This window comes from Paraburkholderia sp. 35.1 (genome assembly GCF_050436525.1).
Taxonomy (GTDB): domain Bacteria; phylum Pseudomonadota; class Gammaproteobacteria; order Burkholderiales; family Burkholderiaceae; genus Paraburkholderia; species Paraburkholderia tuberum.
On sequence record NZ_JBNDMJ010000003.1, the window covers coordinates 2,177,466 to 2,405,049 of the forward strand.

208 protein-coding genes, 1 tRNA gene and 9 pseudogenes (1 of these 218 running past the window's edge) are annotated in these 227,584 nt (G+C 64.6%); 121 read left to right on the top strand and 97 right to left on the bottom strand.

The genetic code is table 11. The features are described from left to right. Positions 1-44 precede the first annotated feature (44 nt). Together OKW27_RS30155 and OKW27_RS30160 are read right to left on the bottom strand one after the other, a co-directional pair. Positions 45-962: an MBL fold metallo-hydrolase gene (locus tag OKW27_RS30155; RefSeq protein ID WP_429335650.1), complete on the bottom strand. Its 918-nt coding sequence runs from the start codon at positions 960-962 to the stop codon at positions 45-47. Next, positions 959-1,129, bottom strand: a pseudogene (locus OKW27_RS30160) (MaoC family dehydratase); the annotation flags it as partial. The pseudogene OKW27_RS30160 and the gene OKW27_RS30155, both read right to left, overlap by 4 nt. A 104-nt stretch (positions 1,130-1,233) precedes the next feature. Here OKW27_RS30160 and OKW27_RS30165 point away from each other — a divergent pair. Continuing rightward, on the top strand, positions 1,234-2,802 hold the full coding sequence (locus tag OKW27_RS30165; RefSeq protein ID WP_425199440.1) for a transposase: 1,569 nt from the start codon (positions 1,234-1,236) through the stop codon (positions 2,800-2,802). 21 nt (positions 2,803-2,823) lie between these two features. On the opposite strand, the pseudogene OKW27_RS30170 reads toward OKW27_RS30165, so the two are convergent. The 5 genes and pseudogenes from OKW27_RS30170 to OKW27_RS30190 form a co-directional block, all read right to left on the bottom strand. Then, positions 2,824-3,132, bottom strand: a pseudogene (locus OKW27_RS30170) (MaoC family dehydratase); the annotation flags it as partial. Next, positions 3,129-3,374 carry a DUF1289 domain-containing protein gene (locus OKW27_RS30175; RefSeq protein WP_090802758.1) on the bottom strand — a complete coding sequence of 82 codons (246 nt, stop codon included), beginning with the start codon at positions 3,372-3,374 and terminating at the stop codon, positions 3,129-3,131. The gene OKW27_RS30175 and the pseudogene OKW27_RS30170, both read right to left, overlap by 4 nt. Positions 3,375-3,379: 5 nt before the next feature. Then, positions 3,380-3,901 carry a YbaK/EbsC family protein gene (locus tag OKW27_RS30180; RefSeq protein WP_090802760.1) on the bottom strand — a complete coding sequence of 174 codons (522 nt, stop codon included), beginning with the start codon at positions 3,899-3,901 and terminating at the stop codon, positions 3,380-3,382. Positions 3,902-3,935: 34 nt separating this feature from the next. Beyond that, entirely contained in the window at positions 3,936-4,862 is a 927-nt protein-coding gene (locus OKW27_RS30185; RefSeq protein ID WP_429335651.1) for a hydroxymethylglutaryl-CoA lyase, read from the bottom strand. A 116-nt stretch (positions 4,863-4,978) separates the two neighbouring features. Beyond that, positions 4,979-5,920 (bottom strand): 2-hydroxyacid dehydrogenase, encoded by a 942-nt coding sequence (locus tag OKW27_RS30190; RefSeq protein ID WP_429335652.1) that lies wholly within the window; start codon positions 5,918-5,920, stop codon positions 4,979-4,981. A gap of 32 nt (positions 5,921-5,952) precedes the next feature. Here OKW27_RS30190 and OKW27_RS30195 point away from each other — a divergent pair, with 32 nt between their 5' ends. Next, positions 5,953-6,273: a hypothetical protein gene (locus tag OKW27_RS30195; protein WP_429335653.1), complete on the top strand. Its 321-nt coding sequence runs from the start codon at positions 5,953-5,955 to the stop codon at positions 6,271-6,273. Between the two features lie 175 nt (positions 6,274-6,448). Here the strand turns inward: OKW27_RS30195 and bioB are convergent, their stop codons facing one another. From bioB to OKW27_RS30250, 11 genes are all read right to left on the bottom strand, one after another. Next, on the bottom strand, positions 6,449-7,549 hold the full coding sequence (gene bioB / locus OKW27_RS30200; RefSeq protein WP_429335654.1) for a biotin synthase BioB: 1,101 nt from the start codon (positions 7,547-7,549) through the stop codon (positions 6,449-6,451). 52 nt (positions 7,550-7,601) lie between these two features. Then, positions 7,602-8,342, bottom strand: coding sequence for a dethiobiotin synthase (gene bioD, locus OKW27_RS30205; protein WP_429335655.1), 741 nt, complete (start codon positions 8,340-8,342; stop codon positions 7,602-7,604). Then, positions 8,339-9,523 carry an 8-amino-7-oxononanoate synthase gene (gene bioF / locus OKW27_RS30210; protein WP_429335656.1) on the bottom strand — a complete coding sequence of 395 codons (1,185 nt, stop codon included), beginning with the start codon at positions 9,521-9,523 and terminating at the stop codon, positions 8,339-8,341. Before bioF ends, bioD begins: the two co-directional genes overlap by 4 nt. Beyond that, the gene (gene bioA / locus OKW27_RS30215; RefSeq protein ID WP_429335657.1) at positions 9,523-10,884 is read right to left on the bottom strand and encodes an adenosylmethionine--8-amino-7-oxononanoate transaminase; all 1,362 of its coding nucleotides are present in this window, start codon (positions 10,882-10,884) and stop codon (positions 9,523-9,525) included. Before bioA ends, bioF begins: the two co-directional genes overlap by 1 nt. Before the next feature lie 352 nt (positions 10,885-11,236). After that, entirely contained in the window at positions 11,237-12,544 is a 1,308-nt protein-coding gene (locus tag OKW27_RS30220; RefSeq protein WP_429335658.1) for a dienelactone hydrolase family protein, read from the bottom strand. Positions 12,545-13,162: 618 nt separating this feature from the next. Further along, on the bottom strand, positions 13,163-13,618 hold the full coding sequence (locus OKW27_RS30225; protein ID WP_429335659.1) for a YchJ family protein: 456 nt from the start codon (positions 13,616-13,618) through the stop codon (positions 13,163-13,165). 7 nt (positions 13,619-13,625) lie between these two features. Then, positions 13,626-14,756 carry an acyl-CoA dehydrogenase family protein gene (locus tag OKW27_RS30230; protein WP_429335660.1) on the bottom strand — a complete coding sequence of 377 codons (1,131 nt, stop codon included), beginning with the start codon at positions 14,754-14,756 and terminating at the stop codon, positions 13,626-13,628. 33 nt (positions 14,757-14,789) lie between these two features. After that, positions 14,790-15,467 carry an SDR family oxidoreductase gene (locus tag OKW27_RS30235; RefSeq protein WP_429335661.1) on the bottom strand — a complete coding sequence of 226 codons (678 nt, stop codon included), beginning with the start codon at positions 15,465-15,467 and terminating at the stop codon, positions 14,790-14,792. A 28-nt stretch (positions 15,468-15,495) separates the two neighbouring features. Continuing rightward, positions 15,496-16,704 carry an acetyl-CoA C-acetyltransferase gene (locus OKW27_RS30240; RefSeq protein ID WP_090802779.1) on the bottom strand — a complete coding sequence of 403 codons (1,209 nt, stop codon included), beginning with the start codon at positions 16,702-16,704 and terminating at the stop codon, positions 15,496-15,498. 72 nt (positions 16,705-16,776) lie between these two features. Continuing rightward, positions 16,777-18,594 carry a bifunctional isocitrate dehydrogenase kinase/phosphatase gene (gene aceK / locus OKW27_RS30245; protein ID WP_429335662.1) on the bottom strand — a complete coding sequence of 606 codons (1,818 nt, stop codon included), beginning with the start codon at positions 18,592-18,594 and terminating at the stop codon, positions 16,777-16,779. A 39-nt stretch (positions 18,595-18,633) separates the two neighbouring features. Beyond that, positions 18,634-19,038, bottom strand: coding sequence for a MerR family transcriptional regulator (locus tag OKW27_RS30250; protein WP_429335663.1), 405 nt, complete (start codon positions 19,036-19,038; stop codon positions 18,634-18,636). 158 nt (positions 19,039-19,196) lie between these two features. Between OKW27_RS30250 and OKW27_RS30255 the strand changes: the two genes are divergently transcribed. Beyond that, complete coding sequence (locus OKW27_RS30255; RefSeq protein ID WP_429335664.1) at positions 19,197-20,270, top strand: MBL fold metallo-hydrolase; 1,074 nt, start codon at positions 19,197-19,199, stop codon at positions 20,268-20,270. Between the two features lie 101 nt (positions 20,271-20,371). On the opposite strand, the gene OKW27_RS30260 is transcribed toward OKW27_RS30255, so the two are convergent. The 8 genes from OKW27_RS30260 to argS form a co-directional block, all read right to left on the bottom strand. Then, on the bottom strand, positions 20,372-20,815 hold the full coding sequence (locus OKW27_RS30260) for a lysozyme inhibitor LprI family protein (protein WP_429335665.1): 444 nt from the start codon (positions 20,813-20,815) through the stop codon (positions 20,372-20,374). Further along, positions 20,803-21,618 (bottom strand): LysM peptidoglycan-binding domain-containing protein, encoded by an 816-nt coding sequence (locus OKW27_RS30265; protein WP_429335666.1) that lies wholly within the window; start codon positions 21,616-21,618, stop codon positions 20,803-20,805. The genes OKW27_RS30260 and OKW27_RS30265 overlap by 13 nt, the downstream gene beginning before the upstream one ends. A gap of 155 nt (positions 21,619-21,773) precedes the next feature. Continuing rightward, positions 21,774-23,360, bottom strand: coding sequence for an ABC transporter substrate-binding protein (locus OKW27_RS30270; protein ID WP_429335667.1), 1,587 nt, complete (start codon positions 23,358-23,360; stop codon positions 21,774-21,776). A gap of 282 nt (positions 23,361-23,642) precedes the next feature. Further along, positions 23,643-24,461 carry a helical backbone metal receptor gene (locus OKW27_RS30275; RefSeq protein ID WP_429335668.1) on the bottom strand — a complete coding sequence of 273 codons (819 nt, stop codon included), beginning with the start codon at positions 24,459-24,461 and terminating at the stop codon, positions 23,643-23,645. A gap of 3 nt (positions 24,462-24,464) precedes the next feature. Further along, positions 24,465-25,238: an SDR family oxidoreductase gene (locus OKW27_RS30280; RefSeq protein WP_184062634.1), complete on the bottom strand. Its 774-nt coding sequence runs from the start codon at positions 25,236-25,238 to the stop codon at positions 24,465-24,467. Between the two features lie 15 nt (positions 25,239-25,253). Further along, positions 25,254-25,892 (bottom strand): thiol:disulfide interchange protein DsbA/DsbL, encoded by a 639-nt coding sequence (locus OKW27_RS30285; RefSeq protein WP_090802791.1) that lies wholly within the window; start codon positions 25,890-25,892, stop codon positions 25,254-25,256. Between the two features lie 176 nt (positions 25,893-26,068). Further along, a complete protein-coding gene (locus OKW27_RS30290; RefSeq protein WP_429335669.1) occupies positions 26,069-26,893 on the bottom strand; it encodes an SPOR domain-containing protein in 825 nt (274 codons plus the stop codon). Between the two features lie 79 nt (positions 26,894-26,972). Next, positions 26,973-28,763, bottom strand: a complete 1,791-nt coding sequence (argS, locus tag OKW27_RS30295) for an arginine--tRNA ligase (RefSeq protein WP_090802794.1) — start codon at positions 28,761-28,763, stop codon at positions 26,973-26,975. A gap of 446 nt (positions 28,764-29,209) precedes the next feature. On the opposite strand from argS, the gene OKW27_RS30300 reads away from it, so the two are divergent. Then, positions 29,210-29,536: a DUF1840 domain-containing protein gene (locus tag OKW27_RS30300; RefSeq protein ID WP_018419249.1), complete on the top strand. Its 327-nt coding sequence runs from the start codon at positions 29,210-29,212 to the stop codon at positions 29,534-29,536. Positions 29,537-29,667: 131 nt separating this feature from the next. Here OKW27_RS30300 and OKW27_RS30305 read toward each other — a convergent pair whose 3' ends face one another. The 7 genes and pseudogenes from OKW27_RS30305 to OKW27_RS30335 all read right to left on the bottom strand — a co-directional run bounded on the left by OKW27_RS30305 (position 29,668) and on the right by OKW27_RS30335 (position 37,814). Continuing rightward, positions 29,668-29,865, bottom strand: a complete 198-nt coding sequence (locus OKW27_RS30305) for an acid-shock protein (RefSeq protein ID WP_429335670.1) — start codon at positions 29,863-29,865, stop codon at positions 29,668-29,670. A gap of 189 nt (positions 29,866-30,054) precedes the next feature. After that, a pseudogene (metH, locus tag OKW27_RS30310) lies at positions 30,055-32,784 on the bottom strand (methionine synthase); the annotation flags it as partial. 68 nt (positions 32,785-32,852) lie between these two features. Then, positions 32,853-33,923: a homocysteine S-methyltransferase family protein gene (locus tag OKW27_RS30315; protein WP_090802800.1), complete on the bottom strand. Its 1,071-nt coding sequence runs from the start codon at positions 33,921-33,923 to the stop codon at positions 32,853-32,855. A 293-nt stretch (positions 33,924-34,216) separates the two neighbouring features. After that, positions 34,217-34,474 (bottom strand): BTH_I0359 family protein, encoded by a 258-nt coding sequence (locus tag OKW27_RS30320; RefSeq protein ID WP_062125693.1) that lies wholly within the window; start codon positions 34,472-34,474, stop codon positions 34,217-34,219. 118 nt (positions 34,475-34,592) lie between these two features. Continuing rightward, positions 34,593-35,381, bottom strand: a complete 789-nt coding sequence (locus OKW27_RS30325; protein WP_090802803.1) for an alpha/beta fold hydrolase — start codon at positions 35,379-35,381, stop codon at positions 34,593-34,595. Positions 35,382-35,531: 150 nt separating this feature from the next. After that, complete coding sequence (locus tag OKW27_RS30330) at positions 35,532-36,845, bottom strand: DUF3108 domain-containing protein (protein WP_429335671.1); 1,314 nt, start codon at positions 36,843-36,845, stop codon at positions 35,532-35,534. A 42-nt stretch (positions 36,846-36,887) separates the two neighbouring features. Beyond that, positions 36,888-37,814, bottom strand: coding sequence for an IclR family transcriptional regulator (locus OKW27_RS30335; RefSeq protein WP_429335672.1), 927 nt, complete (start codon positions 37,812-37,814; stop codon positions 36,888-36,890). Between the two features lie 148 nt (positions 37,815-37,962). Between OKW27_RS30335 and OKW27_RS30340 the strand changes: the two are divergent. The 6 genes and pseudogenes from OKW27_RS30340 (at position 37,963) to rfaE2 (ending at position 43,603) form a co-directional block, all read left to right on the top strand. Next, positions 37,963-38,948, top strand: a pseudogene (locus OKW27_RS30340) (fumarylacetoacetate hydrolase family protein). Positions 38,949-39,171: 223 nt separating this feature from the next. Then, a pseudogene (locus tag OKW27_RS30345) lies at positions 39,172-39,756 on the top strand (ABC transporter substrate-binding protein); the annotation flags it as partial. Between the two features lie 54 nt (positions 39,757-39,810). Beyond that, positions 39,811-40,668 carry an enoyl-CoA hydratase/isomerase family protein gene (locus tag OKW27_RS30350; RefSeq protein WP_429335673.1) on the top strand — a complete coding sequence of 286 codons (858 nt, stop codon included), beginning with the start codon at positions 39,811-39,813 and terminating at the stop codon, positions 40,666-40,668. An 82-nt stretch (positions 40,669-40,750) separates the two neighbouring features. Next, positions 40,751-41,542 (top strand): PhaM family polyhydroxyalkanoate granule multifunctional regulatory protein, encoded by a 792-nt coding sequence (locus OKW27_RS30355; RefSeq protein ID WP_429335674.1) that lies wholly within the window; start codon positions 40,751-40,753, stop codon positions 41,540-41,542. 538 nt (positions 41,543-42,080) lie between these two features. Next, positions 42,081-42,959, top strand: a complete 879-nt coding sequence (locus tag OKW27_RS30360) for a ferritin-like domain-containing protein (RefSeq protein ID WP_184026492.1) — start codon at positions 42,081-42,083, stop codon at positions 42,957-42,959. A 161-nt stretch (positions 42,960-43,120) separates the two neighbouring features. Beyond that, entirely contained in the window at positions 43,121-43,603 is a 483-nt protein-coding gene (gene rfaE2, locus OKW27_RS30365) for a D-glycero-beta-D-manno-heptose 1-phosphate adenylyltransferase (protein ID WP_090802816.1), read from the top strand. A 67-nt stretch (positions 43,604-43,670) separates the two neighbouring features. On the opposite strand, the gene OKW27_RS30370 is transcribed toward rfaE2, so the two are convergent. The 3 genes from OKW27_RS30370 to OKW27_RS30380 form a co-directional block, all read right to left on the bottom strand. Beyond that, positions 43,671-43,910, bottom strand: a complete 240-nt coding sequence (locus OKW27_RS30370) for a hypothetical protein (protein WP_090802818.1) — start codon at positions 43,908-43,910, stop codon at positions 43,671-43,673. Between the two features lie 159 nt (positions 43,911-44,069). Next, on the bottom strand, positions 44,070-44,909 hold the full coding sequence (locus OKW27_RS30375; protein ID WP_429335675.1) for a type III pantothenate kinase: 840 nt from the start codon (positions 44,907-44,909) through the stop codon (positions 44,070-44,072). Continuing rightward, a complete protein-coding gene (locus OKW27_RS30380) occupies positions 44,906-45,850 on the bottom strand; it encodes a biotin--[acetyl-CoA-carboxylase] ligase (protein ID WP_429335676.1) in 945 nt (314 codons plus the stop codon). Before OKW27_RS30380 ends, OKW27_RS30375 begins: the two co-directional genes overlap by 4 nt. A 146-nt stretch (positions 45,851-45,996) precedes the next feature. On the opposite strand from OKW27_RS30380, the gene OKW27_RS30385 reads away from it, so the two are divergent. The 10 genes and pseudogenes from OKW27_RS30385 (at position 45,997) to OKW27_RS30430 (ending at position 54,731) form a co-directional block, all read left to right on the top strand. After that, complete coding sequence (locus OKW27_RS30385) at positions 45,997-47,130, top strand: MlaE family ABC transporter permease (RefSeq protein ID WP_090802823.1); 1,134 nt, start codon at positions 45,997-45,999, stop codon at positions 47,128-47,130. Continuing rightward, on the top strand, positions 47,127-48,005 hold the full coding sequence (locus OKW27_RS30390) for an ABC transporter ATP-binding protein (RefSeq protein WP_090802824.1): 879 nt from the start codon (positions 47,127-47,129) through the stop codon (positions 48,003-48,005). Before OKW27_RS30385 ends, OKW27_RS30390 begins: the two co-directional genes overlap by 4 nt. A gap of 46 nt (positions 48,006-48,051) precedes the next feature. After that, the gene (locus tag OKW27_RS30395) at positions 48,052-49,020 is read left to right on the top strand and encodes an MlaD family protein (RefSeq protein ID WP_429335677.1); all 969 of its coding nucleotides are present in this window, start codon (positions 48,052-48,054) and stop codon (positions 49,018-49,020) included. 30 nt (positions 49,021-49,050) lie between these two features. Further along, positions 49,051-49,677 (top strand): ABC-type transport auxiliary lipoprotein family protein, encoded by a 627-nt coding sequence (locus OKW27_RS30400; protein WP_429335678.1) that lies wholly within the window; start codon positions 49,051-49,053, stop codon positions 49,675-49,677. Positions 49,678-49,708: 31 nt separating this feature from the next. Beyond that, positions 49,709-50,867 (top strand): annotated as a pseudogene (locus OKW27_RS30405) (VanZ family protein). 104 nt (positions 50,868-50,971) lie between these two features. Further along, positions 50,972-51,295 carry a (2Fe-2S) ferredoxin domain-containing protein gene (locus tag OKW27_RS30410; RefSeq protein WP_090802831.1) on the top strand — a complete coding sequence of 108 codons (324 nt, stop codon included), beginning with the start codon at positions 50,972-50,974 and terminating at the stop codon, positions 51,293-51,295. Between the two features lie 26 nt (positions 51,296-51,321). Next, positions 51,322-51,966 carry an alpha/beta hydrolase gene (locus OKW27_RS30415; protein WP_090802833.1) on the top strand — a complete coding sequence of 215 codons (645 nt, stop codon included), beginning with the start codon at positions 51,322-51,324 and terminating at the stop codon, positions 51,964-51,966. A gap of 321 nt (positions 51,967-52,287) precedes the next feature. Beyond that, the gene (locus OKW27_RS30420; RefSeq protein WP_429335679.1) at positions 52,288-53,517 is read left to right on the top strand and encodes a D-alanyl-D-alanine carboxypeptidase family protein; all 1,230 of its coding nucleotides are present in this window, start codon (positions 52,288-52,290) and stop codon (positions 53,515-53,517) included. Between the two features lie 13 nt (positions 53,518-53,530). Next, a complete protein-coding gene (locus OKW27_RS30425; protein WP_429335680.1) occupies positions 53,531-54,490 on the top strand; it encodes a D-amino acid aminotransferase in 960 nt (319 codons plus the stop codon). Next, positions 54,462-54,731 (top strand): DUF493 family protein, encoded by a 270-nt coding sequence (locus tag OKW27_RS30430; RefSeq protein WP_018419275.1) that lies wholly within the window; start codon positions 54,462-54,464, stop codon positions 54,729-54,731. The genes OKW27_RS30425 and OKW27_RS30430 overlap by 29 nt, the downstream gene beginning before the upstream one ends. 19 nt (positions 54,732-54,750) lie before the next feature. Here the strand turns inward: OKW27_RS30430 and OKW27_RS30435 are convergent, their stop codons facing one another. Beyond that, positions 54,751-55,734, bottom strand: a complete 984-nt coding sequence (locus tag OKW27_RS30435) for a transcriptional regulator GcvA (protein ID WP_429335681.1) — start codon at positions 55,732-55,734, stop codon at positions 54,751-54,753. 98 nt (positions 55,735-55,832) lie between these two features. Between OKW27_RS30435 and OKW27_RS30440 the strand changes: the two genes are divergently transcribed. From OKW27_RS30440 to OKW27_RS30470, 7 genes and pseudogenes are all read left to right on the top strand, one after another. After that, positions 55,833-56,159 carry a DUF2917 domain-containing protein gene (locus tag OKW27_RS30440; RefSeq protein ID WP_429335682.1) on the top strand — a complete coding sequence of 109 codons (327 nt, stop codon included), beginning with the start codon at positions 55,833-55,835 and terminating at the stop codon, positions 56,157-56,159. Between the two features lie 119 nt (positions 56,160-56,278). After that, on the top strand, positions 56,279-57,004 hold the full coding sequence (gene lipB, locus OKW27_RS30445; protein WP_090802840.1) for a lipoyl(octanoyl) transferase LipB: 726 nt from the start codon (positions 56,279-56,281) through the stop codon (positions 57,002-57,004). A gap of 13 nt (positions 57,005-57,017) precedes the next feature. Next, positions 57,018-58,026: pseudogene (lipA, locus tag OKW27_RS30450) on the top strand (lipoyl synthase). Positions 58,027-58,137: 111 nt separating this feature from the next. Then, positions 58,138-58,890, top strand: coding sequence for a glycerophosphodiester phosphodiesterase (ugpQ, locus tag OKW27_RS30455; RefSeq protein ID WP_429335683.1), 753 nt, complete (start codon positions 58,138-58,140; stop codon positions 58,888-58,890). A 376-nt stretch (positions 58,891-59,266) separates the two neighbouring features. After that, on the top strand, positions 59,267-60,547 hold the full coding sequence (locus OKW27_RS30460) for a dicarboxylate/amino acid:cation symporter (protein WP_429335684.1): 1,281 nt from the start codon (positions 59,267-59,269) through the stop codon (positions 60,545-60,547). Between the two features lie 45 nt (positions 60,548-60,592). Next, positions 60,593-62,659, top strand: coding sequence for a sensor histidine kinase (locus tag OKW27_RS30465; RefSeq protein ID WP_429335685.1), 2,067 nt, complete (start codon positions 60,593-60,595; stop codon positions 62,657-62,659). Between the two features lie 31 nt (positions 62,660-62,690). Beyond that, positions 62,691-64,040: a sigma-54-dependent transcriptional regulator gene (locus OKW27_RS30470; RefSeq protein ID WP_018419283.1), complete on the top strand. Its 1,350-nt coding sequence runs from the start codon at positions 62,691-62,693 to the stop codon at positions 64,038-64,040. A gap of 59 nt (positions 64,041-64,099) precedes the next feature. Here OKW27_RS30470 and OKW27_RS30475 read toward each other — a convergent pair whose 3' ends face one another. Next, complete coding sequence (locus OKW27_RS30475) at positions 64,100-64,636, bottom strand: TlpA disulfide reductase family protein (protein ID WP_184026536.1); 537 nt, start codon at positions 64,634-64,636, stop codon at positions 64,100-64,102. Between the two features lie 164 nt (positions 64,637-64,800). Between OKW27_RS30475 and OKW27_RS30480 the strand changes: the two genes are divergently transcribed. Continuing rightward, positions 64,801-65,523, top strand: a complete 723-nt coding sequence (locus tag OKW27_RS30480; protein ID WP_425199353.1) for a hypothetical protein — start codon at positions 64,801-64,803, stop codon at positions 65,521-65,523. A 332-nt stretch (positions 65,524-65,855) separates the two neighbouring features. Here the strand turns inward: OKW27_RS30480 and OKW27_RS30485 are convergent, their stop codons facing one another. Both OKW27_RS30485 and OKW27_RS30490 read right to left on the bottom strand, forming a co-directional pair. Next, the gene (locus OKW27_RS30485) at positions 65,856-67,466 is read right to left on the bottom strand and encodes a YifB family Mg chelatase-like AAA ATPase (protein ID WP_429335686.1); all 1,611 of its coding nucleotides are present in this window, start codon (positions 67,464-67,466) and stop codon (positions 65,856-65,858) included. A gap of 118 nt (positions 67,467-67,584) precedes the next feature. After that, positions 67,585-67,839, bottom strand: coding sequence for an accessory factor UbiK family protein (locus OKW27_RS30490; protein ID WP_026228952.1), 255 nt, complete (start codon positions 67,837-67,839; stop codon positions 67,585-67,587). 388 nt (positions 67,840-68,227) lie between these two features. Between OKW27_RS30490 and OKW27_RS30495 the strand changes: the two genes are divergently transcribed. The 7 genes from OKW27_RS30495 to ptsP (OKW27_RS30525) all read left to right on the top strand — a co-directional run bounded on the left by OKW27_RS30495 (position 68,228) and on the right by ptsP (OKW27_RS30525) (position 75,961). After that, positions 68,228-68,566: a P-II family nitrogen regulator gene (locus tag OKW27_RS30495; protein WP_013088261.1), complete on the top strand. Its 339-nt coding sequence runs from the start codon at positions 68,228-68,230 to the stop codon at positions 68,564-68,566. A gap of 46 nt (positions 68,567-68,612) precedes the next feature. After that, positions 68,613-70,079: an ammonium transporter gene (locus tag OKW27_RS30500; protein WP_090802852.1), complete on the top strand. Its 1,467-nt coding sequence runs from the start codon at positions 68,613-68,615 to the stop codon at positions 70,077-70,079. 252 nt (positions 70,080-70,331) lie between these two features. Next, positions 70,332-71,621, top strand: coding sequence for a glutamate--cysteine ligase (gshA, locus tag OKW27_RS30505; RefSeq protein ID WP_090802854.1), 1,290 nt, complete (start codon positions 70,332-70,334; stop codon positions 71,619-71,621). 103 nt (positions 71,622-71,724) lie between these two features. Further along, positions 71,725-72,681, top strand: coding sequence for a glutathione synthase (gene gshB, locus OKW27_RS30510; RefSeq protein WP_429335687.1), 957 nt, complete (start codon positions 71,725-71,727; stop codon positions 72,679-72,681). Positions 72,682-72,924: 243 nt separating this feature from the next. Next, positions 72,925-73,452, top strand: coding sequence for a PTS sugar transporter subunit IIA (locus OKW27_RS30515; protein WP_090802858.1), 528 nt, complete (start codon positions 72,925-72,927; stop codon positions 73,450-73,452). A 124-nt stretch (positions 73,453-73,576) separates the two neighbouring features. After that, positions 73,577-73,846 carry an HPr family phosphocarrier protein gene (locus OKW27_RS30520; protein ID WP_018419292.1) on the top strand — a complete coding sequence of 90 codons (270 nt, stop codon included), beginning with the start codon at positions 73,577-73,579 and terminating at the stop codon, positions 73,844-73,846. A gap of 372 nt (positions 73,847-74,218) precedes the next feature. Continuing rightward, on the top strand, positions 74,219-75,961 hold the full coding sequence (gene ptsP / locus OKW27_RS30525) for a phosphoenolpyruvate--protein phosphotransferase (RefSeq protein WP_090805570.1): 1,743 nt from the start codon (positions 74,219-74,221) through the stop codon (positions 75,959-75,961). 100 nt (positions 75,962-76,061) lie between these two features. Here the strand turns inward: ptsP (OKW27_RS30525) and OKW27_RS30530 are convergent, their stop codons facing one another. The 3 genes from OKW27_RS30530 to gpmA form a co-directional block, all read right to left on the bottom strand. Further along, on the bottom strand, positions 76,062-76,820 hold the full coding sequence (locus OKW27_RS30530; RefSeq protein WP_090802861.1) for a HesA/MoeB/ThiF family protein: 759 nt from the start codon (positions 76,818-76,820) through the stop codon (positions 76,062-76,064). A 234-nt stretch (positions 76,821-77,054) separates the two neighbouring features. After that, on the bottom strand, positions 77,055-78,632 hold the full coding sequence (locus tag OKW27_RS30535; RefSeq protein ID WP_090802863.1) for a S41 family peptidase: 1,578 nt from the start codon (positions 78,630-78,632) through the stop codon (positions 77,055-77,057). Positions 78,633-78,986: 354 nt separating this feature from the next. Further along, positions 78,987-79,733, bottom strand: a complete 747-nt coding sequence (gene gpmA, locus OKW27_RS30540) for a 2,3-diphosphoglycerate-dependent phosphoglycerate mutase (protein ID WP_429335688.1) — start codon at positions 79,731-79,733, stop codon at positions 78,987-78,989. A 137-nt stretch (positions 79,734-79,870) separates the two neighbouring features. On the opposite strand from gpmA, the gene OKW27_RS30545 reads away from it, so the two are divergent. The 5 genes from OKW27_RS30545 (at position 79,871) to OKW27_RS30565 (ending at position 82,870) form a co-directional block, all read left to right on the top strand. Then, on the top strand, positions 79,871-80,296 hold the full coding sequence (locus OKW27_RS30545; RefSeq protein WP_090802869.1) for a rhodanese-like domain-containing protein: 426 nt from the start codon (positions 79,871-79,873) through the stop codon (positions 80,294-80,296). Then, positions 80,293-80,553, top strand: a complete 261-nt coding sequence (grxC, locus tag OKW27_RS30550; RefSeq protein ID WP_090802871.1) for a glutaredoxin 3 — start codon at positions 80,293-80,295, stop codon at positions 80,551-80,553. The genes OKW27_RS30545 and grxC overlap by 4 nt, the downstream gene beginning before the upstream one ends. Positions 80,554-80,700: 147 nt before the next feature. After that, entirely contained in the window at positions 80,701-81,177 is a 477-nt protein-coding gene (secB, locus tag OKW27_RS30555; protein ID WP_018419299.1) for a protein-export chaperone SecB, read from the top strand. A 22-nt stretch (positions 81,178-81,199) separates the two neighbouring features. Then, positions 81,200-82,198, top strand: a complete 999-nt coding sequence (locus OKW27_RS30560; protein WP_090802873.1) for an NAD(P)H-dependent glycerol-3-phosphate dehydrogenase — start codon at positions 81,200-81,202, stop codon at positions 82,196-82,198. A 111-nt stretch (positions 82,199-82,309) separates the two neighbouring features. After that, the gene (locus OKW27_RS30565; protein ID WP_429335689.1) at positions 82,310-82,870 is read left to right on the top strand and encodes an O-acetyl-ADP-ribose deacetylase; all 561 of its coding nucleotides are present in this window, start codon (positions 82,310-82,312) and stop codon (positions 82,868-82,870) included. Here the strand turns inward: OKW27_RS30565 and trmL are convergent. Next, positions 82,843-83,313, bottom strand: a complete 471-nt coding sequence (gene trmL / locus OKW27_RS30570) for a tRNA (uridine(34)/cytosine(34)/5-carboxymethylaminomethyluridine(34)-2'-O)-methyltransferase TrmL (protein WP_184026590.1) — start codon at positions 83,311-83,313, stop codon at positions 82,843-82,845. The two genes, OKW27_RS30565 and trmL, sit on opposite strands and share 28 nt — an antisense overlap. An 18-nt stretch (positions 83,314-83,331) precedes the next feature. Further along, the gene (locus tag OKW27_RS30575; protein ID WP_429335690.1) at positions 83,332-84,078 is read right to left on the bottom strand and encodes a phosphoribosyltransferase family protein; all 747 of its coding nucleotides are present in this window, start codon (positions 84,076-84,078) and stop codon (positions 83,332-83,334) included. Positions 84,079-84,199: 121 nt separating this feature from the next. Here OKW27_RS30575 and OKW27_RS30580 point away from each other — a divergent pair, with 121 nt between their 5' ends. From OKW27_RS30580 to OKW27_RS30615, 8 genes are all read left to right on the top strand, one after another. Further along, on the top strand, positions 84,200-85,165 hold the full coding sequence (locus OKW27_RS30580; protein WP_429335691.1) for a methyltransferase domain-containing protein: 966 nt from the start codon (positions 84,200-84,202) through the stop codon (positions 85,163-85,165). 396 nt (positions 85,166-85,561) lie between these two features. Further along, positions 85,562-86,038: a DUF2244 domain-containing protein gene (locus tag OKW27_RS30585; RefSeq protein ID WP_184026596.1), complete on the top strand. Its 477-nt coding sequence runs from the start codon at positions 85,562-85,564 to the stop codon at positions 86,036-86,038. A gap of 64 nt (positions 86,039-86,102) precedes the next feature. Continuing rightward, the gene (gene coxB, locus OKW27_RS30590; RefSeq protein WP_090802883.1) at positions 86,103-87,755 is read left to right on the top strand and encodes a cytochrome c oxidase subunit II; all 1,653 of its coding nucleotides are present in this window, start codon (positions 86,103-86,105) and stop codon (positions 87,753-87,755) included. 44 nt (positions 87,756-87,799) lie between these two features. Next, complete coding sequence (gene ctaD / locus OKW27_RS30595) at positions 87,800-89,413, top strand: cytochrome c oxidase subunit I (protein WP_090802884.1); 1,614 nt, start codon at positions 87,800-87,802, stop codon at positions 89,411-89,413. 109 nt (positions 89,414-89,522) lie between these two features. Beyond that, positions 89,523-89,657: a cytochrome oxidase small assembly protein gene (locus OKW27_RS30600; RefSeq protein WP_090802886.1), complete on the top strand. Its 135-nt coding sequence runs from the start codon at positions 89,523-89,525 to the stop codon at positions 89,655-89,657. Positions 89,658-89,699: 42 nt separating this feature from the next. After that, on the top strand, positions 89,700-90,338 hold the full coding sequence (locus OKW27_RS30605) for a cytochrome c oxidase assembly protein (protein WP_429335692.1): 639 nt from the start codon (positions 89,700-89,702) through the stop codon (positions 90,336-90,338). 50 nt (positions 90,339-90,388) lie between these two features. Beyond that, entirely contained in the window at positions 90,389-90,598 is a 210-nt protein-coding gene (locus tag OKW27_RS30610; RefSeq protein ID WP_090802890.1) for a DUF2970 domain-containing protein, read from the top strand. A 127-nt stretch (positions 90,599-90,725) separates the two neighbouring features. Beyond that, on the top strand, positions 90,726-91,583 hold the full coding sequence (locus OKW27_RS30615) for a cytochrome c oxidase subunit 3 (RefSeq protein WP_429335693.1): 858 nt from the start codon (positions 90,726-90,728) through the stop codon (positions 91,581-91,583). A 160-nt stretch (positions 91,584-91,743) separates the two neighbouring features. On the opposite strand, the gene OKW27_RS30620 is transcribed toward OKW27_RS30615, so the two are convergent. Continuing rightward, positions 91,744-91,953, bottom strand: a complete 210-nt coding sequence (locus OKW27_RS30620) for a twin transmembrane helix small protein (RefSeq protein WP_074300894.1) — start codon at positions 91,951-91,953, stop codon at positions 91,744-91,746. 111 nt (positions 91,954-92,064) lie between these two features. Here OKW27_RS30620 and OKW27_RS30625 point away from each other — a divergent pair, with 111 nt between their 5' ends. The 5 genes from OKW27_RS30625 to OKW27_RS30645 are packed head-to-tail and all read left to right on the top strand — an operon-like array spanning position 92,065 to position 96,184. Next, positions 92,065-92,781 carry an SURF1 family protein gene (locus tag OKW27_RS30625; RefSeq protein ID WP_429335694.1) on the top strand — a complete coding sequence of 239 codons (717 nt, stop codon included), beginning with the start codon at positions 92,065-92,067 and terminating at the stop codon, positions 92,779-92,781. A 51-nt stretch (positions 92,782-92,832) separates the two neighbouring features. Continuing rightward, complete coding sequence (locus tag OKW27_RS30630; RefSeq protein WP_184066991.1) at positions 92,833-93,507, top strand: SCO family protein; 675 nt, start codon at positions 92,833-92,835, stop codon at positions 93,505-93,507. 22 nt (positions 93,508-93,529) lie between these two features. Continuing rightward, positions 93,530-94,639, top strand: a complete 1,110-nt coding sequence (locus OKW27_RS30635; RefSeq protein WP_429335695.1) for a COX15/CtaA family protein — start codon at positions 93,530-93,532, stop codon at positions 94,637-94,639. A 5-nt stretch (positions 94,640-94,644) separates the two neighbouring features. After that, on the top strand, positions 94,645-95,550 hold the full coding sequence (cyoE, locus tag OKW27_RS30640) for a heme o synthase (RefSeq protein WP_090802898.1): 906 nt from the start codon (positions 94,645-94,647) through the stop codon (positions 95,548-95,550). A gap of 4 nt (positions 95,551-95,554) precedes the next feature. After that, entirely contained in the window at positions 95,555-96,184 is a 630-nt protein-coding gene (locus tag OKW27_RS30645; RefSeq protein WP_429335696.1) for an SCO family protein, read from the top strand. 75 nt (positions 96,185-96,259) lie between these two features. On the opposite strand, the gene OKW27_RS30650 is transcribed toward OKW27_RS30645, so the two are convergent. Beyond that, positions 96,260-96,550, bottom strand: a complete 291-nt coding sequence (locus OKW27_RS30650; protein ID WP_090802901.1) for a YciI family protein — start codon at positions 96,548-96,550, stop codon at positions 96,260-96,262. Positions 96,551-96,820: 270 nt separating this feature from the next. Here OKW27_RS30650 and OKW27_RS30655 point away from each other — a divergent pair, with 270 nt between their 5' ends. Then, complete coding sequence (locus OKW27_RS30655; RefSeq protein ID WP_090802903.1) at positions 96,821-97,633, top strand: MetQ/NlpA family ABC transporter substrate-binding protein; 813 nt, start codon at positions 96,821-96,823, stop codon at positions 97,631-97,633. A 77-nt stretch (positions 97,634-97,710) separates the two neighbouring features. Here OKW27_RS30655 and OKW27_RS30660 read toward each other — a convergent pair whose 3' ends face one another. Next, entirely contained in the window at positions 97,711-98,637 is a 927-nt protein-coding gene (locus OKW27_RS30660) for a bifunctional helix-turn-helix transcriptional regulator/GNAT family N-acetyltransferase (protein ID WP_429335697.1), read from the bottom strand. A gap of 366 nt (positions 98,638-99,003) precedes the next feature. On the opposite strand from OKW27_RS30660, the gene OKW27_RS30665 reads away from it, so the two are divergent. The 5 genes from OKW27_RS30665 (at position 99,004) to nagE (ending at position 106,606) form a co-directional block, all read left to right on the top strand. Beyond that, complete coding sequence (locus OKW27_RS30665) at positions 99,004-99,738, top strand: GntR family transcriptional regulator (RefSeq protein WP_090802906.1); 735 nt, start codon at positions 99,004-99,006, stop codon at positions 99,736-99,738. 74 nt (positions 99,739-99,812) lie between these two features. After that, positions 99,813-100,916, top strand: coding sequence for an N-acetylglucosamine-6-phosphate deacetylase (gene nagA / locus OKW27_RS30670; protein ID WP_429335698.1), 1,104 nt, complete (start codon positions 99,813-99,815; stop codon positions 100,914-100,916). Next, a complete protein-coding gene (locus tag OKW27_RS30675) occupies positions 100,900-101,916 on the top strand; it encodes an SIS domain-containing protein (RefSeq protein ID WP_090802910.1) in 1,017 nt (338 codons plus the stop codon). Before nagA ends, OKW27_RS30675 begins: the two co-directional genes overlap by 17 nt. Positions 101,917-101,927: 11 nt before the next feature. Then, positions 101,928-104,522: a phosphoenolpyruvate--protein phosphotransferase gene (gene ptsP / locus OKW27_RS30680; protein WP_429335699.1), complete on the top strand. Its 2,595-nt coding sequence runs from the start codon at positions 101,928-101,930 to the stop codon at positions 104,520-104,522. Between the two features lie 269 nt (positions 104,523-104,791). Continuing rightward, on the top strand, positions 104,792-106,606 hold the full coding sequence (nagE, locus tag OKW27_RS30685; protein ID WP_429335700.1) for an N-acetylglucosamine-specific PTS transporter subunit IIBC: 1,815 nt from the start codon (positions 104,792-104,794) through the stop codon (positions 106,604-106,606). A 107-nt stretch (positions 106,607-106,713) separates the two neighbouring features. Here the strand turns inward: nagE and cydX are convergent, their stop codons facing one another. The 5 genes from cydX to rpoH all read right to left on the bottom strand — a co-directional run bounded on the left by cydX (position 106,714) and on the right by rpoH (position 111,233). Beyond that, positions 106,714-106,830 (bottom strand): cytochrome bd-I oxidase subunit CydX, encoded by a 117-nt coding sequence (gene cydX / locus OKW27_RS30690; protein ID WP_184062516.1) that lies wholly within the window; start codon positions 106,828-106,830, stop codon positions 106,714-106,716. Between the two features lie 36 nt (positions 106,831-106,866). After that, positions 106,867-108,003 (bottom strand): cytochrome d ubiquinol oxidase subunit II, encoded by a 1,137-nt coding sequence (cydB, locus tag OKW27_RS30695; RefSeq protein WP_429335701.1) that lies wholly within the window; start codon positions 108,001-108,003, stop codon positions 106,867-106,869. 34 nt (positions 108,004-108,037) lie between these two features. Next, complete coding sequence (locus OKW27_RS30700; RefSeq protein WP_090802916.1) at positions 108,038-109,630, bottom strand: cytochrome ubiquinol oxidase subunit I; 1,593 nt, start codon at positions 109,628-109,630, stop codon at positions 108,038-108,040. Continuing rightward, positions 109,620-109,880 (bottom strand): cytochrome oxidase putative small subunit CydP, encoded by a 261-nt coding sequence (gene cydP, locus OKW27_RS30705; RefSeq protein WP_018419327.1) that lies wholly within the window; start codon positions 109,878-109,880, stop codon positions 109,620-109,622. Before cydP ends, OKW27_RS30700 begins: the two co-directional genes overlap by 11 nt. Before the next feature lie 417 nt (positions 109,881-110,297). Then, complete coding sequence (rpoH, locus tag OKW27_RS30710) at positions 110,298-111,233, bottom strand: RNA polymerase sigma factor RpoH (RefSeq protein WP_429335702.1); 936 nt, start codon at positions 111,231-111,233, stop codon at positions 110,298-110,300. A 354-nt stretch (positions 111,234-111,587) separates the two neighbouring features. Here rpoH and OKW27_RS30715 point away from each other — a divergent pair, with 354 nt between their 5' ends. Further along, complete coding sequence (locus OKW27_RS30715) at positions 111,588-112,160, top strand: acyloxyacyl hydrolase (RefSeq protein ID WP_090802919.1); 573 nt, start codon at positions 111,588-111,590, stop codon at positions 112,158-112,160. 41 nt (positions 112,161-112,201) lie between these two features. Continuing rightward, the gene (locus OKW27_RS30720) at positions 112,202-112,585 is read left to right on the top strand and encodes a nuclear transport factor 2 family protein (protein WP_008921685.1); all 384 of its coding nucleotides are present in this window, start codon (positions 112,202-112,204) and stop codon (positions 112,583-112,585) included. Positions 112,586-112,782: 197 nt separating this feature from the next. On the opposite strand, the pseudogene OKW27_RS30725 reads toward OKW27_RS30720, so the two are convergent. Further along, a pseudogene (locus OKW27_RS30725) lies at positions 112,783-113,769 on the bottom strand (2-isopropylmalate synthase); the annotation flags it as partial. A 381-nt stretch (positions 113,770-114,150) separates the two neighbouring features. Further along, complete coding sequence (gene ybiB, locus OKW27_RS30730) at positions 114,151-115,122, bottom strand: DNA-binding protein YbiB (RefSeq protein WP_176078932.1); 972 nt, start codon at positions 115,120-115,122, stop codon at positions 114,151-114,153. A gap of 222 nt (positions 115,123-115,344) precedes the next feature. Here ybiB and OKW27_RS30735 point away from each other — a divergent pair, with 222 nt between their 5' ends. Both OKW27_RS30735 and maiA read left to right on the top strand, forming a co-directional pair. Continuing rightward, positions 115,345-116,043 carry a fumarylacetoacetate hydrolase family protein gene (locus OKW27_RS30735; protein WP_090802924.1) on the top strand — a complete coding sequence of 233 codons (699 nt, stop codon included), beginning with the start codon at positions 115,345-115,347 and terminating at the stop codon, positions 116,041-116,043. Between the two features lie 34 nt (positions 116,044-116,077). After that, positions 116,078-116,722, top strand: coding sequence for a maleylacetoacetate isomerase (maiA, locus tag OKW27_RS30740; protein ID WP_429335703.1), 645 nt, complete (start codon positions 116,078-116,080; stop codon positions 116,720-116,722). 112 nt (positions 116,723-116,834) lie between these two features. Here the strand turns inward: maiA and ftsY are convergent, their stop codons facing one another. Then, complete coding sequence (gene ftsY, locus OKW27_RS30745) at positions 116,835-118,004, bottom strand: signal recognition particle-docking protein FtsY (RefSeq protein ID WP_429335704.1); 1,170 nt, start codon at positions 118,002-118,004, stop codon at positions 116,835-116,837. Between the two features lie 250 nt (positions 118,005-118,254). On the opposite strand from ftsY, the gene rsmD reads away from it, so the two are divergent. Together rsmD and coaD are read left to right on the top strand one after the other, a co-directional pair. Next, positions 118,255-118,869: a 16S rRNA (guanine(966)-N(2))-methyltransferase RsmD gene (gene rsmD / locus OKW27_RS30750; RefSeq protein ID WP_090802928.1), complete on the top strand. Its 615-nt coding sequence runs from the start codon at positions 118,255-118,257 to the stop codon at positions 118,867-118,869. Between the two features lie 100 nt (positions 118,870-118,969). Next, positions 118,970-119,479: a pantetheine-phosphate adenylyltransferase gene (gene coaD / locus OKW27_RS30755; protein ID WP_062125937.1), complete on the top strand. Its 510-nt coding sequence runs from the start codon at positions 118,970-118,972 to the stop codon at positions 119,477-119,479. Between the two features lie 491 nt (positions 119,480-119,970). Here coaD and OKW27_RS30760 read toward each other — a convergent pair whose 3' ends face one another. Then, the gene (locus tag OKW27_RS30760; RefSeq protein WP_090802929.1) at positions 119,971-120,318 is read right to left on the bottom strand and encodes a MarR family transcriptional regulator; all 348 of its coding nucleotides are present in this window, start codon (positions 120,316-120,318) and stop codon (positions 119,971-119,973) included. Between the two features lie 1,147 nt (positions 120,319-121,465). Between OKW27_RS30760 and OKW27_RS30765 the strand changes: the two genes are divergently transcribed. The 3 genes from OKW27_RS30765 (at position 121,466) to OKW27_RS30775 (ending at position 122,455) form a co-directional block, all read left to right on the top strand. Continuing rightward, positions 121,466-121,750, top strand: coding sequence for a hypothetical protein (locus OKW27_RS30765; RefSeq protein ID WP_429335705.1), 285 nt, complete (start codon positions 121,466-121,468; stop codon positions 121,748-121,750). Positions 121,751-121,930: 180 nt separating this feature from the next. Beyond that, positions 121,931-122,095, top strand: coding sequence for a hypothetical protein (locus tag OKW27_RS30770; protein WP_429335706.1), 165 nt, complete (start codon positions 121,931-121,933; stop codon positions 122,093-122,095). Between the two features lie 102 nt (positions 122,096-122,197). Next, a complete protein-coding gene (locus OKW27_RS30775) occupies positions 122,198-122,455 on the top strand; it encodes a YfhL family 4Fe-4S dicluster ferredoxin (RefSeq protein ID WP_184062491.1) in 258 nt (85 codons plus the stop codon). 78 nt (positions 122,456-122,533) lie between these two features. Here the strand turns inward: OKW27_RS30775 and hisC are convergent, their stop codons facing one another. From hisC to OKW27_RS30815, 8 genes are all read right to left on the bottom strand, one after another. Then, on the bottom strand, positions 122,534-123,613 hold the full coding sequence (hisC, locus tag OKW27_RS30780; RefSeq protein ID WP_429335707.1) for a histidinol-phosphate transaminase: 1,080 nt from the start codon (positions 123,611-123,613) through the stop codon (positions 122,534-122,536). A gap of 50 nt (positions 123,614-123,663) precedes the next feature. Next, positions 123,664-124,269: an aminoacyl-tRNA hydrolase gene (gene pth, locus OKW27_RS30785; protein WP_090802935.1), complete on the bottom strand. Its 606-nt coding sequence runs from the start codon at positions 124,267-124,269 to the stop codon at positions 123,664-123,666. Positions 124,270-124,418: 149 nt separating this feature from the next. Continuing rightward, entirely contained in the window at positions 124,419-125,036 is a 618-nt protein-coding gene (locus tag OKW27_RS30790; protein ID WP_090802936.1) for a 50S ribosomal protein L25/general stress protein Ctc, read from the bottom strand. A 163-nt stretch (positions 125,037-125,199) separates the two neighbouring features. Next, positions 125,200-126,156: a ribose-phosphate pyrophosphokinase gene (locus tag OKW27_RS30795; RefSeq protein WP_008921698.1), complete on the bottom strand. Its 957-nt coding sequence runs from the start codon at positions 126,154-126,156 to the stop codon at positions 125,200-125,202. 62 nt (positions 126,157-126,218) lie between these two features. After that, positions 126,219-126,295: transfer RNA gene (locus OKW27_RS30800), tRNA-Gln, on the bottom strand. Between the two features lie 52 nt (positions 126,296-126,347). Further along, a complete protein-coding gene (gene ispE, locus OKW27_RS30805) occupies positions 126,348-127,229 on the bottom strand; it encodes a 4-(cytidine 5'-diphospho)-2-C-methyl-D-erythritol kinase (RefSeq protein ID WP_429335708.1) in 882 nt (293 codons plus the stop codon). Between the two features lie 88 nt (positions 127,230-127,317). Next, positions 127,318-127,950 carry a lipoprotein insertase outer membrane protein LolB gene (gene lolB / locus OKW27_RS30810; protein WP_184062483.1) on the bottom strand — a complete coding sequence of 211 codons (633 nt, stop codon included), beginning with the start codon at positions 127,948-127,950 and terminating at the stop codon, positions 127,318-127,320. Further along, positions 127,950-129,791 (bottom strand): tetratricopeptide repeat protein, encoded by a 1,842-nt coding sequence (locus tag OKW27_RS30815; protein WP_090802939.1) that lies wholly within the window; start codon positions 129,789-129,791, stop codon positions 127,950-127,952. Before OKW27_RS30815 ends, lolB begins: the two co-directional genes overlap by 1 nt. A gap of 87 nt (positions 129,792-129,878) precedes the next feature. Between OKW27_RS30815 and mutM the strand changes: the two genes are divergently transcribed. Continuing rightward, entirely contained in the window at positions 129,879-130,709 is an 831-nt protein-coding gene (mutM, locus tag OKW27_RS30820) for a bifunctional DNA-formamidopyrimidine glycosylase/DNA-(apurinic or apyrimidinic site) lyase (protein WP_184026933.1), read from the top strand. Positions 130,710-130,716: 7 nt separating this feature from the next. Next, positions 130,717-131,850: an A/G-specific adenine glycosylase gene (gene mutY / locus OKW27_RS30825; protein ID WP_429335709.1), complete on the top strand. Its 1,134-nt coding sequence runs from the start codon at positions 130,717-130,719 to the stop codon at positions 131,848-131,850. Between the two features lie 68 nt (positions 131,851-131,918). Here the strand turns inward: mutY and OKW27_RS30830 are convergent, their stop codons facing one another. The 11 genes from OKW27_RS30830 to kdsD all read right to left on the bottom strand — a co-directional run bounded on the left by OKW27_RS30830 (position 131,919) and on the right by kdsD (position 141,363). Further along, positions 131,919-132,554: an LON peptidase substrate-binding domain-containing protein gene (locus tag OKW27_RS30830; RefSeq protein ID WP_184067043.1), complete on the bottom strand. Its 636-nt coding sequence runs from the start codon at positions 132,552-132,554 to the stop codon at positions 131,919-131,921. Between the two features lie 39 nt (positions 132,555-132,593). Continuing rightward, entirely contained in the window at positions 132,594-133,487 is an 894-nt protein-coding gene (gene rapZ, locus OKW27_RS30835) for an RNase adapter RapZ (RefSeq protein ID WP_041734268.1), read from the bottom strand. Between the two features lie 98 nt (positions 133,488-133,585). Further along, the gene (gene hprK / locus OKW27_RS30840) at positions 133,586-134,554 is read right to left on the bottom strand and encodes an HPr(Ser) kinase/phosphatase (RefSeq protein WP_008921706.1); all 969 of its coding nucleotides are present in this window, start codon (positions 134,552-134,554) and stop codon (positions 133,586-133,588) included. An 80-nt stretch (positions 134,555-134,634) separates the two neighbouring features. Further along, the gene (locus OKW27_RS30845) at positions 134,635-135,150 is read right to left on the bottom strand and encodes a PTS sugar transporter subunit IIA (RefSeq protein ID WP_184026940.1); all 516 of its coding nucleotides are present in this window, start codon (positions 135,148-135,150) and stop codon (positions 134,635-134,637) included. Between the two features lie 342 nt (positions 135,151-135,492). Continuing rightward, complete coding sequence (gene hpf, locus OKW27_RS30850; protein ID WP_027199628.1) at positions 135,493-135,849, bottom strand: ribosome hibernation-promoting factor, HPF/YfiA family; 357 nt, start codon at positions 135,847-135,849, stop codon at positions 135,493-135,495. A gap of 170 nt (positions 135,850-136,019) precedes the next feature. Then, complete coding sequence (locus OKW27_RS30855) at positions 136,020-137,537, bottom strand: RNA polymerase factor sigma-54 (RefSeq protein WP_429336607.1); 1,518 nt, start codon at positions 137,535-137,537, stop codon at positions 136,020-136,022. A gap of 193 nt (positions 137,538-137,730) precedes the next feature. After that, on the bottom strand, positions 137,731-138,507 hold the full coding sequence (lptB, locus tag OKW27_RS30860) for an LPS export ABC transporter ATP-binding protein (protein ID WP_090805577.1): 777 nt from the start codon (positions 138,505-138,507) through the stop codon (positions 137,731-137,733). A 17-nt stretch (positions 138,508-138,524) separates the two neighbouring features. Continuing rightward, positions 138,525-139,196, bottom strand: a complete 672-nt coding sequence (gene lptA / locus OKW27_RS30865; RefSeq protein WP_090802944.1) for a lipopolysaccharide transport periplasmic protein LptA — start codon at positions 139,194-139,196, stop codon at positions 138,525-138,527. A 39-nt stretch (positions 139,197-139,235) separates the two neighbouring features. After that, on the bottom strand, positions 139,236-139,823 hold the full coding sequence (gene lptC / locus OKW27_RS30870; protein ID WP_184067046.1) for an LPS export ABC transporter periplasmic protein LptC: 588 nt from the start codon (positions 139,821-139,823) through the stop codon (positions 139,236-139,238). Next, complete coding sequence (locus OKW27_RS30875) at positions 139,820-140,380, bottom strand: KdsC family phosphatase (protein WP_184026959.1); 561 nt, start codon at positions 140,378-140,380, stop codon at positions 139,820-139,822. The genes lptC and OKW27_RS30875 overlap by 4 nt, the downstream gene beginning before the upstream one ends. Next, a complete protein-coding gene (kdsD, locus tag OKW27_RS30880; protein WP_090802947.1) occupies positions 140,380-141,363 on the bottom strand; it encodes an arabinose 5-phosphate isomerase KdsD in 984 nt (327 codons plus the stop codon). Before kdsD ends, OKW27_RS30875 begins: the two co-directional genes overlap by 1 nt. 206 nt (positions 141,364-141,569) lie before the next feature. Between kdsD and OKW27_RS30885 the strand changes: the two genes are divergently transcribed. From OKW27_RS30885 to purU, 5 genes are all read left to right on the top strand, one after another. Next, entirely contained in the window at positions 141,570-143,567 is a 1,998-nt protein-coding gene (locus tag OKW27_RS30885; protein WP_090802948.1) for a cation:proton antiporter, read from the top strand. Positions 143,568-143,648: 81 nt separating this feature from the next. Next, positions 143,649-144,215 carry an adenine phosphoribosyltransferase gene (locus tag OKW27_RS30890; protein WP_184062472.1) on the top strand — a complete coding sequence of 189 codons (567 nt, stop codon included), beginning with the start codon at positions 143,649-143,651 and terminating at the stop codon, positions 144,213-144,215. A gap of 126 nt (positions 144,216-144,341) precedes the next feature. After that, entirely contained in the window at positions 144,342-144,956 is a 615-nt protein-coding gene (locus OKW27_RS30895) for a LysE family translocator (RefSeq protein ID WP_429336608.1), read from the top strand. Between the two features lie 73 nt (positions 144,957-145,029). Next, positions 145,030-145,923, top strand: coding sequence for an NUDIX hydrolase (locus OKW27_RS30900; protein ID WP_429335710.1), 894 nt, complete (start codon positions 145,030-145,032; stop codon positions 145,921-145,923). Between the two features lie 84 nt (positions 145,924-146,007). Further along, positions 146,008-146,877, top strand: a complete 870-nt coding sequence (gene purU / locus OKW27_RS30905; protein ID WP_090802954.1) for a formyltetrahydrofolate deformylase — start codon at positions 146,008-146,010, stop codon at positions 146,875-146,877. Positions 146,878-146,935: 58 nt separating this feature from the next. Here purU and OKW27_RS30910 read toward each other — a convergent pair whose 3' ends face one another. The 3 genes from OKW27_RS30910 to uvrA all read right to left on the bottom strand — a co-directional run bounded on the left by OKW27_RS30910 (position 146,936) and on the right by uvrA (position 152,441). Further along, a complete protein-coding gene (locus OKW27_RS30910) occupies positions 146,936-148,162 on the bottom strand; it encodes a PepSY-associated TM helix domain-containing protein (protein WP_429335711.1) in 1,227 nt (408 codons plus the stop codon). A gap of 285 nt (positions 148,163-148,447) precedes the next feature. Continuing rightward, positions 148,448-149,533, bottom strand: a complete 1,086-nt coding sequence (locus OKW27_RS30915; RefSeq protein WP_429335712.1) for an AI-2E family transporter — start codon at positions 149,531-149,533, stop codon at positions 148,448-148,450. A 34-nt stretch (positions 149,534-149,567) separates the two neighbouring features. Further along, positions 149,568-152,441, bottom strand: coding sequence for an excinuclease ABC subunit UvrA (gene uvrA / locus OKW27_RS30920; RefSeq protein ID WP_429335713.1), 2,874 nt, complete (start codon positions 152,439-152,441; stop codon positions 149,568-149,570). A 302-nt stretch (positions 152,442-152,743) separates the two neighbouring features. Here uvrA and OKW27_RS30925 point away from each other — a divergent pair, with 302 nt between their 5' ends. Then, entirely contained in the window at positions 152,744-153,931 is a 1,188-nt protein-coding gene (locus OKW27_RS30925) for an MFS transporter (protein ID WP_090802960.1), read from the top strand. A 146-nt stretch (positions 153,932-154,077) separates the two neighbouring features. Then, entirely contained in the window at positions 154,078-154,608 is a 531-nt protein-coding gene (locus tag OKW27_RS30930; RefSeq protein WP_090802962.1) for a single-stranded DNA-binding protein, read from the top strand. A 149-nt stretch (positions 154,609-154,757) separates the two neighbouring features. Here the strand turns inward: OKW27_RS30930 and OKW27_RS30935 are convergent, their stop codons facing one another. Beyond that, on the bottom strand, positions 154,758-155,558 hold the full coding sequence (locus OKW27_RS30935; protein ID WP_090802965.1) for a DUF4239 domain-containing protein: 801 nt from the start codon (positions 155,556-155,558) through the stop codon (positions 154,758-154,760). 261 nt (positions 155,559-155,819) lie between these two features. On the opposite strand from OKW27_RS30935, the gene OKW27_RS30940 reads away from it, so the two are divergent. After that, positions 155,820-157,466 (top strand): methyl-accepting chemotaxis protein, encoded by a 1,647-nt coding sequence (locus OKW27_RS30940; RefSeq protein ID WP_090802966.1) that lies wholly within the window; start codon positions 155,820-155,822, stop codon positions 157,464-157,466. Positions 157,467-157,511: 45 nt separating this feature from the next. On the opposite strand, the pseudogene OKW27_RS30945 reads toward OKW27_RS30940, so the two are convergent. Together OKW27_RS30945 and OKW27_RS30950 are read right to left on the bottom strand one after the other, a co-directional pair. Continuing rightward, positions 157,512-158,036: pseudogene (locus OKW27_RS30945) on the bottom strand (c-type cytochrome); the annotation flags it as partial. Between the two features lie 3 nt (positions 158,037-158,039). Continuing rightward, positions 158,040-158,927 (bottom strand): LysR family transcriptional regulator, encoded by an 888-nt coding sequence (locus OKW27_RS30950; protein WP_429335714.1) that lies wholly within the window; start codon positions 158,925-158,927, stop codon positions 158,040-158,042. Positions 158,928-159,022: 95 nt separating this feature from the next. On the opposite strand from OKW27_RS30950, the gene OKW27_RS30955 reads away from it, so the two are divergent. The 8 genes from OKW27_RS30955 (at position 159,023) to OKW27_RS30990 (ending at position 170,433) form a co-directional block, all read left to right on the top strand. Next, positions 159,023-160,387 carry an MFS transporter gene (locus OKW27_RS30955; protein ID WP_429335715.1) on the top strand — a complete coding sequence of 455 codons (1,365 nt, stop codon included), beginning with the start codon at positions 159,023-159,025 and terminating at the stop codon, positions 160,385-160,387. 264 nt (positions 160,388-160,651) lie between these two features. Next, positions 160,652-161,320: a response regulator gene (locus OKW27_RS30960; RefSeq protein WP_187612597.1), complete on the top strand. Its 669-nt coding sequence runs from the start codon at positions 160,652-160,654 to the stop codon at positions 161,318-161,320. A gap of 134 nt (positions 161,321-161,454) precedes the next feature. Beyond that, positions 161,455-162,144 (top strand): response regulator, encoded by a 690-nt coding sequence (locus OKW27_RS30965; protein WP_429335716.1) that lies wholly within the window; start codon positions 161,455-161,457, stop codon positions 162,142-162,144. Between the two features lie 108 nt (positions 162,145-162,252). Further along, a complete protein-coding gene (locus tag OKW27_RS30970) occupies positions 162,253-162,897 on the top strand; it encodes a response regulator (RefSeq protein ID WP_429335717.1) in 645 nt (214 codons plus the stop codon). A gap of 243 nt (positions 162,898-163,140) precedes the next feature. Then, entirely contained in the window at positions 163,141-163,887 is a 747-nt protein-coding gene (gene aqpZ / locus OKW27_RS30975) for an aquaporin Z (protein WP_429335718.1), read from the top strand. Between the two features lie 149 nt (positions 163,888-164,036). Continuing rightward, positions 164,037-168,449, top strand: coding sequence for an ATP-binding protein (locus tag OKW27_RS30980; protein ID WP_429335719.1), 4,413 nt, complete (start codon positions 164,037-164,039; stop codon positions 168,447-168,449). Positions 168,450-168,897: 448 nt separating this feature from the next. Continuing rightward, the gene (locus OKW27_RS30985) at positions 168,898-169,332 is read left to right on the top strand and encodes a CHRD domain-containing protein (RefSeq protein WP_429335720.1); all 435 of its coding nucleotides are present in this window, start codon (positions 168,898-168,900) and stop codon (positions 169,330-169,332) included. A gap of 132 nt (positions 169,333-169,464) precedes the next feature. After that, complete coding sequence (locus OKW27_RS30990) at positions 169,465-170,433, top strand: alpha/beta hydrolase (protein ID WP_429335721.1); 969 nt, start codon at positions 169,465-169,467, stop codon at positions 170,431-170,433. Here OKW27_RS30990 and OKW27_RS30995 read toward each other — a convergent pair. Next, on the bottom strand, positions 170,400-171,239 hold the full coding sequence (locus OKW27_RS30995) for an EcsC family protein (RefSeq protein WP_429335722.1): 840 nt from the start codon (positions 171,237-171,239) through the stop codon (positions 170,400-170,402). The two genes, OKW27_RS30990 and OKW27_RS30995, sit on opposite strands and share 34 nt — an antisense overlap. A gap of 136 nt (positions 171,240-171,375) precedes the next feature. Here OKW27_RS30995 and OKW27_RS31000 point away from each other — a divergent pair, with 136 nt between their 5' ends. Both OKW27_RS31000 and OKW27_RS31005 read left to right on the top strand, forming a co-directional pair. Then, entirely contained in the window at positions 171,376-172,971 is a 1,596-nt protein-coding gene (locus tag OKW27_RS31000) for an MDR family MFS transporter (protein WP_429335723.1), read from the top strand. Positions 172,972-173,001: 30 nt separating this feature from the next. Beyond that, complete coding sequence (locus tag OKW27_RS31005; protein WP_429335724.1) at positions 173,002-173,502, top strand: MarR family winged helix-turn-helix transcriptional regulator; 501 nt, start codon at positions 173,002-173,004, stop codon at positions 173,500-173,502. A gap of 104 nt (positions 173,503-173,606) precedes the next feature. Here OKW27_RS31005 and OKW27_RS31010 read toward each other — a convergent pair whose 3' ends face one another. Then, on the bottom strand, positions 173,607-174,884 hold the full coding sequence (locus tag OKW27_RS31010; protein WP_429335725.1) for an amino acid deaminase: 1,278 nt from the start codon (positions 174,882-174,884) through the stop codon (positions 173,607-173,609). Positions 174,885-175,039: 155 nt separating this feature from the next. Between OKW27_RS31010 and OKW27_RS31015 the strand changes: the two genes are divergently transcribed. The 3 genes from OKW27_RS31015 to OKW27_RS31025 all read left to right on the top strand — a co-directional run bounded on the left by OKW27_RS31015 (position 175,040) and on the right by OKW27_RS31025 (position 177,873). Next, complete coding sequence (locus OKW27_RS31015; protein ID WP_090802984.1) at positions 175,040-175,930, top strand: MurR/RpiR family transcriptional regulator; 891 nt, start codon at positions 175,040-175,042, stop codon at positions 175,928-175,930. Between the two features lie 3 nt (positions 175,931-175,933). Next, a complete protein-coding gene (locus OKW27_RS31020) occupies positions 175,934-177,415 on the top strand; it encodes an N-acyl-D-amino-acid deacylase family protein (protein WP_429335726.1) in 1,482 nt (493 codons plus the stop codon). A gap of 71 nt (positions 177,416-177,486) precedes the next feature. Further along, positions 177,487-177,873, top strand: a complete 387-nt coding sequence (locus OKW27_RS31025) for a RidA family protein (protein WP_008923846.1) — start codon at positions 177,487-177,489, stop codon at positions 177,871-177,873. A 92-nt stretch (positions 177,874-177,965) separates the two neighbouring features. On the opposite strand, the gene queF is transcribed toward OKW27_RS31025, so the two are convergent. From queF to ilvA, 3 genes are read right to left on the bottom strand one after another with little or no spacing between them, the layout of a single operon-like run. Next, a complete protein-coding gene (queF, locus tag OKW27_RS31030) occupies positions 177,966-178,790 on the bottom strand; it encodes an NADPH-dependent 7-cyano-7-deazaguanine reductase QueF (protein WP_184053835.1) in 825 nt (274 codons plus the stop codon). Further along, entirely contained in the window at positions 178,787-179,689 is a 903-nt protein-coding gene (locus OKW27_RS31035) for a 5'-nucleotidase (protein ID WP_184062437.1), read from the bottom strand. The genes queF and OKW27_RS31035 overlap by 4 nt, the downstream gene beginning before the upstream one ends. A gap of 23 nt (positions 179,690-179,712) precedes the next feature. Continuing rightward, positions 179,713-181,278: a threonine ammonia-lyase, biosynthetic gene (gene ilvA, locus OKW27_RS31040; protein ID WP_409340028.1), complete on the bottom strand. Its 1,566-nt coding sequence runs from the start codon at positions 181,276-181,278 to the stop codon at positions 179,713-179,715. Between the two features lie 502 nt (positions 181,279-181,780). On the opposite strand from ilvA, the gene OKW27_RS31045 reads away from it, so the two are divergent. The 18 genes from OKW27_RS31045 (at position 181,781) to OKW27_RS31130 (ending at position 204,286) form a co-directional block, all read left to right on the top strand. Then, positions 181,781-185,887 carry a DUF3683 domain-containing protein gene (locus tag OKW27_RS31045; RefSeq protein WP_429335727.1) on the top strand — a complete coding sequence of 1,369 codons (4,107 nt, stop codon included), beginning with the start codon at positions 181,781-181,783 and terminating at the stop codon, positions 185,885-185,887. A gap of 33 nt (positions 185,888-185,920) precedes the next feature. Further along, positions 185,921-186,349: an HIT family protein gene (locus OKW27_RS31050; protein WP_184062416.1), complete on the top strand. Its 429-nt coding sequence runs from the start codon at positions 185,921-185,923 to the stop codon at positions 186,347-186,349. A 97-nt stretch (positions 186,350-186,446) separates the two neighbouring features. Next, positions 186,447-186,860, top strand: a complete 414-nt coding sequence (locus OKW27_RS31055; RefSeq protein ID WP_018419393.1) for a gamma-butyrobetaine hydroxylase-like domain-containing protein — start codon at positions 186,447-186,449, stop codon at positions 186,858-186,860. A gap of 66 nt (positions 186,861-186,926) precedes the next feature. Continuing rightward, positions 186,927-187,658: a bifunctional demethylmenaquinone methyltransferase/2-methoxy-6-polyprenyl-1,4-benzoquinol methylase UbiE gene (gene ubiE / locus OKW27_RS31060; protein WP_090802995.1), complete on the top strand. Its 732-nt coding sequence runs from the start codon at positions 186,927-186,929 to the stop codon at positions 187,656-187,658. A gap of 37 nt (positions 187,659-187,695) precedes the next feature. Beyond that, positions 187,696-188,694 (top strand): Tim44 domain-containing protein, encoded by a 999-nt coding sequence (locus tag OKW27_RS31065; RefSeq protein ID WP_090802996.1) that lies wholly within the window; start codon positions 187,696-187,698, stop codon positions 188,692-188,694. 174 nt (positions 188,695-188,868) lie between these two features. Next, positions 188,869-189,513: a ubiquinone biosynthesis accessory factor UbiJ gene (locus tag OKW27_RS31070; protein WP_429335728.1), complete on the top strand. Its 645-nt coding sequence runs from the start codon at positions 188,869-188,871 to the stop codon at positions 189,511-189,513. A 15-nt stretch (positions 189,514-189,528) separates the two neighbouring features. Then, the gene (gene ubiB / locus OKW27_RS31075) at positions 189,529-191,106 is read left to right on the top strand and encodes a ubiquinone biosynthesis regulatory protein kinase UbiB (RefSeq protein ID WP_429335729.1); all 1,578 of its coding nucleotides are present in this window, start codon (positions 189,529-189,531) and stop codon (positions 191,104-191,106) included. Positions 191,107-191,112: 6 nt separating this feature from the next. Next, positions 191,113-191,733: a methyltransferase domain-containing protein gene (locus tag OKW27_RS31080; RefSeq protein WP_429335730.1), complete on the top strand. Its 621-nt coding sequence runs from the start codon at positions 191,113-191,115 to the stop codon at positions 191,731-191,733. Between the two features lie 173 nt (positions 191,734-191,906). Then, positions 191,907-192,224: an FmdB family zinc ribbon protein gene (locus OKW27_RS31085; RefSeq protein WP_429335731.1), complete on the top strand. Its 318-nt coding sequence runs from the start codon at positions 191,907-191,909 to the stop codon at positions 192,222-192,224. A 75-nt stretch (positions 192,225-192,299) separates the two neighbouring features. Beyond that, complete coding sequence (locus tag OKW27_RS31090) at positions 192,300-192,956, top strand: DUF502 domain-containing protein (protein ID WP_090805585.1); 657 nt, start codon at positions 192,300-192,302, stop codon at positions 192,954-192,956. A 75-nt stretch (positions 192,957-193,031) separates the two neighbouring features. Continuing rightward, positions 193,032-194,831: an aspartate--tRNA ligase gene (aspS, locus tag OKW27_RS31095; protein ID WP_090803006.1), complete on the top strand. Its 1,800-nt coding sequence runs from the start codon at positions 193,032-193,034 to the stop codon at positions 194,829-194,831. Positions 194,832-195,051: 220 nt separating this feature from the next. After that, positions 195,052-195,567 carry a dihydroneopterin triphosphate diphosphatase gene (nudB, locus tag OKW27_RS31100; protein ID WP_090803007.1) on the top strand — a complete coding sequence of 172 codons (516 nt, stop codon included), beginning with the start codon at positions 195,052-195,054 and terminating at the stop codon, positions 195,565-195,567. Beyond that, positions 195,564-196,823: a cardiolipin synthase ClsB gene (gene clsB, locus OKW27_RS31105; RefSeq protein WP_429335732.1), complete on the top strand. Its 1,260-nt coding sequence runs from the start codon at positions 195,564-195,566 to the stop codon at positions 196,821-196,823. Before nudB ends, clsB begins: the two co-directional genes overlap by 4 nt. A 294-nt stretch (positions 196,824-197,117) precedes the next feature. After that, positions 197,118-197,717, top strand: coding sequence for a TetR/AcrR family transcriptional regulator (locus OKW27_RS31110; RefSeq protein ID WP_090803011.1), 600 nt, complete (start codon positions 197,118-197,120; stop codon positions 197,715-197,717). Between the two features lie 98 nt (positions 197,718-197,815). Continuing rightward, on the top strand, positions 197,816-199,603 hold the full coding sequence (locus OKW27_RS31115; protein WP_090803012.1) for an acyl-CoA dehydrogenase C-terminal domain-containing protein: 1,788 nt from the start codon (positions 197,816-197,818) through the stop codon (positions 199,601-199,603). An 85-nt stretch (positions 199,604-199,688) separates the two neighbouring features. After that, the gene (locus tag OKW27_RS31120) at positions 199,689-202,124 is read left to right on the top strand and encodes a 3-hydroxyacyl-CoA dehydrogenase/enoyl-CoA hydratase family protein (protein WP_429335733.1); all 2,436 of its coding nucleotides are present in this window, start codon (positions 199,689-199,691) and stop codon (positions 202,122-202,124) included. A 74-nt stretch (positions 202,125-202,198) separates the two neighbouring features. After that, a complete protein-coding gene (locus OKW27_RS31125; protein WP_184062394.1) occupies positions 202,199-203,398 on the top strand; it encodes an acetyl-CoA C-acyltransferase in 1,200 nt (399 codons plus the stop codon). Between the two features lie 117 nt (positions 203,399-203,515). Next, a complete protein-coding gene (locus OKW27_RS31130) occupies positions 203,516-204,286 on the top strand; it encodes an enoyl-CoA hydratase (protein WP_429336609.1) in 771 nt (256 codons plus the stop codon). Between the two features lie 67 nt (positions 204,287-204,353). On the opposite strand, the gene fdhD is transcribed toward OKW27_RS31130, so the two are convergent. Continuing rightward, complete coding sequence (gene fdhD, locus OKW27_RS31135) at positions 204,354-205,238, bottom strand: formate dehydrogenase accessory sulfurtransferase FdhD (RefSeq protein WP_429335734.1); 885 nt, start codon at positions 205,236-205,238, stop codon at positions 204,354-204,356. A 158-nt stretch (positions 205,239-205,396) separates the two neighbouring features. Between fdhD and OKW27_RS31140 the strand changes: the two genes are divergently transcribed. Beyond that, positions 205,397-205,873 carry a nitrate reductase associated protein gene (locus OKW27_RS31140; RefSeq protein ID WP_429335735.1) on the top strand — a complete coding sequence of 159 codons (477 nt, stop codon included), beginning with the start codon at positions 205,397-205,399 and terminating at the stop codon, positions 205,871-205,873. A gap of 77 nt (positions 205,874-205,950) precedes the next feature. Here OKW27_RS31140 and OKW27_RS31145 read toward each other — a convergent pair whose 3' ends face one another. Beyond that, positions 205,951-206,100, bottom strand: coding sequence for a hypothetical protein (locus tag OKW27_RS31145; protein WP_429335736.1), 150 nt, complete (start codon positions 206,098-206,100; stop codon positions 205,951-205,953). Between OKW27_RS31145 and OKW27_RS31150 the strand changes: the two genes are divergently transcribed. Then, a complete protein-coding gene (locus OKW27_RS31150) occupies positions 206,099-209,299 on the top strand; it encodes a sensor domain-containing protein (protein ID WP_429335737.1) in 3,201 nt (1,066 codons plus the stop codon). The genes OKW27_RS31145 and OKW27_RS31150 overlap by 2 nt on opposite strands. 61 nt (positions 209,300-209,360) lie before the next feature. Here the strand turns inward: OKW27_RS31150 and OKW27_RS31155 are convergent, their stop codons facing one another. Both OKW27_RS31155 and OKW27_RS31160 read right to left on the bottom strand, forming a co-directional pair. Next, a complete protein-coding gene (locus OKW27_RS31155) occupies positions 209,361-209,972 on the bottom strand; it encodes a glutathione S-transferase family protein (protein WP_429335738.1) in 612 nt (203 codons plus the stop codon). A gap of 122 nt (positions 209,973-210,094) precedes the next feature. Then, the gene (locus OKW27_RS31160; protein ID WP_429335739.1) at positions 210,095-210,490 is read right to left on the bottom strand and encodes an acyl-CoA thioesterase; all 396 of its coding nucleotides are present in this window, start codon (positions 210,488-210,490) and stop codon (positions 210,095-210,097) included. Positions 210,491-210,696: 206 nt separating this feature from the next. On the opposite strand from OKW27_RS31160, the gene OKW27_RS31165 reads away from it, so the two are divergent. Beyond that, on the top strand, positions 210,697-212,595 hold the full coding sequence (locus OKW27_RS31165) for an ABCB family ABC transporter ATP-binding protein/permease (RefSeq protein WP_429335740.1): 1,899 nt from the start codon (positions 210,697-210,699) through the stop codon (positions 212,593-212,595). A gap of 3 nt (positions 212,596-212,598) precedes the next feature. Here OKW27_RS31165 and murU read toward each other — a convergent pair whose 3' ends face one another. After that, the gene (gene murU / locus OKW27_RS31170; protein WP_429335741.1) at positions 212,599-213,312 is read right to left on the bottom strand and encodes an N-acetylmuramate alpha-1-phosphate uridylyltransferase MurU; all 714 of its coding nucleotides are present in this window, start codon (positions 213,310-213,312) and stop codon (positions 212,599-212,601) included. Between the two features lie 3 nt (positions 213,313-213,315). Next, a complete protein-coding gene (locus OKW27_RS31175) occupies positions 213,316-214,383 on the bottom strand; it encodes an aminoglycoside phosphotransferase family protein (RefSeq protein ID WP_429335742.1) in 1,068 nt (355 codons plus the stop codon). A gap of 224 nt (positions 214,384-214,607) precedes the next feature. Between OKW27_RS31175 and OKW27_RS31180 the strand changes: the two genes are divergently transcribed. The 4 genes from OKW27_RS31180 to rsmA all read left to right on the top strand — a co-directional run bounded on the left by OKW27_RS31180 (position 214,608) and on the right by rsmA (position 220,385). Then, positions 214,608-216,980, top strand: coding sequence for an LPS-assembly protein LptD (locus OKW27_RS31180; RefSeq protein ID WP_090805589.1), 2,373 nt, complete (start codon positions 214,608-214,610; stop codon positions 216,978-216,980). 65 nt (positions 216,981-217,045) lie between these two features. Beyond that, positions 217,046-218,410, top strand: coding sequence for a peptidylprolyl isomerase (locus OKW27_RS31185; protein WP_429335743.1), 1,365 nt, complete (start codon positions 217,046-217,048; stop codon positions 218,408-218,410). Positions 218,411-218,423: 13 nt separating this feature from the next. Then, on the top strand, positions 218,424-219,434 hold the full coding sequence (gene pdxA, locus OKW27_RS31190; RefSeq protein WP_090803030.1) for a 4-hydroxythreonine-4-phosphate dehydrogenase PdxA: 1,011 nt from the start codon (positions 218,424-218,426) through the stop codon (positions 219,432-219,434). A 108-nt stretch (positions 219,435-219,542) separates the two neighbouring features. Further along, complete coding sequence (gene rsmA, locus OKW27_RS31195) at positions 219,543-220,385, top strand: 16S rRNA (adenine(1518)-N(6)/adenine(1519)-N(6))-dimethyltransferase RsmA (protein ID WP_090803032.1); 843 nt, start codon at positions 219,543-219,545, stop codon at positions 220,383-220,385. A gap of 41 nt (positions 220,386-220,426) precedes the next feature. Here the strand turns inward: rsmA and OKW27_RS31200 are convergent, their stop codons facing one another. Together OKW27_RS31200 and gloA are read right to left on the bottom strand one after the other, a co-directional pair. Further along, positions 220,427-221,374 carry a DMT family transporter gene (locus OKW27_RS31200; RefSeq protein ID WP_429335744.1) on the bottom strand — a complete coding sequence of 316 codons (948 nt, stop codon included), beginning with the start codon at positions 221,372-221,374 and terminating at the stop codon, positions 220,427-220,429. A gap of 217 nt (positions 221,375-221,591) precedes the next feature. Next, on the bottom strand, positions 221,592-221,987 hold the full coding sequence (gloA, locus tag OKW27_RS31205; RefSeq protein ID WP_429335745.1) for a lactoylglutathione lyase: 396 nt from the start codon (positions 221,985-221,987) through the stop codon (positions 221,592-221,594). A gap of 351 nt (positions 221,988-222,338) precedes the next feature. On the opposite strand from gloA, the gene OKW27_RS31210 reads away from it, so the two are divergent. The 5 genes from OKW27_RS31210 to OKW27_RS31230 all read left to right on the top strand — a co-directional run bounded on the left by OKW27_RS31210 (position 222,339) and on the right by OKW27_RS31230 (position 226,208). Continuing rightward, positions 222,339-223,175 (top strand): transporter substrate-binding domain-containing protein, encoded by an 837-nt coding sequence (locus tag OKW27_RS31210; RefSeq protein ID WP_184034601.1) that lies wholly within the window; start codon positions 222,339-222,341, stop codon positions 223,173-223,175. Positions 223,176-223,226: 51 nt separating this feature from the next. After that, complete coding sequence (locus tag OKW27_RS31215; RefSeq protein ID WP_187618949.1) at positions 223,227-223,943, top strand: amino acid ABC transporter permease; 717 nt, start codon at positions 223,227-223,229, stop codon at positions 223,941-223,943. 21 nt (positions 223,944-223,964) lie between these two features. Further along, positions 223,965-224,609, top strand: a complete 645-nt coding sequence (locus tag OKW27_RS31220) for an amino acid ABC transporter permease (RefSeq protein WP_429335746.1) — start codon at positions 223,965-223,967, stop codon at positions 224,607-224,609. After that, positions 224,606-225,358 carry an amino acid ABC transporter ATP-binding protein gene (locus OKW27_RS31225; protein ID WP_429335747.1) on the top strand — a complete coding sequence of 251 codons (753 nt, stop codon included), beginning with the start codon at positions 224,606-224,608 and terminating at the stop codon, positions 225,356-225,358. The genes OKW27_RS31220 and OKW27_RS31225 overlap by 4 nt, the downstream gene beginning before the upstream one ends. 100 nt (positions 225,359-225,458) lie before the next feature. Further along, positions 225,459-226,208 (top strand): IclR family transcriptional regulator, encoded by a 750-nt coding sequence (locus OKW27_RS31230; RefSeq protein ID WP_184067183.1) that lies wholly within the window; start codon positions 225,459-225,461, stop codon positions 226,206-226,208. 9 nt (positions 226,209-226,217) lie between these two features. Here OKW27_RS31230 and OKW27_RS31235 read toward each other — a convergent pair whose 3' ends face one another. Beyond that, positions 226,218-227,111 carry a M48 family metallopeptidase gene (locus OKW27_RS31235; RefSeq protein ID WP_184034589.1) on the bottom strand — a complete coding sequence of 298 codons (894 nt, stop codon included), beginning with the start codon at positions 227,109-227,111 and terminating at the stop codon, positions 226,218-226,220. A gap of 48 nt (positions 227,112-227,159) precedes the next feature. Next, on the bottom strand, positions 227,160-227,584 hold the 3' portion of the coding sequence (locus OKW27_RS31240; RefSeq protein WP_090803045.1) for a lysophospholipid acyltransferase family protein. 334 nt of this gene lie beyond the right edge of the window; only the last 425 of its 759 coding nucleotides appear in the window; the start codon falls outside the window, past its right edge; it ends in the stop codon at positions 227,160-227,162.

The window sequence follows — 227,584 nt, forward strand, 5'->3', positions numbered from 1 at the left end:
GGTGCGCTTTTCCACCGCGCCGGTCGAACCGGTCACATCACAGTTCAATGCCGCGCGAGAATGCGCGTGCCGTCCACTTCGAGCGGTCCACCGTTCGCCGCAAGCTCCCCGATCATTCCCTTCAGCAACGCGGGCCATTCGCCGCGCGGCTTCAGCATCGAGGCGGCGGCGCGCATCACGGCCGCGTCGTCGAGCATGCGCGAAAGCGTGTCCACGCTCATCTCGCGGACTTCGAGCAGCTTGAATACGATCAGCACCTTCAGCGCGTTCCTTGCGTTGCGCGCGGGATCGGCGCGCAACCAGGCGACGCGCGACATCGCGCGTTCGAGCGCCGCTTCGACCTGCGTGAACGGCGCGCCGTGGCCTGGGATGACGACGCGCACGTCGAGCGTTGCGATCAGGTCGAGCACGGCTTGCTGCTCGGCGAAGCCGCTTTCGCCTTCGAGTTCGGGAAAGATCACGCCGAAGCCGTTTTCCCACAGCGCATCCGCGCTGATCAGCAAGCGTTCGTCCGCGCAATAGAGCATCAGCGAATGCGGATTGTGGCCCGGCGCGCCGAGCACCTGCCAGTCGAGCGCGCCCAGCCGCAAGCGTGCGCCGGGTGCCAGCGTGCCGGTGAAGCCGAAGCGCTCGCAGGTTTGACCAGTCGCGCGAAAGCTGAGGCGAGTTTCGTCCCAGCCGCGTACGGCATCGGCTTCGGATGACGGGATCAGCGTGCGGCACGGCCACGTTGCCTGCAACAGTGCGTTGCCGCCGCAATGATCCGAATGCAGGTGCGTGTTGACGATCAGATCGAGCGGCCGCGTGCGCAACGCATTGCGTACCAGCGCGACCGTTTGCGATGCGTGCGTCGCATAGCCGGTATCGACCAGCGCGGCGCATGTGTCGTCGACGAGCAGCACGTTGTTCGACGACAGCCAGCCGCGCTCGAAAACCCGGATCGATGCGGGCAGCGCGATCATGGCGTGGCCGTTCTCGCTTGCGCGTCCACGACCGCGTCGGGCTTCGGCATCACGAGGATCGTCGAGGTACCCGTCAACATCAGCTCGCCGCGCTGATTGACCACCGAACCTTCGAGATAGGTCAGATCGCCGTTCAGGCTCGGCTTCCAGTGAGCGTCGTGCACACGCGCATTGACTCAGGTTTTTTGTTACCGGGCGAGGGTCGTTGCCTCATGTAATTTGCTACCCGTCAGCATGCAGGCGGGAGCGACTTATGACGAGGCGGCTCAGCATGACAACACGACAGGAATTGACTGAAGCAGTCGGCGAGCGGTACCGCCGTTCTGACCAGAATGAGAAACGCCAGATACTGGACGAATTCGTTGAGTTGACGGGTTACCATCGGAAGCACGCGATCCGTGTGCTGTGCCGGGAGTTGCGGCCGCCAAAGGTAAAGCCCGGCCCGCAGAGACGCTATGACGATGAGGTGGGCGCCGCGCTGATCACCCTCTGGGAGGCCGCTGACCGGATCTGCGGCAAGCGGCTGAAAGCGCTGATCCCGACGCTGATCGAGTCGATGACAAGGCATGGTCACCTGTCACTATCGAAGGGCGTCCACCAGCGGCTCAAGCAGATCAGCGCCGCCACCATTGACCGACTGCTGCACGACGTGCGCGAGCAGGCTTTCGGTGGCCAACACCGACGCGCCAGCGGAGTCGGCAGTGCTATTCGCCGTGCCGTGCCGATCCGGACCTTCTCGGACTGGAACGATCCGCTGCCCGGTTATTTCGAGATCGATTTCGTGCAGCATTGTGGTGGCGGCAAGGTCGACAGCGAACTCGTGCACACGCTTGTGATGACCGATATCGCGACGGGATGGACCGAATGCCTGGCCATGCCGTTTCGCAGCGGCGCATTCGTTCTGGAGTATATCGAGCAGGTCCGCCGTGCGTTGCCGTTTCCCCTGCGCGGTCTGGATTGCGACAACGATACCGCCTTCATGAACGAGACGGTGTTCGACTTCTGCAAAGCGATGGGCATCGAGCTTACGCGGTCGCGTGCATACAAGAAGAACGACCAGGCGTGGGTCGAGCAGAAGAATGGCGCTATCGTTCGCCGCCTGGTCGGCTACGGAAGGCTGCAAGGTCTGGAGGCCACGGAAATCCTTGCCTCCCTTTACCAGGTTTCGCGGCTCTACATCAACTTCTTCCAGCCGTCGTTCAAGCTGAAATCCAAGACACGTCACGGCGCGAAGGTGACGAAGCACTATGAATCACCCTTGACGCCGCTCGAGCGCGTCCTGCGATCGGCCTCAGTGCCGGAGGCAACCAAACGCAAACTCCGAACCCGGTTCAGGGCGCTCGACCCGCTGGATCTGTTGTGCCGGATGCGTGAAGCACAGCAGCACGTTGCGACCTGCAGTGAATGCGGCACCCCACCGGCCGAGACAGAGACACCTGACCGCGTTGCCCTGGCGGAATTCCTGGTCAGCCTCGGAACAGCGTGGCAGGACGGCGAGGTGAGACCAACCCACCAGCGGAAGGCCGGTGTGCCCCACACGTGGCGCAGCCGGCAAGATCCGTTCGAGCACACGTGGCCGACGATCCAGCAATGGCTCGAATCCGAGCCTGGCATTACAGCAAGGAAACTGCACGAGCGCCTCGTCGCGCTGGCACCCGCGATGTATTCCAGTGCCCAGCTACGCACCCTGCAGCGCCGCGTGAAAGCATGGCGATCAAACCGCGCGAGGGAACTGGTTACCAGAATCCTCGATGAGCCCGCTGCGATGAAGGCTGGCGCCGCTACGCAGCGCCAGCCTTCATCGCAAAACAATCGGAAAACGACAATTAGGCTGGAGTAACATCTTCCCGTGAGGCAACACGACACGCCACGTGATCGTCAGCGTGTCGTGCGCCTGCACTGCCTTCTTCAGCTTGATATCGAATTCGAGGCCGAGCGGTTGCGCGTAAGTAGAGAAATGCGTGGCGAGCAGCGCCATGAAATACGCGGTGGGTTGCGTGCCCGACGCGATCAAGCCTCCAAAGCGGCTTTGCGCGGCATACGCTTCATCGTGATGCAACGGGTTCAGATCGACGACGAGCGTCGCGAACGATTTGATCGAATCCACCGACAACTCGAGCGTCGAACTGAACGTCTCACCGGGCGTCACGATGCGCGGCGCGGCGTTCATTGCTTCTCCTTCGTCGTCGATGTCGTGCGCAGCGCCATTAACGTCGCGTGGCGCACTTCGATCGCGTCCCACACCGCGCGCTTCGCGTCGTTGTCGAGCGTCGACCAGCCGGCGATTTCGTCGATCGTGCGCAGGCATCCTTCGCACCAGCCGGTCGATGCATCCATCCTGCACACGCTGATGCACGGCGACGGCACGCAACCGCCGTCGTCCCTGTCGTCGTAATCGTTGCCGCTCGCCATCATGTTCAGGCCGGCTCGCGCAACGCGACATCGACGACCGGCGCGCCTGTGAGCGAGATCAGCTCCTGCGCGGTCAGATTGAACACCGCGTGCGGATGACCGGCGGCCGCCCACAGGCTCTCCAGTTCGAGCAAATCCGCATCGATCAACGTGAGCGGCTCGGTCGCGTGACCGACCGGGCACACGCCACCGATCGCATAGCCGGTTTTCTCGCGCACGAACTTCGCGTCCGCGCGGCCGATCTCGCCGACCTGCGCGGCCACTTTCTTTTCGTCGACACGATTCGCGCCGCTCGCGATCACGAGCACCGGCGCGTCGTCTTCGCGGCGCCGGAACAGGATCGACTTCGCGATCTGCGCGACCGAGCAGCCGAGTCCGGCGGCCGCTTCGGCGGAAGTCTTGCCGGTTTCCGGCAGCATCACGATTCGCCCCGCGTGACCGCGTTCGCGCAGCAGCAGCGCGACGCGGCGTGCCGAGTCGGGCAGCGCGGCGAGATCGTCGGAATCGAAGGACGCGAGGTCGTTCATTGTTTGGGACCCTGAATGAAAATGGATGCTGCGGTTATACGCAGGTGTTTGCTTCGCTGCGCGCCTTCGCGAGCAGCGCTTTACCGGCGCGCGACACGTTGGACCGGCCGATCGCGTTCGAAATGAAGTCGCCGATTTCGACCACCTGGGCGAGGTCGATACCGGTCTCGATGCCGAGGCCGTTCATCAGATACAGCACGTCTTCGGTCGCGACGTTGCCGGTCGCGCCCTTCGCATACGGACAGCCGCCGAGCCCCGCGACCGATGCATGAAAAATCTCGACGCCTTCGAGCAGCGCCGCGTAGATGTTCGCGAGCGCCTGGCCATAGGTGTCGTGGAAGTGTCCCGACAGATGCTCGCGAGGAAACGCTTCGGTCACGGCCTCGAACACTTCGCGGGTGCGCTTCGGCGTGCCGACGCCGATCGTGTCGGCGATATCGATCTCGTCGCAGCCGAGCGCCGCGAAGCGCTTGACGACGTCGACGACCGACGCGACCGGCACTTCGCCCTGGTACGGACAGCCGAGCGCGCATGACACGCTGCCGCGAATCCGCAGCTTATGTTGTTTCGCCGCCGCGGCGACTGGCGCGAATCGCTCGATGCTCTCCGCGATGCTGCAGTTGATGTTCTTCTGCGAGAACGCCTCGCTCGCCGCGCCGAAGATGACGATCTCGCCGGCGCGCGCGGCGAGCGCGCCTTCGAAACCGCGCAGGTTCGGCGTCAGCACCGAGTAAATCGTGCCGTCGCGGCGCTCGATGCCGGCCATCACGTCGGCGCCGTCGGCCATCTGCGGCACCCATTTCGGCGACACGAACGACGCTGCCTCGACGTTGCGGAAGCCCGCCGCCGACAGACGGTTGATCAGCTCGATCTTGGTCGCGGTCGGCACGAATTCCTTCTCGTTCTGCAGCCCGTCGCGCGGACCCACTTCGACGATTTTCACTTGCTTCGGTAAGGCCATGATGTGTCTCCGATCCGATGCGGTTTGATCGCTGTCCCATCCAGGATGGGTGCTGCCGCGTTGCTGCAATTCAATTCAGCCCGCACGCCTGCGACGCGTGCGGGCGCAGGTTTCACTCAGTAGCCGCGTTCCAGTTGCACTGCGCCGCTCACCTGCTCGCCGCGCATCATCGCGCCGATCTTGTCCGCGACCTGCGCGACGCTGTCCTCGCGTAATGTCAGCGCCGACGTGTGCGGCGTGATCGTGATGCGCGGCTCGCGCCAGAAAGGATGATCGGCGGGCAGCGGTTCCTCGCGGAACACGTCGAGCGTCGCGGCGGCGAGCTGGCCGCTCGCGAGCGCAGCGAGCAGATCCGCTTCGACGAGATGCGCGCCGCGCGCGACGTTGATCAGATATGCGCCGCGCGCGAGCTTCGCGAAGACTCGCGCATTCAGCACGCTTTCCGTGTCGGGTGTATGCGGCAGCAGATTGACGAGCACCTTCGCGCCGTCGAGGAAGCTATCGAATTGCGCGTCGCCGGCGAACGTTGCGATGCCATCGATCTGCTTCTCGCCGCGAGTAAAGCCGCGCACCGGCAGGCCGAACGAAGCGAGCGTTTGCGCGACCTGCGTGCCGAGCACGCCGAGCCCGAGCACAGCCACCGTGAACGTTGCGCGCGGATGCGGCTCGAGCACTTTCCAGCGGCGCTCGCCTTGCAGCACCTGATATTCGTCGAAGCGGCGCAGATAGCGCAGCACCGCATGCGTCACGTACTCGGCCATCTGCGCGCCCATGCCGGTATCTTCGAGGCGAATCAACGGCACCTCGGGCGGCAACGTGCCCGGATGCGCGCGTTCGAGCGCGAGAATCGCATCGACGCCAGCACCGAGATTGAAGATCGCGCGCAGCGTATTGCGTCCGGCCAGCATCTCGCGCGGCGGACGCCAGACCACCGCGAAATCGGCTGGGCCGGTGTCGCCGGGCTTCCATTCGCGCAGCTCGGCGGCGGGCAGAGCGCGCGCAAAGTCGTGCAGCCACGCGGCGGCTTCGGTGTGCGGTGCGTAGAAGAGTATTTTCATGCGGTGCGGAATGCGTCGGCGTCGATGTGGGCATGAGCGGGACGGACCCGGAGCGCGCGACGGCAATCGGACGACGCGTGCGGGATCGGGTCTCCTCCCGGTATGAACAGGCTTCATTCTACTTTTTCGACGCAAATCGCGCGCGTTTGCGCACGCACGTGCGCTTCGAGATGCATGCCGTGGTGGGTGTCGAGTTCGCGCGTACCCGCGCATTTCTTCGTTTGCCCGATAACGAAAGCACAAAAACCTGGTTCATCGATGCGCGACCGAGCGGGACAATGATTGCCTGGATTCCTTGCGCAGCGAGGCACGCACATGCTTTCATGCACCCGATCGATTGCGACAATTCCTAATTTGACGCAATTTGTATATTGATTAGGTTTCTTGAATTGCTGATCAAAGCTTCGCCATGAAAAACACCCCGAAGATTGGATCAACGTCCAACTTTCGGGGTGAATTTCGCCACTATGCGGCGACGCAGACCATTAGTTCGTGCACGCAGCGCATGCGGCTCAGCGGTTCCGCGACTCAATTCGCCACGCCGTGATCCCCATGCCCATGCGCACACCCATGCTCGCACTCGCTCTGCTCGACCGGCATCTGCTGCGCAGACTCAGCGCGAATCCCCAGGCGCGCGAGCAGCTTGCGATCCGCTTCCGCCTGCGGGTTGCTCGTGGTCAGCAACTGATCGCCGTAGAAAATCGAATTCGCGCCCGCGAGGAAGCACATTGCCTGCAACGCCTCATCCATCTGCTCGCGTCCGGCCGATAGACGTACCATCGCGCGCGGCATCGTGATGCGCGCAATCGCGATCGTGCGCACGAATTCGAACGGATCGATCGCTTCGGTCCCGGTCAGCGGCGTGCCTTGCACCTGCACCAGATTGTTGATCGGCACCGATTCCGGATACGGCTCCATGTTCGCGAGCTGCGCGATCAGCCCCGCGCGTTCGCGGCGCGATTCGCCCATACCGACGATGCCGCCGCAGCACACGTTGATGCCCGCGTCGCGCACCCGTTCGAGCGTGTCGAGGCGATCCTGGTACGTGCGCGTCGAAATGATCTGGCCGTAGAACTCCGGCGACGTATCGAGATTGTGGTTGTAGTAGTCGAGGCCCGCATCGCGCAGCGCTTGCGCCTGGTGCGTTTCGAGCATGCCGAGCGTCACGCAGGTTTCGAGGCCCATCGCCTTCACGCCGCGGATCATGTCCTTGATCGGCTCCAGGTGGCGGTCCTTCGGATTGCGCCACGCGGCGCCCATGCAGAAGCGCGTTGCGCCGTTCTGCTTTGCGACCTGCGCGGCGGCGAGCACTTCGTCGACCGGCATCAGCTTGTCGGCGGCGAGACCCGTGTCGTGATGCACCGATTGCGGACAGTATGCGCAATCCTCTTCGCAGCCGCCGGTCTTGATCGACAGCAGCGTCGACAGTTGCACCGCATTGGCGTCGAAATGCTCGCGATGCGTTTGCTGCGCGCGAAACAGCAGGTCGTTGAACGGCAGTTCGTACAACGCGACGATATCGGCGACGCGCCAACGCGCGAGCGGTTTCGCTTCAGTAGCGGCTGCGGTCGGATTGCTGTTGGCGGCGCTCGCTTCGGCGGTGCCCGCTGCGATATTCAGTTGTGTCATGTGATCGATCCTCGTAAACGGATGAATTTGGGTTCGGCGCTGCGGGGCAGCGCTATGCCGCGCGCAATTGGCGCAGCGTTTGCAGAAGCCGTCGAATGTCGAGCTGTTGCGCTGCAAGCTCCGGCGACGGCGGGCTGATATGCGGCACGACGCCGAGCAACGGCGCGTCGTACGCTTGCGCGAAATGCACGCGAATCGACGCGATGTTTTCGTCGGGAAAGGTCATGTCCGGGTCGATGCGATTCGCGACCCAGCCCGCGAGCGTTAGACCGCGCGCGGCGATCGCTTCGGCAGTCAGCAGCGCGTGGCTGATGCAGCCGAGCCGCATGCCGACCACCAGCACCACCGGCAGCTTCAGCGCGACGGCGAGATCGGCGGTGTCCTGCGTCGCGGTCAACGGCACACGAAAGCCGCCGACACCTTCGACAACGACCACCTCGGCGAGCTTCAACGCCTCGCGATGGCACGCGACGATGTGCTCGAGATCGAACGAGACGTTTTCCAGCGCCGCCGCGATGTGCGGCGCGGCCGGTTCCCTCAGCAGATACGGCGTGCGCATGGCGGGCGGCAGCAGCACGCTCGACGCGGCATCGAGCTGATCCGCGTCCTCGTTGTGCAGCACGCCGTTCACTTCGAACGCGCCCGCCGCGATCGGCTTCATCGCTGCTGCCTGCAGGCCTTCGCGCACGAAGCCGCGCAATAGCGCCGACGACACGAAGGTCTTGCCGATTTCCGTATCGGTGCCGGTGACGAACAGCGACAGCGCGCCGTCATCGTTAATCATGTTGCTCATGCCGCGCGCGCTCCGACTTGTTGCAGGCCGGCCTCGAGCCGGTCGAGATCCGCATGGGAGTGCGCGGCCGACAGCGAGATGCGCAGGCGCGACGTGCCGGTCGGCACGGTCGGCGGACGGATCGCGGGCACCCACAGCCCCGCGCGATCGAGCGACGCGGCGATGTCGAGCGTCGCATCGTTCGCGCCGATGATCAGCGGTTGCACGGCCGTATGTGAATCGACGGGCAGCCACGGCGTCGCCTTCAGCATCGCGCGCGTGCGTTCGATCAGTTGCTGGAGATGCGCGCGGCGCGCATCGCCTTCCTCGCCACCGATGATGCGCAGACTCGCCGACACCGCATGCGCGGCCGCCGGCACCGACGCGGTCGTGAAGATATACGGACGCGCGCGCTGCACGAGCCATTCGATCACGGTCGCATGCGCGACGACGAACGCGCCGGAGACACCCGCCGCCTTGCCGAGCGTGCCGATCGAGATCAGATGCGGCGAGCGCAGCGCGGCCTGCGCGATCGCGCCACGGCCTTGCGGACCGAGCACGCCGAAGCCGTGCGCATCGTCGACGATCAGCCATGCGCCGTGCCGCTCGGCGAGTTCGAGCAAACGCGGCAGCGGCGCGATGTCGCCGTCCATGCTGAACACCGTGTCGGACACGATCACCTTGACGTCCGCCTCCGACGCTTCGAGCATCGCGCTCAATGCATCCACGTCGCAGTGCGGATAGATCTGGACATCCGCGCGCGACAGCCGCGCGCCGTCGATCAGCGAAGCGTGATTGAGCGCATCGGAGAACAGCGTCGTGCCGCGGCCCGCGAGCGCGGTCAGCGTCGCGAGATTCGCCATATAGCCGGTGCTGAAATACAACGCGCGGGCGTCGTCGAGAAAGCCGCCGGCAAATTCAGCGAGATCGTCTTCGAGTTGCGCATGCGCACGCGAATGACCGCCGAGCAGATGCGAGCCGCCGCTGCCCGCGCCATACAGGCGCGCGCCTTCGGCGATCGCGTCGATCAATTGCGGATGCGCGGCAAGGCCCAGATAGTCGTTGCTCGCGAAGCCGATGATTTCACGGCCGTCGACCGTCATGTGCGCGGCGCATGGTGTGTCGGCGGTGCGCCGGCGTCGGCGCAGGCCGCGCGCGTCGATTTCTTTCAGGCCTTCGGCGAGTGTGTCGAGCAGATGCATCAGCGGGTCTCCGCGAGCGTGGCGTCGAAGGTGTCACGCGTGCGCGTGGCGAGCAGCGCGAGTTCTTCGTCGTCGAGGATGTACGGCGGCATCAGATACACGGTGGTGCCGATCGGGCGCAACAACAGCTCGCGTTGCAGCGCGTTTTCGAAGAAGCGGCGCGAGAACGTTTTGGCTTGCTGAGGATCGTCGATCATTGCGTCGAACGCGAAGATCGTGCCGCGCTGACGCAGATTGCGCACCTGCGCGTGCTCGACGAGCGGCGCGAGCGCGGCCGCGAGGGTCGCCGATTTGTGTGCGTTGGCGGCGAGCACGTTGTCGCTCGTGAACAGATCGAGCGTCGCGAGCGCGGCGCGGCACGCGAGCGGATTGCCGGTGTACGAGTGCGAGTGCAGGAAGCCGCGCGCGGTGTCGTCGTGATAGAAGGCCGCGAAGATCTCGTCGCGCGACAGCACGATCGACAGCGGCAGATAGCCGCCGCTGATACCTTTGGACAGACACAGGAAGTCCGGCCACACGCCCGCCTGTTCGGACGCGAAGAACGTGCCGGTGCGGCCGCAGCCGACTGCGATTTCGTCGGCGATCAGATGCACGCCGTACCGGTCGCACAACGCGCGCAATCCGGCGACGTACGACGCGTCGTGCATCGCCATGCCGGCCGCGCATTGCACGAGCGGCTCGACGATCAGTGCGGCGATGCGGTTCGCGCGCGCCTCGAACAGCGCGCGCACATGGTCGAGCGCGCGGCGCGCGACGTCGGCGGCGGTTTCGCCCGCTTGCGCGAGCCGCGCATCGGGCGAGGCGACGACGTGGGCGTGACGAATCAGCGGATCGTACGCGTACTTGAACAGCGCGACGTCGGTCACGCCGAGCGCGCCGATCGTCTCGCCGTGGTAGCTGTTGGCAATACAGACGAATTCCTGCTTGTCGGCGTAGCCCCGGTTGCGCCAGCTGTGAAAGCTCATCTTCAGCGCGATCTCGACCGCCGACGCGCCATCCGACGCGAAGAACGCGTGGCCGAGCGTGTTGCCGGTCAACGCGTGCAGACGTTCCGCGAGTTCGACGGCGGGCTCGTGTGTGCAGCCGGCGAGCATCGCGTGTTCGAGCGTATCGAGCTGATCTTTCAGCGCCGCGTTGATGCGCGGGTTCGCATGACCGAACAGATTGACCCACCACGAACTGATCGCGTCGAGATAGCGATGACCGGCGCGATCGTACAGCCACGCGCCTTGACCGCGCGCGACGGGGATCAGCGGCAGACGTTCGTGGTGCTTCATCTGCGTGCACGGATGCCACACCGCGCGCAGGCTGCGGGCGACCCAATCTTCAGGGGCGACCGGGGGGACTGCTGACTTTTCCAAAGAGGTACTCCAGGGTGCTTTTTTGCCACGCACGCAAGCCTCGGCGAGTGCGCGGGGTCGAGATTAGCGGTTTATTTGGTCGCGCGCATCAACCGCGAAATGCTCGTATTTCGCGGTGGCGTCGAGGTTTAGCATCGTTCGATGCAGCTCGTTCGAGTTCGTGAGGGAAGCTCGCCAATCGACGGAGATAGCGACGTCAAAGTAGTGGGCTGTTACTGGCCAGAATTTGGGGTGACGAGGTGTTTTTTGCGGGGGAACTGAGCGCACAAGAAAAAGCCCGCCGATACGGCGGGCTTGCGGCACATCAGAATCAGGCGCGACTCACGCCTCGACTCACGCCTCTATTCGTACTTCACTCCCGGCTCGCAATCGCTTTGCGCCCATTGGCATCGGCATCGCTTGCATCCGCCGTCTGCGAGTTCTGATTGCCCCACACGACCGCGTTATCGACCGCATACAACCGGCACGGATCGGAGCTCTGCTTCTGGCAATTCGTCACCGCCACCGACATCGGGTCGTCGCCGCCCTCGGCCCACGACCACGCGCCCGAATCCGACACCGCGAACGCGCGGCTCGGATACTGATGCAGGAAGTTGCGATAGCCATTGCGGCCCTCGTTGTCGAGGTACGGCACCGAGTCGACCGCGTCGAGCGCGGCGAATCCGGTTGCCTTCGGCGCGGCCGGATCGGCGACGTGATACTGCACGGCAGTCGGCATACCGGCGCGCGCGAGGAACGCTTCGACGGCCGGCCACCATACGTGCACGCCGTCGCGGTCGCCGACCAGCCGATGCGCGTCGTTCTTGTAGTGGCCGAAGTCGACCATCTTCGCGCTGGCGCCGTGTGCGCCGTACGCGGCGTACATGCCCGCGACGAGCCGTGCGTTCCACACCGAATCGTTATCGCCATAGAGCCACAGCGACGGCACCACAGTCTTCTCGCCGTACGCGCCGAATGCGCGCGTCAGATTGCCTTGCCAGTCTTCGCAGGCGTCCTGGCGCAGGCCGCCCGAGAAATTGATCAGCGCGCGCACGCCGGGCGCAGCTTCCGTGCCGTATGCGATCGTCGCAAGACCGCCGTGCGAGGTGCCGGCCACCGCGATGTGCGTCGCGTCGACATAAGGTTGCTTCGACATGTAATTGATCGTTGCTGCGACGTCGCCGGCCTGGCCGAGGCCGTTGCGCTCGACGTCGCAGCCGTCCTGCTCGTACACGCCGTCCGAGTGACCGAAGCCCTGGCGGTTCGGCGCGACGACGACGTAACCGCGGCGCACGAATTCGCGCGCGAACGGCAGCGGGTCGCTGCGTTCCTGCGTGCGCGGGTCGCCCGGAATCTTGCCGTGGTTGAAGACGATCATCGGGAACGGGCCGGGGCCGTCCGGCTTGTAGATCGTGGTTTCAAGCGTGACCGTGCCGGTGGCGTCGACCGGTACGCGGATGATCTTTTCGTTCAGGTGAGCGGTGGGCAGGTAGACGTCGTCGTCCAGCGCGAGGCGCGGCACGCGGGCGCGCGACAGCGGTCCCTGGATGTCGCTCGACGGCGTCGCGTCGTGTGCGGAAAGGGACGAGTAGGCGAGCGGATCGGCATGCGCGATCGTGACAGCACACGTGGCCGCGGCGCAGATCGCCGCACACTTCGTCAGAACCTTGCTCAACACCATTGACGCACCTGCTTTAAAGACGTGTCCTGAACTCCGTGCTGTCCGGTTGCGCAAAACGCGGCTGACATTCAGCTTTCGTTCGCGATTTCGACACAAACAGACTCACTCGCGAACGTTGCGGGAAGCGCACGCACGCAAATCGAGATCGCACGGGATGAACCCAACGGCCGACGCGACCCCACGCGTCGAGGATGAACGTCACTTGATGCTGTCGGAGTCCGCGCGGCTCGCGTTCGATCAGCGGCCGGTCAGCCTTCCTTTGCATGTTGCGGAGCCGGTATGATCCGCTCTCGCAATGTGACGTCATGAAACTACGGACTCATCCTGGCACGACAATTTTGTTTTGTGCAATCAAGGAGAACCCGTGACGAAAAAATTGCTGCATGTGCGAACGAGGCTTCAAAGCCTTGCCGGGCAAGGGCCGGGGACATGTGGCGGGAAGCGGCGAGTACAGGTCGTTTCAGTGCTGTGGTGCGAGGCCAACGAAGAAGCCCGCGTGAAAGGAACGAAAAAAGGCCTATGCGAAGGCCTTTATCAAGTTTGTCGAGAGCGAGTGAAAGGCACGAGAAAGCTTCGGCGCGTAATGCAGCGATTACTTAATCGTCGCGTGCTCTTCATTTACTCATTGACGTCGCCATCGACATAACGCCAGCGGCCATCATCGCCGCGCACGAATCGACTCGATTCATGCAACCGATAAGCACGTCCCCCCACTTTGTAGCGGGCGATGAATTCGACGGTCGCGTGATCGGCATCGCTTTCGGCGAAGCCTTTGATCTGCAGTCCGAGCCAACGGGGCGCGTCGGGCGCGGTGGGATCGACGTCGAGATCGGCGGGGCAGGTGCGGGGGTCCCACGTCGCGCGCAGGTAGTCGGTTGCACCGAGCACGTACGCGCTATAGCGCGAGCGCATCAGTTCGAGCGCGCGCGGCGCCGCTGCGCCGCCGTCGATATAGCGGCCGCAGCATTGCGCGAAACGCGGGGCTTTGGTCGCGGTGCCCCCGCGTGCGTCGGGCGCGGCGCCGCCGCACGGACAGTCGACAGGTCTTTGCAGTGACAACAATGGCTTGTTCATTGAAATTTCAGTTGAGCGCGCGAGCGATCAGGATCTTCTGGATGTCGCTCGTGCCTTCGTAGATCTGGCACACGCGCACGTCGCGGTAAATCCGCTCGACCGGGAAGTCGCTCAGATAACCGTAGCCGCCGTGAGTCTGCAAGGCGGCCGAGCAGATGCGCTCGGCCGCTTCGGAGGCGAACAGTTTTGCCATCGCGGCTTCGGTCAGACACGGCTGGCCCGCGTCCTTCAGCGACGCCGCGTGCCAGATCAATTGACGCGCGGCTTCGAGTTGGGTCGCCATGTCGGCAAGACGGAACTGCACCGCCTGGTGCGAGAACAGCGGCGCGCCGAAGCTCTCGCGTTCTTTTGCGTAAGTCAGCGCCGCCTCGAACGCGGCGCGTGCCATGCCGACGCTTTGCGCGGCGATACCGATGCGCCCGCCTTCGAGACCCGACAACGCGATCCGGTAGCCTTCGCCTTGCGCGCCGATCAGGTTCGCGGCCGGCACGCGGCACGCCTCGAATACGATTTGCGCGGTATCCGACGAATGCTGGCCGAGCTTGTCTTCGACCCGCGCGACCACGTAGCCCGGCGTACCGGTGGGCACGATGAACGCGCTGATGCCGCGCTTGCCAGCGGCCTTGTCGGTGACGGCCATCACGATCGCGACGTCGCCGTTCTTGCCGCTCGTGATGAACTGTTTGACGCCATTCAGCACGTACGCGTCGCCGTCGCGTGTCGCGGTGGTGCGCAGCGCCGACGCATCCGAGCCCGCTTGCGGCTCGGTCAGGCAGAACGCGCCGAGCATCTCGCCGCGCGCGAGCGGCGTGAGCCAGTCGCGCTTCTGCGCGTCGTTGCCATAAGTGAGCAGGATGCTGCACACCGGGCAGTTGTTCACCGAGATCGCGGTCGACGTGCCGCCGTCGCCGGCCGCGATTTCTTCGAGGATCAACGCGAGCGCGAGCGCGTCCATGCCCGCGCCGCCATACGCTTCGGGCACCAGCACGCCATAAGCACCGAGCTCGGCGAGCTGCCGGTGCACGTCGCGCGGAAAGGTGCGCTCGCGGTCCCATTGCGCCGCGTACGGCGTGATCTCTTCGCGCACGAAGGTGCGCAGCGCGTCGCGCACCATCAGGTGATCCTGATCAAGCACCATGAGCGTGTCTCCGGTCCCATGCAACGTAGTTGTCTACCAGTCGAGCTGCGTGCCGTCGTGCTGAAAGAAGCGGCCGTGAAAAGCGTCGCGCGATGCCGCCGCCTGCGCCAGCACCTCGCGCATGCCAGCGACGCTGCGCGCGGGATCGAGCGCGGCCTGCGCGCCGCCCATGTCGGTGCGCACCCAGCCGGGATGCAGCGACACGCAGGTCGCGCGCTGCGCGTCGAGCGACGCGAGCTTCAGCACGGCGTTCAGCGCCGCCTTGCTCGCGCGATATAGCCAGCCGGTCGTGCCGCTTGCATCGGCGATGCTGCCCATGCGACTCGAAATCACCGCGAGCACGCCGTCCGTTTCCTCGACGAGCGGCAGCAGGATTGGCAGCAGCTGCATCGGGCCGCGCACGTTCGTGTGCATCACGTGATCGAAGTCCTCGGCGGTGATCGTTTCGATGCCTTCGGTGCGCGGACCGTACACGCCCGACACCAGGATCGCGGCATCGAGCCGTTCGCCGTCGAGCTTCCAGCCGAGCGCCGCGATGTCTTCGGGCGCGGTGACGTCGAGCGCGAAGGTTTCAGCGCCGAGTTCGCTGAGCGCGTCGAGCGCGGCGCCGTCGCGCGCGGTCGCGAGCACGCGCCAGCTGCTCTTTCTGTACTGCCGGACGAATTCCTGGCCGATGCCACGCGATGCACCGACGATCAACACTGTTTTCATCGTATTCCTCGAAGATTTTGTGGATGCGTCAGATCAGTTCGACACCCATCGCGGTCGCCTCGCCGCCGCCGATACACAGCGTCGCGACACCGCGCTTCAGACCGCGATTCTTCAGCGCGCCGATCAGCGTGACGAGAATGCGCGCGCCCGAGGCGCCGATCGGATGGCCTAACGCGCACGCGCCGCCGTTCACGTTGACCTTGTTGTGCGGTAAATCATGCTCTTTCATCGCGGCCATCGTGACGACGGCGAACGCTTCGTTGATCTCGTACAGATCGACGTCGCCGGCGCGCCAGCCGTTCTTCCCGAGCAGCTTGCGGATCGCGCCGACCGGCGCGGTGGTGAACTTCGCGGGCGCCTGCGCGAACGTCGAATGACCGACGACGCGCGCGAGCGGCGCCACGCCGAGCCGTTTCGCGGTCGACTCGCGCATCATCACGAGCGCGGCCGCGCCGTCCGAGATCGACGACGAGTTCGCCGCCGTCACGGTGCCGGTCTTGCTGAACGCGGGCTTCAGCGTGGGGATCTTGTCGAGGTTGGCCTTGAACGGCTGCTCGTCGCGCGCGATCGTGACGTCGCCGTTGCGGGCCGCTACGGTGACCGGCGCGATTTCCCAGTCGAACGAGCCGTCCTCGTTCGCGCGCTTTGCGCGGTTCAACGACTCGACCGCGAACGCATCCTGCGCCTCGCGCGTGAAGTCGAACGACGCCGCGCATTCCTCGGCGAACGCGCCCATCAGACGGCCTTTGTCGTAGGCGTCTTCGAGGCCGTCGTAGAACATGTGGTCGAGCACCTGGCCGTGGCCCATGCGCATGCCGCCGCGCGCCTTCGGCAGCAGATACGGCGCGTTCGTCATGCTCTCCATGCCGCCCGCGACGATCACGTCGAGCGAGCCCGCGGCCAGCATGTCATGCGCGAACATCGCCGCCCGCATGCCGGAGCCGCACATCTTGTTGACCGTCGTGCAGCCGGTGGCGAGCGGCAGACCCGCGCCAAGCGCGGCCTGGCGCGCGGGCGCCTGGCCGAGGCCGGCGGGCAGCACGCAACCGATCACCGCTTCGTCGATCTGCTCGGGCTTCAGACCCGCTCGTTCTACGGCCGCCTTGATCGCGACCGCGCCGAGTTGCGGCGCGCTCAGCGACGCGAAGTCGCCCTGAAAGCCGGCCATCGGCGTGCGCGCCGCGCTGACGATTACGATTGGATCGGCGTTGATACCACTGTGGTTTGCGTCACTCATGTTCGAGCTCCTTGGTCATAGCTTGGATGGCTACCGCCGCGCGTTGCCCGCTGCGAACCCTTGTGGGATTCATCAAGCCACGCGCACATTTGGCTCGTCCGCCTGCGCATCGGGCGCTCCGGCGAACCGCTCCGGATAACGCACGCAAAAGCGCACGCTCCGGTCGTACGGGAAAAAATCGGGCAGATCGCCCTTCAACAGAAAATCTTTGTATCGCTGCCACAGCTCGGGCTCGAAGAAATCCGCGTGATGCCGCATGAACGAGCGCCGCACGCGTGGATCGCCGAGCAGGAACGTGCCGTACGTCTCCGGGAAAATATCGTGCGGGCCTACCGCGTACCATGGCTCGTCCGACATTTCGTCTTCCTCGTTGTGCGGCGCCGGCACCGCACGCACGTTGCAGTCGGTCAGGTATTCGATCTCGTCGTAGTCGTAGAACACGACGCGGCCGTGTCGCGTGACACCGAAGTTCTTGTACAGCAAGTCGCCGGGGAAGATGTTCGCCTGGATCAGCTCCTTCACCGCGTCGCCGTATTCCTTGATGCCGCGCTCGACGTCGTCGTCGTTACCGTTCTGCAGGAACAGATTGAGCGGCACCATGCGTCGCTCTAGGTACAGATGGCGAATCACGAGGTTGTCGCCGTCGTACTCGATCAGCGACGGCACTTCCTTTTCGAGTTCGCGCAACAGCGTTTCGTCGAGCCGCGCGAGCGGCAGCGCGACGCTCGAATATTCGAGCGTGTCGGCCATCCGGCCGAGCCGGTCATGACGTTTGACGAGCAGATACTTCTGCTGGATCTGCGCGCGCGTGGTTTCCTTCGGCGGCGGAAAGTTGTCCTTGATCAGCTTGAACACGTAGGGGAACGACGGCAACGTGAACACCAGCATCACGAGCCCCTTGATGCCGGGCGCGACGATGAAGCGGTCGCTCGAATGCTTCAGGTGATGCAGCAGATCGCGATAGAACAGATTCTTGCCCTGCTTCTGCAGACCCACCGATGTATAGATTTCCGCCTTCGGCTTGCCCGGCATGATCGTGCGCAGAAACTCGACATACGCGGACGGCACTTCCATGTCGACCAGAAAATACGAGTGCGAGAAGCTGAAGATGATCAGCAACTGCTCGCGCTTGAGCAGCACGGTGTCGAGCGCGAGCACGCCCGGTTTCACGTGACGCAGCGGCACCGCGAACGGCAGCAGCGCCTCGCCGTTGATGATGCGCCCGACGATATATGCAGCCTTGTCGCGATAAAACAGCGACGACAATACGTGAATCTGGAAGTTCGGCGCTTCGTCGAACATGCCGAACGCTTCGCGAATCGACTGCATCACGCAGGCGACGTCGCGCGTCAGATCCTCGAACGGCGGATCGAGCTGGAAGTTCGTGACGACCCGTTCGAGCGTTGCGGCAAGTCCATCAGTACCGGGGTAATACGCGCGGTAGGTCGGCTTCGCGGCCGGTTCGTCGTTCTCGATGTATTCGGTCGAGATCGCCGGGCGCACGAAAATGAAATCGTTGTTGAAGTACGAACGGTGCAGGATCTTGCAGGAAACCGAATTAAAGAAGGTTTCCGCGCATTCCGGCTGACGGTGCGTGGTCAGGAGGCCGATGTAGTGCAGCTTGATCTGCTGCCACACTTCGCTGTCGATGTTCTCCGCGTCGTACTCGTCTTCGAGCAACTGCACGCATTCCTGCACGCGATCGTCGTACGACGTGATGCGGTCGCGCGCGAGCTTTTGCAGGCCGTGCCAGTCGCCGGCTTCGAACAGCGTCTTCGCGTGGATCGCCGCGTCGCGAAAGATCCGGTAGTGACGGTCGAACCCATCGAGCATCGTCTGCGCGACGTCGAAACCGATTTGCGACGATAACAGCTTGGGGAAGTGATTCATCACGCGCGCTCCGCAAACGCCGGTCAGAGTCAGGCCGCTTCAGGCAGGCTTCGCGTCGTGCCTGGCGCCATCGAGCAGCGCGCGCGCCTGCGCTTCATACTGCGCGAGATCTTCGAGCGTCGCGTCGAGATCTTCTCGCTGACGTTCGAGCACTTCGCGATGACGCGCGACCGTCGCGAGGAACGCGTGCAACTGCGGTACGGTATCGGTCGGTGATTCGTAGACGTCGAGCAGGTCACGGATCTCCGACAGCGTGAAGCCGAGCCGCTTGCCGCGCAAGGTGAGCTTCAGACGCGTGCGGTCGTGGCCCGAATAGACGCGCCGCAAGCCGCTCGAACCCTCGCGGCTCGGTGAGAGTAAACCCTGGTCTTCGTAGAAACGGATCGCGCGTGGCGTGACGTCGAATTCGCGCGCGAGCTCGGTGATCGTGTATTGCGTATTCATCGGGACATCTCGTGGCCGCTTGGTCGGCACAAAACCGGATTGGACGATAGAATCGACGTTTACGTTATCGTCAACCTGAGCGGAAAGCAACCACAACCCGGCCGACCGGCATCGCACACCTCGCCATGCCGGAGGGTCGTCGGAGGAAGACAGTCCCCATGAATGCACTCGAACACCAGCTCGAATACCCCTTCAACGACACGATGCCCGACGCGGGCCGCACGATGGAAGTCGCGCCCGGCGTGCTTTGGCTGCGCATGCCGCTGCCATTCGCGCTCGACCATATCAACCTGTGGCTGCTGCGCGATGAGGTCGATGGCCAGCAAGGCTGGACCGTGGTCGATTGCGGCATCACGTCGGACACGATCAAGGCGAATTGGGAGAGCGTGTTCGAATCGGTGCTCGACGGCCTGCCGGTGCTGCGCGTGATCGTCACGCATTGCCATCCGGATCACATCGGCCTCGCGCATTGGGTGTGCGGCGGTGGCGATAAAAAGCGTTGGGACGCGCGGCTGTGGATGACACTCGGTGAATACATGCAGGCGCGCGTGATGGCGACCGGCGGTGGCTCGAACGCGGGTGGCGAGGCCGCGGCGCGGCACTTCGCGCGGCACGGTCTGACCGACGCCGAATCGCTCGAAAAACTGCGCAATCGCAATAGCTACTACGCGAGCCTCGTGCCGGCGATTCCGGGGCAATACCGTCGTTTGCGCGAAGCCGAGGACGTGAGGATTGGCGGTAGGACGTGGCGCGTGGTGACGGGCTTCGGCCATTCGCCGGAACACTGTGCGCTGCACTGCGCGCAAACCGGCACGCTGATTTCCGGCGACATGGTGCTGCCGCGCATTTCGACCAACGTGTCGGTGTTCGATATCGAGCCTGAGGGTTCGCCGCTCGAACTGTATCTGGAGTCGCTCGGCCGCTACGAGACGATGCCTGAAGCTACGCTCGTGCTGCCGTCGCATGGCAAGCCGTTTCGCGGCGTGCGCACGCGCATTGAGCAACTGCGCGAGCATCACGACGCGCGGCTCGCCGAAGTGCACGAAGCATGTGCGGAAAAGCCGCGCAGCGCCGCCGATATCGTGCCGTTGATGTTCAAGCGCCAGCTCGATATCCATCAGATGACATTCGCGATGGGTGAGGCGCTCGCGCATTTGCATCTGCTGTGGCGGGCGGGGGATTTGAAGCGGACGCAGGATGCGGATGGGGTGATTCGGTTTGCGGCGGTGTGATCTCGGCCGTTGGCTGCTGGCATAGAAGCGAGGACGAATAGGTCCGCGCTACGCGGAGGGCACTGAGCGGCGCAGCGATGCCAGGCGTCCTTTCGTGCGAACTACTTCAACGGCAAGTCAGAGGCAGCGTCGCGTAGTTGTTGGGCTCGCCGGTTGTTGAGTTCGGAAACGCAAGCCAAACGGCCCAATTCGTGCGAATTGCCAGCCCCACCACCACTTAGCGAAGCTGCGAATTCGCATTGAGCCTTGCGGTACTCCGCGAATTTCCTGTTTGATGCGACGAGTTTTGCCCTGGCCTGGTTGACGTACTTGTTGTCTTCATCCCATTTGGAGAGGGTGCCAGCCATCTTCTCCTCGGCTCGTTTGAGGGCCTTCAGACTGGCCTCTGCTTTCTCTGCCAGACAGTCCCGCATTCCCGCTTGCGAGAACGCGCTGCATTCCTCGCGCAGAGCCCGTTCGCTTGCAACGGGAGCAGTTGAGGCCGCAAGGACCATTGTTGGCAGGTAGGCGGTCAAACCGAAACAGATCAGCTTCATTGTGCGCATAGGGCTACCTTTCCTTTGCGCACCATTGACAAAGCGTAATCAAGCTTCCTGGCGTAGTTGGGGTCGCCCCCTCCGTTGTAACGCTCCGCTATCACTGGCGCGGACATGGGACGCCAGCTTGTAACAGCGTTTTGAACTGAAGCTTTCCGGTACTTCAACACTTGTCCGGGGCACAGAACAGTGGCGGTGGGATTCAGCTTTTTTAACGTGTCGATCGTGGTGCCCTGAGCCCTCGCCATCTTGTCGAGGCTATCTCCTGGCCTCACGGCGATTTCGTAAACCTCAGGATCAGCACCAAGTACGCTTCTGTACTTAAAATGTGCCATGCGCATTAGCAAATAACCAATACCAGCACGAATGTTATACGCCGGTATCGTTCTGACAGAGGCCATTGTCAGCCGTCCTATCCAGGCTGACGGCACAATCAAATCACCGCCTTCTTTGCGTGAAAGCAGCGATGCTAATCCAGGATCGCCTGCAACCCCGATTTGCATCGGCTTGGCGTTCCACTGAGGATCGTGGGCACCTGTTTCGACCCACAACATCGCCTTGATAAGCTGCCAGTCCAAGGGAATGTACCCGGAATTGCCGCGAAGAGGGCGGTTGTACTCATGGACTGCCATCTGGATCTCGCAGTCCCAGGAATTCCATTTGGCATCGCTTACAGCCTTGCTAACGCCATCCTGCCACCGTTCAAATCCTGTCCTCGTTGGAGCTTGCATTGCCATAACCATTCCTTCTGCCAAAGTGTGGGCGGCTACTTTGCAAGCAATTATCAGCTTCTTGCCTGAGGAAAATTGCATTAGGCATCGGTCTGGCGGGCGAAGGCCCGAGATCACGTCGAAAAAAGGTTACGCAGTGTCAGATGCAACCAGCCAATTCGCGCGTTGAATAAAAAAAGCCCGGTTCAAAAACCGGGCTTTCTTGCAGGGCCGCCTGCGCTAACCGCAGCGCAAAATCACTGCACCACCACCGTCCCAAAATTCTGCCGACCAAACGGACTCACGTGATACCCGCTCACGTTCGTGCGCGTGATCGCGGCAGCGGTCGGATAGCCGAGCGGAATCCACAGCGCTTCGTCGTGGATGATCTGCTGCGCGGCTTCATACGCTTTCGTGCGCTTGGCGATATCGGACGTCGCTCTGCCCTCGGCGATCAGCTTGTCGAGGTCCTGATCGCAGAAGCGCGCGAAGTTGATGCCCGACTTCACCGCGTTGCAACTGAAGAGCGGCGACAGATAATTGTCCGGATCGCCGTTGTCGCCGGCCCATCCCATGAACAGCGTGTCATGCTGACCCTGCTTCGCCTCCTTGATCAGCTCGCCCCATTCGATCACCTTGACTTCCGCCTTCACGCCGATCTTCGCGAAGTCGGCCTGCAGGAGTTCGGCACCGGCCTTCGGATTGGGATTGAGCACGCTGCCATTCGGACGCACCCAGATCGTCGTTTCAAAACCGTTCGGATAGCCCGCGTCGGCGAGCAGCTTCTTCGCCTTCGCCGGGTCGTACGGCCAGCCCTTGATCGAGTGGTTGTAGCTCCACGTATTCGGCGGAAACGGGTTGACGGCCGGCGTCGCGGTGTTGTCGAACACGGTCTTCAGATATGTCGTGCGGTCGAACGCCATGTTCAGCGCGGCGCGCACCTTCTGGTTTTCAAGTGGCTTCTGCTGCGTGTTCAGCGCGACGAAGGCTGTCATGAACGCGGGCGTCTGCACGATCGCGAGCGACTTGTCGTTCTTCGCGTCGGCGAGATCCTGCGGCTTCGGCGACAGCGCGATCTGGCATTCGCCAGCCTTCACCTTCTGCGCGCGCACGGTCGCGTCCGGCGTGATCGCGTAGATCAGGCGCTCGATCTTCGGCTTCGGTCCCCAGTAGGTCGGGTTCGCGTCATAACGGATCACCGCGTCTTTCGTATAGCTTTTCAGCACGAACGGGCCGGTGCCGATCGGCTTCGCATTCAGATCGACCTGCTGGCCGGCCTTCAGCAACTGATCCGCGTACTCGGCCGAATAGATCGACGCGAAGCCCATCGTCAGGATCGACAGGAACGTCGCGTTCGGCTCGTTCAGCTCGAACTTGACCGTGTTGTCGTCGACCTTGGTAATCGACTTGATCAGCTTCGGCAGCCCCATCGATTGCGCATGCGGGAAGCCGCTCGCGCCCGCCACCTTGTGCCACGGATTGCTGTCGTTGAGCATGCGGTCGAACGTGAAGATCACGTCGTCGGCATTGAGCGCGCGGGTGGGCTTGAAGTAGTCGGTGGTTTGGAACTGCACGTTGGGGCGCAGGTGAAACGTGTACGTCAGGCCGTCGGGGCTCACTTCCCACTTGTCGGCGAGCGCGGGCACGACCTTCTTCGCGGCTTCGTCGAACGACACCAGCGAGTTGAAGATCACGTCGGCCGATGCATTCGTCGTGACGAGCGAATTGAACTGCACGACGTCGAAGCCGTCGGGGCTCGATTCGGTACAGACGGTCAACGGTTTGGCGAGCACGAGCGCGGGCGCAGTGAGCAGGATGGCGGCTGCGAGCAGTTTGAAGCGCATAGGATCTCCGGTAACGAGCGCAGTCAGGCAGTGCGTCTGGTTGTGTTTATGGCGGCGATGCGTGAGCGGGCAGGTCAGCGGTCCCGGCGCGCGCGTCGCCACGATTGTGATACGTTCCCGGCGCCGTCGTACAGGTCGGGCGATCCCGGCCTGAGGCCTGGGCGCCAGGCCTTCGAGGCCTGGCCGGCGGCGCGCCTTCGCGAAAGCTTATCGAAGGGCCATTTTGGCGACAACAATTTAATCGACATATCCATATGGGGGCGGCGCGGCCATGCTGCCGCCTCAGGCTGCGGCGGCCTGACGCAGCAGGTAGCCGATGCCACTTATTGCGCGCACGCCGTACCACGACGTCATTTCCCCATCGATCAGATCGATGCGCTTGCCGGTGAGACGCGGATCGCGCGCGAGCGCATCGCGATGCGCGGCCGTGAAGCGGTACGGCTCGCTCGACAGCAGCACGCGCTCGACCTGCGCGAGCCACGGCGCGTCGTCGAAGTCGAGCGTGGGGTAACGCGCGGCGCCCGCGCTGCCGCCGCGCACGTCGGGCAGCGTATGCCAGTTCACGAGGCGCAGCATCGCGGCGATATAGGTGTCGTGTGCGACGCTCATCCACGGTTCGCGCCAGATCAGGTACAGCACGCTCTGGGCGGCGAAGGCGTGAGCGCCGGCTTCGCGCAGACGCGCTTCGAGCGAGTCGCTCAAGCGCCGCGCTTCTTCTTCACGCCCGAAGATCGCGCCGAGCAGCGCGAACAGCGCGAGGTTGTCGTGCGGCGTCTGCGGATGGGTGACGACGATGTGCGGCACGAACGCGCGCAGTTGCTCGACGGTGTCGCGTTCGTTCTCGTCGACATTGACGATCAGATGGGTGGGGCGCAGCGCGCGGATCGCGTCCAGTTTGACGGCCTTCGTGCCGCCGACCTTCGGCACCGCCCGGACCTTGTCGCGCGGATGCACGCAAAAGCCGGTGCGCCCGACGATCTGCCGTTCGAGGCCGAGCGCGAACAGCGTTTCGGTGAGGCTCGGCACCAGCGACACGATGCGTGCGTCGGTGCCCGCGGATTCGTGCGCGACGCCGGCTGCATCGACCGCACGGGACTGCATGGCTTACTCGGTGGCGGCGCGCGGCTTGCGCGGCGCGCGTTCGAACACGCGGTCGTAGAGCCAGCGCGGCAGCACATGCAGCAGCATCGCGGCCACGCGCATCTGCCACGGAAACACCCCGAACGACGTCTGCCGTTCGACCGCTCGCGCGACCTTCGCCGCGAAACGGTCGGGGTCCATCAGGAACGGCATGTTGTACGGATTGTGCTCGGTCATCGGCGTGCGGATATAGCCGGGCGCGATCGTGACGACCCCGACGCCGAACGGCCGCATCTCGACGCGCAACGCCTCGAGATACTTCAGGGCCGCCGATTTCGATGCGCTGTACGCGCCCGAACCGGGCAAGCCGCGCACGCCCGCGACGCTCGCAATGCCGACCAGCGTGCCGCGCTTCGATGCGGCCATCGCGGCGGCAAATGGCTCGAACGTCGCGACCATGCCGAAGTAATTGATGTCCATCACCTCGCGGAACGTGCGCAGATCGCCGTGACCCGTCAGCGCGCCGCGGCTGATGCCGGCGTTGGCGATCACGACGTCCGGCAGGCCGTGCGCGGCGATGAAGCGCGCGGCCGCATCGGCGAGCGCTTCCGCGTCGCGCACGTCGACTGCATAGATCGAGACGGTGTTCTGGGGATGGGACCGCTGGAACGCGGCGAGCGCGTCGCCGCGGCGGGCGACGAGGCCGAGAATCGCGCCGCGCCGTGCGTATTCGCCGGCGAGCGCGAGGCCGATGCCGCTCGAAGCGCCGGTAATGAAAACCTTCAGCGGAGAGCTCATACCGGCGCCTCGTGATTACATCTTCTTGGCGCGGACTTGCGAGACGAGGTAGTCGAGCACCTGGATCGTGCCCGGCAGGGTGCCGGTCGCGGCCGGGCCGGTTTCATACTTGCCCTGCACCGCGAGCGTCGGCACGCCGTCGATCTTGTAGTCGTCGAGCAGCTTCTTGTCCTTCTGCAGCGCGCTTTGCGTCGAGAACGAGTTGTACGCTTCCATGTACTTCTTCGGATCGACGCCGAGCGTCGCGAGGTATTTGCTCTGGTCTTCCGGCGTCAGCAGATAGTTCTTGTTGACATGGATTTCGTTGAACACCTTCGGCGTCAGTTCGTTCGCGACGCCGAGCGCGTCGAGCGCGTGGTACATCTTCGAGTGCGGGATGAAGTCGTCGCGGAAGGCGACCGGCACGCGGCGGAACACGACGTCCGGGCCCTGCTTCTTGACCCAGGCTTCGAGGAACGGGTCGAATTCATTGCAATGCGGGCAGCCGTACCAGAAGAATTCGATGACTTCGATCTTGCCGGCCGGCACGTCGGTCGGTTGCGGCGAGGCCAGCACGGTGTAGTCCTTGCCGGCAACCGGCGCGGTCGGCGACGCATGCGCGCTGGCCGCGATCAGGCCTAGCGAGAGAAACAGGATGCTCAGCAGCTTTTTCATGTTGTGTAGACCCAGATAAGGCGGTAGCGCGGCGACGCCATGCGAAGGGCCCGTCGCCGCTGGTCGGATTCGGTGCGGCCGCCCGCCACAATACAGGTCGAAGCGGCCATCGTGCTTGTGACTCGCGCGCCGCGCCGATAGTTCGATGCGCCGTGCGAGCCGGCATTACCGTTTATTTATTGTTTGGTGAAGCGGATCACCGCGGTATCGACACCCGCGTCCGACAGACGCTGACGACTCGAATTCATGTCCTCGAACTTCGAGAACGGCCCGATGCGCACGCGGTAGTACGTGACGCCGCCGGCATCGCGCTGCGTGACCTTCGATTCGAAGCCCTGGAACCCGAGGCGCGCGCGCTGCTGTTCGGCATCGGCGGCGGTCTTGTACGCGCCGACCTGCAGGAAATAGCCGGTGTTCGCCTCGCCCGGCGCCGGAGCGGCGGCCGGGCCCGGCTTGGCGTTGGCGAGCGTGGTCGCGCTCTTAGGCGCGGAGCCTGCCGCCGTGGCGGCCGGCGCGCTCGAGGTCTGCGGCTTCTTCGCCGGCGCCGGCGCGACGATGCCGCCGGTGCCGCCGGTGCCGCCGGTGCCGCCGGTGCCGTTCTCTTGCGCGGGATTCGGCGCGACCGCAGTGCCGTTGTTATTCGCGTTGCCGCCCGACGGCGGCACTTCGACGATCTGCGGTTCTTCGAGCATGCCCGACTGGGTCTGGGCGTTGGTCTGGCCCGGCGCGGTGTTCGGCGGAGCCGGTTGCGCGGCCTGCGGCACCGGCTGGCCCGGCGTCTTGCCTTGCAGCGGACGGTTCGGATCGTATTGCGGCTGGCTCGCACCGTTGTCGGTCGCCGCTGGCGGCGCGACCTTCGACACGAACGGCGTAGGTGCACGGGTGATATACAGCGCCACCACTACCGCGATCGCCAGGCCGACGATCAGGCCCAGCACGATGCCGAGAAAAGTGCCCCCGGTTTGCTTCGATTGCTTTGTTGTGCGGCGTGGTTTTGCCATCGTACGAATCACCTGCAAAAAGAATCCAGGAACGGCCGCCGATTATAACGACGGCCGCGCGCATATTACGCTGGAGGAGTTACATCTTGACGGGAGCGGAGACGCCGATCGTCGCGAGACCGTTGGCCAGCACCTGGCGCGTGGCCGCGAGCAGCGCGACGCGAGCGTTGCGTTCGGCCGCATCGTCGACCAGCACGCGCTCGGCACGGTCATTGTAGAACGAGTGAAATTCGCCGGCGAGTTCGCGCAAGTAGAAGGCGACCGCGTGCGGCGCGAGTTCGTCGGCGGCGTGCTGCAGCATGTCCGGGAATTCGGCGAGCTTGTTGAGCAGCGCCATCGAGCGCTCGCTCGTGAGCGGCGCGAAATCCACGCTTGCGAGCGCGTTCTCGTCGAGGCCGTAGCGCGCGTTGCACTCGGCGATCACCGAGCAGATGCGCGCGTGCGCATACTGCACGTAGTGCACTGGATTCTCGTCGTTCTGCTTCAGCGCGAGGTCGATGTCGAACACGAACTCGGTGTCCGCCTTGCGCGAGATCAGGAAAAAGCGCACCGCGTCGCGGCCGCGGCGGATGGTTTCCTCGTCGATCAGATCGACGGCCGCTTCCGAGCCCGGCGTCGCGCCGCCCGACCATTCGATCAGGTCGCGCACCGTCACGTAGCTGCCCGCGCGCTTCGAGATCTTCACCTCTTCACCGTTGCGCATGACCGTGACCATCTTGTGCAGGATGTAGTCGGGGTAGCCCTTCGGAATGCCGATGCCGAGACCCTGCAGACCTGCGCGCACGCGCGCGATCGTGCCGTGGTGATCCGAGCCCTGCACGTTGATGACCTTGGTGAAGCCGCGCTCCCACTTCGCGACGTGATAGGCGACGTCCGGCACGAAGTACGTGTAGGTGCCGTCGGTCTTGCGCATCACGCGGTCTTTGTCGTCGCCGTCGTCGGTGGTGCGCAGCCACAGCGCACCTTCCTGCTCGTAGGTCTTGCCCGCGGCGATCAGCGCGTCGACCGTTTTCTCGACGCGGCCTTCCGTGTACAGCGACGATTCCAGGTAGTACTGGTCGAACTTCACGCCGAACGCCTGCAGGTCCATGTCCTGCTCGCGACGCAGATACGTGACCGCGAAGCGGCGGATCGCCTCGAGGTCCTCGACGTCGCGCGCGCCGGTGACGGGCTCGCCGTCGCTCGCCTCGACCGTGATGCCGTTCAGATAGTCTTTCGCGATGTCGGCGATGTACTCGCCGTTATAGGCCGACGCGGGCCAGCCTTCGTCGCCGGGGGCGAGGCCGCGTGCGCGTGCCTGGGTCGACAGGGCGAGCGTGTGGATCTGCACGCCGGCGTCGTTGTAGTAGAACTCGCGGTGTACGTCCCAGCCCTGCGACGCGAGCACGTTCGCGAGCGCGTCGCCGAGCGCGGCCTGGCGGCCGTGGCCGACGTGCAGCGGGCCGGTGGGGTTGGCCGACACGAACTCGATCAGCACGTGCTTGCCGGCGTCGCGCCGTGAGCGGCCGTACGCGTCCTTCTCGGCGAACACGGCGGCGATCACGCCTTGCTTGGCGGCGGCCGTGAGCCGCAGGTTGATGAAGCCGGGGCCCGCCACTTCGGCGGTGTCGATCAGGCCTTTGGCCTGCGGATTGACGAGCAGCGCATCGACGATCTGTTGCGCGAGCTGGCGCGGATTGGCGCGCAGCGGCTTGGCGAGCTGCATCGCGACGTTGCACGCGACGTCGCCGTGCGCGGCGACTTTCGGGCGCTCCAGCGCGATGGCGGGCGAGACGAAGGCGGCTTCCGTCGCGCCTTGGGTGGCAGTCGCGACCTGCTTCACCGTCTCGGCGAGCAGTGTTTCGAGTGTGTGTTTGTGTGCGGGCAGCATGCTTGTTGCGAGTCCAGTGAGGCAATCCGGTAAGGCGGAAGAGGCGCCGGCCGAGGCCGGTGTCGCAAGCGTTGAACGCGGCAGCGCTTTGCGGCGCCGCCGGCAGAGTGTCCCCCAGGCGATGCGACGAGACGCGAGCAGCGCAACGCGGTGGACTCCGCTCGGCGGCCCGCCGGCACGCAGGCTCGCGCGGCATGCGGATCGCGGCCGATGGTTCGACGCCCCCGCTTGGCCCACGTGTGCGATGCTCGTCGAGCCTTGCCATACGTGGCGCTGGGCGGCGCGCTTTTCCGTTCAGACGGATTTTAGCAGGTGCTAATATGTTCAATGAGTTGCCCACGAGGGGCTGGGGCCGCCGCGCCTTGCCGGCGCCACGTCAGGCGCGCGCTGTTGCTGCCCTTGGGACGCTCATGCGTTAACCCGACATAACGAAAAAGGGAACAGTCATGCTGATTACTTTCAAGTGCCACGCCTGCCCGGACGTGATGATGCTGGAGAATCTGGCGCAGTATCTGGTCGGCATTGTCGGCAAACGCCTTGGGCAGCGGGGCGTCATTACTCACGACGAACTGGGCCCGGCCATCGAGAAGCTCGAAGCGGCGATCACCTCCGACAAGCAGGAGCGCGCCGAGCACGAGGGCCATTTCCACGAGGGCGAAGACGGCCGCGATCGTCACGAGATTCCGCCCGGTCTCGCGCAGCGCGCGTATCCGTTCCTCGACATGCTGCGCGCGGCGCAGAAGGAAAACGCGGATATCGTCTGGGGGCTTTGATTTCTGCTGGGTCCCGAGCGCCGCGGCCCGGTCTCGGAAGGCCTTCATAAGCGCTTTTGGGGCGCACTCAAAGAAAGGAGCCCGCTTGACGCGGGCTCTTTGTCATTCAGAGGGCTTGTCCGCCTTGCCGCTCACTGGCTCGCGGGGGCCGCCGACGCTGCCGTGCCTTTCTTCATCTTTTGCTTCTTCGCCTTTTTGACATGCGCCTCGGTGGGGGGCGAGTAGGAGCTGACCGCGCTCGATCCGCCCGGCGCGGCGGGTTGTGCGAGCGCCACGGAAGCGCCCGCGGCCAGCGAAACAGCGGTCAATAACAGTGTCAGCTTCTTCATACGATTTTTCTCCGTTGACGGTTGCAATTTCGGTGAGCCGGCGCGTTGTGCTCGCGCCTGACGGGATGAAAGCCGACTCAGTCTACAAAGCCGAAATTGCCGTGGCGCCAAATATTCTGTCTTTCGGACTCGATATAGTCGCGCACGCGCGGCTCGGGCCGCACGGCCCGGCCACGTATCGCTTCACGCTCAAAGCAACGGCGCCAACGCGCGCTCGGCGTCCGCTTTCGTGAGAGACATCCGCTGCGCGTAGTCGTCGAGCTGGTCCGCGCCGATCTTGCCGACCGAGAAATAGGTGCTGTCCGGATGCGCGAGGTAGAAGCCCGACACGCTCGCCGCCGGCAGCATCGCCAGCGATTCGGTCACGCTCATGTTGATTTCGTTCGCCTGCAGCACGTCGAACATGTCGCGCTTGACGAGATGGTCGGGGCAGGCCGGATAGCCTGGCGCCGGGCGGATGCCGCGGTATTTTTCGGCGATCAGCTCCTCGCTGGAGAGGTTTTCGCTGTTCGCGTAGCCCCACAGGTCGCGCCGCACGCGCGCGTGCAACGCTTCGGCGAATGCTTCGGCGAGCCGGTCCGCGAGCGCCTTCAGCATGATCGCGCTGTAGTCGTCGAGATCCTTCTCGAACTGCCTCTCCTTCACGTCGACGCCAAGACCCGCCGTCACCGCGAACATGCCGATGTAGTCGGCGACGCCCGAGTCCTTCGGCGCGATGAAGTCGGCCAGCGAGCGGTTCGGCCGCATCACCCCGTCGACCACCGGCCGCACGCTCTGTTGACGCAGATTGCGCCACGTCAGCGCGACTTCGGTGCGCGATTCGTTCGTGTAGATTTCGATGTCGTCGTCATTCACCGTGTTGGCTGGCAACAGCGTGATCACGCCGTTGGCCTGCAGCCAGCGGCCCTGAATCAGGCGCGCGAGCATCGACTTGCCGTCGGAGAACACGCGCCGCGCCGATTCGCCGACGATCTCGTCATTGAGAATCGCCGGATATGGGCCGGCGAGATCCCACGTCTGGAAGAACGGACCCCAGTCGATATAGTTCGCGAGCTCGTTCAGATCGAAGTTCTTGAACACGCGCCGGCCGATGAACTTCGGCTTGACCGGCTGATAGCCTGCCCAGTCGATCTTCGTCTTATTGGCGCGCGCTTGCGCGAGCGTGACCATCGGCTGTGCCTTTTTGTTCGCATGCTGATCGCGGATGCGGTTGTAGTCGGCGTTCAGTTCGTCGATGTACTTCGCGGCGCCCTCGTCGGACAGCAGGCTCGAGGCGACCGATACCGAGCGCGACGCGTCCGGGACGTAGACCACCGGCCCGTCGTAGTGCGGAGAGATCTTCACCGCCGTGTGCACACGCGAGGTCGTCGCGCCGCCGATCAGGAGCGGAATCTTCTTGACGCGGAAGTAGTCGTCGCGCTGCATTTCCGATGCGACGTAGGCCATTTCTTCGAGACTCGGCGTAATCAGGCCCGACAGCCCGATGATGTCCGCGCCCTCGACCTTCGCCTTCGCGAGGATCTCGCTGCACGGGACCATCACGCCCATGTTGACCACTTCGAAGTTGTTGCACTGGAGCACGACCGACACGATGTTCTTGCCGATGTCGTGCACGTCGCCCTTCACGGTCGCGATGACGATCTTGCCCTTGGCGCGCACGTCGCCGCCGGCCGCCGCGAGCTGGCGCTTTTCTTCCTCGATGAACGGGATCAGATGCGCGACCGCCTGCTTCATTACGCGCGCCGACTTCACGACCTGCGGCAGGAACATCTTGCCCTGGCCGAACAGGTCGCCGACGATGTTCATGCCGTCCATCAGCGGACCTTCGATCACGTTGATCGGACGGCCGCCTGCAGCGGCGATCTTCGCGCGCACTTCCTCGGTGTCTTCGACGATGAACGTGGTGATGCCGCTCACGAGCGCATGCGCGAGACGCTTCTCGACCGGCTGCTTGCGCCACTCGAGGTTCTCTTCCTTCTTCGCGGCGCCGCTTTTGAACTTGTCGGCGATTTCGAGCAGGCGGTCGGTGCCGTCTTGACGGCGATTCAGCACGACGTCTTCGACGAGCTCGCGCAGTTCGGGATCGAGTTCGGCATACACGCCGAGCTGGCCCGCGTTGACGATGCCCATGTCCATCCCCGCCTGGATCGCGTGATAGAGGAACACAGTGTGAATCGCCTCGCGCACCGGATCATTCCCGCGGAACGAGAACGACACGTTCGACACGCCGCCGCTCACCTTCGCGTACGGCAGGTTCTGCTTGATCCAGCGGGTCGCCCCGATGAAGTCGACCGCATAGTTGTTGTGTTCCTCGATGCCGGTCGCGATCGCAAAGATGTTCGGATCGAAGATGATGTCCTCGGGCGGAAAGCCGACTTCGTTGACGAGCACGTCGTACGAGCGCTTGCAAATCCCGGTCTTGCGCTGGAACGTATCGGCCTGGCCCTGTTCGTCGAACGCCATCACGACCGCAGCCGCGCCATAGCGGCGAATCAGCTTCGCATGATGAACGAACGCTTCCGTGCCTTCCTTCAGCGAGATCGAGTTGACGATCGCCTTGCCCTGCACGCACTTGAGACCCGCCTCGATCACGTCCCACTTCGACGAGTCGATCATGATCGGCACGCGCGCGATGTCCGGCTCCGACGCGATCAGATTCATGAAGCGGACCATTGCCGCTTTCGAATCGAGCATCGCCTCGTCCATGTTGATGTCGATTACCTGCGCGCCGTTCTCGACCTGGTGGCGCGCGACGGCCAATGCTTCGTCGAACTGATTGTTCAGGATCATTCGCGCGAACGCTTTCGAGCCGGTCACATTGGTGCGTTCGCCAACGTTGATGAAGAGCGTCCCGGACGTGACGTTGAACGGCTCGAGGCCGGCAAGGCGCATGGTGTGATCGGTCATGGCGTGTGTGCGAGTCGGGTGCGTGCGTTAAGGGACGTGCAGGACGTGCAGGACGTCGGGGCGAAGTGTTTCAGGCGGGCTCAGGCCGCGTCGCGATACTGGCTCGGCCACTTGCGCGGCTTCAGCTCGGCGAGCGCCTTCGCGATCGCCGCGATGTGCTCGGGCGTCGTGCCGCAGCAGCCGCCCGCGATGTTCACGAGCCCCGCTTCGGCGAATTCCTTCAGCAGGCCAGAGGTATCCGCGGGCAATTCGTCGAAGCCGGTGTCGCTCATCGGGTTCGGCAGGCCGGCGTTCGGATAGCACGACACGTAGGTGTCGCACAGCTTCGCGAGCTCGGCGATGTACGGACGCATCAGCGCCGCGCCGAGCGCGCAGTTCAGGCCGAACGTGAGCGGCTTCGCGTGACGCAACGAGTTCCAGAAGGCCTCGACGGTCTGGCCCGACAGAATGCGGCCCGACGCATCGGTGACGGTGCCCGAGATCATGATCGGCAGACGCTCGCCGGTGTTTTCGAACAGCTCGTCGAGCGCGAACAGTGCGGCCTTCGCATTCAGCGTGTCGAAGATCGTTTCGACGAGGAACAGGTCCGCGCCGCCGTCGAGCAGCGCTTTCGCCTGCTCGTAGTACGCGGCGCGCAGTTCGTCGAAGGTCACGTTGCGCGCGCCCGGATCGTTGACGTCCGGCGAAATGCTGGCGGTTTTCGGCGTCGGGCCGATCGCGCCGGCGACGAAGCGCGGCTTGTCCGGCGTTGCGTATTTGTCGCACGCGGCGCGCGCGAGCTTCGCCGATTCGATGTTCATCTCGACGGCGAGCGATTCCATGCCGTAGTCGGCCTGCGCGACCGTGGTCGCGCCGAACGTGTTGGTCTCGATGATGTCCGCGCCCGCCGCGAGATACTGCTCGTGAATCTCGGCGATGATCTGCGGCTGGGTAATCGACAGCAGTTCGTTGTTGCCCTTGATGTCGCGCGCGTAGTCCTTGAAGCGCTCGCCGCGATAGCTGGCTTCGTCGAGCTTGTAGCGCTGGATCATCGTGCCCATCGCGCCGTCCAGAATCAGGATGCGCGAGTTCAGCAGCGCGGGCAGCGCTGCGCCGCGGGTGTAGGCGGGCTCCGAACGGACTGGCGTGATGGATTGAGCAGGCTGGGTCATGGCGGACGAGGGCTTGCGCCGGCGTTGGCGGAAAGCCTGTCATTGTAGCCGCAGCCGGGCGGATGCGCCCGGCGCGGAGGAGAGTGCGAGGCGCGGCCGGCAAAATCGACCGATACGAACGCGCCGCGCCGGGAATTCAGAAACGCGCTAACCAACGAGGCAATAAAAAACGGCCCGGCAAGCCAAAGCCTGCCGGGCCGTTTCGCTGCCGCCGACTGCTTGATGGAACCCGCCGGCAAAGCCGCGCGGTGCGGTCGATCGATGTCGCCAGAGCGCCAGCTGAACACCTCCAGTCAATGCAGGACCACCGGTTGATGCATCAGACTGTCGAATTGACCGAGGAATTCATCAACCTCGTCGAGCGTCGGCTCGCCTTCGATCAGCTTTTGCACATGCTCGCGAAAACGCGCCGCCATTGCCCCGTCGATGTAGATTTCGCGCTGCATGTTCTTGTCGACAATCTCGTAGCCGCCCGACTTCATGGCAAGCAGACCTTCCTGCGGAGGAAACTCGACGACACAGTAGTTAGGGCTGTTATAGATCATTTGCATGGCGACACTCCTTATTTCCGTTGGGCTCCTGCCCTTTTCTGGACCGTAGGTGGAGCATGTGGGATGGAATTCAAGGGGTGGGTCCGGACGACGCAAGTAAAAACTCCGGACCTGACGGTTAGACTCGCCGCTCCAGAAACGATTCAAGCAAGGCGGCAAAACGCTGTGATTGCTCGATTGGCGCGAGATGCGCGGCGTCCAGCAACTCGAAGCGGGCGCCCTCGATCGCCTCCGCTATTGCCTGCGTAGCAGCAGGGGGCGTGCCAGTGTCGTGACGTCCGGCCACCGTCAGCGTCGGCGAGCGGATTGCGCCGTGCTGGCCGCGAAGGTCGAAATCGCGCAGTGCCTCGCAGGCCATCGCAAAACCTTCCGGCGAGGTGCGCGCAAATGTCTCACGGATCGGCTCGACCGCTTCGGGATGGCCGGCCTGAAAGTCGGGCGTGAGCCAACGCGCGATCGTCGACGGTAACAGCGCCTCCATGCCGTCGCTGCGCGCGGTGTGGGCGCGCTGATTCCACAACTCACGGTTCTCGGGCGGAGTGCCGCCGGTGCTGTCGGCAATCGTCAGCGTGTCGATGCGCGATGGATGGTCGAGCGCGAACTGCTGCGCAATCATGCCGCCGAGCGACAGGCCGACCAGGTGCGTCGTCCGCGCGCCGAGGGCATCGAGCAGTTTGGCGAGATCGTCGGCCAGATCGCGCATGGCGAACGGCTCGCGCGCAGCCGCGCTGTGGCCGTGGCCGCGCACGTCGTAGCGCAGCACCGTGTAATCGTCGCGGAAATAGCCTGCCATCTGATCCCAGATGGAAAGATCGCCGCCCAACTGATGGATGAACGTGAGCCACGGGCCGCCGCCTTCGTTGCTCAGCACGTAGCGTGTGTCGATACCGTTGATGTTCACTTGCATGCGGACTCCTTTGAAGGAAACGCAGTGAAAAAGCGCGGTGGGTCGCCTCGTTCGCGCGAACGGGGCTCCATTGACTTGCGAGTCAGCGTTGCAAAGGAAGTTTCGCCGATCTCGTGCGGATCTGCTCGTGACACTGTGTCACGAAAAGTGTCACGGTTTGATGATGGTCGGAGCGGTCGAATCGACCGGTGCAACTGGGGCGGCCTCGGGTGTTACTGCCGATGCGTCGGCCGGCGCCGGCGTTGCAGGGCCCGTGGCAGCGGGGGCTGCGGGTGCAGCAGGCGTGGCCGGCGCGCCACCATTGCCGCGGTCATCCGGCGACGTGCCATCGACATTCAGCTTGCCGCGCCACACCAGTTCGAACTGGGTACCGTTCGGCTCCGTCTGCAGTATGCGCGCCGGCAGCCAGCCAAGGGACGGGGCGAGCCACACATCGACGCGGCGCTGGTCGCCATCGTGGCGCGGCAGACGTTTGAAGTGACGCGTCTGCAGATAGCCTTGCGCGGCGCGGATCGTTTCGTCGCCGATCGTCTCGATCGGCCAATTCTCCCCGCTATCGGTATCGACGACGAAAAACTGTCGCGTCACGCCAGGCTTATAGGCATCAGGATCGCCGCGCACGAGGCTCGCGAGCTGCATCACGACACTGAAGCGATCCTGCGCGCCGTCGGGCAACGGCAACGAGGCGGGCGTGCGCGTAAAGCCAACCTTCTTGTCGTTGCGATTGAAGATCGCGATGTCTTCGGCGCGACGGCCACGCTTTTCGCTGTACTGCGCCGGCGCGAGGCCAAAGCCATCGATGCCGCCGTGGCTCGAAAACACGAACGGACCGACGAACGGCAGCGGCACTGATACGACCATTTCGTAGCCCTGCCCGTCGCTCGCCCAATGGATCGTGCCGGGCGCGTTCCGCACGCCGTTGTAGAACGTGTCGTAGTCGAGTTCGGCCGACGGCGGTACCGAAAACTTCACTCCCTGCGACGCTTGCGGCGCGCTGGCCGCGGCAGGGGCGCTCGCGACGGCGCCACTGGCATTCGCATGGGCCGGTGGATTCGCGTTCGCGGTGGCGGGTGGCGCGCTAGCCGCCACCTCCGATGCCGGCGTGGCCGCGGGCTCGTTCGGTTTGGCCGGTTGCAACGCGGTCATCACATGCTGCTCGCGCGGCGGCCTCGCCGCGGGCTTGCGAGCTGGCGCGGGCGGATGCGGTGCCGGCACGGCGGGCTGTCGCGCGGGTTGACGCTCGACCCTTTCGGGCGTCAGCAGCACGACCTGCACCGGCACATGCTCGCGATTCGCCGGATTCAGATCCACGCGATTGCGCTCGAACCATTGCGCCGCGATCCAGTGCACAACCGCGACGGCCGCGAGGACGGCGATCCAGCGCCACGCGCGCGCGCCGCGTCCCGGCCCGCTACCAAAAGCGGGCAGGCGATCATGACGGCGGTTGGCGGAAGCAAAATCCATCGGCGCTTGAATCGGTGAGAGCGTGAAAGGATACGGTGCGTATCAACCGTTGTCACCACGCGGGGTCGCGCTATAGCCGAGTTCGTACGACAGCTTGTGCGCGCATTCGCGCAGCGCGGTATCGATCTCGCCGCCCCAGCGGATATCGAACGCCCCTTCATGGCCGAGCGCGACGAGACCGAGCGCGAGTTCGCCGGTCGAATCGAACACCGGCAACGAAAACGCGTGGATCGTCGGCAGCAGCATGCCTTCGACGCGCGCAGCCTCGTGCTCGCGCACCTCGGCGAGCACCTTGTCGAACTCTTCGCGGGTGCGTGGCGCGCCGCTATACGACGAGCGCCGCGAGTCGGTCAGCTCGCGCTCGAGCATCACGGCGGTCTTGCCGGACGGCAGGTAGGCGGCGAACAGCAGACCGGTCGCCGAACTGAGCAAGGGCATCACGTCGCCGAGCTTCAGCGACGCCTTGGCCGGATAGCTCGACTCCATCCAGTGCACCATCGTCGGTCCCTGATTGCCCCACACCGCGATGCCGACGGTCAGGTCGAGCCGGTCGCGCAGTTCGGCGAGCGCGATGCGCGCGAGCTTCACACCGTCGACGCGAGCAAGCCGCGCGAGCCCCAGCTGCAAAGCGAAGCCGCCGAGTTCGTAACGGCCCGACAGCGGGTCCTGCGCGACCACGCCGAGACGCAGAAAGCTGACCAGATAGCGATGCGCCTTCGCCGGACTCATGCCCGCGCGCTGCGCGAGATCGCGCAGCATCATCGCGCGCGGCTCGTGGGTCAGCACGTCGAGCAGCCTGAAACCGACCTCGATCGACTGGATGCCCGAGCGCAGTTTTTCTTCGCCGGGTTCGCCGGGTTCGTCATCGGCGCCGGTTGCGTCGGTTGCATGGGCGGGATCGAGCAGATCGTCGGCGGACGCGGGGTCGGTGCGGGTGCGGATCGTGCCGGAGCGGGCGTTGGCGGACATGTGCAAAAGGCGCGGGCAGCGCGTTCGGTGATCGTAATTGGAGACGGCTACGGTGACACGACGACGAACACGCAGATATTGGGCCGCGCCGATTCACCATCGTAGAATACATTCCTTCCATCGTCACTAATACACGGTTCACAGCTCTATGAAACTTGCCTCGCTGAAGGACGGCACGCGCGACGGTCAACTGATCGTCGTGTCCCGCGACCTGCACACGGCGGCCATCGCCGACGCGATCGCGCCCACGCTGCAGCGCGTGCTAGACGACTGGGCCTTCTACGCGCCGCAACTGCACGACCTTTACGATGCGCTGAACCAGGGCCGTGCGCGCAACAGCTTTTCATTCGACGCCAAAGAGTGCATGGCGCCGCTGCCGCGCGCGTTCCAGTGGGCCGACGGCTCGTCGTACGTGAACCACGTCGAGCTCGTGCGGCGCGCGCGCGCGGCGCGCAAATGCCGCGCGAATTCTGGACCGACCCGCTGATGTACCAGGGCGGTAGCGACGACTTCATCGGCCCGCGCGACGACGTGGCGTGCGCATCGGAAGAGTACGGCATCGACTTCGAGGCCGAAGTCGCGGTCGTCACCGGCGATGTGCGGATGGGCGCGACGCCCGAGCAGGCCCTGCGCGGCGTGCGGCTGGTCACGCTCGTCAACGACGTGTCGCTGCGCAACCTGATCCCCGCCGAACTCGCGAAGGGCTTCGGCTTTTTCCAGAGCAAGCCGGCCACCTCATTCGCGCCGGTCGCCGTGACGCCCGACGAGCTCGGCGAACACTGGCGCGAAGGCCGCGTGCATCGGCCGATGATCGTCCACTGGAACGGCAGGAAGGTCGGCCAGCCCGACGCGGGCACCGATATGGTGTTTCACTTCGGTCAGCTGATCGCGCATGCCGCGAAAACGCGCAATCTGCGTGCTGGTGCCATCGTCGGTTCGGGCACGGTGTCGAACAAGGACGCGAAACGCGGCTACTGCTGTATCGCCGAGAAGCGCTGCCTCGAAACGATCGAGCACGGCGCGCCGCAAACGGAGTTCATGAAATACGGCGACACCGTGAGGATCGAAATGTTCGACGATGCGGGCAAGTCGATTTTCGGTGCGATCGAGCAGAGCATCGCGCCGCTCGAATGAAGCGCGGCGCTCACGCGGCAATGCTGTGACGCGGGCGGCACGCGCGAAAGGGTTTCGCCCGATGCCGCCACTTGCGCGCGCGGCTACACTGCGGCAAACATCACAACTAAAACCCCGACGTGAGGAGGAAGACAGCATGCCGCGATTGGACTTCTCCGCAGCTGGACGTCGGCGCGCTTGCGCGTCGCCCGTTGAAGCGCGCACGAGCGCGCGTGGCTTGCGTCAACGTTTCAATCGCACCGATCCGAGCGTGACCGGCCAGGTGCTGAAGATTCTCGCGACCCACCCCGACGCGGTAGTGGTCGGCGCGGCCGGCACGCCTGCCGCGTTGCCGCCGAAAACGCTGCGCGAGCGAGGCTACAAGGGCGTCATCTATCACAACCACGGCGTCGGCAATAACGACTTCCTGCGCGTGTGCGGCGCCGATTGCAACGGCACCTTCCTGCCCGCGAGCCCGGTGCTGGTCGCCGCGCAATTGCCGGCCGATCATCCGGCGAAGGGTCTCGCCCGCGATTACATCGCACGCTTCGAGGCGCGGCACGGGGCGGGCAGCGTGTCGGCATTCGGTTCGTACACGTCGGACGCGGGCGCGTTGCTCGAGCATGCGATTCCGCTCGCGCTGAAAGCCGGCGCGCCCGGCACGACGCCGTTTCGCCGCGCGCTGCGCGAGGCGCTCGAAGGAACACGCGGTCTCGCGGACACCAATGGCGTCGTCAACATGAGCGAGGCCGATCATCTCGGGCTCGATCAGCGCGCCCGCGTGATGGTCGAAATCACCAATGGCAAGTGGCTTTATCAGCCGCATTGAACGGGGCGCGGCGTTGCGCGCGCGACTGAACGAATCTCCTCCGGACTGCTCACCATGCCTCAGCCATCGCAACCGAACGACGCGTACTACGCGCACTACCAGTCGCTGCGTTTGCAGCGTCATCAGCATGGCGTGCTCGAAGTCGTGATGAGCGGCGAGGGCGCGAATAAAAGCGGCCTCGCGACCGCGAACGCACGCATGCATTACGAGCTCGCGGAAATCTGGCGCGATATCGATCGCGATCCCGATACGCGCGTCGCGATCATTCGCGGCGAGGGTAAAGGCTTTTCGGCCGGCGGCGATCTGCAGCTCGTCGAGGACATGGCGAACGATTTCGAGGTGCGCACGCGTGTGTGGCGCGAAGCGCGCGATCTCGTCTACAACGTGATCAACTGCGGCAAGCCGATCGTGTCGGCGATGCACGGGCCGGCGGTCGGCGCGGGGCTCGTCGCGGGGCTGCTCGCCGATATCTCGATCGCGGCGAAGACGGCCCGCATCATCGACGGACACACGCGCCTGGGCGTCGCCGCGGGCGATCATGCGGCGATCGTCTGGCCGCTCCTGTGCGGCATGGCGAAGGCGAAGTACTACCTGCTGCTGTGCGAGCCGGTGAGCGGCGAGGAGGCGGAGCGCATCGGGCTCGTGTCGCTGGCCGTCGACGAAAGCGATCTGCTGCCGAAGGCGTTCGAAGTCGCGCGCAAGCTGGCCGACGGTTCGCAGACCGCCATCCGCTGGACCAAGTACGCGTTGAACAACTGGCTGCGCACGGCGGGGCCGGCGTTCGATACGTCGCTCGCGCTGGAATTCATGGGCTTCGCGGGACCCGAGGTGCGCGAAGGCCTGAGCTCGTTGCGCGAGCGGCGCGCGCCCGATTTTGGCGCGGGCGGTCCACGTAACGACCAACGATCGTGATGTCATACCCCACACGGTATGATCGAATCGACGCGCGCGGCATCGCGCGCTCCACCTATCATCCAGCACCGAGGCGACAACCATGACCGACACCACTGGCTCCGCGCCGCCCTTTCCCGGCTTCCCCGGTTTTCCGCCCGCTGAAATGCTCGATCGCATGTGGAGCATGATTCGGCTGTCGCCGTTCGGCGCCGCCATGACGGGCGCGCAGCCGGGTGGGGGCACGAGTCCGTCGCTGTCGATGATGTCCGACATGATGGCGCCGCTCACGAGCGTCGAGGAGCTCGACAAGCGCATCACCGACATGCGCGCGGTCGAGCAATGGCTGAAGCTGAACCTGAGCATGCTGCAGTCGGCGATCCAGGCGCTCGAAGTGCAACGTGCGACGCTCGCGACGCTGCGCGCGTTCGGCGCGTTCGCGCAATCGTCGATGTCGCACGCGGCGGCTGCTGCGTCGGGTGCCGCCGCGAGTGACGCGCCGAACACCGCCCCGAGCCCCGCCCGGGCGCCGAGTTGGACGAAGCCGGCCGAGCCCACGCCCGAAAGCGCCACGCAGGCCGACAGCGACGAAGAGGAAGCGCCCGCGGCGCCCGGCTTCGATGCGTCCGCGTGGTGGAATCTGCTGCAATCGCAGTTCAACCAGATCGCGCAGTTCGCGATGACGCAGCCGTCCGTCGCGGTCGCCGCGGCGGGCGGGGGCACGCAGGGCAAGCCGGAAGCGTCGAAGGCCGCGGATGCGTCGGGCGCCGATGCGTCGGGCGCCGCCGCCCAAAACGCGAAGCCCGCCGTCAAACGGCCGGCGGCGAAGCGCGCCGCGCCGTCGGCCAAACGCGCGGCTGGAACGAGCGCGGCAACGCCGAAAAAGTCGACGTGAGCCGGACGGCGCGCCGGGAATCAGTGGCCGTTGATGAAGGCGACTGATCGGCTGCGTTTTTCCCTATTCCAGCGCCGGCGGTTTCCGCCCGCGCGAATCGCCGACTTTATTGAGAGAAGTCAATGCCACAGTGCGCTCGCGCCGCTTCTGTCACGGGTTTCGTGGGAGGCGCGTGCTATCATCGTGTAAGCTTGATCTGGCTTTGGGGTGTGCGCCGAAAACAACCAATCCCGCCGCCCTCGCGTCATTCGCCGCCGGCGCTACCGGTGCAGGGCGGGACGGTGCGGTTGTCGACCCAGACTGGCTCGACCTCAGGCAAAGGGTATCCCTCCCCCACGGTTGGCCACGGCGCCTGATTCACGCTTCAGGCGCCAATGCAAAAGCCCGGACTTCTTTGCTGCCCGATGCTTCTGGGCGGCTGATTAACGCGTAAAATTGAATGCTTGGCCGATAAACGGCGCGTCCGTTCGTCGTAGATAAAACGGCTACACGTAGCAGCAACAGACACACACAGTATGTGCAGAACAGGGGTGGGACTATGAACACCATGCTTTATCCGGAACTTTACAAATCGCTCGAATCCGTTCGATGGGACATGGAGAAGGACATTCCCTGGGACAAATTCGATGCATCGCTGTTGACCGATGAGCAAGCCGCGACGATCAAGATGAACGCGATCACGGAATGGTCGGCGTTGCCCGCCACGGAAATGTTTCTGCGTGACAATCATCACGACAGCGATTTTTCCGCATTCATGAGCGTGTGGTTCTTCGAGGAGCAGAAGCACTCGCTGGTGCTGATGGAATACCTGCGCCGCTTCAAGCCGGAACTGGTCCCGACCGAAGAGGAACTGCACGCAGTGCGCTTCGAGTTCGATCCCGCACCGCCGCTCGAAACGCTGATGTTGCACTTCTGCGGCGAAATCCGCCTGAATCACTGGTATCGCCGCGCCGCCGAATGGCATACCGAGCCAGTCATCAAGCACATCTACGAAACTATCTCGCGCGACGAAGCGCGCCACGGCGGCGCGTATCTGCGCTATATGAAGAAGGCGATGGCGCAAACCGGCGACATCGCGCGTGCCGCGTTCGCGAAGATCGGCGTGCTGATGGCGTCGGCGCGTCGCACCGAAAAGCCGCTGCACCCCACCAACCTGCACGTGAACCAGGCGCTGTTCCCGCGCGACACGATCCAGTCGCGTCTGCCGGATCCGGAATGGCTCGAGCGCTGGCTCGACGAGCAGATCCGTTTCGACGACGGCTGGGAAAAGAAGGTCATCGAGCGCATTCTGCACAACCTGTCGCTGCTGTTCGAACGCACGTTCAACACCGCGCAGGAACTGAACCGTTATCGCAAGGAAGTGGTCGCGCGTCTGCAAGCCGCAGAACAAAACCCGGCGCAGCAGCAGCCGGCGTAACGACTCAGGCGTTTCAGCACCGTATCAAACGGCGGTCCGGCAAGCGTGAGCTTGCCGGACCGTTTTGCTTCGGGCCGTCCACCGTGTATCGTGACGGCACTTGGCATTCCCTGTTCCCGTCACGCCCCAACTCCCTAATTCCCCAACTCTGTGACCGTGCGATGACCGCCATCTTTGAACGCAAGATTCTGACGCGCGATGCCCTGGTGAAGCTTCGTCCTTCGCTGCGCGCGCCCGTCGTGTTTACGAACGGCGTGTTCGATATCCTGCATCGTGGTCACGTGACCTATCTGGCCGACGCAAAGGCGCTGGGCGCGTGCCTGATCGTTGGTGTCAATAGCGACGCGTCGGTGCGGATGCTCGGCAAAGGCGACGACCGGCCGATCAACAACGAGGCCGACCGCATGGCTTTGCTAGCGGCGCTGGAAAGCGTCGATTACGTGGTGGGCTTCGGCGAGAAGACGCCGGTCGAGCTGATTTCCGCGCTGCGCCCGGACGTGCTCGTGAAGGGCGGCGACTACGACATGGACGCGCTGCCCGAATCGGTGCTCGTGCGCGGTTGGGGCGGCAAGGCGCTCGCGATTGCGTTCGAGCACGATCGCTCGACGAGCGCGCTGTTGAAGAAGGTGCGGACGCAGGGTTGATGCCGCCCATTACCGCAAAACGCGCGGCGCACTGCTGAACTTCTAACCGATCGCGTCGCTCACCTGATTACTGCGGCAACTCCGATGTCGAAATCGGCGCCTGCGGCGCGGGTCCGCCGACCACCGCCTGGTCGGCCGCATCGGCGGCGCTGACCGGCCGCACCTTCAGCCAGTCCGGATGAATCTGGCGGTTCAGATGATTCGGCTCGCGTCCGCTGGCGGTGGGTGTGGGGCCGAAGGCGCCAAGCAGCGCGACGAAAGCCAGCACGTTGACAACAATCAGAATGGCGATCGGCCAGCGAAGCATTGTGGGTGTTTCCAATTCAGAAAGAAGTTGAGCCTGGGGCGTGCGGGAGAAACTCGGGTTCGGAAAATGGGCGGCGAATTGCGCTCAACTCAGGCGCACGTTCTACACGTACATCACGCGCGACCCGGTCGTGAATCGAACGTTAGCCACGGCAGGCAATCAGCCGCTTTGCCGCGCCGTATCCTCGGCTGCGATCAGCGCAAGCCCTGACAGCACCAGCGAATCGTGGCGAGTATGCGGCACTTTCAGGGCGCTCGCCACTTCGTCGGCGGCGCCGCCGCTGACTACGAGACGCACCGGCACCTGCCACTCATCCTGCAGGTCCCGCCACATCCGCTCGATCAATCCGGCCTGCGCCAGCGTGCAGCCCGCCGACAGCGAGCGCGGCGTATCCGTTGCGAAGAACGGCCCGCGACGGACCGCGCCGGTGGTATCGGCGGCGTCGAGCAGGCCGCGCGCGTGCGCGGCGTCGAGCATCGGCAGTTGCGCGGTGTGCTCACCGAGCGAGCGCATCATCAGCGTCCAGCCCGGCGCAATCAATCCGCCGATAAATGCGCCATCGGCGCGCAAGGCCTCGAGCGTCGTCGCGGTGCCGAAGGTCGCGAGCAGCAGATGCTCGCCGGGAAAGGTCGCGTGCGCGCCGATCATGCCGGCCCAGCGGTCGCTGCCGAGCGAGTCCGGTGTCGTGTAGCAATTGGTCACGCCGCATCGACGAGCACTTGCGCGGATCGTCGCGAGCGGCAGTCGCGGCCAGTGCGCGTCGACGAGCGCCGCGATGTGCGTCGCGACCTCCGCGCCCGCGACGTTGGAGAGCCACGCGCCGCATGGCGCCGGCCAGTCAGTCCAACTGGGTTGCGCACCCGACCGCGCGCGTGGCCCGGCAAGGTCGTCATGCGCGAGCGCGCCGCTCGCCAACTGCGTCCCATCGGGCTGCACCAGCGCCCACTTGATCCGGCTATTGCCCGCGTCGATCAGCAGATATGGCGCGCGCTGACTCATGCGACACCGTGGGCGAGGCGCAGCGACACGTCGCCGGTCGCGATGCTCTGGCGGCCCTCAGCCGTATCGAGCAGCAACTGGCCACGCTCGTCAACGCCCGCCGCCACGCCGCGCGCGAGCTCCTGGCCTTGTTCGAGCAGCACGACCTCGCGGCCCGCGTAAGCATGCACCGCGTTCCAGCGCGGCTGGAACGGCGCGAAGCCTTCGGCGCCGAAGCGCTGCAGCATCGGTTCGAGCGCGTTCAATTCGGCTGCCAGCGTATCGGTCAGATTCGCGTTCGGCAGCGCCCGTTGCAACGCGGTCGGCACGGTGCCGAGCGCCTGCGGCGGTACCTCGGCGTTCAGCGCGCCCACCTTCGCCGCGAGTTCGTCGGCGCCTTTCACGTTGGTGCCGATGCCGATCACGACCGCGCTCGCGTCGTCGGTGCTCCACGCGGTTTCGATCAGGATGCCGGCGAGCTTGTCGCCTTCGAGCAGCACGTCGTTCGGCCACTTCAGCGCGATCTGTCCGGGACCCGCGACCGGCAGCGAGCGCAGCCCGTCGACGAGCGCGACGCCCACCGCAAGACTCAAGCCCCCGAGCCCTTCGAGCGGTCGCGGCAAGACGCACGCGACCGAAAACAGCAGCGCGTTGCCGGGCTCCGCGTACCACGGCCGCCCACGGCGGCCGCGCCCAGCGGTCTGCAGATACGCGACGCGCACGATCGGCCGCGGCAGCGCGTTCGCGCGGCGCGGCAGGGCTTTCACGTGGGCCATCAGGTCGGCGTTGGTCGAGCCGGTTTCTTCGACGATTTCGATCGGCCAGTCATGCGCATGCGCGCCGAACAGCTTGACCGCGCGTTCGCGATCGCGATCGATGCGCCAGTCGGTCGAAGCCGACGACGAGGCTGGTGCCGCGCTTGTCGCTGCGGGCGGGGAGGCGGGAGTCTTGGAGGCATTCATGTCCCATATTGTAGCCACAGCGAACCCGCCCGGGACTCGAATGCGCAGCGGTGAACGGCGACGCCGATCGATGTGCATCAGTGCGGACCGGCGGCCGAGCCTTCGTTACAATGGCCGCTAATCCGATAACCAGATTCACGCGATCCTTGAACAATGACACTCCGCCCGGCCTTGAAGTCGCGGCCGGCAGCCAAGGCAAGATCGTCCGTCTCTCGGGCCAGTGGACGGCGCTCGCGCTCGCGCGCGATCGCGACACCGGGCACGTGATTCCGGAACTGCGTTCGCTGACCGGCGCGCAGGGCATCGGCGAGTGGGACCTGTCGCGCGTCGACAGGATGGACCACGTCGGCGGCCAGGCGCTGTGGCGCGTGTGGGGCCGCAAGATGCCGCCGGGCACCGCGCTCACGGACACGCAGCGCGACATCTTCGAGCGCATCGCGCTGCTCGACACGGTGCGCGAGAGCGCCGAGCCGGTCACGCGCCTCGATCCCTTTACGCGTCTCGGCCTCGGGCTCTTCTCGTTCGTCGAGCACATGCAGGGCGGCGTCGCGATGCTCGGGCGCTTCGTGCTCGATCTGCTCGCGATCGTGCGCAAGCCGAAACTCACGCCGTGGACCGAAATCTCCGCGAACATTTACAACGCCGGCGCTCGCGCGCTGCCGATCACCGCGCTGGTCGCGTTCCTGATCGGCATCGTGTTGAGCTATCTGTCGGCACAGCAATTGCGCATGTTTGGCGCGAACCAGTTCATCGTCAATATTCTCGGCCTCGCGGTGATTCGCGAACTCGGCCCGGTGCTGTCGGCGATTCTGGTGGCGGGCCGCTCGGGCTCGGCGATCACCGCGCAGATCGGCGTGATGCGCGTGACCGAGGAGCTCGACGCGATGCGCGTAATGGGCATCCCGCACGGCCTGCGGCTGATCCTGCCGCGCGTGATCGCACTGGCCGTCGCGATGCCTCTGCTCGTGATGTGGACCAACGTGATCTCGTTGACGGGCGGCGCGCTCGCCGCGAAGCTCGTGCTCGGCATCGACATGAGCTTCTTCGCGCGCCAGCTGCCGAACGTCGTGCCGATCGCGAACCTGTGGATCGGGCTTGGCAAGGGCGCGGTATTCGGCATGCTGATCGCGATCGCCGGCTGTCATTTCGGCTTCCGTATCAAAGCCAATTCGCAGAGTCTCGGCGAAGGCACGACGACCTCGGTGGTCACGTCGATCACCATCGTGATTCTCGCGGACGCGGTGTTCGCGATCCTCTTTCAGAACGTGGGGCTAGGATGATCGCGCCACTCACCGAAGCCGTACGCGGCCAACCCGTACCGTCGATCGCCGAGCCGGTGATCGAGGTGATCGACATCACCAAGCGCTACGGCCGCAACATCGTGCATCAGCATCTGAGCCTCGAGGTGCGGCGCGGCGAGATCGTGTCGATCGTCGGCGGCTCGGGTTCGGGCAAGACCACGCTGGTGCGGCAGATTCTCGGCCTCGAGCGCCCGTCCAGGGGCACGATCAAGCTGTTCGGCGAAGACCTCGCAACGATCTCGCCCGACACCGCGCTGCTGATGCGCAGCCGCTCGGGCATGCTGTTCCAGCGCGGCGCGCTGTTCTCGTCGCTGTCGGTGTTCGACAACGTCGCGCAACCGGTGCGCGAACTCGGCAAGGTGCCCGAAGACCTGCTGCGCGACATCGTGATGCTGAAGCTCGAAATGGTCGGGCTGCCGTGCAAGCACGCGTCGAAGATGCCATCGGCGCTGTCGGGCGGCATGATCAAGCGGGTTGGCATCGCGCGCGCGATCGCGCTCGAACCCGAACTGCTGTTCCTCGACGAACCGACCGCCGGCCTCGACCCGGAGGCGTCCGACGAATTCGTCGAGCTGATCTCGGGGCTGCATCGCGCGCTCGGTCTGACGGTCGTGATGATCACGCACGATCTCGATACGATGGTCGCACTGTCGACACGCGTGGCCGTGCTGGCCGATCGCAAAGTGCTCGTCAACGCGCCGGTCGAGGAGGCCGCGGGCGTCGACCATCCGTTCATCCACGAATATTTCCTCGGCCTGCGCGGGCGCCGCGCGCTGCAGGCGCTGCCGCCGGAGCGCCGCGCGAAGCTGCCGCAGGCGGCGCTCGAGCCGGCGTCGTCCGAGTTGCCGCTGTGAGGCGGGCCGCCATGAACCGGGCCGCTATGAACCAGGGAAACTGACAATGGAAAACAAAGCGCATGCGTTCTGGGCCGGGCTCTTCACGGTCGTGCTGACGGCGGCGATCGCGCTGGCGGCGTATCTGTTCAACGTCGACCGCACCGAGCGGGTGCCGTACGACCTGATCGCGCGCACCAGCGTGAACGGCCTCTTTGCGGACGCGGCGGTGCGCTTTCGCGGGCTCGACGTCGGCCGTGTGCAGTCGATCAAGTTCGATCCGAAACATCCGGGGGAGATCCTGATCCGCATCATGGTCGACGAGCACGCGCCGATCACGCATTCGACGTTCGGCAGCCTCGGCTTGCAGGGCGTGACCGGCCTCGCGTTCATCCAGCTCGACGATACCGGGCGCGATCTGACGCCGCTGCCGTCGTCAGCCCAAAAGGTCGCACAATTGCCGATGCGCCCGGGTCTGTTCGACCAGTTGCAGCGACGCGGCGACGTGCTGCTGCGCAAGCTCGAAAAAGTCACCGACAACGTGAACAACATGCTCTCGCCGGAAATGGTCGCGCAGCTGCACGACACCGCGGCGAGCATCGCGCAGGCGGCCTCGGGCGTCGCGACGCTGACTCGTGAGATGGCGCCCGTCGCCAGCAAGCTGCCCGGCACGGTCGACCAACTGAACCACACGCTCGCGTCGACCGACCAGATGATCACGAACCTGAACCGTCCGGACGGGCCCCTCGAGCGCAATCTGGACAAGGTCGGCACGGCCGCGCAGCAGGCGGGCGATGCGCTCACGCAGATGAACATGTCGCTGCAGGACCTGTCCGCGCGGGTCGGCTACGAGACGCTGCCGCGCGTCAATTCGCTGACCGAGGACGTGCGCGCGGCGGCGCAATCGATCGACCGCGCCGCCGACACCTTCAACACCAATCCGCGCAGCGTGCTGTTCGGCGCGCCGCGCCCGGCGCCGGGTCCGGGCGAGGCCGGCTTCGCGTGGCCCGCCGCTACCGCGCCCGCAGCTCACTGAATCCGCAGGCTAGAACAGAGGAAGATGCCCATGTCACGCTCGATTCACCGACTGTTGTCCGCGCGCGCCGCGCTCGCGGCGCTGCTTGCGTTCGGCGTGCTGGCGGCGGGCTGCGCGGGCACGTCCGCAGTGGTGTCGGACATCCGCTACGACTTCGGACCACCGCCGCAGGCCGTCGCGGCGAGCCGGCTGCCGGCCGTCAAGGTGCTGGAGGTCAGCGCGCCGTCCGTGCTCGAATCCGACCGGATGACTTATCGGCTGAGCTACGCCGACGCGCAGCAGACGGCCGCCTACGCCAACAGCCACTGGACGATGATGCCGTCGCAACTGCTGACGCAGCGCCTGCGCAATGCGCTGAGCGAGCGCGGCACCGTGCTGACGGGCGCGGACGGCGTGACCGCGCCGGTGCTGCGGGTCGATCTGACCGAGTTCGAGCAGGTGTTCGACAGCCAGACGGACAGCCACGGCGCGATCACCGCGCGTGCGACGCTGATGCAGGGCGGCAAGGTGATCGGCCAGCAGACCTTCGTCGCGCACGTGCCCGCGCATTCGGCGGATGCGGCCGGCGGCGCACGGGCGCTCGCCGCGGCCAGCGACGACCTCGTTGCGCAGATCACCACGTGGCTCGGCTCGCAGGCGCTGGTCGCCGCGCAATGACGGGCGGGCCGCGCACGCAACGGAGCGCTGCATGAGCGAACGCCCCTGGCTGCGCCGCCCGTCGACGCTGGCCCGTCAGGGCGCTGCTGCTTTACACGGCGCTGATCGTCTACGGGTCGTGGTATCCGTTCTCGGGCTGGCGCTCGCTCGGCATCACGCCGTTCGCCTATCTGTTCGATCCGATGCCGCAGTACCTGACGGCGTTCGACGTCGTCACCAACGTGCTCGGCTATATGCCGTTCGGCGCGCTGGTGGTGCTCGCGGTGTACCCGCGTTGGCGCGGCACGCTGGCCGTCGCGCTCGCGTTCGTGTTGGGCGGTCTGCTGTCAGGCACGATGGAAGCCGTGCAGACCTATCTGCCGACACGCGTCGCCTCCAATCTCGATCTCGCCGCCAACACGCTGGGCGCGCTCGTCGGCGCGGCGGTGATGTCGCCGTTGACCGGCGCGCTGCTCGACCGCGGCCTGCTCAGGCGTTTGCGGTTGCTGTGGTTCGAGCGCGGCCATGCGACGCTCGCGTGCCTCGTCGCCGCGTGGCCGTTTGCGACGATGTATCCGTCGCCGCGTCTGTTCGGTCTCGGCAACTGGCCGCGCGCGCTGTGGCTGAGCGTCGATCCGGCCACCCAGGACGCGCTGCTCGCGTGGACGCCGTCCGCGTGGCATGTCGGCGCATGGCCGGCGGCGGCCGCCGCGTGGCTGGACGACGACACATGGGAAGCGCTGATCACGGCGCTAAACCTGTTCGCGGCGCTCGCGCTTGCATCGCTGCCGGCGCGCCGTCATGCGCCTCGCGTGCGCCTGCTGTTCGTGTTCATCGTCGCGACCTTGTGCGTGAAGGCCGGCGCGACGTTCCTGCAATCGCAATCGGGCCTCGCGTTCGACTGGGCGACGCCCGGCGCGCTAATCGGACTCGTGTGCGGCGCCGTCGCGGCGCTCGTCGCGCTGCCGCTGCGGCGGCGGTTGCGTGCGACGCTCGCCGGGGTCGCGCTGGTCGTCGCACTCGTGTTCGTCAATCTGCTGCCGGTGAACCCGTATTTCGACGCCGTGCTCGCCGACTGGCGGCAGGGACGCTATCTGCATTTCAACGGGCTCGCGCGCTGGCTCGCATGGATATGGCCCTATGCGGCGCTGGTGTGGCTCGCGTTCGCGGTCGAGCGGGCGTGGCTCAAGCGGCGCGCGAGGCGGGCGTGACGTGCTTGCGCGCCGGCCGCCAGGTCCCGACGCCTGCACAGCCCGGTCGCTATAATCGTCCGCACCGCCATTGCACTTCCTTTCAGGCTCGCCTCCCGAACATCATGGATTCCTTCTACAAGCACCACGTTTTCTTCTGTCTGAATCAACGCGACCCCGGCGCCGAGCGTCCGAGTTGCGCGAACTGCAACGCACAGGCGATGCAGGAATACGCGAAACAACGCGTGAAGCAACTCGGCCTCGCCGGGCCCGGCCAGGTGCGCATCAACAAGGCCGGCTGCCTCGATCGCTGCGAACTGGGCCCGACGCTCGTCGTGTATCCCGAGGCGGTCTGGTACACCTACGTCGACGAGAGCGACATCGACGAGATCGTCGAATCGCATCTTGCGAACGGCAAGATCGTCGAGCGTCTGAAGATCGATCAATAACGCGAACGACAAAACGATCCATCCCGATGAACGTCAACACGAAGAAGTATCTGATCGACGGCCCGGTCGGCAAGATCGAGGTCGCGCTGGACCTGCCCGACGGCGTGCGCGAAAAAGGCGCCGCGCCACGCGGCATCGCGCTCGTCGCGCATCCGCATCCGCTGTTTGGCGGCACGATGGACAACAAGGTCGCGCAGACCCTCGCGCGCACGCTCGTGCAGCTGAACTACGTCACTTACCGGTCGAATTTCCGCGGCGTCGGCCAGACCCAGGGCGAGCACGACGCGGGCGTCGGCGAGCGCGACGATCTGCGCGCGGTGCTCGAGCACATGCGCGCAGATCCGGACTACGGCGATCTGCCGCTCGTATTGGCGGGCTTTTCGTTCGGCACCGTGGTGCTGTCGCACGTCGCGGCGAAGCTGCGCGATGAAGGCCGGGAAATCGAGCGCATCGTGTTCGTCGGTACCGCGGCGAGCCGCTGGGACGTCGCACCCGTGCCCGAAAGCACACTCGTGATCCACGGCGAAGTCGACGAGACCGTCCCCGTCCAGTCCGTGTTCGACTGGGCGCGGCCGCAGGAACTGCCGGTCGTCGTGATTCCGGGCGCCGAGCACTTTCTGCATCGCAAGCTTCACATCCTGAAGCGGATCATCGTCGACGCCTGGCGCTGAAAACGCGCGACGCGCATTTTGCGGGGGACAGGTGCGCGCAAACGTGTGCAAATCGACGACACGCGCGCGAAGCTGACCAGGTAGCGCGCGTATAATGGGCGCTCTTTTTTTGGGCATAGCGCCGCCCAGCCGGCAGAATCGCGCGCCGCGGAATCATTTCGCGGGAGGGCGCGGCCGGGTGCGCAGCGCTGCGCTCGCGAACCGATTGCGTCGCCGTCAGTCCAACGGGCGCCCGCCGTTTTACGGCCAGATGCCCCGCCGACCGGCTCCCCCAACTCCGCGCGCTGTCGCGCAACGAATTTTTCTGCACGAATCGACCCTATGCGTTTCTCCTCCTCTGGCCGCACGTCATTCCCGTCACTCGCTTCTTTCGTTCCCGCTTCGCTCAATCGCGCCGTCGCCGTCGGCCTCGTGCTGCCGGCCACGCTCGTCGCCGGCACCGCGTTCGCGCAGGTGCCGCCGCCGGGCGTCAACGCGCGCTCGTGGGTGCTCGTCGACGCGACCAGCAACCAGGTGCTCGCGTCCGCCAATGCCGACGAGCGCGTCGAGCCGGCGTCGCTGACCAAGCTGATGACCGCGTATCTCGTGTTCGAGGCGCTCGACACGAAGAAGATCACGATGGATCAGAGCATCGAGCCGAGCGAAGCCGTGCGGCGCGTGCGCAACGACGAATCGCGCATGTTCATCGAGGCGCTCAAGCCGGTGACCGTGCACGACCTCGTGTACGGCATGATCGTGCAGTCGGGCAACGACGCGGCAATTGCGCTCGCCGAACTGGTGGGCGGCAGCGAGGCGCAGTTCGTCGACATGATGAACAAGGAGGCGCAAAAGCTCGGCATGACGCACACGCATTTCGCCGACGTGAACGGCATGCCCGACCCGCAGCACTACACGACCGCGGGCGATCTCGCGATCCTGTCGGCCCGCCTGATTCGCGACTATCCCGAGTACTACAACATCTTCTCGGTCAAGGAATTCACGTACAACAAGATCAAGCAGCCGAACCGCAACCGTCTGCTGTGGATCGACCCGACCGTCGACGGTCTGAAGACCGGTCACACGCAAGCGGCCGGCTACTGCCTGATCGCGAGCGCGAAGCGTCCGCTGCCGGGCACGACCGACGCGTCGCGCCGTCTCGTCTCGGTGATGATGGGCGAGACCAAGGAGCACGACCGCGTGCAGGACAGCCTGAAGATGCTGAACTACGGCTACACCGCCTACGACACGACGCGTCTGTACAAGGCGAACGAGGTCGTGGCCACGCCGCGCGTCTACAAGGGTTCGCAGGACAGCGTGCAGGTCGGCGTGAAGAGCGACCAGTACATCACGCTGCCGAAGGGCGCCGCCGACAAGGCGAAGCCGCAGATCGAACTCAACGATCCGCTCGTCGCGCCGATCGCAAACGGCCAGCAGATCGGCACCGCCAAGCTCGTCGCCGACGGCAAGGTGCTCGCGCAATTCCCGGTGGTCGCGCTGCAGTCGGTGCAGCAAGCCGGTGTGGTGGGCCGCGTGTGGGATTCGCTGATGCTGATGTTCAACAAGAAAAAGTAAGGGCTACGTCGCAATGACCGTTGTCTCTGAGGTTTCGCCGGACCCGATCGTTCATCTGAACGGCGAACTGGTGCCGTTGTCCGAAGCGCGCGTGCCGGTGCTCGACCGCGGCTTCATTTTCGGCGACGGCATTTACGAAGTGGCGCCGTTGTACGCGCACGCGAGCGGACGGCGCACCGCGTTTCGTCTGAAGCAGCATCTGGCGCGTCTCGCGCGCTCGGTCGGCAAGATCGGCATCGCCAATCCGCTCGACGACGCTGGCTGGCGCGAGCTGATCGGACGCGTGGCCGAGGCCAACGAAACGGACGGCGGCTTGCGTGCCGATCAGGACGCGATCGCATACATCCAGGTCACGCGTGGCGTCGCGAAGCGCGCTCACGCATTTCCGGCCGGCGTGAAGCCGACCGTGTTCGTGATGGTCACCGCGCTGAACCTGCCCGCCGCCGCGCAGCGCGCAAGCGGTGTCCCGTGCGTGAGCGCCGAGGATCGTCGCTGGCTCGATTGCGACATCAAGTCGGTGTCGCTGCTCGGCAACGTGCTGATGGCGCAATACGCGGCCGAAAACGACGCCTTCGAGACGCTGCAGTTCCGCGATGGTTTGCTGACCGAAGGGTCGTCGTCGAACGTGTGGATCGTGAAGGATGGCGTGCTGGCCGCGCCGCCGCGCAGCAACAGGATTCTCGAAGGGATCCGCTATGGGCTCATCGAGGAGCTGACGGCCGAATGCGGTATCCGCTTCGGAGCGCGCGACATCACCGAAGCTGAAGTGCGCGCGGCCGATGAAATCATCGTCAGCTCGGCGACCAAGGAAGTGCTGCCGGTCACGCGGCTCGATGGCGCGCCGGTCGGCGCGGGCCGCCCGGGCGCGGTGTTTGCGGAGCTGTATGCGGCGTATCAGCGAGCCAAGGCGGCTGAAGCCGCCGCGGCGGAAGAAGGAGTAGAGAATGAATCCCGAGAACGACTCACTGTTTGAATTCCCCTGCGATTTCCCGATCAAGATCATGGGCAAATCGCACCCAGAGTTTGCCGCGACGATCGTCGAAGTGGTGCGCGTGTTCGATACCGAGGTCGATGCGTCGCGCGTCGAGACGCGGCCGTCGAGCAGCGGCACCTACACGGGGCTGACCGTCCACGTGCGGGCGACGAGCCGCGCGCATCTCGACGACATCTATCGCGCGCTGACCGGCCATCCGATGGTCAAGGTCGTGCTGTAACACCGCGCGGTTTTTCACCTTACGGCGCGACGCGCAATGCGTCCGCCGTCACTCCCTGCGCCGCCAGGCGCGCGCGCGCCGCGGGACCCGCCTCGCAGGCGAGATCGAACAGCAGCCTGAAGCGCGCCACCTCGTCGAACACCCAGTCGCGAAACGCCTTGACCCGCGCGGTCCCCAGCGTCTGCGGCAGGCAGACCAAATAGTATTGCCACGGGCTCGGCCCATCCACATCAAAGAGCCGCACGAGCCGGCCCGCCGCGATTTCGTGCATCGCGAGCGAGCGGCGCGTCAGCGCGACCCCCTGGCCGTCGACGGCCGCCTGCAACAGATTCGACGAATCCTGATACAGCACGCCGCGCTTCGGCTCCGGCCAGTCGGTGAGGCCGGCGGCGTCGAACCATGGGCGCCATAGCTCGTCGTCGGAGCGCAGCAGCGGGACTTTGGCGAGATCGGCCGGGGTTTGCGGCAGCTTGCCGCCGTTGAAGTTGGGCGAGCAGGCGGGGAAGAAAATCTCGTCGAGCAGCAGCTCGGCGTGCAGCCCCGGATATTTGCCGAAGCCGAAACGGATCGCGACGTCGACGTCGTCGCGCGCGAAGTCCGTCAGCGCATTGGTGGTCAGCAACTCGAGATCCCATTGCGGATTTGCCTCGATAAAGCTGCCGATGCGCGGCGTCACCCAGCGGGCCGCGAACGACGACAGCATCGATATCACGAGGCGCCGCTCGCGGTCGCCGGCACGGATCGCGCGAGTCGCGTCGGCGAGCTCCATCAACGCGGCGCGCACCTGGGTGGCGTAGCGACGGCCGGTTTCGGTGAGGCGCACGCGCTTGCCGTCGCGCGCGAACAGCGACACGCCGAGCTCGGCCTCGAGCGCGCGGATCTGGTGGCTGACCGCGCCGTGCGTGACGAACAACTCGTCGGCGGCGCGCGAAAAGCTTTCGTGGCGGGCGGCGGCTTCGAACGCCTTGATCGCGTTCAGGGCGGGGAGTTGACGCAGGTCCATCGCAATATTTCTCACATAGACGTGAAAATTGATCGTTTTGCCCAAGTCCTTGCTGCACCTAGGATTCTAGTCATGAAACGATTTTTGGCGAGGGCCTCATGCGAGAAATTTCCTCTAGTATTGCATATGAAATCTGCACCGGCGACACGCTGCCGCTGAAGGTCGCGCGCAGCACGAAGTTGCGCGTGCATGGCGGCGCGGTGTGGGTCACGCGCAGCGACGATACGAAGGACTACTGGCTGCAGCCCGGGCAGACGCTGCATCTGCGGCGCGGCGAGCGGCTCTGGCTCAGCGCCGAGGGCGCCACGTTCGCGAAGGTTACGTTCTCGGTGCCGACGCGCTGCGACGAGCGCGCGCTGAACTGGCTCGCTCGCATCGGCGAGCGCTGGATGATGCGTGTGCGCGGCGGCTGGCACACCGTTTGACGGTGGCGCGGCGCAAAAGCCGTGCGTGACGCCGGGGCCGGCAGGGTACCGGCCCCGGCTGTGCAGGTTGCTGGTGGCCGCGGGCGCGGTTTCCGAGATTTCGGTAAACTCCCGGAATCATGTGCGCCACCCCGGTCTCTCCGTCTCCGCTACCTGCCATCGAGCCGCCCATGCTGCGCTGGCTCGGCCGCGAACCCTACGAAGCCAGTTTCGACGCGATGCGCGCCTTCACCGACGCCCGCACCGCCGACACCGCCGACGAAATCTGGCTCGTCGAGCATCCGCCCGTCTTCACGCTCGGCCAGGCCGGCGATCCGGCGCACCTGCTCGCGGCAGACAGCAACATTCCGCTCGTCAAGGTCGACCGCGGCGGGCAGATCACGTATCACGGGCCCGGCCAGGTGGTCGCCTATCTGCTGCTCGACCTGCGCCGGCGCAAGCTGATGGTGCGCGAGCTGGTCACCCGGATCGAGCAGGCCGTGATCGACACCCTCGCGGCGTATAATCTCGCCGGAGAACGCAAGGCGGGCGCCCCCGGCATCTACGTGGCGCCCGGGCCGGACGCCGGGCTCCATGCCGGCGCCAAGATCGCGGCGCTTGGCCTGAAAATCCGCAACGGCTGCAGCTATCACGGCGTGAGTCTGAACGTGAACATGGACCTGCGGCCGTTTCTCGCGATCAATCCATGCGGCTACGCGGGGCTCGAAACAGTCGACATGGCGACGCTCGGCATCGCCGCCGGCTGGGACGACGTGGCCCGTACCCTCGCAGCAAGTCTCACCGCAAACCTCGACGGCAATCCCGCGGCCGTCGCCCAACCGCAGGCCGGTGCGCTCACCGCCTGACTGGATCGAACGAATGACTGACGTAACCGCGAATTCCGCAGCAGCCACCCCCGCGCCCGAAGGCGTGCCGGCCCCCGCCGCCTACGACGCCACCGCGAAGCAGAAAGCGCAAGCCAAGACCGCGCGCATCCCGATCAAGGTCGTTCCGATCGAAAAGCTGAAGAAGCCGGACTGGATCCGCGTGAAGGCGGCCACCGGCAATTCGCGCTTCTACGAGATCAAGCAGATCCTTCGCGAGCACAATCTTCACACGGGTGTGTGAAGAGGCGAGCTGCCCGAACATCGGCGAATGTTTCGGCAAGGGCACCGCGACCTTCATGATCATGGGCGACAAGTGCACGCGCCGCTGCCCGTTCTGCGACGTCGGCCACGGCCGTCCCGATCCGCTCGACGCCGACGAACCGGCCAACCTCGCGCGCACCATCGCTGCGCTGAAGTTGAAGTACGTGGTGATCACCAGCGTCGACCGTGATGATCTGCGCGACGGTGGCGCGGCGCACTTCGTCGAATGTATCCGTCAGACGCGCGAGCTGTCGCCGCAAACGCGTATCGAAATCCTGACGCCGGACTTCCGTGGCCGCCTCGACCGCGCGCTCGGCATCCTGAATGCGGCGCCGCCCGACGTGATGAACCACAACCTCGAAACGGTGCCGCGTCTGTACAAGGAAGCGCGCCCGGGGTCGGATTACGCGCATTCGCTGAAGCTGCTGAAGGACTTCAAGGCGCTGCATCCGCACGTCGCGACCAAGTCCGGCCTGATGGTCGGCCTCGGCGAAACCGAAGAGGAAATCCTGCAAGTGATGCGCGATCTGCGCGAGCACGACGTCGACATGCTGACGATCGGCCAGTACCTGCAGCCGTCGGAGCACCATCTGCCGGTCCGCGCTTACGTGCATCCGGACACCTTCAAGATGTACGAGGAAGAGGCGTACAAGATGGGCTTCACGCACGCCGCGGTGGGCGCGATGGTTCGTTCGAGCTATCACGCCGACGTGCAGGCGCATGGAGCCGGCGTGGTCTGACGCGCTCGCGCCTCGCCGCTGTTGCCTCGCTTCACGCCCGCAGAAACGAAAAGCCCGCCGATGTGCGGGCTTTTTTCATAGACCGCTCTTCTATCAGCAAGGAAACGACACGTGGCAACCCCGATGGATCGCGGGACCTCCGCACAATGGCCTTATCCGCGGCTGATCGCGCACCGCTGCGGCGGTACGCTTGCGCCGGAAAACACCTTGGCCGGTTTCGACGCCTGCGTGCGCTACGGCTATCGCATGGTCGAATTCGACGCGAAGCTGTCCGCCGACAACGCGCTGTTCCTGCTGCATGACGACACGCTCGATCGCACGACCAACGGCCACGGGCCGGCGGCCACGCACACATGGCAGCAACTCGCCGCTCTGGATGCCGGCGCGTGGCGCGGCGCGGAGTTCACCGGCACGCGGCTGCCGACGCTGGCCGACGCGGCCGAGCGTTGCGCGCGCGACGGCATCGCGGCGAACATCGAGATCAAGCCGTGTCCGGGCCGCGACGTCATCACCGGCGCACTGGTCGCCCAAGGCGCGCTCGAGCTTTGGCAAGGGCAGACGCCGCCGCTGTTGTCGTCGTTTTCGTTCGATGCGCTCGCCGCCGCGCGCGATGCCGCGCCATCGCTGCCGCGCGGCATGCTGTTCGAGCAGGTACCGGCGGACTGGCTGCGCATCGTGCGCGAACTCGACTGCGTCTCGCTGCACGCGAGTCACCGCTATCTGAGCGAACCGCTGGTCGCGCGGATCCGCGCGGCCGGGCTGCGCGTGCTCGCTTACACGGTGAACGATCCGGCGCGCGCGCGGTTGCTCGAAGAATGGGGCGTCGACATGATCTGCACGGACCGGATCGATCTGTTGACGTGACGTTGCGCTCGCAAGCTCCGCACAAACCCCTGCGGGTTTCCCCGCAAACGCGCGCGCACCGAATTCCGGATTCCCCGACAGCGCTCGTCCTGATTTCCGGAAACCCGGACGGCGCGCGCCGAGCTGTGCCGGAAAATCCATAAAAATCAAGGCTTCCAGTCTGAAATCAAACTGGCATCGACCTTGCGAAAGAAAGCGCGTGGCCGCCACGGCCCGACAAAAAAGCAAGGAGACAAAATGTCCGATTTCCCTTCCCGGTATTTCTGAATTCGTCGTCTTTGCAGCGGTCCGCCAACGTGCGCCCGCGCGACGACGTTTCGTTCGCGTGTCGCGCCTCGCGGCGGGTCATCAGCTCATATCCCTCGCAGGAACCATCGTGAAGAAACCTATCCATAAAGTGCTGTACGTCCAGGTGATCGTGGCGATCATCGTCGGCATCGTACTCGGGCATTTCTACCCGAACCTCGCCATCGACATGAAGCCGCTCGGCGATGGCTTCATCAAGCTGATCAAGATGGTGATCGGGCCGATCATCTTCTGCACAGTCGTGACGGGCATCGCCGGCATGGAGGACATGAAGAAGGTTGGACGCGTCGGCGGCAAGGCGCTGTTGTACTTCGAAATCGTCTCGACCTTCGCGCTGGTACTCGGCCTCGCCGCCACGCACCTGCTGCGACCGGGCGCCGGCTTCAACGTCGATCCGGCCTCGCTCGACGGCCGCGCGGTTGCGTCGTATGCCGCGAAGGCGCACGGCCAGTCGACGGTCGACTTCTTCATGCACATCATTCCGGACACGCTGTTGTCGGCGTTCGCGCAGGGTGAGATCCTGCAGATCCTGTTGATCGCGCTGCTGTTCGGCGCCGTGCTCGCAACGGCCGGTGAGAAGGGCAAGCCGGTGACCAACTTCATCGAAGGGCTCTCGCACATCCTGTTCGGCATGGTGCGCATCATCACGAAGCTCGCGCCGATCGGCGCGTTCGGCGCGATGGCCTTCACGATCGGCAAGTACGGCATCGGCTCGCTGCTGCCGATGCTCAAGCTGGTCGGCACGTTCTATCTGACCTCGATCGTGTTCGTGGTGGTCGTGCTCGGCGCGATCGCGCGGGCGGCGGGCTTCAACATCCTGCGTTTCGTCGCATACATCAAGGAAGAGATGCTGATCGTGCTCGGCACGAGCTCGTCCGAAGCCGCGCTGCCGCAGCTGATGCTGAAACTCGAAAAGCTCGGCTGCTCGCGCTCGGTGGTGGGCCTCGTGGTGCCGACCGGCTACTCGTTCAACCTCGACGGCACCAACATCTACATGACGATGGCGGTGCTGTTCATCGCTCAGGCGACCAACACCGACCTTACGTGGGGCCAGCAGCTGACGCTGCTCGCGGTGACGATGCTGACCTCGAAGGGCGCGAGCGGCGTGACCGGCGCGGGCTTCATCACGCTCGCGGCGACGCTGGCCGTGGTGCCGACGATTCCGCTGTCGGGCATGGTGCTGATCCTTGGCATCGACCGGTTCATGAGCGAGTGCCGCGCGCTGACGAACATCGTCGGCAACGGTGTCGCGACGGTCGTCGTGTCGGCCTGGGAAAAGGAGCTCGATCGCAGCAAGCTGAACAAGGTGCTGCGCGGCGAGGTGGCGGTCAAAGAGCCGGCCGGCGTTTGAGTCGCGCCTCGCCAACGCTGTCGTGACCAGCGCGGACGCTTAAGCATGAAACCGGCGTCCGCGCGACCTTCCGAGGCGTCTGGCGGCGAGACCGCCGGCAAAAGTCGCGGCCCAGCCCGCGACGCGTCTGGCGGCGACGCCTTGCCGCCCTATGCCACAATGTCCGATGCACATCGTTCGGACTTTGCCAACGTGACCCGCCGCCTGCTGATTCTCTTCGCGCTCGCAGCCGGGCTCGCGGCGGCATGCTGGCTCACCTACAGCCTTGCGTGGAAAAGCGGTGTCGACACGCTGCGGCGCAACGCCGCCGTGCGCGCCGAGCGCACCGCGAGCACGCTCAAGAGCACGCTCGAACGCTACGAATCGCTGCCGTATCTGCTCGCCGAGCATCCGATCGTGCAGGATGTGCTGATCGATCCGAATCCCGCCAACGTCAAGCGAGCGAATCTCTATCTCGAAGACCTGAACCGCCACGCGCGCGCGACGGTCACCTACATCATTTCGCTCGACGGCTACTGCATCGCCGCCAGCAACTGGCGCGGGCCGGGCAGCTTCGTCGGCGCGGGCTATCAGTTCCGGCCGTATTTCGTCGATGCAATGAAAGGCGGCGTCGGCCGCTTCTTCGGCATCGGCACGATTTCGCAGGCGCCCGGCTACTACATCTCGCAGCCGGTGCGGCGCGATGGCAAGATCGTCGGTGTGGCGGTCGTCAAGCTCGATCTCGAATGGTTTCAGGGCGTGGACGCGTCCGAGCCGCTCGTCGTCACCGACGATCATGGCGTGATCTTCCTGTCGTCGGTGCCGGCATGGAAGTACCACACGATTCGGCCGCTGCCCGGCCAGATCGCCAATTCGATCTACCAGGCTCGCCAGTACGCGCAGCAGCCGATCGAGCCGCTACCGGTGACGGTCGAGCGCATACTCGAAGGCAATGCGCAGATCCTGCGCATCGGCGGCGGGCGCTCCGCGCCGCGCTTCCTCGCGTCGCGTCACGCCATGGGCGAGCCGGACTGGCATCTGATCACGATGTCGCCGGTCGATCCGGTCGATGCCGACGCGCGCAAGGCGACCATCGTCACCGGCTTCGGCTATGTATCGCTGGTGCTGCTCGCGTTCTACTGGCGCATGCGGCGCGCGCGCGTGCGCGAAATGATGCGCAGCCGCGCGCTGCTGCAGAAGGCCTATGCCGAGCTGAATCAGCGCGTCGCCGAGCGCACCGCCGATCTGTCCGAGGCGAACGAGCAGTTGCACAAGGAAGTCGCCGAGCGTACACGCGCCGAGCAGGAACTGCGCGCCGCGCAAGACGAACTGATCCAGGCGAGCAAGCTGGCCGCGCTCGGTCAGATGGCGGCCGGCATCACGCACGAGCTGAACCAGCCGCTCGCCGCGCTGCGCAGTTTTTCCGATAACACGCGCGTGCTGCTCGAACGCGGCGATCAGGCATCGGCGCGCGAGAATCTCGAAGCGATCGCGGCGCTCACCGAGCGCATGGGCAACATCACGAACCAGTTGAAGCTGTTCGTCGGCCGCGCGCGGCCGCGCAGCGCGCGCGCGTCGATCGTGCGGGCCCTGCGCAACGTCGTCGCGTTGCTGCAAAAGCGCCTGCAGGGCGTCGAACTCGAGTTCGTGCTGATCGATATCGCGGCCGACATCGACACCGACGCCGCCGCTGCGGCAGGCGGCGCGCGCACGCCGCTGAATCTCGCCGACGATCATCCGGAGCTGGTCGCGAATTGCGACGATCTGCGGCTCGAACAGGTGCTGATCAACCTGCTCGGCAACGCGCTCGACGCAACCGCCGGCATGAACCCGCCGCATATCACGGTCGAGGTGGAGGCCGGCGTCGCGACCCTGTCGATCGCGGTCGGCGACAACGGCCCCGGCATTCCCGACGACGTGTTGCCGCACCTGTTCGAACCGTTTTTCACGACGAAGGAAATGGGCCAGGGGCTCGGCCTTGGCCTCGCGATTTCATCGTCGATCGCGCGCGATTGCGGCGGCTCGCTCGTCGCGCGCAACGCGCCGCACGGTGGCGCATCATTCGTGTTGACGCTGCGTCGTGCGCGTGTGCAGACCAGCCCCTCGCACGATCCGCTGACCGCGGGCTCCTGATTTCACCCCGAAGCATCACCCGGAACACGCAATGAACGACGGCCTGCAAGTGCTGTATATCGAAGACGACGAACTGGTGCGCCGCGCGAGCGTGCAGAGCCTGCAACTGGCGGGCTTCGACGTGGTCGGCCATGCGTCGGTCGAGGCCGCGGCGAAGCTGATCAGCGCGGACTTCTCCGGCGTGATCGTCAGCGATATCCGGCTGCCCGGCGCGAGCGGTCTCGACCTGCTCGCGCAGTGCCACGAGCGCGCGCCCGACGTGCCGGTGATTCTGGTCACCGGCCACGGCGATATCTCGATGGCCGTGCAGGCGATGCGCGACGGCGCCTACGACTTCATCGAAAAGCCGTTCGCGTCCGAGCGGCTGATCGAAACCGTGCGGCGCGCGCTGGAGCGCCGCAAGCTCGTGCTCGAAAACCTCGCGCTGCGCCGTGAGCTGGCCGGGCAGAACGCGGTCGCGCCGCGCATCATCGGCCGCAGTCCGGCGATCGAGCAGGTGCGGCGGCTGATCGCCAACGTCGCGCCGACCGATGCGTCCGTCCTGATCAACGGCGATACCGGCGCGGGCAAGGAGCTGATCGCGCGCAGCCTGCACGAGTTGTCGCCGCGGCGTGACAAGCCGTTCATCGCGGTGAACTGCGGCGCGCTGCCCGAGCCGATGTTCGAATCGGAGATGTTCGGCTACGAGCCGGGCGCGTTCACCGGCGCGGCCAAACGGCGGATCGGCAAGCTCGAACATGCGTCGGGCGGCACGCTGTTTCTCGACGAGATCGAGAGCATGCCGCTCGCGCTGCAGGTCAAGCTGCTGCGCGTGCTGCAGGACGGCGTGCTGGAACGGCTCGGCTCGAATCAGCCGATTCGCGTCAATTGCCGCGTGGTCGCGGCTGCAAAAGGCGACATGGCCGAGCACGTCGCGGATGGCTCGTTCCGGCGCGATCTGCTGTACCGGCTCAACGTGGTGACGATCGCGCTGCCGCCTTTGAGCGAGCGTCGCGAGGACATCGTGCCGCTGTTCGAGCATTTCCTGCTGGATGCTGCCGTCCGTTATCAGCGGCCGGCGCCGATGCTCACCGATCGCCAACGTGCGAGTCTGATGCAGCGAGACTGGCCGGGCAACGTGCGCGAGCTGCGTAATGCCGCCGACCGCTTCGTGCTCGGCATCGCCGACGAACCGGTGCTGTCGTTCGGCGAAGACGGCGGGGCCACCCATCCGCTGAAGGAGCGTGTCGAGCAGTTCGAGCGCGCGATGATCGCCGAGGCGTTGGAGCAGGCGGGCGGCGTGGTCGCGGTTGCGGCGGACCGGCTGCAGCTCGGCAAGGCGACGCTCTACGAGAAGATCAAGCGATATGGCCTTGCGGCCAAAGGGGAAGGGGAGCGGTGAGGAGGCGGACGCCGGCGGCGGGAGGTTGCGCCGGCGCGTGGGGATCTGCTTGCGCCGGCTTAAGCCGCGCCAGCCTTCAGCGCTTTCGCGAGCAACTGGTCGAGTTCCGCGAACTGCGGCTCGCCGACATAGCGCTTCAGGATCTTGCCGTCTTTATCGACGACGAAGGTGGTCGGCGTGAGCTGCACGTTGCCGAACCGCTTGGCGGCCGAGCCGTCGTCCATCGCGACCTTGAACGGCAGCTGACGCGTTTGCGTGTAATTGGTCACGTACATCGGCGCGTCGTAGTTCATTGCCACCGCGACGAATTCGAGGCCCTGGCCCTTGAAGCGGTTATAGGTCTCGACCATCTGCGGCATTTCCTTCATGCAGGTGTCGCAACTCGTTGCCCAGAAGTTGACCAGATAAACCTTGCCTTTGAGGTCCGCGGTCGTGAGCTTCTGTCCCGATAGCAGCGTGAAGGTCGCATCGGGTACGCGCTGCTGGCCGGCAAACGCGAAGTAACCGGCGACGGCGAGCGCAATGGCCACGGCCACCGCAATCAGATAGCGAAGCGGGTTCGTGCGCCGGACGGCGGTCGGTGAATTGGAACTCATGGACGGATCCTCGTGAGTCGCGCGCGGCGCGGAACAATGGGGCGGTGTGATGGCCCGCGGGCCGGTACTGAATAGCTTTTCTATTGTAGCTCCAATGGGTTCGGCTGCGCCGAAATGGCGGGACGGCTGCGCTCCGCGTCGGCCCCGCAGTCGATCAGCGGATAATGGCGCTTTACGCTCCGAGAAGCCCGCTCTTCCGTCCCATGCTCCGAACCGTTCTTCGCGTCTGCTCTTTAGTTGCCCGCGTTTCTTGCCGTTTTCCGTTGCTCAGCCGATTGTCCGCCCGCAGTGCGGGCGTGTTCCAACCGGCGGGCCTATTTCTCCGCGCATTCACGCGATCCGGTCACGCTCGAACCGTGATCGGCGCGGCGACGGCCGCGTTGGCGCTCGGCGTCGCGCTCAGCGCCTGCTCACCGACCTTCGACTGGCGCACCGTGATGAACAACGACAAGGGCTACACGGTCGACTTCCCAGCCAAGCCGGGCAACGATCAGCGCGCGGTGCAGATCGGCGGCACACCGATGCAGATGGCAATGCAGACCGCCGAAGCGGGCAATGCGGTCTTTGCGGTCGGCACCGTGATGCTGCCCGACGACAGCGACGCGACGCAGCGTGCCGCGCTCGATTTCCTGCGCGCGGGACTGGCGCGCAACGTCGGCGCGACGCCCGATGCTCACCCAGCGCAAATCCCGCTGGCGGCGGGCGGCAAGATACCGGGGCTGGAAATGACGGTGAGCGGCGCGGCGGGCGCCAAACACGAGACGCGCACGGTGTATGCGCGGCTCGTCGCGCGCGGCCGGCACGTGTACCAGGCGGCGATCATCGCCGATCAACCGCTGCCGCAAGAGCAGGTCGACCAGTTTTTTTCGTCGTTCCAGCTGTACTGAATGCGGTATTTTTGGCCGGTCGGGCGCACGTCAGAGGGCCGAACGCAGTGAAAGTTCCTTCGCAGGTTTGTACGCTAATTGCCGGTTTACGTTGAGATTTTTGAGTTACGCGCACAGCCTGTGGATAACTCTGTTGAGAAGTCGGCCTCAATGGCCGCAAAAGCCCATCAGGCGGGCCTTCCGGCAAAATCCACAGGCGTAGGGAATTTAAAAAAATACAATAAAATCAATGGCTTGGCGAGATGCGCGTCTGCGCGCTTTTGAGTTGTATCAAAATCTAACAGGATCGCGCGTATGTGAATAAGTCAAGTCTTGACAGTCGTTTTTTCTCCTCATAACGAGCCAAAAGCGCGGCGGTATTGGATTGCCTCGGCGACCTGCGCGGCGCTCGGCATCGCCGCGCCAGCCAGGTCCGCGACGGTGCGCGCGACCTTCAACACCCGGTAGTACGCCCGCGCCGACCAGCCAAAGCGCTCGCCGGCTTCGCGCAGCAGCGCCTCGCCCGCTGCGTCCGGGCGACATACATCGTCCACTTCGCGTCCGTCCAGCTCGCGGTTGGTCTTGCCTTGCCGGGCCAGTTGCCGCTCGCGCGCAGCGCTCACGCGCTGTGCGATCGCCACGCTTGCTTCGCCGGTGGTGGCGGCGCGTGCCGCGAGTTCGGTGGCGGTCAGTGCTGGAATTTCGAGCTGGATGTCGATGCGGTCGAGCAGCGGTCCCGACAATTTACGCAAATAGCGCGCCGCAACTTCAGGCGTACAGCGGCAGCGCCCGCCCGGATCGCCGCGCCAGCCGCACGGGCACGGGTTCATTGCGGCGATCAGTTGGCAGGCGGCGGGGAAATCCGCTTGCCAGGCGGCGCGCGAGATCGTGATGCGGCCAGCTTCGAGCGGCTCGCGCAGCGTTTCGAGCACCACGCGATCGAATTCGGGAAGTTCGTCCAGAAAGAGCACGCCCAGATGCGCGAGCGTGATCTCGCCAGGCTGCGGCGGATTGCGTCCGCCGACCAGCGCCGCCGCGCTCGACGAATGGTGCGGCGCGCGAAACGGCCGCTGGCGCCACTGCGACGGCTTGAAGCCGATGCGGCTCGCGGACAGTAGCGCGGCGGAGGCGAGCGCTTCGTCGTCGGTCATGGGCGGCAGCAAGCTGGGCAGGCGTGCCGCGAGCATCGACTTGCCGGCGCCGGGCGGTCCGATCAGCAGCACGTGATGGCCGCCGGCCGCCGCGACTTCGAGGGCGCGCCGAGCGGCGCGCTGGCCAATCACGTCGGCCATGTCCGGCGCCGGGGCAGCGGCGTGCTCGTTGAGCTCGGGCGCGGCGACAGGACTAAGACGCGCGTCCGGCGAGCCTGCGAGATGCGCGCATAGCGACGGCAGATCGGCGGCGCCGAACACGTCGACGCCGGGCACGAGCGCCGCTTCCGCCGCGCTCGCGGCCGGCAGGTAAAGCTGCGGGGTATGGAAGGCCGGTGCGGCTAGTTGATCGAGGAGGGCGGGCAAAGCAGAACGCGCTTCAGATGAAGCGTCGGCGTCGCCGGCGTTCGCCAGAGCGCCGCGCGCGGTGCCGCAGGCCATCGCGAACGCGCCGCGCATCGGCCGTAGCGCGCCGGTCAGCGAGAGCTCGCCGGCAAACTCGCGATGGAGCAGCGATTCGACGGGAATCTGCCCGCTTGCGGCGAGGATGCCGAGCGCGATCGGCAGATCGAAACGACCGGATTCTTTCGGTAGATCGGCGGGCGCGAGGTTGACGGTGATGCGGCGGACTGGAAAATCGAAACCGCAGTTCTGCAGCGCCGCGCGCACGCGTTCACGGCTCTCGCGCACTTCCAGGTCGGGCAGGCCGACGATCGAAAAGGACGGCAATCCATTGGCGAGGTGAACCTCGACGGTCACTTCGGGCGCACGGCCAGCGGCCGGCGCGCGGCTGCGCACCACGGCAAGCGACATATTCTCTCCCGTCGGACGGCGCGCTCACATCGCGCGCAAATCCCCTAAAACGCTGATGACGTCACGGCCCGCTTGCCTGTGATGGGCGGCACTGCGCAGCGAAGGCTGCGAGCAGCGCTTACGGCGTCTGCGTGAGCGGCAATTTCTGTTCGAGCTCGGCGACGCGGCGCTCGAGTTCTTCGAGGCGCGCGCGCGTACGCACGAGCACCTGGGTCTGCGTATCGAATTCCTCGCGCGTGACCAGATCGAGCTTCGAGAAGCCCTGCGACAGCATTGCCTTGACGTTGCGTTCGACATCCTTGGCCGGCGAATTCTTGAACAGATCGCTGACGCGAGCCTGGAAGTCGTTAAAAACGTCGTTCGGTTGTTTCATCGTGTTCCCCTTGGTGCACAAAAAAAGTGCATGTTTCATTGCGCCCGTGCCCCGTTACGGCGAACGGGCGATCCTGGTGCGCGCGACGTATTGGTTGCCGCGGCCGCGTGAGCGTGTTTGGTGCGCGCCCTCGCGTTCAGAACGTTCGAACACTCTAGCAACGATCCCCCCGCCGCGCCACCGCCCGCCGCGCCGCTGGCCGTTCGGACAAGGCCGCTCGGGCGCGCTGCGCCACGCGCGCGAGACGCGCTCCGACACAACATGGCATAGGAGTTGCTGTTACTGCCCCGCGCGCGCACTGCCAGGGCGCTTTTCCCGGTAGCGCAGGAGACACCGTCACGGGTACGCCACGGGGCACAACGGATCAGCAATAACTAGCGAGGATTTCATGAAACTCATTACCGCAATCATCAAGCCGTTCAAGCTGGATGAAGCGCGCGAAGCCCTGTCGGCGATCGGCGTGTCGGGCATCACGGTGACCGAAGTCAAAGGCTTCGGACGGCAGAAGGGCCACACCGAACTGTATCGGGGCGCCGAATACGTCGTCGACTTTCTGCCGAAGGTGAAGATCGAAGCGGCGGTATCGGACGACATCGTCGATCAGGCGATCGAGGCGCTCGAGCGCGCCGCGCGTACCGGCAAGATCGGCGACGGCAAGATCTTCGTCACGCCGATCGAGCAGGTGGTTCGGATCCGCACCGGCGAGACCGGCGCGGACGCACTGTAAAAGACCAGAACATCGCGACACGGACAGCGACAAGAGGAAAACCAAGATGCGCAAACTAATGATGTCCCTGCTGATGGCCGGCTCGCTGCTCGCGGGCGGTGTCGGCACCGCCCTCGCGGACGATGCGTCCGCTCCCGCAGCCGCCTCCGCTCCCGATACGACGGCGAGCGCGCCCGCACCGGACGCCTCCGCCGCAGCCGCTGCCCCGGCGGCCTCGGCTCCCGCCGCCGATGCATCGGCCGCCGCCGCGGCCGCGCCGGCCACCCCGACCGCGCCGTTCTCGGTCGATTCGTCGAAGATCAACTCCGGCGACACCGCGTGGATGCTGACCTCCACCGCGCTGGTGCTGTTCATGACGATCCCGGGTCTCGCGCTGTTCTACGGCGGCATGGTCCGCAAGAAGAACGTGCTCGCGACGCTAATGCAAAGCTTCGCGATCACCTGTGTCGTGACGATCGTCTGGACCGTGGTGGGCTACAGCCTCGCGTTCACGCCGGGCAACTCGTTCATCGGCGGCTTCTCGCGCGTGTTCATGACGGGCATGAACTACATCAAGGGCGACAAGGCCACGACGCTGACCGTCAGCCACCTCGCGCCGACGATCCCCGAGACGGTCTACTTCGTCTACCAGATGACCTTCGCGATCATCACGCCGGCGCTGATCACCGGTGCGTTCGCGGACCGCATGAAGTTCTCGGCGATGCTGGTGTTCATGACGCTGTGGTCGATCATCGTCTACTCGCCGATCGCGCACATGGTGTGGGAGCCGAGCGGCTGGCTGGCTAGCGCGGGCATCCTCGACTTCGCGGGCGGCACGGTGGTGCACATCAACGCCGGTATCGCGGGTCTGGTCTGCTGTCTGGTGCTCGGCAAGCGCGTCGGCTATGGCAAGGAAGCGATGGCGCCGCACAACCTGACGCTTACGCTGATCGGTGGCGCGATGCTGTGGGTCGGCTGGTTCGGCTTCAACGCGGGTTCGGCCGTGGCAGCGGATGGCCGTGCCGGCTTCGCGATGTTCGCGACGCAGGTGGCGACCGCCGCGGCGGCGCTCGCGTGGATGTTCGCCGAATGGGCAGCCAAGGGCAAGCCGTCGGTGCTCGGTATCGTGTCGGGCGCGGTCGCGGGTCTGGTGGCGATTACGCCAGCGTCGGGCTTCGTCGGCACGGTCGGGGCGCTCGTGATCGGTATCGTCGCGGGTGTGGTCTGCTTCTGGGCGGCCACGTGGCTCAAGCACAAGTTCGGGTACGACGATTCGCTCGACGCGTTCGGCGTGCACTGCATCGGCGGGATCATCGGTGCGCTGCTGACCGGCGTGTTCGCGGTCAAGGACATCAGCGGCTCGGACGGCAGCGTGATCCTGCAGGCGAAGGGCGTGCTGACGACGCTGATCTACAGCGGCGTGGTGAGCTTCGTGCTGCTGAAGATCATCGACCTGGTGATGGGCATCCGCGTGACCGAAGAGCAGGAGCGCGAAGGCCTCGACGTGAGCCTGCACGGCGAGAAAGTCGAATAACGGAGAACCTGTCCCGGTTCGGCCCGGGCTCCCGGGCCCGTCAGTAAGAAAAAATGGTTAAGCAAGCGCAGCAATTTCGCCCGCCTTCATGGCGGGCTTTTTTCTTGCTGATCGGGTTGCGAACGGCGATTTTCCGCGCCTATCATCGAGATAGGGAGAATGCATTCGAGTCTGCTTGCGAATGGAGAAACCGTCCCCAAATGGACAAAGCATTTGCTCTACAATCTTTTTTCTCCAGTCTGCGAGTGATCAATGGTTCCGCACCTAGTTACGGCGTTAAACGGCCCGCTGCTCGACCTCGAGCGGAAGATCCTCGACGCCACGCCCGCTATCGAACGCTGGTTCCGGCTCGAATGGCAGGAGCACACGCCACCGTTCTACTGTTCCGTCGATCTGCGTAACGCGGGCTTCAAGCTCGCGCCGGTCGACACCAATCTGTTTCCCGGCGCGTTCAACAATCTGTCGCAGGAAGTGCTGCCGCTCGCGGTGCAGGCCGCGATGGCCTCGATCGAAAAGATCTGCCCGGACGCGAAGAATCTGCTCGTTATTCCCGAGCGTCACACCCGCAACGCGTTCTACCTCGAAAACGTCGCCCGGCTTGCGTCGATCATGCGCCAGGCGGGTCTGAACGTACGCTTCGGCACGCTCGACGAAACCATCAACGGCCCGGTCACGATCGCGCTGTCGGACGGCCAGAAGCTGGTGCTCGAACCGCTCGAGCGCTCGCAGCGGCGCCTTGGTCTGAAGAACTTCGACCCGTGCTCGATCCTTCTGAACAACGATCTGTCCGGCGGTATTCCGCCCGTGCTCGAAAACCTGCACGAGCAGTACCTGCTGCCGCCGCTGCATGCGGGCTGGGCGGTGCGTCGCAAGTCGACGCATTTCTCGTGCTATGACGACGTCGCGAAGAAGTTCGCGAAGATGGTCGAGATCGATCCGTGGATGATCAATCCGTATTTCGCGCACGTCGAGGGCGTCGACTTCCAGCAGCGCACCGGCGAGGAAGCCCTTGCCGATGCGATCGACGGCGTGCTGAAGAAGATCGCGCGCAAGTATCGCGAGTACGGCATCTCCGAAAAACCGTATGTCGTGATCAAGTCCGATGCGGGCACCTACGGCATGGGCGTGATGACCGTGCACGACGCGTCGGAAGTCGCCGCGCTGACGAAGCGCGAACGCACGCGCATGGCCGCGACCAAAGACGGCCTCGAAGTGCACGACGTGATCGTGCAGGAAGGCGTCTACACGTTCGAGCGCATCGGCGAGGAAGTCGCCGAGCCGGTCGTCTACATGATTGACCGCTATGTGGTGGGCGGCTTCTATCGCGTGCACGGCAGCCGCGAGCGCGACCAGAACCTGAACGCGCCGGGCATGCACTTCGTGCCGCTCGGCTTCGAACACACGGCGCTGCCCGATGCGCACGCGAAGCCCGGCGCGGCGCCGCCGAACCGCTTCTATATGTATGGCGTCGTGGCGCGGCTCGGGTTGCTGGCCGCATCGGTCGAACTCGAAAAGACCGATCCTGAAGCGATCCAGGTCTAAGCCGCCTCGCGCGGCAGGATGGCGGCATGCGTGCCGCCATCGCCGTCTTCAAAGACTATATTGACGAACAATGTCATGCCCCTCAGGGCGCACCGGGACTTTCATGGACATTCTTTTCATCGCCGATCCGCTCGGCCATTTCAAGGTCTACAAAGACACGACCTACGCGATGATGGCCGAAGCGGCGCGGCGCGGTCACACGGTGTACACCTGCGGGCCGAAGCATCTGGCGTGGACGGGCGGCGATGTCGAGGCGAACGTGCAGCGCATTGCGATCGTCGGCGATACCACGGATCTGCATCGTGATGTCTGGTTTGCCGCCGATGCCGCCACGCCGCGCGCACTCGCGAGCTTCGGCGCGGTCGTGATGCGCAAGGACCCGCCGTTCGACATGGAATACGTGACGTCGACCTGGCTGCTCGAACTGGCCGAGCGTGGCGGCGCACGCATCTTCAACAAACCGCAGGCGATCCGCGATCATTCGGAGAAGCTCGCAATCGGCGAGTTCGCGCAGTTCGTCGCGCCGACGCTGGTCACTCGCGACCCGGCGCGTCTGCGCGCGTTCCACGAACAGCACGGCGACGTGATCCTGAAGCCGCTCGACGGCATGGGCGGCATGGGCGTATTCCGCGTGAAGGCGGACGGCATGAACCTCGGCTCGATCGTCGAAATGCTGAGCCACGACGGCGCGCGCTCGGTGATGGCGCAGAAATTCATCCCCGAGATCAAGGAAGGTGACAAGCGCATCCTGCTGATCGGCGGCGAAGCGGTGCCGTACTCGCTCGCGCGCATTCCTCAGGGTAATGAGGTGCGCGGCAATCTGGCGGCCGGCGGACTGGGCGTCGCGCGGCCGCTCAGCGAGCAGGATCGCAAGATCGCCGATACGCTCGCGCCGGTGCTGGCGGCGCGCGGCCTGCTGCTGGTCGGACTCGATGCGATCGGCGACTGGCTCACCGAAGTCAACGTCACGAGCCCGACGTGTTTCCGCGAGATCATGGACCAGACCGGCTTCGACGTCGCCGCGATGTTCGTCGACGCGCTGGAGCGCGCGGTCGGCTGACGCGTGGCGCTCGCGTGGCGCGCCGACGCAGCGGCCTTGATTGCCCGGCTGCACCCCCAATCTGTGTAGTAAATCCGCATCAGGCGTGGCGTCGGCATTGGCGCGAAAATGAGGCTGCTACAATGCCCGCTCGCCCGACGATGCATTCCCGCCCTCGCGACCCACGGCCGGTCCGGGGCGATGGCGAACCGGGCTCGAGTCCCGGTCCACGGTTTGGGGCCGTTCTTTTGCAGTAAGGCTGACATGGCAGGCATTCTGATCATTGCGCACGCTCCATTCGCCACCGCGTTGCGCGATTGCATTTCCCACATCTATGGCGGTTTGCCGGCGCGTATCGGCGTGATCGACGTGTCGCCGGATTGCGATCCTGCGCAGGTCGTCGCGTTCGCGAATTCGGAAGTCGTGCGGCTGAAGGAAGAGAACGGCGCGCTCGTGCTGACCGACATGTTCGGCGCGACGCCGGCCAACATCGCGGGCCGGCTCGCCACCGTGCCGGACGTGCGTGTGCTGTGCGGCGTCAATCTGCCGATGCTGGTGCGCGCGGTCTGCTATCGCGCGACGCCGCTCGACACGCTCGTCGACAAGGCGCTCGCCGGCGCGACCAAGGGCGTGCACGCGATCGGACCGGCGATGCCGACACCGGTCACGCCGTCAGCGTGCGCTGCCGAGTGCCTGCCGGCGCTGCCGCCTGACGCGGCGGCCGCCGACTGTGTTCCCGCTTTGCCGGCCGATGCCGATCTGACGCAAAAGACGGACGCGACCGGCCTGTAAGCCGGGCTGGTTCGCAGGCAAGCTTCGACGGATTCAAGCGGTTTCACAACGGTGCCGATCGCATTGAAGCCGCTTTGCAGTAACACTTTTCACCATTTCATTCACCCGCGCTTCGGACCATCACATGCTGCAACAGGAAACGACAATTGTGAACAAGCTGGGGCTGCACGCGCGCGCGTCGGCCAAGTTGACGCAACTCGCGGGCAACTACCAGGCGGAAATCTGGATGAGCCGCAATGGCCGTCGTATCAACGCGAAGAGCATCATGGGCGTGATGATGCTGGCCGCGGGCATCGGCAGTACCGTGCTGATCGAAACGGAAGGCACCGACGAACAGGACGCGATGGACGCGCTCTTGAAACTGATCGCCGATAAATTTGGCGAAGGTCAATAAAGCCGCGCGCTTTGCGTTCGACAAACCCGAAAATGCCGCGGCTCAGTCCGCGGTTTTTTTTCGGTGCGCCGACATCTGAATATCAGAAGAGGCGCGCTGTTAATCGACATTAAAGGGATCTAGAAGCGGCGCGAAAGCCATCGGGAAGAGTGCGTAAGACGACATGCGTTTTCAATGTTTAAACCATATGTTTTGCGCGACGTGTATAGAGCGAAGCTTCGCCGGGTACGAGGGCACCTCATTGCGATAATCCGTGCTGCGCTGCACACACCGCCGACACACTTCAAAAAGGCGCGGAATTTATAATGCCCAGTACAGTCTGAGAGCATTGCAGCGGTTTGCCGCGGCATTACACAACTAGAGGAGGTGCGCGTGTCATTCACGCTGCATGGAATTCCCGTGTCACGCGGTATCGCCATCGGGCGGGCCTATCTGATCGCCCCGGCAGCACTCGACGTAGACCACTATCTGATCGAACCGCCCCAGATCGAAGGGGAGGTCGGGCGTTTTCGCGCGGCTCAGCAACGCGTGCATGAAGAACTCAACGTATTGCGCGCCGATCTTGCCGCGGATGCCCCGAGCGAAATGGGCGCGTTCATCGACGTTCACACGATGATCCTGAACGACGTCATGCTCGTTCAGGAAACCATCGACCTGATCCGCACGCGCCGCTACAACGTGGAATGGGCGCTGACCGAACAGCTCGAAAGACTGTCGCGCCATTTCGACACTATCGAAGACGAATACCTGCGCGAGCGCAAGGCCGATATCGAGCAGGTCGTCGAGCGCGTGCTGAAGGCGCTCGCGGGCGCGCCGGGCATCGTCGGCAACGTGCATGGCGCGTGCGACGAGATGATCGTGGTCGCGCACGACATCGCGCCGGCCGACATGATGCAGTTCAAGACGCAGACGTTCCAGGGCTTCGTCACCGATCTGGGCGGGCGCACGTCGCACACCGCGATCGTCGCGCGCAGCCTCGGCATTCCGGCCGCGGTCGGCGTGCAGCATGCGAGCGCGCTGATCCGCCAGGACGATCTGATCATCGTCGATGGCGACCACGGCATCGTGATCGTCGATCCCGCGCCGATCGTGCTCGAGGAATACTCGTACCGGCAAAGCGAGAAGGAGCTCGAGCAGCGCAAGCTGCAACGGCTCAAGTTCTCGCCGACGCAAACGCTGTGCGGCACGCGCATCGAACTGTGCGCGAACATCGAGTTGCCGGACGACGCGCGCGCGGCGGTCGAATCGGGCGCGACCGGCGTGGGTCTGTTCCGCACCGAGTTTCTGTTCATGAATCACAAGCACCGGATGCCCGAAGAGGAGGCGCAGTTCAGCGCGTATCGTCGCGCGGTCGAACTGATGAACGGCTTGCCGGTCACGATCCGCACGATCGACGTCGGCGCCGACAAGCCGCTCGATTCGATGGGCGGCGACGGCTACGAGACCGCCGCGAATCCGGCGCTCGGTTTGCGCGCGATTCGCTGGAGCCTGTCCGAGCCGCAGATGTTCCTCACGCAGTTGCGCGCGATCCTGCGCGCGTCGGCGTTCGGCAGGGTGAAGATCCTGATCCCGATGCTCGCGCACGCGCAGGAAATCGACCAGACGCTCGATCTGATCCGCGAAGCGAAGCGTCAACTCGACGACGCGGGTATCGCTTACGATCCGAACGTGCAGGTGGGCGCGATGATCGAGATCCCGGCCGCCGCGATCGCGTTGCCGCTGTTTCTGAAGCGGCTCGATTTCCTGTCGATCGGCACCAACGATCTGATTCAGTACACGCTCGCGATCGATCGCGCGGACAACGCGGTCGCGCATCTGTACGACCCGCTGCATCCGGCCGTGCTGCATCTGATCGCGTTCACGCTGCGCGAGGCGAAGCGCGCGGGCGTGCCCGTGTCGGTGTGCGGTGAGATGGCGGGCGATCCGGCGTTGACGCGTCTGCTGCTCGGCATGGGTCTGACCGAGTTTTCGATGCATCCGAGCCAACTGCTCGAGGTCAAGCAGGAGGTGCTGCGCTCGCATCTGAAGACGCTCGAAAAGCCCGTTGCCGACGTGCTGGCTTCGTTCGAGCCGGAGGAGGTGCAAGCGGCGCTCAAGCGGGTCGCGCTGGTTTGAATCTGACGCGCATCGTCTTGCCTCGTTGAACGAAAAAACGCCGCACATGTGCGGCGTTCTGCTATTTCGGCGTCACGCGAACGGGCAGTGCGGAACCGCCTCAAGACCCGGGCGCGTGGCCGCACACCGGACAATCCGGCTGACGTCCGATGCGCATCGTGTTCCATTCCATCCGCAGCGAATCGAGCATCGTCAGGCGGCCCACGAGCGGCGTGCCGATTGCGCCGATCACCTTCAGCGCTTCGGCAGCCTGCATCGAACCGATGATGCCGACCGTCGGCGCGAACACGCCCATCGTCGAGCATGCGACTTCTTCGAACGGCTGGTCTTCGGGAAACACGCACGCGTAGCACGGCGACGCTTCATCGCGGAAATCGAAAGTGCTGATCTGGCCGTCGAAGCGCAGCGCCGCGCCCGACACGAGCGGCACGCGATGCTTGACGCACGCGCGGTTGATCGCGTGACGCGTCGCGAAGTTGTCGGTGCAATCGAGCACGACACTCGCGTGCGGTACCTCGCGGTCGAGCCACGCATCGTCGACGCGCTCGGCCACCGCGTTGACGACGACCTCGGGATTGATCCGCGCGAGCATGTCGCGCCCGGACTCGACCTTCCTACGTCCAACCGACGCGCTCACGTGCAGGATCTGTCGTTGTAGATTAGTCAGGTCGACGATATCGGCATCGACGAGCGTCAGACGGCCGACGCCCGCCGCCGCGAGATACAGCGCGGCTGGCGAACCGAGCCCGCCCGCGCCGACGATGATCGCGTGGGCGTCGATAAAACGCTGCTGCGCCTCGATGCCGATTTCATCGACGAGGATGTGGCGGGAGTAGCGAAGGAGTTGATCGTCATTCATGGCGGGGCGCGTGGGGTGTGTCGCTATGTCGCGTGTCGCGCAAGGAGAGGCAGGCCGAGGGGCCGCGGCGCGCATTCGTGGCTGTTATTTTAATCGCGCGGGGCGGGTGGCGGTTGCGGCTTGCCGTGATGCGCCACCGGTTAGGCGGCGGCTTTTGCTGAAACTGTTGCGGCGTGTCTTCGCAGACTATCGTGCTGCGAAGACACGCGCGGGGTTCGCTGCCTGTCGGTCAGCTTACTTGCCAGCGGGAGCCGGTGCCGAAGCCGGCGCCGGTCCCGATGCGCCCGGCACCGGTTGCGTCGGCTTCACCGCGACCGGCGCGGAGGCCGACGTGCCCGGCTTGTTCTGCGCGAGACGGCGCTCCATCAGCGACTTCGATTCCTGAACCGGCTTGCCTTCGAGCTTGTCGACCGCCTGTTGCAGCATGAAGTCGTCGGCCGAACCGAACTCGACCGGCTTGCGTTCGCGCTCCTTCTGGCGCTGTTCCGGCGTCTTCTTGTCGTTCTGCTCTTCGAGCTGACGCAGTTGCTCCATGCGCTCCTGCTCGCGCTGCTCCGCTTCCTTCTTCTCGTTCGGGTCCTGCGTGTTCGCGAGGTGATTCGAGTAGTCGACTTCGCGGGTCACGAGCGCGTCGTCCGGATCGCCGTCCGCGTACTGATCGACCGGAATGTCGGGGCGGATGCCCTTGTTCTGGATCGAACGGCCGCTCGGCGTGTAGTAATACGCGGTGGTGAGGCGCAGTGCGGTGTCGGCCGTCAGGGGGCGCACGGTTTGCACCGAACCCTTGCCGAACGTGGTCTTGCCGAGAATCAGCGCGCGGTGCTGATCCTGCAGCGCGCCCGCGACGATTTCCGACGCCGACGCCGAATACGCGTTGGTCAGCACGATCATGGGCACGGTCTTGAAGATGGCCGGGACGTCCTTGAGCGGATCGCTGTCGAACGATTGCAGACGGTAGTTATCGTAGGTGTCGCGATAGATCTGCTTCGAATCCGGAATCTGGCCGTTGGTCGACACCACCACCGAATTCGGCGGCAGGAACGCGCCCGCGACGCCGACCGCGCTTTGCAGCAGACCGCCGCCGTTGTTGCGCAGGTCGAGGATGAGGCCCTTCAGGTTCGGCTCCTGGCGCGCGAGATCCTGCAGCTTGGCCGCGAGGTCAGGCGTGGTGCGTTCCTGGAAGCTCGTGATGCGCACGTACGCGAAGCCCGGCGCGACGATCTTGCCCTTCACCGACTGCACCTTGATGATCGCGCGCGTGACGGTGAGCGGGAACGTGCGGTCGTCGGTCTTGCGGAAGATGGTCAGCGTGACCTTGGTGCCCGGATCGCCGCGCATCTGCTTGACCGCCTGGTCGAGCGTCATGCCGCGCACGGGCTTGTCGTTAATGCGCGTGATCAGGTCGCCCGGACGGATGCCGGCGCGGAACGCGGGCGTGTCTTCGATTGGCGAAATTACCTTGATCAGGCCGTCTTCCGACGAAATTTCGATGCCGAGGCCCGCGAAGCGGCCCTTGGTCTGCTCCTGCAGCTCTTCGTAGTCGGTCTTGTCGAGGTACGACGAGTGCGGGTCGAGGCTGGACACCATGCCCTTGATCGCGGCGGTGAGCAGCTTCTTGTCGTCGACCGGTTCAACGTATTCGTGCTTGATCTGCCCGAACACTTCGGCGAAAAGCCTGAGCTGGTCTAGCGGCAGCGGGGCGACCGCAGCGCTAGCGGGTTGCTGGGCCGAGGCGGAGTATTGCAGGGTGGCAAAGACACCGGTAGCAAGGCCCGCGGCAATCAGGCCGAAATTTTTCAGGTTCTTTCGCATAGAGTCTGTTGCGGTCGGAAGCGCGTGGCAGCGTATATAAAGATTGGACGGACAAGTATAACTGCACACCCGCCTGCTCAGGGCGCGGTGCAGGCAATCGTGGTTCGACAGTACGGGAAGGTCCTGGTTCTTGCGACCCGAGCCGCGGATGGCGAGCCGTACGACATGGCACTCGGCGGGTCGGAACTGAGAGTTGCCGCGCAAGGCCAGCGGATGCGCTCGCCGCTACGGTGAAGCCTGCAGCGGGCCTCTGAATCTGCCCGCCGGGCGCAATACAGAATTTCTTGTCGGCCCGGTTGTCTGCGTGCGGCTCCGCGCGTTTTCGTGGCGTGGGCCGCGCCCGGAAATGCCGGATCAGCCCGCCTTGCCCTGGCTCGCGACCGCGGCTTGCGCCTTGGCGATCGCGTCCTGGTCGCCGAGATAGTAGTGCTTGATCGGCTTCAGGTTCTCGTCGAGTTCATAGACGAGCGGCACGCCGTTCGGGATGTTGAGGCCGACGATGTCGTTGTCCGAGATGTTGTCGAGATACTTGACCAGCGCGCGGATCGAGTTGCCGTGCGCGGCGATCAGGATGCTGCGCCCCGACTTGATGGCCGGCGCAATCGACTCGTTCCACAGCGGCAACACGCGCGCGACCGTGTCTTTCAGGCACTCGGTCAGCGGCAGTTGCTCGCGCGGCACCCTGGCATAGCGCGGATCGGTGTACGGCGCGCGCTCGTCGGTGGGCTCGAGCGCGGGCGGCGGCGTGTCGTAGCTGCGGCGCCAGACCAGCACCTGCTCGTCGCCGAACTTCGCGGCGGTTTCGGCCTTGTTCAGACCCGACAGCGCGCCGTAGTGGCGTTCGTTCAGGCGCCACGAATGCACGACGGGCAGGTACATCAGATCCATCTGGTCCTGCACATGCCACAGCGTGCGGATCGCGCGCTTGAGCACCGACGTGTAGGCGATGTCGAACGTATAGCCCGATTCCCTGAGCAGCCCGCCCGCCTGCTGCGCCTCGAGGTTGCCCTGCTCGGTGAGGTCGACGTCGACCCAGCCGGTGAAGCGGTTTTCCTTGTTCCAAGTCGATTCGCCGTGGCGGATGAGAACGAGTTTGTACATGAGAGTTGCCGGTCGGTAGTGAGGAAGCGGTCTCGCTCTGTGCGGCGCCTCGGGCGGCGCATCGCCATCGCGTCGAACGGTTATTTTATAATGCTCGGGTTGACCTTTTCGATTTCTCTCTTTCCGGCGGATCTTCCGTGAAGTTTTTCACCGAATACACAAACCTTGTCCTGATCGCAATCGTCCTTATCTCTGGTGGGTTGCTGCTGTGGCCGACCATCAGTCGGCGTGGACGTGGCGGCCTGTCGGCCGCTGAAGCCACCCAACTGATCAACCGGCGCAACGCGGCGGTCATCGATCTGCGGCCGTCCGCCGATTACGCCAAGGGGCACCTGCCCTTGGCACGGCATTTCGAATTCGCAGAGTTGCAGGCGAAAGTCACGCAACTCGCGAAGAACAAGAGCAACCCGGTGCTGCTGGTGTGCCAGACCGGCCAGCAGTCGAACAAGGCCGCGCGTATCGTGCAGGAAGCGGGATACGCGGAAGTCCATGTTCTCGAGGGCGGCGTCGACGCCTGGCAGAAAGCCGGTATGCCGGTTGTGAAACAAGGAGCAGCCAAGTGAACAAAGTGATCATGTACAGCACCCAGGTGTGCCCGTATTGCCAGATGGCCGAACGTCTTTTAAAGTCGCGCGGCGTCGAGCACGTTGAGAAAGTACTGATCGACAAGGACCCGGGCCGTCGTGAGGAGATGATGACCCGGACCGGTCGTCGCACGGTGCCGCAGGTGTTCATCGGCGAGACGCATGTGGGCGGCTATGATGACCTTTCCGCGCTCGATCGCGCGGGCGGTCTGACGCCGCTGCTCGAAGCAGCCTGAGTTCGCGCGTTTCGCGCAGCGCGAACGGGCGGACCACTCGATAAGCCGGCGCACGCGCTCCTCGTGGAGCCGGCGAGCCGGCGCAATAATCTGGCGGCCCATGCGTGCATCGGCCGCCGCCACGCACACCTATCAGGAATCACCATCATGTCCGACGAGAATAACCAGCCGTTCTTCAACATCCAGCGCATCTATCTGAAGGACATGTCGCTCGAGCAGCCGAATTCGCCGGGTATCTTCCTCGAGCAGGAAATGCCGTCGGTCGAAGTCGAAGTCGACGTGAAGGCCGAGCGCCTCGCCGAATCCGTGTTCGAAATTCTCGTGACGGGCACGGTCACGGCCAAGGTGTCGGACAAGGTCGCGTTCCTGATCGAAGCGAAACAGGCCGGCATTTTTGACATTCGCAACATTCCTGCCGAGCAGATCGATCCGCTCGTCGGCATTGCCTGCCCGACCATCCTGTTCCCGTACCTGCGCTCGAACATCGCCGATGCGATCACCCGCGCCGGCTTCCCGCCGATCCACCTCGCCGAGATCAACTTCCAGGCGCTGTACGAGCAGCGTCTCGCCCAGATGAGCGCGGCCCAGCAGGACGGCGCGGCGCAAAAAGGCGTCACGCATTAAGGCGCCGCGCGCAGTGCCGGCTATGAAAGTCGCCGTTCTCGGCGCTGGCGCCTGGGGCACCGCCCTCGCCGGCCATCTGGCCTTAAGGCACCACACGGTGTTGTGGGCGCGCGAGTCCGCGCTCATCGCCGAGCTTTCCACTTCGCATGAAAACGCCCGCTATCTGGCGGGCGTCGCGTTGCCGCCCGCGCTTCGCTTTGAAGCGGATCTCGGCGTGGCGCTCGATCACGCGCTCGACGACGATGCGCTGTGCGTGGTCGCGACGCCCGTGGCTGGCCTGCGCGGCCTGTTGCGCGCGATGCGCGATGCGGGCAAGGTGCCCGCGCATATCGTGTGGCTGTGCAAGGGGTTCGAAGCGGATTCGCAGTTGTTGCCGCATCAGGCGGTCGCGGCGGAATTGCCCGAGCATGCGAGCAACGGCGTGTTGTCCGGACCGAGCTTCGCGCGCGAAGTCGGGCAGGGGCTGCCGGTTGCGTTGACGATCGCGAGCCCGTCGGCGGCATGCCGCGAACGCACGGTCGCGGCGTTCCATCACGGCGCGATGCGCATCTATACCGGCGACGACGTCGTCGGCGTCGAAGTGGGCGGCGCGGTGAAAAACGTGCTCGCCATCGCCACGGGCATCGCCGATGGCCTCGGCCTCGGCCTCAATGCACGCGCGGCGCTGATCACCCGCGGCCTCGCCGAAATGTCGCGCCTTGGCGTGACGCTCGGTGGGCGCGCGGAAACCTTTACCGGGTTGACCGGCCTCGGTGATCTGATTCTGACTGCTACCGGCGATCTGTCGCGCAACCGCACCGTGGGCCTGCAACTCGCCACGGGCCGCACGCTCGACGACATCCTCGGCGGTCTCGGTCACGTGGCCGAAGGCGTGCGCTGCGCGCGGGCGGTACTCTCGATCGCACGTGCTCATGCAATCGAAATGCCGATCACGCAGGCGGTCTGCGCGGTGCTGTTCGACGGCGTGGCGCCGCGCGATGCGGTTAGCGCGCTCCTGCGGCGCGATTCGAAGGCGGAATAAAGCCTTTTCTATCAGCCGTTTAGCGGAAATTAGCGTTGAACGGCTGCCTCGCCCGGTTGTCCACTTCGGGTTGTCCACTTCGTGAGCGAGACTCGGGTCAGCGAGGTTCCCATGCCCACCTTCAATCTCGGTCCTGGCGCGTGCACGCTCGAAGCGCGCGTGGTCGATATCACGACGCTCGCCGTCGATGCGATCGTCAATGCCGCGAATACTTCGCTGCGCGGTGGCGGCGGTGTGGATGGCGCGATACATCGCGCGGCCGGCAAGGAGTTGCTGCGCGAATGCGAAACGCTCGGCGGCTGCGCGACCGGCGACGCCAAAATCACCGCCGGCTATCGTCTGCCCGCGAAGCATGTTATTCACGCGGTCGGTCCAGTGTGGCGTGGCGGCGCGCATGGCGAAGCCGACCTGCTCGCATCGTGCTATCAGCGCTCACTCGAAGTCGCGCGCGAAACTCAGTGCACGAGCATCGCGTTTCCAGCGATCAGCTGCGGTATCTACCGTTTCCCCGCCGACGATGCGGTCAGCATCGCGGTCGCGACCGTACTCGACACATTGCCGCGCACACCACACATGAAGCACGTGACGTTCGCGTGCTTCGACGACGCGATGTTCGCACGCTACGAGGCCGAGCTCGAACGCCGTCAGGCGCCGCCTTCGAAGCCGGCCTGACGCCACGCTTCGAACACCACGATCGCCACCGTATTCGACAGATTCAGACTGCGATTGCCGGGACGCATCGGCAGACGCACGCGCTGTTCGTTCGCAAAGCGCTCGAGCACCGTGCCGGGCAGGCCGCGCGTTTCGGCGCCGAACACGAACCAGTCGCCCGGTTGAAACGCGTGGTCGTGAAAGCGCCCCGAGCCGCGCGTCGTGAAGGCGAACATGCGCGACGCGTCGGGCGTTTCTTTCGCGATGAACGCGTCCCAACCGGCATGCACGTTCATTTCCGCGTACTCGTGATAATCGAGGCCGGCGCGCCGCATCTTGGTGTCGTCGAGAGGGAAGCCGAGCGGCTCGATCAGGTGCAGCCGGGCGCCGGTGTTCGCGCACAGGCGAATCACGTTGCCGGTGTTGGGCGGAATTTCGGGTTCTACGAGAACGACGTTGAACATAAGAAGACCACGTAAAAGCTAGTTTTTCGGAGTGCGCAGCGCGACGAAGTTCGTAACCCGCCGCGCGCCGGCGGCCTTCAGCGTATGCGCGAGCGCTTCGAGCGTCGCGCCGCTCGTCATCACATCGTCGACGATGCCGACGTGCAGGCCGCGCACCGGGCGCGCGACGCGAAACGCTCGGCCGACGTTCTGCCGGCGCGCATCGAGATCGAGGCGCGATTGCGGCGCGGTGTCGAGCGTTCGTTCGAGCAGCGTGGGGTCGCCGCGCACGCCGAGCGCCCGGGAGAGCGGCCGCGCGATCTGCCAGGCCTGGTTGTAGCCGCGCTCGACCAGACGGCGACCGGCGAGCGGCACTGGCGCGATCACGTCGGGCCGCTCGGCCGCGTCGTGCCAATCGGCTTCAGCGAGCCGCGCGAGGCGTTGCGCGAAGTCTCGCGCGAGCATCAGCCGGGCGCGGAACTTCAGGCCGACCGCGAGCGTATCGAGCGGCGCGCGATAGTCGGCGAGCGCGAAGCTCGCGTCGAACGGCGGCGGCTCGGCCACGCAATCCGCGCAGCGATACCGCGCCTGAGCGACCCGGCGTGACGCCGGCAACGGCACCGCGCAAACGGTGCAGCGCAGCCGGCTCTCGTTCCAGTAGGCCGCGTCGCAACCGTCGCACAACGTCTTATGCGACAAATTGCCGCACAACGCGCACAGGTTCGGCAGCGCGGCGTTCAAGGCCCGCGGCCATGCCGAATGCAGACCGCGCGCAAAACGCGCCACCTGATTTCGACACGACGAAGAAAATGACTGGAATCGCACAAGTGAGCGCCGGTGAAAGCCGTTCTCGCTGAATGGAGGGGAACGACCGAGTATACTTCGAGCTCACGCCAGCACGACACACATGTCCCCAACATCCGCTCAATCTGGCCGTCCGGCCTACGATTCACGGCGCCTCAGGCGTATTTTCGACCGTCGCGCTGCCACCTTCGACGAGGTTGCGTTCCTGCCGCGAGAGATTGCGCAGCGCATGCGCGAGCGTCTCGATTACATCAAGGTGGCGCCCTCGAGCGTGCTCGACGCCGGTTGCGGCGCGGGCGAAGACCTCCCCGCATTGCGCCAACGCTTTCCCGAGGCGCCGGTGTTCGGCGCTGATCTGTCGCACGGCATGCTCCGCCGCGCGCTGCGTCACGATGCCGGCGACACCAGTTGGCGGCGCTTTCTTCCCGCCTCGCTCGGCAAGGCGCTCGGTGCGCGTGGCCCGCGCTTCGCGCAAACCGATTTCTCCGCGCTGCCGTTCACGTCCGGCGCATTCGAATTCATCTGGTCCAACCTCGCGCTGCACTGGCACTCGCGGCCCGATCTGGTCTTTCCCGAATGGCAGCGCGTGCTGAAGGTCAACGGCCTGCTAATGTTCAGCACGCTCGGCCCCGATACGCTGAAGGAGTTGCGCGGTGCCTACGCCGAGATCGAGGCCGCGCACGGCGTCGCGTCTCGCAAGCATGTGATCGACTTCGTCGACATGCACGACCTCGGCGACATGCTCGTCGAGGCGGGCTTCGAGATTCCGGTGATGGACCAGGAGACGCTGACGATCACCTATAAGTCGCCCGAGTCGCTGCTCGCGGACGTGCGTCGCTGGGGCGCGTACCCGTTCGAGCGCGATGCGCATGACGGCGTGCTCACGCGTCGGTTGCACAAAGCCCTGCTCGCCGCGCTCGAAGCGCGCCGGCGCGCCGACGGCACGATCGCGCTGACCTTCGAGGTGATCTACGGCCACGCATGGAAAGCCGTGCCGCGCACCACGGCGGAAGGACATGGCATCGTGCGGCTCGAGGACATCGGACGAGGTCCGGGCAAGCGTGGGTAGCAGATTGCGGTGCTGTCATCAACTGCTTGCCGACGGTGCGGTTGACGTGTTGCAAAAGCGGTAAAGAGGACATCCGTTATGCCTGGGATTTGCCCTTCAAAAGAGCCGCAAAATGCTGGGCAAAATGGCGCGAAGGCTTGTCGCGCCTGGCTTGTGGGCCGATTGGGGCTTGCTTGTCGATGCTATGGATCACGCCTATAATGCGTCAGTTTGTCACCCGAAGTTCCCACATTTGGGGTGGCAAGCCGCGAGGCGCGGGGCTGCAAAATGAAGTGATGCGGTAGGGGTTGGCGCGCTCGCGAGTGATGCTGGAAACAGTGACTCGAACGGCGGCCGCGAGATGCATCCGGAAGTAAAAGAAGGCAGGCCGGACTCGACGATTCGCAGGAGGCAGCGATGGGCGCATCAGATCATCTGCTGGCGGATTCAGAACCGGTCCTCAGGGACTGGACCATGAAGCGCAACTGTTCGATATCGCCGCGGCAGTTCGTCTGTCTGTACGTGTCGCTTGCGTTGTTTTCGTTGGCAATTGCATTCATGCTGGTTCTGGTCGGCGCCTGGCTGGTGTTGCCGTTCACCGGAATCGAATTGCTGGCCGTAGGTATCGCGTTTGCAATATATGCGCGTCATGCTGTCGATTACGAGCGCATCCGGTTGTTTCCGAACCGGCTCGTGATCGAGCAGGTCAGCGCCGAGCAGATTACGCAATTCGAATTCAATCCGCGCTGGGTGCGGATAGAGCCGGGCGCAACGCCGCGCGATCAGATCAAGCTGGTCTCGCGCGGGCAGACGATCATGATCGGGCAACACCTCGCGCAGAATCGGCGCGCGCAGTTCGCAGGCGAACTACGTATGTGGCTGGCACGTTGTTAGGTGGTGCCGGACGCGCGGCGTTCAAGGGGGCGCGACACGCTGCCAGCGGGGTCGAGGGGTTTGAATGGAAAATTTGGGTAAGGAAGCTATGAAAACAATCAAGCGAGCGCTCATGAGCGTGCTGGCGACGAGCGGACTGCTTTTCGCCGGTGCCGCCCTGGCAGTGGGCGATGCTCCGGGCGGCCCTGCCGTCAACGCGATCAATCTCCAGCCGCCTGCAACGAGAATCGCTGAGGAGCTGTTCAGCCTCCACATGTTCATGCTGGGACTGTGCACCGTGATCTTCATCGGTGTGTTCGGCGTGATGTTCTATTCGATCTTCGCGCACCGCAAATCGAAAGGCCACAACGCAGCCAATTTCCACGAAAGCACCACCGTCGAAATCATCTGGACAATCGTGCCGTTCGTCATCGTCGTGCTGATGGCGCTGCCCGCCACCAAGGCCGTCGTCGCGATGAAGGACACCTCGAACGCCGACCTCACGATCAAGGTCACCGGCTACCAGTGGAAGTGGGGCTACGACTACGTGAAGGGTCCCGGCGAGGGCATCGGCTTCCTGTCCACGCTCGCCACGCCGCGCGCGCAAACCGATGGCCGCGAGCCGATCTCCACGCTGTATCTGCAGGAAGTCGACAACCCGCTCGTGGTGCCGGTCGACAAGAAAATCCGCATCATCACCACCGCGAACGACGTGGTCCACTCCTGGTACGTGCCGGCCTTCGGCGTGAAGCAGGACGCGATTCCCGGCTTCGTGCGCGACACGTGGTTCAAGGCCAACCGCACCGGTACGTTCCGCGGCTTCTGTACCGAACTGTGCGGCAAGGAACACGCGTTCATGCCGGTCGTCGTCGAGGTGCTGTCGGCCGACGACTACGCGAAGTGGGTCGACGAGGAGAAGAAGAAAATGGCCGCCGGCCAGGACGATCCGAACAAGACCTACACGATGGCCGAGCTGATGGAACGCGGCGGCAAGGTCTACGCGGCGAACTGCGCGGTCTGCCACCAGCCGACCGGCAAGGGCGCGGGCGCATTCCCGGCGCTCGACGGCAGCAAGATCGCCAACGGTCCGATCGGGCAGCACGTGAGCCTCGTGTTGAAGGGCAAGAACGCGATGCCTTCGTGGGCGCCGACGCTGGACGACGTCGAAATCGCCGCGGTGATCACGTACGAACGTAACTCGTGGGGCAACCATACGGGCGACATCCTGCAGCCGAAGCAGGTCGCCGACGCGCGCAACGGCAAGCTGCCGGAAGGCGGCGATCATCTGGCCAACGCCGGTGCTGCCGCGAGCGGCGCCGTTGCGGCATCGGGCGCGCAAGCAGCGTCGGGCGCAGAAGCGGCGTCCGCACCGGCCGCATCGGGCAACGAGGCTGGCGCGGCGGCTTCGAACAGCGCAGAGGCCGCGCTGCCGGCGAGCATCTACTTCGAGACCGGCAAGAGCACGCTGCCGGCCGACGCGAAAGCGGCGGTCGACGCGGCCGCGGCCTACGCGAAGGCGCATCCGGACGCGAAATTCACGCTGTCGGGCTTCACCGACGCAACCGGCTCCGCCGACGTCAACGCGAAGCTCGCGAAGAGTCGTGCCGAAGCCGTTCGCGACGCGCTGAAAGCAGCCGGCATTGCCGACGATCATATTATTTTGAAGAAGCCGGAAACGATCACCGGCGGCACCGACGCGAAGGAAGCCCGGCGCGTTCAGATCAGCCCGGCAGCCTGACGTGTTCATGGTCAGCACCGCAGAATTCGCTTTAGGAGATTGTCATGTCTAGCATCGGACACGATGTAGTCGCGGGCCACGAGCACGTGCACGGCGACCATGCCCACGAAACGCCGCACGGCTGGCGTCGTTGGCTGTTCGCAACCAACCACAAGGACATCGGTACGCTGTATCTGATCTTCTCGTTCACCATGTTCCTGTCCGGGGGCGTGATGGCGCTGATGATCCGTGCCGAGCTGTTCGAGCCGGGTCTGCAGATCATGCGTCCCGAGTTCTTCAACCAGTTGACCACCATGCACGGGCTGATCATGGTGTTCGGCGCGATCATGCCGGCGTTCGTCGGCTTCGCGAACTGGATGGTGCCGCTGCAGATCGGCGCATCGGACATGGCTTTCGCGCGGATGAACAACTTCAGCTTCTGGCTGCTGCCGGTCGCCGCTGTGCTGCTGGTCGGCTCGTTCTTCGCACCGGGCGGCGCGACCGCCGCGGGCTGGACGCTGTACACGCCGCTCTCCACGCAGATGGGCCCGGGCATGGACTTCGCGATTTTCGCGCTCCACCTGATGGGTGCGTCGTCGATCATGGGCGGTATCAACATCGTCGTGACGATCCTGAACTTGCGCGCACCCGGCCTCACGCTGATGAAGATGCCGATGTTCGTCTGGACCTGGCTGATCACCGCGTACCTGCTGATCGCCGTGATGCCAGTTCTGGCGGGCGCGATCACGATGGTGCTGTTCGACCGTCACTTCGGCACGTCGTTCTTCAATGCGGCAGGCGGCGGCGACCCGGTCATGTACCAGCACATCTTCTGGTTCTTCGGGCACCCCGAGGTGTACATCATGATCTTGCCTGCGTTCGGGATCGTCTCGCAGGTGATCCCGGCGTTCTCGCGCAAGCCGCTGTTCGGCTATAGCTCGATGGTGTACGCAACGGCATCGATCGCGATCCTGTCGTTCATGGTGTGGGCGCACCACATGTTCGCGACCGGCATGCCGGTCACGGGCCAGCTGTTCTTCATGTACGCGACGATGCTGATCGCGGTGCCGACCGGCGTGAAGGTGTTTAACTGGGTCGCGACGATGTGGCGCGGTTCGCTGTCGTTCGAAACGCCGATGCTGTTCGCGGTCGGCTTCCTGATCGTGTTCACGTTCGGTGGCCTGTCGGGTCTGATGCTCGCCATGGCGCCGCTCGACATCCAGTATCACGGCACTTATTTCGTGGTCGCGCACTTCCACTACGTGCTGGTGGCGGGGTCGCTGTTCGCGCTGTTCGCCGGCTGGTACTACTGGTCGCCGAAGTGGACCGGCTGGATGTACAACGAAACGCGCGGCAAGATCCACTTCTGGGCGTCGATGTTCTTCTTCAACCTCGCGTTCCTGCCGATGCACTTCGTCGGTCTCGCGGGCATGCCGCGTCGTTACGCCGATTACCCGGCGCAGTTCACCGACTGGAACCAGGTGATCTCGATCGGTGCGTTCGGCTTTGGTCTGTCACAGGTGTACTTCCTGTTCGCGGTGGCTCTGCCGGCCTACCGTGGCGGTGGCGAGCTCGTAGAAGCGGGCGACAAGCCGTGGGACGGCGCAACGGGCCTCGAGTGGACCGTACCGAGCCCGGCTCCGTTCCACACGTTCGAGCATCCGCCGACCGTCGAGTAAGCCTATCCCGGCGAGGTGCCGGGTTCCGGCGGCGCGACATGCCGCCACCGGACTCGGGCGCTTCGCGCGGCGGCCTCGCCAGTCAAGAACCGTACTCAGAAAGTCGAGCATGACGCGCAATCCACAGGAAAGACGTACGCCGGAGCAGATTCGCGCGAGCAACAGGCGGATAGGGTTGGTGATGTTCGCGATCGCCGCGGTGTTTTTCGCGAGCGCGATTCTGAAGCAGTGCTGGTTCAGCTAACGCCGCCTTCGCAGTCCGTATGCAGGTTTGTTGAGGATTCAGATGTCGACTCAACCGCCGGCCGAGGCCGACCGCTCTTTCAACCGTTCGATGCTGATCAAGCTGTTCGTCGTCGCGTTGATGATGTTCGGTTTCGGTTTCGCGCTGGTGCCGATGTATCGCGCGATCTGCCAGATCACCGGCGTGAACAACCTCGTGCGGCGCGACGTTTCAGCGCGCGAGGCGAAGAATACGCAGGTCGACATGAGCCGCACGATTTCGATCGAATTCGATGCGAACGCGCGGGGCCTGTTGGGTTTCAAGCCGGAGCAGCGCAGTCTCGACGTGCATCCGGGCGAAGTAACGACGGTCATGTACGACGTCAGCAACGAGCAGTCGCGCACGATCCGTGCGCAGGCCATTCCGAGCTACGCGCCGAAGCAGGCGACCGGGTACTTCAGGAAGATCGAGTGTTTCTGCTTCACGCAGCAGACGTTGAACGCGAACGAGACGAAGCGGATGCCGGTGGTGTTCGTCGTCGACCCGAAGTTGCCGAAGGACGTGAAGACGATCACGCTGTCGTACACGTTTTTCGAGTTGAACACGCCGGCGGCGGCTAGCGCGGATGATGCGGCGCCGAAGGCGAATGCAGTGAACGATGCAGTGACCAGCGCGGCAGCCATTCCCGCGAAGCCGGCCTGAAGCAGATTTGACGGCGCGAGCCGCGGACGAACGAAGGAAGACGAAGCGACATGAACGATAACGGCGGCAGTCCGCGCAAGAGCAGTTTCGGTCAATCGTTGCGCGCGGTGTTCTGGTCGTTTTTCGGCGTGCGCAAGCGCCGCGATCTCGAGGCGGACGCGACGCAACTGAACCCGCTGCATGTGATCGTGGCGGCGCTGATCGGCGCGGCGGTTCTGATCGGGGTGCTGATTCTGGTCGTGCGCCTCGTGGTCGGTTGAGGCAGTAGCAGGGCACAGCACAGCAGAGAAGAGCCCACGAATTAGAGAGAAGCGGTGCGGTATCGACGCGCCGCCGAAGATACAGCCGGAGATTCCGGAACAACTGGACTGAAGTGGAGAATCAAGAATGAGCGGTCAAAACGAGAGCCCGTACTATTTCGTACCGCATCCGTCGCGGCATCCGATCAGCGCCGCTACGGGGTTGCTGGTCATGCTCGGATCGCTTGCGGCCTGGATCAACGACCATACCTGGGCGCCGCTTGGCGTGCTCATCGGTCTGCTGTGGCTGCTCTTTACGCTGTGGCATTGGTTCGGCGACGCGATCGCCGAGTCGGAAGGCGGCATGTACGGCAAGAACGTCGACCGGTCGTACCGCTGGAGCATGAGCTGGTTCATATTCTCCGAAGTGATGTTCTTCGGCGCATTCTTCGGCGCGCTGTTCTATGCCCGCGAAATCGCGCTGCATCAACTCGGCAGCCTCGACTACAAACTGATCTGGCCCGATTTCACGGCGGTGTGGCCAAACAACGGCCCGGCCGAACTCGTGGGCACCTTCAAGTCGATGCAGCCGTGGCCGGTGCCGACCATCAACACGGCGCTGCTGCTGTCGTCGGGTGCGACGCTGACGGTGTCGCACCACGCGCTGCGCGACAACCATCGCAAGAAGGCGATTGCGTGGCTCGCGGCGACAATCGTGCTGGGCGCGAGCTTCCTGTTCCTGCAGGGCTTCGAATACTTCCACGCGTACAACGAGCTGAACCTGACGCTGGCTTCGGGCATCTACGGTTCGACGTTCTTCCTGCTGACTGGCTTCCACGGCTTTCACGTGTTCCTCGGCGGCACGATGCTCTCCGTTGTGCTGGTGCGCCTGATTCGCGGCCACTTCACGCCGGAACATCACTTCGCGTTCGAAGGCGCGGCCTGGTACTGGCACTTCGTCGACGTCGTGTGGCTCGGGCTGTACGTCGTCGTGTACTGGCTGTAATGCGGCCAGATCCGTGCGCGCAACGCCGTTCAGGCGGCGCGCACGAGCAGTATGGAAGGCTGAATGCAGCGCCGCCCTCGACCTCTCAGGGCGGCGTTTTGTTTGGCGGCGAGGAAAATTTGCCGCTGACGGGGATGCGGCGGCGAGCTATCCGCGAGCGTCAGCGCCCGTACGGAATCCCGGTCGACTGAATCCAGCCCATCCAGTGTGCGAACAGGATGAACAGGAACAGCGAGATCGACAGGCCCACCCGCGTGGCGAGTGACCAGACCATCCGCTTGGTCTTGCCTTTGTCGTGCATCATGAAATACAGCGCCGACGCCATGCTGGCGATGATGAGAGCAAAGGCGATGGGAACGATAATGTGCATGGAACCAACTGAAACCGGAAAGCGCAGTGGCAAGACATTCATTATCGCACCGCGAGCGGGCGCCTGCCGCAGGTTCCCGGCGGCCCTGAGCGCGATGCCGGAGCGCCCGCAATGAAGTTTCGCCTGATTCCCGCGCTGCTGATCCTGCTGGTCGTCGTCGTGACGATGCGGCTCGGTTTCTGGCAGCGCGATCGCGCGCATCAGAAGGAAGCGCTCGAGGCGCGCATCACGCAGTTCGAGAACGCGCCCGCGTTGCCGGTCAGCGCGGTGCCGCTCGCGCTGAAGGACGTCGAGTTTCATCGCGTGAAAGCGCGCGGCAGTTTCGTCACGGACAAGGTTGTGTACCTCGATAATCGTCCGTATAACGATCAGCCGGGCTTTTACGTCGTGATGCCTTTTAAACTCGCCGACGGCGGTTACGTGCTCGTCAATCGCGGCTGGCTGCCGCGCAACCTGAGCAATCGCGAGACCATCGCGCCGTACACGACGCCGCCGGGCGAGGTCGAGATCGAAGGGATTGCGCGTGCCGACGCGTCGCGCGCGTTCGAGCTCGGCGAGGGCGGATCGGCCGCGCATCGCCTGATCCGGCAGAATCTCGATGTCGGCTCGTACGCCGCGGAGACCGGGCTGCCGCTGCAATCGTTCGTGATCCAGCAGACCGGCGATGCCGGCGACGGCCTGGTGCGCGACTGGCCCGCACCGACCACCGGCGTCGAGCGCAACTACGGCTACATGCTGCAGTGGTGGGGCATGGCCGCCGCCGCGCTCGCCTTCGGTCTGTATGCGGCGCGCCGCGCGGGCAAAAAAGAGCACGCGCCGGGCGCGTGAGGAACGCAAGGCACGGCTCGCCGCCGTCCAAACATTGAAAGAGGTTCTGTAGTGTCGACTCAAACTCCCCGTTCGCCGGAAGCTGGCAAATCCAGCGGCAAACCCGCCGCGGCCAAAGCGATGCCCGGCCAACCGAACGGCCCGGGCTCGTGGCGGCGCGGCCGCTGGGTGCTGCTGCTGCTCGCGGTGATCTGCGCGGCGCCGATCGCGATCTCGTACTTCATGTACTTCGTCGTGAAGCCGACCGGCGGCAGCACGAACTACGGCGCGCTGATCGAGCCGCAACGGCCGATCCCGGACTCGCTCATGGTCACCGGCGCGGACGGCAAGCCGCTGAAGCTCGCCTCGCTGCATGGCCGCTGGCTCATGATCTCGGTGGACAACAGCGCGTGCGACCAAGCCTGCGTGACGAAGCTCTACTTCATGCGACAAATCCGCGCAGCTCAGGGGCCGGAACGCGAGCGCGTCATGGAAGTGTGGCTGCGCACCGATGCAGACAAGGTCGCGGACGTGATACAAACCGCCTACCCCAACACCGACATGCTGATCGCCGATCCGGCGCAGGTCGCCGCGTGGCTGCCTGCCGACACCGGCACGCGGATCACCGACCACATCTACCTGGTCGATCCGAACGGCAATCTGATGATGCGTTTTCCGAAAGACGCGAACCCGAGCAAGATCAAAGGCGACCTGACCAAGCTGCTCAAATGGTCGACCATCGGCTGACGCTCCAACCTGGGTAAATGAGATGTTCGTATTGCAACTGGGCCTGATCGGCTTGTGTATCGCGTTGCTGCCGCTGTCCTACGTGTGGGTCAAGGCCGACGACAACAAATTCCGCAAGCTGGTCTGGCTCACCACCTTCCTGACGCTCGATCTCGTGATGTTCGGCGGCTTCACGCGCCTCACCGATTCGGGCCTCGGCTGCCCGGATTGGCCCGGCTGCTACGGCACGTCGTCGCCGTTCATCGCGCACGCGGCGATCTCCGCGGCCTATCAGGCGATGCCGAGCGGCCCCGTCAGCATGACGAAGGCGTGGATCGAAATGATCCATCGCTACTTCGCGATGGCGATCGGCGTGCTGATCATCGCGCAGACGATCATTGCCTGGACGGCGCGTATCAAGCGTCGTCCGCTGCATGTGTCGCCGTGGTGGCCGACTTCGCTGCTGCTGCTGATCGTCGTGCAGGGCGTGTTCGGCGCGTGGACCGTGACCATGAGGCTGCAGCCGATCATCGTGACCACGCATCTGCTGCTCGGCCTGGCGCTGCTCGGCACGCTCGGCTGGCTCGCGGCGCGCTTGACGCCGCTGCCGGCCTGCGAACCCGAGGCCGCGCGCTGGCGCGTGGCCGCGCTCGCGGGTCTCGCGCTGCTGGTACTGCAAATCGCGCTCGGTGGCTGGGTCAGCACGAACTACGCGGTGCTCGCGTGCACCGACTTCCCGACCTGCAACGGCCAATGGATTCCGCCGATGGACTTCGCGCACGGCTTCCACCTGTGGCGCGCGCTCGGCATGACCGGCGACGGCGACATGATTACGCAGGATGCGCTGGTCGCGATTCACTGGACGCATCGCACGTTCGCGTTCGCTGTGATCGCCTATCTGGTGTGGTTCGCGTTGAAGATGCGCCGCTTCGAGTCACTGCGGCGACCCGCCAACGGCGTGCTGCTGGTGGTGCTGATCCAGTTCGTCACCGGCTTGTCGAATATCGTGCTGCAATGGCCGTTACCGATTGCGGTCGCCCATAACGGCGGGGCCGCGATCCTGCTGCTGCTGCTCGTTATGTTAAACTTTCGGATCGCTTATAGCCGTCCCGGCCGCGCCGCGCTCCCTGCGCGCGAAGCCGCGCCAGCGTGACTCACATGGACAGCACAACACTCTCCCAAACGCCCGGCAGCCGGGTCTCCCAATATCTCGCACTGACCAAGCCGCGTGTTACGCAGCTTGCGGTGTTCTGCGCGGTCATCGGCATGTTCCTGTCGACGCCGGGCATGGTGCCATGGACCGTACTGATCGGCGGCACGGTCGGCATCTGGCTGCTGGCCGGCGCCGCGTTCGCGATCAACTGCCTCGTCGAGCAGCAGATCGACGCCAAAATGCGCCGCACGTCGTGGCGTCCGTCCGCGCGCGGCGAAATCACCACCCCGCAGATCCTGCTGTTCTCGGCCGTGCTCGGCGGCCTCGGCATGTGGACGCTGTACACGTTCGCCAATGCGCTGACCATGTGGCTCACGCTCGCCACGTTCGTCGGTTATGCGGTTATCTATACGCTGCTGCTGAAGCCAGCCACGCCGCAGAACATCGTGATCGGCGGCGCGTCGGGCGCGATGCCGCCCGCGCTCGGCTGGGCCGCGGTAACGGGCCACGTGCCCGCCGACGCGTGGATCCTCGTGCTGATCATCTTCGTGTGGACCCCGCCGCATTTCTGGGCGCTCGCGCTGTATCGCCGCAAGGACTACGAAAACGCCGGCCTGCCGATGCTGCCGAACACGCACGGCGAAAAGTACACGCGCCTGCATATCCTTCTCTACACGATCATCCTGTTCGCGGTCACGCTGATGCCGTTCATCTCCGGCATGAGCGGCGTCGTGTATCTCGCGTCGGCGGTGCTGCTCGGCGCCGTGTTTCTCGCTTATGCGTGGAAGATCTACCGGGAGTATTCGGACGAGCTCGCGCGCAAAACCTTCCGTTATTCGATCGTCTATCTGTCGCTGCTGTTCGCCGCGCTGCTGATCGACCACTACGCCCGCGTCGTGATAGGCGCGTAACACCATGCTCAACAATCGCTTTGCGCGCATTGCGCGCGCCGCTGTGATGGCTTGCACGCTCGGCGCGATGCTGGGCGGCACACTGCTGATGACGGGTTGCGGCAAGCAGCCGCCGGCTTTTACGAATCTCGACATCACCGGCAATACGCAATTCGCCAGCGATTTCTCGTTGCCCGACACGTCCGGCAAGATCCGCACGCTTGCCGACTACAAAGGCAAGGTCGTCGTGCTGTTCTTCGGCTATACACATTGCCCGGACGTCTGCCCGACGACGATGGCCGAGCTGTCACAGGCGTTGCAGCAACTCGGTCCGGAGGACGCGAGGCGCGTGCAGGTGCTGTTCGTCACCGTCGACCTTGAGCGCGATACGCCGCAGTTGCTCGCGCAATACGTGCCGGCGTTCAATCCGAGCTTCGTGGGCTTGCGTCCCGCCAGCGAAGAACAGCTCGCGAAGGTCGCGAAAGACTTCCGCGTGTACTACGCGAAGGTCCCGGGCAAGACGCCCGACAGCTACACGATGGACCACACGGCCGCGAGCTATGTGTTCGACACGGACGGCAAGCTGCGTCTGTTCGCGCGCGATGGCCAAGGCGCGACACCATGGGTGCATGACCTCAAGCTGCTGCTTGATTGACGCGCATCGCAGTCGGCTTTTTAAAGCGGCGCCGCTCACGCCTCCCCGCATCCCTCCTCTCTTCGCGACTCGCGCTCAGACCGGAATCGGCAAATTCAGCCCCGGCGCGAGACGCGTCGTCTTGAACTCCGTCACCTCGTAGCGCGCGAGCTGTTGCAGGGCGAACGGATCGCTCGCGAGAATGCGATCCAGCCTGTCGCGCTCGATACGAACCGCGAGGATGATGCCGCCGTCGCGCGGCACTTTCGGCCCGGCCGCGACGAAGATGCCCGCGTCGAACTGCTCCGCGAGAAACGCGCGATGCGCGTCGAGCGCGTCGTCGATACGATCGAGCGGGGCGGTGTAGATCAGGTTGATCATGTACATGGTCGTTCTCAGGGGCGGGTGAGTGGGCCGTGCGCGGCTACGGCTCTGGATTATCGGTCAGCCGTAGGTTTTGCGTTGCGCTAGCCATTGCGCTTGCGCTCCGCATAACCATATGCGGTAAGGGTATTTCCCAGCTTGCCGCCCATATGAAAGAATTTTGGGCTTGGCCGACGGCGCGCCAGCACGAACCGGAGCGCCGCCCATTTCATCCGACTCCGACATCGATCGGAGCCATCGACTCAAACGTCGAACCGCAACAGCGAGAATCACATGCAGCGCAGAAATATCCTCAAAGCCCTCACCGCAGTCGTCGCCGGTGCGGCGATCCTGACCAGCTTCGGCGCGCACGCCGACGACAAGGTCATCAAGGTCGGCACGATCGGCGGCCCGGACGCGCAGATCTGGGAAGTCGTCACCAAGGTCGCGAAGCGCGAAGGCCTGAACGTGAAGGTCGTCGAGTTCAACGACTACATCCAGCCGAACGCCGCGCTCGACGCGGGCGACCTCGACGCCAACAGCTTCCAGCACCAGCCGTACCTCGATAGCCAGATCAAGCAGCGCGGCTACAAGCTCGTCAACGCAGGCCTCACGTACATCTCGCCGCTCGGCGCGTACTCGAAGAAGCTGAAGTCGTTGAAGGACCTGCCGCAGGGCGCGAAGGTCGCGGTGCCGAACGATCCGTCGAACGAAAATCGCGCGCTGCTGTTGTTGCAGGCGCAAGGGCTGATCAAGCTGAAGGACGGCGCGGCCACAGGCGGCAACAACGCGACGCCGCTCGATGTCGTCGACAATCCGAAGAAGATCAGGTTCGTCGAGCTCGACGCCGCGCAACTGCCGCGTTCGCTCGCCGACGTCGACGCTGCCGTCATCAATACGAACTTCGCGCTGGCCGCCGGCCTGCAGCCAACCAAGGACGCGATCGCGCTCGAAGACATCCACAGCCCGAACGCGAACCTGATCGCCGTGCGCGCGAAGGACAAGGATCAGCCATGGGTGAAGAAGCTGGTCGCGGCGTATCAGTCGGAAGACGTGCGCCAGTTCATCATGACGCAGTTCAAGGGTTCGATGGTGCCGTCGTTCTAAGCGACGCGTTCAGCGCGATCGCAAGCGCAGCCGCATGGCATCAGGAAAGGCACGCGCCGTACAGGCGCGTGCTTTTTTTATAGCTCCAGCTCCCATCTTTCGATTATCAGATCCTGGCCGAAGCGGCGCTGCGCCGCGCTGCCGGCCAACTCGAACCCAGCGCGCTCGCAAAGCCGCCGTGGCTCCGCCAATGCGCTCGCGGTGGTCAGCGTGAGCTTCGTGTAGCCCGCGCGCCGCGCGAAGCGCACGCATTCGCTGAGCAATTGCGTGCCGATGCCGAGCTTCCGCACGTCCGGTTCGACCCACAGCAGGCGCACGCCCGCGACCGTCGTCGAGACCCCGACGAGGCAAACCGAGTCGACCACCAGACCCTCCTGTTCGGCGATCCAGCACTTCTTGCGCAGCGGATCGTTGCGCTGCGCGTACTCGGCGACGACGCGCGCGAGCAAGCCCTCGAACGTGTGATCCAAGCCGTACTGCGCGGCGAACCACTGCGCCTGACGATGCACGAGCCAGCCACATTCGCCGGCGCGCGGCTGACGCAGCACCACGAGCTCGTGCTTCGGCTTGTCGCCGAGCAGGCGCTCGATCAGCTTCATCGCGGCGATCAACTGCTCCTGCGATAGCGCGCTGAGTCTGTCGAGCAGGCCGAGTGCTTCGTGGATGGCGGCGGCGTCGAGCGGCGCGTAGATCGCGTGGCCGTGCTCGGTGAGCGCGATCAGCGACTGGCGTGCGTCGGTGTCGGACGGACGGCGGGTGATCAGCTTGCGTCGCTCGAAACTGCTCAGCAGGCGGCTCAGATAGCCGCTATCGAGCCCGAGCGCGCGCCCGAGCTCCGACGCGGTCTGCGCGCGGGCGCATGATAGCTCGTGTAGCACGCGCACTTCCGTCAGCGAGAACCCGCTTCGAGCCAGATGCTCGTGCAGGGCACCGATGCATTGGGTATAGAAGCGATTGAAATGGCGGACGGCCTGAGCGCGCCGCAGCGCCTCGGAATCTGTCAAGGGCGGCTCCCCGGGACTTTTTATGGTCGGTACAGCGCACTATATCGGCACGACCCTTATTTACAAAGCCACTCCACCCCCGCGAGACACCAACTGGTATTAAATAGGTATTGATTATTTGGGCTGTTGACACCACCAGGAGCCGATAACGACTCGCTGGTATCGTCAAATGCGTGCGATGCGGGAAAGTCCCTGGTCTGCCAATCCCTCCGACGGAGCCCTTGAATCCCGCTGTGATCCCCACTCAGCAAGGCTTTCCGGCGATCCGGACCGGCATGGAACCAGTCCGTTGACTGGTATTATGTTGGTTATATAATGGGCTCTCAATTTTCCGGGCTGTACTGCTCACGGCGTCCCTGGAGCCCCATGGAAACTCGCTGGTCCGCATTGATGCCTGACGTGCGCAACGTCACGCCGCTCTACCTGCAGCTCGCGCGCAACCTGGCGACGGCGATCCATTGCGGCGTCTGGTCGGCCGGCGAGGCGCTGCCTTCCGAGCGTACGCTGTCCGACGCGATCGGCGTGTCGCGCGTCACCGCGCGCAAGGCGATCGAACTGCTGGTCGAGCAGGGGCTGATCCGGCGCTCGCGCGGCGCGGGCAGCTTCATCACGCCGCGCGTCGAAGATCCGCTGTCGCGTCTCACCGGCTTCACGAAGAAGATGCAGCAGCGCGGTTTCCGGCCCGATTCGGTCTGGCTCGAACGCGACGTGCGCGCCGCCAATCGCGACGAGCTGCTGCGCCTCGGCTTGTCACCCGGCGCGGCCGTCACGAGCCTGCGGCGGCTGCGGCGCGCGGACGGCATCGTGATGGCGGTCGAACATTCGGCGCTGCCGGTCGCGATCGTGCCTGATCCGCTGGTGATCGGCGACTCGCTGTACAGCTATCTCGAGCAGCGCGGCGCGGCGGTCGTGCGCGCGTTGCAGCACTTCCGCGCGGTCAACGCGTCGAGCGAAATCGCCGCGCTGATGGACATCGAACCGCGCACCGCGCTGCTGGTCATCACCCGGATCGGCTACTGCGCGGATCAACGCGCGATCGAGCTGACCGACACCTATTGCCGCGACGACTATTACGACTTCGTCGCTGAATTGCGCACCTGAGCTGCGCGGCCCTCGCAGGCCGCAAGTCCGGCGGACGCCATTTGCCGCATACGTATCACGCACCAGAGAGACTCATGCTGACCGGAAACATACTCACCACCGAAGGGTGGATCCACGGCACGCTCGAATACGAAAACGGCCGCATCACGACGCTGTCCGGCGAGCGCGTCGATCCGTCGACGAACGACGCACCGTACATCCTGCCCGGCTTCATCGATCTGCACGTGCATGGCGGCGGCGGCGCCGACGTGATGGAAGCTGGCGACGCGATCGAAACGATCACCCGCACGCATGCGCGCTACGGCACCACGAGCCTGCTCGCAACGACCATGACCGCGCCGCGCGACGAGCTGATGAACGTCGTCGCCGGGCTCGGCAACGTCACGCGGGTGCGCACGCCGGGTTGCGCGCGCGTGCTCGGCGTGCATCTGGAAGGACCGTACATCAACCCCGGCAAGCTCGGCGCGCAGCCCGACGCGGCGGTATCGGCGGTGATGGACGAGGTGCTCAGGTATCTGTCGATCGCGCCGATCCGCGTCGTCACGCTGGCGCCCGAGATCGCCGGCCACATGGAGATCATCTCGGAGATGGCGGCGCGCGGCGTACGCGTGCAGCTCGGCCATTCGCTCGGCACCTACGACGACGCGGTCGCCGCGCTCAAGCACGGCGCGTGCGGCTTCACGCATCTGTTCAACGCGATGTCGCCGCTGCATCACCGCAACCCTGGCCTCGTCGGCGCTGCGCTTGCGCACGCCGAATACGCCGAAATCATTCCCGACCTGCTGCACGTGCATCCGGGGGCGATCCGCACCGCGCTGCGCGCGATTCCGCGCCTGTATGTGGTGACGGACAGCACGTCGGCCACCGGCATGCCCGACGGCGAATACCGCCTCGGCAGCCAGCACGTAACCAAGTGCCTCGGCGGCGTACGTCTGGCCGACGGCACGCTCGCGGGCAGCACGCTGACGATGGATCAGGCGCTGCGCAATCTCGTCTCGATCGGCCTGCCGATCGCCGATGTATCCCACCGTTTGTCACGCTACGCCGCCGACTATCTCGGCATCGAGGACCGCGGCCGCATCGCGCGCGGTGCGTGGGCCGACGTGGTCGTATTCGACCGCGAGCTGGCGCTGAGCGCGACCTACGTCGAAGGAGAAGCCATTGTCGAATATGCTTAAGGAAGCGCTCGCGTCCGCCGCAACAGTAGCCGAGCAGCTCAAGGACACCTCGCGCGTCGCGGCGCTCGCCGCGAAGCTCGCGCAACAGCCGCGCCATGTCGCGCTGACCGTCGCGCGCGGCAGCTCGGACCATGCCGCCAGCTACTTTGCATCCCTGACGATGAGCCGCCTCGGCGTGCCGGTCGCGTCGCTGCCGATGTCGGTCGCGACGCTGCAGCAGGCGCCGCTGCAGGTGCGCGACCAGCTTGCGCTCGCGTTTTCGCAATCGGGCAAGAGCCCCGACCTCGTCGGCACGATGAACGCGTTGCGCGCGGCCGGCGCATTGACGGTCGCCGCCGTGAACGCACCGAGCTCGCCGCTCGCCGACGCGTGCGAATGGCATCTGCCGCTCGTAGCCGGTCCCGAGCTGAGCGTCGCGGCGACCAAGAGCTACATCGCCATGCTGTCGATCTCCGCGCAGCTGGTTGCGCATTGGCAGAACGACGCCGAGTTGCTCGATGGACTGAATACGCTGCCCGACGCGCTGGAACGCGCGGGCCGGCTCGACTGGTCGATGGCCGTGAACGAGTTGCGCGGTATCGAACGGATGATCGTGATTGGCCGCGGTCTTGGCCTCGCGATCGCGCAGGAAGCCGCGCTGAAGCTGAAGGAAACTTCCGGCATCCAGGCCGAAGCGTTTTCGAGCGCGGAAGTGCGTCATGGTCCGATGGAGCTGATCGACCGCGACTATCCGCTGCTCGTGTTCGCGCCGCGTGGCCCGGAGCAGGCGGGTCTGCTGCAACTCGCGCACGACATGAGCGCGCGCGGCGCGCGCGTGCTGCTCGCGGCGCCCGATGACGTCGCGCAAGCCTCGCTGCCGCTCGTCGCCACCGCACACGCGGCGCTCGATCCGATCGCCGCCATCCTGTCCTTTTACGTGATGGCCGCGGATCTTGCCGCCGCGCGCGGGCGCAATCCCGACGCGCCTCGCCATCTCAACAAAGTCACCGAAACTCACTGACGAGAATGACGATGCGACGTGTCGAGAAGTCCAATCTGATGAGCCATTCCGAGAATCACATTGTTTTGCTTGCACCGCTGACCGGACCGGTCGTGCCGCTCGCGAAGGTGCCGGACCCGGTGTTTTCGGGCGGCATGTTCGGCGACGGCATCGGCGTCGATCCGCTCGAGGGTCGGCTCGTCGCGCCATGCGACGGCGTCGTCACGCATCTCGCGCGCACCGGCCACGCGGTAACGCTCGAGAGCGCCGAGGGCGCGCAGATTCTGCTGCATATCGGTATCGACACCGTCGGACTGAACGGCAAGGGTTTTGCGCCGATGGTCGAGCAGGGCGCGCAGGTGCGCGCCGGTGACGTGCTGATCGAGTTCGATCTGGACCAGATCGCGCTGAATGCGCCGAGCCTCGTCTCGGTGATCGCGATTGCGAATTCGGATGCGTTCGAGGTCATCGAGCGGGCGCCGAGCGGGCATGTCAAGGCCGGCGAAACGACGCTGCTGGTGCTGCGCGCGCGCGAGGGCGTCAGCCACGACGCGGTGCGCGAGGCGAGCGCCGCGCAGGTAATGGACGAAGCGCGCCGGCAGATCACGCTGACGCACGCGGGCGGCCTGCATGCGCGGCCCGCGGCGCGGGCGCGCGAAGCGGCGCGCCGCTTCGACGCACGGGTCGAGGTGCGCTACGACGGGCGCAAGGCGTCGATCGAAAGCGTGGTGGGTTTGCTTGGACTCGGTGCCGGCGAAGGCGCAAGCGTCGAGTTGCTCGGCGTCGGTCCGCACGCGCAGGCGGCGGTCGATGCAATCGCTGACGAACTGACGCGCGAAGCGCACGGCGAGGTCGAACCGAAGCGCGAACAGAAAGCGGCGCGGCCAGCGGCAGTCGTTGCGGCGCCCGCCGCGGGCGAGCCGCTCGCGCCGAACATGCTCGCGGGCGTGTGCGCCGCGCCGGGCATCGCGCTCGGCAAGCTGGTGCGCTGGGACGACGCGGATCTCGAGCCGCCGGAGCAGGCGAGCGGCACGTCGGCGGCGGAAAGCCGTCTGCTCGACAAGGCGATCGCGACCGTCGACGCCGATCTCGACACGATCGTGCGCGATGCGTCGCAACGCGGCTCGGTCGGCGAGGCGGGGATTTTCGCGGTGCATCGCGTGCTGCTCGAAGATCCGACACTGCTCGACGCCGCGCGCGATCTGATCAGCCTCGGCAAGAGCGCCGGTTTTGCGTGGCGCGAAGCGATCCGCGCGCAAGTAGGCATTCTGAGTAATGTGGAGGACGCACTGCTCGCCGAGCGGGCCGCCGATCTGCGCGACATCGAAAAGCGCGTGCAGCGCGCGCTCGGCTACACGAGCAGCGCGGCTCGCACCCTGCCGGACGAGGCGGTGCTCGCGGCCGACGAATTCACGCCATCGGATCTGTCGTCGCTCGATCGCACGCGCGTGACCGCGCTCGTGATGGCACGCGGCGGCGCGACCTCGCACGCGGCGATTCTCGCGCGTCAGGCGGGCATTCCGGCGCTGGTCGCGCTCGGCGACGCGTTGCATGCGATACCCGAGGGCACTCAGGTGGTGGTGAACGCGAGCACCGGCCGGCTCGAATTCGCGCCGACCGAACTCGACGTCGAACGCGCGCGACGCGAACGCGGCCGCCTCGCCGACGTGCGCGAAGCGAATCGCCGCACCTCGCAGCAGGCAGCGGCGACCGCCGACGGCCGCGCGATCGAAGTGGCCGCCAACATCGCCACACTCGACGACGCGAACGCCGCGGTCGACAACGGCGCGGACGCGGTCGGCCTGCTGCGCACCGAGCTGCTGTTCATCCACCGCCCGGCCGCGCCGAGCGCGGACGAGCATCGCCAGAGCTATCAGGCGATCGTCGATGCGTTGCGCGGCCGCGCCGCGATCATCCGCACGCTCGACGTCGGCGCGGACAAGGAAGTCGATTATCTGACGCTGCCGCCCGAGCCGAACCCCGCACTCGGCCTGCGCGGCGTGCGCCTCGCGCAGGTGCGCCCCGATCTGCTCGACGACCAGTTGCGTGGCCTGCTCGCGGTGCGTCCGGTCGGCGCCGTGCGCATCCTGCTGCCGATGGTCACCGATGCGGGCGAACTGATCCGCATCCGCAAGCGTATCGACGAGCTTGCACGCGAAGCGGGTAGATCGGAGCCGGTCGAAGTTGGCGTGATGATCGAAGTGCCGTCGGCTGCATTGCTCGCCGATCAGCTCGCGCAGCACGCCGATTTCCTGTCGATCGGCACCAACGACCTGACCCAATACACGCTCGCGATGGACCGCTGCCAACCCGATCTGGCGGCGCAGGCGGACGGCCTGCATCCGGCGGTGCTGCGCCTGATCGCGGCGACCGTCGAAGGTGCCGCGAAGCACGGCAAATGGGTCGGCGTGTGCGGCGCGCTCGCCGGCGACCCGCTCGCGATGCCGCTGCTGGTGGGCCTCGGTGTGACCGAGCTGTCGGTCGATCCGGTCTCCGTGCCAGGCATCAAGGCACGCGTGCGCACGCTCGACTATCAGCTGTGTCGCCAGCGCGCCCGCGATGCGCTAGCGCTCGACTCGGCGCAGGCGGTCAGAGCCGCAAGCCGCGCCACGTGGCCCCTGGAATGAAATTCAGAACTGGGGTTGCCGCGAGAAGGGCCGCTCGCTGCGTCATGCTCCTTGCGAATACGTCGAGTATTCGCGGCGTCGCAATCCTTGCGAGCGGCCCTTCTCGCGGCAACGCACGTGCGTTCCATATGTAAACAGACCCTAGCGAATTTGAGAACCCGCACGCCGTGCGCCCGGCAGCACGTCTGCCTTCACGCGCGGCGCGATTCTCCGTACAGCTGCACCACTCAACCAAGACCTACCCCTACGAGACAAAATTGGAGATACCGATGGATGGAAATCCGTTTCTGAAGATTCAGCGCCTGGGACGCGCGCTGATGCTGCCGATCGCGGTGCTACCGGTGGCCGGCCTGTTGCTGCGGCTCGGCCAGCCCGACGTGTTCAACATCAAGATGATCGCCGATGCGGGCGGCGCGATCTTCGACAACCTGCCGCTCCTGTTCGCGATCGGCGTGGCGGTCGGCTTCGCGAAAGACAACAACGGCGTCGCGGGTCTGGCTGGCGCGATCGGCTATCTGGTGCAGATCGCGGTGATGAAGGACATCAACGACAAGCTCAACATGGGCGTGCTGTCGGGGATCATCGCGGGCATCGTCGCGGGGCTGCTGTACAACCGCTACAAGGACATCAAGCTGCCCGACTACCTGGCGTTCTTCGGCGGCAAACGCTTCGTGCCGATCGTGACAGGGGTGGTCTGCGTGGTGCTAGGCATCGTATTCGGGCATGTGTGGGAGCCGGTGCAGAACGCGATCGACGTGGCCGGCCACTGGCTCACGACGGCCGGCGCGCTCGGCGCCTTCGTGTTCGGCGTGCTGAACCGGTTGCTGCTCGTCACGGGCTTGCATCACATCCTCAACTCGCTGACGTGGTTCGTGTTCGGCACCTTCACGCCGGCGGGCGGTGCGCCCGTCACGGGCGACCTGCACCGCTTCTTCGCTGGCGATCCGACCGCGGGCACCTTCATGACCGGCTTCTTCCCGGTGATGATGTTCGGCCTGCCGGCCGCATGTCTCGCGATGTATCACGAGGCGCCGAAAGAGCGTCGCGCGATGGTGTTCGGCCTGCTGTTCTCGATGGCGCTCACGTCGTTTCTGACCGGTGTGACCGAGCCGATCGAGTTCAGCTTCATGTTCCTCGCGCCGGTGCTGTATGCGATCCACGCGCTGCTGACGGGTCTGTCGCTCGCGATCTGCTCGGCGCTCGGGATTCACCTCGGCTTCACGTTCTCGGCGGGCTTCATCGACTACGTGCTGAACTTCGGTCTGTCGACGAAGGGCTGGTGGGCGATTCCGCTCGGCATCGTCTACTCGGTCGTGTACTACGGTCTGTTCCGCTTCTTCATCCGTAAGTTCAACATGGCGACGCCGGGCCGTGAGCCCGCCGCTGCCGACGAGCAGGTCGAGTCGTTCGCGGCGGGCGGTTTCGTCGCGCCGGCGGCTGGTGCGGCCGTGCCGCGTGCGCAGCGCTATATCGCGGCGCTCGGTGGCGCGGCGAATCTGTCGGTCGTGGATGCGTGCACGACGCGTCTGCGTCTGTCTGTCGTCGATACGGGGAAGGTCTCCGAAAGCGAACTGAAGTCGATCGGTGCGCGCGGTGTGCTCAAGCGCGGCGCGAACAACGTGCAGGTGATCATCGGACCGGAGGCGGACATCATCGCCGATGAGATGCGTACGGCGATCGCGCAGGGTCAGGGCGACGCGGTGAAGGTGGCGGGTGCTGCTGTATCGGCGCCGGCTGCTGCCGCGGCGGCTACTGCTGCCGCGCCGGTCGCGCGAAACGCTGGGCACGCCGATGACGCGCAAGGCGGTCCGCTCGATCCCGATCCGCTGCGCTGGCTCGCCGTGCTCGGCGGCGTGGGCAACGTGATGTCGCTCGATGCGGTCGCGGCGACGCGTCTGCGGGTAGTCGTGCGCGATCCGTCGGCGGTCGATCGTCAGCGCCTCGCGACGCTCGATACCGCGTGGGTGTCGACCGACACGTTCCATATCGTCGTCGGCGAGGCCGCGCGGCGCTATGCGCAGAAGCTGGCCGAGCGCCTGTCGTCGCAAGGCGGCGGCGCGGGCGCGGCGCCGGTGCCGGCGTGATCGGTTGATGGCTGTCGAGCGCTGTTGAGTTGCACGGCGCTCGCAGCACGCCAATAAAAAAGCGGCACCTGGTCCCAAGGTGCCGCTTTCGCGCTTACGACCAGTCCCTAGCGAGTCCCCCGCTTTGCCGAGCGCGCCACCTCGCGCGATTCGAGCCACATCACATTGACGACACCGAACGCCAGCGCGACGCCAACGCCGAGAATCCAGCTGAAATACCACATCGCCAACTCCTGTTTTCTGTTGAAGCGTCGTGCCGGTCAATACATCGAATGGTGGTTTTCCTTGATCGCCGCGGCGGTCACCTTGCCGCGCATCACGCGATACACCCAGCCCGTATAGAGCAGGATGATCGGCAGGAACACGATGACGGCGAACAGCATGATCTCGAGCGTCATGCGGCTCGACGTCGAATCCCACATGGTCAGGCTGCTGCGGCCGTCGAGTGACGATGGCATGATGAACGGGAACATCGAGAAGCCCGCGGTCAAGATCACGCCGACGATCATCAACGACGTCGACAGAAACGCCGTCGCCTCGAAGCGCGAACGCGCGAGCAGCACCGCGAGCACCCCGCCGAGGAGACCCGCGAGCGGCGCAACCGCCATCCACGGGTAGAGCGCGTAGTTGTTCAGCCACAAACCCGGCGCGCCGATCACGGTCTTCATCAACGGATTGGAGACGGCGTCGAGCGGCGGCGCGTCGACGATCTGATAGCCGCCGATCATCGTCGCGACGAGCGCACCCGCGACGAGAAACAACACCACCGTGCACAGCGCCGCGAGCCGCAGCGCCTTCGACGCGCGCTCGTGAACCACCCCATCGGTCTTCCACTTGACGAACGCGGCGCCGTGCGCGGCTAGCATCGACACGCTGACGAGTCCCGTCAGCAGCGCGAACGGATTGAGCAGGCCGAAGAAGCTGCCGTGATAGGTGACGCGCAGATCGGTATCGAACGAGAACGGCACGCCTTGCAGCAGATTGCCGAACGCGACACCGAACACCAGCGCCGGCACGAAGCCGCCGATAAAGAGGCCCCAGTCCCACGCGTTGCGCCAGCGCGGATCCTCGCGCTTGCCGCGATAGTCGAAGCCGACCGGGCGGAAGAACAGCGCGAACAGCACGAGCAGCATCGCGAAGTAAAAGCCTGAGAAGGATGCCGCGTAGGCGAGCGGCCACGCGGCGAACATCGCGGCGGCCGCGGTCACGAACCAGACCTGGTTGCCTTCCCACGTCGCGCCGACCGTGTTCACGACGATGCGTCGCTCGGAGTCGGTGTTGGCGATGAACGGCAGCAGGATCGCCGCGCCCATGTCGAAGCCGTCGGTGAGCGCGAAGACGATCAGCAGTACACCTATCAACACCCACCAGATCAGTCTGAGAGTTGCGTAGTCCATATGGGTTTCTCCTCCGGGGCGGTGCAGCGGTGCGTCATGCGGCCGTGTTCGACAGTGGCTGCGTCACCGGCTGTCCGATCTCGTGGTGATAGCGGCCCGTATGCAGCGACGAAGGGCCGAGCCGCGCGTACTTGAACATCAGCATGATCTCGATGACGAACAGCCCCGTGTAGAACAGCACGAAGCCGCCGATGCTCAGATACAGATCGCGCGGCGTCAGCGTCGACGCGGCCAGGTTGGTCGGCAGAATGCCCGCGATGCTCCACGGCTGGCGGCCCATTTCCGCGACGATCCAGCCTAGCTCGGCGGCGAGCCACGGCAGCGGAATCGCGATGACCGCCCAGCGCAGAAACCAGCGGCGCCTTTCGAGCAGCAACGTGCGCTGCGCGCAGAACCAGAAGGCGAGCACGAAGGTCGCGAGGAACAGCAGGCCAAGGCCGACCATCGTGCGGAACGAGAAGAACAGTGTCAACACCGGCGGAACCGTGCTTCGTGCCGCCGCGGCGATCTGGTCTGGCGTCGCGTCGATGACGTTCGGCGTGAACCGCTTGAGCAGCAGGGCGTAGCCGAGATCGTCCTTGTACTTGTCGAACTCCGCATGCGCCTCGTCGCTGGAGTCGCCGCCCTTTAACCGCTGCAACGCCGAATAGGCGAGCATGCCGTCCTTGATGCGACCTTCGTTTTGGGCGATCAGGTCGCGCAGGCCGACCACGGGTTCGTCGAGCGAGCGGGTCGCGATAATGCCGAGCGCGTACGGCACACGGATCGCATAGTCGGTGCGTTGCTCTTTCTGATTGGGGATGCCAAATATCGTGAACGGTGCCGGCGCGGGCGCGGTGTCCCATTCGGATTCGATAGCCGCGAGCTTGATCTGCTGGACTTCACCGGTGCGATAGCCGGATTCGTCGCCCAGCACGATCACGCACAGCGCCGACGCGAGGCCGAAGCCGGCGGCGATCGCGAACGAGCGCAGCGCGAACTCGGTGTCGCGGCGCTTCAACAGATACCACGACGACACGCCGAGTACGAACATCGCCGCGGTCACGTATCCAGCTGATACCGTGTGCACGAACTTGACCTGTGCAACCGGGTTGAAGATCACCGAGCTGATGCTGTCGAGCTCCATGCGCATCGTCTGATAGTTGAACTTCGCGCCGACCGGATTGTTCATCCAGCCGTTGGCAATCAGAATCCACAGCGCCGACAGGTTCGAACCGAGCGCGACACAGAACGTGACGATCAGATGCTGGATTTTCGACAATCTGTTCCAGCCGAAAAAGAACAGACCGACGAACGTCGATTCGAGGAAGAACGCCATCAGCCCTTCGACGGCGAGCGGCACGCCGAAAATGTCGCCGACGTAATGCGAGTAATAAGCCCAGTTGGTGCCGAACTGAAACTCGAGCGTGAGGCCGGTCGCGACGCCCATTGCAAAGTTGATGCCAAACAGCTTGCCCCAGAACTGCGTCATGTCCTTGTAGATCTGCTTGCCGGTCATCACGTAGACCGATTCCATGATGACGAGCAGCCAGGCGAGACCGAGCGTGAGCGGCACGAACAGAAAGTGATAAAGCGCCGTGATGGCGAACTGGAACCGCGACAGTTCTACGACTTCGCTAACGGGCATGTTGATCACCTCGAGACGGATGCGGGGCGGGCACCGACAGCAGCGCCTGCGCGACCTGCTCAGGCGGCAGCATCATGTGCTGCGCCTGTGGATGATTGAAGAATGTGTACTTGAGCGCCATCAGTAGCACGAACTTGATGGCGAGGATGATGGCGATATCGCGCGCCAGCGTTGGACCGCGCACCCACCTGGTGAACCGGCCGCGCAAGCGCGACCGGACAGTGCTGCTGCGATTCAGGGCTATGGTCATGATCGGTCGAAGACGACTTCACGCCGGTGAGTCCGGCTGGATCCAGACCGCCCTGGCCGTCAGGCAGTCTGGCAGTCTGGCGAATGCATGCCGATTGTAGGAGGTGAACCTCGCGCGCTCAGGTTTAGCCATGCGGCAACACGTCGCGAAACTTGCCGCGTCTGTGCAGTATTGCTACCGGACTTGCGATACGTCAAGAAACGCTTACCGGCCTCGACAGGCCGGCTTGCGGATGGGCCGACGCGAATGCGCGGCCGCGGGGACGCAAGAAAGGGCGAAAAGAATGAAAAAGCCCCGCCGTCTTGCGAGGGCGGGGCTTGAGCGCGATGGTCGCTAAATGGCGCGACCGATTAACGCGTGTCGTTTTTACCTATGTCATAGGCGGGACACAATCGACGCGCGCATGGCTTCGACGCTTTACGCGTATTCGTTCAGCGCGCCGCGCATCTTCTTCATCGCGCTGGCTTCGATCTGGCGGATACGTTCGGCCGAGACACCGAACTCGTCGGCCAGCTCGTGCAACGTGGAGCCGCCTGAGCCGTCGTCGGCCACCTTCAGCCAGCGCGCTTCGATGATGCGGCGGCTGCGCGGATCGAGCGCGTCGAGCGCGCTTGCGATGCCGTCGCTTTGCAGCCGGTCGCGCTGACGCGAAGCCAGCACGGCAGTCGGTTCACTATGCGAGTCGGCCAGATAGGCGATTGGCGCGTACGACTCCTCGCCGTCTTCGACCTGACCTTCGAGCGCGATATCGCCGCCTGACAGACGCGTCTCCATCTCCGCGACCTCTTCGCGCTTCACGTTCAGCTCCTTCGCGAGACCGTCGATCTCGTCCGGCGTGAACGCGCCAAGCCCCTGCTTGTGGCTGCGCAGGTTGAAGAACAGCTTACGCTGCGCCTTGGTGGTGGCGACCTTCACCATGCGCCAGTTGCGCAGGATGTACTCGTGGATCTCGGCCTTGATCCAGTGCATCGCGTACGACACGAGGCGCACGTTTTGCTCGGGATCGAAGCGCTTGACCGCTTTCATCAGGCCGATGTTGCCTTCCTGGATCAGATCGGCGTGCGGCAACCCGTAACCGAGGTAGTTACGCGCGATTGACACGACGAGTCGCAGGTGCGACAGCACCAGGCGGCGCGCCGCCTCCAGATTGTCGTGTTCGCGCAATTCGGTGGCGAACTGGCGTTCCTCCGCCGGCGTCAGCATCGGAATCCGGTTGACCGCCTGGATGTAGGCGTCGATGTTGCCCAGGTGACCGGACAGCAGCGAGGAATGCGAGAGCGCCAGTGCACCTGCCGGAGCGGCCTTAGCCGACGACGGGCTCAAAGTACTCGGAAGGGTCATTGCATGGCTCACGTTTGAAGCTCCTTTGGAATCAGACAATTGCGTACTCAGTAAACGACTCCAGCGACGGATGTTAGCACTCAGATCTGCCGAGTGCTAATACTTAGAGGTCGCAGGGGTATCCGAGTTCCCAAAAATCCTATTGAGTTTTTACTTCCGATAGCCATCATACGCCCTATTTGCCCTGCGCGTTGGACCTGTACAAAGTACCGCCCGGAGCGGGTGCAGGCTCACGTTTGACTGATATCGTCCGCTTTTGAAGAGAATAATTGCTGATCATGGGCATTATCTGGGAAATACTTGCTCCTGAATTCGTGCCTGGAATAAAGGGGGCGCTCGCTTAATACTCGGCAGTATGGGGGGCGGATGAACAGGCAGAATCTTGTGGTGCGTGGGCTTAGTCTAAAAAGCACGTTTGCCGTTCTGCTCGTTCTGCTGTTGAGCGCGGCGGGCGCGTCCCAAGCTGAGCAGTTCGGCGTGCAGGTGGCCGCCGGCGTCGGCGACCATCACGTCAGGACGCTCGATCTCGGCGTGGTCTGGGATCCAAACCTGACCTGGTGGCAGATCGGCGACTGGCATTTCGCGCTGCTCGGCGAGGCGCATGTCGCGTGGTGGCACACCAATGAAGGAAACGTTCACGACAACATCGGCGAGATCGGCGTGACGCCGGTGATCCGCTTCATCAGGTCGTCGGGTTCGGTGCGGCCATTCATCGAGGTGGGTGCCGGCGTCCGGCTGCTGACCAGCCCGCGCATTTCTTCCGACTTCACGTTGGGCACCGCGTTCCAGTTCGCCGAGATGGCGGGCGTCGGGCTGCAGTTCGGCGCTCGTGAGCAGTATGTCGCCGGCTACCGCTTCCAGCATGTCTCCAATGGCGGTATCAAAGAGCCGAATCCTGGTATAAATTTCAGCCAGCTATATTTGCAATATCACTTCTGACCGTGGCCGCCTGCGGCTCGCGGTGTTCGAGGGGCTCTGCAATGGCGGCAAAGATGATCGAAGCGATTCGCGGGCTCGAGCGAGAGCGTTTTCGCGCGATGGTCGATGGCGATGGGCAGTCGCTCGACACGCTGCTCGCGGACAACGTGAGCTACGTCCATACGAATGGCAAGCGCGAGACGAAGCGGCAGTTCATCGACGGGATCACCGCGGGGCGCCGTCGTTATCGGCAAATCGAGGTGCAGTCGCAGGATGTTTTGCCGGCCGGGCGCGAGACCTACGTCGTCACGGGCCGCGCGCTGATCGAGATGGAGGCCAACAACGGCGCGCTCCTGTTTCCGATTGCCTATACCGCGATTCACACGCACGAAGACGGGCAGTGGCGACTGATCGCGTGGCAGGCGACCCGTTGCGCGCTCGAGTGAGATTCTCATCGGGCGGGCGCGCCTCGTGAGCGCGTCTCCAGCGGCAGCGGAATGCGGGTGTGCACTCCGCTGCAGCAGGCTCGAGGCCCAACGCGAATTCACGCGGTCACGCATTCGCCAGCTTTGTCGCGGCTGTTTGCGCCGTGCTCGTCTACATCGGCATCCGCGTCGCGCGCCTCGCGCGTGCCGCGCATCGCTACCTGTCCCGCATACGGATGCCGCGCCGCAACCGGAAGCCGCGTGCAGTGCTCCGCCACGCGCCTGATCGTCGCGAGATCCGAGAAATCCAGACCGCTGTCGATACCCATCGCGTCGAGATTCATCGCGACTGTGACGAGATCGACGTTGCCGGTGCGCTCGCCATTGCCGAACAGACAGCCTTCGATGCGATCCGCGCCCGCCAGCAGCGCGAGCTGCGCCGCGGCCACGGCGGTGCCGCGATCGTTGTGCGGATGCACCGACAGCACGATGCTGTCGCGGTAACCGAGGTTGCGATGCATCCATTCGATCTGGTCGGCGAACACGTTCGGCGTGGCCGCTTCGACGCTTGCCGGCAGGTTGACGATCATCTTGTGATCGCGCGTAGGCCGCCACGTTTGCGCGAGCGCGTCGCACACCTCGCGCGCGAACGGCAGCTCGGTCGTGTTGAAGGTCTCGGGCGAGTACTGGAAGGTCCAGCGCGTGCCCGGCCGCGCCTGCGCGTGTTCCTTGATGAGGCCCGTGCCTTCGACGGCGAGCGCCTTGGTCTCATCCTTCGACTGCTGGAACACGATGCGCCGGAACGACGGGCAGATCGCGTTGTACAGATGCACGATCGCGCGCGGCGCGCCTTCGAGCGCGTCGAACGTGCGTGCGATCAGCTCCGCGCGCGACGGCACGAAGACTTCGATCGTGACGTCGTCGGGAATGCGTCGCTCGTCGATCAGCTTGCGCACGAAGTCGAAATCGGTCTGCGACGCCGACGGAAAGCCCACTTCGATTTCCTTGAAACCGATCGCGACCAGCATCTCGAAGTATTCGAGTTTCTGCGCGGCGTTCATCGGTTCGATCAGCGCCTGATTGCCGTCCCGCAGGTCCGTGCTCATCCAGACGGGTGCGGCGTCGACCGTGCGACTCGGCCATTTGCGGCCGGTCAGCCTGACGGCGGGAAATGGGCGGTACTTTTCAGCGGGATTGCGCAACATGGTGAGGTGCCTCATTCGTGGCGTCGTCGGCGGAGGGTGGGGACGTCGAGCGGTGGGCCGACTGTTCACGCATGCACGCTGCGGATGCTGCCCATGCAACGTACATGTGATCCTCTCGCATCGTCCGCGCGGTAAACGGACGAATGCAAACGACGACAGGTTGTGGAGAACTACGACGGGGGTGAAGCGAAACTGCGGGAACTACGGGGAGGACCGCCGACGGCAACCGGAGCTGCCAGCGCGCGGCGCTACGCGAGACTTAGGCCAGGCGTAGCGATAGGGGCCGCGCCAGGCGGCCGGAGATAATTCGGAGGGTGTTCGGAAGGGAACGCATGAGGCCAAATGTATGACGGCGTGCGTTGGCCTGTCAACCCGCGGCCGTCAGGCCGCCGTCTTCGCGATATCGACGATCAGCTCGACCTGCCGCTCGAGCGCGCCAGGCACCGGCGCTTCGCCGCGCAGCACGGCGTCGATCCAGGCGGCCGTGGTCGCCGCGTCGCGCGCTTCGGGCAGTTCCACTTCGGGCGCATCGGGCGACGAGCGCTCGTGCGGCAGCCGCGTCTCGCAGATGCCGTCATGCAGCCAGTCGACCTGCACCTGGCGGCGCGTATCGGCGACCGCCTCGCCTTCGGTGCCGCGCGCGAGCAGCGCACCGCCGACGGCCGCATCGGGATGCGTGACGAACAGCTGAGTGAGACTGTCGCGATACGGCGGATGCGTGTAGTTCACGAGCCGCAATCCCGCGGGTGCGAACGGCTGCAGCAGCTTCACGAGCGTATGCGTCGAATTGCGCACGCCCATGCGCCGGCGCAGCGCGAGCAGGCGCGCGAGCTTGGGCGCCAGTACGTCGATCGAGGCGAACGCGACGCGGCGCTCCGCAAGTCCAGCTTCGATCTGCGCGTGCGACTGCGCATGGGCGATGCGCAGATGTGTGAAGATTTCCGCGCTCGTCACCCGACCCAGATCCTCGGTGACGCCGTGAACCAGCACCGGCACGCCTTCGCGGGCGAGCAGCAGCGCAAGCAGCGGCACGAGGTTCGGCTGCTTGCGCGCGCCGTTGTACGACGGAATCGACACCGGCCGAAACGCGCCGTGCGGCAGCCGCACCGGCTCGAACGACGTATGCGCGGCGGCCAGCATCGCGGCGAGTTCGTCGGCGGTTTCGCCTTTCACGCGATACGCGAGCAGCACCGCGCCGAGTTCGAGATCGTCGACGCGGCCGTCGAGCATCGCGGTGTAGAGCGAGCGCGTGTCGTCGGCGGTCAGCGCGCGGGCGCCATTCGGGCCGCGGCCGATTTCCTTGATGAATCGGGCCCAGGGGAAGGGAGGAGTGGTATCGGTGGAGTCGGTCATCGTGCGCAAGAGGCGGGTGGCGTGCCGCGCCTGGCGGTTCGCTACGCCATTCGGGGAACAGTTCGGTGTGAGTATCGCATCTATGGCGAGCGGGCGAACAGCAACGAAGCGGGCACGCAGTGGCGCGCGACGGGCCGCCTGACACGCCCCCGCGCCGTGCCGCGGGTTACACTCGATGTTTCTCGCCGCCTCGGCGGCGCACATCGGAAAACGGAGAACGGGATGAGTTACGTATTTGCACCCGCACCGCAGGTCGCGGTGCCGGTCGTGGGGTCGGGCGAGCAGTTCGCGGTGCGCCGCATCTACTGCGTGGGGCGCAACTACGAGGCGCACGCGCGTGAAATGGGCCACGACCCGGACCGCGAGCCGCCGTTCTTCTTCACGAAGCCGGCCGATGCGATCGTGTACGTCGCGCCGGGCACGACCGGCGAATTCCCGTATCCGTCGCAGACCAGGAACGTCCATTTCGAAATGGAAATGGTCGCGGCGATCGGCGAGGGCGGCAAAGACATCCCCGTCGACCGCGCGCTCGACCACGTCTACGGCTACGCGCTCGGTCTCGACATGACGCGCCGCGACCTGCAAGGCGAAGCGAAGAAAATGGGTCGTCCGTGGGATACCGCCAAGGGCTTCGATCACTCGGCGCCGCTCGGCCCGATCCATCCGGCTTCGACGGTCGGTCACATCGGCAAGGGCGAGATCTGGCTGTCGGTGAATGGCGAGGACAAGCAGCGCGCGGATGTGTCGCAGCTGATCTGGTCGGTGGCCGAGACGATCGCGTATCTGTCGACGCTGTTCGAACTGCGGCCTGGCGACCTGATTTTCACCGGCACGCCGGAAGGCGTCGGCGCGGTCGTGAAGGGTGACCTGATGAAGGGCGGCGTGGACGGGCTCGGCGAGTTCAGCGTGCGCGTCGTCTGAGACGGCTTGCGTGCAGGTGGAGGAGGCAGACAACATGAAGCTCTACAGCTATTTCCGTAGCTCGGCGTCGTATCGCGTGCGCATCGCGCTGAACGTGAAGAACCTGTCGTACGACTACGTACCCGTGCACCTCGTGCGCGAAGGCGGCGAGCAGCTGAAGCCCGCGTATCGCAAGATCAACCCCGACTGCATCGTGCCGACGCTCGCCGACGGCAGTCATTTGCTGCCGCAGTCGCTCGCGATCATCGAGTATCTCGAGGAGACGCATCCCGAGCCGCCGCTGCTACCGAAGGCACCGCTCGATCGCGCGTATGTGCGCTCGGTGGCGCTGCAGGTCGCGTGCGAGATTCATCCCCTGAACAATCTGCGCGTGCTGCGCTATCTGAAGCACACGCTGCGAGTCGACGACGAAGCGAAGGACGCGTGGTACCGGCACTGGATCGACGCGGGCTTCGCGACGCTGGAGACGCATCTTGCCGGCGACGCGCGCACCGGCAAACTGTGTTTCGGCGACGCACCGACACTCGCCGACGCGTGCCTGATTCCGCAGGTATTCAACGCGCAGCGCTTCAAGCTCGACACCGCAAAGTTTCCGACGATCCAGCGCATCTACGATCACGCGATGCAACTCGACGCGTTCGCGCGCGCGGCGCCGGGCGTGCAGCCGGACGCGGAGTGAGCCCGGGATCGCTAACACTTCGACGGTAGCTCGAAACGAAAAAAGGGCGCTCCGCTGAGTGCCCTTTTCCTTTGGTTCGCCGCGAGCGCCGAGCGCCGCAACGATCACGCGATCAGCCGCCCAGTAGCGCGTCCGAGAACTCCTCCGCGCTGAACGGCTGCAGATCCTCGACCTTTTCGCCGACGCCGATGAAATACACCGGAATCGGCCGCTGCCGCGCGATCGCCGCGAGGATGCCGCCCTTCGCGGTGCCGTCGAGCTTGGTGACGATCAGGCCGGTGAGCCCGAGTGCGTCGTCGAACGCCTTGACCTGTGTGAGCGCGTTCTGGCCGGTGTTCGCGTCGATCACGAGCAGCACTTCGTGCGGCGCGCCGTCCTGCGCCTTGCCAATCACGCGCTTCACCTTGCGCAGTTCTTCCATCAGATGCAGTTGCGTGGGCAGGCGGCCGGCCGTGTCGGCCATCATCACGTCGATCTTGCGCGCGCGCGCGGCGCCGACCGCGTCGAAGATCACCGCGGCCGGGTCGCCGCTTTCCTGCGCGACCACGGTCACGTGGTTGCGCTGGCCCCACACGGCGAGTTGCTCGCGTGCGGCGGCGCGGAACGTGTCGCCGGCGGCGAGCAGCACCGATTGGTCAAAGCTCTGCAGATGCTTCGCGAGCTTGCCGATGCTCGTGGTTTTGCCCGCGCCGTTGACGCCGGCGATCATCATCACGAGCGGCTGCGCGCGGCCGAGCATCAGCGATTTTTCGAGCGGCTTGAGCAACTCGACGAGCAGTGTGCGCAAGGCGGTTTTGACCTGCAGGGGGGCCGTCAGGCGTTCGCCGCGCACTTTTTCGCGCAGCGCTTCGAGCAGGAATTCGGTCGCCTCGACGCCGGCGTCAGACATCAGCAGCGCGGTTTCGAGTTCCTCGTACAGGTCCTCGTCGATCTTCGTGCCGACGAAAATGCCGGTCAGGTTCGAACTGGTTTTCGCGAGGCCGCTCTTCAGACGCGTAAGCCACGAGCGCTTCGCGCCGGCATCCTGCACGGGCGGCGGGACGATTTCGACGGTGTCGAGCATGGCGTCTGGCGGCTCGGGCTGCGGCTCGATGATCGTCGTGGCCACAGGAGGAACGGGGGGCGCGGTGGGCTCGATGGGCTCGATGGGCTCGATGGGTTCGGCGGGCGCAACGGGCGCTGCCTCGGCCTCGGGTGCCGCGCCGTCTTGCGCCGCCAGCGATTCGTCTGCGGCGGTATCGGACTCTTTCGAGCCCTTGAATCGTTTGAAAAAGCTGAACATGATCTGACGTATGGGAGAGCGCGCCGATGCGCGCAGCCGGCACGGGACCGGCGAAGCGGTGGGCAGCGCCGGGATGCGAAAAGGCGGGGCGCTGGCAGCCGCACATTTTATCAGGCGTGCCGCGGCGCGTCGTATCGGCCGCTCGGCCAGGCTGGACGCGCGCCAACCCTGTGGTAACGTGAGCGCTCCGGCCCGCGCGCATCGACGCCGTGGGCGTGTTCATCACCTAGCTGAAACTGCGCGATACTGCATGCCTCGTTTAGCACCTTCACGCGCCGCTGGCGCTTCGTCCAAAAGTGGCAAACCGCATGCCATTCGCATCATCGGCGGCGACTGGAAACGCACGCCGCTGCCCGTGCTCGATCTGGACGGCTTGCGCCCGACGCCCGACCGCGTCCGCGAAACGCTGTTCAACTGGCTCGGCCAGCGTCTGGACGGCCAGCACTGCCTCGATCTGTTCGCTGGTAGTGGGGCGCTCGGCTTCGAGGCCGCGTCGCGCGGCGCCGCTCGCGTGCTGATGGTGGAGCGCCATGCGCGCGCTGCCGGCCAGTTGCGCGCAAACCAGCAGCGGCTCGATGCACGCATGATCGAAATCGCCGAGGCGGACGGCCTGCGTCTTGCGGCGAGTCTCGCGCCAGGCTCGTTCGACGTCGTGTTCCTCGATCCGCCGTTCGATACCGACCTGCTCGGCAAGGCGCTCGCGGTGGCCGTGCCGCTCGTGCGGGCCGACGGCTATCTTTATGTCGAGGCCGGCGAAGCGCTCGAACCGGCCGCGCACGAGCCGCTGTCAGGCTGGGAACTCGTTCGGCAGGGCAAAGCGGGCGCTGTGCACTTTCATTTGCTGCAGCGCGAAAATAAGGAATAATGCGCGTTCCAAAAAAGGGCCGGGCGGTTTATCGTCATCCGCGCCGGTGCGAAATGCGTCGCCCGGACGTGCCCTTTTGTCTGAAGAGAGGAGAAGTCTCATGGTAGTCGCCGTGTACCCGGGCACGTTCGACCCGCTGACGCGCGGTCACGAAGACCTCGTTCGGCGCGCGTCGAGCATTTTCGACACGCTGGTGGTGGGTGTGGCCGACAGCCGTGCCAAGAAGCCGTTTTTCACTCTCCAGGAGCGCCTCGCGATTGCGCATGAGGTGCTCGGCCACTATCCGAACGTCCAGGTGATGAGCTTCAAGGGACTGCTGAAGGACTTCGTGCGGACCAACAACGCTCGGGTGATCGTCAGGGGGCTGCGCGCGGTGTCGGACTTCGAGTACGAGTTCCAGATGGCGGGCATGAACCGTTATCTGCTGCCCGACGTCGAGACGATGTTCATGACGCCGTCCGATCAGTATCAGTTCATCTCGGGCACGATCGTGCGCGAGATCGCGCAATTGGGCGGCGACGTCAGCAAGTTCGTGTTCCCTTCCGTCGAAAAATGGCTGAAGGAGAAGGTCGCTTCGCTGGATCCGCAGGACGGCGCTCAGGGGACCTGAGCCTGAGTCGCGCGAATGCCGGTTTTGACGGATCAAGACCGGCCAGGCCTCGGTGATCGGCGCCAGGGGCATCGGTCGGCTGTTCCAGGTAATGTTGGCGAGCCGTATTGGCGGCGAACGTCAATCCTGTCGTTATGCACGGGCATCGGTGTATTCGATGGTTCGTGCAAGCTGCGATGTCAATGATGATGCGAAGAACAAGAATTGTCTCTTCATCGCAAACGGGGCGATCATCAATAGTCACGCCGGCTTGTCAGGTTCCTACGGAACCCTATCCGGAAAAAGTCACGGGCGTGGGCAATCGATATACCTTTGTCCAATTCGCCGAGTATGAACTGACGAAGCGCACCAGTACGGTACGATGGATTTCAACAGGGTACAGGTGCCGCATACGTGGAATTGCCGGAGCGGAGCAACCAGACGGGCATTGCAAGAGGAATGAGGAGTTTTTCCTAACCGGATAGTGCCGGCTTAACCGAAGCAGAACAATGTCAGCTTCCCTTCGCAGCTTTCGTGAACGCCTCGGCAAGTTTGTCGAAGTGCCGGAGGGCCGCGGGCGTCAGCTCGACCTGTTTGCGGCGAGCGTCTTCGGTGTCGTTGAGCAGGAGCCAGCCCTTTTCGCGCATTGACGTGATACGGGCATGCAAGGTAGCCGGCGACCCCAGCGCACTTTGGGCCATCATGTCTCGAACTGACAGGCGTTCGTTTTTTTGCCTCATGCGAGCAACGAACTCCAGGATCTTTTCTTCGAGTGGATCGAGCGCGGGAAGTGCGGGAAGACCTCGCAGTGCTTCGGTCAATTGAAGAAATCGAAGATAGATATCAGCAGGGCGGCCCATGACCATCGCTCCAACGAAAACGCCGCTCACCCGAGCGCGGAAAGCGAACCTTGATGCCCTGCGACAACCGGGCTTCCCTATTTTATCTCCATGTCCAGCTTACGTTTGGGTTTGCTCCCGGTCGCGGGCACGGCCATCGCGTTCGCGCTGTCGCTCTGGATCGACCAGGAAGTCTTCACGCACATCGAGTTCCACGCGAACCATTTCTCTCAGGTTTGGCCGTTACAAAAACTATAACGATAAAGTCGCGCATTGCCAAGATTCGTGCGGGTGATCAACTCGAGCCGTCGCTGGAGGACGATTGGCTGCTTTCCGAAGGCGGATTCAACCGGTCGATGCAACACTAGGATCGTCGATCAAGTGGCGAAGGCTGTAGGGCGCTACGTGCTCGTACAGGATCGGCCAATCTACCGCGAGTAGCGGAATCGTTGGGTCTTTCCGACACCAGTACGCAACAAACCGCGCGCAGCCCCCGAGAAACATTCCGTTGCCAGAACTCAGCAGACACGGAGGGCGAGCGACAGGCGGAACCAGCATCCGCGGCATTCCCGCCGCCAGGGTTTCAAGGGCGTCCGACGATTCGTGTGACGCCAGCAGACTGTCCTCGGTATCAGACAGGTATCGACGTACTTCTTCTGCGACGCATGTGCTGCGAAGTTCCAGGTAAGAGGCGCGGACTTCATCAAGTACTGAAGTGGGCACACACGAATAATTGGAGCCACCCAGTCTTTCCAAAGCAGCGCGCCTGACGAAGTCAGGAAGCGCCCCCAACCTTGTTTCGCAGCCGAGCAACGCATCTCGAAAGACGGGATAGCACGCGAGCCATGCAGCAGGCGGCCGGCCTACTGGTCGGCGTGCCGATAGCCACCGGTTCGTCCGGATAGCGCGTTCCGTTCCAGCCTGTTCTCTCAGGTTCATCGCTATAAAAAGCATATCAATATGGACGCGGCTCTGCATGCTTGTCGAGCCGGGCATAAAGCTATACATGGGTTTTCGGTCGCGTCGCGCAGAACTTGAGGGCCTCGCGAAATTTTTTCCGTGAGCGTCACGATATCTGTGACCGAAAGCCTGCTGCTTGTGCTCGCGGAACGCCATACGGGCACGCTATGATGCATTCGGCAAAAGCAACCGAGGATGGCTCACCGCAATGTCTAGCTTACGTTTGCATTTTTGGTCGATCGCTGGGACCCTGATCGCGTTCCTGGCGTCGCTGTGGATCAATCAGGAGGTGTTTACGCACACGTCTTTCGTGCGAGGCGTCAACTGGATTTTCCTGCCGTCTGGTGTTCGGCTTCTCAGCACGTTGCTGGTTGGGTTCGATGGTGCACTCGGCCTGCTGCTTGCCGGACTGATTACAGACTTTCTGTACTGGTTTCCGCATGACCCGGTGCGTGCAATAGCAGGCGCCTTGCTTGGGTCACTGGCACCGTAGCTGGTCTACAGGTTTGCGCTCGAGTATTTCGATCTGCGCGCATCGCTGACGAACCTGACGCCGAAGCGGCTGCTTGTTCTGGCTGTCGCCTATTCGGGAGCAAATACGCTGTTTCACCACCTGTGGTTCGCGCTGGCCGGTACGACGAAGAACTGGTTCGAAAGCTTCTTCACGATGTTTGTGGGTGATCTGGCCGGCGCGCTAATCATTCTGTATGTGATGAAGGCGCTGCTGGCCTTGTTGCCGAAACAGCCCGGCAATTCCCGCGTGTCGAATGGCATGTTCAGCATCCAGTTGGCGTTGAACAGCGCATACGCCAACCAGCTTGCGACGAAGGCTACCTGACCGAGAAGCGCAGCCGCCCATGACCCTGGCGTGGGATTGCACGGCCGTGCGGGGGCGAAAAAGCTATAATGTCTTGTTTTCTCTAGCAAAGTTGGTGGCGGCATGGCCCTGATGATTACCGACGAGTGCATCAATTGCGACGTCTGCGAGCCCGAGTGCCCGAACGACGCGATTTCGATGGGCCCGGAAATCTATGTGATCGACCCGAAGAAGTGCACCGAGTGCGTCGGTCATTTCGACGAGCCGCAATGCGTTCAGGTGTGTCCGGTCGAGTGCATTCCGCGTGACCCGAACCACCTGGAAACGCCCGAAGGTTTGATGGCGAAATATCACGCGTTGCAGGCCGCCAAGGGCACCTGACGTTCGCGGAAGACGCGCAAAAGAAAACGGCGAAGGCCTGCGGGCCTTCGCCGTTTTCTTTTGGGGGCGGCGTTTCCGTTATCCGACGTAAGCGCTGAAAAAGCCGCGCAAAGCGTCGAGCAGTATGTCGCATTCGGCGTCGGTGCCGACCGAGATCCGCAAATGCTGGTCGATGCGCGGCGCGTTGAAATGCCGCACGAAAATTTCCTTTTGCCGCAACCGCGACGCGAGCGTCGCCGCGTTGTACCCCTCATGCCGCGCGAACAGCAGATTCGCCGCCGATGGCACCACCTCGAAGCCGAGCGCGGTCAATTCCGCCGCAAGCCGTTCGCGGCTCGCGATCACCTTCGCGCAGCATTCGCGAAACCACGCGTCGTCTTCGTAGGCGGCGGTGGCCGCGACTTGCGCGAGGCGGTCGAGCGGGTACGAATTGAAGCTGTCCTTCACGCGATTGAGCGCATCGATCAACGCGGGATCGCCGAACGCAAAGCCGACGCGCATGCCGGCGAGCGAACGCGACTTCGACACGGTCTGCACGACGAGCAGATTCGGATAGCGCGCGATCAGCGCAATCGCCGACTCGGCGCCGAAGTCGACATACGCTTCGTCAATCACCACGACCGAATCAGGATGGCTCGCGACGAGGCGTTCGATTACCGCGAGCGGCAGCGGCCGGCCGGTCGGCGCGTTCGGATTCGGAAACAGGATGCCGCTGTTGGGCACCGTGTAGTCGTCGACGTTGATCGCGAAGCTGTCGTCGAGGGGGATGGTCCGGTAGTCGACCTCGAACAGCTTCGCGTAGGTCGGATAGAAGCTGTAAGTGATGTCGGGAAACAGAAGCGGCTTGTCGTGCTTGAGCAAGGCCTGGAACGTTAGCGCGAGTACCTCGTCCGAGCCGTTGCCCGCGAACACCTGCTCGGCGCGGATGCCGTGATACGCGGCGACCGTTTCGCGCAGCTTGCGTGCGCTCGGATCGGGATAGCGGCGCAGTGCGTCGGCCGTGTCGCCGAGCTCGCGGCGGATCGCGTCTAGCACCCGCGGCGACGGCGGATACGGATTCTCGTTGGTATTCAGCTTCACCGGATGCGCGAGCGCGGGCTGCTCGCCCGGCACGTACGGCGTCAGACGGTGAACGATGTCGCTCCAGTAGCGGCTCAAGCGATTCTCCTTGCGGGGCCGATTGCGGGTGTCGATGAGTGTGGCGCGCGTCAGCTGTTGTTGCGATGCAGTTGCATCATTGCGCGTTCGAGCTCGCCCTTGATGATCTGCGGCATCACCGCGAGCGCGCGTTCGATCGACGCGTCGATGACCTCCTGCTCTTCTCGCCGCGGCGGCTTCAGCACATAGTTCGCGACGTCCGGCTTCGCGCCGGCGCGCGCGCTTTCAGGAATCAGATCGCGCGGATGGCCGATGCCGATCCGCAGCCGCCAGTATTGCTGCGACGACAGATGCGCGCTGATGTCCTTCAGCCCATTATGCCCGCCGCTGCCGCCCCCGAGCTTCAGCTTGACGCTGCCGGGTGGCATGTCGAGCTCGTCGTGTGCGACGAGGATCTCGTCGGGAAGAATCTTGAAGAATTGCGCGAGCGCGACGACCGATTGACCAGAGCGGTTCATGTAGGTTTGCGGCTCGAGCAGATGCACTTCCTCGCCATGCAACCGCGCTTTCGCGTAAAAGCCGTGAAAGCGCCGCTCGTCGCGCAGCGCGGTGCCGGCCTCGCGCGCGAGTTGATCGACCAGCCAGCAGCCGGCGTTGTGACGCGTCGCGGTGTATTCGGCGCCCGGATTGCCGAGCCCGACGATCAGCTTGATCATGATTGCGTGAGTCCACCAAGTCCGGAAGTGAAACGTACCGGACTAGAAAAGCCGAAAAAAAAACCCGCCAGGGCGAACCTCGGCGGGTCACATCGACCGTTTCATAGGAAACGGATCGAGAGGATTGCTTGCTTCGAACCGGAAGGCTCTTAAGCAGCCGGCGTTTCGCCACCTTCAGCAGCAGCAGCGTCTTCAGCGATTGCGCCAGCCGGGATCGTTGCAGCAGCGACCACCGGGTTTTCCGCGTCGACGTGGGCCACGAGCGCCACACCTGCCGGCAACGGGATGTCCTTCGCGTGAACCGATTGACCTGCTTCGATCTTCGCGAGGTCGACTTCGATGAACTCCGGCAGTGCCGACGGCAAGCACTCGATTTCGATTTCGTTGAGGATGTGCGAAATCACCGCGCTCGACAGCTTCACTGCCGGGTTGGTTTCCTGGTTCAAGAAGTGCAGCGGCACCTTGGTGTGCAGCTTCTTCGTCGCGTCGACGCGCTGGAAGTCCACGTGCAGCACGAGCTGACGGAACGGGTGGTATTGCACGTCGCGCAGCAGAACCTGTTGCGACTTGCCTGCCACTTCCAGATCGAGGATCGACGAGTGGAAAACTTCTTTCTTCAGCGCGTGCCACAGGGCGTTGTGATCGAGTTCGATCAGTTGCGTGTCAGCGCCGGCGCCATAAACGATACCCGGGGTCTTGCCCGAGTTACGCAGGCGGCGGCTCGCACCCGTACCTTGCAGGGAACGCTCGAAAGCGACTACTTTCATGTTGAATCTCCAATGCACTGCCCGCGACCAGGCAGTAAAAACAGGGCCTCGAAGCCGTAATGGCTGAGGCCCAGGATAGCGGCAAGAACCTTCGTTCGTTCATGCCGATTGTGCAAAAACGCCGCGTGTCGCGTGAAGCGGTACGCGGTGTCTTCGCAAATGCTTAACTCTCAGCGAACAGCGACATCACCGAATCGCCGCGGCGGATGCGCGAGAACGTTTCGGCGAGCAAACCGGCGCTCGTCAGCGAACGGATCTTCGCGCACGAACGGGCTTCTTCGCCGAGCGGAATCGTGTCCGTGACAACGAGTTCGTCGAGTGCGGAAGCGGCAATACGCTCACCCGCGCCGCCCGACAGAACCGGGTGGGTGGCGTACGCGAATACCTGCTTCGCGCCGCGTTCCTTCAGAACCTGCGCGGCCTTGCACAGCGTGCCAGCCGTGTCGACCATGTCGTCCATGATCACGCAGGTGCGGCCTTCGACTTCACCGATGATGTTCATCACTTCCGCGACGTTCGCCTTCGGGCGACGCTTGTCGATGATCGCGAGATCGCAATTGAGTTGCTTCGCCAATGCACGGGCGCGGACCACACCGCCGACGTCCGGCGAAACTACCATCAGGTTGTCGTAGTTCTGCTTGCGCAGATCCCCGAGCAGCACCGGCGTTGCGTAGATGTTGTCGACCGGGATGTCGAAGAAGCCTTGAATCTGGTCGGCGTGCAGATCCATCGTGATGATCCGCTCGACGCCGGCGATTTCCAGCATGTTCGCCACGACCTTAGCCGAGATGGCGACTCGCGCCGAACGCGGGCGACGATCCTGACGGGCATAACCGAAGTAGGGGATGGCTGCGGTGATCCGGCCTGCGGATGCGCGCTTGAGCGCATCGACCATGATCATCAGTTCCATCAGATTGTCGTTAGTCGGTGCGCACGTGGATTGCAGGACGAAGACATCCTTGCCGCGCACGTTTTCCTGAATCTCGACTTGGATTTCACCGTCCGAGAAACGGCTAACCATTGCTTTGCCGAGGGGAATACCGAGGTTTTTGACGACTTCCTGGGCAAGCGCGGGATTTGCGTTGCCAGTAAAAACCATCAGGCCGTCATGGCTGCTCATCGTGCACCTACTTCAGGCTGGGGGCGGGAGAAATGCGAACTACAGCGAACTACGAGAATTTTTGGCAGGGGAGAAAGGATTCGAACCTTTGCATGCCGGAATCAAAATCCGGTGCCTTAACCAGCTTGGCGACTCCCCTACACTAACTTTGAGCTCCGCCGAACGTGGAGTTTCGTTCGACGATGCAAAACTTATGACGCGAAAGCAAAGAGTGGATGCTGATCCAAGCCCGCTGCTACTGCGCTGTTCCACTCGCCGGGCAGTTTGGCTTGCGCCGCTTCTGCTTCAGCTTTGCTACGGAACGCTGCAAAAACGCTGGCACCCGATCCGGACATCCGCGCTGGCGCGATGCTTTCAAACCACCGCAACACTTGCGCTACTTCCGCGTACTTTCCTACGACAACTTGCTGCATGTCATTCCGGCCGAAGCTTTCTGGCCATTCAGTGTTGCAGCTGTGTTCTGCAGGAAAGTCCGTAATTTTGAGGGGCTTTGTATCTCTTGTCAACGCTTTTTCGGAAAAAATCGCTGCAGTCGGAACCTGCACCCTCGGCGTCACTACCAGGAAGTAACGCGGCGGCAATTGTACAACGTCCAATGATTCTCCGACACCCTCTGCAAACGCATTTTTTCCAAATACGAAGAAAGGCACGTCCGCGCCGAGTTTCAACGCAAGATCCTGCAACTCCTGACGTGGCAGATCGAGTTTCCACAGGCGATTGAGCGCGAGCAGCGTCGTCGCCGCATCGGAACTGCCGCCGCCGAGGCCCGCGCCCATTGGCAGGCGCTTGTCGATTTCGATATCGACGCCTTCGCGGGAGCCCGTATGTACCTTCAGCAACGTCGCGGCGCGTACGGTCAGGTCATGCTCGGGTGGCACGTCGGCGATTTCGGCGCGGCGCGTGATGAGACCGTCGTCGCGTCGCGTGAAGTGCAGCGTGTCGCCCCAGTCAAGCAACTGGAAGACCGTCTGCAGCGTGTGATAACCATCCGGCCGACGGCCGGTGATGTGCAGGAAGAGATTGAGTTTCGCTGGCGCGAGACAGTCGCGCAGCGAATTGCTTGTTTCGATCATGAGTGAAGGCTACATGCGCCACGGTGGCGCCAAACGGGTAGCAAGGTTACGTGAGCGGATGCTGGACAAACGGCCCAGCAAGAACGACTCACTGATCCAGCACGAGCTTGATGTCGAGTGGCGGCTCCGAGCGGCTCAGATTGAGGCGCTTCACGCCGGTGGCTGGTGCATCGGCATAGGCCACATAGTCGATCGTCCAGCCGTCCTGGGTAATCTGCTTCAGGCGCGACGGTTGCTCCGGATCCTTCTCGGTCTTCGCGCGCGAAGTCGGCGCCGGCGACGGTTGCAGCCAGTAGCGCAACCCTTCGACCGGCAGCGTGAAGCCGAGCGCGTTCTGCATCAGCGTCGACACGTTATCGGCGGTGAGCGGCTGGCGGTTCGGCAATTCGAGCGTGGCCGAAGCCGGCGACGAAGTCACGATGGCCAGCGTCTGGCCAAGCGGATTGCGCAACTGCAGCGTGACGGTGTCGCCCGTTTCCTGCCACGAGAAATTGCCGTAGGCGTTGCGCTGCTGGCCGTTCTGATCGTTGTATTGGATCGCGAAGCGGCCCTGATACGAGCGGCTCGTCTGCGCGGTGACTTCGGTGGCGGCGTTCGACGTGGACGGCCCCTGCGGCTTCACCGACGCGCAGCCGGCCAGCGCGACAACCGCCGCCGCCGCGAAACCAACCGCCATGCCGCGCGGCGCCCTGGAAAAAGAAATCAAACGCGAAAGACGCATCAAAGATTGTTTACCTGAAGACGTTGCAACGTTTTGACGAGCGTCTCGTTGTCGGGTTCGAGCTTGCGAGCCTCGCGAAACGCGGCGCGCGCCTGTTCCTGCTCGCCGGCCTTCCACAGCACTTCGCCGAGGTGCGCGCCGATTTCCGCGTTCGGCTGGAGGCTGTATGCCTTGCGCAGCAGCTTGATCGCATCGGCCGTGTCACCCATCCGGTACTTGACCCAGCCGACGCTGTCCATGATGAACGCATCGTTCGGTGCGAGCGCCGAGGCCTTCTCGACCAGCTTGTCCGCCTCTGGCAGGCGCTGGTTGCGATCTGCGAGCGAATAGCCGAGCGCGTTATACGCCTGCGGATTGTCCGGCTGCGTCTGGATCAGCTTGCGCAGCTGCGCTTCCATGATGTCGTAATGGCCGGTTTTCTCGGCGGCCATCGCGTAGTCGTAGGTGAGGTCGGGGTCGTCGGGAAAGTTCGCCGTGGCTTGCTGCAGACGCGCTTCGGCCTCCGGGTAGCGCTTCGCGTCGAACAGGATCGCCGCATCGGTGCGCGCGATCAGCGCCACATCACGCGGATCGGAGGTCTGCAAGTTGGAAAGCAACTGGCGCGCCTCCTCGGTCTTGCCCTGTTTCGCGAGCAGTTGCGCGCGGGTAATCTGCGCGGCCAGGTATTGTTGACTCGCTGGCGAGATCTTGTTCAGCCAGTCGCTCGCGGCCGCCTCATTCTTCTGTTCGAGCGCTAGCTGCGCGAGGTAGATGTAGGCCTGGCCCGCATCGACACCCGGCGTCTTCTCGGCCTGCTGCGCGTACTGCACCAGATACGTCTGCGCTTCGGGGAGATTCTTCTGCTGGATCTTGATCAGCGCGAGGGCCATTAGCGGTGTCAAGTCGTTGGGGTTTGCCTTGCGCATGAGTTCGAACTGCTTCTGCGCGTCGTCGAGACGGTCGCTGGCAAGATACATCTGCGCCAGCGCGAGCCGTGCGTCATGCGATTTCGGATTCTGCTGCACGTACTTTTCGAGCGACGCGATGCCTTCCTTGCGCTCCTCCGGACCCATTTGCGACAGCATCAACGCCGCCGGCAGATAGTCGGGCTTGATCGTGAGCGCCTGCTCGAGCGACTTGTGCGCGCCCGGCGCGTCGTCGGCCAGCAACTGCTGACGCGCGAGGGCCAGTTGCGCCTCCGGCCGGTTCATGTCGTTCTTCAGCAGGTCCTGCAACACGTGCAGGCCACCGACGCGGTTCGGGCCGCGCGACAACAGCAGTTGCAGCGCGAGGATCGCGCTGCCGCGATTTTCCTCGGGTACCTTCGCCAGTTCTTGCGACAGGATTTGCGAAGCATCGTCGGGCTTGCCAGACAGCACGAGCAGCGACGCGTCGAGCTGGGCGGCGCGTTCCGAACTCGGCGCGTACTGTTGCCACAGTTGCGCGGCGGCGAGCGCGTCCGACGGGCTCTGCGCCGCCAGCGCTATCTCGGTGGCGCGTTGCGCCATGCGCGGGTCGTGAGTGTCGCGCGCGAGCGCGAGGTAGGTCTGATAGGCCGGTGCCGGCTGGTCGCGCTGCAGCGCGATCTCGGCGGCCAGCACCTGGAAGACGATCTGGCTCGACAGCGGTACGCCGGGCAGCGACTTTTCGTCTTCAGGTGTTGCCGGACCCAGCGGGTCCGGCATCGTGACCGACGTGTCGTCGGAATCCGGCGACGGGTCCTGCGCATGCGCGGGCACGGCGGCCAGCGCACACAATCCGAGCGCGGCCGCACCGAGCATCCGGCGAGCGGACACGGCGAGCGGCACGTTGGACACGCGCGCGCGGCGCTTTGATAGCAGCTTCACGAAGGACACGTTCATGGAAATCCGTTCAATGTTTCAGTCGATTGTAACGCGCTCGCTACAATACGCGCACAACCACTCACGCAAGTAGCAGACCAATCAGCCATGCCAGAGTTGCCAGAAGTCGAGGTTACCCGACGGGGGATCGAACCGTATGTGTCCGGGCGCAAGGTTGAGCGCGTCGACGTGCGGACGGCCGCGCTGCGCTGGCCAATTCCGGCCGACCTTGCGAAAACCTTGCGCGGCCACGTGGTGCGCAAAGTCGAGCGACGCGGCAAGTATTTGCTGTTCGAAATCGACGCTGGGTGGTTCATCGTCCACCTCGGCATGACGGGCACGTTGCGCGTTCTGCGTCATGTGCCGCATCCGCCTGCCGCGGCGAAGCACGATCATGTCGACTGGATCTTCGACGACTTTATCCTGCGCTATCGTGATCCCCGCCGCTTCGGCGCGGTGCTATGGCATCCGCGCGAAGCAGGCGACATCCTCGAACATCCGCTGCTCGCGAGCCTTGGCGTCGAGCCTTTCTCGCCGGCTTTTTCGGGCGCGCTGATGCATCGATTGACGCGCGGGCGCAAGGTGTCGGTGAAGCAGGCGCTGCTGGCGGGGGACATCGTGGTCGGCGTGGGCAATATCTACGCGTCGGAGAGTCTGTTTCGCGCGGGCATCCGGCCGACCACCGCGGCGGGCCGCGTGTCGCTCGTGCGTTATGAACTGCTGGCCGATGCCGTGCGCGTGACGCTCGCCGCCGCGATCGACAAGGGCGGCAGCACGCTGCGCGATTTCGTCGGCAGCGACGGCGAAAGCGGCTATTTTCAGCTCGACTACTTCGTCTACGATCGTGCGGGCCTGCCATGCCGCGTGTGTGGAACGCCAATCAAACAGATCGTGCAGGGGCAACGCTCCACGTACTTCTGTCCCACTTGCCAGCGCTAGATTCTCGATGCCTTCCCGCCTGACCCCAACGACCGGCGCGCGCTCCAGCGCGTCCGACACCACGCCCGCGTTTGCGCCGATGCCCGAGTTTTCCGCGCGGCTGATCGCGTGGCAGCGCCAGCACGGCCGCCACGATCTGCCGTGGCAGAACACGCGCGATCCGTATCGTATCTGGCTGTCCGAAATCATGCTGCAGCAGACCCAGGTGTCGACGGTGATTCCGTACTACGCGAAATTTCTCGCGCGTTTCCCGAATGTCGCCGCGCTCGCCGCCGCGCCGTCCGATGACGTGATGGCGCTGTGGGCCGGCCTCGGCTACTACACGCGCGCGCGCAATCTGCATCGCTGCGCGCAGGTCGTCGTCGAGCAGCATGGCGGCGCGTTTCCCGCGTCGGTCGATGAGCTCGTCGAGTTGCCCGGCATTGGGCGCTCGACGGCCGCGGCGATCGCGTCGTTCGCGTTCGGCGCGCGCGCGACGATTCTCGACGGCAACGTGAAGCGCGTGCTCGCGCGCGTATTCGGCGTCGAAGGCTTTCCGGGCGAGAAGAAAGTCGAGAACGCAATGTGGACGCTCGCGGAATCACTGCTGCCGTCGAATGCGTCGAACGCGGAGCTCAGCGGGTACACGCAGGGCTTGATGGATCTCGGCGCGACATTGTGCGTGCGCGGCAAACCCCATTGCTCGCGCTGTCCGTTCGCGCCGGACTGCGTTGCCAACGTCACCGGACGTCAACGTGAATTGCCGACCGCGCGCCCGAAGAAAGCGGTGCCGACACGCCGTACGTGGATGCTGCTGCTGCGCGACGGCAATGCGGTGATGCTCGAGCGGCGTCCGCCGTCGGGCATTTGGGGTGGTCTGTGGAGTTTGCCCGAAGCTGCCGACGAAGCATCGCTGGCCGAGCGGGCGCGCGCGTTCGGCGGCGACGGCGAAGTGTCCGCGCTCGCGTCGTTCTCACACGTATTCACGCATTTCAAGCTCGATATCGAACCGCGGCTTGCGGAGTTCGATCGCGGTGTCGGCGCCCTGGCCGCGCTCAACGATGCGGACACCGCATGGGTTGCGCTCAGCGATCTGGATTCGTTCGGCGTGCCGGCGCCGGTGCGCAAGCTGCTCGCCAGTCTGCATGGTTCGTTGCTCTAGCGGAATGGATCGGAGGTGCTGAGCGGGCGACTTGGGTCCGACGCGGCAGCCTTCACGACTTCAGGATTTCACAGCAACTGATGCTGTTGCATGTAGTGATGCACGACGTCGATGCGTGCGCCGGCATCGGTTAATTCCATCAGCTTTTGCCGTGCGCGCAACGCGATTGGCAGCACCTCGGCGAGACGGTTCGACACCCACGACGGATCGTCGAGCCGGAACGGCTCGGCGAACGGTAGGCTGTCCGGATCGCGTTCGCGGATCGTTGCGATGATCCGCTCGAGCACTTCCGCGCACGCGCCGAATTTGGCCAATAGCTCATTGCCCTCGAGCGGGAGATCATCGGCGAGCGGCTCGGCCATGCCGACCAGCAGACCGCTCGCTTCGACGCGATGCGATAACAGACGAAAGCGCGTCGTGCCGCGCGCGCGAATCAGCAGCATGCCGAATGCTTCGACGTCGCACTCGTCGATTTCGGCGAGACAGCCGATCGTTTCGGGTACCGAAGGTTCTTCCTCGCGCGCGACTTCGGCGCCGCTTTTCAGCATGCAAACGCCGAACGGTGTTTTTTCGCGCAGACAGTCGCGCGCCATGTCGAGGTAGCGCGCTTCGAAGATTTTGAGCGGCAGCAAGCCATCGGGAAATAGCACCGTATGCAGCGGAAACAGCGGCAAATCGGCGTACACAGTAGGTGTAGAGGACATGGCGCAACGCTTCGGGTTAAGGCCGCGCGATGCGGCCGGTTAAGCCACCAGCTTCGATGATTCGCCGACGTCGACCGGCGCATCGCGGTGCCGCACAATCACATTCGCCGATGTTGCGAGACGCGCGGCAAGCGTCTCCGCGATAAATACCGAGCGGTGCTGGCCGCCCGTGCAACCGATTGCGACGGTCAGGTAGCTGCGATTGTCGTCGCGGAAATGCGGCAGCCACTTGGACAGATACTTCTCGATGTCGTCGATCATCTCGTGGACGACCGGCTGCGCATCGAGAAAATCCATGACCGGTTTGTCGAGGCCGGTGAGCGGCCTCAATTCATGATCGTAGTATGGGTTCGGCAGCGTGCGTACGTCGAATACGAAATCCGCGTCGAGCGGTACGCCGCGCTTGAAGCCGAACGACTCGAACATCAGCACGAGCCCCGCGTCCTCCTGTTCGATGAAGCGCTTGACCCATGCGCGCAGCACGTTCGCGCGCAGATTGCTCGTATCGATCTGATGGCCGAATTCGGCAAGTCCCGCGACCAGTTCGCGCTCGCGTTCGATCGCTTCGGCGAGCGACGTGAGCAGGCCAACGTCCGCGTCGTGCGCGGGCGAGCCGGACAGCGGATGGCGGCGACGCGTTTCGGAAAAGCGTTGAATCAGCGACTGCGTGCTCGCGCTCAGGAACAGCACGCGCACGTCGTGCGAGCGCTTGAGGTCGCGGATCATCGCGGGCATTTCGTCGAGCGACGAACCGGAGCGCGCGTCGATCGCGACCGCGAGACGATCCTGGCCGTCCGCGGCGAGGTAGGTGGCGAGTTGCTGCAGGAAACGCGGCGGCAGATTATCGACGCAGTAATAACCCGCGTCTTCGAGCGCGTTCAGGGCAACGGATTTGCCGGAGCCGGAGATACCGGTGATCAGGATTATGCGCATGGAGTCGTCGAAAGCGTAGATTTCATCATAGCATCTGGCCTCCATGCGCGTGCCCGCGGCCTGCCTTCTGCGGGCGCTTCATGGCGCTGTGGCGGGCTTCAGATCAGCTTGCCGGGAAACTGGCTATCGGGATCCTGCATGGCGAGACGTTGCCGATCCATGAAATCGCGCAGCGTGTCGATACCGCGCAGCTGCAGAATCGTATTGCGCACGGCCGCTTCGACCAGCACCGCGAGGTTGCGGCCGGCGGCCACCTGGATCGTCACCTTGCTGATCGGTAGGCCGAGCACGTCGACGGTCTGGCTTTCCAGCGGCAGCCGCTGGAATTCGCCGTCGGGGCGGCGCACCAGTTGCACGATCAGCTTCAGTTTCATTTTGCGGCGCACCGCCGTTTCGCCGAAGATCGTCTTGATGTCGAGCAGACCGAGGCCGCGAACTTCGAGCAGGTTCTGCAGCAGCGGCGGACAGCGTCCTTCGACGAAGTCCGGGCCGAGGCGCACGAAGTCGACAGCGTCGTCGGCGACGAGACCGTGGCCTCGGCTAATCAGTTCGAGGCCGAGCTCGCTCTTGCCGAGGCCCGAGTCGCCGGTCAGCAACACGCCCATGCCGAGGATGTCGAGAAACACGCCGTGCAGCGTCGCGCGCGGCGCGAGAATGCGCGACATGTAAAGACGCAGACTATCGATCACCGCGGCCGCCGAGGTCGGCGTCGTGAACAGCGGCGTCGACGAGCGCGTGCAGCGCAGCACCAGCTCCGGCGGCGCCGCGACTCCGCCCGCGACGACGAGAAACGGCGGCTCCAGCGCGATCAACTCGGCCATGTGGCGCGAGCGGTCTTCGTCGGTCTGACGTTTGTAGTAGTCGATTTCAGCGTCGCCGAGCACCTGGATCCGGTTGGGGTGGATCAGGTTCAGGTGGCCGACGAGGTCGGCGCTCGACGTGGCATTGGCGACCGATTCCGAAGAAAAGCCGCGCTCCCAGCCTTCATGCCCCGTGAGCCAGCTGAGCTTCAGCATGGCGGCGTTGTCGTCGAAAATGCTTTGGGCGTTGATGCTGGACGTATCCATGAGTCAGTGACTCCAGTGTGAGCCGCTTGCCGGGTCTTTGCTGCGTGTGCGGGCGCGTATGAACTACCGCCGCCGTTGCATCAAGGTTGCCACTGAGTAAGCAGGCGATGCAACGATTCGCGTTCTTCTTCAGTGTGCAGCCGCTCGCGGGCGTCGCGATCGGACAGCAATTGCGCGATCTCGGAGAGAATTTCGAGGTGCTGTTGAGTGGCCTGTTCGGGGACGAGCAGGAAGATCAGCAGCGAGACCGGCTGGCCGTCCGGCGCTTCGAAGGGGATCGGTTCGGCGAGTCTGACGAATGCGGCGAGCGGCTGCTTGAGGCCCTTGATCCGCCCATGCGGGATCGCGACGCCTTCGCCGAGCCCGGTCGAGCCGAGTCGTTCTCGCGCAAAAAGATTGTCTGTGACGGTACTGCGGGCGATGCCGTTCTGGTTCTCGAAGATCAGGCCCGCTTGCTCGAACACGCGTTTCTTGCTGGTGACCGATAGTCCGATGACGACGTTCTCGAGGGGAAGAAATTTGGCTAAACGATTCATTTTGACAGGCGAAAACGTGGCCTGAGTTCTCCCCACCGGGGCGGTTGAGTGACGTTCCATTCGTTCGATGCTGGCGAAGACGGACGGTCAGAGTCGATCGCGAAAGCGTTAGATTTCGATCGGCCGTACTTCATCAGAGCTGGCTTGACCCCGATGGTAACTGGAACATTATAGAACAGGGTGACGGCCGATGGTGCGGCGCGCCATCTATGCATATCAGGTTTTTCAGCGCTTGCGCCGCGGCACGTGTCGCGCTGCGCAAACCTCTGCGGGAATGGTACGGGTCGGCCTCGGCGAGACGCACCGGCGGTGAGCGGAAACCGGGGCGCTGAAACGAAAAACCGCCCGGTCGCGGGCGGCTCGACGAGTTCAAGGGAATTGAGGAATTTCCTCTAATTTCTCCTATTGCGGCGGCACGTCCAGTTGCGGCGCCGGCTGATACTTGATCGCTTCGTGCTGATGGCCTTGCAGACGATCCTTGTGGCGTATCACCTGCCTGTCGAGCTTGTCGATCATCAGATCGATTGCAGCGTACAAATCGCTGTCACAACTCTCGACGAAGATATCCTTACCCTTCAGATGGAGGTTGATTTCCACCTTTTGACGCTTGTCCTTTTCCTTATGGTTGTCGACCGAGAGGACCACACTGCCGTCGATGACCTGATCGAAATGTCTTAGCACCCTGTCCAGTTTGGTGATCACGTATTCGCGCAACGCAGGCGTTACTTCGAGGTGGTGTCCACTGATCTTGAGATTCATAGTGCTTCTCCAAGCTAATGGCCGCTTGGTCCGCACAATGACAAAGGTCCGGTCGATCTGACGGCTTGCCTGTGTCGCCCCCCGGTGACGGACATCTGGCAGGTCGCAGCGGCCGGCCTGTCCGCCAGGTGCGGAGCGGCCGGTAAATGCCCGCTGCAAAACGCGGCGGGCTACAGAGACTTGCGCAGGTTGACTGCCGGGATTTTGAGCGCCTCACGGTATTTCGCAACGGTACGCCGTGCGACCACGAAGCCCTGTTCCGCCAGCAGTTCGGCTATGCGACTGTCTGAAAGTGGCGATTTCGGGTTTTCCGCTCCTATCAGTTGTTTGATCAGCGCGCGAATGGCCGTGGAGGAGGCCGCGCCGCCGGTGTCCGTCGAAACGTGTGAGCCGAAAAAGTACTTGAATTCCAGCGTCCCGAATGGGGTCAGCATGTATTTGCCGGTTGTCACACGCGAGACAGTCGACTCGTGTAGGCCCAGCGTATCAGCTATTTCCCGCAAAACCAAGGGGCGCATGGCAATTTCGCCGTGCACAAAAAAGCTCTTTTGACGCTCGACAATTGCCTGCGCAACCCGCAGGATCGTCTCGAAACGCTGCTGGATATTTTTGATCAGCCAGCGTGCTTCCTGCAGTTGCTGGCGCAACGAACCACTGCCCGGATCGCCGCGGTTATTGCGCAGAATATTCGCGTATAGATGGTTAATCCGCAGCTTCGGCACTACCTCGGGATTCAGCTCCGCCAGCCAGCCCTGTGCCGTTTTGCGCACCATGATGTCGGGCACCACGTAGTCCGCTTCGGCCTTGCCGTAGGCCGCGCCCGGAAATGGTTCGAGCGAGCGGATCAGCACATGCGCGTTGCGCAGATCGTCGTCGCTGGCCTTAAGGTGCTTGCGCAGCCGCGTGAAATCGCGCGCGGCGAGCAGTTCCAGGTAATGGCTGACAATGTCTAGCGCAAGCGTGCGCGTAGGCGATGGCTCGAGCCGCAGCAACTGCAGCTTCAGACATTCGGACGCGGAGCGCGCGCCGACACCCGATGGGTCGAAGCTATGCAGCAGCGCAAGCGCGGCGTTCAGTTCGTCGACGTCGACTTCGAGTTCTTCGGGCAGGTCGGCCAGCACTTCTTCGAGCGTGGCGGCGAGATAGCCGTCGTCGTCCAGCGATTCGATCAGGAACGTGATGAGCGCGCGGTCGCGCTGGCTCGCCTGGGTGACGCGCAGTTGCGTCATCAGGTGGTCGCGCAGCGACGTGCTCGATTCGTGGATTTGCAGCGGGGGCAGGTCGTCGTCGTCCGACGCGTTGCCGGAGCGGCCGTAGTCGTCCAGGTTCCACTGCGAGGTATCGCCGCCGCCGTCGCCCGAAAGACCATTGTATTCGTCGACACCCTGCGGCTCGCCGCTTTCGGCTCGCTCGCCGTTGCCCTCGGACGATGCCGAACCGTTGCCGGCCATCGGATCGGCCGGCGCCGAGGAGCCCGGTGTCTGGGCGATCACGGAACCGTCGGATGCCACCCGCAACGGGCTCGCGATCCACTCGTCTTCGTTTTCGAGGAGAGGATTCTGCGAGATCGCCATGGCGACTTCCTGCTGCAGTTCGAGCGTCGACAACTGAAGCAGCCGGATGGACTGTTGCAGTTGCGGCGTGAGCGCAAGATGCTGCGATAGGCGGAGTTGGAGGCTGGCTTTCATGGCAAGTTGAGATTCATTGTAGAGAGTTTGCCACGACCGCGATACCTTGCGGCACTCGCAATTTTTGGGTACGCCCAATTTGGCGCGCCGCGCGGCGCCACCCTGCGCCGCCTGACAACGAATGTGCGGGTGCCGCAAAAATGGCGCCGCGGCCGGCCGCGCGCGCTCGCGTGGCCGGGGACGCCGTACGTGCTTACATGCGGAAGTGCTCGCCCAGATAGACGCGCCGCACGCTTTCGTTTTCGATGATGTCGCTAGGCGCGCCGGCGGCCAGCACGCTGCCGTCGCTGATGATGTACGCGTGATCGCAGATACCTAGCGTTTCGCGCACGTTGTGGTCGGTGATCAGGACGCCGATATTGCGCTGCTTCAAGAACTTGACGATTTTCTGGATTTCCAGCACCGCGATCGGGTCGACGCCGGCGAACGGTTCGTCGAGCAGAATGAAGCTCGGATTGGTTGCCAGCGCGCGCGCAATTTCAACCCGACGACGCTCGCCGCCCGACAGCGACAGCGCCGGATTTTCACGCAGATGCGCGATCTGAAGCTCGTCGAGCAGCGCTTCGGTGCGTGACGTGATCACGTCTTTGCCGAGGCGCTTGCCGTTTTCGTCGTGCTGCAATTCCAGCACCGCGCGAATATTCTGCTCGACGCTCAACTTACGGAACACCGACGCTTCCTGCGGCAGATAGGACAGGCCGAGCGATGCGCGTTTGTGAATGGGCAGCAGGCTGATCGACTTGCCGTCCAGATCGATTTCGCCGGCGTCGAGCGGCACGAGGCCGACGATCATGTAGAACGACGTGGTCTTGCCGGCGCCGTTCGGGCCGAGCAGGCCGACCACTTCGCCGCTCTTCACGTCGAGCGACACGTCCTTGACGACCGTGCGCGAGCCATAGCGCTTCTTCAGATTGCGCACGACCAGCGAACTGCTGGTGCCGGCCGGCTTCCGATGGGGGAGGGGCGCGATGGTGCTGCTCATGGTACTCACTGGTTCGGCGCTCCCTGGATCGAGTTGGACGGCGTGAGCGTGGCCGACGCGCCGGTCAGCGGCGCGGCGCCGGCGTTGCGCGGCGACAGCATCGCGCGCACGCGGCCGGTCGGGTTGCCCGGACCGGCGACGTCCTTGCCTGACTTCGCGGTGTAGAAGTCGTTCTGGCCGTCGTAGGTGATCACGCTGCCGTGCACCTGGTCGAGCAGCGTCGTCATGCCCTGCAGGCGGCGCACCGTCGCGTTGGTGGTCAGCGTGGTCAGATCCTGCTTGCCGTCGTAGTCGATACGGATCGCCGTACCCTCGATGTATTCGTCGAGCCCTTCGCGCTTCTGGCGGAAATACGACAGATTGCCGCCGCTCGAGGTGCCGGTCGCGAATTGGTAGCCCTGCGGGTCTTGCGACACTTCGACGCGATCGGCCTTGATCAGGATCGTCCCTTTGGTGGCCACCACGTGGCCGGTGAAGATGCTGACCTGCCGCAGGTCGTCGTAAGTCATGTTGTCCGCTTCGATGTTCAGCGGCTTGTCTTTGTCGGCGCGGTCCGCGTGCGCAAGCGGCGCGAAGCCGACGAGCGGCAGCGCGACGACGAGCGCAGCGAGTGCGGCGCGGCACGCAGACAGCGCGCGCGAACGGCCGGTATCAAAACGGGGGTGCGATTCGTTCATGCAGTCACGCCTGGAATGGATTACCCGGTATGCGTTGGCTTAGTGGCCGGAATCGGACGCGGCGATTGCGCCTCTTACATTGCCGAACAGTTGCATAAACCGGGTGACATTGTTGTATTTCATGCCGCTGGCAGTCATCACGGACATGCCGCGCTGAAGTTTAACTGGCTTTTCAGTCTCGATCACATCGTCGTTGACGAGGACCCTGAAATGCTCGGAATCGGCCTGCATCTGCGGATCGCCGTCGCCGGGCGCGCGCAGGATGCGCGCGTTCTGGTACAGATTGACGATCGACGCATCCGCGTTGACCGTGCCCGTGTCGCCGGTCGCGGTGACGATCGGCTTGCCGGGCTGGAACGCACGCATCGCCGGCTTGACGAGGTCGCTCATTTCGTCGTCCTCGTAATGGACCAGCGACTGCGCGGTCAGCCGGTACTGCGTCGCGCCTGACTGGTCGAGCTCGGACACCGAAAAGTTGTCGGCGAAGTAGTCCGGCGTGTGTTCCTTCGGGCGCACCTCGTCGTCGGTCTTGCGCGGCAACGTGGCTTGCAGCAGCCACCACGTGATGCCGGCGAGCGCCGCCATCGCGATGAGCGGGATCAGCGAAGTCAGGCGAAACTGGTTCATCCCACGAGGCCCCGTTGCTCGCCGCTGCACGCCGCCGCGAGCAGTGCTTCATATTTGTGCTGGGCACGCAGCAGCGTGTCGCACACTTCGCGCGCCGCGCCGTAACCGCCGCGCGCCTCGCTGACCCAGTGGGCGCGCGCGATCACTTCGGGATGCGAATTGGCCGGCGCGGCCGCGAAGCCGACGCGCAGCATCACCGCGAGATCGACCCAGTCGTCGCCCATGTAGCCGCAGTCCTCGGCGGTGAGGCCGGTTTGCCGCAGCAGGTCGGCGAACGCCTGTGGCTTGTCCTGCACGCCCTGGTAGACATGCGCGATGTTCATTTCTTTCGCCCGCGCGGCCACGATGCCGGACTTGCGCCCGGTGATGAGCGCCGTTTCGATGCCGGCCTGGCGCAGCAGCTTCATGCCGTGGCCGTCCATCGAGTTGAAGCCTTTCATCGTGTCGCCTTCCGCCGTGAACAGCAGGCCGCCGTCGGTCAGTACGCCGTCGACGTCGAAAATCATCAGCTTCACGCGGCTTGCGCGTTCGGTAGCGGTAGGGGGAGCAACGGCCATCAGATCACCTTCTTCGAAAACAGGTCGTGCATGTTGAGCGCGCCGATCAGCTTGCCCGTTTCGTCGACGACCAGCATCTGATTGATACGATAACGCTCCATCAGTTCCACGGCTTCGACCGCGAGATGATCCGGCCCGATCGTGCGCGGGCCCGCGGTCATCACCGAGGCGATCGGCAGCTGGCGGAAATCGCCGTCGCGTTCGAGCACGCGGCGCAGGTCGCCATCGGTGAAGATGCCCGTCACACGGCCCTCGCGGTCGACGACCGAGGTCATGCCCATGCGCTTCGCGGTCAGTTGGAAGAGGGCATCGCTGACGGTTGCCTCAGGGGTGACCTGCGGCAACTGGTCACCGGTGCGCATGACGTCGCGCACGTAGGTGAGCAGGCGTCGGCCGAGCGCGCCGCCCGGATGCGAGCGCGCGAAGTCGTCGCGGCCGAAGCCGCGCGCGTCGAGCACCGCGACCGCGAGCGCATCGCCGAGCGCGAGCGCGGCGGTGGTGCTGGCGGTGGGCGCGAGATTCATCGGACAGGCTTCTTTCGCGACGCCGGAATTCAGATGCACATCCGCGAGTTGCGCGAGGCTTGAGCCAGGACGGCCCGTCATCGCGATCAGCTTCGCGCCGATCCGCTTGATGAGCGGCAGGATCGCCATCAGCTCCTCGGTTTCGCCCGAATTGGACAGCGCGAGAAATACGTCGTCGGCGGTGACCATGCCGAGGTCGCCGTGGCTTGCTTCCGCCGGATGCACGAAGAACGCGGGTGTGCCGGTGCTTGCCAGCGTGGCCGCGAGTTTGCGGGCCACGTGGCCGGATTTACCGATGCCGGAGACGACCACGCGTCCACGGCAACCCAGGATGAAATCGACCGCGCCGACGAAACTGCCGTCGAGCTGGTCGCGAAGCGCGCGCACGGCGTCCGCTTCGATGTCGAGTACGTCGCGAGCAAGCGTGAGTGCCCTGTCGCCATTGATTTTCGCTATCATTCGCGGAGTATAGCAAAGGCGCCTGTTCGCCGCGCCGGGCCTGCTGTGCCGAGCCGCTGTCTGCATCGGCCTGTCGACAATCCCTTTTTCAGCTGCTTTGCCGCCTTTTTGCAGCTTTTTTGCCGGCCCAATCAATCATCTCGCACGGCGTTCTCGTGCGCGGTTCCGCTGACGAACGAGGACGCTTCACCCATGCGTTTTTGCCGATGATTTCCCCGCTCGAAATGACGCTGTTTCTGCTGCTGGCATCGGTGGCGGGCGTGGTGATCTTTCGCTTCCTGAATCTGCCGCCGATGCTCGGCTACCTGACGGTCGGCATCGTCGTCGGGCCGCATGCGTTCGGGCTGATTCCCGATTCGGCGGGGGCGCAGAATCTCGCGGAATTCGGCGTCGTGTTCCTCATGTTCTCGATCGGGCTCGAGTTTTCGCTCGCCAAGCTGCGCACGATGCGCCGGCTCGTGTTCGGACTCGGCTTGCTGCAGGTGATCGGCACGGTCGCGGTGGCCGTGTCGCTCGGCTTCGTGCTCGAGCGTTGGGTGCATATCACGTGGCAGGCGAGCGTCGCGCTGGGCGGCGCGCTGGCGATGTCGTCGACGGCAATCGTCAGCAAGATGCTCGCGGAGCGGCTCGAAATCGAAACCGAGCACGGCCGCAATATCTTCGGCGTGCTGCTGTTTCAGGATCTCGCGGTGGTGCCGCTGTTGATCATCATTTCGGCGCTCGGCGGCCGCTCGGAGAATCTGGTCAGCGCGCTCGGCGTCGCGGCGATCAAGATCGTCGTGGCCCTCGCGCTGCTGCTGATCGTCGGGCAGCGCTTCATGACGCGCTGGTTCAACGTGGTCGCGCGGCGCCGCTCGCAGGAGCTGTTCGTCCTCAATCTGCTGCTGGTGACGCTCGGCGCCGCGTTCATCACCGACAAATTCGGGCTGTCGCTCGCGCTCGGCGCGTTCATCGCCGGCATGCTGATCGCCGAGACGCCGTATCGGCATCAGGTCGAAGAGGACATCAAGCCGTTTCGCGACGTGCTGCTCGGGCTCTTCTTCGTCACCACCGGCATGCTGCTCAATCCGCGCGTGATCTGGGAGCATCCGCTGGTCGTGCTGGCCTTTTTCCTCGGCCCGGTGCTGCTGAAATTGGTCATGATCACCGGCCTTGCGCGGCTCTTCGGCGCGACGCCGGGCGTCGCGATGCGTACCGGTATCGGTCTCGCGCAGGCGGGCGAGTTCGGCTTCGTGCTGCTGAACCTGATCCTCGACCGGCATCTCGTCGACGCGACGCTGTTGCAGGCGATTCTCGCCGCGATGCTGCTGTCGATGCTCGCCGCGCCGTTCATGATCCAGAACGCGGACCGTGTCGTGCTGCGGCTGTCGTCGACCGAATGGATGATGCAGTCGTTGCAGATGACGCGCATCGCCACGCAAAGCCTGAAGCAGAGCGGCCACGTAATTATCTGCGGCTACGGCCGCGCCGGACAGAACCTCGCACGCATGCTCGAGCATGAAGGGCTCTCGTATGTCGCGCTCGATCTCGATCCCGACCGTGTCGCGGCGGCCGCGGCAGCCGGCGAATCGGTCGTGTTCGGCGACGCGGGGCGGCGCGAGTCGCTGCTGGCCGCCGGCCTGCATCGCGCGGCCGCGATCGCGATCACCTACGCGAACACGCCGTCGGCACTGCGCGTGCTGCACAACATTCACGAGATGGAGCCGACGCTGCCGGTCATCGTGCGCACCGTCGACGATGCCGATCTGGAGAAACTGCTCGCCGCCGGCGCGACGGAGGTGATTCCGGAGATCGTCGAGGGCAGCCTGATGCTCGCGTCGCATACGCTCGTCGTGATGGGTGTGCCGATGCGGCGCGTGGTGCGGCGCGTCGAGGAGATGCGCGACGAACGCTATTCGCTGTTGCGCGGCTATTTCCACGGCGCCGACGACATCGACGACGACGACGGCCACGAGCAGGTGCGGCTACAATCGGTGCCGGTCGACGAGAGTGCCGACGCGGTGGGCCGTACGCTCGCCGAGGTGGGCCTGTACGAACTCGGTGTCGAAGTGACCGCGATCCGCCGGCACGGCATCCGCGGCGTCGAACCGGACCCGTCGACGAAACTGCGCGCGAGCGACATCGTGGTGCTGCGCGGTCTGCCCGAACAACTGGCGCAAGCCGAGGAGCGGCTGTCGAAGCATCGCCGCGCCGCTGCGGCCTGAACCCGTGAGCGTGGCCCGTTCTGGCGGGCGACCGTGATTCAAGCCTTTCACCGGACCTGTCGAGGTCCATCCGGAGACATCATGTCCAAGGCGCTCGCGAGCGCGCCGCTCGATGCGGCCGACTACATCAGAAGTCACATTCGCACGGTGCCCGACTGGCCGCAGCCGGGCGTGCAGTTCCGCGACATCACGCCGCTGCTGCGCGAGCCGAAGTCGCTGCGTGTGCTGATCGACCTGTTCGTGCAGCGCTATATCGACGCGAAGCTCGACTACATTGCCGGGCTCGATGCGCGCGGCTTCATCATCGGGCCGATCGTCGCCCATGAGTTGAGCGTTGGCTTCATCCCGATTCGCAAGGCGGGCAAGCTGCCGTACAAGCGGATCTCGCAATCGTATGAACTGGAATACGGTACCGCGACCGTCGAGATTCACGAGGATGCGTGCGAGCCGGGCGACCGCGTCGTGATCATCGACGATCTGATCGCGACCGGCGGCACGATGATGGCCGGCAAACTGCTGCTCGAGCGGCTCGGCGCGGTCGTCGTGGAAGGCGCGGCGATCGTCGATCTGCCGGAGCTGGGCGGCTCGAAGCTGCTGGGCGAGGGCGGTCTTGCGCTCTATACCGTGACGAGTTTCGACGGTCATTGAACCGGGAGGTAGCGGCTAAAGTCGCATGAGCCGCATGAGCCCCGTTGGCCGAGCAAAACCAACCGGGCTCAACGATATGGCTCACCCATCATGGTTCACCAGTCGCCCAACCAGAAGGCCACCACGATGCCCAACTTCCTGCTGTTTCTTGCCACCTCGATCGCGATCACCGTGGCGCCAGGCCCGGACAATCTGCAGGTGCTCGCGCGCGGCATCTCGCAGGGCCGCGCGGCCGGCCTGGTCGCCGCGCTCGGCTTTGCCGCCGGCATCACGTTTCATACGACACTCGCGGCGCTCGGCGTCGCCGCGCTGCTGCGCTCGTCGCCGCTCGCGTTCGAAGCGATCAAGCTCGCCGGCGCCGCGTATCTGGTGTGGATCGGCATCAAGGCGCTGCGCAGCCAGGGCCTCGCGACCGCGCACGAGCGTGCGCCGCAGCCGCTTTCGACGGTGTTTCGCCAGAGCCTGCTCGGCAATCTGATGAATCCGAAGGTCACGCTGTTCTTCGTCGTGTTTCTGCCGCAGTTCGTGCAGCCGGACGGCGCGCAGAGCGTCACCGTGCAGATGCTGGAGCTCGGCGCGCTGTTCATGCTGCAGACCGTCGTGGTGTTTTCGCTATTCGGCGTGTGCGCGGGGATCATCGGCGGCTGGCTCAGACGGCGGCCGCGCGTGGGCCTGTGGCTCGATCGCGTGGCCGGCGCGACGTTCATCGCGATCGGGATTCGCGTCGCCTTGCGCGACTGAGGCTCGTCACGCAATCCGCCCGCTTCTGCTTTGCCCCGGTTCGCCACGACGGCGGACAGTTTGGAGTTTTCCGATGACTTTGCCCTGCATCACCGCCGCGCGCCGCTTCGACGCGAACGCGCATCGGCCGTTTCTGATCGGCGCCGAACAGGTCGGGTGGATTCGCGAGCGCGACGTGCCGCTGCTCGCGCGCTGGCCCGACGTGTTCGAGATGGCGAATGACGGCGTGACGCTCTGCGCCACGTTCGATACCGTCGATCTGCGCAGCGCGGCGCTCGCTTCCGTGATCGGCGCGCTCGCCGCCGATGGTCGCATCCCCGGCTGGCGCAACGAGACGTACGCGATCCGCAATGCGTTCGACGCGCCGCCGCTCGTGTATATCGAGCGCGCGGCGTCGCGCTTCTTCGGCACGATGACCTACGCGGTGCATCTGAACGGCGTCGTAGAATATGCGGATGGCGGGGCGCCCTTTGGCGGAGCGCCCTTTGGCGGGGCGCCGCGTGGCGCACCGCAATTGTGGATCGCGCGCCGCAGCGATACCAAGGCGACCGACCCCGGCATGCTCGACAACGTCGTCGCAGGCGGGATCGGCTGGGGCTTCGGCATCGCCGAGACGATCGTCAAGGAGTGCTGGGAAGAGGCGGGCATTCCGGCGCAGATCGCGGCGAGCGCGGTCGCGGGCCGCACCGCGCACGTGCTGCAATCGCTGCCGGAAGGCACGCAGGCCGAGCAGATTTTCATCTACGACCTCGCGCTGCCCGCCGACTTCGCGCCGCGCAACCAGGACGGCGAAGTGGGCGAACACCGGCTCGCGCGCATCGACGAAGTCGCGCGCTGGATCGAGGAAGGCGCGCTGACCGTCGATGCCAGCCTCGCGACGCTCGATTGCCTGCTGCGCCGCCGCTGGATCGACGAGGACGCGTGCGAGGGCATCGACGCGCTGTTCGCGCCGCCGGCGCTCGCCTAGCTCAGGCTCATCAGTCGAGCTCAAGCCGTGCAGCCAGTACCCACTGAAACAAACCACGCATTGAAGAAGGGAGTCACCGAGGTCATGTCGACCGATCACAGCTTTATCCTCAAACTGTCGTGCGCCGACCGGCCCGGCATCGTTCACGCCGTGTCGGGCTTTCTGTTCGAGCGGGGCAGCAATATTCTCGACTCCGCGCAGTTCGGCGACAGCCGCACCGGCGAGTTCTTCATGCGCGTGCATTTTCAGCAGGTGGGCGGCGATCCGGGGCTTGACGCGCTGCGCGCGTCGTTCGTGACACTCGCCGAGCAGTTCGGCATGAGCTGGGAATTGCACGACGCGAACGTGAAGCCGCGCGTCGTGATCATGGTGTCGAAGATCGGCCACTGCCTGAACGATCTGCTGTTCCGCTACCGTACCGGTCAGTTGAACATCGACATCCCGGCGATCATCTCGAACCACAAGGAGTTCTACCAGCTCGCCGCGAGCTACGACATCCCGTTCCATCATTTCCCGCTGCTCGGCGGCACGCCCGAAGCGAAAACCGCGCAGGAAGCGCGCGTGCTCGAAGTGATCAACGAGCATCAGGCCGACCTCGTGGTGCTCGCGCGCTACATGCAGATCCTGTCGCCGAACCTGTGCGAGGCGCTCGCCGGCCGCGCGATCAACATCCACCACTCGTTCCTGCCGAGCTTCAAGGGCGCGAAGCCGTACTACCAGGCGTTCGACCGCGGCGTGAAGCTGATCGGCGCAACCGCCCACTATGTGACGACCGATCTCGACGAAGGTCCGATCATCGAGCAGGAAGTCGAGCGTGTGGACCACAGCATGACGCCGGAACAACTGACGGCGATCGGCCGCGACGTCGAGTGTGTGACGCTCGCGCGCGCGGTGAGGTGGCACGTGGAGCATCGCGTCGTGCTGAACGGCAGCAAGACGGTGGTGTTCCGCTAGGAGCCGCGCCAGTCACACTGCGCCGGTCGAGCTCGGCGCGGTCCTTTACCTGCTCGTGTTACGAACGCGCTGCCGCGCCGCCCGTGCTTCTCGCGAGATTCGCGTTTTGCGCGGAACGACGGCGCGCGTTCAGCTTCTTCAGCCAGATCAGCAGGCCCGTGACGCTCAGCACGGCCACCGCCACCCCCACCGCGCTGATCAGAATCCGCCCCCCGAGACCGAGGATGCGCCCCGAGTGCAGCGGAAACTGCACCTGCAGGAAGATGTCGCCGGCCGTGCCTCGGCCGGGAATCCGCGCGGCGAGCCGCTTGCCGGTGGCGGCGTCCCAATACATCCACGGGTTGCCGAGGCCGGTGTCGCCGTGGTCGTTGCCGGACGTGTAGAAGCCGACGCCATACGCGTGCATGAATTCGGCGTAGTAGAGCCCGCCCGGCGGCGCGGCGACATGCATTTCCTTGCCGGCCTGCCCGGCGAGTTCGACGATGCGCTCGCGGCTCACCACCTGATCGCCGGGTTGCGGCGCGCGCAGGATTTCGGGGTTGCTGAACGGATCGGGTGTCAGCGTCGACAGTCGTGACACGATCGGCCGCACCACCTGGGACGACAGATTCATCGAAATCGACGTCAGCGCGACGATCGCCAGCAGGCCCCAGATCCATACGCCGCCGGAGCGGTGCAGATCGAACGTCAACGCATAGCCGCCGCGTTTCAGGCGCAACGTGAACGACTTGCGCCAGGCCTTCAGGCTCGGAAACGACAGGCACAGCGCAATCACGCTGTCAAAGAGCCACACGATGCCGACGATCCCCATCAGCCAGGTGCCAAGGTCGACACCGCCGGTAAACGGCAACTGCAGCGTGTAGTGCAGCTTGTAGATGAACGGAATCAGGTTGAGTCGCGCGAGCGACACGGCGCCCCACTCGCGGCATCCCTGGATCTTGCCGGTGACGGGATCGACGGCGATCTGATTGAAATCGAGCGGATAGGGCTGCTTCGTCGCCGGATCGGTGCGCGGCAGCACCATCATCTGCAGCGTGTGGCCCGGTTCGACCGTGAGCGGCAGATAGGTCACCCGAAGACGCGGATCGGCGGCTTCGACGCGATTCGCCAGTTCGAGGCCGGACAGCGTCGGCCCGGCCGTGCGAGCCTGGTAAAACGACGGGTTCAGCGCGGCATCGAGCTCGTGGTCCCACGCGATGATCGCGCCCGTAAGGCCCGCGACGAACAGAAACAGTGCGGTCGCGACGCCGAACCAGCGGTGCAGGCGGACAAGCCGGCGTCTCATGCGCTAGCCGGCAACGCGCAACAGGGACCCAGACGGAGACGCGGGTGGGAGATCAGGCGAAACGTCACGATGCGGACTGGGTGTAAATAGGAATTGTTCGCATCTTAGGGGGTGGCGCGGTCGGCTGCAAGTTTTCTGTCAGCAAGAGGCGACGATGCAGGGTCGCGGGAAGCAAAAAGAAAAGCGGCACCGAAGTGCCGCTTGCGTTTTCGTCGGCTGGTGGACTGCCGCGTGTGCTGCAGAGCGCTAGTGAGTGCTGACTATTGCTACTCGACCCAGCCCAACTCACACCAACCGCAAATAAATGAGCTCCCGCTTGATGTACGCATAAAAAATCGGCGCCGCGATGACCCCGGCGATACCGAACGCCGCTTCCATCACCAGCATCGCGATCAGCAGCTCCCATGCGCGCGCCTCGATCTGCCCGCCGACGATCCGCGCGTTCAGGAAGTACTCGAGCTTGTGAATCAGGATCAGGAACACAAGTGACATGATCGCCGCCGGAAAACTCACCGACAGCGCGACCGCGACGATGATCGTGTTCGAGATCAGATTGCCGATCACCGGCAGCAGACCCACGATGAACGTGACGAGCACGAGCGTCTTCGACAGCGGCAGCCGGTCGTGGAAAACCGGCAGGATCACCAGCAGGAAGATCGCGGTGAACACCGTGTTCAGCGCGGAGATCTTCACCTGCGCGAATACGATGCGGCGAAACGCGTCGGCAAAACGCGTGACGCGCGTGACGAACGCGGTGGACAGCGGCAGCCGCTGGATATGCTTCTGCGCGCCGACCGCGATGATCGCGCCGATGATCATGCCGAGCAGCACGTGCGTGAACGCGCGCGCCACGGTCGTGCCGCTTTGCTGCAGCATGTTCGCGTGCGTGTGCATCAGTTCGGCGGCCTTCGTCTTCATCTGCTCGGTGTCGACCGGCAGATAGTTCGCGACGAATTGGGGAATCCTGCCGCGCGCCTGGTCGATCAGTTGCATGGCCTGATCGAGCAGAGCCTGCACGCTCGGCACGTCGTTCTCGAAATGCGAGATGATGCCGAGCGTGAGTCCCGTCAGCGCGCCGACGATCAGCGTCGACAGAATCACCACCGCGAGCCAGCGCGCCCGCTTGCTCGACATGTGACGCTCGATGCGCGGCGCGATCGTATGCACGAGCTGAAACACCAGCAGCCCGGCGAGCAGCGCGCCGAGCAGCTTCAGTGCGATCACCGCCCACATGCCGAACAGCATCACCACGTAGCTGCCGATCTCGACCGCCGACAGCTTCGGCAGACTCATGTCGCTGGTCAGCCTGACCGGGCGCGGGCGCAGGTCCTGCACCCGATCTTCTTCGTGCGCCTGATTACGCTTGGTCATGGCTTATCCCGTCTCCAACCTCGGTAGTGCAGCGTTACTTTGTGGTGGCGGCGCGCTTGAGCAGCGGCGCCAGATATTTGCCGGTAAAACTGGCCTTCGACTTCGCGACCTGCTCGGGCGTGCCCTGGGCGATGATCTGCCCGCCGCCGGCGCCGCCTTCGGGGCCGAGATCGATGACCCAGTCCGCAGTTTTGATTACATCGAGATTATGTTCGATGATCACGACGGTATTACCCTGGTCACGCAACCGGTGTATGACTTCCAGCAACTGCGCGATATCGTGAAAGTGCAGGCCGGTAGTCGGTTCGTCAAGGATGTATAGCGTGCGACCGGTATCACGCTTGCTCAGTTCCAGCGACAGTTTCACACGCTGCGCCTCGCCGCCCGACAGCGTGGTGGCCGACTGACCCAGGCGAATATAGCCGAGACCCACGTCCAGCAGGGTTTTCAGCTTGCGCGCGACGACCGGCACGGCCTTGAAGAACTCGTACGCGTGTTCGACCGTCATGTCGAGCACTTCGCTGATGTTGCTGCCTTTGTACTGGATATCGAGCGTTTCGCGGTTGTAGCGCTTGCCGTGGCACACGTCGCACGGCACGTACACGTCGGGCAGGAAGTGCATTTCGACCTTCAGCACGCCGTCGCCCTGGCACGATTCGCAGCGCCCGCCCTTCACGTTGAACGAGAAGCGCCCCGGATCGTAGCCGCGCTCCTTGGCGGCCGGCACGCCCGCGAACAGCTCGCGGATCGGCGTGAAAAGGCCCGTGTAGGTGGCCGGATTCGAGCGCGGCGTGCGGCCGATCGGCGACTGGTCGACGTTGATCACCTTGTCGAAGTGCTCGAGGCCCTCGATCGACTCGTACGGCGCAGGCTCCGTGGCCGAGCCGTACAGATGATGCGCGACCGCGTGATACAGCGTGTCGTTGATCAGCGTCGACTTGCCCGAGCCGGACACGCCGGTCACGCAGGTCAAAAGACCCACCGGCAGATCGAGCGTGACGTTGTGCAGATTGTTGCCGTACGCTTCGACGATGCGCAGGCGCCGCTCGTCGGGATCCTTGCGCTCGTCGGGGTATTCGATCGTGCGCGCGCCGGACATGTATTGGCCCGTCAGCGACGCCGCGTTCTTCTGCACCTCTTTCGGCGTGCCCTCGGCGATCACCATGCCGCCGTGCTCGCCGGCGCCCGGGCCCATGTCGACCACGTAGTCGGCCATGCGGATCATGTCCTCGTCGTGCTCGACGACGATCACCGAGTTGCCGAGATCGCGCAGATGCTTGAGCGTCGAGATCAGCCGGTCGTTGTCGCGCTGATGCAGGCCGATCGACGGTTCGTCGAGCACGTACATCACGCCGGTCAGCCCCGAGCCGATCTGGGAAGCGAGGCGAATGCGCTGCGCTTCGCCGCCCGACAGCGTTTCGGCGCTGCGTTCGAGCGACAGGTAATCGAGCCCGACGTTGTTCAGGAACATCAGACGCGCGACGATCTCCTTGACGACCTTGTCGGCGATCTCGCGCTTCGAGCCTTCGAGCCGCAGGGTCTGGAAGTAGCCGAGTGCGTCGCGCAACGGCCAGCCGCTGATCTCGAAGATGCCGCGCGCGTCGCTGTCCGCGCCGATGCGCACGAAGCGTGCCTCGCGACGCAGCCGCGTGCCCGCGCACGCCGGGCATGGCTGGTTATTCTGGTATTTGGCGAGTTCTTCGCGCACCGCGGACGAATCGGTTTCGCGGTAGCGCCGCTCCAGATTCGGGATGATCCCTTCGAACACGTGCTCGCGCACCGACGTGCGGCCGCGCTCGTTGATGTACGAAAACGGAATTTCCTGCTTGCCCGAACCGTACAGCAGGATCTTGCGGACTTTTTCCGGCAGGTCCTCGAGCGCGGTGTCGATGTCGAAGTCGTAGAACGCCGCGAGGCTCTGCAGCATCTGGAAGTAGAACTGGTTGCGCCGGTCCCAGCCCTTCACCGCGCCCGCCGCGAGCGACAGCGACGGATGCGCGACCACCCGCTTCGGATCGAAGAACGTAATCTGGCCGAGGCCGTCGCATTCGGGGCACGCGCCCATCGGGTTGTTGAACGAGAACAGGCGCGGCTCGAGTTCCTGCAGCGAATAGGAGCAGATCGGGCAGGCGAACTTCGAGCTGAACAGGTGCTCCTTGTCCGTATCCATTTCGAGCGCGATCGCGCGGCCGTCGGCGAGACGCAGCGCCGTTTCGAACGATTCGGCAAGGCGCTGCTTCACGTCGGGGCGCACGCGCAGACGATCGATCACGACGTCGATCGTGTGCTTGTCGTTTTTCTTGAGCTTCGGCAGAGAGTCGACTTCGTAGATTTTCGCAGTGCCTTCGTTGGCGGTGCCGCCGCCCGAGCGCACGCGAAAGCGCACGAAGCCTTGCGCCTGCATGTCCTCGAACAGATCCGTGTGCTCGCCCTTGCGATCGCTGACGACGGGCGCGAGGATCATCACGCGCGTTTCCTCGGGCAGCGCGAGCGCCGCGTCGACCATCTGCGACACGCTTTGCGCTTCGAGCGGAATCTCGTGATCGGGGCAGTAGGGCGTGCCGACGCGCGCGAACAGCAGACGCAGATAGTCGTGGATTTCGGTGACGGTGCCGACCGTCGAGCGCGGATTGTGCGAGGTCGCCTTCTGTTCGATCGAGATAGCTGGCGACAAGCCTTCGATCAGGTCGACGTCTGGCTTTTCCATCAGTTGCAGGAACTGCCGCGCATAGGCGGACAGACTTTCGACGTAGCGCCGCTGTCCTTCCGCATACAGCGTATCGAACGCCAGCGACGATTTGCCGGAGCCCGAAAGCCCCGTGATAACGACGAGCTTGTGACGCGGTAGGTCGAGATTGACGTTCTTCAGGTTGTGGGTGCGAGCCCCACGAATACGGATTTGTTCCACGGATTTATTCCATGAACTGCGGAAAGGGAAAGAGGCCAAACCTGCTACTATAACGACTTTTCCAGACCGCCGTTACGGTGTGCTGACAGCGGGAAAAAGGCGTAACTGGGGCCGTTTTCCGTGAGTACAAGATGCCGCGAGGGGTGAGCGGGGGCGATGGGGCACGGGCTTTGCGCGTCTCGTCGGCGCGGACCCGCCGATATGCCGGGGCTAGCCGCCTGCCTGTTCGTTCTGCTCCACTGTGCCGGCGGCCAAGGCTGTCCCCACGGGCTCGCCGCCCGGTTCATTCAAACAACGCTTCGATGTCCAATCCGTCCGCCATCTCCACACGCATGAGCGCGCCCGAATTGCGCGCGACCGTGTCGCTTGCCGCCATCTTCGCGCTGCGCATGCTGGGTCTCTTCATGATCATGCCGGTGTTCTCGATCTACGCGAAGACCATTCCCGGCGGCGAAAACGTGCTGCTCGTCGGCATCGCGCTCGGCGCGTACGGCGTCACGCAGTCGATGCTCTACATCTTCTATGGCTGGATCTCCGACAAGGTCGGCCGCAAGCCGGTGATCGCGACGGGCCTGCTGATCTTCGCGATCGGCAGCTTCGTCGCGGCGGCCGCGCACGACATGACGTGGATCATCGTCGGCCGGGTGATTCAGGGGATGGGTGCGGTGTCGTCGGCGGTGATCGCGTTCATCGCCGATCTGACCTCGGAGGAACATCGCACGAAGGCGATGGCGATGGTCGGCGGCAGCATCGGCGTGTCGTTCGCGGTCGCGATCGTCGGCGCGCCGATCGTGTTCCACTGGCTCGGCATGAGCGGGCTCTTCACGCTGGTCGGCGTGTTCTCGATTCTCGCGATCGGCGTCGTGATATGGGTCGTGCCCGATGCGCCGAAGCCGGTGCATGTGCGCGCGCCGTTCGCCGAAGTGCTGCACAACGTCGAGTTGCTGCGTTTGAATTTCGGCGTGCTCGTGCTGCACGCCACGCAAACCGCGCTGTTCCTCGTCGTGCCGCGCATTCTCGAAGCGGGCGGGCTGCCGGTCGCTTCACACTGGAAGGTGTATCTGCCGGTGATGGGGCTGTCGTTCGTGATGATGGTGCCGGCGATCATCGCCGCCGAGAAGCGCGGCAAGATGAAGATCGTGCTGCTGTCGGCGATCGCTCTTATCCTGATCGGCCAGTTGTTATTGGGCGTTGCTCCGCATACGATTCTGAGTGTGGCGGCGATCCTGTTCGTGTACTTTCTCGGCTTCAATATTCTCGAGGCCTCGCAGCCTTCGCTGGTGTCGAAGCTCGCGCCCGGTACCCGCAAGGGAGCCGCGGCCGGCGTGTACAACACCACGCAGTCGATCGGTCTTGCGCTGGGCGGAGTGGTCGGCGGCTGGCTCCTGAAGGTGAACGGCCAGAGCGCGGTTTTCTTCGCCTGCTCCGGGCTGGTATTTTGCTGGCTTATAATCGCCGCAAAGATGAAACAGCCGCCGCGCAAGGCATAACACAGCGTACTCGGGGCACCTCCCGAATCATCCAGAACTCACCCGGCGGCGGGCAGAGGCGCTCTTCTGGTCTCGGGCCTGCCGGCCGTGAGACGCGAACCGCGTAGTGCCGCGCCGCCTGCAACAGGAATCAACAGGAGAAATTCATGGCATCCGTGAACAAGGTCATTCTGGTCGGCAACCTCGGCGCCGATCCGGAAGTCCGCTATCTTCCGAGCGGCGACGCAGTGGCGAACATCCGCCTTGCGACGACGGACCGCTACAAGGACAAGGCGTCGGGCGAGATGAAGGAAGCCACCGAGTGGCACCGCGTCGCGTTCTTCGGCCGCCTCGCGGAAATCGTGGCGGAATATCTGAAGAAGGGCTCGTCGGTGTACCTCGAAGGGCGCATCCGCACGCGCAAGTGGCAGGCGCAGGACGGCACCGATCGCTATTCGACCGAGATCGTCGCGGAGCAGATGCAGATGCTCGGCGGCCGCGGCGGCGCGTCGATGGGTGGCGGCGATGAAGGCGGTTATAGCCGTGGCGAGCCGTCGGAGCGCAGCGGCGGCGGCGGTGGTCGCGCGATGTCGTCGGGCGGCGGTTCGCGTGGCGGTAGCGGCGGTGGCGGTGCGAGCCGACCGAGCGCGCCGGCTGGCGGCGGCTTCGACGAGATGGACGACGATATTCCGTTCTGATCGTTGCGGCTCGATGCCGAGCCGACCAGCGTCCCGCTGATCGACACAAAAACAGAGGCCCGCTTTCTGCCAGGAAAGCGGGCCTTTCTGCCTTCTGTTTGCCGGCATTTTTTACGTCACGCGCGCGGACGGGGCATTTCGTCAGAAACTCACCGACTCAAATGCTCCAACGTATCCCGCAACGGCAGACTCGAAATCACGATCGGCCCGGTGAACGGCGTGTCGAGATCGACGATCACATAAACCGCCGAAGCAATCGACACCGCTCCCAGCGATATCGTCACCAGCGCCAACGCATTACGCGGCGCGATCAACCCGAAGCTCAGAAAGATCACGCCTAGCCAGAACGTCAGCGTCTTGAAGAACGGCTGCGAAATCGAGCTGTGCGCTTCCTCGATGATTTTCCAGCGCGCATCGATGACGCGCCGGTACTGCGTCAACGCGTCATCGAGCGCACGTTGCTGCAACGCATCCTGCGTGCGCAGTTGTCGCAATTGCCGCCCCACCGTGGTCAGCATGTCGCCCAGATGCACGTTTTCGAGTTGCTGCGGATTGCCCGGCGGCCCGAGATCGCGCGGATAGTCGCCGCTCGGCGCGGGCTCGCGCGGCCATGTCGAAGCGATCGCCGCCGCCGTGTACTGGCGCAACAGGCGCCGCGATTCGTCGGCCGCACTGCCGAGCTCGCGCAGCGTCGAGTCGAATTCGATCAGTTCGGCCGCATAGCTGCGCATATCGTTCGACGCGGTGTCGAAGCTCGCTTTCGCCGATGCCGTCATCAAACCCAGCACCAGCGCGGCGAACGTCACCAGCATGCCGATCACGAGCTGCACGAGCTGTACGGTCTCGTGTGCCTTGTGCTCTTCCGGCAGCAGCGGCCGCACCCCGACGCCGAGGCCGGTGGCGATCAGCAGCAGCGCGAACACGAGTACGGCCGAACCGATTTCCGACATGGGCGCGCTCCGGGCAGGAAGGGGCTTCGACAGAAGGGCTTCAGCAAACGGGCTTCGAGACTCTATTGATGTAACGCAAGCCGGGCGAGCGATCAACCATAAAGTTTTCGGCCGATACGCCGTTGTCCCGAATGTGCTGTTTGCTTAATTTTCAGATAAGTTGCGGACCGGGCCGAACGGCGTGGGCGCAGCCTGCGTGGCCATGCAGCTATCGTCAACGATACGGAATCATCGGCCGGGCAGCCCAAGGAGACCAGTCCGATGTTGAAAAAGCTGTCGATTCGCACCAGCCTTACCCTGATGATCGTGTTCTTCGGCATCGTGCTGCTGCTCGGCGCGGCCGCGGGATTGTTGTCGCTGCGCTCGTCGAACGCGTCGCTGCAACAGATGTACACGGTCGACACGCCCGCCGTCGCCGACCTCGAAGGCAGCGCCGGCCAACTGCTGCGCCTGCGGCTCGCGCTCGCGACGTACGCGTCGCTCGTCGCGCTGAACGATCAGGACGGCGCGAACGCCGTGCTCAAGCGCTTCGATCAGTACCGCAAAGCCTCTGACGAGCGGCTTGCCCACTATTTGAGCCATGCGGGCACGGATGCCGATGAGCAGCGTCTGATCGCCGACATGCAGCAGAAGCGCGACGCGTTCCTGCATGACGGCGTCGACCCGACGCTCGCCGCGCTGAAGTCGAGCGACATCAACGCCTTCCAGCAATTGCAGGCGCATAAACTGCCGTCGCTGTACAGCGCGTACGAGAAGGCCATGCTCGCGCTCGAGCAGTTGCAGCTCGATCACGGCGCACAGCGCTACAAGGATGCGCAGGACCTGTTCTACGCGATCAGCACGGCGGTGGCGATCGGCATTGCGCTGTCGCTGGTCGGCGGCTTGCTCGCCCGCTTCGTGCTCGTGCGCGCGATCGTCACGCCGGTCGATGCGACGATCGCGCAGTTCCAGCGCATCGCCAACGGCGACCTGAGCGGCCGCATCGAGGTGCTCAGCGACAACGAGATGGGCCGTCTCGCGGCCGCGCTGCGCAAGATGCAGGAGTCGCTGATCGCGACGGTCAACGCGGTTCGTCAAGGTACCGATTCGATCGATACCGGCGTCAGCGAGATCGCGGCCGGCAACGCCGATCTGTCGCAACGCACCGAGGAGCAGGCGGCGGCGCTCGAGGAAACGGCCGCGAGCATCGAAGAACTGACCACGACGGTCAAGCAGACGGCCGACAACGCGAAAGAGGCGAGCTCGCTCGCGCAGGGCGCCTCGACGCTGGCCGCGCAGGGCGGCGAGCTGACCGAGCAGGTGGTCGGCACGATGCACGGCATCGTCGACGATTCGCGGCGGATTGCCGATATCGTTGGCGTAATCGAGGGCATCGCGTTCCAGACCAACATCCTCGCGCTGAACGCCGCGGTCGAGGCGGCGCGAGCGGGCGAGCAGGGACGCGGCTTCGCGGTCGTCGCGAGCGAAGTGCGCTCGCTCGCGCAGCGCAGCGCGGCGGCGGCCAAGGAGATCAAGGGCTTGATCGACGCGTCGACCACCCGCGTGGAGCGGGGCTCGCAGCTCGTCGAGCGCTCGGGCACGACGATGAACGACATCGTCGGCGCGATCGCGCGCGTCAGTTCCATCATGAACGAGATCGCGGCGGCGGCGCTCGAACAGAGCACCGGCATCGATCAGGTCAATCGCGCGGTCGGTCAGATGGACGAGGTCACGCAGCAGAACGCGGCGCTCGTCGAGCAGGCGGCCGCGGCGGCGAGTTCGCTGGAAGACCAGGCGCGGCGCCTGTCGACGGCGGTGGCGGTGTTCCGGACCGGCAGCGAATCGCGCAGCCGTGCTCCGGCGCCCGGCGCGAAGCTGGCCGGTGTTGCCGGCGAGCGGAGACTGGACAGCGAGTTTGTCGCGGCGTAACGCGAGCCGTTGCGCTGCGTCAACCCACGACCTCTCACCGTCCCACTACTGCATGCCCGCGTAATACCTCGCCACCGCATCGATTTCCTCGGGCGTCATCTGCCGCGCGACATTGCGCGTCTGCTCGTTGATGTCGTTGCGCCGCGCGCCCGAAGCGAACGCCTGCAACTGCGCGGCCAGATAGGCCGCCGACTGTCCGCCGAGCCACGGCGCCGCGCCCTTGCGATCGAGTTGGCCATGACACGCCGCGCACGGTGCGATATTGCGTTGCGGGTCGCCCTGCATCACGAGCCTGGTTGCCGTCGCATCGGGTCCTTCGCCGGCTCGGGTCTTCTCGGCCGCCGCGGGGAGCGGGAGCGACGCGTAGTACACCGCCAGATCGTGCAGAGCCTGGTCGCTGCGTCCCGCGATGATTGCCTGCATGACCGCGCTTTGCCGCTGGCCGCTCTGGAAGTCGCGCAATTCCTTGTAGGTCACGTCGGCGTACTGTCCGGCGAGCGCCGGCGCGGTGACCTGCACGGTGCCGAGTACGCCGTGGCACATCGAGCAGTGCTGCGTCGCGATCGTCGCGCGTCATGCGAAGAGCCGCACGAGCGCATCACGTGCATTGCTGACCAACTCGCTTTCGCCCGGACGCCGCGGCAGCAGATGAAACTCGATGGCGGGCAGCGGTGGCAAGCCGAAGTTCGCGGCACACGCCACCACGCCGCCGCCGAGCGACGACTCGTTCAGACAGGAAATCCCGAGCCCCGCCTTCAATGCGAGCTGCAGGCCCGCGACGCCCGACGCCGAATGCGACACCACGTACGGTACCTTGTGTTGGTCGAGCAGCTTGACGACGAAGCGCTGCAACTGACACGTCGACGGCAGCAGCACCAGTTGATACGGCGCGATGGGGCGGGTGGCGGCATCGGCGCAACTGGCCCATAGCAACCTTTCGCGCCGCACGACGATGCTCGCGGCACCGGCACCCGCGCCGCGCGCACGCAGCTGGCCTGTGACGAGCCGCGCCGACAAACCGATGTCGAACGACGCGTGATCGTCCGCGCCGCTGTCGATCACCGCGCTCGGCAGCACCGTCACGTGCAGCTTCAGCCGCGGATGCTGTTCCGAAAACGTCTTGAGGATGCGCGCGATGTCGTGCGGCCGGTAGTAATCGGTGATCGCGATGCGCAGCTCGCCGTCGAGCGAGCGGCCTTGCAGGTCGTCGAAGGCCGCTTCGCTCATCGCGATGATGCGGCGCGCATGCTCGAGCAGGCGCTCGCCCGCGGACGTCGGACTCACACCCTGCCGGCCGCGCACGAGGAGCGGCTGGCCGGCGCGCTCCTCAAGCTTCTTCAGCTGCTCGCTTACCGACGACTGCGACAGGAACACGCGCTGCGCGCCTGCCGACACCCCGCCCGATTCGGCGACGGCGACGAAGGTCCGCAACTGCGCAAGGTCGAAACCACGCTGGCTCATGATTCGGTTTTTCCGATGGTGGCGATCTGAATTTCCGGCTTTGCCGATGGAATGCCAAGCCGTAGCATACCCTCGAATGACACACGGAGGGTGTGATGGAAAACGGATCGATGACAGCGTCGGGCGGCACCGGCGAGCGCGGCGCGCGGCATCGCTGGAAGGTGCTGGGCGTTGGTTTTGCCGCGAATGCGAGCTTTTCGGCGGCATTTTCGGGGATTCCGACGACAGCGGTGTTCCTCCGCTCGGACTACCACCTGGGCAACCACGGGCTCGGCCTCGTGCTCGGCATGCTCGGCCTAGGCATTGCGGTCAGCGAGTTGCCGTGGGGGCTGCTAACCGACCGCTGGGGCGATCGCCGGGTGCTGCTGCTCGGCTTGCTGTCGACCGCGGTCGCGCTAGCCGGTCTCGCGCTGTTCGTGTCGCCGGGCGGCGCGCATGTGCCCGGCATCGTCCCGCTCGCGCTCGGGCTGCTGTTGGTCGGACTGCTGGGCGGCAGCGTCAACGGATCGAGCGGCCGAGCGGTGATGGCGCGGTTTCGCGAAGGCGAGCGCGGCCTCGCGATGAGCATCCGCCAAACCGCCGTGCCGGCGGGCGGTGGACTCGGCGCAGTGGTCCTGCCGGTGCTCGCCTCGCACTTTGGTTTTGCGAGCGCCTATGCGGTGCTGGCGTTGGCGTGCGCGATCACCGCATGGTTCGCGTGGCGCTGGCTGCACGAGCCCGCACACGCGGACGATACGCCGGCGCCCAAAGGAGTGCGCGCGGCTGCGACGGCCCGTGCTGCGGCGGCCAACGGTCGGAGATTGGACTCCTCGAACGTCAGCGCACCGCCGCCGATGATCTCCCCATTGCGCGACATCGCGATCTGGCGCGTCGCGCTTGGCGCGGGCGCGCTGTGCATGCCGCAGATTGCCGTGATCACATTCGGCACGGTGTTCCTGCACGACTTCGGGCGTGCCGGCGTGTTCGCGATCAGCGCGACGATGGCCGCGGTGCAGACTGGTGCCGCGATCGCGCGGGTCTGGAGCGGCGCGTGGACCGACCGGCGCGGCAACCGCCGCGCGTATATGCGGGCATGCAGTCTGGTGACCGCCGTGCTGTTCGTGCTGCTCGCGCTCGCGACCGGGCTCATCGGGCTGCGTCGCGCCGGGGCGGTCGCGCCGTTCGCGCTGATGATCGTACTCGGCGGAGTTAGCGCGTCGGCGTGGCACGGCGTCGCGTTCACCGAACTCGCGACGCTCGCCGGTACTCGCCGCGCGGGCACCGCGCTCGCGATGGGCAACACCTGCGTGTTCCTCACGCTGTTCGTGACGCCGCTCGCGATTCCGGCGCTGCTGTCTATCGGAGCATGGCCGCTGGTGTGGACGGTGGCGAGCGCTTGCGCGTTGCTCGCATTGCCGGTGTTTCCGCGCGCCGCGTCGACGCGTGCAATGCGCGCGACGCGTGCTTGCGATGCGGCGTGAGACATGGGGCGAACAGCGCGCTTTGCGTTGCCGAATCGATTTTGATTCGATTCGAATCACGGTGCGCATATTGCCTGGTCGAACTATAAATTATCCCGATTATTGATCTGGATTAGGAACGCTCCGATTGTCGTGAATTTGCGAGGGTGATCAGATGGCTTTTCCGGCACGTCGCTTGAGTGCCGCGACGCAGGTCGACGCCTGCCGCCTGCACAGCCACTGCCGCGCGCATTTCGACCATTCTTATAGCGAGCGAGACTAATCGTGACAAATCTTCGAATCATTCTGGCGGACGATCACCCGTTCATCCTGCTTGGCCTGAAATCGACACTGGAGGCGCACGAAGGTCTGTCCGTCGTCGGCCAGGCGCAGATGCCCGCTGCGTTGATCGCATTGCTGCAACACACACCGTGCGACGTGCTCGTCGTCGATCTTTCCATGCCGGAGCCCGCCGGCGAGATTGGCGACGGACTCGGCCTGATCCGGCGCATTCGTGGCGAGTGGCCGTCATTGCGCGTCGTCGTCGTGACCGGGCAGACGAATGCCGCGATGTTGCGTGTCGTCGTCGCCGATGCCGCGGTCAGTGTGATCGGCAAAGCCGATTCGCTCGAGGAACTGCCGCAAGCGGTCTGCGACAGTGCGCGCGGCGCGCGCTACCTGGGCCGCTCGGTAGTCGAAACGCTCGCGCGTTTGCAGCCGGACAACGGTCGGTTCGTGTCGGCCCTGCTGCTGTCGAAGCGGCAGACCGACATCCTGCGCAGGCTCGTGAGCGGCGAGTCCATCGTGCAGATCGCGGCGGCGCTCGGCTGCCATCGCCGCACGGTGAGCCGGCACAAGCGCGAAGCGATGGCGCGGCTTGGCGTCAACGACGACCCCGCGCTTTTTTCCTGTGTGCGCGCCTGCGGCACGGTCCTCCTCGAATCGGAAGACTAAGCATCAGGCATACGGTTGTTCGTACCATTTCAGAGCGCTCTGATGTTTGTCGCAATAGAAATGCTCGACCATTGCGTGAGCGCCGGTCACACATAACAAGGTCGAGAAATGAAAGTATCGAGGAGCGCCAGACGATGAACCTCATGGCTGCATCAGGCTCGCCTGTTCGAACGATCATTGCGGATGATCATCCGCTGGTTCTGCTGGCTATAGAAAATCTGATTGGCAACTATCCGGGCCTGAAGGTGGTTGGCCGTGCGGCGGATGTCGCCGAACTGTTCATCGAAGTCGATCGCAGTCCTTGCGATATCGTGCTGATGGACCTTTACATGCCAGGAGGGCACAACGACAACCGGTTCGACGTCGTCAGGCAGTTGAAGGCGCGCTATCCCAACGTGGCGCTCGTCATTCTGACAATGGAAACGGAGGCGGCGACGCTGCGCAAAGTGATGTCGCTCGGCGTGGATGGGCTGCTGAGCAAACGTGATCGTATCGATCTGATCCATGTGGCGGTGGTCATGGCGCTGGCACGCGAATGTTTTGTCGGTCCGGCGGTGCGCGCCATGCTGGCCGATGTCACGCTGACGAAACGTCTCGACTTCGTGCGCGCCACCCTGTCTCGCCGAGAGTTCGAGGTTTTTACGCAATACGCGTCAGGACTCGGCGTCACGGAAATCGCCACGCGGCTGGGACGTAGTGTGAAGACGATCAGCGCGCAGAAGTGCATGGCCATGCGCAAGCTGTCGCTGAATAGCGACGCCGAATTGTTTCGCTTCGCAGTCGAGTATGGCGTAGTGCCAGAAGGGCTTGGTCAAAGCCGTTAAGCGGGCGGCAACATTCTGCGCAGGCGCGCGGCGAATATATCGGCATAACCGGGGGACACATTTCGTGCGGTATGCCCGATCGACACCATAAAAAAGTCACGGAAAAGAATGCCAAACAAGATTCACGTCGTCGTGGCGGACGATCACGACTCCATTCGCGCGGGCGTCCGATCTCTGCTGCGCGACAAGCCGAATATCGAAATCGTCGGCGAAGCTGCCGACACCCGTGGTCTCGCGAAGCTGCTCGATGCCTGCGCATGCGACGTCGTCGTGTCGGACATCGGCATGCCGGGACTCGACGGAGACACCAGCGCGGTGCCGCTATTGCGCCGGCTGCTACGGCGCACGCCGCATCCCCACGTGGTCGTGCTGACCATGATTGGGCGCGCGCATGTGTTGGCCGGCTTGCGCAATATCGGCGTGACTGGAATCGTCGACAAGCGCGACGCCGTGGACGCATTGATCGACGCAATCGAAGCCGTTGCCGCCGGGGGCACCCATCTATCGGAACAGGTTCGGGCCGCACTCGCGACCGCGGAGCCTGCGCCGCCCCGGCGCGGCGGTGTGATGAGCGCACGCGAGTGGGAGGTGTTTCAACTCTATGTGCGAGGCCTCGCGGTGCACGAGATCGCCATACGTCTGCGGCGTAGCGACAAAACCATCAGCACGCAAAAACGCAGCGCGATGCGCAAGCTCGGACTGGAAACAGAAGCCGACCTGATCAACTACGCCACTCAGATTGGGCTGATATGAGGCGCAGCAACGGTCACAAATTCTTTCTCGATGGATTTGAGGTAGCCCTTATCAGACTTATCTGATTGCCGTGGCGTGGGGGGCACCCAATAATCCTGGCGCCCCTGTCATTGCGCGCCTTGCGCCGCAACTGCCAAGCGGCTGGCTCGTGATCCGATTACCAATGGATCAGGGGAATCCGGTGCAGACCTCTTCGCGCGATCGTTTGGCGTCTGTGCCTCATACTTGATGGACGGGATAGAGATGGTTGCGCTAGGCAAGCGATTGTGCAGCGAGGGTGTGGGTACGGCTTGGCTCGTGTTCGTCGGCTGCGGCAGTACGGTGCTGGACACCACAGGCGTGCTGCAGGGCACTGGCGCGTTGCAAATGTCGTTGGCGTTCGGTCTTGCGCTTGCTACCGGCAGCTATGCCTTCGGCAAGATTTCCGGCGCGCATTTCAATCCTGCCGTCACCATCGGCCTGACGATCGCGCAGCGCTTTCCCGTGCGTGATGTCTTGCCCTATATCGCTGCGCAAATCTGGGGCGCAATAGTCGCCGCGGCGCTGCTCGCCTACCTCGCCAGCGGCCGGCCAGGTTTCGAACTCTCCGCGAGTGAATTCGCGGCGAACGGCTTCGGCGCTCATTCGCCCGCCGACTATCCATTGCATAGGGCGCTCGTCGTGGAATGCGTGCTGTCGTTCGTGTTTGTCGGAGCATGCCTGCTGGTCGTCGTTCGAAAAGAGGTGGCAACGATTGCGCCATTCATCACCGGCGCATGTCTGATGCTCGTCTACCTGGTGTCCATTCCGATCACCAATGGAGCGGTCAATCCCGCACGCTCGACCGCGCAGGCGCTGTTCGTCGGCAACTGGGCGCTGGATCAGTTGTGGCTGTTCTGGGCCGCGCCGTTGGCCGGAGCAATCGCGGCTGGCGTGCTGTTTTCGTTTCTGGACGGCGGAGCCGATTCGTCTTCGGTGTCGTTGGTGGACGGGCAGGGTGACGTTTCGTGAGCGAGGGACGGTACTCACCACTTCCGGTCGATGCGGTGCTGACATTGGGGCTGCGGCGTTTGTTGCGGTGTCTTTGGCCGCGCTCGCCGCGCCACTCAATGACGCATTGGCTCGCGTTTTTTCTGCTGGCGGTTACGGATGCGGTCTGCATGGCCGGACCTGCCGGCGCTGCGTCACAGCCACCCGTAATTTCCGCAGTGGGAACGGGTTCTTCCGCGTCGTCATCCATTGCATTTCCTGCCAGATTGACGGTCGGCATTCTCGAAGGAGGCTGGGCGCCGTTCGACATTCCGCTGGGCGGCCGGCTCGCCGGCGTCAGCGGCGACCTGTTGCGCGCGCTCGTGGGGCCGAACGTCGTCATCGAGACGAAGAGCTTTCCCGACATGGCTAGGCTGGTCGCCGCGGCTTGCGCCGGCGAGGTCGACCTGCTGACGAGCATAGCGCGCACGCCGGAGCGCGAGCGCTGCCTCAGCTTTACGGCTCCTTACTTCCACTCGTTCGCCTCGGCCGTCGTGCGTCGCGACGACGCCCGGCATGTGAACCCCACCGACCTCGCTGGCGCGCGTATCGCGATCGAGCGCGGTTTTGCGCGTGAGCGTTTGTTGCGCGCAGGTTTTCCTCGCGCGAGTATCGTCTCGTTCGCGAGCACGCACGAAGCGCTGAACGCGCTACTGCATGGCGATGCAGACGTCTACTTCGGCTTCACGCCGGTCGTGCAATACGAACTGGCGACCGACGCGTATCGCAAGCTGCGCGTAGCGTTCGAGCAAGGCGGCAAAGCGCTCGACCTGCGCTTTGCCGTATCGCCTAGCCAGCCTGCTTTGCGCGATCAGCTGAACCGCGCGCTCGTGTCGATGAATCCCGCCGAGGCCGCCGCGATACGCGCGCGCTGGCTGTCCGGCAACTTCAACGCGGCGCCCGCGCCGCATGCACCACGTTTCACGTTGACGCCGGAAGAGAAGAACTGGCTGCGTTCGCTGCCGCCGTTGCAGGTCGGCTTCGACAACGACTGGGCGCCGTTCAGCTATGTTGATTCCGCAGGCCGCCCCGTCGGCCTGACCGCCGATTACCTCACGTACCTGAGCAGCACGCTCGGTGTCGTGTTCAACCGCGCGCGCATGGCCGACTGGGCCGCCGCCGTCGAGGCGTTCCAGCGTGGCGACCTCGCGATGCTGTCCTCCACATCGAGTCGCGCCGCGCTCCTGGTAGGCGCCGACCATAGCCGTGTGTACGAGAGCGATCCGCTGGTGATCGTCGGGCGGAGCGGCGCGCCGCCCCCGTGCTCGTTCGACGACATCACGTCGTGCCGCGTCGTGATGTCGCCGCACGTGGCCGGCTCGGTGCCGCTCGCGTTGGAAGCGGTGCCGGTCGATCACATCGTCGTCGCGGCGAGCCTGGGCGAGGCGCTGCGCATGGTCGCGAGCGGCGAGGCCGACGTGCTGGTCGGCAACGCGGCCGCGATCAACGTGCAACTGCGGCAGCACTACGTCGGCGCGCTCAGGGTGCTCGACTCGCTCGGCGAATCCGACTCGTTGTATTTTGCTGTGCGCGAGGATCTGAGCCCGCTCGTCAAGCTGATCGATCGCGCGTTGCAGGCGATGCCGGCAGCCGAAAAGCAGCGCATCCGGCGCAAGTGGGTGAGTCCCGCCGCGCCGGACAACGCCGTATGGAGCGTGACTGCGGTGCGGCTGCTGCCGGTGCTGATCGGCATCGGCGTCGTGCTGCTGGTCACGTTGCGCGCGTACGTGCTGCTGCAACGCGAAGTCCGGCTACGCAAGCAGACCGAGCGCGAACTCGCACTGCAATTGAACTTCCAGGAAACGATGATGAAGACGGTGCCGTATCCGCTCATCGCGAAAGGCCTGGACGGACGGTACATCGCGATCAACGAGGCCTATGAGAAAGCGTGCGGGCTGGAGCGCAAGGACGTGCTCGGGCGCACGACGACCGAGGTCGGCACATGGGGCGACGCAAACAGCCGCGTGCTCGACGACATCACGGGCGAGATCCTGCGCGGCGGCGGCATCGCGAAAGTCGAACTCCAGTTCGAGGACGGCGCTGGCGAGGCGCGGCATGGGATTTTCTGGACGAGCGTCTGCGAGGCCAGCGATGGGCATCCGGCGTACGTGCTTGGCACGATGGTCGACATCACCGACATCCGGCGCGCTGAAATGCGCGCGAGCGAAACCGAACGGCGCCTGTTCGACGTCACGCGCTCGTTGCCCGCCGTCGTGTTCCAGTTGCGGCGCTCGCCGTCCGGCGCGTATTCCTTCCCGTACATCGGCGGCGACACGCGGCATCTGCTCGGCGAGGGTGATTGGCATGGGGGGGCACGGGTCGATTTCCAACGAGTGTCGGAGCTGGATCGGCCGCGCGTTCTCGCCGAGCTCGAGCGTTCCGCGAGCTGCGCCTCCCCAGTGCATATGGAGTTCCGCCTGGAAAACGCCGGTCAACTAAAGTGGGTGCGGGCCGAGCTGGTGCCGCGGCGAGAAGCCGATGGCAGCGTCGTTTGGAGCGGCTATTGGGTCGATGCGAGCGTCGAGCGCGCGCGTTCGGAGGAACTCGCGCGGGCACGCGATGTGGCCGAGGCGGCCTCGCGCGCGAAGGACGACTTCTTCGCGATGATGAGCCACGAAATCCGCACCCCGATGAACGGTGTGCTCGGTCTCGTCGAAGTGCTCGAGCGCACGCCGCTCAGTACCGATCAGAGCGAAATGCTCGGCATGATCCAGGAGTCGGCGGGCGCGCTGCTGCAGATTCTCGATGATCTGCTCGATTATTCGAAGATCGAGGCGGGGCGGCTCACGCTCGAAGCCGAGCCGATCGATCTGCGCGAACTCGTCGATAACGCGGTCGGCCTGCTCGCGGGGCGCGCCCACGAAAAAGGGCTGAAAGTGCGCGTCGACATCGCGACCGACGCCGCCGCGACGCTCCGCGGCGACAGCGTGCGTCTGCGCCAGATTCTGTTCAATCTGCTTGGCAATGCGATCAAGTTCACGCCGAAGGGCGAGGTGGGTGTTAGCGTGGCGGTCGTCCAGGATCGCGCGGACTCGCAGACGTTGGAGCTGACCGTTGAGGACACCGGCATCGGCATCGCGCCGGACGTGCAGGCGGGCCTGTTCGAGCCGTTCGTGCAGGCTGAGTCGTCCACCACGCGGCGCTTCGGCGGCACGGGCCTTGGGCTGACGATCTGCCGCAAGCTGATCGACCTGATGAACGGCACGCTCGCGCTGCGCAGCGAACCGGGCCACGGCACGAGGATGACGGTGCGGCTGACGATGCCGATCGTCGAGCAGCGTTATTCGATCAACGGTCTGCGCGGCAAACGCGCCGTCGTGATCACGCGAGATCCGCGCATCGGCCGCGTTCTCGCACACTTCGGCGAGGCGCTCGGGCTCGAACTGCGCAGCCTCTCGGCCGCTGCGGCGACGCAGGGCAAAAGCGACGTGCTGAGCCGCGCGGATCTGCTGTTCGTCGGCGAGGACGTCACGTTGCCCGTACAGATCGGCGCAAATGCGCGTGTCGTCACGCTGACCGAAAAGCCGATGCCGACGGGTTACCGCATCCTCGACGACAAGGTGCGCGTGAGTATCAATCCGATTTCGTGGCGCGGCCTCGGCGCCGCATGCGCGGCCGCGACGACGGGCCTGTCGTCGATGTCCCCGATGGTACCGCGAGCGCCAGGCGTGCCGTTCTCGACCGATGGCGTCGCGCCGCCGCCGGATCGTGAACGCGCGATCGCGAGCGGGCGACTGATTCTTGTCGCGGAAGATCACCCAGTCAATCAGGAGTTGATCCGCCATCAACTCGCCCTGCTGGGGTTCGCGTGCGACGTCGCGAACGACGGCGCCGAAGCGCTTCTCGCGCTCGAGCGCACGAGCTATGGCTGCCTGATCACGGACTGTCACATGCCGAACCTGTCCGGTTACGAACTAACTCGCCGTATCCGCGAAGCGGAGGCACTGCGCGGCGGCGCGCAGCGTCTGCCGATACTCGGCATCACGGCCAACACCGCGCCCGACGACCTGAGGCTGTGCCGCGAAGCCGGCATGGACGACAGTCTGATCAAGCCGACTCGGCTCGCCACGTTGCGCGACTACCTGAGCCGCTGGTTTGGCACCGACACCGTTCGGCACCCCGCGCCGGCAGAAACATGCGGTCGCGAATCGTCTGCGCCGGCCGGCGAGCGGCAGATCACGCAGCGCGTCGGTGTCGAACCGTACGTGCCCATCGAACTAGCACACATGACGCAGTTATGGGGAAGCGAGTCGACGGTCAAGGCGTTGCTCGGTTCATTCATCTCGTCGATGCGCGAAGACTTCAACGCGCTTGCGACGTTACTCGAACGCGCGGACACGGGGCGGGTGCCCGAGTGGCTGCATCGGGTGATGGGGGCGGCCAGCGTGCTGCGGTATCAGCCACTCGTACACGCGCTCGAAGCCTATCGTCGCGACATTGTCGCGAAGTCGCCCGAGCAGTTGCGTAACGAGGGGCATGCGCTAATCCGCCAATGCGAGGCGATGCTCGATGGCATCGAACAGCAGGCTGCATTGCTCGCCTAGCGGGCGGCGGGCGGTGACCTCGCGCGAATACGCGGCCGATTCAAACGGCCGCGACCAAAATCGGGACAAAAAAAACGCGGCCGAAGCCGCGTTAAAGATTTGGAGACATCCTTCGATGAAGGAGTCACTTCTCGCAAATCGAAGCATACCAGGAACAGCGTCATTTATTCATTACAAATCGCGCAATTAACTTTTCGATTAAATCGATTAAAACGATTTCGCACTACGTTTTTGCCGGTATTTTAGGCATATCGTGACGAACGCCTGCGCGCATTGCGCACCTTGCCCATCAGGCCTTCGGTTTTAATCACAGTCCGGTTCGAATTAAAGCGGCCCGCGCAAGCCACCATCCCAACCTCACCGGCTCCAAATGATTTGCACTAGTATGTGGAAGCTCCGCACGGCCGACACGGGTGCCGCGGCGGCGCGTCAATGTCCGGAGAAGACCATGATTTCGCTGCGAAAATTGAATCTGGCCGTGGTGGTATGGGCGCTTGCGTCGGGCGCTGCGTTCGCGGATACGGTTGCGCTGAAGGCGAATCTCCAGCCCTCGAGCGAAGTGCCGCCGCGCGTGAGTCACGGGCACGGCATGCTGAATGCGACCTTCGACACGTCCACCCAATCGCTGCAGTGGACTGTTACTTACGAAGGCTTGAGCAGTCCGGTCACCGCCGCGAATTTCCACGGTCCCGCGCCGGTTGGCCAGAACGCGAAGGTCCAGGTGCCGATCGAGAAGAATGGCCTCGCGAGTCCGATCAAAGGCACGGCGAAGCTGACCGAGCAGCAGGTCACGGATCTGATGGCGGGGCAGTGGTACTTCAATGTTCATACCGCGCAGAATCCGACGGGCGAAATTCGCGGGCAGGTGTTGCCGGCGAACTAGGCGTGGGCCTCGCGTGGGCCGAGCGCGCGTGCCGCGGCCAAAAGCAGCTTCACACCGTTAGAACCCGCCAACCAACGGCGTCCCCGCCACCGCCCGTACCATGACGGGACTTCAACGAAGGAGCATGTCCCGATGAGCTGGCAAAGCGCGCTCGCTTGCTGGTATTTGCGCAAGCAGTTCCGGCCCGAAACCCTCAAACCGTCGATCAACGTCGAGCGGGCGCGCGCGCTGACCTCGAAGCGCGTGTGGTCGCCACGCGTGCCGCGCGGCTGGCATCTTCGCGAAACGTATGGCGCGGGCGAGGCGCCGCTCGTCGGCGAATGGCTGGAACGCGTGGACGGTGGCACGGCCGGCGGCGCGGAGCCGACGGTGCTGTATTGCCACGGCGGAGGCTACTACTTCTGCTCGCCGCGCACGCATCGGTCGCTAACGTTCGCTCTCGCTACCCGCGCAGACGCGCGGCTCTTCTCCCTCGACTACCGCCTCGCGCCCGAGCATCGCTTTCCGGCCGCGCTTGACGACGCCACCGCCGCCTATCGACAGCTGCTCGCGATGGGCATCGCACCGAGCTCGATCGTGGTCGCCGGCGACTCGGCCGGCGGCGGCCTCGCGCTCGCCACGCTGGTCGCGCTGCGCGACGCCGGCGCACCGATGCCCGCTGGCGGCCTGCTGTTCTCGCCGTGGACCGATCTGGCGACGACCGGCGCGAGCCTGCGCACCAACGACAGCGTCGATCCGATGTTCTGTGGCGCCTCGATCGAGCGCGCGGCCAAGATCTATCTCGGCGACGCGCCGGCCACGCATCCGTACGCGTCGCCGGTCTACGCGGACCTGCGCGGTCTGCCGCCGCTGTTCTTGCAGGTGGGCAGCACCGAGGTGCTGCTCGACGACGCGCGCCGCGTCGCCGACAACGCGCATGCGGCAGGAGTCGATTGCGAATGCGAGGTGTGGAAAAACCTGCCGCACGTGTGGCCGATGTTCGCGCCGTTCATGCCGGAGGCGAACCGCGCGCTCGATCGCGCGGCCGCGTTCGTGCGACGCGCGACGAGCCGCGCCGCGAACAGGGCTCAGGCGTCGAGCGTGACGTCGAGCGTCCGATAGACGGCTTCGATCGTTTGCTGGCCGTATTGCCGCTCGAGCCGCCGCACGGTGAAGTGCCCGTGCGCGACCTGCTGGAAGTGATCGATAAACACGGTGTTGACCATCGCGCCGAGCACCGCGCCGATCGCGGGAATCGATTTGGCAGCGATCTGTTCGCTGACCTGCACCGAAAAGCGCGCGGCGATCGCGTTGAGCAGCCGCAGCAGCGCCGCCGAGCCGTGGGTCGTGAAGCCCTTGCTGGCCACCTCGGACGACGCCTTCGACACCGCCTGCGCTAGCGCGCCGCGCATGAAGAAGTAGCCGAGGTCGGCGTCGGCGTCCTCGCTCGATGTACCACCCATGCCGAGCACGGTCAGGCATTGCAGCTGCGTGTCGACCGAGGTCAGGTCCTCGCCCTCGCTGCGCGCGATGTCGCAGATCGAGCGGAACATCAGCGTAGTCGTGACCGGCAGCTCGACTGGCAGCGCGATCAATCCAAACGCCCCGCCGGCCGCGCCGGTGGTCGCGACCGCGAACTTGTGCAGCAGGTTGTTCGGCTTGTCGGGCGCGAGAAGCCTGGCGTCCTCGCGCCGGCCGAGCGTGCGTAGCGCGATCGACAGACATTTGCGCAACGCGGCCTGCGTCGCATCGGACACTTTTTGGTTGGCGAACGCCGGGATGCGCGATAGCAGCTTCTCGATCGGCGCGCCGACGACGCTCGCGAGCTTCATCGTGAGCGCGGGGCTTTCGAGCTGGTGTTTCGCGCGCCGCAGCGCGGCGAGATCCTGCTCCGATAAGGATGGTGCTGCGAGCGAACTCGGCTGCATGGGCCTCCCCGGCATGTCGTGTCTTGGGTACCTGGAGTCAGTCTACCGCGTTGCAAGACGCGTTCCGTCCGCTTGGCGCGTCGCACCATGGTATGATCCCCAATCTTTTGACACGTCAACTTTTGCTCCATCAAAAATGGCTGTCCATACCGCCGCCCACCATTCGAGTGGGCAAGTCTTACCGTTTCGCGAATCCCTGCTGGCCATGCTCGGCATCTCGTTCGTCACGATGCTGGTCGCGCTCGACCAGACCGTGGTCGGCACCGCGCTGCCCACCATCGTGTCCGAACTCCGAGGCTTCGAGTTGTACGCATGGGTCGCAACCTCGTATCTGCTGACCTCGGTGATCACCGTGCCGATTTTCGGGCGGCTTGGCGATTATTACGGGCGCAAGCCGTTCGTGATTGCGTCGATCGTCGTGTTCACCGGCGCCTCGGTGCTGTGCGGCGCGGCCAACAGCATGCTGTTTCTCGTGCTCGCGCGCGGGTTGCAGGGCATTGGCGGCGGCATGCTCGTCGGCACCGCGTTCGCATGCATTCCCGATCTGTTCCCCGATTCCGTCGTGCGGCTGCGCTGGCAGGTGCTGATGAGCTCGGCGTTCGGCATCGCCAATGCGATCGGCCCGTCGCTCGGCGGTTTCCTCACGCAGTACTACGGCTGGCGCTCGGTGTTCTATGTGAATTTGCCGGTCGGGCTGCTGTCGCTGTTTTTCGTCTGGCGTTTCCTGCCGCATCTGCGGCACGTCGAACATACCGGCAAGATGCGGCTCGACTGGCCCGGCGCGCTGCTGATCGCGATCGCGCTCGGCTCACTGCAGCTGTTCGTCGAATTGCTGCCGAAGCACGGCGTCACGCTGAGCGCGTTCGCGCTGCTCGGGCTCGCCGTCGCGTCGGCCGTCACGCTGTGGAAATGGGAAAAGCGCTGCCCGACCGCGATCCTGCCCGTCGACATGTTCCGCAACCGCAGTCTGGCCGCGCTGTTCACGCTGGCCGTGCTCGGCGGCTTCACGATGTTCTCGCTGCTGTTCTACGCACCGCTGCTGTTCCAGGGCGGCTTCGGCATGTCGCCGAAAGAGGCGGGCCTCGTGATCACGCCGCTCGTCGTGTTCATCACGATCGGCAGTATCGCGAACGGGCGCGTCGTGTCGCGGGTGAAGAATCCGAACCTGATGCTGTACATCGGCTTTGCGATGGTCGCGCTGTCATGCCTTGGCATCGTCGTCGCGACCCGTTCGATGCAGCAATGGGTGCTGATGTCGTTCATGGTCGTCGGCGGCCTCGGGCTCGGCTTCGTGATGCCGAACCTGACGATCTTCGCGCAGCAGACCGCGGGCCGCGAACACCTCGGCATCGCGACCGCGCTGCTGCAGTCGCTGCGGATGATCGGTGGCATGATCGGCACGGCGCTGACCGGCACGCTCGTGACCCACATGTACAAGAGCGGTGTGCGCAATGCGCTCGAAGGCGCGGGCGCGTCGCACTGGTTCGCCGATCTCGGCGATCCGCAGATCCTGATCAACCGCGATGCGCAGACCACGCTCGTCGACCAGTTGACCCACGCTGGCCACAACGGCGCGATGTTGCTCGAAAGTGCGCGCGAGGCGCTGGTCGGGGCGATTCATCTGGGTCTCGCGATGGCCGCGGTGATCGCCGTCGTGTCGGTGTGGCAAACCCGCCGCGTGCCGCCGATCAAGCTGCAGCGCAAGCTCGAGCCGGTGATTCACGCAGACTGATTTTTGAACTTGGTGTTGGACAGGCAGATTATGGAAGAACAGGACCGCGTCGCCGTCATGCAGCAATTTGGTCGCACGTATCGGGCGTTCATGTCGGCATTCGAGGCCCAGGTGGGGCATCCGTTGCCACGCTGGCGCATTCTGCTCGCGCTGCGCGAGCAGGCTGGCGAGTCGTCGCAGAAGCGGCTCGTCGAGCGGTTGCGCGTCGATCCTGGCGCGCTCACGCGACAGCTGAAGGCGCTCGAAGGGTTGGGCTGGATCGCGCGCAGCATGGATACGCGTGATAACCGCGTGACCAACGTGCGCCTGACCGAAGCGGGCCACGCCGCGACCGAAGCGAGCCTGCCGCGTCGCAACGCGTTCTTGCACGACACCATGGCCGGGTTGCCGGATCAGGCGCTCGCGGCGTTGTCGAGCGCGCTGAAAATGTTGGAGACGCGCATCGGCGAGGTGACGGCCAACGCCGGCGCCGCGACCGTGGCCGCCGCGCCGCAGGAGACCGCTGGCGACGAGGCGGCGCAGCGCATGTGATTTTTAGTCCGCGCGTGGCGATAAAAAAGGCTGTGAGCCCAGGGGCGCACAGCCTTTTTCTTTAGCGGAACAGATCGCGCTTCAGTCAGCGCGGCGTGGTCCGATCAGAAGAACGTCTCGATCACTTCCTTCACGCGATACTGCGGATCGACGACCAGCACCTGCTTCCACTTGTCGAACGTCAGGCACGGATGCGAGATGTCGAACGCGATCATGTCGCCCACTTTCAGATCGGCGCCGGCGGGAATCCGCAGATACGCGTGCTGATCCATCAGACCGAAGATCTCCCAGCCCTCGCTCGCGGCGATGTCGCGCGGCGCTTGCTGGCCCGGGCGATAGTGGCGCGCCGGCTCCGGCATGCCTGCGTCGAACGCGGAGTCGCGTTTGCCGAGGCCCATGATCGCGCGATCCGGCTCGGGAATGGACTGCACGTACGCCCACAATTGCAGCGCCGGCAGCAAGCCTTCGCCCATTTTCTTCGCGACCGGATTGCGCTTGAAGATGTCGGTCTGCGCCTTGCGATAGATGCCGACGTCATGCGTCAGGTAGCAGCCGGGACGCAGCACGACCTCGACCTTGCCGGATTGCGTCGCCTGCGCGAACTCTTCGGCGACCACGTCGTACCACGCCGATCCCGCGCCCGATAGCACCGCCGGCGAGCGCGCGAAACGCCCCTGCTCGACAAGTTCGCGAGTGACCGCAACCGCGCCTTGCAGGAACGCGCGCACTTCGGGTTCTTCCTTCAGCACGCCTTCGTACAGTTCGACCCCAGCGAGCTTCAGCACGTCTGGATAGCGCGCGATCGCGTCGAGCACCGCGTTGCGCTGCGCTTCGTCGCGCACGCCGGTGCGTCCACCCGGCACGCCGAGTTCGAGCAGCACCTGCAGCGGCTTCTTCACCGAGGTGAAGAATTCGCCGAGTTGCTCGACGCCTTCAGCCGAATCGACGAGGCAGAAAAATTCGAAATCCGGATCGCTGAGCAATTCGGCGATCATCATCATGTTGTGACGGCCGACCAGCTGATTCGCCATCAGGATGCGCGAGACGCCGCCGTGGTACGCCGCGCGCACCTGATGAGCGGTGGCGAGCGTGATGCCCCACGCACCGGTTTCGAGCTGACGGCGAAACAGTTGCGGCGCCATCGTGGTCTTGCCGTGAGGCGCGAGCTTGACGCCGTATTCGGCAACGAACGCCTGCATCCACTTCAGGTTGTGCTCGACGCGATCGGCGTACAGCACGGCGGCCGGCAGGCTGACGTCCTCGGCGAGCAGGTTCCACTCGAGGCGCGCGGCGTCCGTCAGCTGGATGCTCGTGCCCGGAACCATGCCCAAGCCCTTGCTATAAGGATCAATCGTCGCGCCCTGATAGTTTGTAACTTTCATGTCTCCGTGCTCCATCGTCCGGGTAAATTGAGTTGGATTTGACTTTACCATGTTATCGAAAGTACGATGTCTGAACGAATGTTATTTAGTACCATGGGTTTCGAAGGCCGCCGGAAAGGGCCGCGAAAGCCGTGCCGCGAACCCCACCGCCTGCCATGAACCGTAGCGCCGAACCGCTCGCTTTCGACATCGTCGCGCGCATTGCCGAGTGCGCGCCGGAGTTGCGCTCGGCCGAACGCAAGGTCGCCGCGCTGATCCTCGACGATCTGACCGGCGCGTCGCGCGCGAGCATCGGCGCGCTGGCACAGCAGGCCGAGGTCAGCATCGCGACCGTCACGCGCTTCGCGAAGGCGGTCGGCTGCCGCGACGTGCGCGAACTCAAGCTGCGGCTCGCGCAGGCGGCCGCGGTCGGTCAGCGGTTTCTCGAGCGCGACACCGCAAGCGACGCACCCGAGCCGATCGCCACGCGCGTCTTCGACGAGCTGCAAACGGCGCTCGCGCACAATCATCAACTGCTGCGCCAGGCGCCGCTCGCCGAAGCGGCGGCCGCGCTGCGCGATGCGCGCATGATCTACGTGTTCGGCATGGGCGGCGGCTCGACCGCGCTCGCTGACGAAATGCGTTTCAGGCTCGTGCGCCTCGGCCGCCCGGTCGCGACCTATCAGGACGGGCTGTTGCAGCGCATGGTGGCGAGCACGGTGTCGCGCGAGTGCGTCGTGATCGCGCTGTCCACCACGGGGCGCGTGCCCGAGATGGTCGAGAACTGCAAGATCGCGCGCAGCTACGGTGCGACGGTGGTCGCGCTGACGGCGCCCGCGTCGCCGCTGGCGAAGCTCGCCAACTGGCTGATCCCGATCGTCGCGTTCGAAACCGATTTCATTTACAAGCCGTCGTCGTCCCGTTACGCGATGATGATGGCGCTCGATGTGCTCGTCACCGAACTTGCCGTCAGTCAGGGCGACGAAAGCCGCGAATTGCTGCGCCGCATGAAGCACGCGCTCGACGCGCACCGCGGCGGCGGCGATCGACAACCGTTAGGAGACTGATCCATGCATTCGCATCCCGAAGCCGCCGACACGCTGATCTTCGGCGCGCAACTGTACGACGGCACGGGCGCGCCGCCCGTCGAGCGCGACGTGGCAATCCGCGACGGCCGCATCGCCGCGATCGGCAATCTGTCGAACTGGCTCGCCGAAGAGGTGATCGAGGCCGAGGGGCGCGCGCTCGCGCCGGGCTTTATCGACGTGCACACGCACGACGACACGCATGTGATCCGCTCGCCGCAGATGCTGCCGAAGATCACCCAGGGCGTGACGACGGTGATCGTCGGCAATTGCGGGATCAGCGCGTCGCCGGTATCGCTGAAGGGCGATCCGCCCGATCCGATGAACCTGCTCGGCGAGCGCGACGCGTTCCAGTACCCGACCTTCGCCGACTATGTGAACGCGGTGAACGCCGCGCGGCCGGCGGTAAACGTCGGCGCGCTGATCGGCCACACGGCGTTGCGCAACAACCAGATGGACCGGCTCGATCGCGCGGCGACTGCCGAGGAAATCGAGCGCATGTGCGCGCAGCTCGAGGAAGCGCTCGCGCACGGCGCGCTCGGTCTCAGCTCGGGGCTCGCATACGGTTCGGCGTTCGCCGCGCCGACCGAGGAAGTGATGGCGCTCGCCGAGCCGCTCGCGGCCGCGGGCGCGCTGTACACGACCCATATGCGCACCGAGTTCGACGCGATTCTCGACGCGATGGACGAGGCCTACCGCGTCGGTCGTCATGCGCGTGTGCCGGTCGTGATCTCGCATCTGAAGTGCGCGGGGCCGTCGAACTGGGGGCGCAGCGTCGAGGTGCTGAAGTCGCTCGAAGGCGCGCGCGGCGGGCAGCCGGTCGGTTGCGACTGCTATCCGTACAACCGCAGCTCGTCGACGCTCGATCTGAAGCAGGTGACAGGCGACATCGACATCACGATCACGTGGTCCGAGCCGCATCCGGAAATGGCGGGCAAGCTGATCAAGGAAATCGCGGCCGAATGGGGCGTCTCGCAGCAGGAGGCGGGCAAGCGCCTGCAGCCGGCCGGCGCGGTCTATCACAACATGTCCGAAGACGACGTGCGGCGCATCCTGTCGCATCCGGCGACGATGGTCGGTTCCGACGGCCTGCCGAACGATCCGCTGCCGCATCCGCGGCTGTGGGGCGCGTTTCCGCGCGTGCTCGGCCACTATGCGCGCGATGCCGCTTTGCTGCCGCTCGAGGAAGCGGTGCGCAAGATGACGAGCCTGTCCGCGCGCCGCTTCGGACTCGCGCAACGCGGCGAAGTGCATATCGGCTATCACGCCGACCTCGTGCTGTTCGATCCGGCGAAAGTGCATGACGTGGCGACGTTCGACAAGCCCCAGCAGCCCGCTGCCGGCATCGATGCGGTGTGGGTCAACGGCGTGCTGTCGTATCGCGATGGCGCGGTGACGGGCGAGCGGGCTGGCCGGTTCGTCACGCGCGGTGCGCCGTCGAAGGGCGATGCGCAGGGCGCGTTCTGATTTTTTATCGATTGATGGCGGCACGCGCGGCGAGGGCGCCGCGCGTGCCCGACTTTTTAAGGAGTGTGACGATGAAGCGATATGGCGTGGAAGGCGGAAAGGGAACGGGCGGTCAGGTGATGCCGTTCGCGCGCGCGGTCGAGGCGGACGGCTGGCTGTTCGTGTCGGGCCAGACGCCGATGGAAAACGGCGAAGTGATCAACGGCGGCATCGTCGAGCAATCGCACAAGGCGATCCAGAACGTGTTCGCGATCCTGAAGGAAGCGGGCTATGGCGCCGAGCACGTCGTGCGTTGCGGCGTGTGGCTCGACGATCCGCGCGACTTCGCGTCGTTCAACAAGGTGTTTCGCGAGTATTTTGGCGAGAATCCGCCGGCGCGCGCGTGCGTGGTGTCGTCGATGGTGATCGACTGCAAGGTCGAGGTGGATTGCGTCGCGTATAAGAAGCCGGCGGCCTGATCGCTTTGATGGCTTTCATGTGACGAGGGCGCCGCAGGTCGTGATGGCCTGCGGCGCCCTCGTCGCGTTTACCGCTGTTTTTTGTGTTGGAGTTACTGCCGCGCGAGCCGCATGTTGTCCGGCATCGGCAGGTTGTAGTTGGTGCGGAACGGGTTGATGTCGAGCCCGCCGCGACGCGTGTAGCGCGCATACACGGCGAGCTTCAGCGGTTTGCACATCTTCATGATGTCGACGAAGATTCGCTCGACGCATTGCTCATGAAACCCGGTGTGATTGCGGTACGAGATGATGTATCGCAAGAGGCCCGCGTGATCGATCTGCGGGCCGGCGTAGTGGATCTGCACGCTGCCCCAGTCCGGCTGACCGGTCACCGGGCAGTTCGACTTCAGCAGGTTCGAGAACAGCGTTTCCTCGACCGGCGCTTCGTCGCGCGCCGCGCTCAAAAGTGACGCGTCCGGCTGATAGACGCTCGCCTCGAGTTCGAGCCGGTCGAGCGACAGACCGGCGAATTCTTCCATTTTCAGCTTGCCGAATTCGTGCGGTGTGCTCAGATGTACCGACACGGTCGCGCCGCACGACGCGGACACGTCGCGCCTGATCGTGTCGCGCACGCTCTCGGCCGAGTCGAACGCAGTCTGCGCGAACGAGCCCAGATACAGCTTGAACGATTTCGACTCGACGATGTTCGGCGAGTCGGCCGGCACGAAGAACGTCGCGACGGCGATCTGCGGCTTGCCGCGCGCGTTCAGCCACGACAGCTCGTAGGCGTTCCAGATGTCGGTGCCGAAAAACGGCAGTCGCGCGGTAATGCCGATCGCCTCGCGCGCATGGCTGCGCGCAATCGGAAATAGCAGCGTCGGATCGTATTGTTCGGTGTAAGTCGAGGACTTGCCGAGCGGGGATTGTTCGGGTGTCATGATGCGTTCACGATGCCACTCAGCACGTGCCCGGTCGCGGTTACGACGCGGGCCGATTCGCAGTGGCCGATCTGGTCGTCGAAGAAAAAGTCGGGCTCGAACTCGCGCAGAAATGCGCTTTTGTCGAGGCCGCCGAGGAACATCGCTTCGTCGATTTCGATGTTCCATGCCATCAGGGTGCGGATCGCGCGCTCATGCGCGGGAGCCGAGCGCGCCGTCACCAGCGCCGTGCGAATGCGCATCGGCGCGGCCGCGTCCGCGAGTTTTTGCAGCCGGTGGAGTGCTTCGAGCAGCGGCTTGAGCGGACCGTCCGCGAGCGGCAGATGCTTGTTGTCGATCTCGTGACCGACGAACGCGCGCAGGCCGTCTTGCTGGAAGATGCGTTCCGCTTCGTCGGAAAACAAGACCGCATCGCCGTCGAACGCAATGCGGATTTCGTCCGGGTATTTGCTCGCCATTTTCGCCGATTCCGGCAACACGCGTGCGGCTGGGAAGCCAGCGGCGAGCGCATCGCGCACGTCGTGCTGATTCGCCGACAAAAACAGCGAAGCGTTCAGCGGCTTCAGATAACCGAACGGCGCGCGGCCGCGCGTGAACACGCCGCGCTCGATCGCGAGCCCGTGTTCGCGGCAGGAATGAAACGCGCGCAGACCGCTGATCGGATCGCTGCGCGACAGGATCACCACTTCGACGCGATGACCGCCGGCGTTCAGCGCAAGCAGCTTGCGGATCAGCGGAAACGCGACGCCCGGTTTCGCGGGCACGTTCAGACGCTCGCGCTGCAACGCTTCGTAAGCCTTCAGGTCGCCGGCCTCGTAGACACGGTTCTCTTCCTCGAAGTCGAACAGCGCGCGCGACGAGATTGCGACCACCAGTTTGTCGACGAGCGAAAGCGCCATCGTTGCGTTCCGGTTCGAAGAGATCAGGCGAGGAAGAGACGATAGACCGGATTCTTCGTCTCTTCCCAGCACGGATAGCCGAGCGTTTCGATGAAGCGCTCGAACGCCGCGTGGTCGCTTCCGGGCACCTGAATGCCGACCAGAATCGAGCTGTAGTCCGCGCCCTGGTTGCGGTAGTGGAACAGGCTGATGTTCCAGTTCGGCGCCATCGACGACAGGAATTTCATCAGCGCGCCCGGACGTTCCGGAAACTCGAAGCGAAACAGTCGTTCGTCGCGCGCGAGCGGCGAGCGGCCGCCGACCATGTAGCGGATGTGCTGCTTCGACAGTTCGTCGAAGGTCAGGTCGACGGTGGCAAAACCGTGCGCTTCGAAGGCGCCGGCGATCTGCGCCGATTCGCTGCGATTGCGGATCTGCACGCCGACGAAAATATGCGCCGAGTTCGCGTCGGCGATCCGGTAGTTGAACTCGGTGACGCTGCGCGTGCCGAGCAGCTCGCAGAAGCGCCTGAAGCTGCCGCGCTCTTCGGGGATCGTCACCGCGAAGACCGCTTCGCGCGCTTCGCCCACTTCCGCGCGTTCGGCGACGAAGCGCATGCGGTCGAAGTTCATGTTCGCGCCCGACGTGATCGCGATCAGCGTCTGGTTCTCGATGCCTTCCCGTTCGGCATACTGCTTGGCGCCGGCCACCGCGAGCGAGCCCGCCGGTTCGAGCACGCTGCGCGTGTCCTGGAACACGTCCTTGATCGCGGCGCACAGCGCATCGGTGTTCACGAGCAGTACTTCGTCGAGATATTCGCGGCACAAACGGAAGGTCTCTTCGCCGACGAGCTTCACCGCGGTGCCGTCGGAGAACAGGCCCACTTCGTTCAGCGTCACGCGCTCGCCCGCCTGCAACGACGCGGCCATCGCGCACGAATCATCGGTCTGCACGCCGATCACCTTGATCTCGGGGCGCACCGATTTCACGTATGCGGCGACACCGGCCGCGAGACCGCCGCCCCCGATCGGCACGAAGATCGCGTGAATCGGCCCTTGGTGCTGGCTGAGGATTTCCATCGCGACGGTGCCCTGGCCGGCGATCACGTACGGATCGTCGAACGGATGCACGAAGGTCAGGCCGCGCTCTTCCTGCAGCTTGACCGCGTGACCATAGGCGTCGCTATACGACTCACCGAACTGCACGATCTCGACGGTCGGCCCGCCATGCGTGCGGATCGCGTCGACCTTGAGCTGCGGCGTCGTCACCGGCACGACGATGATCGCCTTCACGCCCATGCGTGCCGCCGATAACGCCACGCCCTGCGCATGATTGCCCGCCGACGCGGTGATCACGCCGCGACTGAGCGCCTCGGCCGGAATATGCGCCATCTTGTTGTATGCGCCGCGCAGCTTGAACGAGAACACCGGCTGGTTGTCCTCGCGCTTCAGATAGACCGGGTTGCACAGCCGCGCCGACAGGTTCGGCGCGCGTTCGAGTTCGGTCTCGCGCGCCACGTCGTAGACGCGCGCGGTCAGGGTCTTTTTCAGGTAGTCGTGGGAAGCCATGCGGGTGGCGCGGTGCGCTGTGTAAAACGGGAAGACGTCAATGATAGCGCCAACGGTGCCCGCTCTGGCCGTTCAGCGCGCTCCGCGGACGGGTGCCGTGCACTTAACCGGGCCGTATCGGAATTGCGCGATCGAAGCTCGCCCAACCGTCCGGCTGGTCAATGGACGGTATGCGAAAACGCCGCCGGATCCATCGCCAAATCCTCCGAATCCCCGCCGCCGCCCGATTCCCACCGTCAACGCGTGGCGGAATGATGCGGTAGAATTTCGTTTTGGAATAAGGATCGGAAGATGCACTGGCAGCCTCGGATCGCCCATTTAATGCCCGTCCCGCGCGAATCCTGCCCCGCGGCGGAACGGCATGTCCGCCACGCGCGATCGTGTAGCTGTCTCTGAGTGCCGCGAAGCGACCGCCGTGAGTTGGCCGCCGGTCGTGCTCGCTCCCCTTGAAGCCCTAGAAGATTTCAAGCATTGCGCCCCACGCGCATTGTCCGCCGACGCCTCGTGACGAGTGCGCCAGGCTGACCTACCGAGTCGTCCAACCATGAACGCACCTCAAGTTTTCGATCCGCACGGCGCCGCCGGCGCGGTGGCCGCCGATCCCGAAGCGCGTCTGCGCGAAATTCCCTACAACTACACGTCGTTCTCCGACCGCGAAATCGTCATCCGCCTGCTCGGCAACGAAGCCTGGGACGCACTCGCCGAACTGCGCGCCGAACGCCGCACCGGCCGCTCGGCGCGCATGCTGTACGAAGTGCTCGGCGATATCTGGGTGGTGCGCCGCAATCCGTATCTGCAGGACGACCTGCTCGACAACCCGAAGCGCCGCGCGCTGTTGATCGAGGCGCTCAATCACCGTCTCGCCGAAATCGAGAAGCGCCGCCGCGCCGATCTGCGCGAACACGGCGACGAAGCCGGCGTCGATCGCGCCGCGCGCGTCGAAAAGCTGGTGCAGGCCGCGCGCCGCGCGATCGACCAATTCGCCAGCGAATTCCAGCAGACCTACGACCTGCGCCGCCGTTCTACGCGCGTGCTCGGCAAGGTCACGCAGAAGGACAACATCAAGTTCGACGGCCTGTCGCGCGTCTCGCACGTGACCGACGCGACCGACTGGCGCGTCGAATACCCGTTCGTCGTGCTGACGCCGGACTCCGAGGCCGAAATCGCCGGCATGATCAAGGCCTGCTTCGAACTCGGCCTGACCGTGATTCCGCGCGGCGGCGGCACCGGCTACACGGGCGGCGCGGTGCCGCTCACGCCGTTCTCGGCCGTCATCAACACCGAAAAGCTCGAACAGCTCGGCCCGGTCGAAATGACCCAGCTGCCGGGCGTCGATCGCAAGGTCGCGACGATTTTCTCGGGCGCGGGCGTCGTCACGCGCCGCGTGACCGAAGCGGCCGAGCAGGCCGGCTTCGTGTTCGCGGTCGACCCGACCTCGCTCGACGCGTCCTGCGTCGGCGGCAACGTCGCGATGAACGCGGGTGGCAAGAAGGCGGTGCTGTGGGGCACGGCGCTCGACAACCTCGCGTGGTGGCGCATGGTCGACCCGGAAGGGAACTGGCTCGAAGTCACGCGTCTCGAGCACAACATGGGCAAGATCCACGACATCGAAGTCGCGCGTTTCGAGCTCAAATGGTTCGACGGCAACTACGCGCCGGGCGAGAAGCTGCTGCGCACCGAAGCGCTGGACATCAAGGGCCGCGTGTTCCGCAAGGAAGGCCTCGGCAAGGACGTCACCGACAAATTCCTCGCCGGTCTGCCGGGCGTGCAGAAGGAAGGCTGCGACGGCCTCATCACGTCCGCGCGCTGGGTGCTGCACAAGATGCCTGCGCATACGCGCACCGTCTGTCTCGAGTTCTTCGGCCAGGCGCGCGAGGCGATTCCGAGCATCGTCGAAATCAAGGACTACCTGTTCGAGACGTCGCGCCAGGGCGGCGCGATTCTCGCGGGTCTCGAGCATCTTGACGAGCGCTATCTGCGCGCGGTCGGCTATGCGACCAAGAGCAAACGCAACGCGTTTCCGAAGATGGTGCTGATCGGCGATATCGTCGGTAACGACGCGGACGCGGTCGCGCAGGCCACCTCGGAAGTCGTGCGCATGGCCAACGGCAAGAGCGGCGAAGGTTTCGTCGCCGTCAGCGCCGAGGCCCGCAAGCGCTTCTGGCTCGATCGCAGCCGTACGGCCGCGATCGCAAAGCACACCAACGCGTTCAAGATCAACGAAGACGTCGTGATTCCGCTCGACCGCATGGGCGAATACACGGACGGCATCGAGCGCATCAACATCGAGCTGTCGCTGAAGAACAAGCTGCAACTGGTCGACGCGCTCGAAGCGTTCTTCAAGGGCGGCAAGCTGCCGCTCGGCAAGAGCGACGACGCGAACGAAATCCCGAGCGCCGAGCTGCTCGAAGACCGCGTGCAGCAGGCGCTCGATCTACTCGCGCGTGTGCGCACGCGCTGGGAATTCGTGCGCGGCAAGCTCGACCTGTCGCTGCGCGAGGCGCAGCACTACCTGGTCGGCCTCGGCTACGAGTCGCTCGCCGAAAAGTTCGCCGACCGCGTCGACGCGCAACTCGACGCAACCGTATTCCACCTCGCGCAGGACCGCACGATTCGCGTGTCGTGGAAGCAGGAAATCCGCGCCGAATTGCGGCAGATTTTCAACGGCGGCGAGTTCAAGCCGATCCTCGACGAAGCCCAGGCGATCCACAAGCAGGTGCTGCGCGGGCGCGTGTTCGTCGCGCTGCACATGCACGCGGGCGACGGCAACGTCCACACGAACCTGCCGGTCAACTCCGATAACTACGAGATGCTGCAGGACGCGCACACGGCGGTCGCGCGCATCATGAAGCTCGCGCGTTCGCTCGACGGTGTGATCTCCGGCGAGCACGGCATCGGCATCACGAAGCTCGAATTCCTGACCGACGACGAGATCGGCGAATTCCGCAAGTACAAGCAGCGCGTCGATCCGCATGGCCGCTTCAACGCGGGCAAGCTGCTCGAAGGCGCGGACCTGCGCAACGCGTACACGCCGAGCTTCGGCCTGATGGGCTACGAATCGCTGATCATGCAGCAGTCCGATATCGGCGCGATTTCCGAGTCGATCAAGGACTGCCTGCGCTGCGGCAAGTGCAAGCCGGTCTGCGCGACCCACGTGCCGCGCGCGAACCTGCTGTACAGCCCGCGCAACAAGATTCTCGCCACGTCCTTGCTGGTCGAGGCATTCCTGTACGAAGAGCAGACGCGCCGCGGCGTGTCGATCAAGCACTGGGACGAGTTCAACGACGTCGCCGATCACTGCACTGTCTGCCACAAGTGCGTGACGCCGTGCCCGGTGAAGATCGACTTCGGCGACGTGTCGATGAACATGCGCAACCTGTTGCGCAAGATGGGCAAGAAGAAGTTCAACCCGGGCAACGCCGCGGGCATGTTTTTCCTGAACGCGACCAACCCGCAGACCATCAACCTCGCGCGCACCGCGATGATGGGCGTCGGCTACAAGGCGCAGCGCCTCGGCAATGAAGTGCTGAAGAAGTTCGCGAAGAAGCAGACCGCGCATCCGCCCGCCACGGTCGGCAAGCCGGTGATCACGCAGCAGGTGATCCACTTCATGAACAAGAAGATGCCGGGCAACCTGCCGAAGAAGACCGCGCGCGCCTTGCTCGATATCGAGGACAACAAGATCGTCCCGATCATCCGCAATCCGAAGACGACCACCGCCGACACCGAAGCGGTGTTCTACTTCCCGGGCTGCGGCTCCGAGCGGCTGTTCTCGCAGGTTGGTCTCGCGACCCAGGCAATGCTGTGGGAGGCGGGCGTGCAGACCGTGCTGCCGCCGGGCTACCTGTGCTGTGGCTATCCGCAGCGCGGCTCGGGCCAGTACGACAAAGCCGAGCAGATCGTCACCGACAACCGCGTGCTGTTCCACCGCGTCGCCAATACGCTGAACTACCTCGACATCAAGACGGTGGTGGTGTCGTGCGGCACGTGCTACGACCAGCTCGCCGGTTACGAATTCGAAAAGATCTTCCCGGGCTGCCGGATCATCGACATCCACGAGTATCTGCTGGAAAAAGGCATCAAGCTCGATGGCGTGAACGGCGTGCGCTACATGTACCACGACCCGTGCCATTCGCCGATCAAGACGATGGACCCGGTCAAGCTCGTCAATCAGTTGATGGGTTCGGAGCAGGACGGCTACAAGATCGAGAAGAACGACCGCTGCTGCGGCGAATCGGGCACGCTCGCGGTCACGCGTCCCGACATCTCGACCCAGGTGCGCTTCCGCAAGGAAGAAGAAATCCGCAAGGGCGCGGCGAAGCTGCGCGGCATCCCTCTCGTCGCCGAAGCGGGCGCGAACGCGATCAATCCGGCCAATGCATCGGCCGGCGCCGCGGGCGCGCCGAACGGTTCGGTGCTGAAGGCCGGCGACGGTCCGCAGCCCAATCACGGAAACGCGGGTTCGACCGACGTCAAGATCCTCACGAGTTGCCCGTCGTGCCTGCAAGGGCTGTCGCGCTACAACGAAGACGCGGGTACCGAGGCGGACTACATCGTGGTCGAGATGGCACGTCACGTGCTCGGCGAAAACTGGATGGCGGACTACGTTCAACGGGCGAACAATGGCGGAATCGAGCGCGTGCTGGTTTAATGGCACGACCAACGATTTTTGCCGAGGACGACGATGGACTGCGTTTTTTGCCGTGAAGACGGCGGCCATGTGCTGTGGCAGGACGACGCGCTGCGAGTCGTCCTCGCCGACGAACAAGACTACCCGGGCTTTTGCCGGGTCATCTGGAACGCTCACGTCGCCGAGTTTTCGGATCTTTCTGCCGACGAGCGCGATCACGTGATGAAGGCCGTGTACGCGGTCGAGCGTGCGCAGCGGCGCGTGATGCAGCCCGCGAAGGTCAATCTCGCGAGCCTCGGCAACCAGGTGCCGCACGTGCACTGGCACGTGATTCCGCGTTTCTCGAACGACGCGCATTTCCCCCTGCCGATCTGGGCGCCGCGCCAGCGCACGGTGTCCGAAGCGATGTTGTCGTCGCGCCGCGCGCACGCCACGCTGCTGCGCGAAGCCGTGCGGCAGGAAATTGAACAGGCGCTGGGCTGAGCGTCGCTGAACCCGTCGCCGCGCATCGCCGGACTGCCGTCGGCGTGCGAGGCGGCCGATCCGACGTTATCACCCGCCGTTATCTGATGAGGCCAACATGAGCGGATTGACTCCCGAGACGCCGGTGCCGACAGGCGTGATCTTGCATTCGAAGTCGCGCGTGCTCGAACTGCAGTACGCGAACGGCGAAGCGTATCGGCTACCGTTCGAACTGCTGCGCGTGTATTCGCCGTCGGCGGAAGTGATGGGCCACGGGCCCGGCCAGGAAACCCTGCAGACCGGCAAGCGCGACGTGACGATCACGATGATCGAAGGCGTCGGCAATTACGCGCTGCAGCCGACCTTCTCCGATGGACACGCCACCGGTATCTACTCGTGGGACCTGCTGTATGACATGGCCGTGCGTCAGGATGAACTCTGGCGCGCGTATCTCGCCAAACTGGCAGCGGCCGGCATCGACCGCGACACGCCGATGGTGCCCGCCGCGGCTGCGCACGGGCACTGTCACTGATACGATTCGCCCCCGAACGCCGCTCGAGCGGCGCAACATTCAAGAACACGCGAAAGGACGAGCGCGATGAGCAAAACCCACTTCGGCTTTCAATCGGTCGACGAACAGGACAAGGCGCAGAAGGTGGCGGGGGTGTTCCACTCGGTGGCCGCCAACTACGACCTGATGAACGACCTGATGTCGGGCGGATTGCACCGGGCGTGGAAGGTGTTCACGATCGCCCAGGCGAACGTGCGGCCGGGCTACAAGGTGCTCGACATCGCGGGCGGCACGGGCGACCTGTCGAAAGCATTCGCGAAACAGGCGGGCGAAACGGGCGAGGTCTGGCATACCGACATCAATGAATCGATGCTGCGCGTGGGCCGCGACCGGCTGCTCGACAAGGGCATCATCACGCCGGCGCTGCTGTGCGATGCCGAGAAAATCCCGTTTCCGGACAACTACTTCGACGTCGTGACGGTCGCGTTCGGCTTGCGCAACATGACACATAAGGACATCGCGCTCGCCGAGATGCGTCGTGTGCTGAAACCGGCCGGGCGGCTGCTCGTGCTCGAGTTCTCGAAGGTATGGGATCCGCTGAAGAAGGTCTACGATCTGTATTCGTTCAAGGTGTTGCCGTGGCTCGGCGAGCGCTTCGCCAAGGACGCGGAAAGCTACCAGTACCTGGCGGAATCGATCCGCATGCATCCGGACCAGGAAACTTTGAAAACTATGATGGAACAAGCTGGTCTCGACGGCGTCAAATATTACAATTTGTCAGCTGGCGTGGTAGCTTTGCATGTGGGGACCAAATACTAGAGTCCCTAACCCATCGATTTTTAAAGGAAAGTGCGAAATGTCCGATTCGAATTTGTTATCTACTCGTAAGGTTAAGGGGGCGCTGGCGAGAAGAATCGGACTGATCGCGATGGTCGGTCTGCTGATGGCCGGCACGCTTGCCTCTCTCGACGCCGAAGCACGCCGCATGGGCGGAGGCCGCAGCTTCGGCCGTCAATCGAATAGTCTGCAGCAGCGCCAGACGCCGCCGCCGTCCCAGCCGGCGCAGAACAATCAGGCCACGCAGCAGAGCGCGCAGGCGGCGCCTGCGACTAAGCCCACGCCGCCCGCCGCGCCGAACCGCAATCGCTGGCTCGGGCCGATCGCCGGTCTCGCGGCCGGCCTCGGCATCGCCGCATTGCTGTCGCATTTCGGGCTCGGCGAGGCGTTCGCCGGCATGTTCGCGAACGTGATCGTGATCGCGTTGATCGCGATTGTGGTGATCTGGCTCATCCGCCGCTTCACCGGCCGTAAGCGCGATGCGGCGCAGCCTGCCTACGCGGGCACGGCGCCGTCGCTGAACACGAAAGGCACCGACTATATTCAGGAGCCGCGTTACACGGCGCCGCCCACCGGCTCGTATCTCGAACCGCAGGGCAACCCGTTGACCACGCCATCGCTCGGCGCGACGCCGTCGGTGCCGGCCGGCTTCGATTCGGAAGCGTTTCTGCGTAACGCGAAGGTGTACTTCGTGCGCCTGCAGGCCGCGTGGGACGTCGGCAACGTCGAGGACATCCGCGAATTCACGACGCCGGAAATGTTCGCCGAAGTGCGCGTCGATCTCGCGTCGCGCGGCACGCAGCCGACCCAGACCGACGTCGTGCAGTTGAACGCCGAGCTGCTCGGCGTCGAGGAGCGCGCGAACGAATCCTTCGCGAGCGTGCGCTTCTCCGGTTTGATCCGCGAGGAGCCGGGCGCGGCGGCCGAGCCGTTCGTCGAAGTCTGGAATCTGACGAAGGCGAACCGCACTGGCGAAGGCTGGCTGCTTGCCGGCATCCAGCAGGTCGAGCAACACTGACATGCCGAAGCATCGAGTCGCGTTTGCCTCGAAAAGAGCCGGCCACGGCATGGCGATTCCTCACCTCGCGCATGGCTTAGGCCGTTCGGCATAGCAGGCCGCGAAGCGAACGGACGTTACAATGGGAGCCCGCGCAAGCACCTCGCTCGCGCGGGTTTTTTCTTGCCACCTTCGATGACCCTCGCCGCCAAGCCCTTCGCTGCTGCTGTCAATCATCTGCTCGCCCGCGAATCGTGGGCCCGCGAGCGCCTCGCCCCCTACGCGGGCAAGACCGCTCGCCTGTCATGTCCGCCGGTTGTGCTCGCGCTGCTCGTGCAGCCCGACGGCTATCTCGGTACGCTCGACGAAGCCGATGCGCATCAGTTCGACGTGACGATCTCGGTGCCGTCCGACGCACTGCCGGCCTTCCTGCAAGGTGGCCAGGCCGCGGTGATGAAGCACGTGAAGATCGAGGGCGACGCCGAGTTCGCGACCGTGATCGCGAAGCTCGCCGAGCATCTGCGCTGGGAGCCGGAGGAAGATCTCGCGAAGCTGATCGGTGATGGACCCGCGTGGCGCATCACGTCGCTAGTCCGCTCAGTCGGCGAGCATGTGCAGCGCACCGGTCGCAATCTGCTCGACACCGCCGCCGAGTACCTGCTCGACGAAAATCCGCAACTGGTGCGGCGCACCGCGCTCGCTGACTTCAACGTCGAGCTGGCGCGCGCGCGCGATTCGCTCGCGCGCGTCGAAAAGCGCATCGAGCGCATCGAACAGAAGGTCGAAGCCCGCGGCGCACAAACGCCGGGCGGCGCCGCCACGTCGCGCGGCACGCGCTAGTCACCGGGCCCAGCCATGCGTTTTCTGCGTTTTCTCAAGATATTTTTCACGGTCATCCGCTTCGGACTCGACGAAATGATGTTGAGCCGCATCAACGACCGGCGCGTGCGTCTGCTGCTGCACATCACGACGCTCGGCCGCAAGTTCGATGCGCCGCCGGGCGTGCGTCTGCGGCTCGCGCTCGAAAGCCTCGGGCCGATCTTCGTCAAGTTCGGCCAGGTGCTGTCGACCCGTCGCGATCTGCTGCCGGTCGATATCGCCAACGAACTTGCCAAGCTGCAGGACCAGGTGCCGCCGTTCGATTCGGCGGTCGCGATCGCGCTCGTCGAGAAGTCGCTCGGCGCGCCGGTCGACGTACTGTTCGACGATTTCGAGCGGGTGCCGGTCGCGAGCGCGTCGATCGCACAGGTCCACTTCGCGAAGGTGAAGGCCGGCCAGCATGCGGGCAAGGCGGTCGCGGTGAAGGTGCTGCGCCCCAAGATGCTGCCGGTGATCGATTCCGACCTCGCGCTGTTGCGCGACATCGCCCTATGGGCCGAGCGTCTGTGGGCCGACGGCAAGCGCCTGAAGCCGCGCGAGGTGGTCGCCGAATTCGACAAATACCTGCACGACGAACTCGACCTGATGCGCGAGGCCGCCAACGGCAGCCAGTTGCGGCGCAACTTCCTGGGGCTCGACCTGCTGCTCGTGCCCGAGATGTACTGGGAGTTCTGCACGCCCACGGTGCTCGTGATGGAGCGCATGGTCGGCGTGCCGATCAGCCAGGTCGATACGTTGCGCGCGGCGGGTGTCGACATCCCGAAGCTCGCGCGCGAGGGCGTCGAAATTTTCTTCACGCAGGTGTTCCGCGACGGCTTTTTCCACGCCGACATGCACCCCGGCAACATCCAGGTGAGCCTCGATCCCGCGCACTTCGGCCGCTATATCGCGCTCGACTTCGGCATCATCGGCGCGCTGTCGGACTTCGACAAAAACTACCTCGCGCAGAACTTCCTCGCGTTCTTCAAGCGCGACTACCATCGCGTCGCGACGTTGCATCTGGAGTCGGGCTGGGTGCCGCCGAGCACGCGCGTCGAGGAGCTCGAAAGCGCGATCCGCGCGGTCTGCGAACCGTATTTCGATCGCGCGCTGAAGGACATTTCTCTCGGCCAGGTGCTGATGCGTCTGTTCTCGACGTCGCGGCGCTTCAACGTCGAGATCCAGCCGCAGCTCGTGTTGCTGCAAAAGACGATGCTGAACGTGGAAGGCCTAGGCCGTTCGCTCGATCCCGAACTGGATCTGTGGAAGACCGCGAAGCCCTATCTCGAGCGCTGGATGAACGAGCAGATCGGCTTGCGCGGCTGGTACGAGCGTCTGAAGATCGAGGCGCCGCAGTGGAGCAAGACGCTGCCGCAGTTGCCGCGCCTCGTCCATAACATGCTGGCTGAGCGCCATCATCCGGTGGGCGGCGCGAACGACGACGTGATCCGCCAGATCCTGCTCGAGCAAAAGCGCACCAACCGTCTGCTGCAAGGCCTGCTGCTGTTCGGCGTGGCGGTCGGCGTCGGCGCGATGCTGGCGCGTGCGTTCCTGGTACTGGCTTATGGAGGTTAGATTCCGATGAGCGATCCGACCCAACCCGCCGCGCCCGATTTCGCAACCCGCGATCCCGACTCGCCCGAGTTCTGGGACGAACGCTTCGAGCGCCATTTCACGCCGTGGGATCAGGCGGGCGTGCCGTCCGCGTTTCGCGCGTTCGCCGAACGGCACCGCGACGTGGCCGTGCTGATTCCAGGCTGCGGCAGCGCGCACGAAGCGGTATGGCTCGCGCGCCAGGGCAACCCGGTACGCGCGATCGACTTCTCGCCGGCCGCCGTGGCGGCGGCACGCGAGCAGCTCGGCGCGCATGCATCGCTGGTCGAACAGGCGGATTTCTTCACCTATGCGCCACCGTTCGCACCGGCATGGATCTATGAGCGCGCATTCTTCTGCGCGCTGCCGCCGGCGCGCCGCGCCGACTACGCGCAGCGCATGGCCAAACTGCTGCCGGCCGGCGGGTTGCTGGCGGGCATCTTTTTCATCGGCGCGACGCCGAAAGGGCCGCCGTTCGGCGTCGAACGCGGCGAGCTCGATGCGCTGCTCACGCCACACTTCGAGCTGGTCGAAGACGAAGCGGTCGACGACTCGATCACCGTATTCGCCGGACGCGAGCGCTGGCTCACCTGGCGACGTCGCGGCTAACGCCACGCGCGCCGCTCTTGAGAGGTCCGGGGGTCGTCCCCATCTGGCGCGGTGGCGGGCGCGTCGTGCGTCCGCTTCCCGAAATCCGGGGAACGGACATCGTTTGCGGCTATAATTCAAGGCTTTGCAAGCGTTTACAAGATTTCAGTAGGCATTTGGAGTAAGAGAGGATCATGCCGATCTACGCTTATCGTTGCGGGTCATGCGGTTTCGGGAAGGACGTGCTCCAGAAGATGAGCGACCCCCAGTTGACGCAGTGTCCCGAGTGCGGAAAAGACACCTTTAGCAAACAACTCACCGCCGCCGGCTTCCAGTTGAAGGGCTCCGGCTGGTACGTGACCGATTTCCGCAGCGGCACGAGCGCGCCGGCCGCGTCGGAAGCGAAGTCCGAGCCGGCCGCAGCCGCTGCCCCGGCTGCATCGGCTGCCGCGCCCGCGGCCCCCGCCGCAGCGCCCGCCGCCGCGAGCCCGAGCGGTTCCGGCAGCGCCTAGTGGGACTGCCGCCCCGCGCGGGCGGCGTATCTACCGCGCATGGGCTTCGGCCCGCGCAGCTTTCTGGCGGTACACATGACGACGAAGAAATTCACGCTCAAATCGGTGTTTCTGACCGGCCTGCTGGTGCTGGTGCCTCTGGCCATCACACTGTGGGTGCTCGGTCTGGTCATCGGCACGATGGACCAGACGCTGTTGCTGCTGCCTACCTCGTGGCAGCCGGAACGCACGATCGGCTATCGCTTGCCGGGCCTCGGCGCGGTGCTCACGCTCGCGTTCATCTTCGTCGTCGGGCTGTTGACGCAGAACTTCATTGGGCAGAAGCTCGTGAAGTGGTGGGAACTGCTGGTCGCGCACATTCCGGTGGTCGGCCCGCTCTACACCAGCGTGAAGCAGGTGTCCGACACGCTGCTGTCGAGCAGCGGCAATGCATTCCGCAAGGCGCTGCTGATCGAGTACCCGCGCCGCGGGTCCTATACGATCGCGTTTCTGACCGGCATCCCGGGCGGCGACGTGGCCAACCATCTGAAAGAAGAGTACGTCAGCGTATACGTGCCGACCACACCGAACCCGACGTCCGGCTTCTTCCTGATGGTGCCGAAAAGCGAAGTGATCGAGCTCGACATGACGGTCGACGCTGCGCTCAAGTACATTGTCTCGATGGGCGTCGTGGCGCCGTCCGCGCCACCGCCGGCGCCGGTGCGCCGCGCCACCGTCGAGCCCCCGCTCTAATGCCGGCGCGCAACGCTTCATGCAGGATCGTCTGCGGCGCGCCGTTCAACCAATGCAAAACGAAAGACAAACATCATGTCGATGAGATCTGAATACTGCGGTCTGGTGACCGAAGAACTGCTGGGCCAATCCGTCTCGCTGTGCGGCTGGGTAAGCCGCCGCCGCGACCATGGCGGCGTCATCTTCATCGACTTGCGCGATCGCGAAGGGCTCGTTCAGGTCGTCTGCGATCCGGATCGCGCTGACATGTTCAAGGTCGCCGAAGGCGTGCGCAACGAGTTCTGCGTGCAGGTCAAGGGTGTCGTGCGCGGCCGTCCGGAAGGCACGACCAATGCCTCGCTGAAGAGCGGCAAGATCGAAGTGCTGTGCCACGAGCTGATCGTGCTGAACGCGTCGGTCACGCCGCCGTTCCAGCTCGACGATGACAACCTGTCGGAAACCACGCGCCTCACGCATCGCGTGCTCGACCTGCGCCGTCCGCAGATGCAGCACAACCTGCGTCTGCGCTATCGTGTCGCGATCGAAGTGCGCAAGTACCTCGACGAGCAGGGCTTCATCGACATCGAAACGCCGATGCTCACGAAGAGCACGCCGGAAGGCGCGCGCGACTACCTCGTGCCGTCGCGTACGAACCCGGGCCAGTTCTTCGCGCTGCCGCAGTCGCCGCAGCTATTCAAGCAGCTGCTGATGGTCGCGAACTTCGACCGTTACTACCAGATCACCAAGTGCTTCCGCGACGAAGACCTGCGCGCCGACCGTCAGCCGGAATTCACGCAGATCGACTGCGAGACCTCGTTCCTGTCGGAACAGGAAATCCGCGATCTGTTCGAGGCGATGATCCGTCACGTGTTCAGGACGACGATCGGCGTCGAGCTCGACCAGAAATTCCCGGTCATGGAATACGCGGAAGCGATGCGCCGCTTCGGTTCGGACAAGCCGGACCTGCGCGTGAAGCTCGAGTTCACCGAGTTGACCGATGCGATGCGCGACGTCGACTTCAAGGTGTTCAGCACCCCGGCCAACACGAAGGACGGCCGTGTCGCGGCGCTGCGCGTGCCGAAGGGCGGCGAGCTGTCGCGCGGCGACATCGACAGCTACACGGAATTCGTGCGCATCTACGGGGCGAAGGGTCTCGCGTGGATCAAGGTCAATGAAGCGGCGAAGGGCCGTGACGGTCTGCAAAGCCCGATCGTGAAGAACCTGCACGACGAAGCGCTGAAGGCGATCATCGAGCGCACCGGCGCACAAGACGGCGACATCATCTTCTTCGCGGCGGATCGCGCGAAGGTCGTCAACGACAGCCTTGGCGCGCTGCGTCTGAAGATCGGTCATTCGGAATTCGGCAAGGCCAACGGCCTCGTCGAGTCCGGCTGGAAGCCGCTGTGGGTCGTCGACTTTCCGATGTTCGAATACGACGAGGAAGACAACCGCTACGTCGCCGCGCATCACCCGTTCACGAGCCCGAAGGACGAGCACCTCGAGTACCTCGAAACGGACCCCGCGCGCTGCCTCGCGAAGGCCTACGACATGGTGCTGAACGGCTGGGAAATCGGCGGCGGCTCGGTGCGTATCTACCGTGAGGAAGTGCAGAGCAAGGTGTTCCGCGCGCTGAAGATCAACGCGGAAGAAGCGCAGGCGAAGTTCGGCTTCCTGCTCGACGCGCTGCAATACGGCGCGCCCCCGCACGGCGGTATCGCGTTCGGTCTGGACCGCATCGTCACGATGATGGCCGGCGCCGACTCGATCCGCGACGTGATCGCGTTCCCGAAGACGCAACGCGCGCAGGATCTGCTCACGCAGGCGCCGAGCGAAGTCGACGAGCGTCAGCTGCGCGAACTGCACATCCGTCTGCGTACGCCGGAACCGAAGGCATAAAACCGCGGCCGCTGCGCGCGGCCGGCAAGCGGTCTTGCGTGTGCCGGCCAGCGGGCCGGCGGCCGCAAAAAAACCACACGAGCGAAACGAAAAGGCGCTGAGGTGATCTCCACCTCAGCGCCTTTTTCATTTTTTGCGTTACAGTGAAGCCACTGCTTTCCAGACCCTTTCGACCGTCATCCGACATGTACCGCGCGTATCGTCGCGCCCAGTTTGAGCCATGCCGAAACCGCCGAAAATTCCGCAGTCCGTCCTCGTCATCATTCATACGCCTGCGCTCGACGTGCTGCTGCTCGAGCGCGCCGATCATGCGGCGTTCTGGCAGTCGGTGACGGGTTCGAAAGACCGGCTCGACGAACCGCTCGCCGACACGGCGGTGCGCGAAGTCGGCGAGGAAACCGGCATCATGATCGGCGGCGCACTGGTGCCGCGCAGCGGGTTGTTCGACTGGCACTACTCGATCGACTACGAGATCTACCCGGAATTTCGTTACCGCTACGAAGCGGGCGTGCTCTACAACACCGAGCACTGGTTCAGCCTGCAGGTCCCCGAGTGCATCGACGTGACGCTCGCGCCGCGCGAACACACCGCGTATATGTGGCTGCCATATGAAGAGGCCGCATCGCGCTGCTTTTCGTCGTCGAATGCCGATGCGATCCTGCAGTTGCCGCGGCGGCTCGCCGCACGCCCGGTCGACCCGCAATCCGGCCCGCTGGCCGGGGAGCGTGGCCAGTGAGCGCAGGCGGCTCGGGCCGTTTGGCGCGTCTGCGCCACACGTTGCTCGGCCGTCGTTACTGGCAGCGCTACCGCTTCACCAGTAACAACGAGGTCGAGCTGCTGCGCTCCGGCGACGATTTCTTCGACGCGTTGATCGAGCGCATCGACGCGGCCGAGCACAACGTCGCGCTCGAAACCTATATCTTCTGCGACGACGAAGCCGGCCACGCGGTCAGCGAGGCGCTGCTTCGCGCTGCCGCGCGCGGCGTCGGAGTGCGTGTGATCACCGATGGCGTCGGCACCGCGCGCCTGAAGATGTTCGAGCAATGGCCGGCCGGCGGCATCGAGCATCGCATCTACAACCCGCATCTGTTCGGCCGCTTCGGCTTTTCGCGCACGCACCGCAAGCTCGCGGTGATCGACGATCAGATCGCGTATTGCGGCGGCATCAATATCGTCGACGATTACGAGAACAACGGCGAGAAGCTGCCGTACCGGCGCTGGGACTTCGCGGTCGAGCTGCGCGGGCCGGTGGTCGCCGACGTGCGCGATGCGATCGACGTGCAGTGGCGGCGGATTCGCGTCGGCCATCGGCCGCTCGATTCGATGAAGCCCGACCTGTCGTCGCAGGACGCCAACTCGCTTGGCAGTCTGCGCAGACGCCGGCGACGCCGCAACGAGGCACTGTGGGCCGGCGGCGAGCCGTGCGTCGCATTCGTCGCGCGCGATAACCTGATCAACCGCCGCGCGATCGAAAAAGCTTATCTGGCCGCGATCGGCCAGGCGCGCCATGAAATCCTGCTCGCGAATCCGTACTTCATGCCGGGACGCAAGCTGCGTCGCGCGCTGGTGTTCGCGGCGCGGCGCGGCGTGGTCGTGAAGCTGATCATCGGGCGCAAGGAGTTCAAGGCGCTCGATTACGCCGTGCCGTTCCTGTACCACGCGCTGTTGCGCGCAGGCGTGCAAATCGCCGAATACGAGAAGACGCTGCTGCACGGCAAGGTCGCGGTGGTCGATTCGAACTGGGGCACGGTCGGTTCGTCGAATCTCGATGCGCTCAGCCTGATGCTCAACAACGAAGCGAACGTCGTGCTCGTGAACGATCCGTCGATCCCCAAACTGCGCGACGCGATTCTCGACGCGTTCACGGACGCGCGCCCAATCGATGAAGCGCACTACGAATCGCGACCGGCGCGCGTGCGCGCGCTGAGCTGGATCGCGTACACGAGCTACCGCGTCGCGATGAAGCTGCTGACGGTGGGCGGCTACGACTAATACCGCTCGCACGAGAGCCCGCGCTTGCTGCATCATGTCGGCCATCAATCGGCGCCAGCGAACCGGGGCAAAGAAATAGAACACGCGCGAGAACACGCGCGCGCCGATCGGCAACCATCGAGTCAAGGCAAACGCCTCTAAAAATCTGATTGATCTGATGGTCGAAAGCCGCAAAATTAGAAGCCGGTTAGAAACCGGTTTCTAATAAAGTCCTTGTTTCGCGGACGGCAAGCACTCAATAATAGTACGGCCGTTCGATTTTAAATTCGGTCACATTAGAACGGTAAGACAGCTATGCGAAAAGGCGAACAAACCCGAGCCGCGATTCTCGACGCAGCACTCGATCTGGCAGGCCGAGACGGACTGGAAGGTCTGACGATTGGTCTGCTGGCCGAGCGCATGCAGATGAGCAAGAGCGGTGTGTTCGCGCATTTCGGGTCGCGCGAGGATCTGCAGATCGAGGTCGTGCGCGAATACCACCGCCGTTTCGAAGAAGAGGTGTTTTTCCCGAGCCTGCGCGAGCCGCGTGGTCTGCCGCGCTTGCGCGCGATGATTTCCCGCTGGATCGAGAAACGCATTCAGGAAGTCACGACCGGCTGCATCTACATCAGCGGCGCCGTCGAATACGACGACCGCGCGGATAGCCAGGTGCGCGAGCAGTTGGTGTCGAGCGTGACGACGTGGCGTGCGGCGCTCACGCGCGCGATCTCGCAAGCGATGGAAGAAGGGCATCTGCGCGCCGATACCGACCCGCAGCTGATGCTGTTCGAACTGTATAGCGTCACGCTCGGCCTGCATCACGACGCGCGCTTTCTGCATTTGCCGGATGCGGTGCGTCTCACGTGGGCCGCGCTGGAAAAACTGATTAATTCGTATCAAAGCGAAAGCCGTTAGCGGCGTCGCCGGAATCTACCGGAAACGCGCGGCGCAGAAGGTCCGACCACGGACCCGGCCAACGGCCTGGCTTTTTGTCAAACCAGGGAGAGAGAGTCATGGGACAGTACGCCGCGCCGCTGCGCGACATGCAATTCGTGTTGCACGAACTGCTCAACGTCGAGGCCGAACTTCGGCAAATGCCGAAGCACGCCGAACTCGACGCCGACACGATCAACGCGGTGCTCGAGGAAGCCGGCAAGTTCTGCTCCGAAGTGCTGTTCCCGCTCAACCACAGCGGCGACCAGGAAGGCTGCACGTATGCCGGCGACGGCGTCGTGACCACGCCGAAGGGCTTCAAGGAGGCCTATCGGCAATACGTCGAAGCCGGCTGGCCGGCGCTCGGTTGCGACCCGGAATTCGGCGGCCAGGGACTGCCCGCGTTCGTCAACAACGCGCTCTATGAAATGCTGAACTCGGCGAATCAGGCGTGGACGATGTATCCGGGCCTGTCGCACGGCGCGTACGAATGCCTGCACGCGCACGGCACGCCGGAACTGCAGCAACGCTATCTGCCGAAGCTCGTCGCAGGCGTCTGGACCGGCACGATGTGTCTGACCGAGCCGCATTGCGGCACCGACCTCGGCATTCTGCGCACGAAGGCCGAGCCGAACGGCGACGGCTCGTACTCGATCAGCGGCACGAAGATTTTCATTTCGAGCGGCGAGCATGACATGGCGGAGAACATCGTTCACCTCGTGCTCGCGCGTCTGCCGGATGCGCCGAAGGGCACCAAGGGGATTTCGCTGTTCATCGTGCCGAAGTTCGTGCCGAACGAAGCGGGTGAGCCCGGTGAGCGCAACGGCGTGAAGTGCGGCGCGATCGAGCACAAGATGGGCATTCACGGCAACGCGACCTGTGTGATCAATCTCGACAACGCGAAGGGCTGGATGGTCGGCGAGCCGAACAAAGGCCTGAACGCGATGTTCGTCATGATGAACGCAGCGCGTCTCGGCGTCGGCATGCAGAGCCTCGGTCTCACCGAAGTCGCATATCAGAACTCGCTCACGTACGCGAAAGAGCGGCTGCAGATGCGTTCGCTGACCGGCCCGAAGGCGCCGGAAAAGGCCGCCGATCCGATCATCGTGCATCCGGACGTGCGCCGCATGCTGCTCACGCAGAAGGCCTACGCCGAAGCCGGCCGCGCGTTCTCGTACTGGTCGGCGCTGCAGATCGACAAGGAGCTGTCGCACGCCGACGAAGCCCAGCGCAAGGAAGCCGCCGACCTCGTCGCGCTGCTCACGCCGATCCTGAAGGCGTTCCTGTCGGACAACGCGTTCGAAGGCACCAATCACGCGATGCAGATCTACGGCGGCCACGGCTTCATCGCCGAATGGGGCATGGAGCAGTACGTGCGCGACGCGCGCATCAACATGATCTATGAAGGCACCAACGGCATCCAGTCGCTCGACCTGCTCGGCCGCAAGGTGCTCGGCGACATGGGCGCGAAGATGAAGAAGTTCGGCAAGCTCGTCGCCGAATTCGTCGAAGCCGAAGGCATCAAGCCGGAGATGCAGGAGTTCGTGAACCCGCTCGCCGAGATCGGCGAAAAGGTGCAGAAACTGACGATGGAAATCGGCATGAAGGCGATGCAGAACCCGGACGAAGTCGGCGCCGCGGCCGTGCCGTATCTGCGCACGGTCGGCCATCTGGTGTTCTCGTACTTCTGGGCGCGCATGGCTCGTATCGCGCTGGACAAGGAGGTATCGGGCGATCCGTTCTACAAGGCGAAGCTCGCGACCGCGCGCTTCTACTTCGCGAAGCTGCTGCCCGAAACGGCGATGACGATCCGCCAGGCGCGCGCCGGTTCGAAGCCGATGATGGACGTCGAAGAAGCGTTGTTCTGACGCTCGCACATCGAGCGAGGCCACACACATCGCGCGAAGCATGGCTGACGCTTCGCGCCATCGCACAACTCTCCGGAGAAACGACGTGAGCAATCTGATCATTCGCAAGGTAGCCGTGCTCGGCGCCGGCGTGATGGGCGCGCAGATCGCCGCGCACCTGATCAACGCCAAGGTGCCCGTGCTGCTGTTCGACCTGCCCGCCAGGGAAGGCCCGAAGAACGGGATCGCGCTGAAGGCGATCGAAAATCTGAAGAAGCTGTCGCCGGCGCCGTTCGGCGTGAAGGACGACGCGCAATACATCCAGCCCGCGAACTACGACGACGACATCGACAAGCTCGCCGAGTGCGACGTCGTGATCGAAGCGATCGCCGAACGCATGGACTGGAAGCACGACCTGTACAAGAAGGTCGCGCCGCACATCGGCCCGAACGCGATTTTCGCGACCAACACGTCGGGGCTGTCGATCACCGCACTGTCCGAAGGTTTCGCGGACGAACTGAAGGCGCGCTTTTGCGGCGTGCACTTCTTCAATCCGCCGCGCTACATGCATCTGGTCGAACTGATCCCGACCGCGACGACGCGTCCGGAAATTCTCGATCAGCTCGAAACCTTCCTGACCAGCGTGGTCGGCAAGGGCGTCGTGCGCGCGAAAGATACGCCGAACTTCATTGCGAACCGCGTCGGCGTGTTCTCGATCCTTGCGGTTATTGCCGAAGCCGCGAAGTTCGGCCTGCGTTTCGACGAAGTGGACGACCTGACCGGCGCGCGCCTCGGCCGCGCGAAGTCGGCGACGTTCCGCACCGCCGACGTGGTCGGTCTCGACACGATGGCGCACGTGATCAAGACGATGCAGGACACGCTGCCGGACGATCCGTTTCTGCCGGTCTACGAAACGCCGGCCGTGCTCGCCGAACTGGTGAAGAAGGGCGCGCTCGGCCAGAAGACCGGCGCCGGCTTCTACAGGAAGGAAGGCAAGGCGATCAAGGTGCTCGATCCGAACACGGGTGCATATATCGACGGCGGCGGGAAGGCGGACGAACTCGTCGGCCGCATCCTGAAGCGTCCGGCTGCCGAGCGTCTGAAGCTGCTGCGCGAAACGCAGCACCCGCAGGCGCAGTTCCTGTGGTCGATCTTCCGCGACGTCTATCACTATATCGCCGTGCATCTGGAATCGATCGCCGACAATGCGCGCGACGTCGATCTCGCGATCCGCTGGGGCTTCGGCTGGAACGAAGGTCCGTTCGAAGGCTGGCAGACGGCCGGCTGGAAGCAGGTCGCCGAATGGGTGCAGGAAGACATCGCGGCGGGCAAGGCGCTCGCCAACGTGCCGCTGCCGTCGTGGGTGCTCGAAGGCGCGGTTGACGAGAAGGGCGGCGTGCACACGGCCGAAGGCTCGTGGTCCCCGGCCACGCAGACCTTCGTGCCGCGCTCGTCGCTCGACGTGTACCGCAAGCAGGTGTTCCGCGCGCCGCTCGTCGGCGAAACCGGCGCCGATCCGAAGACCTACGGCAAGACGCTGTTCGAGACCGATGCGGTGCGCGCATGGGTCGACGATCGCGCGGGCGAGGACGACGTGCTGATCGTGTCGTTCAAGAGCAAGATGAACACGATCGGACCGGCGGTGATCGAAGGGCTCACGCAGGCGATCGAACTGGCCGAGAAGGACTACAAGGGCCTCGTCGTGTGGCAGCCCACATCGCTGAAGCTCGGCACGCCGGGCGGTCCGTTCTCGGCGGGCGCGAACCTCGAAGAAGCGATGCCCGCGTTCATGATGGGCGGCGCGAAGGGCATCGAGCCGTTCGTGAAGAATTTCCAGCAGGGCATGCTGCGCGTCAAGTACGCGAACGTGCCGGTGATTTCGGCGATCTCGGGCATCGCGCTCGGCGGCGGCTGCGAGCTCGCACTGCACAGCGCGAAGCGCGTCGCGCACATCGAGAGCTATCTGGGTCTCGTCGAAGTCGGCGTGGGTCTCGTGCCGGCCGGCGGCGGCCTGAAGGAAGCGGCGCTGCGCGCGGCCGAAGCGGCAAGCCAGGTCGGCGCGACGAACGATCTGCTGAAGTTCCTGCAGAAGCCGTTCGAGAACGCGGCGATGGCGAAGGTGTCGGCCTCCGCGCTCGACGCCCGCGCGATGGGCTACCTGAAGCCTTCCGACACGATCGTCTTCAACGTGTTCGAACTGCTCGACGTCGCGAAGAAGGAAGCGCGCGCGCTCGCCGCGGCGGGCTACCGTGCGCCGCTGCGCGCGACCCAGGTGCCGGTCGCGGGCCGCTCGGCGATCTCGACGATCAAGGCGTCGCTCGTCAACATGCGCGACGGCCGCTTCATCAGCGAGCACGATTTCCTGATCGCGAGCCGCATCGCGGAAGCGGTGTGCGGCGGCGACGTCGAAGCGGGCAGCCTCGTCGACGAAGAATGGCTGCTGCAACTCGAGCGTCGCGCGTTCGTCGAACTGCTCGGCACGCAGAAGACGCAGGAACGGATCATGGGCATGCTGCAGACCGGCAAGCCGGTGCGCAACTAAGCGGCGACCGCACAATGTGCATGGGACCAGAGTAAGAGCTTTGGCCAACTCTGGTCGACAAAGGAGATTCCCAAATGGCAAAGCAATTGCAAGACGCATACATCGTCGCCGCGAGCCGTACGCCGATCGGCAAGGCGCCGCGCGGCATGTTCAGGAACACACGTCCGGATGAGCTGCTGGTTCACGCGATCAGGTCGGCCGTCGCTCAGGTGCCCGGCCTCGACACCGGCGTGATCGAAGACGCGATCGTCGGTTGCGCGATTCCGGAAGCGGAGCAGGGCCTGAACGTCGCACGGATCGGCGCGCTGCTGGCAGGTCTGCCGAACACGGTCGGCGGCGTCACGGTGAACCGCTTCTGCGCGTCGGGTCTGACCGCGCTCGCGATGGCCGCGGACCGCATCCGCGTCGGCGAGGCGGATGCGATGATCGCGGGCGGCTGCGAATCGATGAGCATGGTGCCGATGATGGGCAATAAGCCGTCGCTGTCGCCGCATATCTTCGATCGCAACGAAGACGTCGGCATCGCGTACGGCATGGGCCTGACCGCGGAGAAAGTCGCCGAGCGCTGGAAGATCAGCCGCGAAGCGCAGGATGCGTTCTCGGTCGAATCGCACCGCCGCGCGTTCGCCGCGCAGCAAGCCGGCGAATTCAACGACGAAATCGCCGCGTACACGATCGTCGATCGCGTGCCCGATCTCGCGACCGGCGAGATCAACGTGAAAACGCGCGAGGTGTCGCTCGACGAAGGTCCGCGCGCGGACACGTCGATGGAGGGCCTCGCGAAGCTGCGCGCGGTGTTCGCGAACAAAGGCTCGGTCACGGCCGGCAACAGCTCGCAGACGTCGGACGGCGCGGGCGCGTTGATCGTCGTGTCGGAAAAAATCCTCAAGCAGTTCAACCTGACGCCGCTCGCGCGCTTCGTCAGCTTCGCGGTGCGCGGCGTGCCGCCGGAAATCATGGGCATCGGCCCGAAGGAAGCGATTCCGGCCGCGCTGAAAGCCGCGGGCCTGAAGCAGGACGACCTCGACTGGATCGAGCTGAACGAGGCGTTTGCCGCGCAGTCGCTCGCGGTGATCCAGGACCTCGGCCTCGATACGTCGAAGATCAACCCGCTCGGCGGCGCGATCGCACTGGGCCATCCGCTCGGCGCGACCGGCGCGATTCGTGCGGCGACCGTGGTGCACGGCCTGCGCCGCCGCAACTACAAGTACGGCATGGTGACGATGTGCGTCGGTACCGGCATGGGCGCGGCGGGCATCATCGAGCGTCTGTGAGCCGCTGATCGAACGGGGGATCCTTCTGTGATCCACCAGGGATCGCGCAACGGTTCGCAGGCCGCGCGGCTTGCGAACCGTTTTTACATTCAGCAGGAGCACAAGGAGATGAACGGGATGACGACGGATATTCTGGTCGAGCGCGCCGATGCGGTGCTGACCATCAGCTTCAACCGGCCCGGCAGGAAAAACGCGTTCACGGCCGCGATGTATCAGACGATGGCCGACGCGCTCGTAGACGCGCAGGGCGACGCGTCGGTGCGCGCGATCCTGATTCGCGGCAGCGCGGGCATATTCAGCGCGGGCAACGATCTCGAGGACTTCATGAAGTCGCCGCCGGTTGGCGAAACCCCGCCGGTGTTCCAGTTCCTGCGCGCGCTATGTTCGGCGGAAAAACCGGTGGTGGCGGCGGTCGCGGGGCCGGCGGTCGGCGTCGGCACGACGTTGCTGCTGCATTGCGATCTGGTCTACGCGGCCGACACCGCGAGCTTTTCGCTGCCGTTCACGCAGCTCGGGCTGTGCCCGGAAGCAGCGTCGAGCCTGTTGCTGCAGCGCGTGGCCGGTTACCAGGCGGCGGCGGAAAAACTGCTGCTCGGCGAGGCGTTCGACGCGGCCGAAGCGCACCGCATGGGCTTCGTGAATCGCGTGCTGCCGGCGGGCGAAGTCGACGGGTTCGCGGCGTCGCAGGCCGCGAAGCTGGCGGCGCTGCCGGCGTCGTCGTTGCGCGTGACGAAGAGCCTGATGAAGCGCGCGAGCCAGCAGGAACTGCAGACGCAGATGACCGAGGAAGCCGTGCATTTCGGCAAGATGCTGCTTGCGCCCGAAGCGCGCGAGGCGTTCAAGGCGTTCTTCGAGAAGCGCAAGCCGGATTTCCGGCGGTTCGACTGAGGGGTGTGCGACGCAGGCGAGCTTCGGGTGGGTTAGCCGTGAATCGTCGCTGCGCCGCTTCAATCGCTCAAGCTTGCTGCTGCCACGTGTCGTAATCGACGTAGCTGCCTTCGCGGCAGAAGCTCACGAGCCGCACGCCCGCCTCACGCGCGATCGCAATCGCGAGCGACGACGGCGCCGAGATCGTCGCGACCATCGGCACGTCGACGCGCGCGGCCTTGCGCACCAGCTCGTAGCTCGCGCGGCTCGACAGAAACACGAAACCGTCGCGCGTATCGGCGCGGTCGAGCACGAGCTGGCCGATCAGCTTGTCGAGCGCGTTGTGGCGGCCGACGTCCTCGAACGCAGAGTGAATCGCGCCTTGCGAATCACACCACGCGGCCGCGTGGAGGCCGCCCGTCAAACGAGTGAGCGCCTGGTGCTCGGGCAGCGCGCGCGCGGCGCGTGCGATCGCATCGGGCGCGAGCCGCTGCAAGAAGCCAGTGTCGGGTACACGCTGCGGTTTCAGATCCAGCAGATCGATGCTTTCGATGCCGCACACGCCGCAGCCGGTGCGCCCGGCGAGCGCGCGGCGCTTTTCCTTCAAACCGGCGAACGCCTGCTGCACGACCTGCAATTGCACCTCGGCATGCGGCAGCTCGCCGTGCCCGTGCAATTCGACCTCGATGTCCTGAATGTCGCTGCCGCGCTCGACGATCCCCTCCGAAATCGCGAAGCCGACCGCGAACGCTTCGAGATCGCGCGGCGTGCACATCATCACCGCGTGCGAGATGCCGTTGAACACGAGCGCGACCGGCCACTCCTGGCCGACGTGATCGGTGGCGGTTTCAACCGCCGCGCCGCGATGGCGGCGCACTTCGAGTTGCACCGCGCCGGGTTGTTCGTCGCTGTCGAGGGCGTGGGGCTGGCCGTCCGCCCGCCCGGTTTGGCGCCCGTTTTGCTGTCCGTTCAAGCTGCTTCACTCCTGTACCATGCCGCGCGTCAAAGGGTGCGCCGGGCTCGCCGTATGCTTCGCGGCGGCCGCCGCGCGGGGCGCCGTCGCGCGAATAAGGTTCTAAAATACCTCAAGCGACGCCCGCACGCTGTCCGCCACCGACAAGGAGCACTGACATGGGACTCAACGAAGCACCGCTTCTGTTCGACTTCGAGGTCGCGTCTTCGGAGAATTTCACTTATATCCCGATGTCGGTGCGCTTCAATCTCGACCGTTTCGGGCTGCGCATCACGCTCGCGCAGTGGCAGCAACTGCCGCTCGAAGATCGCAAGCTGCTCGCGCGTTTCCCGGTCGAAGACGACACGCAGATCGAACCGAATTTCGATCACGCGCTGTTCGAGATGCTGCGCACGCACGCGAACGTCGAACCGGAGTGGTTCACGCCGGAGGAGTCGCCGGCCTGGCGTCAAACCGACAGCGTGCCCGACGGTGTCGCGCATCAGGCGGGGCTGGCCGGTCTCGCCGCGCCGAGCGTCGCGCGCTGGGCCGAGCTCGATCCTTTCAAGCGCTATGTGCTCGCGAAGCTGTCGCGCAAGCCCGAGGCGAGCCACGATTTCGTCCCGGCGATGAAGGAATTTGAAGCGGCCGGCTAGGCGCGGCCGGCTAGGTGCGGCCGGTCAGCCGCCCCCAGCCAGGCGCCCCCACCAACTCGCAGCCTTCCCCCAAATCATCAGATTTTTTTCACGCCGACCCTCAACCCGCTTCCGATCGCTGCCGATATCCAAAGGATGGCGCGTAAAAGACTTGCATCGATGCGGCCCGACGCACCGGCAGCGAGCGCGCTCTCCCGCCCTCGGAACGATTGACGTTCGGAATCCATGAATCCTTTTCTATCGAAGCGACTGCTGATCAATATTGTGGTCGTGGTCGTCGCGGTCGGTGCAAACGCGTTCGTCGCGTACACGCAGATTCGCGGGCAGCGCGACGCCGATGCGCGCCTCGCGCGCTCGACCAGCGTGCGCCAGAACCTCGATGCGTATCACGCCGCGCTCGATAACGCGCTCGCCGCTCTGCACCGCCTGAAAGAATCGGGCAAGCCGGTGCCGCCCGACGCGGCCGCTTCGATGACGAACACACTCGCGAGCCGCGAGCAATCACTGCGCGAGGAGCTCGCGAGCGAGCCGTACATGTCGGGGGCGCTTGCCAGCCTGAGCGCGGCGCGGCACGCGTTGCAGCACGATCTCGAGGACACGCTGCGCAACCATGCGAGTGACCTGCCCGGAGCGGCAAGCGCGGCGTCGGGGGCGGCGTCGGGCGTGGCGCACGCGGCATCGACCGAAGCACCGGGGGCGGCCCCCCTCGACGCGCCATTCGAGGCATCCCTCGACCCTGCGCCGTCGAACTCGCATCTTGCCCCCGCGCTAGAGCGTGTCGAAGCCGCGCTCGCCACGTTGCGCAGCGAGGAAAACCGCTCGTTGCAGACCTCGCTCGCGGCATCGGCGAGCGACAGCGAGCGCGCGATGTTCGTGCTGCTCGTGACGATGCTCACCGGCAGCGTGCTGCTGTTCCTCACGTTCGGCGTGCGCGAGAACAGCGCGCGCGAAAAACTGCGCAGCGCCCGCGCGCTGGTGCGCAACGACGAGCGTTTTCGCAGCCTGTTCGACGATCACACCGTGCCGATGTACATCTTCGATCGCGACACGCTGTGCTTTCTCGCCGTCAACAAGGCCGCGATCCAGCAATACGGCTACACGGAAGACGAGTTTCTCGGCATGACGATCCGCGCGATCCGCCCGAACTCGGAAATCGGCCGCCTGGAGACGCACCTGCAGCGTAGCGCCGACCTCCGCCAGAGCCACACGATGGCGGGCATCTGGCGGCATCGGCGCAAGGACGGCTCGATCCTCAGCGTCAACGTGTCCTATCACGCACTGAACTTCATGGGCCGCGACGCCTCGTTCGTGCTGGCGGACGACGTGACCGACCAGATCAACGCCGAAGCCGAAGCGCAGCGTTCGAATCAGATGCTCGAAGCGGTGATCGACAACATTCCGCAGCGCATCTTCTGGAAGGACCTGAACTCGCGCTATCTCGGCTGCAACATGGCGTTCGCGCGCGATGCGGGGCTCGCGTATCCCGAACAGGTGGTCGGCAAGAGCGACGCCGACCTGGCGTGGCGCGCGTTCGCCGACCTGTTGACCGAGCACGATCGCGAAGTCGTGAGCACCGGCGTGCCCAAGATGAACTTCGAGGTCGACTTCGTGATCGACGGCTTGCACCGCACGACGGTCACGAGCAAGCTGCCGTTCACTGACGGCGGCGGTCAGGTGATCGGCGTGCTCGGCTCGTACACCGACATCACCGAGCGCAAGCGCGCCGATCTCGCGCTGCGTCTGCAAAGCCGGGCGCTCGACGCGAGCGTCAACGCGATCCTGATCACCGCGCCGTCGCCGTCGGGAAATCTGATCGAATACGTGAATCCGGCGTTCATGCGCATCACCGGCTACGATCCCGCCGAGGTGATCGGCCACGACTGCCGCGTGCTGCAACGCGACGACCGTGACCAGGAAGGCGTCGCGTTGATCCGCGAGGCGCTCGCGGCGAATCGCGAGGTCAGCGCGGTGGTGCGCAACTATCGCAAGGACGGCGCGCTGTTCTGGAATCAGCTGTTCATCGCGCCGGTGCCGAACGCGGAAGGCGTGATCACCCATCATATCGGCGTCATCAACGACGTGACCGAGCTGATCCGCTATCAGGAGCAGCTCGAATACCAGGCCAACTACGACGGCCTTACGCGGCTGCCGAACCGCAACCTGCTGCGCGACCGGCTCGAACATGCGCTCGTCGTCGCGCAGCGGCATCATTCGGGCGTCGCGGTCGTGTTCCTCGATCTCGACGGCTTCAAGAACGTCAACGACAGCCTCGGCCATAGCGTCGGCGACCGGCTGCTCGGGGTGGTCGCCGAACGGCTCGCGCGCTGCTCGCGCACCAGCGACACGGTTGCGCGTCACGGCGGCGACGAGTTCGTGATCGTGATGACCGACACCGTCGACGAGCAATCGCTGATCACGTGGATGGAGCGCGTGCGCGCGTCGATCGCCGAGCCGGTGTGGCTCGACGGCACCGAGCTGTACGTCGGCTGCAGCATGGGCGCGAGCCTGTTCCCGCAGGACGGCGAGGATGCCGAAACGCTGATGAAGAAGGCCGACGTCGCGATGTATCGCGCGAAGGACATGGGGCGCAACACGTTCCAGTTCTATCAGCCGGAGATGAACGCGAGCGCGGGCGCGCGCCTGAATCTCGAACGACGCCTGCGCCGCGCGCTGCGCGACAACGAGTTCCTGCTGCACTATCAGCCGCAAGTCGATATCGGCAGCGGACAGATCGTCGGCATCGAGGCGCTGGTGCGCTGGCACGATCCCGAGGTCGGGCTCGTGCTGCCGTCGTCGTTCATTCCGCTCGCCGAGGAAAGCGGGCTGATCGGGCCGCTGTCGGAGTGGGTGCTGCGCGAGGCGTGCCGGCAGAACAAGGCGTGGCAGGATCAGGGCTTGCCGCCGGCGCGCGTGTCGGTGAATCTGTCGGCGCGGGTGTTCCAGCAGCGTGACATCGCGAAGCTCGTGATGCAGGTGCTCGACGAGACCGGACTCGAACCGAAGTACCTCGAACTCGAGCTGACCGAAAGCACGATCATGCGCAACGCGGAAGAAGCGGTGTCGATGCTCAACGAACTGCACGCGCTCGGCATCGGTCTCGCGATCGACGACTTCGGCACCGGCTATTCGAGCCTCAGCTATCTGAAGCGCTTCCCGGTGGACCGCTTGAAGATCGACCGCTCGTTCGTGTCGGATATCGGCGTATCGGGCGACGATGAGACGATCACGTCGGCGATCATCGCGCTCGCTCATTCGCTGAAGTTGCAGGTGATCGCCGAGGGCGTGGAAACGTCGGCGCAACTCGACTTCCTGAAGGCACGCGCGTGCGACGAAATGCAGGGCTTCTATTTCGCGAAGCCGCTATCGACGGAAGCGATTTCCGAACTGCTGCACGGCGGGTTGGTGCCGGAGCTGGAGCCGGCGTGAGGGGAGCGTGACGCGGCGACGGGTGTCGCCGCGTGTCGCCGCGTGCCGCGTCCAACGCTGCTCACTGAGCCGGCGTGTCCTTGAACACCGGCAGGCTTTCCGCGAACGCGGAAAACTTCTCGAGCCGCGGATGATCGGCCTTGCTGACCGCCTCCGGCAGCATCATGTGCGTGAACTGCCAAGCTACGGCGACGGCCACGTCCGCCGCGCTGAACTGCTGCTGCGTGTCGGGCAGCGGCCCTTCGCCCAACTCGCGTTCGAGTTCGGCATAGGCGGCGAGCAGTTGCGCGCGCACGCGTTCGACCCACGGTTCATGCTGCTTCTCCTGAGGCCGCAGATTGCGCTCGTAGACGATCTGCACGCTCTTTTCGCACGCGGCGAGCGCGAGGCCCGTCAGACGCGCGGCGCGCAACGCCGCGTCGGCTTGCGTCGGGAACAGCGGGGTGGGGCCGACGAGCGTTGCCAGATACTGCAGGATCACCGTCGAGTCCATCAGGATCGCGCCGTTGTCGGCGACGAGCGTCGGCGCCTTGACGACCGGGTTGATCTTCGCGAACTGGTCGTAGGTGCGGAAAACCGAAATCGACTCGTGTTCGAAGTCGAGCGCGAGCAGCTTCATGCAGATGGCGACGCGCCGCACGTAGGGCGAGTCGAGCATACCGATCAGTTTCATCTCGTTTCCATGAGAAGAGCGACTATGGGGCGTCCCGGGCCTCGTGCGCTGATCGGCTGGAACGGCTAGCGGTGGCGCGGCGCGTGACGCGTGGAATCGCTAGCTTAAGCATCCTCGCCGGCTCAGTCCAGCGCGGGCAGCACGCGCGGACGGCGGTCGCTGTCGGTGGCGACGTAGGTGAGGATCGCTTCCGTGACCTTGACGACTTCCTGCGAGAGCCTCAACCGCTGCGCGTAGACCTCGACCGACACTGTCACCGACGTATTGCCGGTCTTCACGATATCCGCGTAAAAGCTCAGCAGATCGCCGACGAACACCGGTTGCTTGAACAGGAAAGAATTAACCGCGATCGTCGCGACCCGCCCATTCGCGCGACGGCTTGCCGGAATCGAGCCGGCGATGTCGACCTGCGCCATGATCCAGCCGCCGAACACGTCGCCATGAATGTTCGCGTCCGACGGCTGCGGCATGACGCGCAGCGCGCACGGCTTGGACGGAAGTTGAAGAAGATCGGTCATCGGGACATCCTTGGGAAACGTGTTCGAGTGTATTGACGCGCATTGACGCAATGGCTGGGCCAGTTCGACAGTAGGCCATGCAAAGCGCCGCCAGTCGGCTTCTGCGACAATAGAAAGATCAGGAATTGTACGGGAAAGCACCCAGCGAAGCGCGCGAGCCGCGCGCCGCTGCGAACTCCGGCAGCTCCACACTCTCCCCACGATTTATGCGCCGCGCTCCTTCGTCCGAACCCTCGCCGATTTCCACCGCACCCCGCAACGACTGGCAAACGATCCTGTCGCTGCTGCCATACCTTGCCACCTACAAATGGCGAGTCGGCTTCGCGCTCAGCTGCCTGATCGGCGCGAAGGTCGCGAACCTCGGCGTGCCGATCGTGATGAAGCGCATCGTCGACAGTCTCGCGTCGGTCCGGCATCTGACCGCGCTCGGCCGCGCGCAGGACGCGCCCGGCATCGTGCTGCTCGGCGGCGTCGGCTTGCTGGTGGTCGCGTATGCGGTGGCGCGGCTGTCCACTTCGTTTTTCACCGAGCTGCGCGAAATCCTGTTTTCGAAAGTCACGGAAAGCGCGGTGCGCCAACTCGCGCTGAAAGTATTCCGCCATCTGCACGGACTGTCGCTGCGCTTTCATCTGGAGCGGCAGACGGGCGGCATGTCGCGCGATATCGAACGCGGCACGCGCGGCATCACGCAGCTGATTTCCTATTCGCTGTACAGCATCCTGCCGACCCTCGTCGAAGTCGGTCTCGTGCTCGGCTTTTTCGTCGTCAAATACGAGGCCTATTACGCGATCGTCACGTTCGTCGCGCTCGCGGTGTACATCGCGTTCACGGTGAAGGTCACCGAGTGGCGCACGCACTTTCGCCGCACCATGAACGAGCTCGATTCGAAGGCGAATTCGCGCGCGATCGACTCGCTGCTCAACTACGAGACCGTCAAGTACTTCGGCAACGAGGAGTGGGAAGCGAGCCGCTACGACGAGAACCTGAAGCGCTATCGCGCGGCGGCGATCAAGTCGCAGCGTTCGCTGTCGGCGCTGAACTTCGGGCAGCAGGCGATCATCGGCACGGGGCTCGTGTTCATCCTGTGGCGCGCGACCCAGGGCGTGATGGCCGGGCGTCTGACGCTCGGCGACCTGGTGCTGATCAACACGTTCATGCTGCAGCTGTATATTCCGTTGAATTTTCTCGGCGTGGTCTATCGCGAGCTGAAGCAGAGCCTGACCGACATGGACCGCATGTTCTCGCTGCTCGGCGCACCGCGGGAAGTACCCGACGCGCCCAATGCGGTGGCTTTGCAAGTGAGCGGCGCGCAGGTGCGCTTCGACGACGTGAGCTTCGCGTACGAGCCTTCGCGGCAGATTCTGCACGGCGTGAGCTTCACGATCGCGGCCGGCACGACGACGGCGGTGGTCGGCCACAGCGGCTCGGGCAAGTCGACGCTCGCGCGGCTGCTGTTCCGCTTCTACGATCTCGACCGCGCGACGGGCGGCGCGATCCGCATCGACGGGCAGGATATTCGCGACGTCACGCAGGATTCGCTGCGCGCGTCGATCGGCATCGTGCCGCAGGACACGGTGCTGTTCAACGACTCGATCTACTACAACATCGCGTACGGTCGGCCGTCGGCGACGCGCGACGAAGTGATCGCGGCGGCGCGCGCCGCGCATATCCACGAGTTCATCGAGAGTCTGCCGAAGGGCTACGACACGCCGGTCGGCGAGCGCGGGCTCAAGCTGTCCGGCGGCGAAAAGCAGCGCGTCGCGATCGCGCGGACCATACTCAAGAATCCGCCGATCCTGTTGTTCGACGAAGCGACGTCCGCGCTCGATTCACGCTCCGAGCGCGCGATCCAGCATGAGCTCGACCTGATCGCGCGCGAACGCACGACGCTGATCATCGCGCACCGGCTGTCGACGGTCGTGCACGCGCAGCAGATCATCGTGATGGACAAAGGGCGCATCGTCGAGCGCGGCACGCACGCGGAGCTGTTGCGCGCGAACGGTTTGTTCGCGCAGATGTGGGCGCTGCAGCAGCGCGCCGCGCACACCACGGATGCGGTGGAAAGAGCGGAAGCAGTCGGGGCAGGTGAGAGCCCGGCGAAGTAAAGCTCAGCGCGCGCGCAGCAGCCGATCGAGCGCTTCCAGCTGCGCCTGGGTGCCGATGTTCTCCCACAAGCCTTCGTACAGCTCGCCGCTCGCGAGCCCACGCGCGATGGTCGCGCGGTAATACGGGCTCAGCGCGCGCCGCGTGCCGCGCGGCAGATCGCGGAACATGCGCGTGTCGTACAGACCGAAACTGCCGAACGTGAGGCGCGGCTGCGCGTCGAGCGACAGCACGCCATCGACGAGACCAAAGTCGCCGTTCGGGTGAAACGCCGGGTTCGGCACCATCACCAGATGCATGCCGGGCTCGGGCAGCGCCTTCAGCCGGCCGGCGTGCGCGTGCAGCGCGGCGTAGTCGTACTCGGTGTACACGTCTCCGGCCACCGCGACGAACAACTGATCCGCGCCCTCGTCGGTCAGTAGCGGCAGCGCCTGCGCGATGCCGCCCGCGGTCTCCAGCGCCTCGTGCTCGGGCGAATAGCGCAGCTCGACCTGCCAGCGCGAACCGTCGCCGAGCGCGGCTTCGAGCTGCGCGCCGAGCCACGCATGATTGATCACGATGCTACGGATGCCGGCCCGCGCGAGCCGTTCGATCTGCCATACGATCAGCGGCTTGCCGCCCACTTCGAGCAAGGGCTTCGGGCAGGCGTCGGTCAACGGACGCATGCGCTCGCCGCGGCCCGCGGCGAAAATCATCGCTTTCTTTACGGACATCGTCATCGGTCAGAAGGTGTAGCCGATTTCCTGCGCGCGGCCGTCGAGGTCGTCGAGCAGTTTCGCGAACCCGCGCAGCGGCGTGTAACGCTCCGCCACCTTGCGTGCATAGCCGATGAAGCGCGGCAGGTCGTTCATGTAATGCGCCTTGCCGTCGCGGTAGTTGATGCGGCAGAACAGGCCGAGCACCTTGATGTGCCGCTGCAGCCCCATCCATTCGAGCTGGCGGTAGAACTCGCCGAAATCGGCATCGACCGGCAGGCCGGCTTTTTTGGCGCGCTCCCAGTAGTACGCGAAGCAGTCGAGCTCGAACTCCTCGTCCCAGCTGAGGAACGCGTCGCGCAGCAGCGACACGACGTCGTACGTGATCGGCCCGTACACCGCGTCCTGGAAGTCGAGCACGCCTGGGTTCGGCTCGGCGATCATCAGATTGCGCGGCATGAAATCGCGCAGCATGAAGCTTTGCGGCTGCGCGCGCGCGCTCGCGATCAGCAGCGCGAACGTGCGATCGAGCAGCGCGCGCGTGGCGGCATCGACCTCGCGGCCAAGGTGCCGGCCGATGAACCACTCGGGCATCAGTTCCATCTCGCGGTGCAGGAACGCTTCGTCGAAGGGCGGCAGCACGTCTTCGCGCGAGCTGAGCTGCCAGCGGATCAGCGCGTCGAGCGCGTCGCGCATCAGCGCGCGAGCCGCGCGCGTGTCGCCCGCGGCCTGCGCGTCGGTCAGCGCGCCCAGATACGACGCGGTGCCGAGATCGGTGACGAGCATGAAGCCCGCGTCGAAGTCGACCTCGAGCACGCGCGGCACGTGCACGCCGGCGGCGGCGAGCAATTGCGCGATCTGTGCGAATTCGCGGCATTTTTCGGGCGGTGGCGCGTCGACGGCGATCAGCGTGGCCGCGCCGTTGCCTTGCGCCGCCTTACCGGCGAGCCGGAAATAACGGCGGAAACTGGCGTCGGACGAGGCCGGAACGAGGGTGTCGGGCTCGAGCGCATGGCGCGCCGCGTGGCTTTGCAGCCAGGCCTTGAGCAGGGAGAGACGGGTGTCGGTGAAATCTTGGGTGGAAGGCAGCGTCATGAAAAGCGGCGGCAAATTCTTGGGGACAACGTCTTGCCATATAATACCCCACGACTTTTTTGACGCGACTCACACGCCAGCTTTCGCGTGCTCCGTTTCACCGCCCGCCTTATTACTCGGCAAATTGGGAATCCAGACGTGCAGCCGACTCTTCCGGTCGCGGTGTGCAGGCGGTGGATCGTGACGACGGAAGCTTGCGCACGGGTCGACTCGCCAAACGATACATGCCGCCCAGACAGCTTTCCGATACCACTCCTTCCTGTGCAGTAGTGCCGCGCAAAAGGCGGCTCGTCGCGGCGCTGATCGCCGTTCCGGGCCTGATGCCCGCGCTTGCGCACGCCCAGCTGGTGGGGGAAGCTGCGCAACCGCAGGCGGTCTACCCGCCGTGGGGCATGCAGCTTGCGCCGCAGCTCGAGGATCATCCGTTGCAAACGGGCCAGCGGCCGGCCACCTTCGTGCTCGGCGACCACGCGAGCGGCACGATCGACCAGGATCTGGCCGCCAAGGGCTCGGCGGAAGTGCGGCACAACACATCCGTGATCAAGGCCGACGCCCTGCACTACGATCAGGACACGGACATGGCCGATGCGTACGGCAATGTCCACGTGATCAATACCGGCAATACCTTCATCGGACCCGAAGCGCATCTGCGCGTCGATTCGACCGAAGGCTTCATGACCGCGCCGAAGTACCACTTCACGCTGACGGGCGGCTCGGGCAGCGCGCAGCGCGTCGACCTGCTCGACGCCGAGCGCTCCGTGTTCACGAAGGGCACCTACACGGCCTGCGCGTGCACGGACAATCCGGCCTGGTACATCAAGGGCAGCGAGTTCGATTTCGACACCGGCGCCGACGAAGGCGTCGCCTACAACAGCGTGCTGTTCTTCCAGGGCGTGCCGGTGTTCGCGTCGCCATGGCTGTCGTTCCCGCTGTCGGGCGATCGGCGCAGCGGCCTGTTGCCGCCCACGTTCTCGCTGAGCTCGACGAACGGTTTCGAGCTGTCGGTGCCGTATTACTTCAACATCGCGCCGAATCGCGATCTGACGGTCACGCCGCGTCTGATCTCGAAGCGCGGTGTGCAGTTGCAGAGCACGTTCCGCTATCTGTCGCCGACGTATTCCGGGTCGATCACCGGTGAATTTCTGCCCGACGATCGCCTGACGAAGACCAACCGCTACGCGCTGTACATCCAGCACAACCAGAATTTCGGTAACGGCTTCGGCGGCTACATCTATTACAACAAGGTTTCGGACAACACCTATCCGGAAGACCTGTCGTCGTCGGTCAACCAGTTCATGAACGGCACCCAGCTCCTGTATCAGCAGGAAGCCGGGTTGACCTACAACAACGGACCGTGGTCCGTGCTCGCGCGCGAGCAGCACTGGCAGACGCTGGAGCCGTCGGTCGCGCCGTACGGCCGCCAGCCGCAGTTGAACGTCAAGTACGCGAAGTACAACATCGGCGGCTTCGATTTCGGTGCCGAAGCCGACTACACGAACTTCCGCATCACCACCGCGGATCTGAGCGAAGGCCAGCGGGTGCTGTTCAACCCGTACCTGTCGTATTCGGTGGTGGGGCCGGGCTACTTCGTCACGCCGAAGGTGCAGTGGCACTTTGCGTCGTACAACCTGAACAACATCGGCACCGATCTGGCGAACGTGCCGGGGGCGCAGAAGAATTTCACCGAGTCGATTCCGACCTTCACGTTCGACACGGGACTGACGTTCGAGCGCTCGGTGCGCATTTTCGGCGCGGACTATATTCAGACGCTGGAGCCGCGCCTGTACTACGTGTACACGCCGTACCGCAATCAGAACAACGCGCCGCTGTTCGATACCGCCGAATCCGACTTCGGTCTCGCGGAAATCTTCACGCCGAATACGTTCGTCGGTAACGACCGGATCGCCGATGCGAACCGCCTGACCGCCGGTCTCACCACGCGCTTCATCAACCCGTCCACCGGCGACGAGCGCGCGCGCTTCGTGATCGCGCAGCAGTATTACTTCCGGGATCAGCGCGTTACGCTGACGCCGACCCAGACCAGTACCCAGGCCACGCACTCGGACCTGATCGCGGGAGCGTCGATCAAGCTGGGCGCCGGTTTCGCTTCGGAAACGGCGTTCCAATATAATGCGGACAATAACCAGCTCACGAAGACGAGTGTCGGCTTCGGGTTCAGTCCGGCGAGCGGCAAGGTCGTCAACGTCGCGTACCGCTACACGCGCGCCAACACCACGCTCGACAACCAGCCGATCAATCAGGTGCTGATTTCGGGCCAATGGCCGCTGACGCACCGGATGTACGGTGTCGGCCGGTTCAACTACGATCTGGGTGGCCACCGTGTCGTCGACGGCCTGGTCGGCCTGCAATACGACGCGGACTGCTGGACGCTCGGCGCCGGCATCCAGCGCTACGCGAACGGCCTGAACTCGTCGGGACAGAATCAGTCGAGCACACGGTTTCTGGCGCAGTTGACGTTCAAGGGCTTGTCGAGCGTCGACAACGGGCTGATGACCGCGTTCCGCAGCAGTGTGGCCGGCTACATGCCGTTGCCGCCACCGCCACCGCCGGAGTCGCGGTTCACCAACTACGAATGACGCTCGCCCGGTCATTCACGGCTTGCGAAAAGACGGGCGAAGCGCCCGACATCATTGGAGTATCTGTGGCAATCATGAAACAGCTTCGCTTGGCAATACTCGCGGCGGGTCTCGTCGCCGCGGCGTCCTTCCTTCCAGTCGCGTCGGTACAGGCGCAGGCATTGGCCGGCAATAGCGGCCAGACGGTGGACACCATCGCCGCAGTGGTCAACAACGGTGTCATCACGCAGCGCGAGCTCGACGAGCGGGTCGGTCTGATCGCGCACCGGCTGAACCAGCAGAACGCTCCGGTGCCGCCGACGGACCAGTTGCGCCAGCAGGTGCTCACGCAGATGGTGCTCGAGCGCATCCAGCTGCAGAAGGCCAAGGAAGACGGCATCACCGTCGACGACGCGGCCGTGCAGCGCACGCTCGAGCGTCTCGCGCAGGCGAACAACATGTCGCTGGCCATGTACCGCGCGCGCATCGAGGCGCAAGGCGTGCCCTGGACCACTTTCACGAGCGACGCGCGCACGGAGCTGACGCTGTCGCGTCTGCGCGAGAAGGAAGTGGATAGCAAGATCACGGTGACGGACGCCGAGGTCGCGAACTATATCGCCAGCCAGCGCGGTCCGGGCGCCGGCCAGACGAACGACCTGCACATGCAGCACATTTTCGTGAAGGCGCCGCTCAACGCCTCGGAGACCGACATCGAGGCGGCGCAGAAGAAGGCCGCGGCTCTGCTCGCCGAAGCGAAGGGCGGCGCGAATTTCGAAAAGCTTGCGAAAGCCAATTCGCAGGCGCCGGACGCGTCGAAGAACGGCGGCGATCTCGGCTTCCTCGCGCCGTCGAAGCTGCCGCCCGAGTTCGTGAAGGCCGCGTCGGCACTGCGTCCGGGCGAGATCGATCCGGATCTGATCCGCACCAACGACGGCTTCGAGATCGTGCGTCTGGTCGAGCGCCGTGCCGGCCAGGGCACCAGCGCGGACGCGCCGAAGCTCGTGCAGACGCACGTGCGCCATATTCTGCTGCGCGTCGGCGACGGTCAGTCCGAACCGCAGGCACGCCAGAAGCTGCTCGACATCCGCAACCAGATCGCCGCCGGCGGCGACTTCGCGAAGTTCGCGCGCACCTACTCGCAGGACGGCTCGGCGTCGCAAGGCGGTGACCTCGGCTGGGTCAGCCCGGGCGAGACGGTGCCCGAGTTCGAGCGCGCAATGAACTCGCTGCAGGACGGTCAGATCAGCGAACCGGTGCGCAGCGAATACGGCTACCACCTGATTCAGGTGCTCGGCCGCCGCGATGCGCAAGGCTCGATTGCGCAGCAGATGGATCTCGCGCGTCAGGCCATCGGCCAGCGCAAGGCGGAACAGGCATATGCCGACTGGCTGCGCGAGCTGCGCGATACCGCGTACGTCGAAGTGAAGCCGGCCACGGCGAACGTGCAATAACAGAGTCAATGCGATGACGAGCGCTGCCCAGCCCACCCACCGCCCGCTGCAGATCGCGATCACGACCGGCGAGCCCGCCGGCGTCGGTCCCGAGCTGACCGCGCAGGCGCTGGCCGGCGCGGCGGCGCACTGGCCTCAGGCGCAGTTCACCGTGCTCGGTGATGCGCAACTGCTCGCTGAGCGCGCGCGCGCGGTCGGCGTCGATTGGGCGGCGCTGCTCGCGCCAGGCCCGCGCGTGCGGCTCGAACATCACTCGCTTGGCGCACCAGCGCAGGCTGGCAAGCTCGACGCCGCGAACGGCCGCTATGTGCTCGATCTGCTCGATGCGGCGATCGAGGGCGCGGTGGCCGGCAGGTTCGACGCGATCGTCACCGCGCCGCTGCAAAAAAGCACGATCAACGACGCCGGTGTGCCGTTTACCGGCCACACCGAATATCTGGCCGAGCGCACCCATACGCCGCGCGTCGTGATGATGCTTGCGGGCACCGGCAAGCGGCCGCTGCGCGTCGCGCTTGCGACCACGCATCTGCCGTTGAAGGACGTGTCGGCGGCTTTGACGATCGAAAGCCTCGTCGCGACGCTGCGCATCATCGATCACGACCTGCGTCATCACTTCGGCTTGCCCGCGCCGCGCATCCTCGTGACGGGGCTCAATCCGCACGCTGGCGAAAACGGCTATCTGGGCCGCGAGGAAATCGACGTGATCACGCCGGCGTTGCGGCAGGTGAACGGCGAGGGCGTCGACGCGCGCGGTCCGTATCCGGCCGACACGCTGTTCCAGCCGCGTTATCTCGACGAAGCCGACTGCGTGCTCGCGATGTTCCACGACCAGGGCCTGCCGGTGCTGAAATTCGCGACGTTCGGCGAAGGGATCAACGTGACGCTCGGCCTGCCGATCATCCGCACGTCGGTCGATCACGGCACCGCGCTCGATCTGGCCGGCACCGGCCGCGCCGACGCGGGTAGCCTGATGGCCGCTATCGACACGGCGGTGTCGATGGCGCAGCATCGTCGCGCGGGCTGAGGCGCGGGTAGCGTGAGCGGTCGCGGTGCTCGTGACGCGCCGCGTGGCGTCGTGTTTCCACCGTGACGTCTTTCATTCTCAAGCAGTTTTCTTTCTAGCGTTTCTCCGATGTCCACCAGCAGACAGCAAGGCCGGCACCAGGGCCATCTCGCGCGCAAGCGTTTCGGTCAGAACTTCCTGGTCGACATGGGCGTGATCGATTCGATCGTCGACGTGATCCGGCCGCAGCGCGGCGAGCGCATGGTCGAGATCGGGCCGGGCCTCGGCGCGCTGACCGAGCCGCTGATCGAGCGGCTCGCGACGCCCGACACGCCGCTGCACGCGGTCGAACTCGACCGCGATCTGATCGGCCGTCTGAAGACGAAGTTCGGCAACCTGCTCGAACTGCACGCGGGCGACGCGCTCGAGTTCGACTTCGGCTCGCTCGCGGCACCGGGCGACAAGGCGTCGCTGCGCATCGTCGGCAATCTGCCGTACAACATTTCGAGCCCGCTGCTGTTTCATCTGGCGACGTTCGCGGAGCGCGTGATCGATCAGCACTTCATGCTGCAGAACGAGGTGGTCGAGCGGATGGTGGCGGAGCCGGGCACGAAGGCGTTCAGTCGCCTGTCGGTGATGCTGCAGTACCGCTACGTGATCGACAAGCAGCTCGACGTGCCGCCCGAGTCGTTCCAGCCGCCGCCGAAGGTCGATTCGGCGATCGTGCGGATGATTCCGTACGAGCGGCACGAACTGCCGGTGGTCGACGAAAGCGTGCTCGGCGGGGTGGTGACGGCGGCGTTCTCGCAGCGTCGCAAGATGTTGCGCAACACGCTTGCCGCGCTGCGCGACACCGTCGATTTCGACGCGCTCGGCTTCGATCTGCAACGCCGCGCGGAGGACGTGCCGGTCGCCGAATACGTGAGTGTGGCGCAGGCGGTGGCGGCGCGCTCGGCCGCTGCGGCGGAATAGACTCGACGCTCGACGGCGGAGGGTGCCGTCGTCGAGCCCGCTTACCGTTTCGCCGGCGCGTTGACGAGCGCGATGCCGGTCAGCACCAGCAGCGCGGCGATCAGAAAGCGCGCGCTGAACGACTCGCCGAGCAGGAGCACGCCGAAGGTGACGCCGAACAGCGGCGTCAGAAACGAAAACACCGACAGCCTCGACGCGATGTAACGCGTCAACAGCCAGAACCACAACAGATAGCTGACGAACGCGACGATCACGGCTTGATACGCGAGGCTCGCGAGCGCGAGCGGCGTCACGCTTTCCACGCGCACCTCGCCGAGCCCCAGCGCCAGCGCGAGCAGCACCACCGCCGACACAGTCAGCTGATAGAACAGCGTCTTGCTCGCGCTCGTCCGCGCGAGCCGCGAGCCGCGCACGATCACCGTGGTCGCGGCCCACGCGATGCCGCCGAGCACGCCGAGCGCATCGCCGGCCGCGCCCGCGAGCGTCGAGCCGTAGGCCGCGCTTGCAGCCGTGCCCGCGTCCGTGTGCAGGAAGCCGTCCGCGAACGCGAGCGCCATCCCCGCGAACGCGACGACAATGCCGAGCCACTGGATGCGCCGCATGCGTTCGCCATCGACGAACCAGTGCAGGCCGAGTGCCGTGAAACACGGCGCCGTGTACAGAAAGACCGCCATGCGCGACGCGCTCGTCAGCGTCAGGCCGAGAAAGATGCAGACGAACTCGGCCGCGAACAGCACGCCCGCAAGCAGGCCCGCGCCGAGCGTGCCGTCATCGCGAAAGAGCGGCGTGCCGCGCGAGCGTGCCCATGCCCACACGAGCAGCGCCGCGATCGTCGAGCGCAGTCCCGCCTGAAAGACCGGCGGCACCGCCGCATTGGTGGTCTTGATCGCGACTTGCTGCAGCCCCCAGATTGCGCACAGGCCGATCATCAACAGGATCGCGAAGCTATCCGGGGCGCGGCGCGCGGGCAGGGCGGTGGTCGTGCTCATGGCGGTGTGGTGAAGAGGTGGAGAGTGCACGGCGAGCCGGTCGGTCCGGTGCGCGGCGAAAACGCCGAGCGTCAGTAGTCGGCGTTTTTTGATGGCGTCGGCACGAGGCAAGATTGCGGGCGAATTCGCCCGGCGTCAATTCGCCGGGTGCAACGTGAAGCCGGGCTGTGTTTTCATCGTTCTGGCTGACAGCGCGACTCGTGCTCGCCACCGGACGTCAGTCGACTCGCCTCTTCTTCTGTATCAGCTCGATCTTGTACCCGTCCGGATCGGCGACGAAGGCGATGACAGTCGTGCCGTGTTTCATGGGCCCAGCTTCGCGTGTAACGACACCGCCGCGTTTCTTCACTTCTTCGCATGCCGCATAGGCGTCGTCGACTTCGAGGGCGATGTGACCGTAGCCGGTTCCGAGGTCGTACTTGCTCGTGTCCCAGTTGTACGTCAGTTCGATCGCCGCGCCTTCGGATTCGTCCTCGTAACCGACGAATGCGAGGGTGAACTTCCCGTCCGGGTAGTCGTTCTTTCGAAGCAGGCGCATTCCTAGAACTTCGGTGTAGAACCGGATCGATGCGTCCAGATCACCGACTCGAAGCATGGTATGCAAGATTCGCATGAGGACTCCTTTGATAGTTTGTCGATAAATGCGTCGACCTGCGGCAATTGTAAATGATTGCCGTATAGCTTGAGCCCGCAGCCGCGCCGCCCGCCCGGCCCACTGCGGACTCGATGCGCATCGTGGAATTCGATCGGATCTATTTGAACAAAAAAGTATGGGCAATAAGGGTTTGTGTGCGGTTGCCGGTTTGATATTAGTGTCCAACACTCAGCATCAATCCGGTTCGTCAGATAGCAGTCTGATATATCGGACAATCGATGCGTGACCCGGCGATTCGTTGAGCGTGCAGACAGGCGCTGAAGCCGATTCGTCCGCTCCGGACCACTCTTCTCCGCTTAGGACCCTGCCATGAAGCTTGCCAAACGAGGCGCCCAAGCCGCCTTTCTGTTCGCTGTTGCCGGATTGCTCGCCATCACCGGCTGCACCAAGGTTGCCACGCCAGGGCAGAGCGCAGCGGCATCCCCCTCGACGCTTCAGGCCGTGCTGCAGCGAGGCACGCTGCGCGTCGGCGACTGCCTGACGTTCGCGCCGTTCGGGTTCTATAACAAGGACGGCCAACCAGACGGCTATGACGTGGACCTCGCGAAGGAACTCGCGAAGCAGATGGGCGTGAAGCTCGAGGTCGTGAATACGACGAGCGCGAACCGGATTCCGAATCTGCAGACCAGCAAAGTGGATGTCGTGTTCTGCAACTTCACGCGTAATCTGGAGCGCGCGAAGGTAATCGAATTCACGACCCCCTACGTGGTTGCCAGCGAAGCACTGCTGGTCAGAAAAAATAGTGGCGTTCAGTCGATCAAGGACATGGGCGGTCGCACGATTGCGACGGTCAAGGGCTCGACCAATGGCGACGAAGTGCGCTCGCTGAATATCCCGATCAAGATCCAGGAATACGACAGCTCGCAGGCCGCGATTCTTGCTGTCAAGCAGGGACAGGCCGACGCGATGATCGAGGACAACAACTTTCTCGCGTATCAGGCCAAGCTCGATCCTGAACTTGCCGTCACGAACGAAGCGCTGGTCCCGCTCGAATACAACGCGTTCGGTGTCAAGGCCGGCGATCAGGAATGGCTCAACTACCTGAATCTGTTCCTCTTCAACGTCAATGCGTCGAAGCTCAACGCGCAGCTCTACAACAAGTGGTTCGGCACCGATCCGCGCTACCCGCTCAATCCGCAGTTTTGAGGAGCGGGAGATGCCGATATCTATTGAAACCCGAACGATGCGGAGGGTGAGATGAGTTACGAGTGGCTCACTCTGTGGGGCTACGTGCCCGAGTTTTTGAGCGCGAGCTGGCTGACGTTGCAAGTGACCGTGCTGGCATTCGTACTGGCGCTAGTCCTCGGCTTGTTGACCGCGCTTGCCAGCGTTTCTGCGCTCGCGCCATTTCGGTTGATTGCTCGCGGCTACGTTGAAATCATCCGCAACACGCCTGTTCTCCTGCAGATTTTCATCGTTTTCTTCGGTCTGCCGTCGGCGGGTATTTCGCTCGACGCATACTGGGCGGGCGTCATTGCGCTCGGCGTCAACGTCGGTGCTTATCTATCGGAAGTGTTCCGCGCCGGCATACAGTCGGTGCCGCGCGGCCAACTCGAGGCCGCCGGCATTCTCGGTCTCGAACGCGCGCAGATCTTCGTCGAGGTCGTGCTACCGCAGGCGACGCGCGCGGTCTATCCGGCCATCGTCAACTACCTGATCCAGTTGCTGCTCGGTACGTCGCTGCTGTCCGCCATTGCGTTGCCGGAGTTGACCGGCACTGCGACCGTGATCAACTCGCGGACGCTTCTCTACCTTCAGACGTTCAGCGTGACGCTCGTCGCGTATCTCGTGCTCAGTAACGTACTGTCCTGGCTTGCGGGCCAGCTCGGAGCGCGGATCTTTCATCCTCCCCTCGTCATGCCGGCGCGCACCGGTTTCAGGACCGGCTTTATGCGCCGGACGAAACGGGCCTGATTCCCGGATTGGAGTTGGATCATGTCAGTCGAATTGCTGAAAACCAGTTTCTCAATCCTGCTGCAGGGTCTGGTGACGACGCTGTTGCTTTCCATTGCGTCCATCGTGGGCAGCACCCTGATCGGCCTGTTCGCCGCGGTCTTGCGGTCGTTCGGACCGTGGGGCACAGGCCGCCTTGCCAGACTCTATACGGAGCTGTTTCGCGGCACGCCGGTACTCATCACGCTGATGTTCATCTATTTCGGCGTGTCGTACTTCGGTTACGCGATCGACGTCTTCGCAGCCGGCGTCATCGGCTTGAGCATCTATCAGGGCGCCTACATCGCCGAAATCTTCCGCTCGGGGATCGAGGCGGTACCCAAAGGTCAATGGGAGGTATCTCAGATCCTCGGCCTCACGCGGGCTCAGTCGTTCTCGTTCGTCGTGCTGCCTCAGACGGGAAAGATCGTGTTGCCGCCTCTCGTCGGTCAGTATCTGTCGCTCATCAAGGACACGTCGATCGTCAGCATGATCGGAATGTCCGAGTTGATGCACGGTGGCCAGGCCATCGTCGACCGGGTCGGAAAGCCCGTGGAAATCTACGGACTCGTCGCCCTCATTTACTTCGCCGTGTGCTTCCCGCTCTCGCAATGGGTGCGCCACCATGACCGCAGGAGATTGTCGTGAGTAACCAAAGCCAAACCAGACCCATCATTTCACTGACGGGCGTCAGCAAAGCATTCGGTTCGACTCGGGTGTTGAACGAAATCAATCTCGGGGTTCGCTCGGGCGAAGTGCTGGTGCTCATTGGCGCGTCCGGCTCGGGTAAGAGCACGGTCTTGCGAATCATGGCGGGATTGGAGACCACCGATTCCGGCGAGGTGTGGGTCAACGATGTGCCCATGCATGATCCGCGCCGAGCGCGAGAGATTCGTGGCCATGTCGGCATGGTCTTCCAGCAGTTCAATCTGTTTCCTCACAAGACCGCGCTCGGCAATGTCACGCTCGCGCTTATCAAGGCACGCCGCATGAGTCCGGACGACGCGCGCAAGCGCGCCATGGACACACTCGACCGTGTCGGGCTCGCGGACCGCGCGGCACACTATCCAAGCCAGTTGTCGGGCGGTCAGCAGCAACGCGTGGCAATTGCGCGAGCGCTCGCGGTCGAGCCCGGCATCATGTTCTTCGACGAGGCGACGTCCGCGCTGGATCCGGAGCTGGTCGGCGAGGTCACCGAGGTGATGCGTGGGCTCGCGCGCGACGGCATGACGATGGTCGTCGTCACGCATGAAATGGGCTTTGCCCGCAAGACCGCCGACCGCGTCGTCTTCATGGACAAGGGCGTCATCGCCGAGCAGGGCGATCCGGAACAGATCTTCGTCAATCCCGCGAACGAACGCACGCGGCAATTTCTGCACAGAGTCCTCGACCATTGACCTGTCGCGGCCTGAAAGTCGCTTTCGCGGGTCTGCCGCGCGATAAACTCACGTCGCTTGAAAGACAACCGGTCGGATGAACGCTTTACGGAGTGAACGCATGGCTGTAACAGAATCGTCTCGGGCGAGAGGCGTGGATCGCGTCATCGCGATGTTCCGGCAATTGCACGTCGCCCAACGCCCGCTGACCATGCGCGAATTAATCGAGGCGACCGGCGCGCCGCGTTCGAGCATTTACGAGCTGGTCGCGATTCTCGCGGAAGTGGGCTGGCTCGAGACGGCCGCGGATGGGAGCGTGTTCTTCGGGCGCGAGATGCACTACTACGGGTCCGACTATGCAACGCACAACGATCTGATTAGCCGCGCGCATCAATCCATTCTGGCATTGGTACGGAAGTACGACGAGACCACGCAGCTGTGCATGCTGGAAGGCAACAAGTACACGGTCGTGTTATCCGAGAACAGTGCCCGGCCATTCAACATCAGTTCGGACATCGGCGTGAGAGTGCCGATTCCGTGGACCGCCACGGGACGTCTGCTGCTAGGTCACCTGAATGCCGACGAGATTCGCGCGCTCATTCCGGCCGAAGATTTCATCCTCGACAACGGGGTGAATATCGAATTCGACGAATTCCTGAACGACGTGCAGGCCGCAAAAGAACGAGGCTACTGCTGCACCGAAGGACTCTCGAATGCGTTCAGGCTTTGTATGGCAGCGCCGATTCGCGACCGTGCGGGACTGCCGATTGCGGCGCTGTGTTTCATGACCGGTCGCGACACGAGCCCGGACAGGCGCGGCGTGATGCTCGACGATCTGTTGCAGTCCGCGAAAGCGCTCTCGCATAGATAGCGCCCGGCCTCAAAGCGTCGGCAACAGCTCCGGCGGATGCGACTTCAGTGTCTGCCGCGCCTCGCGAAATTCCGGAAAAATCGATTCGACCGTCTGCCAGAAGCGCGGACTGTGATTCATCTCGCGCAGATGCGACAGCTCGTGCGCGACGACGTAGTCGATGATCGACAGCGGAAAGTGGATGAGCCGCCAGTTCAGGCGGATTTTGCCGTCGCTCGAACAACTGCCCCAGCGCGTCGCCGCCGAAGACAAGGCATACGCGCGATAGTTGACGCCCAGCTTCTGCGCGTAGATCGCCAGACGCTCGCCGAACAGCCGCTTCGCTTCTCCTTGCAGCCAGCCCTGCACGCGATCCTTGATCTGCTGCGGGTCGGCTTGCAACGGCAGCGGCAATTGCAGCGCGCCGTGCTCGGCGCTGAACGCGAGCATGCCTTGCGGCGCGCCGAGCGTCACGCGCACCGGCTGACCGAGGTAGGGCACTTCGGCGCCGTCTTGCCAGTCGATCTTCGGCAATGCACGCTGCTCGACGCGCGTTTGCCATTCGATCAGCTTCGTAAAAATCCAACGCTGTTTTTCGGTGATCGCGGTTTCGATATCGGCGAGCGTGACCCAGCGCGGCGCGGTGATCGTGAGGCCGGTGCTGTCGATCGCAAAGCCGATCGAGCGGCGCGCGGAACGCTTGAGCGCGTAATGCAGCGTGCGTGAACCGATGGCGAGACTGCGCAGCTTGCTGCCGTCCGGCGCGAGCGGCGCGACGGGCGGCCGGGCCGGCGCTGAGCCAGATGAACCCGGCGCGGAAGGTGAAGGAGACGACGACGTCGACCCCGGCTCGGCGAAGAGCGGGAGATCGAGCTGCCGGTTTTCGAGCGCCGCGGCGGGCTGCGGCGTAGGAGACTTCTGCATCGGCTTCGCTTCGCGCAATACGCCTTCGGAGTTCGAGGGCGTGGCGCGTCAGATGGGCGCGGCGGCGGAATCGTTAGCCGCCGCGCTGTAGGCAGTCGGATCGATGCGGCGCATCTCGGCTTCGATCCACTGCTCGACGCGCGTGTTCACTTCGTCGGGCGTGAGCCCCGTCGTGTCGATCGGCTTGCCAATCGACACCGTGACTATACCCGGATATTTAAGAAACGAGTTGCGCGGCCATACGCGGCCCGCGTTGTGCGCGATCGGCACGACGGGGGCACCGCTCGCGATCGCGAAGCGCGCGCCGCCGGTCTTGTACTTGCCCTGCTTGCCGGTCGGCGTGCGCGTGCCTTCCGGAAACATGATGACCCATGCGCCTTCGGCCATGCGGGCCTTGCCCTGGTTCGTGACCGATACGAACGCGTATTTGCCTTCCTTGCGGTTGATGTGAACCATCTTCAGCATGCCGAGCG

Coding starts and splice junctions, on each gene's coding strand:
- OKW27_RS30155 (WP_429335650.1), bottom strand. CDS start 962: ATGATCGCGCTGCCCGCATCGATCCGGGTTTTCGAGCGCGGCTGGCTG.
- OKW27_RS30165 (WP_425199440.1), top strand. CDS start 1,234: ATGACAACACGACAGGAATTGACTGAAGCAGTCGGCGAGCGGTACCGC.
- OKW27_RS30175 (WP_090802758.1), bottom strand. CDS start 3,374: ATGGCGAGCGGCAACGATTACGACGACAGGGACGACGGCGGTTGCGTG.
- OKW27_RS30180 (WP_090802760.1), bottom strand. CDS start 3,901: ATGAACGACCTCGCGTCCTTCGATTCCGACGATCTCGCCGCGCTGCCC.
- OKW27_RS30185 (WP_429335651.1), bottom strand. CDS start 4,862: ATGGCCTTACCGAAGCAAGTGAAAATCGTCGAAGTGGGTCCGCGCGAC.
- OKW27_RS30190 (WP_429335652.1), bottom strand. CDS start 5,920: ATGAAAATACTCTTCTACGCACCGCACACCGAAGCCGCCGCGTGGCTG.
- OKW27_RS30195 (WP_429335653.1), top strand. CDS start 5,953: ATGAGCGGGACGGACCCGGAGCGCGCGACGGCAATCGGACGACGCGTG.
- bioB (WP_429335654.1), bottom strand. CDS start 7,549: ATGACACAACTGAATATCGCAGCGGGCACCGCCGAAGCGAGCGCCGCC.
- bioD (WP_429335655.1), bottom strand. CDS start 8,342: ATGAGCAACATGATTAACGATGACGGCGCGCTGTCGCTGTTCGTCACC.
- bioF (WP_429335656.1), bottom strand. CDS start 9,523: ATGCATCTGCTCGACACACTCGCCGAAGGCCTGAAAGAAATCGACGCG.
- OKW27_RS30220 (WP_429335658.1), bottom strand. CDS start 12,544: ATGGTGTTGAGCAAGGTTCTGACGAAGTGTGCGGCGATCTGCGCCGCG.
- OKW27_RS30225 (WP_429335659.1), bottom strand. CDS start 13,618: ATGAACAAGCCATTGTTGTCACTGCAAAGACCTGTCGACTGTCCGTGC.
- OKW27_RS30230 (WP_429335660.1), bottom strand. CDS start 14,756: ATGGTGCTTGATCAGGATCACCTGATGGTGCGCGACGCGCTGCGCACC.
- OKW27_RS30235 (WP_429335661.1), bottom strand. CDS start 15,467: ATGAAAACAGTGTTGATCGTCGGTGCATCGCGTGGCATCGGCCAGGAA.
- OKW27_RS30240 (WP_090802779.1), bottom strand. CDS start 16,704: ATGAGTGACGCAAACCACAGTGGTATCAACGCCGATCCAATCGTAATC.
- aceK (WP_429335662.1), bottom strand. CDS start 18,594: ATGAATCACTTCCCCAAGCTGTTATCGTCGCAAATCGGTTTCGACGTC.
- OKW27_RS30250 (WP_429335663.1), bottom strand. CDS start 19,038: ATGAATACGCAATACACGATCACCGAGCTCGCGCGCGAATTCGACGTC.
- OKW27_RS30255 (WP_429335664.1), top strand. CDS start 19,197: ATGAATGCACTCGAACACCAGCTCGAATACCCCTTCAACGACACGATG.
- OKW27_RS30260 (WP_429335665.1), bottom strand. CDS start 20,815: ATGCGCACAATGAAGCTGATCTGTTTCGGTTTGACCGCCTACCTGCCA.
- OKW27_RS30265 (WP_429335666.1), bottom strand. CDS start 21,618: ATGCAATTTTCCTCAGGCAAGAAGCTGATAATTGCTTGCAAAGTAGCC.
- OKW27_RS30270 (WP_429335667.1), bottom strand. CDS start 23,360: ATGCGCTTCAAACTGCTCGCAGCCGCCATCCTGCTCACTGCGCCCGCG.
- OKW27_RS30275 (WP_429335668.1), bottom strand. CDS start 24,461: ATGCAGTCCCGTGCGGTCGATGCAGCCGGCGTCGCGCACGAATCCGCG.
- OKW27_RS30280 (WP_184062634.1), bottom strand. CDS start 25,238: ATGAGCTCTCCGCTGAAGGTTTTCATTACCGGCGCTTCGAGCGGCATC.
- OKW27_RS30285 (WP_090802791.1), bottom strand. CDS start 25,892: ATGAAAAAGCTGCTGAGCATCCTGTTTCTCTCGCTAGGCCTGATCGCG.
- OKW27_RS30290 (WP_429335669.1), bottom strand. CDS start 26,893: ATGGCAAAACCACGCCGCACAACAAAGCAATCGAAGCAAACCGGGGGC.
- argS (WP_090802794.1), bottom strand. CDS start 28,763: ATGCTGCCCGCACACAAACACACACTCGAAACACTGCTCGCCGAGACG.
- OKW27_RS30300 (WP_018419249.1), top strand. CDS start 29,210: ATGCTGATTACTTTCAAGTGCCACGCCTGCCCGGACGTGATGATGCTG.
- OKW27_RS30305 (WP_429335670.1), bottom strand. CDS start 29,865: ATGAAGAAGCTGACACTGTTATTGACCGCTGTTTCGCTGGCCGCGGGC.
- OKW27_RS30315 (WP_090802800.1), bottom strand. CDS start 33,923: ATGACCCAGCCTGCTCAATCCATCACGCCAGTCCGTTCGGAGCCCGCC.
- OKW27_RS30320 (WP_062125693.1), bottom strand. CDS start 34,474: ATGCAAATGATCTATAACAGCCCTAACTACTGTGTCGTCGAGTTTCCT.
- OKW27_RS30325 (WP_090802803.1), bottom strand. CDS start 35,381: ATGCAAGTGAACATCAACGGTATCGACACACGCTACGTGCTGAGCAAC.
- OKW27_RS30330 (WP_429335671.1), bottom strand. CDS start 36,845: ATGGATTTTGCTTCCGCCAACCGCCGTCATGATCGCCTGCCCGCTTTT.
- OKW27_RS30335 (WP_429335672.1), bottom strand. CDS start 37,814: ATGTCCGCCAACGCCCGCTCCGGCACGATCCGCACCCGCACCGACCCC.
- OKW27_RS30350 (WP_429335673.1), top strand. CDS start 39,811: ATGCCTCAGCCATCGCAACCGAACGACGCGTACTACGCGCACTACCAG.
- OKW27_RS30355 (WP_429335674.1), top strand. CDS start 40,751: ATGACCGACACCACTGGCTCCGCGCCGCCCTTTCCCGGCTTCCCCGGT.
- OKW27_RS30360 (WP_184026492.1), top strand. CDS start 42,081: ATGAACACCATGCTTTATCCGGAACTTTACAAATCGCTCGAATCCGTT.
- rfaE2 (WP_090802816.1), top strand. CDS start 43,121: ATGACCGCCATCTTTGAACGCAAGATTCTGACGCGCGATGCCCTGGTG.
- OKW27_RS30370 (WP_090802818.1), bottom strand. CDS start 43,910: ATGCTTCGCTGGCCGATCGCCATTCTGATTGTTGTCAACGTGCTGGCT.
- OKW27_RS30375 (WP_429335675.1), bottom strand. CDS start 44,909: ATGAGTCAGCGCGCGCCATATCTGCTGATCGACGCGGGCAATAGCCGG.
- OKW27_RS30380 (WP_429335676.1), bottom strand. CDS start 45,850: ATGAATGCCTCCAAGACTCCCGCCTCCCCGCCCGCAGCGACAAGCGCG.
- OKW27_RS30390 (WP_090802824.1), top strand. CDS start 47,127: ATGATCGCGCCACTCACCGAAGCCGTACGCGGCCAACCCGTACCGTCG.
- OKW27_RS30395 (WP_429335677.1), top strand. CDS start 48,052: ATGGAAAACAAAGCGCATGCGTTCTGGGCCGGGCTCTTCACGGTCGTG.
- OKW27_RS30400 (WP_429335678.1), top strand. CDS start 49,051: ATGTCACGCTCGATTCACCGACTGTTGTCCGCGCGCGCCGCGCTCGCG.
- OKW27_RS30410 (WP_090802831.1), top strand. CDS start 50,972: ATGGATTCCTTCTACAAGCACCACGTTTTCTTCTGTCTGAATCAACGC.
- OKW27_RS30415 (WP_090802833.1), top strand. CDS start 51,322: ATGAACGTCAACACGAAGAAGTATCTGATCGACGGCCCGGTCGGCAAG.
- OKW27_RS30420 (WP_429335679.1), top strand. CDS start 52,288: ATGCGTTTCTCCTCCTCTGGCCGCACGTCATTCCCGTCACTCGCTTCT.
- OKW27_RS30425 (WP_429335680.1), top strand. CDS start 53,531: ATGACCGTTGTCTCTGAGGTTTCGCCGGACCCGATCGTTCATCTGAAC.
- OKW27_RS30430 (WP_018419275.1), top strand. CDS start 54,462: ATGAATCCCGAGAACGACTCACTGTTTGAATTCCCCTGCGATTTCCCG.
- OKW27_RS30435 (WP_429335681.1), bottom strand. CDS start 55,734: ATGGACCTGCGTCAACTCCCCGCCCTGAACGCGATCAAGGCGTTCGAA.
- OKW27_RS30440 (WP_429335682.1), top strand. CDS start 55,833: ATGCGAGAAATTTCCTCTAGTATTGCATATGAAATCTGCACCGGCGAC.
- lipB (WP_090802840.1), top strand. CDS start 56,279: ATGTGCGCCACCCCGGTCTCTCCGTCTCCGCTACCTGCCATCGAGCCG.
- OKW27_RS30465 (WP_429335685.1), top strand. CDS start 60,593: ATGAAACCGGCGTCCGCGCGACCTTCCGAGGCGTCTGGCGGCGAGACC.
- OKW27_RS30470 (WP_018419283.1), top strand. CDS start 62,691: ATGAACGACGGCCTGCAAGTGCTGTATATCGAAGACGACGAACTGGTG.
- OKW27_RS30475 (WP_184026536.1), bottom strand. CDS start 64,636: ATGAGTTCCAATTCACCGACCGCCGTCCGGCGCACGAACCCGCTTCGC.
- OKW27_RS30480 (WP_425199353.1), top strand. CDS start 64,801: ATGGCGCTTTACGCTCCGAGAAGCCCGCTCTTCCGTCCCATGCTCCGA.
- OKW27_RS30485 (WP_429335686.1), bottom strand. CDS start 67,466: ATGTCGCTTGCCGTGGTGCGCAGCCGCGCGCCGGCCGCTGGCCGTGCG.
- OKW27_RS30490 (WP_026228952.1), bottom strand. CDS start 67,839: ATGAAACAACCGAACGACGTTTTTAACGACTTCCAGGCTCGCGTCAGC.
- OKW27_RS30495 (WP_013088261.1), top strand. CDS start 68,228: ATGAAACTCATTACCGCAATCATCAAGCCGTTCAAGCTGGATGAAGCG.
- OKW27_RS30500 (WP_090802852.1), top strand. CDS start 68,613: ATGCGCAAACTAATGATGTCCCTGCTGATGGCCGGCTCGCTGCTCGCG.
- gshA (WP_090802854.1), top strand. CDS start 70,332: ATGGTTCCGCACCTAGTTACGGCGTTAAACGGCCCGCTGCTCGACCTC.
- gshB (WP_429335687.1), top strand. CDS start 71,725: ATGGACATTCTTTTCATCGCCGATCCGCTCGGCCATTTCAAGGTCTAC.
- OKW27_RS30515 (WP_090802858.1), top strand. CDS start 72,925: ATGGCAGGCATTCTGATCATTGCGCACGCTCCATTCGCCACCGCGTTG.
- OKW27_RS30520 (WP_018419292.1), top strand. CDS start 73,577: ATGCTGCAACAGGAAACGACAATTGTGAACAAGCTGGGGCTGCACGCG.
- OKW27_RS30530 (WP_090802861.1), bottom strand. CDS start 76,820: ATGAATGACGATCAACTCCTTCGCTACTCCCGCCACATCCTCGTCGAT.
- OKW27_RS30535 (WP_090802863.1), bottom strand. CDS start 78,632: ATGCGAAAGAACCTGAAAAATTTCGGCCTGATTGCCGCGGGCCTTGCT.
- gpmA (WP_429335688.1), bottom strand. CDS start 79,733: ATGTACAAACTCGTTCTCATCCGCCACGGCGAATCGACTTGGAACAAG.
- secB (WP_018419299.1), top strand. CDS start 80,701: ATGTCCGACGAGAATAACCAGCCGTTCTTCAACATCCAGCGCATCTAT.
- OKW27_RS30560 (WP_090802873.1), top strand. CDS start 81,200: ATGAAAGTCGCCGTTCTCGGCGCTGGCGCCTGGGGCACCGCCCTCGCC.
- OKW27_RS30565 (WP_429335689.1), top strand. CDS start 82,310: ATGCCCACCTTCAATCTCGGTCCTGGCGCGTGCACGCTCGAAGCGCGC.
- trmL (WP_184026590.1), bottom strand. CDS start 83,313: ATGTTCAACGTCGTTCTCGTAGAACCCGAAATTCCGCCCAACACCGGC.
- OKW27_RS30580 (WP_429335691.1), top strand. CDS start 84,200: ATGTCCCCAACATCCGCTCAATCTGGCCGTCCGGCCTACGATTCACGG.
- OKW27_RS30585 (WP_184026596.1), top strand. CDS start 85,562: ATGGGCGCATCAGATCATCTGCTGGCGGATTCAGAACCGGTCCTCAGG.
- coxB (WP_090802883.1), top strand. CDS start 86,103: ATGGAAAATTTGGGTAAGGAAGCTATGAAAACAATCAAGCGAGCGCTC.
- ctaD (WP_090802884.1), top strand. CDS start 87,800: ATGTCTAGCATCGGACACGATGTAGTCGCGGGCCACGAGCACGTGCAC.
- OKW27_RS30600 (WP_090802886.1), top strand. CDS start 89,523: ATGACGCGCAATCCACAGGAAAGACGTACGCCGGAGCAGATTCGCGCG.
- OKW27_RS30605 (WP_429335692.1), top strand. CDS start 89,700: ATGTCGACTCAACCGCCGGCCGAGGCCGACCGCTCTTTCAACCGTTCG.
- OKW27_RS30610 (WP_090802890.1), top strand. CDS start 90,389: ATGAACGATAACGGCGGCAGTCCGCGCAAGAGCAGTTTCGGTCAATCG.
- OKW27_RS30615 (WP_429335693.1), top strand. CDS start 90,726: ATGAGCGGTCAAAACGAGAGCCCGTACTATTTCGTACCGCATCCGTCG.
- OKW27_RS30620 (WP_074300894.1), bottom strand. CDS start 91,953: ATGCACATTATCGTTCCCATCGCCTTTGCTCTCATCATCGCCAGCATG.
- OKW27_RS30625 (WP_429335694.1), top strand. CDS start 92,065: ATGAAGTTTCGCCTGATTCCCGCGCTGCTGATCCTGCTGGTCGTCGTC.
- OKW27_RS30635 (WP_429335695.1), top strand. CDS start 93,530: ATGTTCGTATTGCAACTGGGCCTGATCGGCTTGTGTATCGCGTTGCTG.
- cyoE (WP_090802898.1), top strand. CDS start 94,645: ATGGACAGCACAACACTCTCCCAAACGCCCGGCAGCCGGGTCTCCCAA.
- OKW27_RS30645 (WP_429335696.1), top strand. CDS start 95,555: ATGCTCAACAATCGCTTTGCGCGCATTGCGCGCGCCGCTGTGATGGCT.
- OKW27_RS30650 (WP_090802901.1), bottom strand. CDS start 96,550: ATGTACATGATCAACCTGATCTACACCGCCCCGCTCGATCGTATCGAC.
- OKW27_RS30655 (WP_090802903.1), top strand. CDS start 96,821: ATGCAGCGCAGAAATATCCTCAAAGCCCTCACCGCAGTCGTCGCCGGT.
- OKW27_RS30665 (WP_090802906.1), top strand. CDS start 99,004: ATGGAAACTCGCTGGTCCGCATTGATGCCTGACGTGCGCAACGTCACG.
- nagA (WP_429335698.1), top strand. CDS start 99,813: ATGCTGACCGGAAACATACTCACCACCGAAGGGTGGATCCACGGCACG.
- ptsP (WP_429335699.1), top strand. CDS start 101,928: ATGCGACGTGTCGAGAAGTCCAATCTGATGAGCCATTCCGAGAATCAC.
- nagE (WP_429335700.1), top strand. CDS start 104,792: ATGGATGGAAATCCGTTTCTGAAGATTCAGCGCCTGGGACGCGCGCTG.
- cydX (WP_184062516.1), bottom strand. CDS start 106,830: ATGTGGTATTTCAGCTGGATTCTCGGCGTTGGCGTCGCGCTGGCGTTC.
- cydB (WP_429335701.1), bottom strand. CDS start 108,003: ATGGACTACGCAACTCTCAGACTGATCTGGTGGGTGTTGATAGGTGTA.
- OKW27_RS30700 (WP_090802916.1), bottom strand. CDS start 109,630: ATGCCCGTTAGCGAAGTCGTAGAACTGTCGCGGTTCCAGTTCGCCATC.
- cydP (WP_018419327.1), bottom strand. CDS start 109,880: ATGACCATAGCCCTGAATCGCAGCAGCACTGTCCGGTCGCGCTTGCGC.
- OKW27_RS30715 (WP_090802919.1), top strand. CDS start 111,588: ATGAACAGGCAGAATCTTGTGGTGCGTGGGCTTAGTCTAAAAAGCACG.
- OKW27_RS30720 (WP_008921685.1), top strand. CDS start 112,202: ATGGCGGCAAAGATGATCGAAGCGATTCGCGGGCTCGAGCGAGAGCGT.
- ybiB (WP_176078932.1), bottom strand. CDS start 115,122: ATGACCGACTCCACCGATACCACTCCTCCCTTCCCCTGGGCCCGATTC.
- OKW27_RS30735 (WP_090802924.1), top strand. CDS start 115,345: ATGAGTTACGTATTTGCACCCGCACCGCAGGTCGCGGTGCCGGTCGTG.
- maiA (WP_429335703.1), top strand. CDS start 116,078: ATGAAGCTCTACAGCTATTTCCGTAGCTCGGCGTCGTATCGCGTGCGC.
- ftsY (WP_429335704.1), bottom strand. CDS start 118,004: ATGTTCAGCTTTTTCAAACGATTCAAGGGCTCGAAAGAGTCCGATACC.
- rsmD (WP_090802928.1), top strand. CDS start 118,255: ATGCCTCGTTTAGCACCTTCACGCGCCGCTGGCGCTTCGTCCAAAAGT.
- coaD (WP_062125937.1), top strand. CDS start 118,970: ATGGTAGTCGCCGTGTACCCGGGCACGTTCGACCCGCTGACGCGCGGT.
- OKW27_RS30760 (WP_090802929.1), bottom strand. CDS start 120,318: ATGGGCCGCCCTGCTGATATCTATCTTCGATTTCTTCAATTGACCGAA.
- OKW27_RS30765 (WP_429335705.1), top strand. CDS start 121,466: ATGTCTAGCTTACGTTTGCATTTTTGGTCGATCGCTGGGACCCTGATC.
- OKW27_RS30775 (WP_184062491.1), top strand. CDS start 122,198: ATGGCCCTGATGATTACCGACGAGTGCATCAATTGCGACGTCTGCGAG.
- pth (WP_090802935.1), bottom strand. CDS start 124,269: ATGATCAAGCTGATCGTCGGGCTCGGCAATCCGGGCGCCGAATACACC.
- OKW27_RS30790 (WP_090802936.1), bottom strand. CDS start 125,036: ATGAAAGTAGTCGCTTTCGAGCGTTCCCTGCAAGGTACGGGTGCGAGC.
- OKW27_RS30795 (WP_008921698.1), bottom strand. CDS start 126,156: ATGAGCAGCCATGACGGCCTGATGGTTTTTACTGGCAACGCAAATCCC.
- ispE (WP_429335708.1), bottom strand. CDS start 127,229: ATGATCGAAACAAGCAATTCGCTGCGCGACTGTCTCGCGCCAGCGAAA.
- lolB (WP_184062483.1), bottom strand. CDS start 127,950: ATGCGTCTTTCGCGTTTGATTTCTTTTTCCAGGGCGCCGCGCGGCATG.
- OKW27_RS30815 (WP_090802939.1), bottom strand. CDS start 129,791: ATGAACGTGTCCTTCGTGAAGCTGCTATCAAAGCGCCGCGCGCGCGTG.
- mutM (WP_184026933.1), top strand. CDS start 129,879: ATGCCAGAGTTGCCAGAAGTCGAGGTTACCCGACGGGGGATCGAACCG.
- mutY (WP_429335709.1), top strand. CDS start 130,717: ATGCCTTCCCGCCTGACCCCAACGACCGGCGCGCGCTCCAGCGCGTCC.
- OKW27_RS30830 (WP_184067043.1), bottom strand. CDS start 132,554: ATGTCCTCTACACCTACTGTGTACGCCGATTTGCCGCTGTTTCCGCTG.
- rapZ (WP_041734268.1), bottom strand. CDS start 133,487: ATGCGCATAATCCTGATCACCGGTATCTCCGGCTCCGGCAAATCCGTT.
- hprK (WP_008921706.1), bottom strand. CDS start 134,554: ATGGATACGTCCAGCATCAACGCCCAAAGCATTTTCGACGACAACGCC.
- OKW27_RS30845 (WP_184026940.1), bottom strand. CDS start 135,150: ATGGAACGTCACTCAACCGCCCCGGTGGGGAGAACTCAGGCCACGTTT.
- hpf (WP_027199628.1), bottom strand. CDS start 135,849: ATGAATCTCAAGATCAGTGGACACCACCTCGAAGTAACGCCTGCGTTG.
- OKW27_RS30855 (WP_429336607.1), bottom strand. CDS start 137,537: ATGAAAGCCAGCCTCCAACTCCGCCTATCGCAGCATCTTGCGCTCACG.
- lptA (WP_090802944.1), bottom strand. CDS start 139,196: ATGAACGAATCGCACCCCCGTTTTGATACCGGCCGTTCGCGCGCGCTG.
- lptC (WP_184067046.1), bottom strand. CDS start 139,823: ATGAACCAGTTTCGCCTGACTTCGCTGATCCCGCTCATCGCGATGGCG.
- OKW27_RS30875 (WP_184026959.1), bottom strand. CDS start 140,380: ATGGCCGTTGCTCCCCCTACCGCTACCGAACGCGCAAGCCGCGTGAAG.
- kdsD (WP_090802947.1), bottom strand. CDS start 141,363: ATGATAGCGAAAATCAATGGCGACAGGGCACTCACGCTTGCTCGCGAC.
- OKW27_RS30885 (WP_090802948.1), top strand. CDS start 141,570: ATGATTTCCCCGCTCGAAATGACGCTGTTTCTGCTGCTGGCATCGGTG.
- OKW27_RS30890 (WP_184062472.1), top strand. CDS start 143,649: ATGTCCAAGGCGCTCGCGAGCGCGCCGCTCGATGCGGCCGACTACATC.
- OKW27_RS30895 (WP_429336608.1), top strand. CDS start 144,342: ATGCCCAACTTCCTGCTGTTTCTTGCCACCTCGATCGCGATCACCGTG.
- OKW27_RS30900 (WP_429335710.1), top strand. CDS start 145,030: ATGACTTTGCCCTGCATCACCGCCGCGCGCCGCTTCGACGCGAACGCG.
- purU (WP_090802954.1), top strand. CDS start 146,008: ATGTCGACCGATCACAGCTTTATCCTCAAACTGTCGTGCGCCGACCGG.
- OKW27_RS30910 (WP_429335711.1), bottom strand. CDS start 148,162: ATGAGACGCCGGCTTGTCCGCCTGCACCGCTGGTTCGGCGTCGCGACC.
- OKW27_RS30915 (WP_429335712.1), bottom strand. CDS start 149,533: ATGACCAAGCGTAATCAGGCGCACGAAGAAGATCGGGTGCAGGACCTG.
- OKW27_RS30925 (WP_090802960.1), top strand. CDS start 152,744: ATGTCCAATCCGTCCGCCATCTCCACACGCATGAGCGCGCCCGAATTG.
- OKW27_RS30930 (WP_090802962.1), top strand. CDS start 154,078: ATGGCATCCGTGAACAAGGTCATTCTGGTCGGCAACCTCGGCGCCGAT.
- OKW27_RS30935 (WP_090802965.1), bottom strand. CDS start 155,558: ATGTCGGAAATCGGTTCGGCCGTACTCGTGTTCGCGCTGCTGCTGATC.
- OKW27_RS30940 (WP_090802966.1), top strand. CDS start 155,820: ATGTTGAAAAAGCTGTCGATTCGCACCAGCCTTACCCTGATGATCGTG.
- OKW27_RS30950 (WP_429335714.1), bottom strand. CDS start 158,927: ATGAGCCAGCGTGGTTTCGACCTTGCGCAGTTGCGGACCTTCGTCGCC.
- OKW27_RS30955 (WP_429335715.1), top strand. CDS start 159,023: ATGGAAAACGGATCGATGACAGCGTCGGGCGGCACCGGCGAGCGCGGC.
- OKW27_RS30965 (WP_429335716.1), top strand. CDS start 161,455: ATGAACCTCATGGCTGCATCAGGCTCGCCTGTTCGAACGATCATTGCG.
- OKW27_RS30970 (WP_429335717.1), top strand. CDS start 162,253: ATGCCAAACAAGATTCACGTCGTCGTGGCGGACGATCACGACTCCATT.
- aqpZ (WP_429335718.1), top strand. CDS start 163,141: ATGGTTGCGCTAGGCAAGCGATTGTGCAGCGAGGGTGTGGGTACGGCT.
- OKW27_RS30980 (WP_429335719.1), top strand. CDS start 164,037: ATGGCCGGACCTGCCGGCGCTGCGTCACAGCCACCCGTAATTTCCGCA.
- OKW27_RS30985 (WP_429335720.1), top strand. CDS start 168,898: ATGATTTCGCTGCGAAAATTGAATCTGGCCGTGGTGGTATGGGCGCTT.
- OKW27_RS30990 (WP_429335721.1), top strand. CDS start 169,465: ATGAGCTGGCAAAGCGCGCTCGCTTGCTGGTATTTGCGCAAGCAGTTC.
- OKW27_RS30995 (WP_429335722.1), bottom strand. CDS start 171,239: ATGCAGCCGAGTTCGCTCGCAGCACCATCCTTATCGGAGCAGGATCTC.
- OKW27_RS31000 (WP_429335723.1), top strand. CDS start 171,376: ATGGCTGTCCATACCGCCGCCCACCATTCGAGTGGGCAAGTCTTACCG.
- OKW27_RS31005 (WP_429335724.1), top strand. CDS start 173,002: ATGGAAGAACAGGACCGCGTCGCCGTCATGCAGCAATTTGGTCGCACG.
- OKW27_RS31010 (WP_429335725.1), bottom strand. CDS start 174,884: ATGAAAGTTACAAACTATCAGGGCGCGACGATTGATCCTTATAGCAAG.
- OKW27_RS31015 (WP_090802984.1), top strand. CDS start 175,040: ATGAACCGTAGCGCCGAACCGCTCGCTTTCGACATCGTCGCGCGCATT.
- OKW27_RS31020 (WP_429335726.1), top strand. CDS start 175,934: ATGCATTCGCATCCCGAAGCCGCCGACACGCTGATCTTCGGCGCGCAA.
- OKW27_RS31025 (WP_008923846.1), top strand. CDS start 177,487: ATGAAGCGATATGGCGTGGAAGGCGGAAAGGGAACGGGCGGTCAGGTG.
- queF (WP_184053835.1), bottom strand. CDS start 178,790: ATGACACCCGAACAATCCCCGCTCGGCAAGTCCTCGACTTACACCGAA.
- OKW27_RS31035 (WP_184062437.1), bottom strand. CDS start 179,689: ATGGCGCTTTCGCTCGTCGACAAACTGGTGGTCGCAATCTCGTCGCGC.
- OKW27_RS31045 (WP_429335727.1), top strand. CDS start 181,781: ATGAACGCACCTCAAGTTTTCGATCCGCACGGCGCCGCCGGCGCGGTG.
- OKW27_RS31050 (WP_184062416.1), top strand. CDS start 185,921: ATGGACTGCGTTTTTTGCCGTGAAGACGGCGGCCATGTGCTGTGGCAG.
- OKW27_RS31055 (WP_018419393.1), top strand. CDS start 186,447: ATGAGCGGATTGACTCCCGAGACGCCGGTGCCGACAGGCGTGATCTTG.
- ubiE (WP_090802995.1), top strand. CDS start 186,927: ATGAGCAAAACCCACTTCGGCTTTCAATCGGTCGACGAACAGGACAAG.
- OKW27_RS31065 (WP_090802996.1), top strand. CDS start 187,696: ATGTCCGATTCGAATTTGTTATCTACTCGTAAGGTTAAGGGGGCGCTG.
- OKW27_RS31070 (WP_429335728.1), top strand. CDS start 188,869: ATGACCCTCGCCGCCAAGCCCTTCGCTGCTGCTGTCAATCATCTGCTC.
- ubiB (WP_429335729.1), top strand. CDS start 189,529: ATGCGTTTTCTGCGTTTTCTCAAGATATTTTTCACGGTCATCCGCTTC.
- OKW27_RS31080 (WP_429335730.1), top strand. CDS start 191,113: ATGAGCGATCCGACCCAACCCGCCGCGCCCGATTTCGCAACCCGCGAT.
- OKW27_RS31085 (WP_429335731.1), top strand. CDS start 191,907: ATGCCGATCTACGCTTATCGTTGCGGGTCATGCGGTTTCGGGAAGGAC.
- OKW27_RS31090 (WP_090805585.1), top strand. CDS start 192,300: ATGACGACGAAGAAATTCACGCTCAAATCGGTGTTTCTGACCGGCCTG.
- aspS (WP_090803006.1), top strand. CDS start 193,032: ATGTCGATGAGATCTGAATACTGCGGTCTGGTGACCGAAGAACTGCTG.
- nudB (WP_090803007.1), top strand. CDS start 195,052: ATGCCGAAACCGCCGAAAATTCCGCAGTCCGTCCTCGTCATCATTCAT.
- OKW27_RS31110 (WP_090803011.1), top strand. CDS start 197,118: ATGCGAAAAGGCGAACAAACCCGAGCCGCGATTCTCGACGCAGCACTC.
- OKW27_RS31115 (WP_090803012.1), top strand. CDS start 197,816: ATGGGACAGTACGCCGCGCCGCTGCGCGACATGCAATTCGTGTTGCAC.
- OKW27_RS31125 (WP_184062394.1), top strand. CDS start 202,199: ATGGCAAAGCAATTGCAAGACGCATACATCGTCGCCGCGAGCCGTACG.
- OKW27_RS31130 (WP_429336609.1), top strand. CDS start 203,516: ATGACGACGGATATTCTGGTCGAGCGCGCCGATGCGGTGCTGACCATC.
- OKW27_RS31140 (WP_429335735.1), top strand. CDS start 205,397: ATGGGACTCAACGAAGCACCGCTTCTGTTCGACTTCGAGGTCGCGTCT.
- OKW27_RS31150 (WP_429335737.1), top strand. CDS start 206,099: ATGAATCCTTTTCTATCGAAGCGACTGCTGATCAATATTGTGGTCGTG.
- OKW27_RS31145 (WP_429335736.1), bottom strand. CDS start 206,100: ATGGATTCCGAACGTCAATCGTTCCGAGGGCGGGAGAGCGCGCTCGCT.
- OKW27_RS31155 (WP_429335738.1), bottom strand. CDS start 209,972: ATGAAACTGATCGGTATGCTCGACTCGCCCTACGTGCGGCGCGTCGCC.
- OKW27_RS31160 (WP_429335739.1), bottom strand. CDS start 210,490: ATGACCGATCTTCTTCAACTTCCGTCCAAGCCGTGCGCGCTGCGCGTC.
- OKW27_RS31165 (WP_429335740.1), top strand. CDS start 210,697: ATGCGCCGCGCTCCTTCGTCCGAACCCTCGCCGATTTCCACCGCACCC.
- murU (WP_429335741.1), bottom strand. CDS start 213,312: ATGACGATGTCCGTAAAGAAAGCGATGATTTTCGCCGCGGGCCGCGGC.
- OKW27_RS31175 (WP_429335742.1), bottom strand. CDS start 214,383: ATGACGCTGCCTTCCACCCAAGATTTCACCGACACCCGTCTCTCCCTG.
- OKW27_RS31180 (WP_090805589.1), top strand. CDS start 214,608: ATGCCGCCCAGACAGCTTTCCGATACCACTCCTTCCTGTGCAGTAGTG.
- pdxA (WP_090803030.1), top strand. CDS start 218,424: ATGACGAGCGCTGCCCAGCCCACCCACCGCCCGCTGCAGATCGCGATC.
- rsmA (WP_090803032.1), top strand. CDS start 219,543: ATGTCCACCAGCAGACAGCAAGGCCGGCACCAGGGCCATCTCGCGCGC.
- OKW27_RS31200 (WP_429335744.1), bottom strand. CDS start 221,374: ATGAGCACGACCACCGCCCTGCCCGCGCGCCGCGCCCCGGATAGCTTC.
- gloA (WP_429335745.1), bottom strand. CDS start 221,987: ATGCGAATCTTGCATACCATGCTTCGAGTCGGTGATCTGGACGCATCG.
- OKW27_RS31210 (WP_184034601.1), top strand. CDS start 222,339: ATGAAGCTTGCCAAACGAGGCGCCCAAGCCGCCTTTCTGTTCGCTGTT.
- OKW27_RS31215 (WP_187618949.1), top strand. CDS start 223,227: ATGAGTTACGAGTGGCTCACTCTGTGGGGCTACGTGCCCGAGTTTTTG.
- OKW27_RS31220 (WP_429335746.1), top strand. CDS start 223,965: ATGTCAGTCGAATTGCTGAAAACCAGTTTCTCAATCCTGCTGCAGGGT.
- OKW27_RS31230 (WP_184067183.1), top strand. CDS start 225,459: ATGGCTGTAACAGAATCGTCTCGGGCGAGAGGCGTGGATCGCGTCATC.
- OKW27_RS31235 (WP_184034589.1), bottom strand. CDS start 227,111: ATGCAGAAGTCTCCTACGCCGCAGCCCGCCGCGGCGCTCGAAAACCGG.